The organism is Nocardia sp. NPDC051052 (genome assembly GCF_044456045.1).
Taxonomy (GTDB): Bacteria; Actinomycetota; Actinomycetes; order Mycobacteriales; family Mycobacteriaceae; genus Nocardia.
The window spans coordinates 115,344-308,594 of record NZ_JBITFL010000011.1 but is presented as its reverse complement, the minus strand read 5'-3'; the positions used below and the strand labels follow the sequence as shown (position 1 = coordinate 308,594).

Genomic DNA, 193,251 nt, shown 5'->3' with positions numbered 1-193,251 from the left:
AAAGCTCCGGTGGTCGAAGAGGTCGCCGAACCGCAGCCCGAGGTCGAGGCCGAGACGCCGGCGCCCGCGAAGCCGGCCCCGACCGGTGGCGGGCTTGCGATGAAGGGCCCGGCCAAGGCACCCGGTGGCGGCGGACTCGGCATGAAGGGCGCCGCCAAGGCACCCGGCGCCAAGGCCGATACCGAAGCCACTGCCGGCGCAGGCGAATCGACTCCCGAGGCACCGGCCGCACCGGTCAAGGGCCTCGCGATGAAAGGCCCAGGCAAGAAGCCCGGCGGGCTCGGCATGAAGGGTGCCGCCAAGGCACCCGGCGCCAAGGCCGATACCGAAGCCACTGCGGGCGCAGGCGAATCGACTCCCGAGGCACCGGCCGCACCGGTCAAGGGCCTCGCGATGAAAGGCCCCGGCAAGAAGCCCGGCGGGCTCGGCATGAAGGGTGCCGCCAAGGCACCCGGAGCCAAGGCGACTCCTGCCCCCGCCGCTGAATCCGCTGCGCCGGAACACACTGCGGCTCCGGCCGAGGCCACCGAGACCAAGCCGTCCATCGCGCCCAAGGGCCTGGCCATGAAATCCGGCTTCAAGCGTCCCGGCTCGAAGGCGCCGGGCGCGGACACTTCGGCGGCTCCGGCCACCGAAGCCCCTGCGGCGCAGGAGGATCCGGCTCCCGCCGCTGAGGCTCCGGCCGCCGACCCGGCTGCCGCCGCCGAACCGGGCCCTGCCGAAGCCAATGGCACCGAAGACAACGGCTCCGCCAGGCCCCCGACCGCCAAGCCCGGCGGCCTCGGCTTCAAATCGGGTGTGAAGGCACCGCGGCGGAAGAATTAGGGGGTTCCGACCCGCAAAGCAGTCAGCCCAGCCTGATCGACAAGGGCGGCGCTACCTCGGGGTAGCGCCGCCCGAACGTCGCCGGTGCGAGGATCAGGGGAAGCGCTTCGCGATCGCCGTCGCGATCTCATCCGGTGCGTGCTCCTGAATGAACTGTTGCGCGCGTGGCAGCTCGTAGACCTCGAGATCGGTGAATGTCGTGCGTATTCGCGGGATGTGGGCCTTCGGTCGGTACACCATGTCCCGCATTCCCCAAACCAGCAGGGTCGGCTTGTCGCGGAGTGTGGCGGGTACGTCTCGGGAGAGCTGGTCCAGCAGCGGGCGGGCGTCACGAATCTGTTTGGCAATCACGCCGAGTCCCGTGCGGGCCGCCGCGTCGGGTTGCACCATTCGATAGTGATCGGCCTCGGCCGTGCTGAGCTTGCGCCCCAGCTCTCCGAGTAGGACGCGTTCGACGAGGAAGTTTCGCTCGAGGACCTGCCGCTGCATCAGGGGGGTGCGGATGAGCCCGCTGAAAATCCGATTCGCCCGCGCTTCGGGTGGCCAGAACGTGGTGTTGCCCAGCACGATGCCGCGCAACCGATCCGCGCGCGTGGTGACCGCGCCGAGGCCGATGGGGCCACCCCAATCGTGGCCCATCACAATGAAGTCGTCGAGCCGCAGGTGATCGATCAGCTCCCCCAGGACAGTGGTGTGCTCGGCGACGGTGTAACCGAAATCCGCAGGACGTTCCGACAATCCGAAACCCAGATAGTCGACGGCGATACAGCGATACCTGCCGCGTAATTCTTTCACGATGTGGCGGTAGAGGAAACTCCACGCCGGAACGCCATGGCAGAACAGGATCGTCGGTCCGGATCCTTCGTCGATGTAGTGGACCCGGCCTGCGGACGAGTCGAACCAGCGGGAGTCGAAGGGGTACAGGCTCTTATCGGGTACGAAGTCGATCAGCATGGGAACCTCTCTGCGATTCGGGACGATGTCTGATATACCCTGCCTTCGCGGAATCACGTGAATTGTCAATGATTTCGGCTGTACACGGGCCTGTGCAACTGATGAAGGTAGCGGTTGAACAGCCTTGGGCAATAATGGGTTTCGCTGTATGCTCACATCGCTGGAACCGCAATACGACGTATAAACTGTGCATGACGAGTGGGCTGTGATCGTGGTTGTTACAATTTCTACGCCGACGCTTGACGAGTTTTTGGGGCAGTCGGCACAGGAGAGAATCGACTGGGCAAATTCGTCCGATGGGCACACGACAGGAATTCTGGAAAGGCTCGAACTATTCCTTTCCTTTGCGCGACCGCGCACATGTTTGCCGGGGATGTTGGCGTTCTATCTTGCCTGTAAGATGCTGGGTTCGGCGATCGGTCTGGACGTATTTATCGGCTTCGCGATAACATTCTTGTACAGCGCGGTAGCGAATCTGTTCAACGGCTACTCGGATGTCGAAGAAGATAACGAGAACCTGCCGGCCCGCCTGTATCTTCTGGGCCTCTACGGCCGTCGGCGGTTGCTGCGCAGCGCGTATGCGGTGTGCTTGCTCATGCTGGTCCTGGCGGCTTTCGTGAGCCCAGTTTTCGTTCTGATGACGGTGATCTGCATTGTCATCGCCCACCAGTACTCCTTGCCGCCATTTCGCGTGAAGGCGCGGCCGGTGGTGTCGATCCTCCTCTTCGCATTGGATGTAGCCTTCCCATTCCTGATGGCTCCTGCCGTGGCGGAACGCGGACCGGCGGTACTCGGAAATTGGCCGTTCCTGATAATGGCCGCATATCTGTTCGTGTGGTTCGCGGCGAAGGGCCTGGTGAAGAACCTGCCCGACTATCACGGCGACAAGAATGCCGGACTATTGACTTCGGCGACAATGAACAGCACCCGGCTGCGGGCCGCGATAGGGGCGGCGACCGGGACGATCATCGTTTACCTGGGCCCCGCAATTCTGGTGGCCAGTGGGCAGTTCGCGGTCGAATACCTGCTGGCGCTGGTGTGGTTCCCGGTCGTGTGCGTGCAATGCGCGCGGATGATCCTCCGCGACGACAACCACTCGGCGAACAATATGCTCCGTTTCGACATGGTGGTATCGACGGGATACCTGTCCACCTGGATCCTGCTGGTGGATCCATCCATTTCATCGGTCGCCGTCGTGGCCGGGTCGATTCTCGTCATTTTCCTGATGGACGCCCTGAAACTCGATACCCGCAGAAAGAAGGACGTTGTGTGATGGATGCGTTGGAAAGGCTGATGAAGGCGCGTGCGGGTGCCGTGTGGAACGAGTATCGCGCGGACGAAGAGAATGCCTGCTCGGATGTCAGGCTGGACCTTTCGAATAATGCCTTGCCCTTTGCGCCATTACCGAGCGTCCGCAAGGCGATAGAGGTCGAGGTGGACCGCGCGGCGGACTACCCTTCCGCATCGTATGGTCCGCTGCGGACGGCGATCGCCGAGTTCATGGATTGCGCTCCTGACCAGGTCATCGTCGGGCCGGGCAGTGTGGGCGTGCTCGGATACATCATGCGCCGGATTGCCGGGGACGGCGGCCGGGTCGTCTTCGCGGTTCCGGCCTTCGATGCCTACGAGCGGGTCGTGGCGGACGCCGGCGGAACAGCAATGCCGGTGCCGGGCAACGAGATTCGGTGGCAGTCGCTGGAATCGATGGTGGCGGCGGCGGGGGACGACGCGGCCGCGATCCTGATCTGCTCCCCGCACAACCCGACGGGTGAGCAGGTGCCCCCCGAAGAGATCGAGATGGTCCTCTCGGCATTGCCGCGGCACACGGTCGTCGTTGTGGACGAGGCATACATCGATTTCGATCGAACAGGCGATGCCGCAGCGATTCTTCGACTGACTCGCTCGCACTCGAATCTTGTCGTCTTGCGGACCTTTTCGAAGGCCTACGGTCTGGCGGGCCTGCGTGTGGGCTATGCGATCGGCGACCGCGACCTGATCGGCGCCTGCCGCACCGCGGCCATGCCCTTCGGTGTGAACCGGCTGGCCGTGGCCGCGGCGATCGCCTCGCTGGATGTGCGCAAAGAGCTAGCCGCTCAGGTTGATTCGGTCGTCCATTGTCGTTCGTTGTTCAGCGCCTCGGTGCGCACCCGTGGAATCACCGCCCCCGAATCGGGCGGCAACTTTCTCTGGATGCCGTTGCGGCACACGGCATCTCTTGTGGATCGCTGCTCCAGCTCGGGGATCGCGGTACGTGAATATCCAGGCCTCGGCGTCCGGATCACCGTGCCCGCACTCGAACACGTGGATGAAGTCGTCGACGTACTCGCGGATGGATACAGCCGAATGGAGGCAAGCACATGCCACAGATGAATCCGCACCTGGGGGCCGATCTGATGGGGCGGCCACGATTCGCGGACGCACTCGTGGATCGATTGGTCCGAAACGAGGTGCGCTACATCTTCGGGATGCCCGCGGAATCGGTGAACTGCCTCGTCGATGCGGTCGGGCGGCGGGATGAGATCGACGTCATCGCGGTTCGCCACGAGAGCGCCGCCTCGTGGATGGCTGTCGGTTACGCACGGGGGTCGGGCACCGTCGGGGTGTGCTTCGGCACGGCCGGACCGGGTGCGACACATCTGCTGCCCGGCGTTTACGACGGACTGTACGACCGCGTGCCGGTCCTGGCGTTATCCGGACAGGTACACCTGGGCGATATCGGGACGAAATCGTTTCAGGAGATCGAATCTTCGCGATTGTTCCGGGACGGTACCTGGCGCTCCGTGGACATCATGTCGTCCGACCAGATCGGCGTCTTCGACCAGATCCTGCTCGGGGTACGACTTGAACAGACCTCCGCGCATGTCGCCATCCCCTCGGATCTGCTGATCGCACCGGTCGGTGCGGCGGAACAGCCGAGCCCGTATCGGCTGGATCGCAGGAGCGCTACGGAGGTCGACAAGAAGCGCGTCGAAGACCTCGCGGACCACCTGTGCGCGCACCCCGCGGCGATCGTCTTGGGTTCCGGCAGCAGGGAATCGGTCGATCGCGCACACCGGCTCGCACACGCACTGGATGCGAGGCTGCTGGCCTTGCCCGAGTCGGGAATCCCGGAGACATTGGTCACCCCCGTCGACGACGACGAAACCTCGGCGGTCGTCGACAGTGTTCTGCTCATCGGCCGCCTAACGGCCGGGGTACAGCGGTATTTCCCCGCGGCGAAGGTCTTGATCGAGATCACCGATCTCGCCACGTCGGGGTTCGACGCGCAATGCCGCAGGGTGGGAATCGCCGGTGATATTCCGGCGATTCTGGAATCCCTGACCGCCGCGGTGTCTAGTCGCACGGGCGTTCCGGCCCAAGACTCGCAGCCCTCGTCCGCGGTATGGCATGACAAGGATGCACCTGCGGGATGGGCAGTGCTTACGCGGCGGCTTGCGGGTGCCGCGGTCGCTGTCGATCCCGGACCGATCCAGCGACTGTCGCGCCGATTCCTGAGTGAGCGCACGAATGTACACAGTGCGTGGAATCTCGAGGCCGAGGGTTCGGCGCTGCCGATGGCCATCGGGCTCGCGCTGGCGGCCGGCGAAAGATGCTACGCGCTGACCGAACTCGCAGCGCTGGACCAGTACATCGCGGAGCTGTCCACCGCCGCGCGCTACGCGGTTCCGGTCACCGTGGTCTGCTCGGCCGAATCCGGTGCGACGATCCGAGATCTGGCTCAGGCCTTCGGAATCCGGGTGCTCTGGGCGGGGATTCCGAACGAGCTCGATGCGGGGTTGGCAGCGGCTGACCGGGAACCCGGTCCGGTCCTGATCTTGACCTCCGCGTTGGAAATGGAACCGGCACCCTCCGGAGAGACCGTGGATGCCGAGGTCGTTCCGTTCGCGACCGATCTGCTCGGCACCCTGGCGGGTCGTGGCATCGACTCGGTCTATCTGTCTCGAACCGCTCGTATGCGGCTCGGTTCAATGACTGCATTGCCCGGCCTCGACCTGCATGTCGTCGCCGATACGCAGGCGGCCGCCATGCGGGCGACCGCGGCCTTCAAGGCCGCCGGGACTCCGGCGTGTGCTGTCGTGACCTCACCGGCCGAACTGCTCGCACAACTGAACGGGCTCTACGACGCCGCGTTCGACAGCGCGTCGGTGCTGCTGGTCTCCTTCGAGATCGACCGCTGGTTCCTGGATCCGGCGGACGTGCTGGGGGAGATCTCGGCGATATCGGTGGTTCTGGACGGTACCGCCGAGGATTCGACGCGCCTGCGGGACGCGTTGCTGATCGTGACCGCCCGCGGCAAGGGCGTGACGCACATTCACGTCTCGAACTCCGCGATATCCGCCGGTAACAGTGCGGCGCTCGTGGAAAGTGCCAGTGCGCAAGGGATTCCGACATCATTGATCGGACTTCCCGGTAGCACGATGGCCGCGCACGAAGAGATCGCGCGAGCGGCGAAGCTGCTCGGCGCGGCAGAGAATGTCTCGATCGTCGTGGGCCGTGGCGCAGCCGGCGGCCGACGCGAACTTCTCGAGCTGGCGTCGCGCACCGGAGCTCCGCTCTACTGCACCATGGGGGCACTGGCCGCTAATGTGCTGGGGGAACACTGCGACGGGCTGGTGGGTACGTCCGGCCATGACGAGGCCATGCAGCACATCCGGCAGAGCGGGCTCGTCGTTTTGGTGGGCGTGTCCTGGCGAGGCTCCGCATTCGAGCTCGTCGGCAACGGCCCGGTGATTTCCCTCAACGCCGATCCGCTGACCTTCCTTCGGCTCCCGCCGGAATCGGTTGGTCTGCTCGGTGACGCGCGGGTGCTGCTGGAGGCGCTGATCGGATGCGTGAACGAGCATGCCGTCGAACGCGTTACCGCCCGCTCCGGCGCCGTGCAGCGGAAGGGGCCGCGGGAAAGTGCACGGGAACTGCGCGCGGTCGCGGCCGCGCAGATCATCGATCATGAGCTCGCGCAAGCCGACAGAGCATCCACCCTGAGCGTGGATGTCGGTATCAACACGCTGTGGGCGTACCGCCATGTGCGGTCCGCATCGCGCTACCTGTGGACCGCGTCGTTCGCCACCATGGGGTTCGCGGTGCCGGCGGCGGTGGACGTCGCCGTGCGCAATCCGGACGATATCTCGGTGGCGATCGTGGGAGACGGCGGGATCGGCATCACGCTGGCCGAGCTCCGCAATGCCGCCAAGGCCGGATCGACAACGGTCATAGTCGTTTTCAACAACAGCGCGCTGGCCGCCATCAAGTTCGAGAGCTGGATCATGGGCTGGCCGGACACTTCGTCGGAATTCGCGCCCTTGGATTTCGCGAGCTTCGCCCGGCATTGCGGGCTGCCCGCGGTGACGGCGCGGACATCCGGGGAATTCGGGATTGCGTTCCGATCCGCGCTGCGCAGCGACGGGCCGACACTCATCGACGCGCGCATTCCCGCGGTGGAGGCGCCCGCGCTGGCAGGGCGCATTCACCTGCGCCAGGTCGTGGGACTCGTGTCGGGCTGGCTGCGTGACGGTAAATCCGCGAGATCCGGCGCCTGGTCGATGGTGAAGGCGGTCGCCGCTGATGCGGCCGTGCAGGCGATTCGCCGGATAGGACCACACGAATGAAGTGTCCAGTCAACGAGAGAGGAGGGTCTTGAATGGTCGGCACACGTCCTGCGACGCCTCAGGCGATGTTCACGAAAATCGCGCCGCGCTACGACCTGGTCAATTCGATCATGACATTCGGTGGCGACAAGAGGCTACGCCGCGCGGCGGTTCGCATGCTCGCGCTCGACACCGATTCCAGGGTGCTCGATGTCGCCGCGGGAACGGCCGAGATCGCGTCCGCGCTGGCCACCGAATATCGATTCCCGATCTCCTATCGGGCCGTCGATCTCAATGAGCAGATGCTGGAAGTGGCGCAACGCAAGCTGACGCGACTACGGCACGAGCACCCCCGCAGTGATTGGGATTTGCTGCTCGGCAGCGCGGAGGAGCTGACCTTCGAGTCGTCTGCCTTCGACGCCGTCGTCATGTGCTTCGCCCTCGATGATATGGACGACCCGGCGGCCGCGCTCGCCGAGACGGTCCGGGTGCTCCGCGACGGCGGACGCTTTCTCCTGATCGAACTCGCACTGCCGGACAACCGGTTGCTGCTCGGGATTCTGAAGTTCCGTTTGCTCGTGATCCGCAGGCTCGCAGGACTATTCGGTCTGGCTTCCGTCGCCCACATGACCGAGGAAGTGGAGTCGGACTGCGGTGCGGAACACACGATCTCCCGCTGTGAAGGCGCCGGACTGACGATGGAATCGCAAGCGCGGTACCACGGCGGCTTGGTCCGTGCGTACGTCTTCCGTAAGTAGAAGGATCCTCTATGGCCACCGAATGCCCACACGTCGAAGCGCCGAAGGTGCACTCCGTTACCGGTCTGACCAGCCGCCGCTTCTCGAATGAGCACCTGCCCGGACCGCCGGGCCATCGCATCATGGGTTCATACCCCGAGTATTCGAAGGATCGCAACAAGTTCTTGCGGGATGCGGTACGGCAGTACGGAGACGTCGTCCGAATCAAGCTCCCACTCCGCGACCTTGTCGTACTGGGCAATCCAGAAGACGTGCACAAGACAATGGGTGACACGTCCGGCGACTACAGCAAGTTCGGAAATTATCATCCTGCTCTGGCGAAGCGGCAGAACGGGCTGTCGTTCGTCGAGGGAGAAATTTTCAGAGAGCGTCGCCGAATCGTCAGTCCGCTGGTCACGCGAGACGGCCTGAAAAATACGTTTCAAGCCAACGTCGACGCCTACCTGCAGACCCTCGATGCGAATATTGCCGCGGCGACGGGCGCCGACGGCGTGACCGATCTGCAAGAAGTGATATTTCAGACACTGTTGCGAGGCGTGCTCGCGCAGACGTACACCGAGCCCTTCACTCCCAAGGAGTTGAAGGAGTTGCACGAGGGCATGGCGACCTTCACCAAGTTCCTCGGATCGACGCTGAAGATCGCTGATCCGCCGAATCTGGTGCGTCCGTGGGGTCCGTACAAGATTCGGCCGTGGACGGTGTACTCGGCGGCGATGATTGTCAAGAATCGTGTTGTCGAGCGGCAGAATTCGCCGGCTCTGGGAACCTATGGCGATGTCTTGGACGGGATGATTCTGGGGTACAAGAAGCTCAAGACCCCCATGGCCTTTTGGGACCTTTGTTTCGATGTGGCGACCATGACCAGCGCATCGTATGGCACTACCGCCGGTGCCATCACCCAAACGGTCGTTCGCACTCTCCTCGACGCCGAGGCGACGCATCGCGTGGTCGACGAGTGCGGCACGGTCGATCTGTCGCAACCGACCATCGAGTCGGTGCGCAGCCTGCGTTGGGTGAAAGCCTGTTTCGAGGAATCGATCCGGATGCAAGGGTTTCCGCTCCTGCTGCGATTCACGGCCACCGCGGCGAACTTCCAAGGGTTCGATATCGCGCCGAACACGATGCTGGGAGCTCCCATCTCGACGATCCACCGCGATCCGCGCTGGTGGACCGATCCCGACACCTTCGATCCGAATCGGTTCTACGACAACAGCAAACGGGTGGATCAACCTCGCCTGCTGCACTTCCTCGCGTGGGGCGCGGGCCCGCATCGATGCACCGGCGCCCAACTCGGATACCTGATCGCGCCCTACCTCGTTGCCCTGATCTTGAGCCAGTACAAGGTCGAAATTCCGCCGAACTTCACGCTGCGCGAGGACACCGGTCTGGCACCGACGATCAAGGGCGGATTCCGCGTTCGATTGACGCGACGTTAAAAGCATTCAGCCGAAAGAATCCGAGAGAGGACTAAAGGAAATGGCAGAGCGGTACGACATTGCAGCGCCCATCTACGACCGGACCGCGTGGGTCCTGTCCCTGGGCGGAATCGACAAGCTGCACCCGGCGCTGGTCGCCGATCTGGACCTGTCCGGCAAGACGGTGGCCGATCTCGGATGCGGTACCGGTCTCGCTTTCCCCGCGCTTATCGAGGCGATCGGCCCGTCGGGCCGGGTGATCGGGTTGGACAACAACGCGGCCATTCTCGCCAAGGCGGAAAGGCGGGTGGTGGCCAACGGGTGGAACAACGTGAAACTCGTGGTCGACGACATCGCGACGACACCGCTGCTCAAGGACGTCGACGTGGTCTTCAGTTGCATTGCGATGAGCTGTGTTCCGGACCCGTCGCACAAATTGGACGAACTGCTCGCGAACCTGAAGCCCGGTACGCGGGTGCGCATCATCGATGCCCTGCCGCGAACGTCCGGATTCGGGTACCCCGCAATCAATGGATACAACTTTCTGAAGTCCTTCATCGTCGGGTCTCACTACCGGAAGCTCGAGCCGTTCGCGCGTGTCTTCGCCGAGCAGTTGAACGACGTGGTCATCGACAGCGTGCACGGCGGCATGTACACGCGGCTGACCGGCGTCAAAGGCGTTTAGAACCCGAATGATCGGTGGCGTTGGGAGGTGGTCGACCTGACCGGGTATGAACTGTCGGTCGATTGTGGCGAAAAGAAGTTCGGCGACAATCTGGTGCTGGACAATGTGGATATCTCGATCGAGCACGGTGAGTTTCTCACCGTGCTCGGCCCGAGCGGCAGCGGCAAGTCCACGCTGCTGCGGGTGCTGGCGGAGCTGGAGCAGCTGACCTCCGGAACGGTGAGCTGGAGTGCGGATGGCGCCCGCCCACGCACCGGAGTGGTGTTCCAGGAGTCCTTGCTGCTGCCTTGGCTCACGGTGATCGAGAACATCTCGCTGGCAAGGCGATTCACCGCCCATCGGCACGAATTCGACCCTCGGTACCCGGCAACCCTGTTGCGGCGCTTCGGGCTGGATGGCCTGGCGCAGCGGTATCCGAGCGAGCTGTCGGGCGGCCAGGCCCAGCGCGTGGCCGTGTTGCGGGCGGCCGCGGCCCGGCCCCGGCTGCTGTTGCTCGATGAGCCGTTCAGCGCTGTGGACCCGGCGACTCGAATCGACCTGCAGCAGTGGCTGGCCGAGCTCGTCGTAGAGATCGAGGCGACGGTCGTGCTCATCACGCATGACGTCGAGGAGGCGATCGCCCTGTCGGATCGGATCGTGTTGCTCGACCGGGGCAGGATCCGCCGGGAATGGCGGGACGTGCGAACGGGCGGCGATACCTCGGCGGCGCTTCGCGAGGACATTCTCCAGCAGTACCATCCGGACGAGGTTGCGGTTCCTTGACAAATATTTCGAGACGGTACCTGTTGGCCGGTGCGACGGGATTGACTGCTGCCGCAGGAATTTTCGGCTCGGCGGAGCTGGCCCGTAGTGCGGCGACCGCCGGGCGGCGGGGCGAGAGTGCGCTTCGAATCGGGTATCTGCCGATCACCGACGCCTCGCCCCTGCTGATCGCGCATGCGGCGGGCCTCTACTCCGCCCAGGTGAGCAGCGGTAAACCCATATTGTTCCGCAGCTGGGCCGGGCTGGCGGAGGCGTTCGTCTCCCGTCAGATCGATGTCGCGCATCTCTTGATGCCGATGGCTCTGCAACTCCAGCGCGTCCTCGGTGCCGGGGTGCGCGTGCTGGGATGGAATCACACCAATGGTTCGGCGCTCACCGTCGCTCCGGACATCACGGATCTGGAGCAGCTGGCGGGATCCCAGATCGCCATCCCGTTCTGGTGGTCGATCCACAATATCGTCCTGCAGCAGCTGTTGCGGGCGCGCGACATCACACCGGTGGTCCGGCGCGGTGCGTCGCGATCCAAACGGACCGTCGAACTCATTGTCATGAGCCCGTCGGATATGGTTCCCGCGCTGGCGAATCGCTCGATCGCGGGGTACACGGTGGCCGATCCGTTCAATGCCATCGCGCAGATCAAGAAGATCGGGCGAATCCACACCTTCCTGGGCGACGTGTGGCGTGAACACGCCTGCTGTGTCCTGGTCACCCGGGAGGACGTGATCGCGGAACAGCCGGCCGCAGTGCAGATGGTCACGGACGCGGTGGTTTCCGCGCAGATGCGGATCACCACGGATCGGAATCAGGCCGCCAGTGCGCTGACCTCCGGCAGCTATCTGCCCCAGCCGCTGCCGGCGGTTCGCACGGCGCTCACCTACCCCACGCTGCCCTACCAATTGCGGCACCCCGATTGGTCACCGCAACTCGTGGGCTTCCAGCCGTACCCGTATCCGAGTTTCACCCGGAAGCTCGTCGAGGCGATGCACGACACGGTGGTCGATGGTGACCGCGGCTTTCTGGACGATTTGGATCCGAACACGGCGCACGCGGGGCTGGTGGACGACACCTTCGTGCTGAATTCGATTGCCACACAAGGAGGCGCGCAGGCCTTCGGGCTGCCCGCCGACCTTGTGAGAGCTGAACAGGTGCAGTTGCTGTGACTTCTACTTTCGTTCGATCGAGCCCCGCTCGTCGCGCCGCGCCTCGGTCCGTGCTGGCCAGGGTTTGGCCCGCGGCGACCGCGGTGGTTCTCACGGTGCTGCTCTGGTGGCTGGCGACAACGGTGCTGTCGCCGGAACATTCGCTGCTGCGTCAGACCGCGCCGCAACGGGTGTTCCCTGCCATCGTCGATCTGTATCACCGCGGCGTGCTGGTCCCCGATGCTGCAATCAGCCTGTGGCGCTTGGTCATCGGCCTGGCTATCGCGATGGTGCTCGGCGTGCCGCTGGGTCTGCTGATCGGCCTGAATACTCGGATCGCAAGCGCGGCAACACCCGTGGTGCAATTCTTGCGCATGATCTCGCCACTATCGTGGACGCCGATCGCCATCGCGCTGTTCGGAATCGGCAATCAGCCGGTCTATTTCCTGGTCGCGGCGGCGGCCATGTGGCCCATCCTGCTGAACACTGTGTCCGGGGTGCATGCGATCGACCGTGGTTTTCTCGACGTGGCGCGGTCTTTTCACGCGACGCGCCTGGAGCAACTGCGCGTCGTGATCATTCCGGCCGTCCGTGAGCACGTCCGGACCGGGCTGCGTCTCGGCCTCGGTACCGCGTGGATCGTGCTGGTGCCCGCGGAGATGCTCGGGGTCAGATCGGGTCTAGGTTATCAGATCCTCAATGCCCGAGACCAGTTGGCCTACAACCAGGTTGTCGCAATCATCCTCGCCATAGGTGTGCTCGGGTCCGCGGTGGACTTCGTGGCGAGCCGCCTGCCCGGGCGGACCTTCAAGGACCGTGCAGTCGCTTGACATCGATAAGTAAAGGGTGAGTTCATGACCGAGAAACGGGCGGTGTCCGACCGTCGCTGGTGGGCGCTGCTGGTGCTGTCGATCGCGCAATTGCTCGTCGTCCTGGATGCGACGATCGTGACGATCTCGCTGCCCTACGCGCAGGCCGATCTCGGTATCCGCGATGCCGACAAGCAATGGGTGTTCACGGCCTACACGCTGGTGTTCGGCGGCTTGCTGCTGCTGGGTGGCCGCCTGGCGGACTATGTCGGCCGGCGGCGGATCTTCCTGATCGGCCTGGCCGGATTCGCGGTGGCCTCCACGCTGGCCGGAGCGGCGGCGACCCCTGGCATGCTGTTCGCCGGCCGGGCGCTGCAGGGACTGTTCGCGGCATTGTTGGCGCCCGCGGCGCTGTCGTTGGTATCGGTGACATTCACGGCGGCACAGGAGCGGGCTCGGGCCTTCGCCGTCTTCGGGGGCGTGTCCGGCGCGGGGTTCGCGGTCGGGCTCATCGGTGGCGGCGCGTTGACGCAATACGCGTCCTGGCGCTGGTGCCTACTGGTGAATGTTCCGATCGCGCTCGCCACCGCGGCGGCGGCCCTGCTGGTCGTCATGCGGGATGTGCCGGTCCGGCGCGAGGGCGGCTACGACCTGCCCGGTGTGGTGTTGGTGACCGCGGGACTCGCGAGTGTCGTGTACGGGTTCAATCGTGCCGCGCAGGCGGGATGGGGCGCGGCCAGTACCGTCGCGCTGCTGGCGGCCGGTGCGTGCCTGCTGCTGGCCTTCGTCGCCACCGAGGCCCGGGCCACCAATCCGCTACTGCCCCTGCGCATTCCGGGCGAGATAAATCGCGGTGGCTCGTTTTTGGTCGCGCTGCTGGTTCCGGTCGCGATGTACGCGGTGTTCCTGTTCCTCAGCTACTACTTCCAGCTGACGCTCGGCTATTCGCCCTTGAAGGCCGGAGTCGCGTTCCTGCCGTTTCCTTTCGGCATCGTCATCTCTGCGGGTATTGCCAGCAAGTTGTTGCCTCAACTCGGCCCGCGCGTACTGATGCTGGCCGGTGCCCTACTCGGGGCGGGTGGGCTGATCTATCTGGCGCAGTTGCGGGTCGGCCAATCCTATTGGGCGGCCGTCCTTCCCGCCGAGATCCTGATCGCGCTCGGCATGGCGCAGATCTTCGTGGCCATGCAGGCCACCGCCCTGTACGCCATCGACGAGCGCGACGCCGGTGTGGCCAGCGGCCTGTTGAACGCCGTGCAGCAAATCGGCGCCTCGATCGGGACAGCGCTGCTCACCACGATCGCCGTGCAGGTCTCCACCCGCTACGCCCATAGTCACCCACCCAGCCCGGACCTGCCGGCCCGCGCCGCGGTACACAGCTACGACGTCGGATTCTACTGGGGTGCGGGGTTTTTCGTGATATCGGCGATCGTGGTCGCGATCACGATTCGGGTCCGGAAGTTGGACCCGGTTGCCGATCCCGGCGGACCGGCAACGATCCAGGTCTAGGTCGTTGCCAGTGATTTGAGCCATTAGACGACAGGGCCAGGGCGAATCCGGCACTGTAGGTGATCGCGAGCTTGTCGTAGCGGGTGGCGACCGCGCGCCAGTGCTCGGCCTTGTTGACGGCTCGTTCGATGACGTTACGCCGCTTGCAGAGCTGTGGGTCGAAGCGCGGTGCCCGGCCACCGGCACGACCCTTGCGTTGGCGGCATGCCTGACCTCAGAGAATGGAGGTCCGACTGTGCCCTCGGCAGGATTCGAACCTGCGACACCCGCTTTAGGAGAGCGGTGCTCTATCCCCTGAGCTACGAGGGCTGGCCCGGTGGTGAGACCGGGACGTCGGGGAGTCTACCGGGTCGAGGGGCTGAGGCCGAAACGGATTCGTTGGTCAGGGTTTTTTGGTGCCTACGGTGATGATGTAGTCGGCCCATGGGCCCCAGAGGGTGAGGGCGGGGCGGCTGAATGCTAGGCGGAGGGCGGGGTTGACGCGGCGCATGTCGTGGTCGCGGAGGCGTTGGGTGAGGTAGGTGGCGAGGGGGGCGTAGACCTCGCGCCGGATGGAGTAGGTGGTGACGTTGCTGAAGCCCGCGTCGATCAGGGCCTGGCGGTAGTGGTGGATGTCGAAGTAGTCGCGTTCGTGCAGGGTGCCGGGGAGGCGGCGGACGCCGGGGCGGTCGGATAGCCGGACGATGGCCTTCGAGGCTCGGTTGGTGCGCGGCACGATGTCCGCGGTGACGAGCTTGCCGCTGGGCCGCAGTACTCGATAGGCCTCCGCGAAAAACTTTGGGTACGAAGGGAAATGGAAGGCGGATTCGAGCGCCGTCACCTTGGTGCACGATTCGTTCTCGCGCGGGAGGTCGACGGCGGAGCCGTATTCGTAGCGTATGCGGTGGTCCAACCCGAGTTCGGCGGCGCGCCTGCTCGCGATCTCGATCTGTTCGACCGCGATGTTCATGCCGATGATCTGCTTCGGCTTGAATTCCTCGGCCCAGAGGAAGTCCTGGTCGCCGTAGCCGAAGCCGACGTCGAGCTGGATGTCGTCGGGACCGAGCTCGGCCTCGCGGGCCACCAGCCTGGCCAGGTCTTTGCTCGCCTCGTCGAGGGTGGCCGGATTGTCGCGCCAGTAGCCGAGATTGATGAACAGCGAGTCCTCGCCGAAGAGGTTCTGCGGGCCGACTACGTCGTAGACCCGGCCGACCCGCTGGCTGGACGGCAGGAACGGCACCTTCGACCACTCGTAGCATTCCTTGGCCCAGCGCCGCGATCGAGTCCGGAAGTCCTCGACCGGAATGTCGGCTGTGGTCAGCGTCATGAGCCCTCCCAGCAGGTGCTCCCCGACCAGTTGCCGCTAGCCGGTCTGGATTCGGGATGCTGACAGTCTCAGACAGTTTGCCGCCGCCGTCAAGCGCCGCTGGTCAGCCAGTGCAGCGCGCGGTCGAAAGCGGAGTCGCGCTGTTGCTCGAATTCCTCGTCGGTGAAGACGGGTTCGGTCAGCTCGGGCGGGATGCCCGCGCCGTCGAAGGTCCGGCCGTCCGAGGTCAGAAATTCCTCGTTCGGCACGCCGAACCACCAGTCCGCGTGCGCGGCGCCGGGCAGCTTGCGCTCCATCATGTCGGAGAACACGCCTTGGGTCGGCTGGCCGATTCTTGTTGTGGGCGAAGGGCGTTCCATCATGGCCTGGGTGCAGGTCTCGCCCGCGCTGACCGTGGATCCGCCGGTCAGAATGGCGATGGGTCCGGAGAAACCGGCGCGGGCAGGTTCGACGCGCTGCGGCTGCGGTTCGGTGGTGCGGGTCTTTTTGGCATAGGCGAAATACGGCCGGTCGGTAAGGCGGGCGGCCAGTTGCAGACCTAGACTGTCTGAGCCGCCACCGTTGACCCGTAGGTCCAGGATCAGTCCGTGCAGCCGCGACAGCCGGTCCGCGGTGAAAATCCCGTCGAGGGCTCGGTCGAGCTCGACACTGTCGGCGGCGAAGGTCCGGTCCGCGGTGTAGCCGCTGAACGAGGAGACCCGCAGGTAGCCGTAGTCCTGCCCGGGCAGATCGGCATAGCCGATGCGGCCGTTCGCGTATTCGGTGAGCGGGTGTTCTAGGTCGCGACGCTGGACGAGCTCTTTGACCTGCTGGTCGAGTTGCGGGCCCGGGATGGTCGTTCCTGGCCTGCCGGTGCCGAAGGATCCGATGTCGCCTGCCGACACGACCACGTGTGCGTCGTTCAGCGGTGCGACCATGTCCCGCAGTACCGCGAAGAGTTCGGCGTCGTCGCCGTGCTGCTCGGCGAGAATGGCGCGATCACGAAAGCGGTCCCGAACCTGTTGCCAGTCAATGCCTTTCGCCGCGAAGAACGGATAGTTCTCCTGGAATGTCTGCCAGAAGACGTCGAAGGCGCTGGGCACGGTGCCGGCGCATGTTGTCGGCAAGGCGGTGAGTCGCCGCAGCGTGCGGTCGCCCGGTGACCCATCGATGCGCAGTGTGGCCCGATCCGGGCCATCGCCTGGACGAAGGGTGAGCACGTCCTTGCCCATGACGTAGCCGCCGGGCTTCCCGGACCGGGCGGCGGTCCCGTCCTTCATGCAGCTGAGCGCGGTCAGTTGAAAGGTCTCCAGCGTGCCGTCGTGCACGGCGAGCGCGCTGCCATAGTCCTCAACCTGCCAGAAACCGTCCGGGAAATCGGCGGCCGCTTTCCCGCACGCCGTGATCGCGCCGACGGCTACCAGTGCGGCAGCGATAGCCGCGGTCCTCTTGCGCTGCATGCTCATTCGTCAACCGTCCGGCACGGGACGGTGCGGCGGCAACCGTGGGGACAGGCGGGTCGGAGGTGGGGCTAGCCGTACCTAGACCAGCTCAGAAGCTGCCACCATCGAACCCGCCGCCGCTGTCGAAGCCACCGCTGTCGAAGCCGCCGCCATCCCAACCGCCACCGTCGAATCCGCCTGCGTCACTACCGGAGTCGTACCCGGAGGTATCGCCGGAGTCGGGCCCGGCGATATCTCCGCTCGGGTCGTATCCGCCGTCATTGCCCGCGGCGGCGAACCCGTCCTGATACCCGTCGCCGTACCCGCTCTCGAATCCTTGCGCGTCGTACCCGACCCCGGACATCCCGGAGAACAGCGACGAGAACAACAGCGCCGAGCCGAGACCCCACGCACCGCCGATCAACGCGGGCTTCCACCACGGCTCGGAGTACCACCCCGCGGGCACCGGGCGGCCCGCCACCCGACCGCCCGGGTAGTAATTCGGTGTCGCGGAAGAAGGATCCGGCGAGGCCGCGATCTCTCGTCCGTCGTGCTCGACGACCCGCTTCTCGGTGACCTTGCCCGCGGTGTCCTGCCCGTCGAGCGCGGGAACCTCGGGGCCGGGATCCATGCCCATCGCACTACGCGCGGCCCGAATGTAATAGAGCCCTTCCAGCGCGGTCTGCTTCGCCAGCCGCGCCTGGGCGGGCGTGCGCGCCTGATCGAGCTGCGACCCGGCGGCGAGCTGCCGCTCGGACGCGTCGACCAACGCCTGCTTGGCGGCCTCGTTCGAGCCGGTGAGGTTGTAGATCTGGCCGCCGAGCCGCTCATTGACCTGGCGTGCGTCGGCCAGCGCGTCGGCGAGCTCGGTGGCCGTGCGCTGCTTGCTCTGCCGGTTCTGCACCACGATGAGGGCGCCAACCGCCACGATCACCACGACGATCAGTAGCCACAACACTGTGCGTACCTCTTCCGTTGCCGGGTCTCGAACATCGTCCAGTTTACTGGGCACTTGCTGAGATCCGGCTGAAAACAGACGGCGCGGTACGAGAGTTAGCGCACCGCCGCCAGCGGTCGCTCGGCCTGCGCCTCGTCGTAATCGGCCAGGTCGAAAGTCTTTGTCTTCCAACGGTAGAGCACGGTCGCGCCCGGCCAGTTGTTGGTGATGCGGCCCGCCGCGTTGCGATACCAGCTGGAACAGAAGTTCCACGGCGTATCCTTCAGTCGCCGCTGCAGCCAGTCGTCCCAGTGCTGTTCGGCGTTCGCGCGGGCGGCGAGGTAGCGGCCCGGCCGGTCGGTGAGGTACTGCACCACCTGCCGGATGTAGCGCGCCTGCGATTCCAGCATGTAGATGATCGAACCGGAGCCGACATTGGTGTTCGGGCCGTACATCATGAACAGGTTCGGGAAATTCGGCACGGACAGGCCGAGGAAGGCGCGCGCTCCCTCGTCGCCCCAGACGTCGGCCAGCTTGCGGCCGCCTACGCCGTAGATATTCATCGGCGCGAGGAACTCGGTGCCCTTGAACCCGGTGCCGTAGACGATGACGTCGACCCCGTGCTCGACGCCGTCCGCGGTGCGGATGCCGGTGGGGGTGATCGCCTCGATCGCGGTGGTCTCCACCGTGACGTTCGGCTGGGCCAGCGCCGGGAAGTACTCGTTGGAGAACAGGCCGCGCTTGCAACCGGCCGCGTAGTCGGGGGTCAGCTTGTCGCGCAGCTCGGCGTCGGGAATCTGCTTGGCCCGATGCCGGTCGGCCAACGCGATCACCGGCGTCTTCATCGCCGGAATATCGGTCAGCGCCAGCGCGAGCACCTCGAACAGTGACCAGATCGCGAACCGCTCGGCGAGCCGGGTCGGCGGCAGATACTTGAACACCGCTTTGTGGGTGGTGCTGTACTCGGTGTCGAACTTCGGCAGCACCCAGGCCGCCGAGCGCTGGAACAGCGTGAGGTGCGCGGCGTCGGGCTGAATGCGCGGAATGTATTGGATCGCACTGGCTCCGGTGCCGATGCAGGCCACCCGCTTGCCCGCCAGATCGACCGTGTGGTCCCATTCGGCGGAGTGGAAGGCGGGGCCTTCGAAGGTGTCGATGCCGGGGATGTTCGGCATGGCGGGCCGCGACAGCTGGCCGACCGCGGGCACGAAGATGTCGGCGGTGAGTCGCGTGCCGTCCCCGGTGGTCACCGTCCATCGGCCGGTCCGCTCGTCGAACTCGGCGTCGGTCACCTCGGTGCCGAACCTGATGAACCGCTTCAGGTCGTGCTTCTCGGCGACACCGCGCATGTACGCGTGGATGTCGCGCTGCTCCGAAAACCGCCGGGGCCAATCGGATTTGGGCTCATACGACCATGAGTAGAGCGGCGAAGGCACGTCACACGCGGCACCGGGATAGGTATTCTCCCGCCACACACCGCCCAGATCCGCGGCGCGTTCCAGGATGGTGAACGAGTCGAGCCCGGCCCGCCGCAGCTCGAGCGCCACGCCGAGCCCGGCGAACCCCGCTCCGACAATGATGATGGACGGCGTTGTCATAACCTGACACTAAACGCCGAACCCGCAGGTCCGAAGACATCCGCGGTCAACCAATCAACATTTTCGGCCACCCGTCCACGCCGCCTTTCCCGCCAGATCCGCACCGGTTCTCGGGATCCGCACTGTTCAAACGGGCGCCAGACGGGTGTGTGTCCCGAGAATGGGTGCGGCTGTCTAGTTCCCGGCGAGTTGGCGGGCGATGACGAGCCGCTGGATCTGGTTGGTGCCCTCGAAGATCTGCATGACCTTGGCCTCGCGCATGTAGCGCTCGACCGGGAAGTCCTGGGTGTAGCCGTAGCCGCCGAGCACCTGGACGGCGTCGGTGGTGACCTTCATGGCGGCGTCGGTGGCGATGAGCTTCGCGACGCTGGCCTGGCGCGAGTAGGGGAGTCCGGCGTCGCGGCGGCGGGCGGCGTCGAGGTAGGTGGCGCGGGCCGAATCGACGGCGGCGGCCATGTCGGCGAGCACGAAGCCGAGCCCTTGGTGATCGATGATGTGGCGGCCGAACGCCTCTCGCTCCTTGGCGTAGGCAACCGCGTCGTCGAGCGCGCGCTGCGCCAGACCCGTCGCGACGGCGGCGATGCCGAGGCGGCCGGAGTCGAGGGCGCTGAAGGCGATCGAAAGTCCTTGGCCCTCTTCGCCGATCAGTCGTTCGGTGGGCAGGAACGAGGCGTCGTAGGCGGCGGTGGTGGTCGGGACGGCGCGCAGGCCCATCTTCTCCTCGGGCTTGCCGAAGCTCAGGCCCTCGGTGTCGCGTGGCACCAAGAAGCACGAAATCCCACGGGAGCCTTCGCCGGTCCGCGCGAACAGGGTGTAGAAATCGGCGCGGCCGCCATTGGTGATCCACGCCTTCGCGCCGGTGATCCGGTATCCGCCATCGACTTTCGTCGCCTTGCAGCGCAGCGCGGCCGCATCGGAACCCGCGTGTGGCTCGGAAAGGCTGTAGGCGCCGATGGTTTCGCCGGACAGCATGTTCGCGAGCCAGCGCTGCTGCTGCTGGTCGGTGCCGAAGGTGAACAGCGGGTGGCAGGACAGGCTGTGCACGCTGACCGCCACCGCGACCGCCGCCCAGCGCGCCGCGAGTTCTTCCAGCACCTGTAGGTACACCTCATAGGGCTGAGCGCCGCCGCCGAATTCCTCGGGATATGGCAGGCTCAGCAGACCGGCCGCGCCGAGTGCGGGAAAGACGCCATCGGGGAACGTCCCGGTCTTCTCGCACTCGACCACCCGCGGCTCGAGCACCTTGTCGGCGATATCGCGGGTCAGCTCGAGCAGGTCCCGAGCCTCGGACGTCGGCAGCATTCGATCCACTGGCATACCCCTACGCTAGCGAGCCGGCCGTCGCCGCAGGCGTCAGGCCGCTGCTGGCAATCGCGGCCGCTCGTGTGGAGATTGTGATCGATCGCTCACCGTGCGTGGAACCTACTGTGCCCGTTCGTTATCCGGCGGACGGTACATTCGACCTGAGCTTCACCGGAAGGAATTCGATGGTGCGCGGTACCCCTCGCGGTCGCCTGTCGATCGTCGTGCTCGCGCTGAGCACGTACCGCGGTCACTATCGGCCACGGATCCGGTGCCGACGACGGTCGAGCGGTACGACGCGGGCGGCTGCGCCCTCGCCGAATTCCGCACGCCGATCGGACCCGACCATGTCGGCGGCGGGCTGCTGAGGCAATCCGGGCGCGGAATCGAGCTGCAACGCGCGTTGATGAATTTCCTACTGACACACCGGCTCGGCGGATCGCGTCAGGCGTGCCGATGAGTATTCTGTCGGTCAATCCGACATAGACGACCGGTCGGCCTTCTATAGGCGTGCAGATGTAATTGCATTTCGCGGGCGCGAGCCTTGCTGCGGCGCGGGCAAATTCACGCTGGTCACGGCGGTAGCCGCCAGTTGTCCAGCGGCCGCCGGCCGCCGGGTTTTGTCTCATTCGGATGTTGTTCGGCAGGTTAGCTGGCGCACTAGCGCCAAAGCGACTAAGACAGTGAACGGTTCGATGGGGACGGACCGGCATGTCGGCGGCCACGCAGGGGGTGTCGCCGCCATTCCGGTCCGGTGGGGACGAGGTCGGGCAATTCGAGGTAGCCGCGGCCCGTTCGCCTGGTCTATTATCTGCGTATGAATGCAGATAGCCAGGAAGGTCGGTCGCCGCTGGCGGAGGATCAGGTGGGCCTGGTTGTCGAGGTGTTCCGGATGCTGGCCGACGCGACCCGGGTCCAGGTGTTGTGGGCACTCGTCGACCGCGAACTGTCGGTGAACGACCTCGCGGGACACGTCGGCAAACCTGCGCCCTCGGTCTCCCAGCATCTGGCCAAGCTGCGGATGGCGCGCCTGGTCGGCACCCGCCGATCCGGCACGACGATCTACTACAGCCTGGAGAACGAGCACGTCCGGCAGCTGGTGGTGGACGCCGTTCACAACGCCGAGCACGCGGGCCCCGGCGTGCCGCCGCACCACCGTGGCGAGGCCGCCGTGCGCGAGCTGCCGGCGCAGCGGGCCGCGCAATGACCTGCACGAAACAAGGCACTGGGCAACGGATCTCGGAGCGTGACGTGGTGAATACAACGGATGGGCACGGCGGCGACCGGCATGAGCACGGCCACGCGCATTCGCATGCGCACAGCAAAGAAACCGGGCACGGTCATGGCCACGCGGCGATGCACGCGCACGGCGAAAGTCGCAGGGGCCATGGAAGTTTCGGACACGGCCACGGCGAACATCCGCACGAGCATCCGAAGGGATTGCGCGGGGCCATCCGCGAGATCTTCGTGCCGCACAGCCACGACGCGGCCGACAGCGTCGACGACGCGTTGGAGGCCAGTGCCGTCGGCATTCGAGCGGTGAAGATCAGTCTCGCGGTCCTCGGCGTGACCGCGGTACTACAGGCGTTGGTGGTTGCGGTATCGGGGTCGGTTGCCTTGGCAGCCGACACTATTCACAACTTCTCGGACGCGTTGACCGCGGTGCCGCTGTGGATCGCGTTCGCACTCGGGCGGCGCGCGGCCACCCGGCGCTACACCTATGGGTTCGGCCGCGCCGAGGATCTGGCCGGCCTGTTCGTCGTCGCGATGATCGCGCTGTCGGCCTTGGTCGCCGGATACGAGGCGGTCCGCAGACTCATCGCGCCGGTGCCGATCGAGCATCTCGGCTGGGTCGCCCTCGCGGGCGTGATCGGCTTCCTCGGCAACGAGACCGTCGCGCTGTACCGCATCCGGGTCGGGCGGCAGATCGGCTCGGCCGCACTCATCGCGGACGGCCTGCACGCCCGCACCGACGGCTTCGCCTCGCTGGCGGTGCTGATCGGTGCGGCAGGCGTCGCACTCGGCTTCCCGCTCGCCGACCCGATCGTCGGCCTGCTGATCACCGTGGCCATCCTCGCGGTGCTGCGCACTGCGGCCCGAGATGTGCTGCGCCGCCTGATGGACGCGGTCGAGCCGGGCCTGGTGACCGCCGCCGAACGGGCCCTCGCCGCCGAACCGGACGTGCAGGGCGTGCGCAGCCTGCGGATGCGCTGGATCGGCCACCGGCTGCACGCCGACGTCGAACTGGACGTCGCACCGTCCATCACCCTGGCCGACGCCCACCGCGTCGCCCACGAGGCCGAGCACACCCTCACCCACGTCGTCCCCAAACTGAACACCGCCGTCGTGCACGCCTACCCGGCGCACGCCGGGTAAATTCACCCACGCTGTTACCGGCCCGGGCGCCAACGGGACTGTTGTGGCGCCTGAGTCTGGCTTGAATACTCGCCAGAGGCGCCGCCGCGGCCCCGGCCCACACAGGCTGCGTGCAAATCCTTCGCCGACTGATTTCGCCAGCCCATGGGTAACTCGCCGGGTATGGGCTAATTCCGCGCACGGCGCTACCGCCGGCCGCCGACGCAACTACCGTGGCACCTGAATCTGGCTGAATTCCCGGAGAGGCGGGACAGGCCACTGAAAAAAGGAGTTCCGATGTTGAGCACTATGCAGGACGAGCCGTTGTCGTTGGCGACGTTGCTGCGCTACGCATCGACGTTTGTCGGCGATTCGACCGTGTCCACCTGGACCGGTACGGGCGTGCGCACCATGACCTATCGCGAAGTCGGTGCGGACGCGGCGCGGCTGGCGAACGCGTTGCGCGAGCTGGGCATCGGCATCGGCGATCGAGTCGGCACATTTATGTGGAACAACAACGAGCATCTGGTGGCCTACATCGCGGCGCCGGCGATGGGAGCGGTGCTGCACGCGCTCAACATCCGGCTGTTCCCCGATCAATTGGTCTTTGTGGCCAACCATGCCGAGGACAAGGTGGTGCTGGTCGACGGCACGTTGCTGCCGATGTTCGCCCAGTACCTGCCTAACCTGAAGACGGTCCGGCACGTCATCGTGGTCAACGGCGACGCCTCGACGCTGTCCGCTCCTGAGGGCGTGCAGGTGCACGCCTACACCGAACTCCTTGCCGCGCAGCCGGATACCTATGACTTCCCGGTGATCGACGAACGTTCCGCCGCGGCAATGTGTTACACCTCCGGCACCACCGGCGACCCGAAGGGCGTGGTGTATTCGCACCGCTCGAACTGGTTGCACGCGATGCAGGTGTGCTCGCCGAGCGGCATGGCCTTCACCGGCCGTGACAACATCCTCACCATCGTCCCGCTGTTCCACGCCAACGCGTGGGGCCTCCCGTACGCGGCGCTGATGTCGGGCGCGAATGTTCTGATGCCGGACCGGTTCCTGCAGCCGGGCCCGCTGCTGGAGATGATGGCGGCGCAGCAGCCGACGTTCGCCGCGGCGGTGCCGACCATCTGGGGTGGCGTGCTGGCCGGTCTGGCCGCGCACCCCCAGGATATCTCCCATCTGCGCACCGCGGTGGTCGGTGGTTCCGCCGTGCCGCCGTCGATGATGCGGGCCTTCCAGGAAAAGCACGGCGTGCGCATCCTGCACGCGTGGGGCATGACGGAGACCTCGCCACTCGGCAGCGTCGCGCATCCGCCGACCGGCGTGACCGGCGAGGACGAGTGGGAGTACCGCTACACCCAGGGCCGATTCCCGGCGAGCGTGCAGGCCAGGCTGGTCGGCGACGACGGCAGCGTGGTCCCGAACGACGGGGAAGCGCTGGGCGAGTTGGAGGTTCGTGGTCCGTGGATCACCGGCTCCTACTACTCGCCGGACGGCGCCGAGATCGACCCGGACAAGTTCGACGACGGCTGGCTGCGCACCGGTGACGTCGGCAAGATCAGCAAGGACGGCTATCTCACCCTGGTCGACAGGTCCAAGGATGTGATCAAGTCCGGCGGCGAATGGATTTCGTCGGTGGACCTGGAGAACGCCGTGATGGGTCATCCGGCCGTCGCCGAGGCGGCCGTGATCGGCGTGCCGGACGAGAAGTGGGACGAGCGGCCGCTGGTGGCGATCGTGCTCGCCGAGGGGGCCGAGGCGAAGGCCGACGAGCTGCGCGACTTCCTCGCCGACAAGTTCGCGAAATGGCAACTGCCGGAACGCTGGACGTTCATCGCCGAGGTGCCGAAGACCAGCGTCGGCAAGTTCGACAAGAAGCGCCTGCGCGCCCAGTACGCCGATGGCGACCTGACGGTCACCACCCTGTCCTGATCGCGGACAGCCCGGCGCGGCGGGAAATCGCTTGCCGCGCCGGGCTTATCCGTGCGCCGATCAGCAGTTGCGCAGCTCCGGGCTCTGATTGAGCAGCTGAGCCCTGGTCCCGATGAACGTGCTGTAGGTGTCGCCACCGACCGCGGCGATCGGGAAGGCGGCCACCCGGTGGCAGTTCTGGAAGGCGAGCTTCACGCCGAAGTGCCGCTCCAGTCCGCCGCGGATCGCGTCGGAGGCCATGGCGCGCAGCAGCTGACCGCGCGCGACCTCGTCCGGCGGCGGCACCACATTGTCGGCGTATTCGGCTGTGCCGGAATGCAGTTCGCCGGCGACCCGGCTGACGACTTCCCAGGCGTATGGCAACGAGTGGCGGACCACCTCGACGAAATCGGCGTCGTCGACTTCGCCGCGTTCGGCGCGTTCGAGCAGTGGGGCGGGAACATCGAGGGACATAGCGCTCTCCTCCGAGGGTGGATGGCTGATGCGCTGTCGAGTCTAATCGAAAGTCGTTGTCAACAATCCTGGATTCGCCGCGAAAGTGCCGCCTTCAGTGCGGTTTTGGCATCGGCGGCGAGCGTGCTAATCAGTTCGCCTGCCGGTAGCTCGGGTGCCAGTGTGTGGGTTTGGCCCGCCCACAGATTCACGTTGTCCTGGTTGCCCGCAGCCCGCGCTTCGGCCCGCAAAGGCGCGGTGGCGTAATGGATCTCCGGGTACGCGACGGGTGCGGTCGCGCTGTGTTCGACCATGAATTGATTGCGCAGGCCACGCGCTCGGCGCCCGGTGAAGGCGCGAGTGAGCATGGTCGGGGTGTCCGCGCCCAACGCGGCGCGATGCACCGGATTGGTGCCCGCCTCGGGGCAGCGCAGGAATACCGTGCCGAGTTGCACCGCGGCCGCGCCCGCGGCGAGTGCTGCCGCGATGCCGGCGCCCGTGCTGATGCCGCCGGTAGCCACCACCGGCACGTCAGTGGTCGCGGTCAGGATCTGCAGCAGGGCGAGCACGCTGAGCGGATCGGTGGCATCGTCCTCGGCCCGGTCGACGAACGTGGCGCGATGCCCGCCCGCCTCCGCGCCCTGCGCGATGAGCACGTCGGCACCGCGCTCGGCGGCGATCCGCGCTTCGGCGGCCGAGGTCACGGTCACCCAGCTCTCGGAGCCGACGGCACGCAGCCGCGAGATCTCCTCGGCGGTGGGGCAGCCGAAGGTGAAGGAGACCACCGCGACCGGATCGGCGACGAGCAGATCCAGTTTGGCGTCCCAGTCGTCGGTGTCGTATTTCGCGTCGCCGACCGGATGCTCGCGCGCGAGCTCGGCGAGATAGTCGGCGAAGTCGGCGGCCGGGGTGGCGGGGCCGGGCACGAAGAGGTTGACGCCGAAGGGGGAGTCGGTCGCGGTTCGGGTCGCGGTGATTCGGGCGGCGGTATCGGCCGCGCTCAGGTAACCGGCGGCGAGTAGGCCGAGGCCACCGGCCTCGGCGACCGCCACGGTCAACTCGGGCGTAGAGGGGCCACCGGCCATCGGGGCGAGCACGATCGGGACTGCCAAGTCGTCGATGATCACGAGTCGAGTGTGACCTACTGGACGAGTGACCCGGTATTTACCTGGGTCTTTGCCGCAGAAGGTTGCGGAATGGTCACGACGGGGTAGAGTTCCCGTCACAACGGATGCCAAACCGTTACATCGCAGGCTTCACCGGATCGTTACCGAAACCGGTTGGCGACAGGCCAGGCACCGCTGAACCAACTGTTCTTCGGACGCAAGGACGCAGCTGTGTCGCACCATCGGGTAGGCCCCAGTTCCATTACCGTCATGAGCCTCATCGGCGATGATATCTCGGGTCGGCCGACGCGGCATCGCGTCGAGTCGACCGCGACCGAGCGGGTGAAGGTCGCCGCCGGTGTCGCGGTCGCCGCGGGCGCCTTGATCGGCACCGTCTCCCAGATCGCCCCGGCCGTCGCCAGTCCGCTGCTGCCCGGTGCGCACGACGGTGACGAGGCCGACGCTCCGATGACCTTCCGCGGCACCGGCATTCTGCCGGTCGCCCAGGTCAAGGCCGCCCCCGCGCCGGCGGCCCCGGCTCCCGAGGTGCCGGTCGCCACCCAGGTCGCCGCTCCCGTGGCCGCCCCGTTCGGCCTGCAGAACCTGCCGCCGGAGATCGCGGGCCCGCTGGCCCAGGCCGAGCAGATCCTCAAGGGCGTGCAGCAGCAGGCCGCACCCGCGCCGATGGGTGCGGTGCGTCCGGTCGGCGGCGAGATCAGCTCCGGCTTCGGCAGCCGCTGGGGCGAAATGCATTACGGCCTCGACTTCGCCGATCAGATCGGCGCCCCCATCCACTCGGTGAGCAACGGCACCGTGATCGAGGCGGGCCCCGCGTCCGGCTTCGGCCTGTGGATGCGCGTGCAGCAGGACGACGGCACCATCGCCGTCTACGGGCACGTCAACGAGATGCTCGCGCACGTCGGCCAGCGGGTGAACGCGGGCGATGTCATCGCCACCGTCGGCAACCGGGGCAACTCCACCGGACCGCACCTGCACCTGGAGATCTGGGACCAGAACGGCACCAAGATCGATCCGATGCCGTACTTGGCCGCCAAAGGAGTGCCGCTGCAGTGGGGCCCCTCGGCGCACTGATTCCGCTGCCCGGCTTGATATTCCGTCGATCTTCTCGCTCGCTGTTGGGCATGATGCCCCGCGAGGACCGGTCGGTCGATAGGCTCGGGCCGTGACAGAGCTGGGCGACATCTTCGAGCCTGGATCACCGCACGGCCGCACCTATGCCGTGCTGGTGCATCATCCGCGATCGAGTCTCGCCGATATCGCGCAGTACCTGGGCGTTTCGGAGGAGACCGCGGCGGCATCATTGAACGTGCTCGCCGACTTGCGCGCCGCCGTGCGCGTGCCGGCCTCCGAGGGCATTCCGGCGGTGTGGGACGCCCATGCCCCGGAGTCGTTGTCGGAGGCCGAGGCTCGGCGCAGGCAACAGCAGATCAACCAGATGCACACGGCCGCAGCGCGGCTCAGCGAGACGTTCCGTTCGGTGCGCCGCTCGCCGCGCAGCAATGGCGCCGTGGTCCCGGTTTTCGAACGCCTGGAAATGCTGGCCGATTTCGAGGAGATGCAGACCAGCGCGCGCACCGGCGTCAAGGTCATCGAGCGCGGGCCCTACCTCAGCGATATCGAGCGCGAGCGACAGTTGTTCCAGCTCAAGCGGAATCGGCTCGGCGAGGGTATCCGGTATCAGACGCTCTACCAGGACACCATCTATCAGGATCCGGATCGGCTGCGCCACGCACTGTCCACCAATGCCAGTGGGGCGCAGGCGCGCACGCTGCCGGAGCCGCCGTTCAAAATGATCATCAGCGACGACGAACGCGCTAGCCTGGTGCTGCACGTCGACGAACGCCGCTCGGACCCCATGGGCTTGCGGATCACCGGCTCACCCGCGCTGGACCTGCTGATCAAAACGTTCGACGTGCTGTGGTCGCTGGCCGCGCCCATCTCGGTGAACCCGACCGCGGAGGCCCTCGACGAACGCGACCGCGCCATCCTGACCCTGATGGGTCTCGGCGCCACCGACGACACCATCGCGCGACGGCTGGGTATGTCTCGGCGTACTGTGGTCCGCCGGACCGCGCGACTACTGGAGCGGCTCGGCGCGAGCACCCGATTCCAAGCCGGGGTGCAGGCAACCCGGCGGGGTTGGTTGTGAACTAGTTCACCGATCCGGGTACTCCTGCAACGTGAGCGGTTCTGTAGCGATATAAACCGTGGCATCTGGCAAGACACCGCTTCCATGGGGGTAGCGGCGGATGTGTGAACAAGAACAGGAGCCACCCCAAGGGGGCGCGGACCGCTGTCAGCGGTCTGTACGAATCCAAGACAGCACGCGTGGACACCGATCAGTCCCTTATATGATTGCTCGGAACCGCGCTGGCCCCGGACGATATGCCCTCTATGGGGTAGGGCCGGGTCCTAGCTCGATGCGAGAGGTGAATGCACTCGAATGGAAACTGCCCGTCGTTCCGCTCGTGGTAGCCGTCGCCGCAGGTCGGGCAGCCCGCTGTTCGGGCAGTTGCTGACCGCCGCCGTCGAATCCGAGGCCAATGAGGTCGCCGTTCGGTTCAATCCGTCGGGTCAGCTCGACGACGAACGCCAGCTCACCTACGCCCAACTGGACGCGACCTCCTCGCGGCTGGCCAGGGAACTGATCGAGCGCGGTGTCGGCCCCGGCGACGTGGTCGCCATCGGCATCGCCCGCAGCCTCCAGTCGGTGGTCGCCGTGTGGGCCATCGCGAAGACCGGCGCGGCGTACGTGCCGGTGGATCCGGCCTACCCGACCGACCGCATCAACCACATCCTGTCCGACTCCGGCGCCACGGTCGGGCTCACCACCTCGGCCCATCGCCCGGTGCTCGGCACCGGCGTGTACTGGATCGAGCTGGACGACCCGGTGCAGGCCGCGCGGATCGCCGCCCGGCCCGAGCATCCGATCTCCTACACCGACCGGGTGCGTCCGCTGGACGAGCGGCACCCGGCCTACGTCATCTACACCTCCGGTTCGACCGGACGACCCAAGGGCGTCGTGGTCACCCACACCGGCCTGGCCGGCCTGGTGGCCGCCGAACGCGAGCACTACGGGGTGACCGCCGATTCGCGGGTGCTGCACGTGTGCTCGCCGAACTTCGATGTGTCGATCCTGGAGTTGCTGCTCGCCTTCTCGTCGGGCGCGACGCTGGTGATCGCGCCGCCGTCGGTGTTCGGCGGGTACGAGCTGGCCGATCTGCTGCGCCGCGAACAGGTCACGCACATGCTGATCACGCCGGGCGCGCTGGAATCGGTCGATCCGACCGGCCTGGACGACCTGCGGGTCGTGGTGGTTGCCGGTGACAAGTTCGGGCCCGAACTGGTCGGCCGCTGGGCCGCGGAGCGCGAGTTCTACAACGGTTACGGACCCACCGAGGCGTCCATCCTCGCGACCAGCTCGGCGCGGATGCTGCCGGACGAGCCCATCACGATCGGCTCGGCCATTCCGGGAGTCGGTGCGTTCGTGCTGGATTCGCGGCTGCGGCCGGTACCCGCCGGTGTGGTCGGCGAGCTGTACCTGTCCGGACCCGCGCTTGCGCAGGGGTATCTCGGCAAGCCCGGGCTCACCGCGGAACGCTTCGTGGCCAGCCCGTTCGGTGCCGACACCGATACGCCCGGTGCGCGGCTGTACCGCACCGGAGACCTGGTGCGCCGCATGCCGACAGCATCGCGAAGCGATTCCGCGGGGGGCGGTGGTCGGGAGACGGGTGGGCGCGAGGACGGCGGCGCCATCGAGTACCTCGGTCGTTCCGACTTCCAGGTCAAGATCCGTGGCTTCCGTATCGAACTCGGCGAGGTCGACAACGCGCTCACCGCGCACCCGGACATCGACTACGCGGCCACCCTCGGCAAGACGCTGCCGTCCGGTGCGACCGCGCTGGTGTCCTACGTGCTGCCGCGAGCCGGAACCGCCGTCGACACCGGTGAACTCGCCGAATTCATCGGAGAGTCGCTGGCCGCGTACATGATTCCGGCCGCCATCATGGTGCTCGACGAGATCCCGCTGACCCCGGTCGGCAAGCTGGACCGCGCGGCACTGCCCGCGCCGGTGTTCGCCGCCAAGGCTTTCCGTGCCCCGTCCACGCCGGTGGAGGAGATCGTCGCCGACGTGTTCGCGGCACTGCTGGTGGCGGGGGAAAAGCCGAGCGGAGCCGCGGCTGTGTCTGATGACGCGCTGACGCGCGTTGGAGTGGACGACGACTTCTTCGAACTCGGCGGCAACTCGCTGCTCGCCGCGCAGGCGGCCGCCCGGATCGGGTCGGCGCTGCAGGTGCGGGTGCCGGTGCAGCTGCTGTTCGAGGCGACCACCGTGGCCGCGCTCGCGGAACGGGTTGAGCAGCACGCGGGTTCGGCCGCCGGTCAGGCGTTGCACGCCAGGCCGCGCCCGTCCAAGGTGCCGCTGTCCTACGCGCAGCAGCGGATGTGGTTCCTGAACCGGTTCGATCCGGCCAGTGCCGTCAACAACATTCCGGCCGCGGTGCGCCTGTCCGGCCACCTCGATATCGACGCGATGCGCGCCGCCGTGCGCGACCTCACGGAGCGGCACGAGGTGCTGCGCACCCTGTATCCCGAGGTCGACGGCGAGGGCTATCAGCGGGTGCTGGCGACCGGAGATCCGCGCGCGGTACCGGAATTCGTGGTCGAGCAGGCCACCGAGACCGAGCTGCCCGGACTGGTCGCCGCGGTGGTGACCGAGGGCTTCGACGTGACGTTGGCGCCGCCCGTGCGAGTGCGGCTGCTCGAGCTGAGCGAAACCGAGCACGTGCTGGTCTGCGTGGTGCACCACATCGCGGGCGACGGTTTCTCGATGGGCCCGCTGACCCGCGACCTGATGGCCGCCTACCTGGACCGGATGCGCGGTGGCACACCGGAATGGCCGCCGCTCGAGGTGCAGTACGCCGACTACGCGATCTGGCAGCGCGAGATTCTCGGCGCCGAGGACGACCCGGAATCGGTGCTGGCCAAGCAGATCGACTACTGGCGCACCGAATTGGCCGCGCTGCCCGAGCAATTGGAGCTGCCCGCCGATCGGCCCCGTCCCGCGGTCGCGTCCAACCGTGGCGCCACGGTGGCCTTCGAGATCGGCCCCGACGTGCACGCCGCGCTGAGCCGCCTTGCGCACGGCCACAATTCGACGCTGTTCATGGTCGTGCACGCCGCGCTCGCGGTGCTGCTTGCCCGGCTGTCCGGCACCAGGGACATCGCGGTGGGCACCCCGGTGGCCGGTCGCGGTGAGGCCGCGCTCGACGACCTGATCGGCATGTTCGTCAATACCCTTGTGCTGCGCACGGATATCGATTCGGGCGCGACGTTCGACGAGCTGCTGCGCGAGGTGCGCCGGATCGACGTCGAGGCGTTCGGCCACGCCGACGTGCCGTTCGAGCGGTTGGTGGAGCTGCTGGATCCGGCGCGCTCGGCGGCGCGGCATCCGCTGTTCCAGGTGATGCTGACCTTCCAGAACCTGGCGCGCACCGAACTGGAACTGCCCGGCCTGTCCGCCTCGGCGGTGGATCTCGCGATGCCGCTGGCGAAGTTCGACCTGCAGCTGGCCCTGGTCGAGCGGATCGACAGACACGGTGCGGCGGAAGGCATTTCGGCCGCCTTCACCTACGCCACCGACCTGTTCGACGAGGCGACGGTGCAGGACTTCGCCGACCGGTTCGGCCGGATCCTTGCCGCGGTCGCCGGGGACTCCGGCAGCACCGTCGGCGATATCGACGTGCTCGCCCCCGGTGAGCGCGATTTGGTGCTGCACGAGTGGAACAGCCCGGGTGCCGCGGTGCCCGAGGTGACCCTGGTCGATCTGCTCGGCGCCCAGGCGCGCAGGCGGCCGGACGCGGGCGCGATCCGCTACGGCGACACCACGCTGACGTTCGGCGAGTTGCAGCGTCGCGCCAATAAGGTGGCTCGGGCACTGATCGCACACGGCGTCGGCCCGGAAGCGCTGGTGGCCGTTGCGGTTCCGCGTACCGAGGAGCTGCCGGTCGCACTGCTCGCGGTGCTCACCGCCGGTGCCGGGTACCTGCCGATCGACACGACCTACCCCACGCAGCGGTTGGAGTTCATGCTCGCCGATGCCGCTCCGGCGTGCATCCTGACCACCGCGAGCGAGCTGGAATCCGTTCCCGCGGGCGACATTCCGGTCATCCTGCTGGAAGATACCGCCGATTTCGCCGATGCTCCGGTGCGCGCGTCCGAGCGGACCGCACCGCTGCGGCCGGACAACCTGGCCTACGTCATCTACACCTCCGGCTCCACCGGCGTGCCCAAGGGCGTCGGCGTCGCGCACCGCAACGTGGTGCAGCTGTTCGCGAACACCCAGTCGATGTTCGAGTTCGACGAGACCGACGTGTGGACGCTGTTCCACTCGTTCGCCTTCGACTTCTCGGTGTGGGAGCTGTGGTGCGCGCTGGCCAACGGCGGCACCGTCGTCGTGGTCGACTACCTGACCTCCCGGTCGCCGGAACTGTTCCGCGAGTTGCTGATTCGCGAGCAGGTCACCGTGCTCAACCAGACCCCGTCGGCGTTCTATCAGCTCGCCGAGGCCGACCGGGCCGCGCAGACCGCCGATCAAGCCAAGTTCGCGCTGCGCTACGTCGTGTTCGGCGGTGAGGCACTGGACCTGCGCCAGCTGCAGCGCTGGTACGAGCGGCACGCGGTGGACGCGCCGTGGCTGGTCAACATGTACGGCATCACCGAAACCACGGTGCACGTGTCGTTCCTGTCGCTGGACGAGCAGATGGTCGACAACGCGGCGAGCGTCATCGGCCGCGCGCTGCCCGGCCTGGACGCCTACGTGCTCGAGGACCGGCTGCACCCGTCGCCGGTCGGCGTGGCGGGCGAGATCTATGTCGCCGGTACGCAGCTGTCCCGCGGTTACCTCGGGCGCCCCGGGCTCGCCGCGACCAGATTCGTCGCGAATCCGTTCGGCGCACCGGGATCTCGGATGTACCGCACCGGCGACATCGGCCGCTGGGTCGGCTTCGGCGGGCAGGCGACGCTCGAGTACGCCGGTCGCGGCGATCAGCAGGTGCAGTTGCGCGGCTTCCGCATCGAGCTCGGCGAGATCGAGTCGGCGCTGGCGCGCTGCCCCGGCGTGAGCCAAGCGGTGGTGCTGGTGCTCGCGGACGAGAACGCGGGCGACCGGCTCATCGGATATGTCTTGCCAGACACCGATTCTCAGCTCGACGCGGTCGAATTGCGTAGCCAGGTAGGCGAATTCCTCACCGGTTACATGGTTCCCGACGCGATCGTGGTGCTCGACGCGCTCCCGCTGACGCCCAACGGCAAGCTGGACCGAAAGGCGCTGCCCGCACCGGAATTCCTCAGTACCGCCGCCTTTCGCGCCCCGAGCTCGCCGGTCGAACAGGCCGTCGCCGAGGTGTTCGCCGGGCTGCTCGGCGCCGGCGAGATCGGCCTGGACGACGACTTCTTCGGCCTCGGCGGTAACTCGCTGCTGGCCACCAGGGTGGTCGCCCGGATCAACGAGGCGCTCGACGCGAACCTCGTGGTGCGCGAACTGTTCGAGTCGCCCACCGTCGCCGCGCTGGCCGCCCGCGTCGTGCCCGGCGCGGCCAAGGCGTCCGGCGCACGGCCACCGCTGGCTCGGATGCCGCGCACCGATCAGGTGCCGTTGTCCCTTGCCCAGCAGCGGATGTGGGTGCTCAACCAGTTCGATCCGGACTCGCCCGCCTACAACATCCCGCTCGCGATCCGGCTGTCCGGTGTGCTCGACGTGCCCGCGCTGCGCAACGCCGTCGCCGACGTGCTGGAACGGCACGAGACCCTGCGCACCCGCTACCCGGCGGATCCGTCCGGGGTGGCCTACCAGGAGATCCTCTCGGTCCGCGAGTCGCTGCCCGGTGGCCTGGAGACCGTCTCCACCGCGGATCCGATCGGCCGCATCACTGAGCTGCTGTCCACCGGATTCGATGTGACGCAACAGGTTCCGGTGCGCGCCCTATTGCTCGCGGTGGGCCCGGACGAGCACCTGCTCGCGCTGGTCGTGCACCACATCTCCGCCGACGGTGCCTCGATGGCACCGCTGGCGCGCGACCTGGTGACCGCGTATCTCGCTCGGATCGGCGGCAATTCGCCGCGCTGGTCGCCGCTGGAGGTGCAGTACGCCGACTTCGCCAGCTGGCAGCGCACCGTCATCGGCACCGACGACGACGAGAACTCGATCGCCGCACGGCAATTGGCGTATTGGCGGGAACAGCTTGCCGGACTGACCGGCGAGCTCAACCTGCCCTTGGACCGGCCACGCCCCGCGGTCCCGTCGATGCGCGGCGCCTCGACCGGCTTCGCCGTCTCGCCGGACGTGCACGCGGCGCTGGTTCGGCTTGCCCGCGAACACAATTCGACGTTGTTCATGGTCGTGCACGCCGCGCTGGCGGTGCTGCTGGCCAGGCAGTCGAACAGCAGCGATATCGCCATCGGCACGCCGATCGCGGGTCGCGGCGAACGCGCGCTGGACGAGCTGGTCGGCATGTTCGTCAACACGCTCACCCTGCGCACCGCCGTCGAGCCCAGCGTGAGCTTCGCCGAGCTGGTCGATCGGGCCCGCGAGACCGACCTGGCCGCCTTCGCCAACGCGGACATCCCGTTCGAGCGGGTCGCCGAGGTGGTCGCCGCCGGTCACGCGACCGTCTACAACCCGCTGTTCGGCGTGGTGCTGTCGTTCCAGAACAACGAGCAGCCGTCGCTGGAACTGCCCGGCCTGACGATCACCGGGCTGGACGGCGGCGAGATCGCGGCCAAGTTCGACCTGCAGGTGAACGTCGACCCGAGGCACAACGCCGACGGTGCGCCCGACGAGCTGATCACCGCGATCACCTACGCGACCGACCTCTTCGACGAATCGACGGTGCAGGCGCTGTGCCGCAGGCTGGCGCGGGTGCTGACCGCGGTGGTCGCCGATCCGCAGGTGCGAGTCGGTGACATCGACCTGCTCGACGCGCAGGAGCGCGAGCGGGTGCAGTCCGCCGCGGAATCGACGCAGGAGCCCACCGCCGCGGGCGCGACGACCACCACCGGCACGGCGCTGACCCAGGCGCTGACCGCTGTGGTCGAGGACGACCCGGACGGACCGGCGCTGGTCTTCGGCGAGGACGCGGTGTCGTACCAGGAACTCGACGCCCGCTCGTCCCGGCTCGCACGCGTGCTCGCCGCGCGCGGCTGCGGCCCCGGCGACGGTGTCGCGCTCCGGTTCGACCGCGGTGTCGACGCGGTCGTCGCGACCTGGGCCGTGCTCAAGGCCGGTGCCGCGGTGGTGCCGCTCGCGTCGGCGGACGCGCCGATTCCGGCCGGACCGGTGGTCAAGGTCGGGCTCACGAACGCCGCGGCGGCCGCGACAGGCGATGTCGATTGGCTCGTGCTCGACGATCCGGCGGTGGCCGCGCAGATAGCGGCCGAGTCGCCACGGCCGGTCACCTACGCGCACCGCACGCGCGTGCTGCGTGGCACCGACCCGGCCTTCGTCGGGGCCCGCACGCTCGGCTACGACCAGGTGGCGGGCGCGGCGGACCAGCTGCGCTCGGGCACCGAGCTGACCTTCGAATCGCGCACCTTCCAGTTCGGCGGACCCGCGGAGCTGGCGTTGATCGAGGTGGTGGCGGCGGGATCCTGCGGTGCCTCCATGGTGCTCGTGCCCGGCGATGCCGACCTGACCGAGGCGCTGGCCGACGAGTGGGTCAGCCACCTGCTGACCGACCGCGCGGGAGCCAGTACCCTCGATCCGGCGGCCCTGGAGGATCTGCGGGCCGTGGTGCTCGCCGACGGCGGCGATGTCAGTAGCGCATGGACGCAGGTGGCGACGGTTGTCGCCCTGTCCGATCTGCTGCGTGCGGGGTAAAACCCAGCTGGTACCGGGTGCAAGCCCCTAAAAACATGACTAGGGTCACTCGGGACCGGTTCGCCGAATCAGAGCGGCCGCCGCAAGGTGTGGCTTCAACATGTTCGACAGGCAGGATGAGCAGAGTTTCATGGTTCGTGTTTTGGGGGACGTGCGTCCGAATGCTCGGCGGGGAAGCAAGACCCTGGCACCGGTGAACGCATGACGCGTTCCGCTCGTGTCCGTCCAGCTCGGACCAGGCGACCCCGGGTCATCACGCTGCCACAGCTGATGGCCACCGCCGTCGAGGCGAACCCGGACGGCATCGCCCTCACCTACGCCGACGCCACAGCGACACTGGCGCAACTGAGCTACGCCGAGCTCGACGAGCGGTCGACCCGTTTGGCGCGGCTGCTGATCGAGCGCGGCGTCGGCCCGGAAGATCTTGTCGCGATCGGCGTTCCGCGCTCGATCGACTCCGTGGTCGCGGTCTGGGCGGTGGCCAAGTCGGGCGCGGGCTTCGTGCCGGTGGACCCGAACTATCCGGCCGACCGCATCGAACACATGGTGAAGGACTCGGGCGCGGTCTTCGGCGTGACCACCGCGCAGGCCGCCACCCAGCTGCCTGGACAGGTCGAATGGCTCGTCATCGATAGTGATGCGACGCTGACTTCGCTCGAGCGGCACTCGACCGAACCGATCACCAATGCCGATCGGGTGCGCCAGCTGCGCGCCGAGCATCCGGCCTGGGTGATCTACACCTCCGGTTCGACCGGCGCGCCGAAGGGCGTGGTGGCCACCCAGGCGGGCATCGCCGGGTTCTGCGAGGAACAGCGCACCCACTACGGCGTCACCAGTACCGCACGGACCCTGCACTTTTCGTCGCCGTCGTTCGACGCGTCGATGCTGGAGCTGCTGCTCGCCCTCGGCGGCGCGGCGACCATGGTCGTGGTGGCGCCGACGGTGTTCGGCGGCGACGACCTTGCCGAGCTGCTGCGCCGCGAGCGGGTGACCCACGCCTTCATCACGCCGGCCGCGCTGGCCTCGATCGATCCCGCCGGGCTCGACGATCTGGGCGTGGTCGCGGTCGGTGGCGAGGCCTGGCCGCCGGATCTGGTGCGGCGCTGGATACTTCCGGTCACCGGCGGCGTTCGCGCACTCTTCAACGTCTACGGGCCCACCGAGACCACGATCGTGGTGAATATCGGCGAGCCGCTGGTGCTCGACGCCCCGCTGACCATGGGCGGCCCGATTCGCGGTGTCACCGAATACGTGCTGGACGAGCGGCTTTCGCCGGTGCCGGACGGCGTGATCGGCGAGCTGTACATCGCGGGCGCGCAGGTGGCGCGCGGCTACCACGAACGACCGGCGCTCACCGCCGGTCGGTTCGTGGCGAACCCGTTCGACCCCAACGGCTCTCGGTTGTATCGCTCGGGTGACCTGGTCCGCTGGACCGCGGGTGGTCGACTGGAGTACGCGGGGCGCAACGATTTCCAGGTGAAGGTGCGTGGTTTCCGCATCGAACTCGGCGAGATCGACGCGGTGCTCGCCACCCACGAGAGCGTCGACTTCGCGGTCACCGTCGGCCACCAGCTCGATAGCGGGACAACGATTCTGGCCTCCTACGTGCTGGCCGCCCCCGGCTCGACGGTGGACACCGACGAGCTGATCGCGGCCGCCGAGCAGCGGTTGCCCGCGCACATGGTGCCGACCACGATCACGGTTCTCGACGAGATCCCGCTGTCGCCGACCGGCAAGCTGGACCGGCGGGCACTGCCTGCGCCGCAGCTGCAGACCAAGGAATTCCGCGCGCCGAGTGGCGAACTGGAGCAACTGGTCGCGCACGTCTTCGCGGAACTGCTGGACACCGGTGCCGACATCGGTGCCGACGACGACTTCTTCGAGCTCGGCGGCAACTCGCTGATCGCCACCAAGGTGGTGGCCAGGATCGGCGCGCAGATCGGCGCGCGGGTACCCGCGCGGACGGTCTTCGAGGCGCCGACCGTGGCCGGTTTGGCGGCCAGGCTCGCCCCGTTCACGGGGTCGGGCGGGCGGCAGGCGCTGGCGCCCATGCCGCGCCCCGAACATATTCCGCTGTCGCTGGCGCAGCAGCGGATGTGGTTCCTGAACCAGTTCGACACGGCGTCGGCGGCGAACAACATTCCGTTCGCGATCCGGCTCTCCGGCGCGCTGGACGTGTCCGCGCTGCGGGCCGCGGTCGCCGATCTGGTCGAGCGGCACGAGACCTTGCGCACGGTGTACCCGGCGGTGGACGGCACCGGCTACCAGGTGGTATTGCCTGCGGCGCAGGCGATTCCGGAGCTGGCGGTGACCGAGGTCGCCGAGTCCGAGCTGCCGAACAGGCTGGCCGAGTTCATGCTGGCCGGGTTCGACGTGGCGGCCGAGGTGCCGCTGCGGATGGCGCTGCTGCAGTTGGGCGTCGACGACTACGTTCTCGCGGTGGTCGTGCACCACATCGCGGCCGACGGCACCTCGATGGCGCCGATGGTGCAGGACCTGACCGTCGCGTACTTCGCGCGTGCCGAGGGGGACGCGCCAGGCTGGGCGCCATTGCCCGTGCAGTACGCCGATTACGCCCTGTGGCAGCGCGCGATGCTCGGCGACGAGAACGATCCTCGGTCGGTGGCCGCCGAACAGATCGGTTACTGGCGAACGGCATTGGCGGGGCTGCCCGGCAGGCTCGAGCTGCCGACGGATCGGCCGCGCCCCGCGCTGGCGTCCGGCCGCGGCGGCGTCTACACGTTCGAGGTGGACGCCCAGACCAGGGCCAAGCTAGACGCGCTCGCGCACGACACGGGCGCCTCGCTGTTCATGGTGGTGCACGCAGCCTTCGCGGCATTGCTGGCCAGGCTGTCGGGTTCGAGCGATATCGCCATCGGCACGCCGGTGGCGGGCCGCGGCGAGGCGGAGCTGGACGGCCTGATCGGCATGTTCGTCAATATGCTGGTGCTGCGCACCGAGAATGTGCCCGGCGCGTCGTTCCGTGAACTGGTCGAGTCGGCCAAAAAGGTTGATCTCGCGGCGTTTTCGCACGTGGAGCTGCCGTTCGAGCGGCTCGTCGAGGTGCTCGATCCGGCGCGTTCGCAGGCACACCACCCGCTGTTCCAGGTCGCGCTGTTCTTCCAGAACATGGACAAGCCCGCGTTGGAACTACCGGGGCTGTCGGCTGCGGCGCTGGATCTGGACGGCGCGGCGGCCAAGTTCGACCTGCAGTTGACCGTTACCCCGCAAGACGGCGAAAACGCCGGTCTGTCGGCCATGTTCAGCTACGCAACGGACCTGTTCGACGAGGCGACGGTGGCGCGCTTCGCCGCCAGGATGCGCCGACTGCTGCGCGCGGTCACGGCGGATCCCGACCGGGCGGTGGGCGATGCCGATCTGCTGTCGCTGGTCGAGCGGGATCGAATCCTGTTCGAGTGGAACGACACCCGGCAGCGGGTCGCGCCGCATCTGCTGCTCGACGGCTATCGGCGGGCGGCGGCCGCGCATCCGGAGGCCGTCGCGGTGGTCTACGAAGGCACTGAGCTGACGTATGGCGAGTTCGATGGGCGGGTCAACCAGCTTGCTCGGTTGTTGATTTCGCAGGGTGTGGGTGCGGAGTCGTTGGTGGGTCTGGCGATTCGGCGTTCGCTGGATCTTGTTGTCGGTATGTATGCGATCGTGACGGCTGGTGGTGCGTATGTGCCGTTGGATCCGGATCATCCGGCCGAGCGGATCGCGCACATTCTCGATACCGCGCAACCCGCCTGTGTCGTCACAACTTCCGGCGACGCTGTCGCCCTGCCGGACGGCGTGGCCGCGGTCGCCATCGATGCCGCCGACCTGGCGCGGTTCGACGGTGCGCCGGTCCGCGCGGACGAGCTGCTCCGGCCGGTCTCGCCGCTGAACCCCGCGTACGTCATCTTCACCTCCGGTTCCACCGGTCGCCCCAAGGGCGTCGCGGTGTCGCACGCGGCGATCAACAACCAGATCGAATGGATGCTGGCCGAGTATCCGCTCAACCAGGACGACGTCTATCTGCAGAAGACCGCGACCACGTTCGACGTGTCGCTGTGGGGCTTCTTCATGCCGCTGCGGGTGGGCGCCAAGCTGGTCGTCGCGACCCCGGACGGCCATCGTGACCCGGCGTATGTCGCGGATACCATTGTCGCGCAGTCGGTCACGGTCACCGACTTCGTGCCGTCGATGCTGACGATCTTCGCGGCGCACACCGCCAAGGGTGCGGTGCCGACGCTGGAGCAGATCTTCGTGATCGGTGAGGCGTTGCCGCCGGAGACGGTCACCGCGCTGCACGCGGTGATCGACGCCGATGTGCACAACCTCTACGGACCCACCGAGGCCGCGGTATCGGTGACCTACTGGCCCGCCGAAGGTTCGGATACCCGGTCGGTGCCGATCGGGTTGCCGCAGTGGAACACCCGCGTCTACGTGCTCGATGCCCGACTCCGCCCGGTGCCCGACGGTGTGGCGGGCGAGCTGTACCTGGCCGGTGACCAACTGGCACGCGGATATGTCCGGCGGCCGGATCTGACCGCGGATCGCTTCGTGGCCAATCCGTTCGGCACCGGTCAGCGCATGTATCGCACCGGCGATCTGGTGGTGTGGCGCAAGGCTTCCGGCGCGGACGCCGACGAGGACATGGTGCTCGACTACCTCGGGCGCACCGACTTCCAGGTGAAGTTCCGTGGCCAGCGCATCGAGCTCGGCGAGATCGAAACCGCGATACTGGCTCATTCCTCGGTTAGCCAAGCCGTTGCGCTCGTCAGTCAGTCGACCCTCGGTGACCAGCTGGTGGCCTACGCGGTCGCCGCGCCCGACGCCAGGATCGAGCCGCAGGAGTTGCGGGCCGCGATCGCGGAAACGCTGCCCACCTACATGGTTCCGGCCGCCATCGTCGCGCTCGACGCGTTCCCGCTGAATCCTAGCGGAAAGCTGGATCGCAAGGCGCTGCCCGAGCCGATGTTCACCGCGCGCGAATTCCGCTCGCCCGCAACGGCGGTCGAGGAGATTGTGGCCGGCGTGTTCGGTGAGGTGCTCGGGCTCACCAGGGTCGGCGCGGACGATGATTTCTTCGCGCTCGGCGGCAATTCGCTGATCGCCACCCAGGTGGTGGCGCGGCTCGGTGCCGCCGTCGGCGGCCGGGTGCCGGTCCGGACGCTGTTCGAGGCGCCGACCGTGGCCGGCCTCGCGGCGGTGATGGACTCGCAGGTGCACGGTCGTCCCGGCGTCGAGCTCGGCAGCATCGCGCGACCGGACGAGCTGCCGCTGTCGCTGGCGCAGCGCCGGATGTGGTTCCTCAACCGCTTCGACCAGTCCGACGACGAGACGGCCGGATCGGCCGCCTACAACCTGCCGTTCGCCTTGCGGCTTATCGGGGCGCTGGATGTCGCGGCGCTCGGTGCGGCACTGCACGATGTGGTGGCACGGCACGAGGTGCTGCGCACCGTGTACCCGGAAACGGCCGCCGGCCCGATCCAGGTTGTGTTGCCGCCCAACGGGATCACCCTGGATGTCGCGCCGCGACTGCTCGGCGAGGCCGACGTGGCGAGCGCGGTATACGCGCTGGCGTCGAGTTCGTTCGATGTGACCGCCGAGGTCCCGGTGCGGGTCGCCCTCCTGCAGGTTGATGGCCAGGCGGACACGTATGTGCTTGCCGTCGTGGTGCATCACATCGCCGCCGACGGGTCCTCGATGGGTCCGCTGGTGCGTGACGTGATGATCGCCTACGCCGCGCGGACCGCGGGCGACGCCCCGAGCTGGGCACCACTGCGGGTGCAGTATGCCGATTACGCGCTGTGGCAGCGTGCGGTGCTCGGCAACGAAGCCGATGCCGAATCGATTGCCGCGCAGCAGATCAGCTTCTGGCGCGCACACCTGGCGGAGCTGCCGGATCTGCTGGAGCTGCCGACGGATCGGCCGCGTCCCGCCATCGCGTCGATGGCCGGTGCCCGGGTCGACATACAGATCGACGCGGCCACCCACGCCGGGCTCGTGGAACTCGCTCGCGCACAGGGCGCGACGCTGTTCATGGTTGTGCACACCGCGCTGGCCGTCTTGCTGGCCCGGCTCTCGGGTTCGGCCGATGTCGCCATCGGTACCCCGCTGGCCGGTCGTGGCGAGCGTGAGCTGGATGATCTGATCGGCATGTTCGTGAATACGGTGGTGTTCCGGACGCAGTTCGAGTCGGCTGAACCGTTCGTCGAATTGCTCAGCAGGCAGCGGGAATCCGATCTGCAGGCGTTCGCGCACGCGGATATCCCGTTCGAGCGGTTGGTGGAGGTGCTCAACCCGCCGCGTTCGACCGCGCATCATCCGTTGTTCCAGGTGGGCTTGTCGTTCCAGAACATCGCCCGCGCCGCGCTCGAACTGCCCGGCCTCGCGGTGTCGGGGCTGGACGCGGATCTGGCTGTGTCGCAGTTCGATCTGCACCTGATCGTGGGCGACGGCTACGACGAGTCCGGTGTGCCGACCGGCATGGGTGGGTTCTTCACCTACGCGACAGACCTTTTCGACGCCGCCACGGTGCAGGGCTTCGCCGACCGGTTCGCGCGGATCCTCGCCGCCGTGGTGGCGGACGCGACGACGCCGGTCGGGGATATCGAGGTGCTCGACGAGGTCGAGCGCGACGACGTGCTGGCGGGGTGGAACGCCACCGAGCAGCAGGTCGACGAGTCGGCGACCTTGGTCTCGCTATTGGATGCCGCGGTAGCCGCCGACCCGCGCTCCGTGGCGCTCGTAGTCGATCTGCCGACCGGACGCGAGAAGGTGACCTACGCCGAGCTGGATGCTCGGGTGAATCGTCTTGCGCGGCATTTGATCTCGATCGGTGTCGGGCCGGAGTCGCGGGTCGCGCTCGCGTTCCGGCGTTCGGTCGACTTGATCGTGGCGATGTATGCCGTGGCGAAGTCCGGTGGCGCGTATGTGCCGGTGGACCCGGCTCAGGCTGCCGAGCGGACGAGTTACATCCTCGAGACCGCGGCGCCGGTGTGTGTGCTGACCAATGTCGATGCCGAGTTCGATATTGATGTCGCGCCTTTGGTGCGGATCGATGAGATCGATCTCGAGGGGCTGGATGCTTCCCCGGTCACCGACGCCGACCGTGTCGCGCCGCTGCGTGCGGAGAACACGGCCTACGTGATCTTCACGTCGGGTTCGACGGGTCGTCCGAAGGGTGTTGCGGTTTCGCATGGCGCGATCGCGAATCAGTTGCAGTGGAAGGTCACCGAGTTCGGTCTCGATGCCGCCGATGCGATTCTGCTGAAGACCGCTGCCACCTTCGACCTTTCGGTGTGGGAGTTCTGGTCGGCCGCGGTGTGTGGTGGCCGACTTGTCATCGCCGCGCCCGATGGTCATCAGGACCCGGCCTACCTCAACGAGCTGATGGCTCGCGAGTGGGTGACCACGCTGCATGTGGTGCCGTCGATGCTCGACGCACTGACCAACGGCGATTTCCCCACCTCGCTGTGGCGGGTATTGGCGATCGGCGAGGCGCTGCCTGCCGGACTGGCGCAGCGCTTCCTGCGCGACTACCCCCGCGTCGAGCTGTTCAACCTGTACGGCCCGACCGAGGCCGCGGTGTCCATCACGAGCCACCGGGTCACCCGGAACGACCAGGCGTCGGTGCCTGTTGGCGCACCGGAGTGGAACAGCCAGGTCTTCGTGCTGGATTCGCGGCTGCGGCCGGTGCCGGTGGGTGTCTCCGGCGAGCTCTATCTGGCCGGTGCACAGCTGGCGCGGGGTTACTTCGGCCGGGCGGATCTGACCGCGGATCGGTTCGTGGCCAACCCGTTCCAGCCCGGTGTCCGGATGTATCGCACCGGTGACCTGGTGGCGTGGCAGGCCTCCGGTGAGCTGGAGTACCGGGGCCGCACCGACTTCCAGGTGAAGATCCGTGGTTTCCGCATCGAGCTCGCCGAGATCGAGGCCGCGCTGCTCGCACTGCCGGAGATCGCACAGACCGCCGTCATCGCCAAGTCGGATCCGCGCACCGGTGATCGCCTGATCGGCTACCTCGTCCCCGCGGGGACCGATGTCGATGTGGCACAGGTGAAGTCGGCGCTGACCGCTGGTTTGCCGTCGTACATGGTGCCCTCGGCGTTCGTGGTGCTCGAGGCGCTGCCGTTGAACGTGAACGGCAAGCTGGATCGAAAGGCGTTGCCGGAGCCGGAGTTCGAGGCTCAGGCGTTTCGTGCGCCGTCGACGCCGATCGAGGAGATCGTGGCGTCGGTGTATGCCGAGGTGCTCGGTGTGGAGCAGGTCGGCGCGGACGACGACTTCTTCGGTCTCGGCGGTAACTCGCTGCTGGCCACTCAGGTCGCCGCCCGCATCGGTGCCGCGCTGGATTCGCGGGTCCCCGTTCGTACTCTGTTCGAGGCGTCCACCGTCGCCGGTCTGGCGCGCAAGGTCGAACAGCACGCGGGCACCGGCGGCCGCAAGGCCCTCGTCGCAGGCCAACGCCCGGAACGGATTCCGCTGTCGCTGGCACAGCAGCGCATGTGGTTCCTGAACCAGTTCGACACCGGTTCCGCCGTCTACAACATCCCGGCCGCCATCCGCCTTTCCGGCGAGCTCGACGTCGCCGCGCTGCACTCGGCGGTGACCGACCTGGTCGGCCGCCACGAGATCCTGCGCACCACCTACCCGCAGACCGGGCAGGGACCGGTGCAGTCCATCGCCACGCAGGTACCGGTCGACCTCACTCCCGTGCGGATCGGCGCAGCGGAGGTGGCGGACGCGGTATACCGCACCGTCGCCGCAGGTTTCGACGTCACCACCGAGGTTCCGTTCCGCGCCAAGCTGTTCCAGGTCACCGACACCGCCGACTACGTCCTGGTCTTCGTGGCGCACCACATCAGCGCCGACGGCTGGTCCATGGGCCCGCTGACCCGCGACCTGATGCTGGCCTATGCCGCCCGCACCAGCGGCCAGGTTCCGGCCTGGGAGCCGCTTCCGGTCCAGTACGCGGACTACAGCATCTGGCAGCGCGACGTGCTCGGCGACGAGGACGACCCGCAAAGCCTGATCGCCAAGCAGGCCGACTACTGGCGCACCACGCTGGCCGCGCTGCCGGACGAACTGGCCATCCCCGCCGATCGTCCGCGACCCACGGCCGCCTCGTACCAGGGCGCGACGCTGGATCTCGAGATCGACGCGGACCTGCACGCCGCCCTCGACCGCGTTGCCAAGCAGCACAATTCGACCCTGTTCATGGTGGTGCACGCCGCACTCGCGGTGCTGCTCGCGCGGCTGTCCGGCACCACCGACATCGCCATCGGCACCCCGGTCGCCGGTCGCGGCGAGGCCGAACTCGACGACATGATCGGCATGTTCGTCAACACCCTGGTGCTGCGCAACGAGATCGCGCCGGGCTCCACCTTCGACGCGTTGCTCGCCGACGTGCGAGACACCGACGTCGCGGCCTTCGGCCACGCCGACCTGCCGTTCGAGCGCCTGGTCGAACTGCTCGACCCGGTCCGCTCGGCGGCCAGGCACCCGCTGTTCCAGGTGATGCTGGTCTTCCAGAACCTGGCCACGGCCTCGCTCGAACTGCCCGGTCTCACCGTGTCCGGCATTGATCCGCAGGTTCAGGTCGCCAAGTTCGACCTACAGCTCACCGTCGCGGAACAGCCGGACACCCAAGGCATGTCGGCGATCCTCAGCTACGCGACCGACCTGTTCGACGCCGCGACGGTGCAGAACTTCGCCGACCGGTTCCATCGCATCCTCACCGCGGTGGCCGCCGATGCCGCGGTAGTGGTGGGCGATATCGACATGCTCGCCGCCGGCGAAGCCGAACTCGTGCTGCACGAATGGAATTCACTCGGAGCCTGGGTGCCCGGTGCCACCCTGCCCGGCCTGATCGCCGATCAGGTCTGGCGCCGCCCCGACGCGGTCGCCATCCGCTTCGGTGACCGCACGCTGACCTTCCGCGAGCTGCAGCATCGCGCGAATCAGGTCGCCCGAGCACTGATCGCCCAGGGCGCGGGCCCGGAATCGCTGGTGGCCGTTGCGGTGCCACGCACCGAGGAGCTGCCGGTCGCCCTGCTCGGCGTGCTCGCGACCGGCGCCGCCTACCTGCCGATCGACTCCGCCTACCCGGCGCAGCGGCTGGAATTCATGCTCGCCGACGCCGCCCCGGTCTGCGTGCTGACCACGGCGGACGAGCGCGCCGCGGTGCCCACCGGTGACCTGCCCGTCGTCTTGTTCGAGGAGACAACGGCATTCGCCGACGCACCGATCCACGATGCCGACCGGCTCGCACCGCTGCACCCCGACAATCTGGCCTACGTCATCTACACGTCCGGTTCCACCGGCGTGCCGAAGGGCGTCGGCGTCGCGCACCGCAATGTCGTCGAACTGTTCGCGAACACCCAAACCCTGTTCCGCTTCGATGAACACGATGTCTGGACGCTGTTCCATTCCTTCGCGTTCGACTTCTCGGTGTGGGAACTGTGGTGCGGTCTCGCGCACGGCGGCTCGGTCGTGGTGGTCGACTATGTCACCTCGCGGTCGCCGGAACAGTTCCGCGAGTTGCTGATTCGCGAACGCGTGACCGTGCTGAACCAAACCCCGTCCGCCTTCTACCAATTGGTGGAGGCCGACCGGGCCGCCGACCCGGCTGAGCTGGCGCTTCGCTACGTCGTGTTCGGCGGCGAGGCCCTGGACCTGCGCAAGCTCGAGCGCTGGTACGAACGACACGGCGCGACAACTCGTTTGGTCAACATGTACGGCATCACCGAGACCACGGTGCACGTGTCGTTCCTGCCGCTGCGGGAGCGGGATCGGCACAACGCGGCCAGCGTCATCGGCCGCGCGATCCCCGGCCTGGACGCCTTTGTGCTCGACCCGCGCCTGCACCCGACTCCGCTCGACGTGCCGGGCGAGATCCACGTCGTCGGCGCGCAACTGTCTCGCGGTTACCTGGGCAAGCCGGGTCTCACCGCGGCCAGGTTCGTGGCAAACCCGTTCGGCGCGCCCGGTTCTCGCATGTACCGGACCGGCGACGTCGGCCGCTGGCGGGACCGCGGTGACAAGGCGCTCCTCGAATACGCCGGTCGCAGCGACCAGCAGGTGCAGCTGCGCGGCTTCCGCATCGAACTCGGCGAGATCGAGGCGGCGCTGGTGCGCTGCGACGGTGTGAATCAGGCCGTCGCACTGGTCCGTTCGGATTCACACGGCGACAGGCTCATCGGTTACGTCGTGTCCGACGGCGCCGCGATCATTGATCCGGCGACCGTCCGTTCCGAGGTCGGCCGGTTCCTCACCGGCTACATGGTCCCGGACGCGATCGTGGTGCTGGACGCGCTCCCGCTGACACCGAACGGCAAGCTCGACCAGAAGGCGCTGCCCGCACCGGAATTCGTCAGCGCGCGCGTTTTCCGCGCGCCGAGCACGCCGCTGGAGCAGACCATCGCCGCGGTCTTCGCCGACCTGCTCGGCGCCGAAACAGTCGGCCTCGACGACGATTTCTTCGCACTCGGCGGCAACTCGCTGCTGGCCGCGCAGGCCGTCGGCCGACTGCGCGACGCCGTCGGTGCGACGGTCAGCGTGCAGTGGTTCTTCACCGACGCCACGGTGGCCGGCCTCGCCGCACGGATCGACACGCAGGCAGCGGGGGAGACTGACCCGAACGCGGCGATGAACGTCCTGCTGCCGATCCGCACCGCGGGCGCCGCGGCACCGCTGTTCTGCCTGCACCCGATGTACGGCCTGGCCTGGAGCTACGCCGGGCTCACTCAGCACCTGCCCGCCGATCAGCCGATCTACGGCGTGCAGTCGCCTGCCCTGTCCGAGGACGGCGACCTGCCCGGCTCGATCGCCGAGCTGGCGCACCGCTACATCGCCGAGATCAGGACCGTGCAACCGCAGGGCCCGTACCGGCTGCTCGGCTGGTCGCTCGGTGGTGTGCTCGCGCACGCGATCGCCACCGAGTTGCAGGCCGCCGGCGAGCAGGTCGCGCTGCTGGCCATGATGGACAGCCACCCGAACCCCGACGTCGCGGGCTTCCGCGCGGCGGTGCGCGGCGCGCTGGCCGAACTCGGGCTCGGCGGCGACCTGATCGGGGCCGAGGACGACATCTACGACCTCAGCGACCAGGCGCTGGCCGCGCTGCACGCGATGATCCCGCCGGAATTGGTCGCCCTGACCCCCGAACGGTTGCGGCGGATCTATCGCAGCGCGGTCCGCTCGGCCGAACTGATCGCCGAGCATCGCCCAGGGGTGTTCGACGGCACGTTGGAGTACTTCAGCGCGGCGGTGGCCGACCCCGCGGATGTGCTTCGCGCCACGTCGACCGACTGGTCGCCGCACGTGACGGGCGCGGTGGTCGATCGGCCGGTCGGCGTGACGCACGCGCGGATGACCGCGCCGGAGGCACTGGCCGAGATCGGCGCGGAGCTGGCGATTCTGCTCGGTCGGCTGAGCTGAGCAGGTCCTGCCGACGTCGGGTCACCAATCGCGCGTTGGCAGGGAATAATCATTCCCGGCGCGCGTTTCGCGCGGTCGGATCGCGATCCGCGGTACGGATCGCACGGCCTGTGTTCGGCGTGAGCCGGTGGGGTCGGTAACGATGGGCATACGCGCGTTCGATGATCATGGGGGCGGGGAGCATCGAGGCGGGTTTGCGGCGACAACAGGCAGGGTGAGGCTTCTCCATGGTTCGGTCGGTCGGGCAGCGGTATGACGACGCGCGTGCAGCGGTGTGCGCGTGACCGAGCGCAGCGAGGGAGCCATGTTACAGCCCGCCTGGGGCATGACGGAGCCGAGCGCCAGCGAGGTGGAGTCATGACCCGACCGGCACGCGTTCGGCCGACCCGAACCAGGCGATCCAGAGTCACCACCCTGCCGCAGCTGATGGCGACCGCCGTCGAGGCGAACCCGAGCGGCATCGGCGTCGCGTTCGCCGACGCCACCGGCACCCTGGCGGAGCTGAGCTACGCCGAGCTCGATGACCGGTCGACCAGGCTGGCCCGACTACTCATCGGCCACGGTGTCGGGCCGGAGGACCTGGTGGCCGTCGGCATCCCGCGGTCGATCGACTCCGTGGTCGCGGTCTGGGCGGTGGCCAAGGCCGGTGCCGGTTTCGTGCCGGTGGATCCGAACTATCCGGCCGACCGGGTCGAGCACACGGTCGTCGACTCCGGCGCGGTCTTCGGACTGACCGTCGCCGCGGTGCGCGACGAGCTGCCGGACCGGCTGGACTGGCTCCCGATCGACACCGCCGACTGCGCGCGGCTGCTCGAGGAGTTCCCCGCCGATCCGGTGACCTACATCGACCGGGTGCGGCCGCTGCGTGCCGAACATCCGGCTTATGTGATCTATACGTCGGGCTCGACCGGCAAGCCCAAGGGTGTCGTCATCACTCAGGCCGGACTGTCGAGCTTCTGCGACGAACAGCGCGAGCGCTATCGGGTGACGAGCGATTCGCGGACTTTGCATTTCGCGTCGCCGTCCTTCGATGCCTCGGTGCTGGAGTTGCTGCTGGCGGTCGGCGGCGCGGCCACCATGGTGATCGTCGCGCCGACGGTGTTCGGCGGCGAGGAGCTCGCGGCGCTGATCCGCAGGGAAGGCGTGACGCATGCGTTCATCACGCCGGCCGCGCTGGCGTCGCTGGATCCGTTCGGGCTCGACGAGTTGCGCGTGGTGGTCGCGGGCGGCGAGGCCTGCCCGCCGGAGTTGGTGCGGCGCTGGGCCGCACCGGTTTCCGGTAAGCGGATCCGGGAGTTCTTCAACGGGTACGGGCCCACCGAGACCACGATCATGACGAATATCAGTGCGCCGCTTGCCCCGGACGCACCGGTGACCATCGGCGGGCCGATCCGCGCGATCACCGAATACGTGCTGGACGAGCAGTTGGTGCCGGTGGCCGGTGCGGCCGTCGGCGAGCTGTACGTCACCGGCGCGCAGCTGGCCAGGGGGTATCACGATCGAGCGGGGCTGACGGCGGCGCGGTTCGTCGCGAATCCGTTCGACGCCAACGGCTCCCGGTTGTATCGGACCGGCGACTTGGTCCGCTGGACTGGTTCGGGGGAGCTAGAGTATTTGGGCCGCAACGACTTCCAGGTGAAGATTCGTGGCTTCCGCATCGAGCTCGGAGAGATCGACGCGGTGCTCGCCGCGCATGAGACCGTCGACTTCGCGGTCACCGTCGGGCACGACCTCGACAGCGGTGCGACGATTCTCGTCTCGTACGTGCATTCCGCGCCCGGAATGGACGCCGACGCCGCCGAATTGGCCGCGGTCGCGGAGCAGAGCCTGCCCGCGCACATGGTGCCGACCGTGGTCATGGTGCTCGCCGCGATCCCGCTGACGCCGGTCGGCAAGCTGGACCGGGCCGCGCTGCCCTCGCCGCGCCTGCAGACCAAGGTGTTTCGCGCGCCGGTCGGTCCGCTGGAGGAACTGGTCGCCGATGTGTTCGCCGAGCTGCTCGGGCCCGGAGCCCCGGTGGGTGCCGACGACAACTTCTTCGAGCTCGGCGGCAATTCGCTCATCGCGACGCAGGCCGCCGCCCGGCTCGGCGCGGCCCTCACCGCGCGGGTGCCTGCCCGGCTGATCTTCGAAACACCAACGGTCGCCGGGCTTGCCGAGCGGATGGAGTCGTTGAAGGGCGCTGGCGATCGGCGTGCGCTCGCGCCCACCGAGCGGCCCGAGCACATTCCGCTGTCGCTGGCGCAGCAGCGGATGTGGTTCCTGAACCAGTTCGACACGGCGTCGGCGGCGAACAACATCCCGTTCGCCATCCGGCTGTCCGGCTCGTTGGATGTGTCGGCGTTGCAGGCCGCGATCACCGATGTGATCGAGCGGCACGAAACGCTGCGCACCGTGTATCCGGCCATCGACGGCGTCGGCTATCAGGTCATACTGCCTGCGGCGCAGGCCGTTCCGGATCTTGCGCCCAAGCCACTGGCCGAGCACGAGCTGGTGGACTGGTTGCGCGGGTTCGCGCTGACCGGCTTCGATGTCGCCGCCGAGGTGCCGCTGCGCATCGCGCTGGCCGAGTTGTCGCCCAGCGAGCATGTGGTCGTGGTGGTCGTGCACCACATCGCCGCCGACGGCGCCTCGGTCGCGCCGTTCCTGCGGGACCTGCTCGGCGCCTTCCTGTCCCGGCGCAACGGCGCACCGCCCGCGGTGCCGCCGCTGCCGGTGCAGTACGCCGACTACACGCTGTGGCAGCGTGAGGTCCTCGGCGACGAGCACGACCCGGAGTCGGTGGCCGCCGCGCAGATCGCGTACTGGCGCAATGCCCTGGCGGGCATCCCGGATCGGGTCGAACTGCCCGCGGACCGCCCGCGCCCGGCCGTCGCCACCGGCGGCGGCGCGGAGTACACCTTCGAGGTCACCGCCGAGGTGCATCGCGGGCTCATCGAGCTCGCCCAGCGCGCGGGCGCTTCGGAATTCATGGTGGTGCACGCCGCGTTCGCCGCACTGCTCGCCAGGCTCTCGGGCACCGATGACATCACCATCGGCACACCCGTGGCCGGTCGTGGTGAGCGGGAGCTCGACGGGCTCATCGGCATGTTCGTCAACACGCTGGTGTTGCGCACGCCGATCGATCCCGGTGCCTCGTTCCTCGAGTTGCTTGCCGCCACCAAAGAGACGGACCTGGCGGCGTTTTCGCATGCCGAGCTGCCGTTCGAGCGATTGGTCGAGGTGCTCGACCCGGTGCGCTCGCAGGCGCACCACCCGCTGTTCCAGGTGGCGCTGTTCTTCCAGAACATGAACAAGGCACAGGTCGAGCTGCCCGGATTGTCCGCGCAGGCGGTCGATTTCGACGGCGCGGTGGCCAAGTTCGATCTGCAGCTGACGGTCGTGCCCAAGGCGGAACAAGGGTTCTCGGCGCAGTTCACCTACGCCACGGACCTGTTCGACGAGGTGACGATCGCGGAGTTCGCGCAGCGCTTCGAGCGGTTGCTTACGGCGGCGGGCGCCGATCCGGAACGCGCGGTCGGTGAGATCGATCTGCTGGCACCGGCGGAGCTGGCGCGGATTCTGGTCGGCTGGAACGAGACCCGGTACGCGGTCGCCCCCGAGCTGTTGCTCGACGGCTATCGGCGGGCGGCGGCCGCGCATCCGGAGGCCGTCGCGGTGGTCTACGAAGGCACTGAGCTCACGTATGGCGAGTTCGATGGGCGGGTCAACCAGCTTGCTCGGTTGTTGATTTCGCAGGGTGTGGGTGCGGAGTCGTTGGTGGGTCTGGCGATTCGGCGTTCGCTGGATCTTGTTGTCGGTATGTATGCGATCGTGACGGCTGGTGGTGCGTATGTGCCGTTGGATCCGGATCATCCGGCCGAGCGGATCGCGCACATTCTCGATACCGCACAACCGACCTGCGTGGTGACCACGTCGGCGGACGCGATCGAGGTGCCGACCGGCACTGCGGTGTTGACCCTGGATACGGCCGATACCAACGCCTTTGACGGTGCCCCGGTCCGCCAGGAGGAACTGCTCCGGACGGTACTGCCGCAGCATCCGGCCTATGTCATCTTCACCTCGGGTTCGACGGGGCGGCCCAAGGGTGTCGCGATCTCGCACGCCGCGATCAACAATCAGCTCGAGTGGATGCTGGCGGAGTACCCACTCGGCACCGACGACGTGTACCTGCAGAAGACCGCGACCACGTTCGACGTGTCGCTGTGGGGCTTCTTCATGCCGCTGCGGGCCGGCGCGAAACTGGTCGTCGCCACCCACGACGGGCACCGCGATCCCGTATACGTCGCGGAAACCATTGCCGCACAGCGAGTAACGGTTACCGACTTCGTGCCGTCGATGCTGACCGTGTTCGCCGCGCACACCGCGGCGGACGCCTGCCCGACGCTGCGGGACGTCTTCGTGATCGGCGAGGCGTTGCCGCCGGAGACCGTCGGCGCGTTCCGCGCGGTGTCGGCCGCGCGGGTGCACAACCTCTACGGCCCGACCGAGGCCGCCGTGTCGGTGACCTACTGGACCGCCGACGGCTCGGATACCCGCTCGGTGCCGATCGGCCTGCCGCAGTGGAACACCCAGGTCTACGTGCTCGACGCTCGGCTGCGCCCGGTGCCCGCCGGGGTGCCCGGTGAGCTGTACCTCGCCGGTGATCAGCTGGCGCGCGGCTACGTCCGGCGACCGGACCTGACCTCGGATCGTTTTGTGGCCGACCCCTTCGGCTTCGGCGAGCGCATGTACCGCACCGGCGACCTGGTGGTATGGCGCGATACCACGGCAGGTCGCTCGCATCGGCTGGACTACATCGGGCGCACCGACTTCCAGGTGAAGTTCCGCGGTCAGCGCATCGAACTCGGCGAGATCGAAACGGCGTTGCTCGCCCAGCCTTCGGTGAACCAAGCGGTGGCGCTGGTCAGCCAGTCGACGCTGGGCGATCAGCTGGTGGCCTACGTCGTTGCCGCGCCGGGGCATTCCATCGAGCAGCCGGAATTGCTCGCGGCGATCGCGGAAACGCTGCCCGCTTACATGATGCCGACCGCGCTCATCGAGTTGGACGCCTTCCCGCTGAACCCGAGCGGAAAGCTGGACCGCAAGGCGCTGCCCGAACCAACCTTCACCGCGCGCGAATTCCGCGCGCCCGCAACGCCGGTCGAGGAGATCGTCGCCGGGGTGTTCAGTGAGGTACTCGGGCTCGACCGGGTCGGTGCCGACGATGATTTCTTCGCCCTCGGTGGCAACTCGCTGGTCGCCACCCGGCTGGTGGCGCGGCTCGGTGCCGCGGTAGACGCCAAGGTTCCGGTGCGCACGCTGTTCGAGACGCCGACGGTGCAGTCGCTGGCCGCCGCCATCGAATCCAGGACGCACGACGAGCGGGGCATCCTGCTCGGCAGCATCGACCGGCCAGAACAATTGCCGTTGTCGCTGGCACAGCGGCGGATGTGGTTCCTGAACCGATTCGACCAGGCCGACGGTGATGACGCGGCGGTGGGCTCGGCCGCCTACAACTTGCCGTTTGCTCTGCGGCTCACCGGTGCGCTGGATGTCGCGGCACTCGGCGCGGCCCTCGACGACGTGGTGAGCAGGCACGAGGTGCTGCGCACCGTGTACCCGGAGAGCGCCGACGGTCCGGTGCAGGTGGTGCTGCCCGCGAGCCTGGTGACCCTGGACGCCACCGCCCACCCGGTCGCCGCGGCCGAGGTACCCGGCGAGGTGTACGCCTTGGCGTCGACACCGTTCGACGTGACCGACGAGGTGCCGGTGCGCGTTCGACTGCTCGAAATCACCGACGGCACAGCGGGATCGGACTATGTGCTCGCGGTGGTGGTGCACCACATCGCGGCGGACGCCTCCTCGATGGGCCCGCTGGTGCGCGACGTGATGATCGCCTACGCCGCGCGGACCGCGGGCGAGGCGCCCGGCTGGGATCCGTTGCGGGTGCAATACGCCGACTATGCGCTGTGGCAGCGTGCGGTGCTCGGCGACGAGACCGACCCGGAATCGATCGCCGCGCAGCAGATCGGGTTCTGGCGCAAGCAACTCGCGGGATTGCCGGACCTGCTGGAGTTGCCGACGGACCGGCCGCGCCCCGCGATCGCGTCGATGGCCGGTGCGCGAGTGGACGTGCGGATCGACGCCGCCACGCACGCTGGTCTCGTGGAACTCGCGCGCGCACATGGCGCGACGTTGTTCATGGTGGTGCACACCGCGCTCGCGGTGCTGCTCGCCCGGCTGTCGGGTTCCGGCGACATCGCCATCGGCACCCCGGTAGCCGGCCGGGGCGAGCGCGAGCTCGACGACCTGATCGGCATGTTCGTCAACACGGTGATCTTCCGGGCCACCTTCGACGGCGGCGAAGCGTTCACCGATGTGCTTGCCCGGCAACGCGATACCGACCTTCAGGCGTTCGCGCACGCGGACATCCCGTTCGAGCGGTTGGTGGAGGTGCTCAACCCGCCACGTTCGACCGCGCATCATCCGTTGTTCCAGGTGGGCTTGTCGTTCCAGAACATCGCCCGCGCCGCGCTCGAGCTGCCCGGCCTCGCCGTGGCCGGTGTCGACGCGGATCTCGATGTGTCGCAGTTCGATCTGCACCTCATCGTCGGGGACAGCTATGACGAGTCGGGCACGCCGACCGGCATCGGCGGGTTCTTCACCTACGCCACCGACCTTTTCGACGCCGCGACGGTGCAGAGCTTCGCCGACCGGCTGTCGCGGATCCTCGCCGCCGTCGTCGCCGACGCCGCCACCCCGGTCGGCGATATCGACCTGCTCGCGGCCGACGAACGCGACGCGGTGCTGGTCCGGTGGAACGACACCGCGCACCCGATCGATGCCGCCGCGACGCTGCCGTGGTTCCTGCGGCGGGCGGTGCTGGCCGCGGCACCCGAGGCCGTCGCCGTGGTGGCCGACCTGCCCAACGGCGCCCGGCACGAGCTGAACTACGTCGAGCTCGACACCCAGGTGAATCGTCTTGCCCGCTACCTGATCTCGATCGGCGTCGGACCGGAATCGCGGGTGGCCCTTGCCTTCCGCCGTTCGGTGGACCTGGTCGTCGCGATGTACGCGGTCGCCAAAGCCGGTGGCGCGTATGTGCCGGTCGACCCGGACCAGGCCGCCGAGCGCACCGAGTACATCCTCCGGGCCGCGGCACCGGTGTGCGTGCTGACCAACGCGGACGCGGACTTCGACACCGAGGCGGCGCCCTTGGTGCCCATCGACGAGCTCGTACTCGGTTCCTTCGCGAGCGCGCCGCTCGCGGACACCGAGCGCGTCGCGCCGTTGCGGCCCGAGAACACCGCGTACGTGATCTTCACGTCGGGCTCGACCGGCCGCCCGAAGGGTGTCGCCGTCTCGCACGCCGCCATCGCGAACCAGTTGCAGTGGAAGACAGCCGAATTCGGGCTGTCCGACGACGATGCCGTGCTGCTCAAGACCGCGGCGACCTTCGACCTCTCGGTATGGGAGTTCTGGTCGGCGGTGGTCTGCGCGGGCAAGCTGGTGATCGCGGCGCCGGACGGGCATCGTGATCCGGCCTACCTCAACGACCTGATCGCCAGGGAGGCGGTGACGACGCTGCACGTCGTCCCGTCCATGCTGGACGCGCTGCTGGTGCACACCGGCACCGACGCCACGCCGGAACCGTCCCCGCTGCGGCGCGTGCTCGCCATCGGTGAGGCGCTACCCGCCGCGCTGGCCCAGCGGTTCGTGACGGCGCACCCAGACGTGTTGCTGGACAACCTGTACGGCCCGACCGAAGCCGCGGTGTCGATCACGCGTCATCGGGTGACCGAGACCGACCAGAGCTCCGTGCCGATCGGCGCACCCGAGTGGAACAGTCAGGTCTATGTGCTCGACGGTCGACTCCGCCCGGTGCCGATCGGCATCTTCGGCGAGTTGTATCTGGCGGGTGGTCAGCTGGCGCTCGGCTACTTCGGTCGCGCGGATCTGACCGCGGACCGGTTCGTGGCCAACCCGTTCCAGCCCGGCACGCGGATGTACCGGACCGGTGACCTGGTTGCCTGGAACCGCTACGGCGAGCTGGAATACCAGGGCCGCACCGATTTCCAGGTGAAGATCCGTGGTTTCCGGATCGAGCTCGGTGAGATCGAGGCCGCGCTGCTCGCGCTGCCGGAGATCGCGCAGACCGCGGTGGTCGCCAAGTCCGATCCCAAGACCGGTGATCGCCTGGTGGCCTATCTGGTCGCCGCCGAACCCGGCGCGCCGGCGGGGCCTGCCTCGTCGTTCGCCGTCCAGGCCGCCGCCTTCGCCGCGCAAGCCGCCGCCGAGGCGGGGCTGCCCGACGATGCCGCCGGTCTCGATGTGGCACAGGTGAAGTCGGCGCTGAGCGCGGCGCTGCCGTCGTACATGGTGCCGTCGGCGTTCGTGGTGCTGGACGCCCTGCCGCGCACCGTGCACGGCAAGTTGGACCGGAAGGCGTTGCCGGAGCCCGAATTCGAGGCACTGGCATTCCGCGCGCCGTCGACGCCCATCGAAGAGATCGTGGCGTCGGTCTTCGCCGAGGTGCTCGGTGTCGAGCGCGTCGGCGCCGACGATGATTTCTTCGCACTCGGCGGCAACTCGCTGCTGGCGACCCAGGTCGCCGCGCGGATCGGTGCGGCACTCGATTCGCGGGTCCCCGTGCGCGCCCTCTTCGAGGCGTCCACCGTCGCCGGACTCGCGGTCAAGGTCGAGCACACCACGAGCGAGCACACCCGCAACCCGCTTGTCGCGCAGCCGCGCCCCGACCACATTCCGCTGTCCTCCGCCCAGCAGCGGATGTGGTTCCTCAACCAGTTCGACACCGCCGCCGCCGTCTACAACATCCCGGCCGCCATCCGGCTGTCCGGCGATCTGGATGTCGACGCGTTGCAGCAGGCCGTCGCCGATCTCGTCGCGCGCCACGAAATCATGCGCACCGTGTACCCGGAGACCTTGGCCGGGCCGGAGCAGCGCATTCTTGCGCCGCACGAGGTTTCGGTGGATCTGGCGCCCGCGCAGATCGGCGAGGAACGCGTCGCGCACGAGGTGCAGCGCATCGTCTCCGCCGGTTTCGACGTCACCATGGAGGTGCCGTTTCGCGCCAGGCTGTTCCAGCTCGCCGGCAGCGAATACGTGCTGGTGTTCGTCGCGCATCACATCAGCGCCGACGGCTGGTCGATGGGCCCGCTCACCCGAGACCTGATGCTGGCCTACGCCGCTCGCAGCGGCGGCGAGGCGCCGTCCTGGGCTCCGCTGCCGATCCAATACGCCGACTACGCGCTGTGGCAGCGCAGCGTGCTCGGCAGCGACGACGATCCCGAGTCGCTGGCGGGCGCCCAACTCGCCTACTGGACAACCGAACTCGCCGATCTGCCGGACGAGCTGAACCTGCCGACCGACCGGCCCCGTCCGATGGCGCAGAGTTTCGCCGGTGGCAAAACGGATTTCGTCGTCGACGCCGACGTGCATGCCGCGCTGGTCGGGTTGGCCAAGCAGCACAACGCCACCCTGTTCATGGTCGTGCACACCGCGCTCGCGGTGTTCCTCGCCCGGATGTCCGGCACCGAGGACGTCGCCATCGGCACCCCGATCGCGGGCCGCGGCGAGGCCGAACTCGACGATCTGATCGGCATGTTCGTCAACACGCTGGTCTTGCGCACCAGGGTCGCGGCCGACCTCGGCTTCGCCGAGTTGCTCGCCGATAATCGGGAGACCGACCTGCGGGCCTTCGCCAACGCGGACACTCCGTTCGAGCGGTTGGTCGAGGTGCTCGATCCGGAGCGCTCCGTGGGTCGGCATCCGCTGTTCCAGGTGGCGCTGTCCTTCGAAAACCTCGCTGCGACAAGCTTCGAACTGCCCGGCCTCAACTTCGCCGCGCTCGACCCGGCGGCCGACACCGCCAAGTTCGATCTGCTGCTGACCATGCGCGAGCAGCGGACCGAAGCGGGTGCCGAGGCCGGCCTAGCCGCCGAATTCACCTATGCCCGTGACCTGTTCGACGAGCAGACGGTCACCGAGTTCGGCCGCCGATTCCGCGACATCCTGGCCGCCGTCGCTCAGGACCCCGGCATCGCGGTCGGCGACCTGGAGATCCTGGACGAGTCCGAGCGCGCCGACCTGGTCTCCCGCGCGGGTGCCGAGGCCGCCGCGCCGCGCAGCCTGCCGGAACTGATGGCCTCCGCGGTCACCAGGAACCCCACCGGCGCCGCCCTCGTCGTCGGCGGCCGTTCCTTCAGCTACGTCGAACTCGATGCCGCCTCTTCGCAATTGGCGCGCACGCTGATCGATCGCGGTGCGGGCCCTGACGTCCTGATCGCGCTGGCGATCCGGCGCTCGGTCGAGTCTTTACTCGCGCTGTGGGCGATCGCCAAGACCGGTGCGGCGATCGTGCCGATCGACCCGACCTACCCTGCCGACCGCATCGCGCACATGGTGGCCGATTCCGGTGCGGCACTGGGCGTGACGCTCACCGCCGAGCTCGGCGGCCTGCCCACGATGGCGGGTGGCCGTCCCTGGTTCGTGCTCGACGACCGCGACTTCACCTTCGACGTCGCGTCCCGGTCGGACCGGCCCATCAGCCTCACCGAACGCCACGGCCCGATCCGGAGCACCAACGCCGCGTACGTCATCTACACGTCGGGCTCCACCGGGTTGCCCAAGGGTGTCGTTGTCACGCACGCGGGTCTGGCCAACTTCAGTGCCGAGCAGGTCGAACGGTACGAGCTCGACCAGTCCACGCGCGCACTGGCTTTCGCGTCCCCCTCGTTCGACGCCTCGATGCTGGAGCTGCTGCTCGCGCTCGGCTCGGCGGGCGCGCTGGTGGTCGCGCCGCCGCAGACCTTCGGCGGCGACGAACTGGCCGAACTGATCCAGGCCGAAGGGGTGACGCACGCCTTCCTCACCCCGTCCGTGCTCGCCTCGCTCGACCAGGACGCCCTGTCCGGCATGCGGGCCATCGTGGCCGGCGGCGAAGCGGTGCCCGCCGACCTGGTCGACAAGTGGGCAGGCGCCGAGAACCGGAGCTTCCACAACGGTTACGGCCCCACCGAGACCACGATCATGACCAACATCAGCGACCCGCTGCGGCCGGGCGAGCCGGTCACCATCGGCGGCCCGATCCGCGGCATGCGTTCGCTGGTGCTCGACCGCAGGCTGCGGCCGGTGCCCGAAGGTGTTGCGGGCGAGCTGTATCTGGGCGGCATCCAGCTGGCCCGCGGCTACCACGCCAGGTCGGGCCTCACCGCGGCTCGGTTCGTCGCCGACCCGTACGGCAGGCCCGGCGAGCGGCTCTATCGCACCGGTGACGTAGTGCGATGGCTGCCGGCATCGCGAAGCGATTCGATGAGGGGCGGTGGCCGGATCGCGGGTGGGCCCCGCGGTGGCGCTGAGCCGGTGGTGGAGTACGTGGGCCGCAACGACTTCCAGGTGAAGGTGCGCGGTTTCCGCATCGAGCTCGGCGAGATCGATGCGGCACTGACCGCGCAGCCCGGTGTCGAGTTCGCGGCCACCCTCGGCCGTGAATCCGGTGCGGGCGCAACGATGCTGGTCTCCTACGTACTGCCCGCCAAGGGCGCGACACTCGACGTCGCGACGCTGACCGAACAGCTCGGCACCACGTTGCCGGAGTACATGGTGCCGACGGCCATCGTGGTGCTGGACGAGATCCCGCTGACGCCGGTCGGCAAGCTGGATCGGCGCGCACTGCCCGAACCGGCCATCGAGACCACCGCGTACCGCGCGCCGCAGACCAAGGCGGAATTGACCATCGCCGAGGTGATCGGCGAGGTGCTCGGCATCGAACGGGTCGGGCTCGACGACGACTTCTTCGCCCTCGGCGGCGACAGCATCGTCTCCATCCAAGTGGTGTCGCGCTCCCGTGGTCGCGGCGTGACCTTCACGCCGCGTGACGTTTTCGAGTCGCGCACCGTCGCCGCGCTGGCCAAGGCCGCCGTGGTGGAGGACGGGCCGGGCGACGAGTCCGGCGACCTGCCGTTGACGCCGCACGCGGCGCGGCTGCTAGAAACCGGGGTCGAGGTCCGGGCCATCGCGCTGGACGTGCCGGAAAGCTGCGCCGTCGAGGCGGTGCACACCGCGGTCGGCAAGGTGCTCGAGCAGCATCCGATGCTGTGGGTGCGGCTCGACCGCGAGGGTGACACTCCGGTGCTGCGGATCCCGCCCGCCGACGAACGCACCGGCGAGGCGTTCCGCCGCCTCGACGCGCAGGGCGGCGAAACCACCCTGCCCATCGACGATGTGGTGCAGGCGGCCGCCGCTGCCCTCGATCCCGAGCAGGGCCGCAACATCCACTTCGTGCTGACCGGCGGGCCGGAGGGCCGGTCGACGCTGATCGTCGTCGCCAACGGCCTTGTCGTGGACGATATCTCGTGGCGGACCATTGTCGATCAACTGACCGCCGCGTGGAGCCGCGGCCGGCACGCCGCCCCCGCCGCGCCGGAGTCCGGCCTCGGCGTGCTCATCCGCGCGCTCTCGGCCAAGGCCCACGATCTGCGGACCGTCGGCGAGCTGGGCTGGTGGGAGCGAATTTTGGCGACCGTCCCGGAGGGCACCGTCGCCGACGGCCGCGATCTGCGGGCGCGCAGCCGGGTCTCGCTGGCCATCACCGCGGAAGGCGCCGCCGCGGTCGCGGCTGCCGCGGCGGCCTATCACGCCACCGTGGACGACGTCCTGCTCACCGCGGTCGCGCTGGCACTGCAGACGTCGGCGGGCGAACCCGTCACGCGCGCCCTCGGTTCGGTGATCCGGCTCTCCGCCGACGAGCGTTCCGCGACCAACGCCGACGAGAACATGGTCGGCGGCTTCACCACGGAGTTCCCGCTTCCCTTGCGGCTCACCAGGATCGATGCCGACGACGCACTGGTCGGCGGTCCGGCCGCCGGTGCCGCGCTCGCGCAGATCAAGGAGCTGCGCCGCTCGGTGCCCTCGCACGGTGTCGGCTACGGCCTGCTGCGTTACCTCAACGCGGACACCGCCGCCGAACTGAGCGAGCTCGGCCGTGGCCGATTCGCATTGCGCTATCGGGATCTTCGCCCGGCCCGGGTGCACACCGACACCATGGCCGAGGACCTGCTGCTCGACCTCACCGTCGACGCCGCCGATGACGGCCTGGTCGCCCGTTTCGACTACGCCTCCGCCGTATTCGCCGGTGAAGCGGTGAAAAACTTTGCCGAGCACTGGATCTACGCGCTGGGCGGGCTAGCCGAACACGGCCTGCGCACGGACGGAGTTACCTTCACGCCGTCGGACTTCACGCTCGTTCGGCTGAAGCAGCCCGATATCGACCGCCTCACCACCACCTACCCGAACCTGACCGATGTGTGGCCGGTGACGCCGCTGCAGTCCGGCATGCTGTTCCACGCGCTGCTCGCCGAATCCTCGGTGGACGTCTACACCACCCAGTTCGTGCTCGACCTCGGCGGCGACGTGCACCCCGGCCGGATGCACGCGGCCGCACAGGCGGTGCTGGATCGGCACGACAACCTGCGCGTCGCCTTCGCTGAAGACGCCGCGGGCAATCCGCTGCAGATCGTGCAGGACTCGCTCGAAGTGCCTTGGCGGATCATCGATCTCGGCCAGCTCGCGCCCGAAGCCGCGGCGCAGGAACTGGCCGACATCAAGGCGGCCGACCTCGCCGATCACTTCGACATGCGGACCGCGCCGCTGCTGCGCTTCGCGCTGATCCGCTCGTCCGACGACGCCTTCCACCTGCTGGTGACCAGCCATCACATCCTGATCGACGGCTGGTCGATGCCGCTGCTGATGAAGGACCTGCTGACGCTGTACGCGCTCGGCGGCAATTCCCGGCATCTGCCCAAGGTGCCGTCCTATCGCGGCTACCTGGCCTGGCTGGTGGCGCAGAAGGCCGACTCGGCACGCGAAGCCTGGCGCACCGCGCTCACCGGCATCACCGAGCCGACGCCGCTGGCACCGGTCGATCCGGGCCGCGAAATCTCGGCCGGGGTCGGCGAAGTCGGCTTCGAGCTGGCGCAGTCCGACACCACCGCCCTCACCCGGCTCGCCTCGGGCCTCGGCGTCACGGTGAACACGGTGGTGCAGGCGGCCTGGGGTCTGCTGATCGGCCGCAGTGTCGATCGCGACGATGTGGTGTTCGGTGCCACCGTGTCCGGCAGGCCGCCGCAGCTGGACGGCGTCGAGAGCATGGTCGGGCTGTTCCTCAACGCGATCCCGGTGCGGGTGCGGCTCGGTGCCACCGACACGCTCGGTGGGCTGCTGCGCCAGCTGCAGGGTGAGCAGGCCGGGCTGCTGGACCACCACTACCTCGGGCTGAGCGATATCCAGGAAACCATCGGCGTGGAAGGGCTTTTCGACTCCCTCGTGGTGTTCGAATCGTTCCCCGTCGACCGGGACGGCCTGGACAAGGCCAGCGACATCGACGGCCTGAGCGTCACCGGCGTCGGCGCGGTCAACGGCACTCACTACCCGCTCACCATCATGGTGGTGCTGGACAGTCAGCTACGCGTGTCGGTGAAATACCTGCGCGACCTCTTCGACGAGGCGGCGGCACAGGCACTCGCGCAACGGCTTTCGGTGTTGATCCGTCGCTTCGTGACCAACCCGCAGGCCCGCATCGCCGATATCGATGTGCTGCTCGACAGCGAACGCGCCCAGCTGGCCGCCCGCAACGCCACCGCGGTGCCGGACCTGCTGGACGACGCGACGCTGCTGACCCTGTTCGACGCGCAGGTGGCGCGCACGCCGGACGCGCCTGCGGTGCGCTACGGCGATGTCACGCTCAGCTACGCCGACCTCGACCTGCGCTCGCGGGCACTGGCCGGGGAAATCGCCCGGTGGGGCATCGGCGCGGAATCGCGGGTCGGCGTGGCCATGCGGCGCGGCATCGACCTGGTCGTCACCATCTACGGCGTGCTGCGGGCCGGGGCGGGCTACCTGCCGATCGACCCGGATCACCCGGCCGAACGCAACGAGTACGTGCTGGCCAGTGCCAACCCGGCCTGCGTGCTGACCACCAGCGCCGACGCTTTCGTGACCGACACCGATATCGCGGTCGTCGCGGTGGACACGCTCTACCTGCCGCTGGAGTCGGTCGCGTTCACCGACACCGACGTGCACCCGGACAACGTCGCCTATGTCATCTACACCTCCGGTTCCACCGGCCGTCCCAAGGGCGTGGTGATCACCCACCGGCAGATGGTCAACCAGTTCCGCTGGGCGCAGTGGACCTATCCGCACGATGGCAATGACGTGGTGCTGCACAAGACGCCGATCACCTTCGACATCTCCACCTGGGAGTTGTTCTGGCCGTTGCAGACCGGCGCCTCGATCGTCGTCGCCGAACCCGACGGCCATCGCGATCCGGCGTACCTGGCCAAGACGATTGCCGAAAATGCCGTCAGCACGGTGCATTTCGTGCCCTCGATGCTGGACGCCTTCTTGGTGCCGGAATTGACGGAGTTCCCGAGCCTGCGTCGCGTGTTCGTGGCGGGCGAGGCGCTCACCGCGGAGACCGTGGCATCGTTCGCCGCCGCCCTATCGGATACCGGCCTGATCAACTGGTACGGGCCCGCAGAGGCGACGGTGGTCACCGACTATCCGGTGGAAGACGTTGCCGCGGTGCCGGTTCCGATCGGCACACCGGTCGCCAACACCCAGGTGCATGTGCTCGATCGGCAGCTGTGCCCGGTGCCGCCGGGCGCGGCAGGCGAGCTGTACGTCGCGGGCGTTCAGCTGGCTCGCGGCTATCTCGGTGCCCCGGCCCTCACCGCGGAGCGTTTCGTCGCGCAGGAGGGCGGTGCGCGCCTCTATCGCACCGGTGACATCGTCCGCTGGCGCGGCGGCGCACTGGAGTACTTGGGCCGCAGCGACTTCCAGGTGAAGCTGCGCGGCCAGCGAATCGAGCTCGGTGAGATCGAGACCGTGCTGCTCGCCCTCGATTCGGTGCGGCACGCCGCCGTCTCCCTGGTCAGCGGCACCGCAGGCGACCGGCTCGTCGCTTACCTGGTCGCCATGCCGGGGGAGACCATCGACCAAACCGCGGCGCTGCTGCACGCGCGTGCTTCGCTGCCCTCCTACATGGTGCCGTCGGCGTTCCTGGTCCTGGACGCGTTGCCGCTCAACGCAAGCGGCAAGCTCGACCGTAAAGCGCTCCCGGTCCCGGACCTGGCCGCGCGCCCGTACCGGCCGCCGACCACGCCGCTGGAGCGGACCATCGTCGAGGTCTTCGCCGAGATCCTGGCTGTCGACCGGGTCGGCCTCGACGACGACTTCTTCGATCTGGGTGGCAATTCGCTGGTCGCGACCCGCGCGGTCAGCCGGTTGCGCACGCTCACCGGTGCCGAGGTCAGGGTGCAGTGGTTCTTCACCGACTCCACCCCGGGCGCGCTGGCCACCCGCATCCTGGCCGCGCTGGCCGGTGACCACGACTACGACCTCGACTCGAACGCCGCGCTCGGTGTGCTGCTGCCCATCCGCACCAGGGTGCCGCACGACATGGCCGCCGCCGAGCCGCTGTTCTGCATCCACCCGATGTACGGATTGTCTTGGTGCTACGCCGGTTTGGCTCGTTACGTGCCTGCCAGCAGGCCGATCTTCGGCCTGCAGTCACCCGCGCTGACGGAGGACGGCTACCTGCCCGCATCGCTGGCCGAGATGGCTGCCCGGTACGTGGCGGAGATCCGGGCCGTGCAAGCGCACGGCCCGTACCGGCTGCTCGGCTGGTCGCTCGGCGGCGTGCTCGCGCACGCCATCGCGACCGAATTGCAGGCCGCGGGTGAGCAGGTCGCGCTGCTCGCCATGCTGGACAGTCATCCTGACATCGACGTCACCGACTTCCGTGCGGCGATTCGCGAGGCACTCAGCGAGCTCGGTATCGGCTCGGCACTTGCGGCGGGCACGGCGAGCGTAACCACGGAGGGACCCGCGAATACCGTCATAGACGCGGTTGCGTTGCTGCCAAGCGACGGCGACATTCACGACCTCAGCGACGAGGCACTCGCCGCGCTGCACGCCACCATCCCGCCGGACATGGCCGTGCTCACCCCGGAGCGGGTGCGCCGGATCTACCGCAGCGCGGTGCGTTCGGCCGAGCTCATCGCCGAACATCGCCCAGAGGTGTTCCACGGCAGGCTCGATTACTACAGCGCGGCGGGCCACGACACCGCGGCAGCCGGCTGGCAACCATTCGTCGACGGCCGTGTCGAAGATCACCCGATCGGCGTCGCGCACGATCAGATGACCACGCCGGAGGCGCTGGCCGAGATCGGTCCGAGCCTGTCCGAGCTGCTCGATCCGCGGGCGCACTAGGTGCGGCCTCGCGCATACGCGGCTCGCGAGCGCTCGGCGCGACCGAAGGTGGGTCGGGCGCGCGAAGATCGGGGTTGCTCAGGCATGATGGGCAACGCTGCGGTAACGATCACCTCTTTTGCCACGACTCCATACCCCGTATGGTCTGCCGTGGCGTGTTCAGGGCATCCGCCGCAGGTGCGTAGGGAATGCAGATGGAATCTCGAGACGAAGCGAAGGTGCGAAATTGATACGTCGACAGACCCGGCGCAGCGGCCTGCGTGCCGCAGCGGCGATCGCGGCCACTGCGGTCCTTGCGGGAATGATGACCGGCCTCGGCGTTACCACCGCCTCTGCCGCTGATCCGATCATCGATGGCAAGAGTCTGCTCGCCAATCCGACCGCACCCGACGGCTCGAAGATCACCAAGGCCGAATACAAGGATGCGCGCAACATTCGGCTGTACGTGTACTCCGCGGCGATGGACCAGAAGGTCATCATCGACGTGCAGCGCCCGGCCGACGCCTCGGTGCCGCGTCCGGCCCTGTACCTGCTCAACGGTGCGGGCGGCGGTCAGGACGACGCGTCCTGGCAGGCGAAGACCGACGCGCTGCAGTTCCTTTCGGACAAGAACGTCAACGTGATCCAGCCGATCGGTGGCAAGTGGAGCTACTACACCGACTGGATCAAGGACGACCCGACGCTCGGCCGCAACAAGTGGAAGACCTTCTTCACCGAGGAGCTGCCGCCGCTGGTCGACGGCGCGCTCGGCACTAATGGCGTGAACGCGATCTCGGGTCTGTCCACCTCGGGCACCACCGTGCTCGCGCTGCCGATCGCCAAGCCCGGCCTGTACAAGGCGGCCGCGGCCTACAGTGGCTGCGCGCAGACCAGTGACCCGGTCGGTTCGGAGTTCGTCAAGCTCACCGTCGAGACCTGGGGCGGTGGCAACACCGACAACATGTGGGGCCCGCAGGGTTCGCCGGAGTGGGCGGCCAACGATCCGTACGTGCATGCCGAGGGCCTGCGCGGACTGGACCTCTACATCTCGACCGGCAACGGTCTGCCCGGCCAGTACGACACCCTCGACGGCAAGTACGCGCTCCCCGGCGCCTACGGTCTGGCCAACCAGATCATCATCGGCGGCGTGATCGAGGCAGGCACCAACTACTGCACCAACAACCTCCGGGGGAAGCTGGACTCGCTGGGCATCCCGGCGACCTACAACTTCCGCAACTCCGGCACCCACTCGTGGGGCTACTGGCGCGACGAGTTCCAGCTGTCGTGGCCGGTCCTGGCCCACGGCCTGGGCATCTAGCGACCCACTAAATACCGACCGACCGCCTGGTTATACCTTTGGGTATGACCAGGCGGTCGGCTTTTATGGGTAGAGCTAACGAAAAAGTTCGGGGACCCGTAAAATCTTGTTCCGTGAGTACCACCTTGGCTGAGTCCGCTAGATCTGCGTCCCAGCGGGCCCGTGCGGCCAGCCTGCTACTCGGCCCAGCCTTCGTGGCCGCGATCGCTTATGTCGATCCCGGCAATGTGGCGTCCAACATCAGCGCGGGTGCGAAGTTCGGGTACCTGCTCGTGTGGGTCATCGTGATGGCCAACGTGATGGCGGGGCTCGTCCAATACCTTTCGGCCAAGCTGGGATTGGTGACCGGCATGTCGCTGCCGGAGGCGGTGCGCGAGCGGTCGGGCCGGTCGACCCGGCTGGCCTACTGGGGGCAGGCCGAGACCGTCGCGATGGCCACCGACCTGGCCGAGGTGGTCGGCGGCGCGATCGCGCTCAACCTGTTGTTCCAGCTGCCGCTGCTGGTCGGCGGCGTGATCACCGGTGTGGTGTCGATGGGTTTGCTGCTGGTGCAGGACCGGCGCGGGCAGCGGCCGTTCGAGCGGGTGATCACCGGGTTGCTCGCGGTGATCGCGATCGGCTTCCTCGCCAGCCTGTTCATCTCGCCGCCCTCGGTCGGCGGCACCCTCGGCGGACTGCTGCCCCGGTTCCAGGGCGCCGAGAGTGTGCTGCTCGCCGCGGCCATGATCGGCGCGACGGTCATGCCGCACGCGGTGTACCTGCACTCCGGCCTGGCCAGGGACCGGCACGGCCATCCGGCGCCCGGACCGCTGCGTGCCCGCCTGCTGAAGATCACCAAAATCGATGTCGTGCTCGCAATGGTGCTGGCAGGCACGGTCAACCTGGCAATGCTGCTGATGGCGGCAAACACGTTGCGCGACCGCGAGATCGAGACGCTACAAGACGCGCACACCGCCGTCGGCGACGCCCTCGGCCCCGTCGCCGCACTGCTGCTCGCCATCGCCCTACTCGCCTCCGGCCTAGCCTCGACCTCCGTAGGCGCCTACGCGGGCGCGATGATCATGCAGGGCCTACTACGCCGCCACATCCCACTACTAGTGCGCCGAGTGATCACCCTCATCCCCGCCCTGGCCATCCTCGCCGCCGGCGTCGATCCCACCCGCGCCCTGATCATCTCCCAGGTAGTGCTGTCCTTCGGCATCCCCTTCGCCCTGATCCCCCTAGTACGTTTCACCAGCGACCGAGTCCTGATGGGCGCCAACGTCAACCACCGCATCACCACCGCCCTGGCCTGGCTGATAGCCGCCATAATCTCAGTACTCAACATCGTGCTGATCTACCTGACAATCACCGCCGCTTGAACCCGAACGACCCACAGAAGACGGAATCCGGGCCGGCGAGCTCGCGGGCGTGACCACTGGCTGTGGTGACGGAAGGTGCGGGCTGGGTTCAGACCCAGTTCTCGATCCAGTACTTCCAGATGAGGGGGGCGTAGCCGGCCAGGGGTGGGACCTTGATGTCGGTGCCTGTTAGGGCGGCGGTGGTGTTGCGGCAGTCGAACCAGCAGGTGAATTCGCTGTGCTCCAAGACATCTCGGGGGACGCCGACTCGGGGGAGGATCCAGCTGGCGCCGGGGACCTGTAACACCATGTCGAGCGCGCGCTTCGGCATTACCTCGACCAGGTGCGGGGCGCCGGCCTCGTCGGCGAACAGGTTCAATGCCTCGGCCACGCTCTGTCTGCGCGGGTCGACCAGATGGTAGGTGGTGGCGTTCGAGCCTGGTTGGTGCGCAAGATGATCCAGGGCGCGGGCCACGAAATCGACTGGGACCATGTTGGTTTCGCCGAGCTTCGGCACCAGCACCGGCAGGATTCTCGGCAGCTGCGCGCCCATCCGCAGCAGCCGGAAGAAGTAGTACGGGCCGTCGATTCGATCGATCTCGCCGGTTCTGGAATGGCCGATCACGATCGACGGGCGGTAGACGCGCCAGGGCAGCGCGGCATCGCGAACGATCCGCTCGGCCTCGAACTTGGCCCGCTGCGTCGGTGTGGCCAGCACCTGGCCCTCGTCGAACATGTCCTCGGTGAACAGGCCCTCCGCCGAACCGGCCACCTCGACCGTCGAGACATGATGCAGCAGACCGGCTTTCAGGCTTTCGGCGACGTCGACCACATGCTTGGTGCCGTCGCCGCGTTCGGCGAGGTCATAGCTGGACGCCAGATGGAAGACATGGTCGATCGAGCCGCGAAACTCGGCCAGCCACGCCGGATCGATACCTAGGCCGGGCGCGCCGAGATCGCCGTGCACCGGACGCACCCGATCCGCACCACCCCACTCGCGGGCGCAGCAGGTGAACCGGTCGGCGGAATCGGCACCGGGCCGCACCAGCACATGGATGATCCCCTCGCGTTTCAGCAGCTCGGGGATGAGGAACCGACCGATGAACCCAGTTGCCCCGGTAACCAGGTAGCCCATAGCCGAGGAGCTTAGCGCCGGGCCGCCGCTCCGGGACTTCAGGCCAGATTCGTGCGCGTCGGAAGTTGTGGTCGCGGAGTTGGCGATCAGTCTTCGAATACCGGCTTGCGCTTGGTGAGCATGGCGGTGGCGCCTTCGAGGAAGTCGGGGGACGTCAAAAGTTCGGTCTGGCCGGACTTTTCGGCTGACAGGGCGGTGTCGAGGGAGGTCAGTGTTGCTTGGTTGAGGGCCTGCTTGGTGAGTTCGAGGGCGCGGCGGGGGCCGGTGGCGATCTTCGCGGCCGCGGCTTCGACCTTGGCGTCTAGTTCATCTGAGGGGAGGACCGCGGTGAACAGGCCCACCTGTTTCGCGGCGGGGGCCGGGAGTCGCTCGCCGAGTAGGGCCATCTCCGCGGCGAGCGGGCGGCCTGCCGCGGCGGCGATCATGGCGGCCGCGCCGCCGTCGGGCATCAGGCCGATGTTGATGAAGGCCAGCAGAAGGTAGGCGTCCTCGCTGGCGTAGACGAGGTCGGCGGCCAGCGCGATGGCGACGCCGACGCCGGCCGTCGCGCCCTTGACACGGGCGATCACCGGGACCGGGCAGTCGACGATGGACTTCACCAAGCGATTAGCGGCGTCCATCGTCATATCGGGGGTGATGCCGCGCTGGGCCTCGCGCACGGTGGCCGAGAGGTCAGCGCCGGTGCAGAAATCGCCGCCGTCGCCGGTCAGCACGATCACGCGCACGGACCGGTCCGCGGCGGCCGCCACGAAGGTGTCGCCGAGCGCGACCATGGTGTCGTAGTCGACGGCGTTCTTACGCTTCGGGTTGGCGATCGTCACGCGGAGCACCTTGCCGTCGTGCACCGCCGAAAACCGCGTCGCGGGCGCGGAGGACGCGGCTACTGCCGCAGAATCGGTATTTCTCATGTCTGCTCCTACGCTGGAACTCAGCGGCTACCCTGCCATGAATACTGGTTAACTTTGCGAATTGTGGTTAACTTAGGTTCCATTGTCGGGCGCTGTCAACCAGCGGCGCCGCCGGAGATCGGAGAGGTGCATGGTCGCGGATCGCAGCGAGGTCGGCCTCGCTTCCTCGCGGCCGGATGCCGGTGCGACAGCATCGCCCAGCGATCCCACCGGGGGTGGGGGCCGGGTGACGGGCGGGCCGGTTCGTCGGCGTCCCAAGGATCGCAAGGTACAGATCATGCGGGCGGCCGCGCGCGCGTTCAGCGATCGCGGGTACTACCCGGTCGGGGTCGACGAGATCGCCGCCGAGGTGGGCATCTCCGGGCCCGCGCTGTATCGGCATTTCACGAACAAATACGCGTTGCTCGTCGCGGCCGCCGAAGAGGGCGCAAGGCACCTGCTGACTGTCGCCCGCGCCGCGGATGACGCGCAGCTGGCTCCTGACGCGCGGCTGGACGCGCTTATCCGAGCGATCAGCGAACACACCATCGAGATCCGCCGCGAGGCCGGGCTGTACCGCTGGGAGCGGCGCTACCTGGAACGCGAAGATCGAGTCCGGATCAGGAAGATCTACGACGACCTGAACGGCACGCTCGCCGAACCCATCGCACTGCTACGGCCCGACGCGCCGCCTGCCGATGTGGCGATGCTGGCCGCCGCGGTGCTCAGCGCGATCGCCAGCATCTCCGCGCATCGCAGCGCGCTGTCCGGTGCCAAGCTGCTGCCGCTGTTGCACGACATGTCCTGGGCGATCCTGCGCGCCGAGCTGCCGCCCGCGTCGCCGGAACCGGATCCGGGACCCGTCACGCGCGGCCTGCCGGTGTCGTCGAAGCGCGAACAGCTACTCACCGAGGCGATTCGGATCTTCGGCAGGCAGGGCTATCACGAGGCAAGCATCGAGGAGATCGGCGCGGCCGTCGGCATCAACGCCTCCAGCGTGTACCGCTACTTCGCCAGCAAGTCCGACCTGCTCGCCGCCGCGTTCTACCGGACCGGCGATCGGGTCGCCCTCGCGATCACCGAGGCACTGGCCGAGGCGACCAGCCGCGAGGACGCGGTGCGGCGCATCGCCGAGCGCCAGGCTCGGCTCACCTTCGCGATGCCGGAGATCATGCCGGTCTACTACGCCGAATTCAGTAACCTGCCGCCCGCCGAGCAACACAAACTGCGCGCCATTCAACGCCAGAATGTCCTCGAATGGGCCAATCTGCTGGACGGCGATCCCGTCGAGGCGCGTTTCCGGGTGCACGCGGCGATCGGTCAGGTCATCGATGTCGGCCGCCTCCTCCGATTCGATTCCCGCCCACCGCAATTGGCTCGGGTGACCGCGCTCATGCAGGCCGTTCTGCTGGGCAGTAAGGCCTAACAGCACGTCAGGTGCGTCGCCCGTGCCGGATGCGGAAGATGGTCTTGGCCAAGCGCAAATCGCGCGGGTGCCGGTCGAAGGTGGACAGATTGACCGGCGCTTTGTAGCGCTTACGCGCAATGGCCAGGGTGTGGCTGAATTCGCGTAACCCCTGATCGCCGTGGCTGTGGCCCTGCCCGTATTCGCCGACACCGCCGAACGGCAGCGCGGGAATGCCCGCGTAGGCGGTCGAGGAATTGATGGTCACCACGCCGACGCGCAGGTGCTCGGCGAACGTCTCGATCTCGTGCACGTCCCTGGTGAACACCGAGACCGCGACGTCGTTGCCCACCGCGTTGATGCGTTGCGCGGCCTCTTCCATGCTGGTCACCTTGTTCACCACCAGGACGGGCCCGATGCCCTCGCCGGTGATCGCCAGGCTCTCTTCCGGCACCTCGGCAAGCACCACGGGTTCGATATACGGCTCGCGAATCGAATCCAGGCCGCCGACCACCGCACGACCGCCGCGGGCCAGCGCGTCGCGAATCTGCTTGCGCACCACCTCGACCTGCGACTCCAAGATCATCGGTCCGTACGACGCGCGCTTGTCGGCGCCTGGGCGCAGCTTGGCGGCCTGCGCGGCCACCAGCTCCAGGAACGGTTCGTATACCGACTCCGCGACGTAGGCCCGCTGAATTCCGGTGGCGTTCTGCCCGGCGTTGGCCATCGCCCCGAACACCGCGGCCTCGGCGGCGTCGTCGAGCTTCGCGTCGACGTGCACGACCATGCTGCCCTTGCCGCTGCGTTCCACGACCACCGGCGTCATCGTCTGGGTACACAGCGCGATCACCTCGCGCGCGCCGGAATCCGAACCGGCATAGGCGATCTTGTCCACCTTGGCCCGGCACAGCGCGTTGCCGGTCGCGTGATCACCGGTAACCACCTGCAGCACCGGCTGATTCGGGGCCAGCCTGGTCCAGCTGTCGGCCAGCCAGACGCCGACGCCGGTGGTCAGCTCGTGCGGTTTGAACACCACCGTGTTGCCCGCGGCCATCGCGCAGGCGATCGACCCCATCGGCGTGAACACCGGGTTGTTCCACGGACCGAGCACCCCGATCACGCCGAGCGGCAGGTAGCCCACCGAGGCGCGTTGGTTGCGGGTCAGCCAGGTGGAGCCGAGCTTCTGCCTGCCGAGCGCGCGGGCCGCGTTGCGGGCCGCCCAGTCGAGGTTCTCGACCGCGAGCATCACCTCGATTGCCGCGTCCGCCTCCGGTTTTCCGGTTTCCTCGGACAGTATCTCGACTAATTCGCCTGCGCGACGGGCGATATCGCGTTTCCAGTCGAGCAGCCAGCGCTTGCGACCGCTGAATCCCAGCTCGGCCCACCACTTTTCGGCCGCGCGGGCGGCGCGCACCGTTCGGTTGATTTCGCCCGCGCCCATGACGGCGTAGTTGCCGACGGTCTCGCCGGTGCGCGGGTCGTAGGACGTCAGCACGTTCGATCGGCCCGATCCTCCGGGCTGCGCCGCCACCTGTGGCTGCGCGGACTCGGCCATGATCACCTCTCGCAGTATCGAAATCGGCGTACGGGCCACTTGCGAGGCGGCCGCCGCGGACGAGTGAGTGTTCCCCCAATTAGCAGACTATGGTCGCCGCGACGGGCCGACAAGGCTCGTCCGCCGCCACCGCGCTGCCCTTGACACGGTCCACCAGCGCCGATCCGCGTCACAGCGGACCGATATCGGCGAGTGTGAGTAAGGACACATTTAGGATGACCTCCTGTTGGGTACCGCGCAGGCGCCCAGGTGTGCACCGTGCATGCCGGTAACATCACGCCAAGCGCTACGGATCTCCTAGGGGGACGTATACGCGCGCGCTCCGGCGGCCCCGAGCCGCCGCAATTGCCGATAGTGGAGAGTTGATGCCGAGCTTGAACCAAGCAGATCTGCACGCGAGTGAACCAGCGGTCCGGGTGACGGACGTTCGGAAGTCGTTCGGCGATGTGCATGCACTGCAGGGGGTCAGCTTCGTTGCCGACCGCGCCTCCGTCCTCGGCATCCTCGGACCCAACGGTGCGGGCAAGACGACGATGGTGAAGATCCTGTCCACGCTGCTGCGCCCGGACTCCGGCACCGCCGTCGTCGCCGGGCACGACGTACTCACGGATGCGGCGGGGGTGCGCCGGTCGATCATGATGACCGGTCAGTACGCCGCGCTCGACGAGAACCTCTCCGGCCGGGAAAACCTGGAACTGTTCGGTCGGTTGATGGGTCTGGCCAAGTCCGCCGCCCGCAAGCGCGCCGACACCCTGCTCGAGGAATTCGACCTGGTGAGCGCGGGCCGCCGGGCGGTGCGCCACTACTCCGGCGGCATGCGTCGCCGGGTCGATATCGCGTGCGGTCTGGTGGTGCGGCCGGAGGTGGTGTTCCTCGACGAGCCGACCACCGGCCTCGATCCGCGCAGCCGCCAAGGTGTCTGGGATCTGGTGAACGCACTGAAGGCCCAAGGCATCACGGTTCTGCTCACCACGCAGTATCTCGAGGAAGCCGACGTCCTCAGCGACAACATCATCGTCATCGACAAGGGCACGGTGATCGCCGAGGGCACCGCCGACGAGCTCAAGGAGAAGACCGGCGGCAGCTACTGCGAGGTGGTCCCGCTGGATCCGACGCAGCTGCGCCCGACCGCCACCGCGCTCGGCGACCTGGTGCCCGCCGCGGTGCTGGCCGCCATCAACGGCGGCGACCGGCTCTCGATTCCGGCGCCGGCGGGCGCGGCCACGCTGACCGAGGCGCTGCGCAGGCTCGACACCGCGGGCATCCAGCTGGCCGACATCGCGTTGCGCAGGCCCTCGCTCGACGATGTCTTCCTGTCCATCACCGGCCGTTCGGGCGGAACCGCATGACCACCGCTACCGCCCCCGACCGCGCCGCCGACGCGGCCGCGTTGTTCGCGGATCTACCCGAGGCCAGGCTGTCCTCGCTCGCGCAGTGGCGCGCGCTGTCCGGACGCATCGTCTGGACCATGGCCACCAAGGGCGAGTTGATCGTCGCGGTGGTGACGCCGCTGGTGTTCACCCTCGGGTTCTATCTGCCGCTGCGCTTCGTGATGAAGTTCCAGGGCATCGACTACGCCCAGTACGTGATGCCGATCATCGTGTTGCAGACGATGGCCTTCACCATGATGTCGAACGCGCAACTGGCCGCGTTCGAGGCGTTGACCGGGTTGAGCACGCGAATGCAGACCATGCCGATCGGCATGCTGGTTCCGCTGTCCGCGCGGATCGCGGCCGGGCTGGTTCGTTCGATCACCTCGCTCACCGCGGCAATCCTGTTCGGTTACCTGATCGGCTTCCGGTTCGTCGCGGGCTTCGGCCAAGCGGCGTTGTTCTGCTTGTTCTCCTTGGCGATCGGTACCACCCTCGCGCTCGGCGCCGACGCGCTCGGCAGCTTGACCAGGAGCCCGGAATCGCTGAGCCAGGCGCTGACGCTGCCCACGCTGATCTTCGGCATGCTGTCGTGCGGATTCGTCCCGGAACGCAACTTCCCGACCTGGATTCAGGGCTTCGTGCGCAATCAGCCGGTCTCCCAGTTCTCCTTCGCACTGCGTGACATGGCCGCGGGCGGAGTGAGCTGGCAAGTGTTGTGGGTGCCGCTGGTCTGGGTGATCGGGCTCGCGCTCGTCTTCATCCCGCTGGCGATCTGGGCGAGCGCGAGGCGGTCATGAATTCTGTGGAAGCACCTATCGCACCGGTCGAACAGACCGACCAGATCTCGTGGAATACGCCGCTGCCCGAGGTGACGGCGAAACCCGAGAACTCGCTGAGCAATTGGGTGGCGCACAGCCTGATCCAGTGCAAACGCTTGCTCCTGGTCTGGGCCCGCGATCCCGCGACGACGATCCAGACGCTGGTGTATCCGGCGCTGACCCTGCTGATGTTCAAGATCGTGCTCGGCAAGGCGATCACCGGCTACACCGGCCAGCCGAGCATCTACGCGCAGATGGCGTTGCTCACGCTGGTCGCCGCTATGTCGGGGGCCGTGGTGAGCGCGCTCGGTTTCAAGGGCGAGAAGATGTCCGGCCTGCTCGGCCGGTTCTGGACCATGCCGATTCACCGAGCGGCGGGCCTCACCGGACGCCTGCTGGCCGAGGCCGTCCGCGTGCTGGTCACCACGCTGTTCGTCATCGGCGTCGGGCTGCTGCTCGGCTTCCGGTTCAACCAGGGACCGCTCGCCGGTATCGCGCTGATCGGCATCCCGGTGCTGTTCGGTGTCGCCTTCGCCGTGCTCGTCACCGCGCTGGCCACCGTCACCGAGGGCGTGATGCTGGTGAACATTATCGGCATCATCAACACCCTGCTCATGTTCTTCAACACCGGCTTCGCACCGGCCATCGCCTATCCACCGTGGCTGCAGTCGACGATTCAGAACCAGCCGATGAGCTGCGCGATCGACGCGATGCGCGGGTTGTCCTACGGCGGGCCGGTCGCGGAGCCACTGATGAAGACGGTGCTGTGGACGGTCGGCCTGATCGTGCTGTTCACCTACCCCGCGGTCCGCGGCTATCGGCGTGCGGCCGAGACCGGCGCCTGATCGAAGTCGTAGTCCAGCCAGCGGTTGCGGTGGGTCCAGCCGACCAGGTCGTAGCGCCAGCGGAACGGCCAGGTGTGCGCGACGGTGTTGAACAGGACCGCACCGAGGGCGGTGTAGTCGTCGTGCACGGACAGCAGGGCACGCTGTCCGCGCGGCGAGGCGCTGAAGAAGGCGTCGAACATGGCGATCGACTGTTCGGTGGTCAGGCGGCCCAGTCCCCATAGCCCGCGCATCCGCATCCAGTACACCAATCGGGCTCGGCGCGGCCACAGTTCGGCGACCGGGTCGCGTCCCTGCCGCAACGCGGTGATCGCGGTGTCCACCAGCGCGAGGGAGTCGCCGACGCTGTAGCCGGTGCAGGGATGCATCATGCCGCCGCGTGACCCGAACGGAACGGCCTGCGCGACGCCCTTTTTCGGCGGCCGCTGATCCAGCGGATAGTGCGCGGCCTCGGTCGGCTCGTCGCCGGTGAGCCGGATGCCGTGCGCGGCAAGGCGATTCAGCGTGCGTTTGCGCAGCTCGTGCTGCGGCATGCCGCCACGGAGGCCGAGGCTGGTCTCCTCGAAGATCACCGTGCCGTCGCCGAGCGGAACGGAGTAGAGGAACGAGGGCGGCTCGTCGGGACCCGCGCCGTTCTCCGGCCGCCAGTCCAGCAGCAGGCCTTCGCCTTCCTCGACCATGGGCGCGGCCGTTTCGGCGGCGACGAAGATGCCGTGCGCGCTGGCGGCCCGGCGCCGGCCGAGGGTGGGCAGGCCGCGGGTATCGAACACCGCGGCCGCCGTGATCGTGGTGCCGTCGGCGAGTTCGACGACGTGCGCGTCGACCCGGGCGGCGCGCCCGGTGTACACGGTGGCGTCGTCGAGTGGGAGCGCCTCGCGCAGGCCGGTTTTCGACAGCACGCAGTAGGGGCGATCGATGCGATGTTCGGACTTGGCCCAGACCGTCGGCCGCGGAATGGTGCTCGCGATCGCGCTGGCAGGCAGCCAGTCCGGCAGTTCGTCGACCCAGCAGGAGTAGGTGGGCGGCCACAGCCGATCCGGTCGCGGATCGACGGCGGTCACGCGGAGCCCGGCCCGCATCGCGCGATGCGCCAGCGCTCGGCCGGTCGGACCGAGCCCGACCACGCACACGTCGACATCGCGGACCGCGCTGACACTCATGAGGGCATTCAATCCGTTGCGGCGGGGGCGACGCAACTACCCCGGCACGCCGAGCCCCCGGAAATCGGGTCTCCCGGCAAAGCGAACATAGTGAAAGCACGCATTCCGACAATTGCGTGTATTCATGCCCCCAGAATTGGTGGCCCCGCAACTTCAGTGATGAAAAGGCGGTGTTTCTCCCCGTAGTCTTGGCGCCGTACACGGGTGGTTTCCGTGTTCAGGAGAAGGGGAATCATGAGAGGCACCTGGCTCGGTGTGCTTGCGGTCACAGTCGGTGCAGCTGTTATAGCAATTATGCCTGCGCCTGCGCACGGGGCGCCGGTGGAGTCATCGATTGTTTCGGTGCAAGAGCATGATGCGCGAAAGCTTACGCTGACAATTCATTCCGCCGCGATGGATCGCGATATCCAGGTGGAGACGCAGCGTGCGGCCGACACCAGCGTGCCGCGCCCGGTGCTCTACCTGCTGCAGGGCGCGAGCGGCGGCGAGGACGGCGTCACGTGGGCGACGGAAACCGATGCGATGCAGTTCCTTTCGACCAAGAACGTGCACGTGGTCTCGCCGATCGGCGGCATGTTCAGCTACTACGCCGACTGGGTCAACGACGATCCGCGGCTGGGTCGCCAGAAGTGGAAGACCTTCCTGACCCGCGAATTGCCGCCCCTCATCGATAAATACTTCGCGACCAACGGCCGCAACGGAATCGCCGGCTTCTCGATGGCGGGCACCACCACCCTCGCGCTCGCCGCCACCAGCGGCGATCTGTACTCCAGCGTCGCCGCCTACAGCGGCTGCGCGCAGATCAGCGACCCGGTCGGCCAGGAGTTCGTCCGGCTCACCGTGGAGACCTGGGGCTGGGCGAAGGTGGCCAATATGTATGGCGCGGAGGGTGATCCGCGCTGGGCCGCCAACGATCCGTATGTGCAGGCCGAGGGGCTACGCGGTAAGTCCATCTACATTTCCAGCGGCGGCGGGCTGCCCGGAAAGTACGACGAATTGAACGGCAAGTACGCACTGCCCGGCGTCGACGGTTACGCGGCTCAGCTCATCAAGGGCGGTGTCATCGAGGCGGGCACGAATTACTGCTCACGGAATATGCAGACCCGTTTGAATTCCTTGGGCATTCCGGCAACTTATGATATTCATCCGGACGGCACCCATTCTTGGGGTTATTGGGAAGACGCGTTGAAGAACTCGTGGCCTGCGCTGTCTGCTCCGTTGGGAATGTAGGAATGTGGATTCGGAAACAGGCCGCGAGAATCGCAGGCCTGACCCTCGCTGTCGCCTGCGCGGCGGTATTGCACGCACCGGTCGCGGCGGCCGCACCCCCGACCCCGGCATTCGCGGGTGCGAATGACTGGGCCTGCCACCCCTCGGCCGAGCGGCCGAATCCGGTGGTGCTGGTGCACGGTTCCGGCACCGACGCGGCCAACAGTTTCGCCCTGCTCGCGCCGCTGCTGCGTGCCGAAGGTCACTGCGTGTTCGCGGCGAATCTGGGACCGACCCCGGGGCTGCGTGACGTGGTGAGCGGCCAAGCCGGTTCGGGCTCAATGGGTGTCGGTCCGGTCGGTGCCGCGATGCTCGGCCGCACCATCTACGGCGTCGGCGACATCGATCGAATGGCCTCCGATCTGAACGACGTCGTGCACGCCGTGCGGAGCGCGACCGGCGCCGGCCAGGTCGCGCTCGTCGGCCACTCCACGGGGGGCAATGTCATCCGCCAGTACCTGCGCACGCAGGGCGCGGCCGCGGTGACGCAGGTGATCACCCTCGGCACCCCGTATCGGGGCTCGACCTGGGCCGGACTCCGCACGAACTATCCGGATCTGGCCTCACTCGGTCTGGAGAACGAGCAGATCGCGGCCCAGGTCTTCGGAACTCCGGGACAGCAACAGGTGGTTGGGTCACCGCTGCTGAACCGGCTGAACGCGGGAGGCGAGACCGTGCCCGGTATCCGGTACACGGCCCTCGCCTCCCGCGCCGACGAGATCATCACCCCGCAGGAGACCGCGCTGCTCACCGCGCCGACGGGCGACAATCGCAACGTCTGGCTGCAAGACGGCTGCCCGGCCGACATCGCCAATCACAGTGGCCTGCTCGGGGATACGCGTGTCGCCGCGGTAGTGCTCAGCGCACTGGCGAACGACGCGCGCGTGCTGCCCTGCTGAGGAGCTACGCCGGGGTGACCCAGGTGGTGATGTCGGCGTGCACGACCTCGAGGCCTTGCTTGTCATAGATCGAGACCGGCACGATCAGGTTCTGGCCCTCGGTGATCGTCGTGAAGTCGGGGATCTGGTCCAGCTTCGCGACGGCCCGCAGGCTGGTCTCCGCCTTGGCCACGTATTGCACGTTCATCGCCTTCGGGATCCAGCGGTGGGTACTCGGCACGGTCGCCTCGCTCAGCATGCCCATCGCCACCTCGGCCAGGTTGCACGCGGCGATGGCGTGATAGGTGCCCAGGTGGTTGTGGATGCCGAACCACTTCGGCGAGGTCACCTCGCACAGCCCCGGCTCGAGGCGAACGACGCTCGGCAGCACCGTGCCGAAATACGGCACCCTGGCCACCATGCCCAGCGAGAACAGGGTGTGGCCGAGCCGGTTGTCCGGCAGCTTCTTCCAGCTGCGGAGGGTCGCAGTCTCTTTCGTCATGCGCTCATCTTACTGTGGAGTAAGTTCGGCTCGCGCGGTGTGCCGCAACTCACTCGGGAAATGGCGATCTCGACTATTCGGACATATGACCGACTTGCTAGGTTATTGCGTTGCGCCGATCTGAGACGCGACTGGGGGCCAACACCATTTCTGTTGGTGTGCAGCAAAACTGGAGTTTTGATTCATGCGTATTCGTACTGTTGTCGCCGGTGCCGTCGCGGCGCTCGGACTTGCCGTGCTCGGCGCGACGGCCGCGGGCCAGGCCGCCGCCGTTTCGCCGGAGTTCGCGCCGGAGATGGGCATCTACGGGATCTTGGACCTCAATCACTCGGAGACCGTCGCCCTCAGTAACAGCCCCGTCCCCGCCATGCTCGACGGACTCTGGATGAGCAACGGCCTGATCGACGCCGACCCGACCTCGTGGCTGCGCGGCGAGGACGGGTCGCTGGAATACGGCAACATCTCCGACGTCATCGCCGAGGCCGCCGAGACGCCCGGCGGCATAGTGGCCATCGGCCTCGTCGATCCGGTCCGGCTCTATCACGGCAGAGTCCATCCGGACGATGCCAACCGGAACCTGCTCGTGTTCCAGGGCCTGCGCTGATCCGGGGGGGCGTAACGGGGCCGGACTCGGCCAAGTAAGTGAGCGGCGGGGGGGGGGGGGGGGGGGGGGGGGGGGCCCGCCCCCCCCCCCCCCCCCCGCCGCCCGTCCTGTCCGCAGTGTCATGCCGATGACCTGGGCGGAGCCGCTCGCGGGGGGCGGATTTGAAGTAGCCGACCGCGTCGGGCATACTGTTCGGGTTGCCTTGTACCAGTGCCGTGCCTGTTTCCGTGTGAGACGGGGTGGCTAGGCGAGGCGAGTACCAACAATCGTGTACCTCATCGGGTCAACCGATGTGGGTACGTCCGGGAACACGGTTCCAGGCCTGAGACGAAGTTCGATCCAGGGCCGAGGAATGAGCGGATGGGCGACACGCCCGACCGCGTGGACCGGAGAACCATGACAGATGAACAGCGGCGAGGACCAAGCATGCGTGCTTCGGTCGCGGTCTCTCGTGAGACGTCTTCGTGTGTTCGGGCTGTGCAAATTGAGGGTGGTACGGAAGCCAGCTTCCGGATCACGAAGGTATAAGCGGAGAAAAGGACACTTAGCGTGGCGGGACAGAAGATCCGCATCAGGCTCAAGGCCTACGACCACGAGGCGATCGACGCGTCAGCGCGCAAGATCGTTGAGACGGTGACCCGCACTGGGGCCCGTGTCGTCGGCCCGGTGCCGTTGCCGACCGAGAAGAACGTGTACTGCGTCATCCGTTCGCCGCACAAGTACAAGGACTCGCGCGAGCACTTCGAGATGCGTACGCACAAGCGGCTTATCGACATCCTCGACCCGACGCCGAAGACGGTCGACGCGCTGATGCGCATCGACCTGCCGGCCAGCGTCGACGTCAACATTCAGTGACGGGGACTGGAGATATGACTGACAACAAGAACAGGCCCGCGGCGGGCATCCTTGGCACCAAGCTCGGGATGACCCAGGTGTTCGACGAGAAGAATCGCGTCGTTCCCGTGACCGTCATCAAGGCCGGACCGAACGTAATCACCCAGATCCGCACCGTGGAACGCGACGGCTACAGCGCCGTTCAGGTTGCCTTCGGCGCCATCGACCCGCGCAAGGTGAACAAGCCGATCTCCGGCCAGTTCGCCAAGGCCGGTGTCACCCCGCGTCGCCACGTTGCCGAGATCCGCGTCGCCGACGCGTCCACCTTCGAGGTCGGCCAGGAGATCAACGCCGACGTCTTCGAAGAGGGCGCCTACGTCGATGTGACGGGTACCAGCAAGGGCAAGGGCTTCGCCGGCACCATGAAGCGTCACGGCTTCGCCGGTCAGGGCGCTTCGCACGGTGCGCAGGCTGTGCACCGTCGTCCCGGCTCCATCGGTGGCTGCGCCACCCCCGGCCGCGTGTTCAAGGGCATGCGCATGTCGGGCCGGATGGGCAACGACCGCGTCACCACGCAGAACCTGTCGGTTCACAAGGTTGACGCCGAAAACGGCCTGCTGCTGATCAAGGGCGCGATCCCGGGTCGCCGCGGCAACGTCGTGATCGTCAAGAGCGCAGTGAAGGGTGGTGCGCACGCATGACCAGCCTGGAGAAGAAAGCCAACCTGACCCTTCCGGTCAAGGAGCTGGGCGGCAAGACCAATGGCACCGTCGAACTCCCCTCGGAGATCTTCGACGTGACCGCGAACATCTCGCTGATGCACCAGGTGGTCATCGCGCAGCTGGCCGCGGCCCGCCAGGGCACGCACTCCACCAAGACCCGCGGTGAAGTCCGCGGTGGTGGCAAGAAGCCGTACCGGCAGAAGGGCACCGGCCGCGCCCGTCAGGGCTCGACCCGCGCGCCGCAGTTCACCGGTGGTGGCGTCGTGCACGGCCCGCAGCCGCGCGACTACAGCCAGCGCACCCCCAAGAAGATGATCCGCGCCGCACTGCGTGGAGCACTTTCGGACCGGGCGCGTAACGAGCGCATCCACGTGATCACCGAACTGGTTGCCGGGCAGGACCCGTCCACCAAGACGGCCAAGAGCTTCCTCGCGGAGATCTCGGATCGCAAGAAGTTCCTCCTCGTCCTCGGACGTGAGGACCTCGCGGCCTGGAAGAGCGTGCAGAACCTCGAGTTCGTGCACCCGATCGCGCCGGACCAGCTCAACACCTATGACGTGCTGGAAAGCGACGAGGTCGTGTTCAGCGTGGAGGCACTCAACGCCTTCGTGCACGGCCCCGCCGAGGCGGCACAGGAGGAGAGCAAGTGACCACCATCGCCGACCCCCGCGACATCCTGCTGGCGCCGGTCATCTCGGAGAAGTCCTACGGACTCATCGAGGAAGGCACCTACACCTTCATCGTGCACCCGGATTCCAACAAGACGCAGATCAAGATCGCCGTCGAGAAGGTCTTCGGTGTCACGGTTACCAGCGTCAACACCGCCAACCGTCAGGGCAAGCGCAAGCGGACCCGCTTCGGTTACGGCAAGCGCAAGAACACCAAGCGCGCGCTCGTGACCATCTCGGCCGACAGCAAGCCCATCGAGATCTTCGGAGGCCCGGTCGCGTAAGCGCCTGGGACTCCAGAAAGAAGAGAAGAACTCATGGCAATTCGTAAGTACAAGCCGACAACCCCCGGTCGCCGCGGGTCGTCCGTTTCGGACTTCGCTGAGATCACTCGGTCGACCCCCGAGAAGTCGCTGATCCGTCCGCTGCACAGCAAGGGTGGTCGTAATGCGCATGGTCGCATCACCACCCGGCACCGCGGTGGCGGCCACAAGCGGGCCTACCGTCTGATCGACTTCCGTCGACTGGACAAGGACGGCATCCCGGCCAAGGTCGCGCACATCGAGTACGACCCGAACCGCACCGCGAACATCGCGCTGCTCCACTTCGTGGACGGCGAGAAGCGATACATCATCGCGCCCAAGGGCATCGCGCAGGGCACCCCGATCGAGTCCGGCCCCACGGCCGACATCAAGCCGGGTAACAACCTGCCGCTGCGCAACATCCCGACCGGTACCACCATCCATGCGGTGGAGCTGCGTCCGGGCGGCGGCGCGAAGATGGCTCGTTCGGCCGGATCCAGCATCCAGCTGCTCGGTAAGGAAGGCACCTACGCCACGCTGCGTATGCCGTCCGGTGAAATCCGTCGCGTCGACGTGCGCTGCCGCGCCACCGTCGGCGAGGTCGGCAACGCCGAGCAGTCGAACATCAACTGGGGCAAGGCCGGCCGCATGCGCTGGAAGGGCCGTCGCCCCACCGTCCGTGGTGTCGTGATGAACCCGGTCGACCACCCGCACGGTGGTGGTGAAGGTAAGACCTCCGGTGGTCGCCACCCGGTCTCGCCGTGGGGACAGCCGGAAGGCCGTACCCGCAAGCCCAACCGCCCGAGCGACAAGCTCATCGTCCGCCGCCGCAAGTCCGGCAAGAACAAGCGCTGAAGGAGGAGGTAAGAAATGCCACGCAGCCTCAAGAAAGGCCCGTTCGTCGACGACCACCTCCTCGCGAAGGTGGACGTGCAGAACGAGAAGGGCACGAAGCAGGTCATCAAGACCTGGTCGCGTCGTTCGACCATCATCCCCGATTTCATCGGTCACACCTTCGCCGTCCATGACGGTCGCAAGCACGTGCCGGTGTTCGTCTCGGACAACATGGTCGGGCACAAGCTCGGTGAGTTCGCGCCGACCAGGACGTTCCGAAGCCACATCAAGGACGACCGGAAGAGCAAGCGGCGATGACGACTGAGACTCAGAACCCGACCGCACGCGCAACGGCCAAGCACGTTCGCGTGACCCCGATGAAGGCTCGTCGTGTCGTGGACCTGGTCCGCGGCAAGCGAGTCGAGGATGCTCTGGCGATCCTGAAGTTCGCGCCGCAAGCCGCGAGCGAGCCAGTTGCCAAGGTCGTGGCCAGCGCCGCGGCGAACGCCGAGAACAACCTCGGCCTGAACCCGGCCACCCTGGTCATCTCGACGGCCTACGTCGACGAGGGTGCGACCATGAAGCGGTTCCAGCCGCGTGCCCAGGGTCGTGCGTTCCGTATTCGCAAGCGCACCAGCCACATCACCATCGAGGTCGAGAGCATCCCCACCGCCGGTGGAGCAACTCGCAACCGCCGGAAGGGAGGGGCAAAGTAAATGGGACAGAAAATCAATCCCCATGGCTTCCGCCTCGGTATCACCACCGACTGGAAGTCGCGTTGGTACGCGGACAAGCAGTACGCGGACTACGTCAAGGAAGATGTCGCCATCCGTAAGCTCCTCGCCACCGGCATGGAGCGGGCGGGCATCTCCAAGGTGGAGATCGAGCGCACCCGTGATCGGGTTCGTGTTGATATCCACACCGCTCGTCCTGGCATCGTCATCGGCCGCCGTGGCGCCGAAGCCGATCGCATCCGGGCCGAGCTGGAGAAGCTCACCAAGAAGCAAGTGCAGCTGAACATCCTCGAGGTCAAGAACCCCGAGTCGGATGCGCAGCTCGTTGCTCAGGCCGTGGCCGAGCAGCTGTCCAACCGCGTGGCGTTCCGTCGTGCGATGCGTAAGGCCATTCAGTCGGCCATGCGTTCGCCGAACGTCAAGGGCATCCGCGTGCAGTGCTCGGGCCGCCTCGGTGGCGCCGAAATGTCGCGCTCGGAGTTCTACCGCGAGGGTCGCGTCCCGCTGCACACGCTGCGTGCCGACATCGACTACGGCCTCTACGAGGCCAAGACCACCTTCGGTCGCATCGGCGTGAAGGTCTGGATCTACAAGGGCGACATCGTCGGTGGCAAGCGTGAGCTCGCCGCCGCCAGCGCTCCGGCAGGCGATCGTGATCGTCCGCGCCGCGAGCGTCCGTCTCGCCCGCGTCGGTCCGGCTCCGCCGGTACCACGGCGACCAGCACCGAGGCCGGGCGCGCCGCCACCGCGGTGGTGGACGCTCCGGCAGAGACACAGGAGGGCTGACGCAATGCTGATGCCTCGTAAGGTCAAGCACCGCAAGCAGCACCACCCCGGTCGTTCCGGCATGGCCAAGGGCGGCACCTCGGTGGCGTTCGGCGAGTACGGGATCCAGGCGCTGGAGCCGGCTTACGTGACCAACCGGCAGATCGAGTCGGCACGTATCGCGATGACCCGCCACATCAAGCGTGGCGGCAAGATCTGGATCAACATCTACCCGGATCGCCCGCTCACCAAGAAGCCTGCCGAAACCCGCATGGGTTCCGGTAAGGGTTCGCCGGAGTGGTGGATCGCGAACGTCAAGCCCGGCCGCGTGATGTTCGAGATGAGTTACCCCAGTGAGGAGATCGCTCGCGAGGCTCTGCGCCGCGCGATGCACAAGCTCCCGATGAAGTGCAGGATCGTGACCAGGGAGGAGCAGTTCTGATGGCTACCGAAACACCGGCCGCAGAGCTCCGCGAGCTCACCGAAGAAGAGTTGGTGCAGAAGCTGCGCGACTCCAAGGAAGAGCTGTTCAACCTGCGCTTCCAGATGGCGACGGGTCAGCTGGACAACAACCGTCGGCTGCGCGTGGTTCGTCACGAGATCGCGCGCATCTACACGGTCATGCGCGAGCGCGAGCTCGGTCTGGCCTCCGGACCCGCTGACAAGGGAGATGCGGCATGAGCGAACAGAAAGAAGAGCAGCGCGCCAGCCGCAAGGTTCGGGTCGGTTACGTTGTCTCGGACAAGATGACCAAGACGATTGTCGTCGAGCTGGAAGACCGTAACCGGCACAAGCTCTACGGCAAGATCATTCGCACCACCTCCAAGGTGAAGGCGCATGACGAGAACGAGATCGCCGGCATCGGCGACCGCGTCCAGCTGATGGAGACCCGACCGCTGTCGGCGACCAAGCGCTGGCGTCTGGTCGAGGTGCTGGAGAAGGCCAAGTAAGCCTTTCCGGTCTGTATGTCGAAGGCCCGCTTCCCGTTTGGGAGGCGGGCTTTCGCCGTTTCCGGAGAACCTCAGAAACCACGTCACATTGACGTGCTCCACGTGATATCCTGTGGTATGACAAAAAGGAATCTGACGATTCAGCTCGATGAGGAGGTGATCACCTCCGCCAAGGTGATCGCGGTGCAGCGGAGCACGTCGGTCAGCGCGATGGTGGCGCAGTATCTGCGCGAGGTCGCGCAGGACGCTGAACGCTACGAGTATGCGAAGCAGCAAGCTCTCCAATTGATGGCGAATGCCGAAGGGCACGGGGGCCACATCGACTGGCGCCGAGAGGACCTGTACGACCGGGGGGAGCGGAGGTACGCGTGAGCGAAACCGAGCGCACCTTTATCGACACCAACATCCTCGTCTATGCCCACGATATCGATGCAGGCCATCGGCACCACATCGCCCAAAAAGTGCTGGAGGATCTATGGTCTCGCGGCACCGGTTTGCTCAGCACGCAGGTGCTTCAGGAGTTCTACAACACCGCAACTCGCAAGTTGTCGCCACGGATGAGCCCGTCGAAGGCCCGTCGCGTCATCGCGATTTACAGCGACTGGTGTATCCGCGACACGGACCCCTTGATCATCATGAATGCCTCGTTCCTCGCCGAACAACACACGGTGTCCTGGTGGGACGCGCTGATTATCGAGGCCGCGTCCCAGTCCGGTGCGAAATACCTACTCTCGGAAGACCTTCAGCACGGCCGCGACTTTCTCGGGCTCGAGGTCCGGAACCCGTTCCTCGAGCGGGCTGAGTAGTCGGACGTCCCCGGCTCGCCGATCCCTGCTTGTAGTGTCGTATTGACGGCGAAACTGCGTCGATGCACCTGGCCTCGGTAGCAGCGTCGGCCGATGCGGAGGTGGGATTGTTGGTGCAGCCATATGATCGGGCGCTGTTGCGGAAGCATCTGCTGCAGACTCGGATAGCGGGGGATGTCGCGACGCCGCGAGAGGGGAACCTGGCGCACTACCGCAGGATGGTGGCGAAAGATCCCGGGTACCAGTTCGGGTTGGTGTTGAAGGACTGGACATTCGACGAGACGCTGGACATGATGGCGCGGCTGTGCGGAGTCAACCCCGATCCGCGGCACCGGCAAGGAGCCGACACCATCGGCGTGGATCTGACCATCGCGGCCCTCGATGAGATGGGTGCCAGGATCGGGCGTGCGGCGCGCGATCAGGAGACGGTGCTGCTGGCGACCGGTCACCCCGGTCCGCTGATGGGTGTCTATCGAGCTGTCGAGGATGCGCTGCATGCCGCGGGCTGCACGGTGCTGACGCCGGCTGCGGGATGGTCGTACCAGGTCATCACCGCGAATGGCTCGCGGGTCCGCGAAATCGTCTATACCTCAGGCGTTGCCGCGCTCAGCACCGGCGGCCGGTTCCAGCACACGCACGACCCGAACCCGATGCAGGCCATGCTGCAGGAACTGCGCGACAGCCCCGAACCCCGCAGCTGGCCCGACCTCGTCATCGCCGACCACGGCTGGGCAGGCACCGCGGGCGAAGCGGGCATCGACACCGTCGGCTTCGCCGACTCCAACGACCCCGCCCTCTTCGCGGGCCACGCCGAAGGCAAAATCGCCGTCACCGTCCCCCTCGACGACGGCGTCTTCCCCGAGTACTACGAGCCCATGACCGACTATCTGCTCGACCGCGCCGGTCTCACGGACTGAACTCGCCCCGCGCCCGGTCAGTGGCGTTGAGGGCATTTACAAGATCAAGTGAGCCATAGGGATGCTCTCGAAGATCGTTTGACGACCGTATGACTCGCCTCGATGCTCGCCACCGCGAGGCACCGGGTGGCACCGGGTGGCGGGTGCGGCATGTTGAGAGGTGTCGTCGGGTGAGGTGAAAGGTGTACCACCGCTTGCTCGTTGGATAGCGCGGCGGCGGAACGCTGCGGTGGCCGAATTCATGGGATAAATCGGTGGCGGCTCGTCGGTGGAGCGTGACAAGCTCGGTTGGTGCGGTCCTATCGGGTGGTGTTGTCGAATGCGGCGGTGCGTAATGTACTGCTGCTCGGGGCCTTGGTACGCATCCCGTTCTTCGCCGGGGCGGTGCTGCTCGCGCTGCATGTAGTACAGACCCTGCATGGGTCGTATGTGCAGGCCGGCGCGCTGAGCACGATCGTCACCGTCTGCATCGCGCTGAGCGGACCGTGGCGCGGGCGGCTGCTCGATCGATTCGGGCTGCGCCGCACCATCGCGCCGTCCATTCTGGTCGGTGCGGTGTGCTGGTCGATCGCGCCGTTCGTCGACTACGTCCCGCTGCTCATCCTCGCCGCCATCGCCGGGCTCTTCGACGTGCCGATCTTCACGGTGGTCCGGCAGGCGGTCATCGCCGCGACGACCGAGCAGAACCGGCAGCCTGCGCTCGCGCTGGAAGCGGTGTCCGTCGAGTGCGCGTTCATGGTCGGTCCGATCATCGGTGTCGCCGCCGCGGGTATCTGGTCGACGACGATGGTGTTGTTCTTCGTCCAAATGACTTTGGTGCTGGCGGGCATCCTGCTCTGGGTGCGGAACCCGCCGCTGCGCTCCGCTGCGGACGCCGACAGCGCCAGTTCCGCCGCCGTGCCGCGGCGCAGCTGGTTCCGCCTCGAATTCGTCGCCCTGTGCGTCGGCGCCAGCGCGGCCATCGCCGTTCTGGCCGGCTCCGAACTGACCTTCGTCTCCGCCATCCGCGAGTTCGGCGCGCAACAGTGGCTCGGCGTGATCCTGGCCGTCTGGGGTTTCGGCTCGGTTGTCGGCGGCCTCGTCTACGGCGCGCTACACCGCCCCATTTCGACCTACCTCCTGCTCGCCGGCCTCGGCGCGGTCACCATCCCGATGGCCTTCGCCATCGGCCCTATCTCCCTCGCCATCACCGGCCTCATCGCCGGATTCTTCTGCGCCCCAACAATTACCGCCTCGATCGATCAAATGAGCCGGATAGTCCCCGAAGGCGGCCGCGGCGAAGCCATCGGCTGGCACTCCGCCGCCCTCACCCTCGGCAACGGCATCGGCAGCTCACTGGCCGGCATCGCCATCGATGCGGGCGGCTTCCCCGCAGGCTTCGCCGCCGCCGCAACCCTGGGCATCGGAATAGGCCTAGGCATCCCCCTACTCCTCACCCTCCGAGACCGCCGCCGCCACCCAACCCCCAAGCCGGCGACCACCACCCAAGTCAACGCCTGAGCGTCAAAGCGTTTCAGTCGAGCCTTGCCCGCCGGATCGCTAACCGCCGACCCACCGAACAACGCGCACGTGGACTTCCCAGCGTCCGTCCACGCCGGGGTGCCGTACCGACGGGCCTGACGCTGCGGAGGTGCGCGACGTTCAGTTGGGTCTTGCGCTATACGTATACATCTACATATAGTGGGGCGGGAACGGGGCGTTGGGATGCGGCGGCTCGGGAAATGGCAGAACCGGATCTGAGGGGGTCGGCGGGAACTGATGAGGGGTCCGTCGACTGGAGGATCTATGCGCCCATGCGCACTTACTTATGGATGGAGTCATCATGGATTCACAGCATGTGGTTGATGAGGTTGTGAGCTTTGCGAAGGGGGAGCCGGACGAGTTCCGGGAAGTGGTGGTGAAGGTGGGGCCCGGGGGTGGGCGTGCGCAGCGGTTTGTCGGGCGGCTGCTGGGGGAGTCGACGCAGTTCACCAGGGTCGGGGTCGAGCTGGTTCGGGTTTATCTGGGCCGCAAGGGCAAGTACGCGGTGCACAAGAAGACGACGGACTGGACCGACTTCTCGGTGATGACCGACTGGGTCAAGGAATTCAAGAAGAAGGACTGGCGCAACGGGTTGGAACTCGACCTAGACGACCAGAGCTGGAGCGACTCCACTCTGGAGGTGGTGGATTCATTCGAGGAACTGCGGGATCGGGTTCCGGCCAGGATCTACCGCACCCTCGTCGACACGACCGACCACCCGCCGATCGAGGATCTCGACATCTGAGCCGCGGCTCAGATACCGAAAGGACTTGTCCCCCATGTTTGCTCGACTCGGGCAGTTGGTCGTACACCATCCGTGGAAGGTGATCGGCCTGTGGCTGCTCATCATCGTCGGTGTGGTGGCAACGGCGCCGCAACTCACCTCGACCACCGACCAATCCGACTTCCTGCCTTCGCATTACGAGTCCATTCAGGCACTCGATATGCAGCAGAAGGCATTTCCGCAAAGCGCGGCGCCCGCTGCGCTGATCGTTGTCGCGCGTGCCGACGGCGCGCCGCTGAGCGACGGGGACGTGGCCTCGGTCGCGTCGATCGGCGCGAAGCTCACCGACGCGAAAATCAAGGATGTCACCGGATTACAGGCGATCCCACCGTCGGAGAACCGGCTGATCCAGGTGATCGCGGTGCAGCTGACGAAGATGACCAGCGCGAGTGACACGACGCAGAGCGACGCGGTCAAGGCGCTGCGTAGCGAGCTGAAGGCGCAGGTGCAAGACACCGACCTGAAGGCGGGCATCACCGGTCAGGCGGCACAGATGCTGGATCAGGTGGAGTCGAGCAACAAGGGCATGGCCATCATAGGCGCCGCGACGATCATCTTGATCCTGGTGCTGTTGCTGATCATCTTCCGCAGCCCGGTGATCGCGCTGCTGCCGATCGTCACCATCGGCGCGGTCTCCAGTGTGGTGACCGGACTGATCGCCATGGTGGCCAAGGCTTTCGACCTCGAGATCGACAGTTCGGTGAACGCCATCCTGCTGGTGGTGCTGTTCGGCGTCGGCACCGACTACATCCTGTTCCTGATGTTCCGCTATCGGGAACGGCTGCGTGCGGGGGAAGACCCGAAGACCGCGATGGTCAGTGCCGTCACCCGAGTCGGCGAGGCCATCACCTCCGCGGCGGCCGCGGTGATCATCGCGTTCATGGCACTGACCCTGTCCACCCTCGGCATGTTCCGGGCGCTGGGTCCGGCTCTGGCGATCGCGGTCGCGGTCGCGCTGCTGGCCGGGCTGACGTTGGTCCCCGCCGTCGTTTCGCTGTTGGGCACCAAGGTGTTCTGGCCGTCCAAGGCGTGGCAGTCGGAGCCGAAGGGCGCCCGGTTCGGCGCGCTCGGCGCCGCACTGGGGCGTCGGCCCGCGGTGTTCGCCGTGGTCTCCGGTGGCGTGCTCGTCGCGCTCGGCATCGTGGCCGTCGGGTTCAATCCGACTTTCGATCTGAGTTCGGGCTCGACCTCCAGCTCCTCCGAATCGGTGGTCTACAACAAGGAATTGCTCAAGGGCATGCCCGCCGGTGCCACTCAGCCCTCGGACGTGCTGCTTCGCTCGACCGAAGGCGCGCTGACCAGCGATCAGCTCACCTCCTACCGCGCGGCGCTGACCGCGGTGCCCGGCGTGGGTCAGGTGGCCGAGCCGCTGTTGTCCGCGGACAAGGCAACGGCCAACTTCCAAGTGACGCTCACCTCCGCTCCCGAATCGGACGCGGCGATCGAGACGGTCCGCAGTCCGCTGCGGGATGCCGCGCACGCGGCGGCGCCTGCCGGAACAACCGCGGCGGTCGGCGGCATGACGGCGGTCTTCGTGGACTTTCAGGACGCGATGAACCACGATTACGCCATCGTGTTCCCGGTGGCCGCCATCTTGATCATGATCGTGCTCGCCCTGCTGCTGCGCAGCCTGGTCGCGCCGTGGTATCTGATGGCGTCGGTGTTCCTCGGATTCGCCGCGACGCTCGGCGCCGCGGTGCTGGTGTTCCAGCACATTCAGGGTGAATCCGGGCTGATCTTCACGCTGCCGGTGATCATGTACCTGTTCGTGGTCGCGCTCGGCACGGACTACAACATCCTGATGGTTGCGCGATTGCGGGAAGAGGCGCGCGCGGGACACGAGCCGAAACAGGCTGCGGCACTTGCCCTGCGGCATACGGGCCCGACGGTCGCGGCGGCGGGCCTGATCCTGGCCGGGACCTTCGCCTCGATGATGTTGGCGGGCAACAATGTGCTCTCGCAGATGGGGTTCGCCATCTCGGTCGGCATCGCGATCGCCGCGTTCGTGATGGCGATGTTCTTCACCCCGGCGCTGACGGCGCTGCTCGGGCACCGAGCCTGGTGGCCGGGGCATGGTGACGAGAAGCCCGGGTCCCCCGAGCGGGGTGAGTCGCGCTACCCCGCGCGAGACGATCGCACGCTGACCGTACCAAGTGGTGCGCCCGGCGGGGGTTGGTCGAACACCGGTGAACGGCAGTAAATAAGACAAACGGGCTGTCCTCCAGTAATTCTCGAGGACAGCCCGTTTCGCTGTTCGGGGCCTTGCTGGTCGAGCGGAGGTTCGTGAAGTCAGCCGCTGATGGCATAGGGGCGGCGGACCTTGATCCCCGCCTCGACCGCCCTGGCCACGGCGGCGCGAGAGACGCCGACCTCGTTGGCGATGCCCGGGGTCAGCCAGGATTCGTCGGCGAGCCGAAATATCTGGGTGAGTTGCTCGACGGAAAGATTCGACATCCCGCGACGGGTGATCTCGTGTGCGAGAGCGGTGATTTCGTCGTCCTCATCGATCTCGTCCTCGTCGTCCACCAGCTCCGGTTCCACCTCGACCGGCGGGCGGGCGACGATGCTGGCAGGCTCGGTGCGCGGGGCAGGACGCGGCGGCTCCAGGTTCTCGTCGAAGACGAGTTGTTCGACGTCGGCCTCGGCGACGCTGGGCGCGGCCGGCTTGCGGCGGGCGGTGTTGGCGCGAGAAGTGGTCTCACCCGAGATCGACTGGGCGACAGTGTCGGCGATCGTTGCGGCGGCCTTACGAATGGGGTCACCAGTGTGAGGCTCTTCTGGCTCGTCGCCGCGATGGGCGTCGGTGGTCGTTTCGGGAGCCGGGGTGACGGTGTAGGGATCGGTGCGTTCGCGCGGGATGTCGTTCACCGGAAACAGCTGCATGGCATGCCCGTTGAGCCCGGCGTGGCCGTTGGTTTGCGTCGTGTCGCCGTTGGCCGGTGTGCGGTTGGTCCCGTTGACCGCCTGGCCGTTGATCGGCAATCGGCCGCTGCCGGCGAGACCGTGTCCGTTCGTCACCGCGTGGCCGTTGGTCGGTGCGACTCGGCCGCCGTCGACCTCGTGGCCGTTGGTTTGTGCGTTGTCGCCATTGGTCGGCGTGCTGCGATCGAAGCCGTTGACCGGCCGAGCATTGGTCGACGAGGTGTCGTCGCCAACGGTGTATCCATTGGTGGCCGCATGACCATTCGTCATCGCCGAGTGGCCGTTCGTCATTGCGTGTCCGTTGGTGACGGCGTGACCGTTGGTCGAGGAGTGCGCATGGTCGGCCGGTCCGGCAGAACGTGGGTCGCTCGGTTCCACGGCCAGCGGGTGGCCGTTGATGGCCGAGAACGGTATCGCGACTCCGCCGTCGATGGACTCGGGTGCTTCGGGCGACTGGTGATGATTGTCAGCCGAAACTTCTTGCACGGCATGCCCGTTGGTCACCGGGTGCGAGTCGTGGACGTCAGGTGCGTCGGTCAGTGGGTGGGCCGTGTCCGCCGGGAACGACCGCACGGCGTGCCCGTTGGTGGACGGTCGCGAGTCTTCGACGGGCGTATCGGGCAGTCGGTCGACAGAGTCAGCCGGAACCGCCTGCACGGCATGCCCGTTGGTCGCCTGCCGCGCGTTGTAGTCGCCGGGCAGTCGGGGCGCGGTGTCGGCGGAGCGTGCCTGCACGGCGTGTCCGTTGGTTGCCGGTCGAGCGTCGCCGGGCGCGTCGGTCGGTTGATGAGCGGTGTCGGTGGAGGCAGCCTGCACGGCGTGTCCGTTGGTCGCCCGTCGAGCGTCGCCGGGCGCGTCGATCAGTTGATGAGCGGTGTCGGCCGAGGACACCCGCACGGGATGTCCGTTGGTCGAGGATCGAGCATCGTCGGCGAGTGGATCGGCCGAGAACGACCGCACCGCATACCCATTGGCGGACGGCGCGACGACCGGCTCCACATGGTCGGGCCGAGGTCGATCCGACGACCTGTCGACGTCTTCCACCGCGCCGACCTCAGCGCCAGGCAGCCCAACGGTGGTCGTCGCAGCGTAGGGGTCCACTCCGTTGAGCAGCCAGCGACGATCGTCCGGCGCGTCGACGGTAAGCCCGACCCGAGCATCCCGGTCGCTGACCCGATGCCGGACCACCGTCGCATCCCGATCCAGCACCGGCGCCCCGTCGATGAGCAGCGCGTACCGCGCGGAAACCCAGGCGTGCAACCAGATCACGACGCCGACCATGACGGGCGCGATCGCGTATTCCGCGGCGCGCCCGAACGAACCCGAGGCCAGGTGCGGCCCCGCGTTCAGCGCGATGGTGGTGCCGAGCAGCGCGGTCTCGAAAAACACCACCTTGCCGCGCGCCAGCTCGCGGCCCCAGCGGGCGGCGGTGGTCGCGGCGACCATGATGGTGATGATCGGAATCGAGATCATCGCCTCGATCCCATAGCTCAACCAATACAGCGGGTCGGTCATGTCCCCGCTCGGCACCAGGTTGTGCTGCACGTTCACGCCGGCCCACACCATGCCGAGCACGACGACGGCGATCAGCGCCCGCGACGACCATTCGGCGCGCCGGTACAGCTGGGCCAGCCGCGCATCCTCGCTCGATACCCGTCGCCGCGCGGCCAGCGCCTTGCGATGCCATCGCTCGTCCGCCTCGTCGGCGCGCCGAATGGTGGCCGCGCTGCGCCGGTCTCGCTTCTCGGCGGCCAGTTCTTCTTCGACCGCCCGCCGCCGCTGCTTGCGCCGCTGCGCCCGAACCCATTCCGCGAGTTCGCGTTCCGCCCCGATTTCGCCCTCGGATAACACCTCGAACAGCGCGGCGTCGTGCTGCAGCGGCAGTTTTCCGCGAGCCGTCTCGACCCGCTGCGCCAACGCGGCGATCTCGGAACTACCGGTGGATTGTTCGTCGCGCATCGCGAGCCTTCCCGGAGCAGATCGTCAGCAGACCTACTTGCTCGAACGTATGTGTGATCGCAATGAGGCTAAACCGGCCACCGGCCGAGGTCAATGCCGACGCTCGAAAACCAGTGCGAATATCTGCGCTGATCTTGTGACACGCCGATTCGAGCAACACGCCGTCGGCAATGCTTCAGAAAGCGGGCCCAATACGGCGGGAATTCCGCTGGGCCGTGCTCGATTTCGAGGGGCTCAGGACAAAGTTGTATGCCAAACAATGGCCGCTGCCAGGGCGCCCGCCCCATTCACGGACCAGTGCAGCGCTATCGGCGCCAGCAAACTCCCGCTGCGACGCCGCAACCAGGTGAACACGACGCCCGCCGCCGCGGTCGCGACAACCGCGAGCGCAATCCCGATGAGCTGACCGGCGACACCGCCGCCGACAAACCCGGAAAGGCCACGATTACTACTGGTCAATCCGAGCGAGGAGGCGATATGCCAGAGTCCGAAGAGCAACGATCCCGCCGCGAAGACCCCACGCGCCCCGTAGACCCGATCGAGCGTGCCGTGCAGCACCCCGCGGAACGCCAGCTCCTCCGGAATCACCGTCTGCAACGGAATCACGATCATCGAGGCGATCAGCGCCCCGGAGATGGTGGCGTAGCGATCGGCCATGAAGAACGGGCGGGTGATCGGCAAGATCGCGCCGATGGCGACCGCGGCGAGCACGACGCCGACCGCGCCGAGTGCGTAGAGCGTCCCGCGCCGCCAGTAACGCGGCGAGAGGCCGAGCTCGTGCCAGTGCAGCCCGCGCCTGCGCATCATCGCGAGCAGCACGACGGCGGCCACGGGCACGGTCACGATGCTGGCCCAGGCGGTGGTGAAGTGCGCGATCAGGTTGGTTCCCGCCAGGACGACGACCACCACGGCCACATCGGCCCACGCGTGCAATCTGCGGCGGGGCGGAGCCGCTTCCTCGAGGTCCTGTGCGAGCATCCCGCCCAGTGTACGGATGGGTGCCGGGGCCGCCGCTCGATCGGTCATTTGCTGTCGGCCTACCCGAATCCGTCAGATATACGGGTCTCGATGTCGCGTCGCGTCGCGCGGGTTACTCTGACTGGAACTTGTTTCAGTTCCAGGAGCCGCGCCCGGCGTGGTCTGAGCCCCGCGGCGGGTGCATGGGTCGGCTGATTTCCAGTGCTGTCAGCCGGCCCACCCGTCTTGATCCGTCCACGCCTGCAGCTTGCGGGTGGTTTCGAAGCGGCGCGGCTCGTGACTGATCGGATCGGTGAACTCGAGCGATGCCGCGAGCAGTTGCAGCGGACGGGTGAAATCGTCAACGGGCTTGTCGGTGATCACGGGATAGAAGTCGTCGCCGAGAATCGGGATGCCGAGGCTGTTCATATGTAGCCGCAGCTGATGGGTCCGTCCGGTCACCGGTCGCAGTCGATACCGCCCGCGCCCATCGCGATGCTCCAGCAGCTCGATCGAGGTCTCGGCATTGGGCTCGCCATCGACCTCCTGCGCCGCGAGCACCTGCTTCTCCTTCACGATCCGGCTGCGCACCACGCGCGGCAGCGCCAGCGCGGGATCGAACGGCGCGATCGCCTCGTATTCCTTACGGACCGTGCGCTTGTGGAACATCGTCTGATACGCGCCGCGCCGCGCCGGGTTGATGATGAAGAGCACCAGGCCCGCCGTCGCCCGATCCAGCCGATGCGCCGGAATCAACTCCGGCAGGTCGAGTTCTCGGCGCAGTCGCACCAGCGCGGTCTGCAGAATGTGCTGCCCGCGCGGGATGGTCGCGAGGAAGTGCGGCTTGTCCACGACGAGCAGATCGGCGTCGCGATGCACGATGGTGATGTCGAACGGCACCGGCGTCTCGACGGGTAGGTCGCGGTGAAACCACACGGCACTGCCTGGCGCATAGGGCGCGTCCGGCGCGATCGGACCGTCGAGATCGACGATCCCGCCCCCGCGCAGCAGCTCATCGATGCGGGCCGGATCCACCCGGGGGAGCCGCTCGACCAGATGGTCGCGAATCGTCGCCCAGTCACCGTCCTCCGGCAGCCGGAGCCGGGCCGGGTCCAGGCCGTGCCGCTTGGGCAACGGCGGTTTCTGCCGCCTTCTCATCGGCATCGACCCTAGTCGTCGGCCATTTCGCCGGTCGCCCTCGGGCTAGTGTGCGCGCCGCGCGATGCCCGGGTAATCGAGGACGAAGCCCGACTCGTCATAGGTGAGTGTGCTGGTGAAATCGAACTGCGGTGCGGTGTAGTCGAATCGCTGGTGCGGACCGTCATCACCGATTCGGTGGTAGCTCTGCTCGAGACGGGTCACCTCGAGCCCGACGGCGCGCACGTACGCCGCTGGCGCTTCCGCGGTTGTATCGATGGTCAGGCCGAGCCGATGCACCGGGAACGCGTTGGTCAGTGCCGAGGCCGCCAGATCGACGTCGAGGCAACCGGACAGCGCGGGATTCGGCACGCCGTCGACCGTCCAGTTGCCCGTACCGTCGGAGTTCAGCTGCACCGTGTGCCAACCGCCGCGTTGCCGAGTCGCGACCACAGCTCGCCGGGTGTGCCACGACGGGTCGAGGATGATCTGATAGTCGACCGCCCACACCTCGCCGTCTTCAACCGCCGTTGTACACCCATCGATCCGCACACCGGTCTCGGTCACCTTGAAGTAGGCGATCTCGAAACCGGTGCGCGCGCCCCGATGCTGCCACGCGGCAGTCGGTGGTGGTGGCTCCATCATCGCGGATTCAGAAGCCGCGCAGGCGATCTGGGCGGATCCGGACGACCGTGGAGTACTCGGCGAAGAATTCCTCGGCGGTCATCTTGATGTCCTTCAGTCCGTCGACGTATTTCGCGGTGTACGTGGCGATTTCGTCGGCGGAGGGGGCAGTGCCGTCGATGCGTGCGGTGCCCGTGAAAACCGCGACCGCACTGCCCCATTCGGTGCTGTTGAAATTCAACGAAACGCGCGGGTTGCGGATCAGATTGCGCAGCTTGGCCTGGTCGGGCTTGCTGAACAGTAGGAACTCGTCGTCACGCCACTGGAACCACACCGGGTTGGGTTGCGGGGTCCCGGTGGAGCCGACGGTGGTCAGCCAGATCACGGGTTCCTTGTCGAGACGCTCGGCGACTGTGGCGCCGAACGCGGTGCTCGGGTCGACGACGGGCGCGGATCGGTCGGATGCCGTTGTGGTCATGTGGGGAACAACACCACGACGGCCGGGAGGATTCCGCGCTACGGCGTTGCTCGCTCGTCGAGCACCATCCGCCGCGCATCGACCAGCGTCCGGCGCGCGCGACGGCGTACCCGGCACCCGTCAACGCTGCAATTCAAATGCACCTGCATGGCGCGGTGCGCCTGCTCCGGTGTCAGCTCGCCCGGATCGACCGAGCAACGCGCAATTGTGGAAATGACCTGTGTAACAAACATATTCACGACTCCCAAGGTGGTATTTCCGTATAGCGAAGAAGCTAGCCATGTATCCGCGCTATCGGGCCTGGTTGGACGGTCGTTCACGGAGCATTCCGCCGGATGACGGGCAGTTGAAAGATTCGGGTATTGCGCTGTTTTCGCAGATGTCCGGAACAAGTCCGCAGTGCGACAATCGATTCGGCGATAAAACGTGAGCGTTTCTGAAAAGCGGATTAAATGGACATTTGATCGCTATGTCGGCGGCCTGCCCGTGTATCGCGCGAGTCTCCGGCCGCCATGCCTGACCAGCGCCGCCGGAGATAACTTAGGCTAACCTACATTTCTGGCGCATCCTGCGTGAGGATGAGTCCTGTTCGTTGCGGAAACCAACGATGGCGAGAGGCACAACCTATGACGGTGGAGGTCGCGCCGCTTTCGGCGGCGGAGACGGGGAACCGACCGCCCCGAGCGGTACAGAAGGCGCACAAACAACAGGAAGCGTTGGCGCGCAAGGAGATCCTGGCACCCGTGCGACGGGCGCTCACCCTGGCGAGCATCATCGTGGCGGTCGCCTCGGTGTGCACCGTGGTGCCGTTTGTGCTGATCGTCGCGGCCTGCCGGGAACTGCTGGCCGAGCAGGTCGATACCGACCGGGTCTGGCGGCTGCTACTTATCGCCGTGGTCGTGCTCGTCGTGCGTGGCGTATTGCAGGCGGTGGCGCTCACCTGGTCGCATCTGGTGGACGCGAACTACCAGCTGACGTTGCGTAGGCTGCTCGCGGCCAAACTGACCAGGGTGCCGCTCGGCTGGTTCGGCGAGCGGTCCGCGGGCGAGGTGAAGAAGCTACTGCAGGACGACGTCGAGGCGCTGCATTATCTGGTGGCCCACGCCCGGCTGGAATTCGTGGCAGCGCTCACTGTTCCGCTGGTCACGCTCGGCTACCTGTGCACCGTCGACTGGCGGCTCACGCTGGTGCTGCTAGTTCCGCTGGTCGCCTTCGCGGTGATGTACAGCAAGATGCTCGACCAGGACGGACGCGACCGGTTGGCGGTCTTCAACCGGTGGGAGCGTCGCACTCAGGACGCGACCATCGAGTTCATCGACGGCATCCAGGTGGTGCGTGCGTTCGGCCAGGCAGGCAAGGCGCACAGCACATTCCAGGAAGCCGTGGACGGCCAGGCGCAGAGCGTGGATAGGTTGAAGTCCCCGATCATCCGGCTGCAGTCGGCCTCCGACCTGGTGGTCGCCCCGGTCTTCGTGATGCTGGTGGTTGTGGTCGCCGGCCTTGCTGGCGTCGGGCTGCACTGGGTGGCGCCGGTGGATGTCCTGCCGTTCCTGCTGGTCGGGCTCGGTTTGGGCAGCGCGCTGCTCGGGCTCGGCTACGGTGCGCAGGCGCTGCGCACGGCCGGTGCCGCCGCCGTTCGGCTGCACGAGTTGCAACAGACGCCAGAATTGAGCACCGCGGCACCGGCTCCCGGCGACCCGGCGCCGGCCGCCCCGGGTGTTGTCCGCTTCGAGGGTGTGACCTTCGGCTACCGCACGGACCATGATGTGTTGCGCGACATCGAGATCGAACTCGCTCCCGGCACCCTCACGGCGCTGGTCGGTCCGAGCGGGTCGGGCAAGTCCACGCTCGCCAAGTTGCTGCCCCGCTTCTATGACGTCGGCTCCGGACGAATCACCATCGGGGGCAGAGATATCCGGGATCACTCCACCGAAGAGCTGTATCGCACGGTCGGTTTCGTCTTCCAGGATGTCCGATTGGTCGGCGGCACCGTTCGCGACAACCTGCGGTTGGCGCGTCCCGACGCCGACGACGCAGCATTGGCGCAGGCCGCGCGCGCCGCACAGATCCATGATCGGATCATCGCGCTGCCGCGCGGCTACGATTCCGAGATCGGTATCGACGCTGTCCTGTCCGGCGGTGAAGCACAACGGCTTTCGATCGCGCGTGCGTTGTTGGCCGACACCCCGGTGCTCGTGCTGGACGAGGCAACCGCCTTCGCCGACCCGGAATCGGAGGCCGCGGTGCAGGACGCGCTCGCGGTATTGGTTGCCGGCCGCACCGTGCTGGTGATCGCGCATCGGCTGCACACCATCACCGGCGTCGATCGAATCCTGGTGTTGGAGAACGGGACCGTGGCCGAGCAGGGCGACCACCACGCCCTGCGAGACGCGGGCGGGACCTATCAGCGGCTGTGGGAAATCAATGAGGAAGCGCTCGGCGCTATCGCATACGCCGAGACGGAGGAGGGGCGATGATTCGCAAGGTACTCGGGCTGGTGCCTGCCGAATTCGACGCGCTGACACCGAAACTCCTCGCCGCCATCGTGGCGCAGGCGTTGAGTCAGGCTGCGGCCTATCTGCTGCTCGTGCCGGTGCTGGAAGCGTTGTTCGACGACGACCTCGGCGGAGCCTGGGTGTGGACGTTGTGGATGGTGGCGGCGGTAGCGGCCGTCGTGGTGTTCGGCTTCCTGCAGGCGGTGATCGGCCTGCGCATCGGCGTCGGCTTGCAGCGGGGCCTGCAGACCAGGCTCGGTGATCACCTCAACGCGCTGCCGCTCGGCTGGTTCGAGTCGCAGAGCGCGGGCACCTTGTCGCGGGTAGTCGTCGAAAATGTCAGGGAAATACAGGGTTTGGTCGCGTACCTGCTCACCAAGGTCATCACCAGCATCCTGGTGCCGCTCGGCGTCGCGGTCGGCATGCTGTTCATCGACTGGCGAATCGCGCTCGCCATGTTGCTGGCGGCACCGGTGCTCTATCTGATCAACAGCTTCGCCAATCGCGCGTACACCCGGTCCGATGCGCAGCTGCACGCCGCCGCCGCCGAGGCCGACTCGCGGGTGCTGGAATTCGCTCAGGCTCAGCCGGTCCTGCGTGCGTTCGGCGCGGTCGGCTCCGGCAACCGGGCACTGGAGGCCGCACTGGCGGGGCAACGGTCGGCGATCTCGCGGCTGATGTTCGCGACGGTCCCCGGCCTCATCGTATTCGGATTGTTCGTACAGGCAGTCTTTCTCGTCCTGGTCTACGTCGCCATCGGCCGGGTGACCGAAGGCACGATCTCAGCGGCCGCCGCGATCGCGTTGATCGCGGTGAGCTCCCGGTTCATCGAGCCACTGAATCAGGCTGCGCAACTTGCCAATGCGCTGCGTTCCGCGACCGCCGCGTCGGACCGGATCACCGCACTGCTCGCGGAACCCGTTCTACCGGAAGCGGACACGGCGGTTACGCCGGGTGTTGCGTCGATCGTGCTCGACAATGTGAGCTTCGGCTACCGGCCTGCGGAACCCGTCGTCTCCCACGTCACGTTCAGCGTGCCCGCGGGTACCACCACCGCGATCGTCGGCCCGAGCGGTGCGGGTAAGACCACCCTGCTGCGGCTGGTCGCCAGGTTTTACGACATCGACTCCGGCCGAGTCGTGGTCGGCGAGCACGACGTGCGCGAGCAGCCATCGGCGACCCTGCTGAACCAGCTCTCGCTGGTCTTCCAGCATGTGTATCTGTTCGACCAGTCGGTGGCGGACAACATCCGCATCGGCAGACCCGACGCGACCGACGATGAGGTGCGGCGCGCGGCCGAGGCGGCCAGGGTCGACGAGATCGTCGACCGACTCCCGGACGGCTGGGACAGCATGGTCGGCGAGGGCGGTGCCAGTCTGTCCGGCGGTGAGCGGCAACGGGTTTCCATCGCCCGCGCGTTGCTCAAAGACGCCCCGATCGTGCTGCTGGACGAGGCGACCAGCGCCCTCGATCCGCACAGCGAAGCGGTAGTGGTGCGCGGGATGCACGAACTCACCAAGGACAAGACCGTGATCGTCGTCGCGCATCGACTCGCCACCATCGCGCACGCCGATCAAATCCTGTTCCTCGACGGCGGCCGAATCGTCGAACGCGGCACGCACGCTGAGCTTTTGGCCGCGGGCGGGCGCTACGCCGACTTCTGGAACGAGCGCTCTCGCGCCAGCGGATGGCGGCTGGAGTCGGCCGTGGTTTGACCGAAAGCGCAAGGACCGGGCCCGTTTACGGCATCGCATCGCCGCGAGCGGGCCCGCCTAGTGCACGGGCCCACCGTCGATATCCCGGTACCGTGCGGCCGCCGCGCCGATATCGCCGCGGCCGCCGCCGAGCGGCTCCCGCAGGAACGCGGTCAGCATGTCGTTGGTCGCGCGCTGTGTTTCCCGTGGCCCACGGGAGCCGCCCATCAGTTGAGCCGCCAGGAATCTGGCGGGGTCGGCGAGAAACCGTGGCACGTCGGTGAAGCTGTAGTGATTGGCCTCGCTGATCTCGTAGCGGGAGCCGCCCGCCTTCAGTCGTTCGAGTAACGCGCGATTGCCGTCCAGATACTGCGCCGAGTGTCCCGTTTCCGCATGGTCGCTTTCCAGCAAGAGGAACGGCTTTGTCAGTGACTGCTGGGGCAACGTGCCATACAGGGTGCCGTCGATGTTCGCGGCCGCCTTGATCCGTGCGTCATTCGCGAGTGCGGCCACCGCGGTGGCGCCGCCGAATGAATGGCCAACGGCGGCAATATGTTCGGTGTCGAGGTGACCGGAGAGCCGTGGCCCCATGGTGCCCGGCCGATCGAGCTGGTCGACCACGAAGCGCAGATCGGCCGCGCGCACGTCGAGTTGCCCACTCATATAGCGGGATTGGTTCGGATCGTCATCGAGGAAACGTTCGTGCGGTGTCGCGATGGAGCCGTCGGCGAGCTCGGTGACCGCCGCCTCATACGGGTGATCGATGGCGAGCACGACGTACCCACGGCTGGCCAGATCGGCGATCAGCCCGGTGTAAAAGGCGCGTGGCGCACCGTATCCGGGAGAGAACAGCACCACGGGCCAGCGCGCCCGATCGGGACTGACCGGCACGTCGCGTCGCCCGTGCGTATCGATGCGGTGGTACCCACGCAGCAACGCCTTCGGTAACACGGTGACCCGGTCCGGCAGTCGATCTTGCCCGTCGAGATACGCCGAGTGCTCGCCACGCACCGCTGGATCGGCCGGATACCACGCCTGTACAACGACATTGCGATGGTCGCTCGGCGTATCCGTCGCTGCCTCCAGCCGATTCGGATCGACCAACCGGAAGGTCTCGGTGCCCACCGCATAGTGGCCCGTCGGTCTCGGCAGCTCGGGCACGGGAACAAGCGACCAGGCGAGCGCGGCCGGTAGTACCAGGAGCCCGACGCCGACCCGGGCGACCATCGTTGGCCATTTGCCCCCACGCCATTTCGTCTGCCAGGCAACCAGCCCGGCCGCCGCACAGAGCAGCAGGTAGGTCGGCGCGAACTGCCAGTAGAACCCTTCGATCAGCCACTGTGCCACGCACCCGGCAATCAGCGCGGGCAGCACCACAACCGCGATCCGACGCGCGACGAGCCGACCGGCGACGGCCGTCACCGCGAACGCGAGCGCGGCCAACGCGAGCACCATATCCAGGATCGACATGCCAGCTGACCTCCGCTTCGGCGCCGGGTCACGCAGCTGTTGCGCGAGTGGTCTCGAATCCGACTACCAGCCTGGCGGACCAGCGCGTCATCGCGCGTCGACAGCAGGTCGCGATCGGGTCATCCCGCAGGATGAGCCGGACCCCCGCCGAACGGCGGACTACTTCCAATAAGCGCGGGACTTGACCGCGGTCTTGGGCAGCCCGTGAGTGGTCTTGAGGGCCTTCACGATCGACCGCGTGGTGTGACCGTCGCAGGCCACCCAACCGTAAGCGTCTTTTGCGCAGGAGATCTCGTGCGCCTGCTCACGCAGCAGCCTGCCGTTATCGATGCGCTGCACCCAGGTGACCTGGTGGTGCGGCTTGTTGCGCACGGGCAGCGTGGTGTCGGACTCGTACTGCCATTCCAGCCACACTCGCGCCGGTGTGTCGCCGATCGCGTCGAGCAGCGAGTTGATCGCGGGCAGTGAGGCGGTGTCACCGAAGACGATGAACTCGCTCGGCATCTCCTCCGGCAACTGGAAGTCCGAGCCCAACACCGACGCGTCGATCTCGGCACCGACAGTGGCATTTCGCGCCCACTCGGCGGCGGGGCCGTTGTGTATCGCGAACTCGATCCAGAAGCGGTCGGCCGCTGGATCCGGATCGACCAGGGTGTAACCGCGCTGATGTTCCTTGTCGCCGTTCGGGATCCACAGGCGAACCCACTGTGTCGGATGAACGGGATGGTCTGCCAATAGCCCCCCGGCGGCGAAGCCGAGCCGTACGAACTTGTCCGTGACGGTCTCGGTCGAGGTGACGGTGAGGCGATAGTCCTCGGCACGCCACGCCTTCAGTATCAAGCCTTCGAATCCTCTACCCATGCAGGTAAGGTTAGCCTAAGGATAGTTCAAAATCGTGTGTGCTGTGCGCCACAAACGGCGAACGGAAATGACCCCGGTGCGCAGGGGTCATTTCCGTTGTCGTGCAGTTATTTACACAGTGCAAGGCAGCATCGCCACGCTGGCGACGGTGCATTCCGCTTCGCGGGTGAGCTTCCAGGTGCCGTCGATATTCTTCCACGTGAGGTCGAAGTGAAAGGGGTCGAAGCCATCGACTGCCGTTTCCAGGGTGGCGCCGAGGATGTCGCCATTGACGGTGACCGGCCCGACGATGGTCCAGCGAAAGCTGGGTGGTGTCGACGCCATCACGGTGCCGACCTGGTCGACCAGTGGCAGGCCCGCTTCACCCGCCTCGAGTTCGGCGGCCCGGGCGGCGCGCGGTGCGCCGGTGTTGAGGGCGACCTGCAGTTTTGCCTTCAATTCGCCGGTTCCGGGCGCGCTGGCGTGCAGTGGAGTGACGATCGGCGCCGCGCTCGCCGGGGTGGTGGCCGCGACCGATCCGAGTCCGCCGAGCGCGGTGGCGGCGGCGAGGGCGATGACCGCCACGGGCTTTTTTCTGGTGATGCTGAGCATTCTTTTCGTCCCATCTTTCATGCGGGGGTGCCGCGGTGCTGCTAGTCGCTCGCTATATTAGGTAAGCCTATGCAAATATAGGCGCGACGGGATTGACATGTGGGCACGAACACCCGGGGAAGTGCGCTCACAAGAGAGTTGGTGAACCGGTGGAGACACTTCTGATAGTCGGTGCGGGCCCGAAAGCCCTTGCGGTAGCGGCTAAATCGCATGTGCTGCGCAACCTCGGGCTGCCTGCGCCGCGGGTGAGGGTTGTCGAGTCGCACGCCGTCGGCGGCAACTGGTTGCCGAGCGGCGGCTGGACCGACGGGCAGCACCGACTGGGTACCAGCCCGGAGAAGGACATCGGTTTTCCCTATCACTCGACCTGGGCACGTGGCCACAACCAAGCGATCAACGAGGCGATGAAGGCCTACAGCTGGATGTCGTTCCTGGTCGAGCACGGCACTTTCGCCGAATGGATCGATCGCGGCAGGCCGAGCCCGCAGCACCACACCTGGGCCAAATACCTGCAGTGGATCGCCCGCGCGATCGACCTCGACCTGGTGATCGGCACCGTGCAATCGATCTGTCAGCGGGACGACGGTTGGTCGGTCTCGGTGACCGACGCGGACGGCCACGGCGCCGATATCGTCGCCGACGGACTCATGATCACGGGGCCCGGGCGCAGCGACAAGGCGCTGACCGAGCATCCAAAGATCCTCAGCATTGCCGAGTTCTGGGAGCTCGCCGGACGCCGCGAGTTGCCCGCCACCTCGCGGGTCGCGGTGATCGGTGGCGGCGAGACGGCAGGCTCGGCGCTGGACGAGCTGGTCCGGCACGAGATGCTGGCCATCTCGGTGATATCGCCGATGGCGACCATCTACACCCGCGGCGAAAGCTATTTCGAGAACGCGCTTTTCAGCGATCCCGGCAAGTGGGCGACGTTGAGCATGCAGGAGCGCCGAGATGTTATCCGCCGCACCGACCGCGGCGTGTTCTCGGTACGGGTGCAGGAGACTCTCCTCGGCGACAACCGGGTGCACCATCTACAGGGCCGAGTGATCCGCGTTGCCGACCACGGCGACGGGGTGGCCGTCACGCTGCGCAACGAGCTGCGCACGGATCAGGTGCACAACTTCGACCTGGCGATCGACGCCACCGGCGGCCAGCCGCTGTGGTTCCTCGAGCTATTCGATTCCTACGCAATGGATCTGCTGGAACTGGCGGCCGGCGGCCCGCTGACCCGGTCCCGGATCGAGACGTCGATCGGCTACGACCTGGCCGTGTCGGGGTTGGCGCCGAAGCTGTATCTGCCCAACCTCGCGGCACTCACGCAGGGGCCGGGGTTCCCGAATCTCAGTTGCCTCGGGCAGCTTTCGGATCGGGTGTTGAGTGCGGAGCCGGCTCGCCGCCGGGTCGGGTCACTGCGTTCGGGGGCCGGTGGGATCGTTGCGAGTTCGGGCGCGCGGTGAACATCGGCGGTCACTGCCGAAGCGCGGGGATGTCCTCCGGGCGGCGGGGCAGCGTGTACAGCGCGATCCGGCGATCCGGGCGCACATCGATTTCGTCGAGGTGCTGCCACCCGTTCTTCTCGAGGGCCTTGCGCATCGGGGTGTTGCGGTAGTCGGGATCGACCATGAGCCTGCGGCATTCCGGTTCGGCGGCCCAGATGCCCGTCGCCAAGTGTCCGATCCACCTCGACATCACGCCGCGGCCGATGAGGTTCAGATCGGCGGTCGCGATGTGGAAGGCCATGTCGCTGGGGTGGGCGTCGTAGAGGCGGCCGATCTCGTCTTTCGCCGCGCGATACAGCTCGACGTAGCCGACCTCCCGGTGGCCGAGTTCCGGTCGATCAATGTCCGCGAAGTCGAAGCCGAGTATGCATGGCCGCGAATAGGTTCCGGCCAGCTGGGCGCGGATGTCGGCTCGTCGGCGGCCGGCGGGCCATGGCTGCTCCCAGGTCTCGACCAGGTGCGGCAGCGACATCCACGCGGCGATGGTCTCGGGGTCGGCGCTGTCGAAATCGGCGACACGCAGCTGGAATGGTGCGGGAAAGTGCGGCACGACTGGCGCTGGGGCGCTCCGAATGTCGTCCGAAATGTCGGTCCGCTCGCGCGGAAGGACGTACGACGTCTCCGTCTCGTTCATCGCCATGTACTCCATTCAATCGTTAGTTAGATCACCCGCCTACGTTAGGCTAGCCTACACTAAGAAGACGCTGTAAGATTGTGCACGCCGATGCCTGGTACGCAGCCGAAGAGTTATCCATCAGGCATGCAAGGTATTTCGCCGAGGTGGCGACATCGCGAATGTCCGGCTTCTCATTCGAGTAGCGAGAGATCAGGTGCAAACGGCCGCTGATGCGATATCGGCGGTGTGTGGAGAGAGTAGGGCATGGCACGGGAACTCGGATGGCTCAGGCAATTTCACACGCCACGCTCGCCCCTCTCGGCACCATTGCTGATTTTTCCGCATGCCGGCGCCGGTGCGTCGGCTTATCGAGTGTTGGCCAAAAAGCTGAGCGAAACCTTCGATGTTGTTGTCTGCCAATACCCCGGTCGGCAGGATCGGGCCCGCGAGGCGGCGGCGACGAGCCTGCCCGAGATGGCGCGAGGCGCGTTCGAGGCTTTTCGCGCCTCGTCGCACGATCGGGCGCGGCCGCTCACCATTTTCGGGCACAGCATGGGTGCGATCATCGCCTTCGAGTTCGCCCGGCTCGCCGAAGCCGCAGGTCTGGAGGTGCGATTGCTCGGCGCCTCGGCATCGGTCGCGCCGAGCCGGGTTGCCGATCTGCCACCACATCCGACCGAGGACGAACAACTCCTCGACCATATGGGCGCGCTCAACGGAACCGGTTCCGATGTCATGGCCAGCCGCGACGTCATGCGAATGGCATTGCCCGTGATGAAAGCTGACTATCGAGCCTTCGACGGCTATTCCTGCGCCGCCGATATCGAGATCGATGCGCCGATCCAGGTTCTCGGCGGTGACGACGATCCGTTCATTGAGCCGCGGCACCTCTATGCCTGGTCGGCACACAGTCGCGCGAACGTTCAGGTGATTCTGTTCGCGGGTGGGCATTTCTATCTGAACGAACACATCGACGGAATCGTGGAATTGCTTGTGCCGAGCACAAGTTCGGTCGGATAGCGGTAGCGCGAGGGGCATGATGAGTACAGCGAATGCGGACGATCCGATCGTCGTGGTCGGAATGGCCGTCGAGGCCCCCGGTGGAATTGATACGCTCGCCGAGCTGTGGCAAGCGCTCGCCGAATCACGTGAACTGATAGGACGATTCCCGCGCGACCGGGAATGGCCGATCGATCAGCTACTAGCCCTCGGTGAAATCGAAGGCTGGCGCAGCGTTTGTGACGCAGGCGGATTTCTCGTCGGCGCAACGGAATTCGATCCGATGTTCTTCGGTATCACGCCGCGAGAAGCGGTCGCGATGGATCCGCAGCAGCGAGTCGCGATGCGGGTTGCCTGGGCGGCGTTGGAGAACGCCGGAATCAATCCCGGTGTGCTGGAAGGTGATTCAGCGGGATGCTGGATGGGCGTGTCCGCCAGCGAGTACGGCCCGCGGGCCGCCGCCGTCAACGATCTCAGCGGCTATCGGGTCACCGGAACGGCGCTCGGTGCGGTGGCAGGCCGGATCTCGCACGCACTCGGCCTGATAGGTCCATCGGTCAGTGTGGATACCGCTTGCGCGTCATCGTTGACCGCCGTGCACCAGGCCGCCGCCGCCATCCGCGCGGACGAATGCGAGTGGGCGCTGGCGGGCGGTGTCTGTGTGATGGGTTCGCCCGCCGCCTTCTACGAATTCTCGAAGAACAACGCACTCGCCACCGACGGGCGCTGCCGCTCCTATGCCGCGGCCGCGACTGGCACCCTGTGGGGCGAAGGCGCTGGCGTGGTTGTGCTGGAACGTGAGTCGCGGGCCGCGCAACTCGGCCACCGGGTCTACGGCCGCCTGCTCGGTTCGCGTATCAACCACAATGGCAAGGGGGCGCCGATCGCGGTGCCGAGCGCGGCCGCACAGGAAAGGCTGATCCACGACACCCTCGCGGCCGCGGGGTGCACGCCGGATGTGATCGGCCTGATCGAGGGTCACGGTACCGGAACCCCGGTCGGCGACCCGCTCGAGCTGGCAGCGCTGGCCAAGATGTACGGCGCCGCCGACCGTGCGACAGGCGCGCCGCTACTCGGTTCGGTGAAGTCGAACCTCGGTCACGCCCAAGCGGCGGCGGGGATACTCGGCCTGATCAAAGTACTGCTGTGCGGCGCGAACGGCGCGATCGCACCGAGCTTGCACGCCGACCACCCGACCGCCGAGATCGACTGGGACGCAACGAGCTTGCGGCTCGCCAAGAAACTCGAACCCTGGGACCCGGTGGATGGGATCCGCTACGGCGCCGTTTCGTCATTCGGCGTCGCGGGCACCAACGCGCACGCGATCCTGGCGATGCCCGTGCTGGAGGAAGCCGATGTCTGAGTACCGACTCCCGGACGGCACCATTCCGGTTCTGCTGTCCGCCGACACCGACGACGGGCTGCGCGCCGAGGGGGCGGCGCTGCTGTCCTATCTCGAGCAGCATCCGCCCGTGTGCCCTGATCGGGTGGCGGACATGATCTTTCGCACCCGGGTTGCGCGGCGTCGGCGCGCGTTGGCCATGGTGACCAATCGAGCTGAACTTCTCGGCGCGGTACGAGCGATCGCTACCGGTGCCGAGGACCCGGCGGTGGTGTGCACCGTCGGCACGGCCTCCGCTCGCCGTGTCGGCTTTGTCTTTCCTGGCCAAGGCAGCCAGCGACCGGGGATGGGCAGGCTCTACTACGAGATATCCCCGGCGTTCCGCACCAAGGTGGCCGAATGTGCCGCGCTTTTCGAGGAGCGATACGGGCACGTGCAGCCGTTGCACTATCTGCTCGGCAACGAGGGCCGGTTCGCGGACGTCGTACAAGTCGTGCAGCCGGCGTTGCTGTTTCAGATGATCGGACTGGCCGCGATGTGGCAGGCGGCCGGGGTCGACCCCGCGGCAACGATCGGCCACAGCCAGGGGGAGCTGTCGGCCGCAGCCGTCTCCGGCGTGATGACGCTGCGTGATTCGGTACTCGTGGTCACCCATCGAGCTCTGCTCGTCGCCGAGATGAGCCCGGGTGGCTACTCGATGGCGGTGCTCGGCATGGATCGGGAGGAATGCGAGGCCCTGCTGGCCAGGCATTCCGGGTGGGCTGAGCTGTCGGTGGTCAATTCGCCGCATATCCTGGCGATTTCGGGTGATCGGGCGACCATTGTCGACACGGTGGCGACCGCACGAGCGCGTGGTCGTTTCGCCAAGGAAATCCGGGTCGCCTACCCGGCGCACACCTCGATGGTGGTCGAGATCGGGCGCAAGGTCGGCAACTTCATGGGTGACGAACTGAGCAGTTGTCACTTTGTCGCCACCGATATCCCTTGCTACGGAGCCACTCTCGGCACGCCACTCACACCCGACCTCCAGCACGCCGAATACTGGTATTGGAACCTGCGCAACCGGGTCCGATTCGACCGGGCCGTCGTCGCGGCGGCCGCCGACGGCATCGACACATTCATCGAAGTCGCCGAGCATCCGATGTTGCAGTTGGCGATTCACGAGAATCTGTCCCTGGTCCCGCAGGACCCCGCCGCACCGCCCCGCGACATTCGAGTGATCGGCACCTCGCTGCGCACCGCGACGGGATTGAGCGAGTTCACCCGCAACCTGGCCACCATCGCGGTGCACGATCGGAACTACCGGTGGGCGGCGTTGCGGACCGCCACCGGAATCACCCTGCCGCTGCGTGACTTCCCTGCCACGCGGATGAACCCAAAGAAGTTGTGGGCGGCCTATCCAGCCGACCCGGTCGAGCGATCCGCTCCGAGTGCCCCGCCGCCGCAGCGTTTGGTGGAGAGCTGGGAGCGGCTGGACCGCCGATCCCTGGTGCCACCGCGCCGTCTCACGCTGGTCGACCACACCGGGCGCTGCGGCGATCTCGCCGCAGCACTGGTTATCGCGGCTGATCGGCACGGCGCGACAGCGAGCGTATTCGATGTCGACGCGGCTACCGCGGACTTCGACACCGCGGTCATCCTGCTGCCGCCACTTGCCCAAGGCGCGGACACGATCGCCGAGGTCGCGACGTTCTTCGCCGAGCGCACGTGGTTGCCCGCGGTGGATCGTTTGCGGCCCGGAGCCGAGTGCTGGCTGGTCACCATCGGCGGCGAAGCCGTAGTGGACAGTGATCCGGTGCCGCAGCTGTTCCATGGCTCGGTCAGTGCGGGTTTCCGCGGTGTCGGCGTCGAGCGGACCGGCGTGCTGCTGCGGCACCTCGATTTGGCTGCCACCGAAGCAGGCCCGGATCAAGCCGCCAAGATCATCGCGGCGTTGCACACCAAGGGCACCAACGAGATCGCGCTGCGCGCGGGCAAGGTGCACGTGAAGCGGCTCGTGCGCGCGCCGCGCGCCGAAGACAACGCCGCGGGCGCGGATCTCGGCCATGTGGTGATCATCGGTGGCACCGGCCAGCTCGGTCTGCGGTTCTGCGAACACTTCGCCAAGGCTGGAGCCGGTCGGATCACGCTGTTGAGCCGGACTGGCGGGTCCGACTCGGCCGCCACGGAACTGCGCGGGATTCGGGCACGCGGCGCCTCGGACATCCGCACGGTGCGCTGCGATGTGACCGACGCCGACGCGGTGCGCCGGTTCGCCGGTGACTGCGCCGATCGTCCGGTGACGCTGCTGATCCACGCCGCGGTGAACTACGTCGACGCCGAATTGACGGACATCACCGCCGATCTGGTGGCCACCGCTGCCGGATCGAAGATCGTCGGGCTGGCGACGGTGCTGCGGTCGGTGCCCAGGGCCGCGGACTGCCGCGTGCTCCTGTGTTCCTCGGTCGCGGCCACACTGAGCGGGCGTGGCCAGATTTTGTACGCCGTGACCAACCGGATGCTCGACATCACCGCCCGAGAGCTGCGGGAACAGGGTGTCGACAGCGTGTCGCTGCAGTGGGGCCTGTGGAGCGTTGCCGGGCCGCTCGACGCGGCGGGCTTTGCGCGCACCGAGAGCGCGGGCGTCTACCCGATGGATCCCGTCGAGGCCATCGAAGTTGGACTGACCCAGCAGTGGGGCGACGCGGTGGTCCTGTCCGCGGATTGGCAGCTCCTCAATGAGGTGGCAGGGATGTACGGGCAGGCCGAGGTGTTTTCGTCGATGGCACTCGCGCCGGAACCGTTGGCGACGCCGGTTATGGCCGAGTCCATCGCCGCCGCTTCTGTTCCCAGTGACACGCCTGCGCACGAGGGGTCGTTCTCGACTCGGATGCTGGCCGAACTGGCGAAGGTCATGGGAGCCGACAGCGCCGAATCCATCGACGGCTCGGTGCCCTTGGTGGCCCTCGGGCTCGACTCGCTGCAGGCACTCGATCTGCGCAAGCGGATCAAAGCAGAGCTGGATCGCGATCTTCCGGTCGCCGCGATCCTGGGCGGCGCATCACTCGACGAGGTCGTGCTGCTGATGGCAGAGAACTCGCACTAGAGCTTAGGGGCCAGATTCATGTCGGACACCGACGCCACCACCATGACCGCGCTGGAGCGGCGCAAGCGACTACTGCAGCAGCGGATGCGGGAAAAAGGCTTGGCCGCAACGGCATCGGCAGCGGCGCCGACGCGGCGCGTGACCGCGGGCGAGCGGCACCCGCTTGCGACGGGGCAGCGCAGGATGTGGTTCCTGCAGACCCGCGACCCCGCGGACCCCACTCTCAATATCTGCCTCGCTTACCGGTTGACCGGATCGCTCGATGCGGCCCGGCTCCGGGCCGCCGTCACCGGAATTGTTGCCCGGCACGATATTCTGCGGACCACCTACGGTGTGGACGGGGATGGTGAGCCGTACCAGGTCTTTCGGGATGAGGCCGAGATCGCCTGGGACGCACATGATCTGACGGACCTGCCCGAACACGGCCGCGAGCGCCGGGTCGAGGTGCTCGCCCGCCGTGAGTTCGGTCGCGCCTTCGACCTGGCGAACGAGCTGCCGCTGCGCGTGACGCTGGCCCGCACCGGCGTCGAAGAGTTCGTGTTGCTCCTCGTCATCCACCACATTTGCTGGGACGACGATTCATGGCCGATCTTCTTCACGGAGCTCAATGCCGGCTATCGCGGCGTCCACGAGACCGGCGATACGCCAGCACAATTCGTCGCCGTCGAGGTGCTCGACGCCCCTGCCGACGCCGGGGCCGCGAGTATCGAATACTGGCGCGACGCCCTGCGTCCGCCGCCCGAGCCGCTTGAACTGCCCGGCTCCGCATCTGCCGCGCCGTCCAAACAGGCCGAGCGCCGCCGCACGGAGTTGCCCGCCGACCTGCTCGCCCGCGTCGACGCCTTCGCACGGGAGCGGGCGGCGACACCGTTCATGGTGTTGCTTGCCGCGTACGAGGCGCTGATCCGGCGCTACACCGCGGCGCCGGATTTCCTGGTCTCCGTGCCGGTGAACGATCGTCGCGCGTCCGCGACGAGCATGATCGGCTACTTCGGCAATACCTTGTTGTTGCGCGCCACGCTGGCGTCGGAGGACACCTTCGGTACGCTCGTCGACACTGTGCGCGAGACGTGTGTCGGTGCGTTCACGCATCAGAGCGTCGGCATCGATCGCGTTGTCCGCGAGATGAATCCGGATCGGCTTGCCGGTCGCGACGCCATGGATCAGCTGGTTCGCCTCGGCTTCAGTGTGCGCAAGGAAACCACGGGATTCGCGCTACCCGGTGTCGCGGCAGCCGAATTGGAGCTGGGCGCTTCGACGGCTCAGGTTCCCCTGGCCTTGACGGTGCTGCTGAATTCCGACGGTGCCTCGCGGCTGGAGGCCGAGTATCAGGTGGATGTGCTGGCCCGGCCACTGATCGAACAGCTGCTCGTGCATTTCGTGCGACTGCTGGACAGCGCGTTGGCCGCGCCGCGGCGCCGTATCGTCGATCTCGACATGCTCGGCGGATCCGATCGGACGGCGATTCTCGACCAGTCCCACGGCGAACTCGTCGAGACGGCGCCGAGCACGCTGGTGGCCATGCTCGAGCACCGCGCGGCGATGGCGGGGGAAACGCTCGCCCTGGTATCCGACACGGCGGAGTTGTCCTACGACGAACTGCATCGGCGCTCGAACCGATTGGCACACTGGCTGATTCGCCAGGGCATCGGTGCTGAGGACATAGTCGGTGTGCGGCTTACGACCTCGATCGAGTTCATCGTCACCGTATTCGCCGTGCTCAAGGCCGGCGCCGCCTACCTGCCCATCAACCCCGCGTACCCCGATGACCGGATCGATTATCTGATCGAGGACGCGCACCCCCGGCTGGTCCTCAGCCGAGTGGAATTGGCTGCGGCGGAGGCGATCGCCGCCGAGCTGCCGGAATCGAATCCGACCGATGCCGATCGAGTCCGGCCGCTGCGACCCGAAAATCTGGCGTACGTCATTTACACCTCGGGATCCACCGGGAAACCCAAGGGCGTACCGGTGTCGCACGCGGCGATCGCCGAGCACGTCGGCGGCTTCAGCGCCGAGTGGGGCGTCACCGCGGACGACCGTCTGCTGCAGTCCGCGTCGGTCAGCTTCGATGCCTCGCTTGCCGACATCTTCGTCACGCTGACTCTGGGCGCACGGCTTGTCATCCCGAAACCTGATGCGTTCCACGATGTCCGCTATGTCGCCGATCTGATCACCCAGCGTGGCGTGACCGTGTTCCATATGGTCCCGTCGATGTTGAGCAGCCTCTTGTTGCTGCCAGAGGTGAGCGAATGGCGTGCGCTGCGCCATGTTCCGGTCGGTGGCGAGGCGCTGCCCGGCGAGCTGGCCGACAAGTTCGCCGGGATCTTCGACGCCGAACTGCGAAACCACTACGGCCCCACCGAGGCGGTGGTCTGCGCCACGCACATGCCCGTCGAGGGGCCACAAGGCGTCGGTATCGTGCCGATCGGCATCCCGAACCGCAACGTGTACGCCTATGTGCTGGATGAGGCGCTGCAGCTGGTGCCTGCCGGGGTCGTCGGGGAGATATACCTCGGTGGCGCGCAGCTGGCCCGTGGCTACCTGGGACGCCAGGACCTGACCGCGCAGCGTTTCGTCGCCGATCCTTTCGAGCCCGGTGCCCGGCTCTATCGGACCGGAGATCTAGCGCGCCGCAACAGTTTCGGCGAACTCGAGTTCATCGGCCGCGCCGATGAACAGGTCAAGATGCGCGGATTCCGGATCGAGCCGGGTGAGATCGAGGCGGCAATCACGGCGTACCCGAACGTCGGCCACTGCGTAGTCGTGGTCGCCGAGGACCCGGTGACCGGGCCGATACTCGCCGCGTACGTGGTCCCGGCGGCAGCCGCCGCGGTCGCGGATATCGACCCCGACCTGGTGCGTACGCACTGCGCCGCGGTACTGCCGGAATACATGGTGCCGAGCGCCTTCGCGGTGATCGACGAGATCCCACTGACGACCAGCGGCAAGCTCGACAGGCGTGCGTTGCCCGCGCTGGCTCCGGCGGCGAGGCAGCAGTATCGCGAACCCGCGACCACGACCGAACGGCGCATGTGTGCGATCTTCGCGCAGCTGTTCGCCGTGCCGCAGGTCGGCGCCGACGATTCGTTCTTCGAGCTCGGCGGCCATTCCTTGCTGGCGACCAGGCTGGTGATGCTGATCCAAGCGGAGTTCGGTGTGCGAATGGGTATGCGCGCGCCGTTCGATACCCCAACGGTGGCCGGGCTTGCCGCCATGATCGAGACCGCACCGAGGGTAGCTGAGGTGACCGGCTTAGTGAAACAGATACGGCCTGAACAGGTTCCGCTGTCCTACTCACAGCTGGCGCTGTGGTTTCAGAGCAAGATGGCGGGTCCGACGGCGATCGGCAATATCCCGTTCGCGGTCCGGCTCGACGGACCGCTCGAGCTGCCTGCGCTGACCGCCGCGCTCGGTGACGTGGTCGCCAGGCACGAGGTGTTGCGGACCGTGTTCCCGGAAAACGGTGGCGTGCCGTATCAGTCGGTGCTGCCGGTAGGGCCGATCGATGTCCCGGTGACGGTGCTAGATCACCCGGACGAAGTGCGCACCGCGCTGGCAGCGGCCGGCCGCTATTGTTTCGCGGTCGACGCGGAGCTGCTGATCCGGCCTCAGGTCTTCGTGCTTGGTTCGCGCAGCCATGTGTTGTCGCTGCTCGTGCACCATCTGGTAGCCGATCATTGGTCGTTCCGGATCATCCTGGACGATCTGGCCACCGCGTATCGAGCACGGACCGGTACCGGTGCCGCACCGGAATGGGCGCCGCTGCCGATCCAATACGCGGACTATGCGTTATGGCAGCACAGGTCCGTCGACGCGTTCGGCGCGCAGCTGGCGTACTGGCGGGACACGCTGGCCGGTGCCGAGGACGAGATCATCGTGGCGCCGGACCATCCGCGTCCGATCGTGCTCGGTAAGGCCGGGCATGTCGTCCCGTTCTCGGTGCCCGCCGCATTGCGCGCTCGCCTTGCGGAGCTGGCCGATGCGAGCGGCGCGAGCGAGTTCATGCTGTACCAGGCCGCGGTGGTGACCTTGCTGCACAAGCTCGGCGCCGGGGTGGATATTCCGCTCGGCACGCCGATCGCGGGCCGGGCGGATCCCGCTGCCGCGGACCTGGTCGGCCTGCTGGCGAACATGGTCGTGCTGCGCAACGACCTGTCCGGGAACCCCACCTTGCGCACCGTGCTGGAGCGCGCCCGCGATGTCGCGCTCGGTGCATACAGCAACCAGGACATCCCGATCGAACGTCTGGTGGACGCGCTGAACCCGGTACGGACCAGGGCCAGGAACCCGCTGTTCCAGGTGATGATGCACTTTCGCGAAGCGGGCTGGGACGTTGCCGGGCAAAGTCTCGGCGATCGGACCGCGATGGCGGTGCTGCCGTTGGACTTCGACGTCGCACTGCTCGATCTGAGTTTCAACTTCTTCGCGGGTGCTGACGGCGGGTTCGACGCGAGCGTCATCGCCAACACCGACCTGTACGAACCAGCGACCGCGCGGTTGATCGCGGATGCGCTGGCCACGACGCTGGATGCGTACGCCGCCATCCCGGATCGCACGGTCGCCGAGCTACGGGTATTGGAGCAGTCCGATCTCGACCGGCTGCTCGAGCCACCGATCGCCATGCCACCCGCGACCGTCGAGTTGCCCCGTGCGACAAGCGAGGGGCAGCCGACAGCGACCGAGCGAACGCTCATCGAGCTGCTCGAGGAGCTGCTGGAAATTACCGACGTCGAGACCGATGACGGATTCTTCGCATTGGGCGGTGACAGCGTGATCTCCATCCAGTGGTCGGCCCGCGCGGCCGCGCTCGGGCTGCCACTCACACCGCAGCTGGTTTTCGAGCATCTGACGATCGCCGAGCTGGCCGCCGCAGTCGACGCGGCGGCGGAACAGCCTGTGCGGGAGTCGGATTCACAGATCGAGCACGCACCGATGAGTGCGTCCGGTCTGGATGCCGACGCCCTTGCCGCGCTGACCGCATCGTGGCAGGCGCAGCCGTGACCGTACCTCCGCAGATCGAGGACGTGCTCGCGCTCAGCCCGCTGCAGGAGGGGCTCTTTTCGCTGGCGCAGCTGACCGGCGACGGAATTGATCTGTACACCATGCAGTTCGTCGTCGACATCGACGGCCCGGTGGATGTGGCGCGGTTGCGCGACAGCGCGCAGGCGATGCTCGGACGACATCCGAATCTGCGAGTCTCGTTCTGGGACAGGAATGTACCGAAGCCGGTGCAGATCGTGCCAACGCACGCCGAGTTGCCATGGTCGGAACGGGTCGCGCAGCCCGCGGAGTTCTCGGCGATCGCGGAGTCGGAGCGGCGGCGGCCATTCGACCTGAGCCGAGGTCCGGCCCTGCGGATCGTGCTGTTGACCGTGCCGGACGCGACCGCGCCTCGACGGCGAATGATCCTCACGGCACACCACATCCTGATGGACGGTTGGGCGGTCGCGGTGTTCTTCACCGAGCTGCTCGCGGCGTATCAGGCTGGTGGTTCGACGGATTCGCTGCCCGCCCCGCGTCCTTACCGGGACTACATCGGCTGGCTGGCCGCGCAGGACGGCGACGCGGCGATGCGCCGATGGGTCGACTATCTGAGCGACCTCAGCGGTCCTTTGATGATCGCCGAGGGCACGCGGGTCGCGGCCGGTGTGCCGGAGAAGACGCGACTCTTGTTGTCCGCCAACGACACCGCGCGCTTGCAGCAGTGGGTGCGTACGCACGGGTTGACGCTCAACACCGCCGTGCAGTTCGCCTGGACGGTGGTGCTCGGCAGACTCGCCGACCGCCGCGACGTTGTCTTCGGCACCACCATCTCGGGGCGGCCAGACCAGCTGGCCGGCGTGGAGGGCATGGTCGGCCTGTTCATAAACACCGTTCCGGTCGCGCATCGGCTCGAGCCGTCGGCAACCGTGCTTGACCAATGCCGGCGGTTGCAACGAGAATCCGCCGCCATCCGCGAGGTCGGCTATTTGAGCCTGTCATCGGTGCAACGCGCCATCGGGCACGGCGCTTTGTTCGACACTCTGCTCGTGTTCGAGAATGCCCCGATCGACGATGCGATCCACACCGTCACCGCGCCGGATGGCGCACGTTTTCGGCCGATCGAGATGGAAAGCCTGGCCCACTACCCGCTGACGGTGGTGGCGCATCTGCACGACGACGCACTAGTCGTGCTGGTGGAGGCGATTCCCGCTGCGCTACCGCACCTGAACTCCGCGGAGATCGGTGAGCGGCTGCTGTCGGTGCTTCGCCAGCTGCCGGACGCCGGTGCTGTGGCACCGGACTCGATCGACCTTCTGTCGGCTGACGAGCACGCCGAATTACACACCGCTGGAACGGATTACGTGGCGGGTGCAGAGCTGACAGTGTGGGAGCAGTTCGAGCGGCAAGTCGATGCGACTCCCGAGGCGCCTGCGCTGACCGCCGGCACCGGGGAGCGATACACCTATCGTGAGGTGCATGCGGCCGCCAGTCGGCTGGGTCGCGAGTTTGCCGAGCACGGTGTCGGGCCGGAAACCGTTGTGGCGCTGATGCTGCCGCGATCGGTGCAGTCCGTCGTTGCCATCCTCGCGACGTTCGCCTCCGGTTCGGCCTATGTGCCGGTGGATATTTCGTTGCCTGCGGTGCGGATCGCATCGATCCTGCGTCAGGCACAACCCACGCTGACCGTCGTAGTCGAAGGCTGCCGTGACCTGCTGTCCGGATTGTCGATCGACACCCTGCTGCTCGACGATCTGATTGTCGCCGAACGTATTTCGCGGCAGGCTGCCGTTGCTCCCCTAGTGCGACGGCACCCATCGCACAGCGCGTATCTGATCTTCACCTCCGGCTCCACCGGTGAGCCCAAGGGTGTCGTGGGCACCAATGCCGCGTTGATCGGCTACTTCGCCGACCATCGTGACCGTTTCTACCGGCCTGCGATGGCTCGACTCGGCCGCCCGCTGAGAATTGCGCACGCCTGGTCGCTCAGCTTCGATGCTTCATGGCAGCCGATGGTCGGGTTGCTCGCCGGTCAATCGATCCACCTGTTCGATGCCGACGAAATGCGCGATGCGAACGTGCTTGTCGCGGGCATGGCTCGGCACGACATCGACATGATCGACACGACACCGTCGATGTTCGCGCAACTCAGTGCGGCGGGCCTACTCGATCGGGCCTTGCCGGTACTCGCGTTGGGGGGCGAGGCCATCGACACCGCGCTGTGGTCGCGGCTACGGAAGTTGACCGGTACCACGGTGCACAACTGCTACGGGCCGACCGAGACGACGGTCGAGGCTGTTGTCGCTGCTGTTTCCGCCACCGAGACGCCGACCATAGGTTCGCCGACCGCCGGAATGCGCGGCTACGTCCTCGATTCCATGCTGCGACCGGTGCCGCGCGGTGTGGTCGGCGAGCTCTACCTCTCCGGTGTGCAGCTCGCCCGGGGGTACGTCGGAAGGGCCGCTCTCACCGCTGATCGGTTCGTCGCCGACCCGTTGCGACCGGGCCTGCGCATGTATCGCACCGGTGACCTTGTGCGGCGCCTACCGCACGGCGGCCTCGGCTACCTCGGCCGCGCGGACGCGCAGGTAAAGGTGCGCGGGTATCGCATCGAGATCGGCGAGATCGAATCCGCGTTGATTCGACTGTCCGGCGTAGACACCGCATCGGTCACCGTGGTACGCCGCGCCGATAGCGTGAGACTCATCGGTTTCGTTGTCGGCCAACCGAATCGGGACCTCACTCCGGCCGGTATCCGGACCGCGCTGACAGAACGTCTTCCTACATACATGATTCCGGCCCGGATAGTCGTGCTGGACCGGCTGCCGGTCACCACGAACGGCAAGCTGGACGGGCGCGAATTGGTTCGGCTCGCCGAAGACGCGCTGTCTGGTGGAGAGTCCGATGGGGCAAGCGCCGCCGCAACCACCGAGACCGAATGCGCTCTGGGCGAAGTTTTTACGGAGTTGTTCGACGGTCGCGCTCCCGGTGTGGACGACGACTTCTTCGCGCTCGGTGTGGACAGCATTGTGGCCATCTCCCTGGTCAACAAGGCTCGACGGCGCGGAATCGCCTTGAGTCCGCGAATGGTGTTGGACACACCGACAATCCGTGAGCTGGCCGCAGCGGTCGATGCCGCGATAGCGGTGCAGTCCGCTGCCGCGGCAACCGACTATGGTGAAGTGCCGCCGCTGCCCGTGGTGTCTTGGATGTACGAATACGGCAACTTCCGCCGGTTCACGCAGACCGCGATGCTTCAGCTGCCTGCCGGAATCCAGCGCGCGGCAGTGGAATCGGTTTTGCAGCCGTTGCTCGACGGACATGACACTCTTCGGGCACTGCTTGTCGATACGCCGGACGGCCCGCGCCTGGTCACGCGGGAACCGGGAGTCGTATCGGCTACCGAGGTGCTCGACCATGTCGACTTCCGGGTGTCTTCTGACGCGGAACTTGATGCCGCGATCGCGACGTCAGCCCGAACCATGGTGGACGAGATCAATCCTCGTACCGGCGCGATGGTCCGTGCGGTGTGGTTCACGGGCACCCACCGCGGCGACATGCTGCTGTTGGCCATTCACCATCTGGCGGTCGACGTCGTCTCCTGGCACATCCTGCTCGGCGGTCTCGGTGTCGCGTGGGCTACCGTCGAATCCGGCGCGGCTCCGAAGCCGTTGCCGGAGTTCACCTCCTATCGTCGATGGTCACAGTTGATGTGGGAACGTGTCGCGGAGCCGGAGGTGCTCGCGCAGCGCGAATATTGGGTGGGCCAGGTCGACGCATCGGATCCGGTACTAGGCCAACGGCTTCCAGATCCGGTGACCGACACCTGGTCGTCGCTTCGAGTGACGTCGGCGGTTACTCCCGCCTCGGTCACCGCGCGTATCCTCGCCGCGTTGTCGAAGGAAGAAGGGGTCCGCGAGTTTCTGCTCACCGCGCTGACCATGACCGTGGCGAGCTGGCGTAGTGAACGGAACCAGGACGCGAGTGCCGGCGCGCTGATCGCGCTGGAAGGGCATGGCCGTGCTGATGCCGTACTCGGCACGGATACCACGAACACGCTCGGCTGGTTCACCAGTGTGTTCCCGGTGCGGCTCGGCGTCGGTGCGGCGTCGGTCGACGTGGCACAGGCCGAGGCGGACCCTCGCGCGGCGCGCGTCCTGTTGAATTCGGTTGCCGCACATCTCGGTTCGATTCCCGCCGATGGTCTGGACTACGGACTGCTCCGGTATGTCGGCCGGGTACCGGAACTGCAGGCCACTGCGGAGCCTCAGGTCGAGTTCAACTATTTAGGGCGAGTCGACTTGAGCGGCAACGCGAATCAGCCGTGGTCAGTGATCACCGATGCCCGCACTGAGGCTCTGCCGCTCGATCCCGAGCCCGATCTGCCGCTGCGGTACGCACTGGACGTCATCTCGGGCATCGGCACGACGCCGGAGGGCCCACAGTTGTCGACTAACTGGCGCTGGAGCGACTCGCTGTTCTCCGCCTCGGACGCCGAACGCCTTGCCGCACTGTGGCAGCGTGCTGTCGCGGCCTTGGCGGATGCCCTGTAGTCCCGATCGTCAGCTGCCCTGTGAGATGCTCGCCGCCATCGCGACACCGTAGGATCATCTGCCGCTGACCGACAGATAGATGTGGAGGTACCGATGACCCCGCCGGTACCGATCGGGATCGCGGCTCCGGTACTCGTCTTCGCATTCGCGGTCGTCGTCAGCCGCTGGTTTCTGGTGCGCGGGTCAGTGAGTAACCGGCTGGTCAACCGGACGTTGGGTTGGCAGACGGGGGCGGCCGTCATCTTCGAGTGCGGCGCAGGCACCGAGTACTCCGACGTGACGTATCGCATTTTCCTCGCCTGCAGCGTCATGACGGCTGCGGGCGTCTACGGCATAGCAGCACTGTTCGCCGGTGACGTCGATCCGAACACAGCTCGTCGGCGGCAGCGGATATATGACGTTGTCGCTGTGGTCGGTGCCGTAATTGTCGTGATAGTTGGCAGGCCCGCAGATCCGATGCAGCCGGGTTTCGGCTGGAGCTCTCCTCTCGTCTGGGCGCTTTTCAACCTCCCGATCGCGGCAATGGCGATCAACGTCATCCGAGCGTGCGTACGTGAGCTCCGGGTCGCGCAGGCAACAACTCGCGAACGCCTGGTATTCGCAACTCTTTTCCTCGTCGCATCGTATTTTCTCTACTGTGTTGTTACCTCCGGGTTGCGAGTGCTCGGCGGACAGCCGTCGGACAGTCCGCCCGCGGAATGGACCTCGGCATCGTGCGCCGGTTTCTTTGCGATCAACGTGCTGCTGGCTGTTCCGGTAGTCAACGTTCTGCTCGCCCGAGCAGGGTGGGACCGAACCGGCCGTCATAGTCGGCGGCTGTTCCCGCTGTGGCGCGACCTCACGGCCGCCGTGCCAGGCGTTGTGCTGGATCAGGGCACTGGTCGCCGCGATCCCGAGCTGCGCCTCTACCGCATACTGGTCGAGATTCAGGACGCGTTGCAACATCTGAGGCAGTACATGCCGCCTAGCGATCGGCCCGAGCAGTCCATCGACGACCATGCTGTGCGGATCGCGCGAGCCGTTGACGCCAAACACCGCGGTATGAGACCGGTAGCCGCGGGCGGGCACCAGTACCTGCGCCTCACCGAGAACAGGGCCGCCGAGCTGGTACGTCTGCTCGAGCTGGCTCGGGTCTGGCGGGCGGCTCGCGCGTCGGCATCAGTGGACGCCGGAGTGGGCTGATCTGAGGGCGCTTCGGGCGTCCATCGTGGTCAGGTCGATACCGTAGGATCGGCTCCCGCTGATCACCTGGATGGGTATGGAGGTGTCGATGTCCCCGCGGGTGCCTATCGATACCTTCGCTGCACCGGGTCCGTACGGACCGCGCCGATGACTGCGCCCGCGCCGATGTGGGTCGTCATCGCGGCGATAGCGGTGCTGTGCGGGGTCACGCTGGCTCGATGGATTGTCATCGACAGCACACCGGCCGCACGGCTGGTCAATCGTGCGATCTTGTGGGTATCGGTCGGCGCGGTGACGCAGTACAGCGTCGTCGCCACCGGTCACGAAGCGCTGGCGGTTCAGTTCTTCCTGTTCTGCTCGGTGCTGGCCGCCGCCAATTTGTACGGGCTGGCAAAGCTTTTCGTCGGCGCCGATCCCGCCACTGCCCGCGATCGGCAGCGGATCTACAACGTCGCGGCGGTGCTCGCCGGCACCACAGTTGTGCTCGTGGGCACACCGGAAGGTAGTGGCGGAGCAGGCTTTTGGGCGCGGGCAGTGCTCAGTTGGACGGTGTTCAATATGCCGCTGCTGGTGGCCGGAGTGCACATCACGCGGGCCTGTCTGCGAGATATCCGGGTCGAGGCCTCGTTGCTGAAGCAGGTTCCGTACATCGGTCTGCTCGCGCTGGCCACGGGATGGTTTATCGGCGCCGGTCTCACGGTGGTGCAGGCTTTCGACGGCAAGCCGCCCGGCACCATCTCGATCGAGTGGAGTTTGGTGTCGTGCCTGTTCTGCATACTGGTCGCGTTCGTGACGGCAGTACCGCTCGCGCAGGTGATTTTGGCGCGTGCCGGATGGGATCGGACCGGGCGAAACCTGCGTAGGTTGGAGCCGCTGTGGCGGGACCTCACCGCCGCGGTGCCCGAGGTCGTGCTGCCCGCGGGTGTCGGACTCGGCCGGGATTCCGAGTCGCGGCTGTACCGGATGACCGTGGAGATCAGGGACGCGTTGTTGCACCTCAGACCGCATCTGTCTGTCGACGATGTGCCCGAGTCGTCCGTCGAGACCTACGCCACGCAGATCGCCCGAGCGGCGCGTGCCCGAGAGCGGGGGATCACTCCGTTGGGTGCACCGCCGTCGCACTTTCAGCAGATATCCGCGCGCGACATGACCTCCGAGCTCGGTTACCTGCTCGACCTGGCGCGCCACTGGCCGAGGGCGCGCGATCTGGTCAGCGGTCGTGCGCAGGCGAGCCGACGATGATGCTGCCGACCGCGCATTCGGCCAGCTCGTCCACGTTTGCCGCGGCGGCGAAGGCGGCGGTATCGCTGAAGCCCTGGGCACACGCGCCGAGTCCCATCGCGGTCGCGATGACCGAGACGGTCTGCGTGACTGCGCCGACATGCTTCAAGATGTCGGCGTAAGCCACCTGCCCGTTGTTCCGCGTGAGATGCCCCGACCGCGCGGCGAGTAGCAACACCAGTTGCGGGGCGCCGCCCTCGGCGAGGGGCACCGAGGCGGTGGCCAGTAGCCGTTGTACCGCAGGCGATTCCAGGTCGGCGACTGGACGTAGCACGTGGTCGAACGAGTCGTAGTGGTACATACCCGGCGCAAGCCCGTCGACGTGTCGCACGATCGGGTAGAGCTCGAGTTCGTCGACGCTGCCAGCCGACGGGTGGGGGCGTGCTGCCGATTCCGCACTGGTACTTCGGACACCGCCGGCCGTCCCAAAAAGCAGCTCGGCTAGCTGGTCGCGGGTGATCGGGTTGGCGTCATCGATTGCGTGGGTGGACTGCTGACCTGCCAGCACTGCCGCCAGCGTCGGGTCGTTGGCGCGCAGGACGGCGAGATCGGGCGTCGCGAGCGGCACCGGTTCGCCGGGGTAGTGCGGCTTCCGTGTGGGCGGCTGCGGGAAGGTGTCCACTGCCCACATCGGCGCCCCGGCGTGAGCCGAGCTCGCGGTGCGTTCGCCTAACGTGCTCCGGCGATGGAACCACAGGTCGGCGGCATGCCAACCGCGAGTGGTGAACTCCCGCTCCTCCTCATCCGGATCGGCGACCAGAAACCCACACCAGTGCAGATCGGCCGCCAACTGCGACTTGATCGAGACGTGCAGTGGCGACTCGGCCGCGCCGAAACCATCGAGCAGGGACAGCAGCCGCGGGTCATGGATCCGCACGTCGCACCAGGACAGCGGGTGCTCCAGCACGAAACCGTCCGAGTCCCGGTGCAGCACGGCGAATTTCGACAGCGTCGCGCGCCACGGGAGCCGGGTGACCGGGCGCGGCGGCGGCTGTCCGAACGGCTGGATGCTGTATAGGTTGCGGCCGCCGTCGCGCACGGTGACCGACAGCCAGCCGCCGTCGGTCAACCGGTCCATCAGCCCGGCGACATCGTCGGTGCCCGATCCGTCGGACAGTTGCGAGACCGTAGCCGGGCCACGGTTCAGCGTTCGCAGTGCTTGCAGCTGTCCGAGGCCGAGCCCGGACAGCTGTTCGTTGCGCGGCGGATAAAGCAGCGTGGCGCCCGCCGATGTCGTCAGACAGGTGACACCCGCACGCAGCGCGTACCTGGTCTGGTCGGGATATGTGACGGCGGACAAACCGCTGACCTCCGCTTGTCGATCCGATGTGTCGGGCGTGCCTATTTCGCCGCGATGGCGAAGGCGGGCTCCAGTTTGTTCAGCATGTAAGGCACCGACAGTGCGGTCGGCTGGTTGATGGCGGTGATCTCCTGGGTGGTGAGGAACACCACCGAGCCCTTCCGCGCCGCAGGCAGGTCGGCGTAGCCAGGAAGCTGCCGGTACTTTTCGTCCAAGCCGGGGGAGTAGCCCGCGAGTAGTAGGTCGGCGGTGAGCTTGTCGACCTTCTCCGGCGACAGCGCGACCCGGCCCTGGTTCGCGGGGAGGTCGGTGATGTCCTTGGGAATGCCCATGCCTAACTTCGTGAACAGCGTGCTGGAGCCGTCGTTCGGATCGGTGACAACCATGAGTTGGGTGGCACTCGCCAACCAGGTGGTGGCGAAGGTCTTGCCCTTCAGGCCCGGGTTGGCCTGGCCGATCGCGTCGATCTTCTTGTCGACGTCGGCGATGATCTGCGTGGCGGCGTCTTGTTTGTGTAGCACCTTGCCGAGCGTGGTCACCAGGTCCGGCCACGGCGTCACCGCGTCCTTGCCGAGCGCGGGCAGGACCGGGGCCACCTTGGAGAGCTCGTCATAGTTCTTCTGATCGGCGACGAATGGATCGGCGAGGATGAGGTCCGGCTCCAGCGCCGCGACCTGTTCGGCCACATTGCCCACCGGGTTCAGGGCCTTCGCGGTCGCCAGGGACTTCGGCTCCCACGGCGGCGTGCTCTTGGAGATTGTTGCCACGTTGTCCACGTATCCGACAGGCGTCACGCCGAGCGCCAGCGCGGTGTCGAGCCACTGGTTGCCAAGGGCGACGATCTTTTTGGGTGTGCCCGGCACCGTGGTCGAGCCACGCGCGTGGGTGATGGTGACCGGCTCGTCGCCGGAACCGGCGTCGTCGCTCGATGAACCGCAGGCGGCCAGGCCCAGCGTCAGCGCGGCGGCGATGGCGGCCACCGTCGCTCTCGCCCAGCGCGACATCCGAACAGACTCCATCAGTTGGCCCCCTTCCAGGACGTGCTCCGCCGGCGCGGTCGAGATACCGGCAGCGTAATTCAGCCAAGGCTAACCTATCTAGTCCTCCGTGTGACCGGCCTCTCTTGATGGTTAGATCCGCTAACTATATAGTTTGCGGAGATAACCATTCGCGAGGGGACGCCGTGACGATGCCATCCACCGATCTCGATCTTGGCGAGGTCAGCACCATCCGCCGCAGGCTGCGCTACGACCGGGACCACCCGCACTACAAGTGGATCGTGCTGACCAACACCACGCTCGGAGTGCTGCTCACCGCGATCAACTCGTCCATCGTGCTGATTTCCCTGCCCGCGATCTTCCGCGGTGTCGGCCTGAACCCGCTCGACGCGGGCAACGTCGGATACCTGCTGTGGATGTTGATGGGCTACCTGCTCGCGACGGCGGTGCTCGTCGTCATGTTCGGCAGGCTCGGCGACCTCTTCGGCCGAGTTCGCGTGTACAACTTGGGCTTTGCCGTCTTCGCGTTCTGCGCGCTCGCGCTGTCCTTCGATCCGTTCCACGGTGGTGCCGGCGCGATGTGGATCATCATCTGGCGTGTGGTCCAAGGCGTCGGCGGCGCGATGCTGACCGCGAACGCCACCGCCATCCTCACCGACGCCTTCCCGGCGAAGCAGCGCGGCACCGCGCTCGGGATCAACATGGTCGCCGCGGTCGCCGGCTCGTTCCTCGGCCTGCTCATCGGTGGCGTGCTGTCGGAATGGGATTGGCGCGCGGTGTTCTGGGTCAGCGTCCCGATCGGGCTGCTCGGCGCGTTCTGGTCGTACCGTTCGCTGCACGAGGTCGGCATCCGATCGGTGGGCAGGGTCGACTGGGCGGGCACGATCACCTTCGGGCTCGGGCTCACCGCGCTGCTCACCGGCATCACCTACGGCATTCAGCCGTACGGCGGGCATGCCACCGGCTGGTCCAGTCCCTGGGTGCTCGGCGCGGTGATCGGCGGTATCGCGCTGCTCGGGGTGTTCTGCGTGGTGGAGAGCAAGGTCGACGACCCGATGTTCCATCTCGCCCTGTTCCGCAACCGGGCCTTCGGGCTCGGCAACTTCAGCAACCTCATGGTGTCCATCGGCCGTGGCGGCATGCAGTTCATGCTGATCATCTGGTTGCAGGGCATCTGGTTGCCGTTGCACGGCTTCAGCTTCGAGTCGACGCCGCTGTGGGCGGGCATCTATCTGTTGCCACTGACGGTGGGATTCCTTGCGGCAGGGCCACTCTCGGGCTGGCTGTCGGACCGTTACGGTTCGCGTCTGTTCACCACCGGCGGTGCGCTGATCGCGGGGGTCACCTTCATCCTGCTGCTGGTCGTGCCCGTGGACTTCAACTACTGGGTGTTCGCGGCGATCATCCTGCTCAACGGCATCGGCAGCGGACTGTTCTTCTCACCCAACACCGCGGCCATCATGTCCAGCGTGCCCGCCGCGCAGCGTGGCGCGGCCTCGGGTATGCGCGGCACGCTGTTCAACGGTGGCAACGCGCTGTCCATGGGAATCTTCTTCTCCCTCATGGTCGTAGGCCTCGCCGCCAGCCTGCCGTCGGCGCTGGACGCGGGCCTGCGCGCCCAGGGCGTCTCCGCCGGAGCCGCCGCCGAGGTCGCCGGTCTACCTCCGGTCGCAAGCATGTTCGCGGCGTTCCTCGGCTACAACCCGATCCAGGAATTGCTCGGTCCGACAGGCGAATTGGCCAAACCCGGTGTCAACGCCGACACCCTCACCGGCCAGGAGTTCTTCCCGCACTTGCTGACCGGCCCATTCCACACCGGCCTAGTCGTCGTCTTCGTCTCCGCCGCGATCATGATGTTCCTGGCGGCTGCCGCCTCGTTCTTCGCGGGCAACAAGTACGTGCACGACGAGCAGTCCGAACTGGCCGAGGCCGATGAACTCGCACAGGCGGCCCCCGTCCCCGCACACTGACCCAGGACCGACCGCCCGCCTCGCAACCAGGCAGGGCGGGGCATATCGTGTAGCCGGTGCATTCCGCGCCGTTCGTGCTCACCACCGTGATCGTTTTGTTCGTCGGACTGATCACCATCGGCCGGTGGCTGCTCGTCAACGACTCTGCTGTCGACCAGTTGATCAACCGCGCGTCGAGCTGGAATATCGGATCCATTCTGGGATACGCGCTCGCCGCTGGCCTGGGTCGTCCGGAGTTCGGACAGCGGTTGTTCATGGGCGTCGGCCTGCTCGCATTGTCGAGCTGTTACGGATTTGTCGCCTTGTTCGGCGGGGCCGATCCGAAGCTGGTTTACAGCCGCCAGCGTAACTACGACGCGTTCGCTACGGTCGTTGTCCTCTTCGTTCTGGTTTGCGCGCTGGCCGAGGAGGCGGGACTGCGGCTGCACAGCGTCTTCGACTGGGAGCGAGTTCTGTGGGCAGCGATCGGTGTGCTGGTCATCTGGATCGGGATGCTGCTGATGTACGCCTGTATCAGTGAACTGCGTACCGCCACTACGTCTTTGCGGGAGAAGCTGACCTATTCCGCCCTGTTCTTGGTCGGCATGTATTCAGTGGCCTGCTCGATCTACGCGGGGTTACGTGACGTATCGGGCGTTGTCACCGGAAACCCGGGGACGATATGGGCTGTCGGATCCCTGCTCACCATGACTCTGCTGGCCGGATTACTGGCGATTCCACTGGTGAGAGCCGTGGCTGTGCGGGCAGGCCTGGATCGGCAAGGCCGGCAGTGCCGCCGTCTACACCCGATGTGGCGGGATCTCACCAGCGTTGTCCCAGGGGTGGTCCTGCCTGTCGGGCGCCAGAGCTCCTCCGAACGTCTATACCGGATGACCGTCGAAATCGGCGACGCGCTCTTGCATCTGCGACAGTTCGCTCCCGATACCGGTTCTACCCACACCGGCACCATCAGCGCCTACGCCTTGCGTATCGCCGAAGCCGCCGAACTGAAAGCGCGCGGTACCGACGTGTCCGCCCGAACTATGCACCCTCGCTACGCGATTCAGCCACCCGCCGAGGACCGCGGCACCGAACTACACAACTTCCTCGCGCTGGCCCGCGTATGGCCTCGTGCCCGCGCTGCCGCGACCCGGGACCGTCACGAACTCTGACGCGGCCTTACTAGAGCGGCGCGCCTTGATCGACAACGGACGCCGTGGTCGAGGCAACCCGTCCTGGTTTCCCGCACACCGGATCGGGTGCGGGAAATCAAGGGGTGCGCGGGGATCAGAAGGTGACGCGCTGGTCCTGCGGCATGAAGAGTTTGTCGCCTTCCTTCACGTCGAACGTGCGGTAGAACTCCTCCAGATTGCGGACCACCTGGTTGCAGCGGAATTCGGCGGGAGAGTGGGTGTCGATGCTGAGGTAGCGAACGGTGAGTGCCTTGGTCTGCTTTTCCCGCCAGCTGCGGGCCCAGGACAAGAAGAAGGTTTTGTAGTCGGGGTTGTCGACGCCGCGGCGCTTCTCCGCGATTCGGAAGGCCGCCAACGTGATCTGCAGGCCGCGCAGGTCGGCGAGGTTCTCGCCGACGGTGAGCTCGCCGTTGATGTGCTGGCTGGGGTCGAGGCCCTCGGGGACCAGCGCGTTGAACTGATCGATGAGCTGCTTGGTCTTGGCGTCGAACGCGGCCCGATCCGCCGGCGTCCACCAGTCGTTCCGGTTGCCGTCACCGTCGTATTTGGAGCCCTGGTCGTCGAAGCCGTGCCCGATCTCGTGGCCGATGGTCGCGCCGACAGCGCCGAAGTTGACGGCAGACTGCGCGTCCTTGTCGAAGAACGGCGGCTGCAGGTACGCGGCCGGGAACACGATCTGGTTGCTGTTCGCCGAGTAGTAGGCGTTCACCGTCTGCGGCGACATCCCCCATTCGGTCTTGTCGACCGGGGTGCCGAGCCGGGCAAACGCCCGCTTGGACTCGAAAGTGTTGATGGACAGCAGTGATTCGATCAGCTTGCCCCTGGTGATCTTCATCTTCGAGTAGTCGACCCACTTGTCCGGATAACCGATCTTGGGATCGATCTTGTCCAGCTTGGCGATCGACGCCGTCCTGGTCGCCGGGGACATCCACGTCGAGTTGGTGAAGTTCTCCCGATACGCGGCGATCACATCGTCGAGCATCTCCTTGGCGCGCTGCTTGGCCTCGGGCGGAAAGTACTTGTCCACGTAGACTTTTCCGAGTTGCTCGCCCAGCTTGTCGTCGACGATCCCGACCCCGTACTTCCACCGGTCCGGACGCTCCTCCTGCCCGTTGAGCACCTTGCCCTTGAACTCGAAATTCGCGTCGTTGATGGCTTTGGGCAGGTACGGCGCGAACTCCCGAAGCACGCTGAGCTTGAGGTAGTCCCGCCACGTGGCGATGTCCACCTCGGTCCACAGCTGACCGGCGGCCGTGAGGAAGGACGGCTCGCCCACCACCATCGTCTCGAACAGTGAACGCGGCCGGTCGGTGTTCCCCGCCATCCACGGGTCCCAGTCGAATCCTGGTGCGAGAGCGGTCATATCGGCCCAGCTCAACACGTTGTAGGTGGCGTCGGTATCGCGGGTGCGCACGTTGTCCCAGTGTGCGGGCGCGATCCGCTTCTCCAGGTCGAATACCCGCTGTGCCAAGCCCTCCGGATCGGGCAGCCCCGCGCCGGCGGCGATGCGCCCCAAGAAGATTCGATACTGGGCGAGCACGTCGGCGTATTCGGGTTTCCGGTAGTACTGCTCGCCGAGACCGAGTCCGGACTGCCCGACCGAGGGGATGTAGGCGTTCGAGTTCTTCCGGTCGGTGCCGATACCGATGCCGATCAAGCCCGCGATCGGCAGCTCGGCCATCACCTTGGCCAGGTCCGCCTTGGTCGCCGCGCCGTCGATCTTGCCGAACAGTTCGGCCAGCGGCGTCATGCCGAGCCGCTCGATCTCGTCCCAATCCAGCCTGGCGTCGAACAGATCTCGGATCTGCTGCTCCTCCGAGCCCGGCTTCGGATCCTTGATGCCGTCGATGATCTCGCGCAACTGCTGCTCGGTGCGTTCGGCCGCCTCGCTGGTCGAACCGTAGGACGTCTTGTCCGGCGGCAGCTGGTAGTCGCGCAACCACTTCCCGTTGACATGCCGGTACAGGTCGTCCTGCGGACGGATCGTCTCGTCCGCACCACCCATGTCGACGCCGGTGAGCGGTTTGCTCGCCTCTTTGGTGTCGCTCGCGCAGGACGCCAGCGCGGCAGCGGCGGGCACCACCCCGAGTGCGATCAGGAAGGCACGACGGTCCAGCTGTCCGAGACGTGTCACGAGGATTTCCTCTCCCGATGCGGCCACACCGCATCCTCGTCAGGCGCAATTAGTTCGCCCGAGGCTACCCGCCGCCGGCGCTACCCGGCGGTCCATCTCAGAGCGTGACGCGCTGGTCCGGTGCCAGGAACAGCTTGTCGCCCGCGACGACGCCGAACGTGGTGTAGTACTCGGCGATATTGCGGACCACCTGGTTGGCGCGAAACTCGTTGGGCGAGTGCACGTCCCTGGCGAGCAGCATTTCCCTCGTCTGCGTGGTGGACTGCTGCCGCCAGATCCTGGCCCAGGACAGGAACACCGTCTCGAGGTCAGGCTGCTTGCCGTCGCGCTGGGCGGCGGCGCGATACGCGGCCAGTGCGATCTGCAGTCCGCGCAGGTCGGCGAGGTTCTCGCCGACGGTCAGCGCGCCGTTGACATGCTTACTCGGATCGAGGCCCTCGGGTGTCAGCGCGTTGTATTGCTCGATCAGCTGCTTGGTCTTGGCTTCGAACGCGGCGGTGTCCTCGGGGGTCCACCAGTCGCGCCGGTTGCCGTCGCCGTCGTACTTGGCGCCCTGATCGTCGAAGCCGTGCCCGATCTCATGGCCGATGACCGCGCCGATACCGCCGAAGTTCACCGCGGGGACGGCGTCGGCGTCGAAGAACGGCGCCTGCAAGATGGCGGCGGGGAAGGTGATCTGGTTGGCGTTCGGGTCGTACATGGCGTTCACCGTCTGCGGCGGGAAGCCCCATTCGGTCTTGTCGACCGGCGTGCCGAGCTTGTTGAAGGCGCGGGCGACCTCGAAAACCCTTACGGCGCGCACGGATTCGACCAGCTTGCCCCTGGTGATCCGCACCCCGGAGTAGTCGATCCACTTGTCCGGGTACCCGATCTTCGCGACTATCTTGTCGAGCTTCGCGAGGGCGGCGGTCCTGGTCGGCGGCGACATCCACGAGGAGTTGGTGAAGTCCTGCCGATACGCGGCCATCAGATCGGCGACGAGAGCCTTGGCGCGGTCCTTGGCGGACGCCGGAAAGTGTTTGGCCACATAGAGTTTGCCGAACGGCTCGCCGAGGTTCTGGTCGACTGTGTCGAGCCCGTCCTTCCATGGCTCTTGGCGCTCGTCGCGCCCCTGCAGCGCCTTGTCGACGAACTCGAAGGCCGCGTCCGAGATCGCCTTGGGCAGGTATTGCGCGAACTCCTTCACGACGCCGACGCGCAGGTACTCCTGCCACTGTTCGATCGGGACGTCGGCCCACAACTGGCCCGCGGTGGTGACGAACGAGGGTTGCCGGACGACCACGTTGTCGAAGAGTCGCTTCGGCCGGTCGGTGCTGCCTGCCAGCCAGGGATCCCAGTCGAATTGCGGTGCGAGCTTGACCAATTCGGCCCAGCCGAGCGGGTTGTAGGTGGTGTCGGGATCGCGATCGCGGACGCTGTCCCAATAGCCCGCTGCGATCTTGGTCTCCAGGTCGAGCACCCGCTGCGCGGTGCCGGCCGGGTCGGCGAGGCCGGCGCCCGTGGCCACGTGCTCGAGATAGGTCCGGTAGGCCGTGATCTGCTCGGCGTACTCGGGCTTGCGGTAGTACTGCTCGTCCAGGTTGGCGTCGATGCCGGACTGACTGACCTGGGCGATGTAGTTGGCGGAGTTCTTCTGGTCGACCACGACCTGGAGCCCGATCAGCCCCGAGATCGGCAGTGCGCCCATCACCCGAGCCAGCTCCGCCTTGGTCTTCGCGCCGTCGATCGCGGCGAGCAGATCGGCGACCGGGGTCATGCCGAGCCGCTCGATCGCGTCGCGATCGAGCCTGGCGTCGTAGAGATCGCGGACCTGCTGCTCGGTCGAGCCGGCCTTCGGATCGCGGATGTCCTCGACGATGCCGCGCAGCTGCTGCTCGGTGCGATCGTTCGCCTCGTCGAAGGACCCGAACGACGACTTGTCCGGCGGCAGCCGATACTGCGTCAACCAAGTCCCGTTGACGTGTCGGTAGAGGTCGTCCTGCGGCCGGATCGCCGGGTTCGCCCCGGCCAGATCGACACCGGTGAGCCGGATATCCGAGGACTGTGAATCCTGGGAGCAGGAGGCCAACGTCGCCGCGGCGGGCACTGCCGCGAGAGCGAGCAGGAAGGCGCGGCGATCGAGACGGGCAGACGAGCTCAAGAGCATCCCCTTTTCGGTACGGTCGAGCCGAACGGTGCTTCTCCTTACTGATCTTGCTCGGTCCGAGAGTAGCGGCGCGGAATGACTCGCCCGTCGTGACGCGAGTCTCGACCGCGACCCCGATTTGGGACGACCTGCGGGTTCACCTACACTGGACCAGTTGCCTGCGGGAGCTATGCCCGCAATTCGGCAGTGAACCCCCAGTGGTTGGTTCTCGAGTTGCACATTCGGATCCACAAAACCGCTGGCAGGCGCGCGTCCGGAGGGTAACTGACCATGCCCGTCGGGTCGGCAATCCGGCGTGCGTATACATCCAGGTCCAGGAGGAGCTGAAGTGATTCAGCAGGAGTCGCGACTGCGCGTCGCCGACAACACGGGCGCGAAGGAAATCCTTTGCATCCGCGTTCTCGGTGGTTCGTCGCGTCGCTATGCCGGTATCGGCGACATCATCGTCGCTACCGTGAAGGACGCTGTCCCCGGTGGCAACGTCAAGAAGGGTGAGGTCGTCAAGGCCGTCATCGTGCGCACCACCAAGGAGCGCCGTCGCCCGGACGGTTCGTACATCAAGTTCGACGAGAACGCGGCCGTGCTGATCAAGCCGGACAACGACCCGCGTGGCACTCGCATCTTCGGCCCGGTCGGCCGTGAGCTTCGCGAGAAGAAGTTCATGAAGATCGTTTCGCTGGCCCCGGAGGTGCTCTGACATGAAGGTGCACAAGGGCGACACCGTGCTCGTCATCTCGGGTAAGGACAAGGGCGCCAAGGGCAAGGTCATTCAGGCCTACCCGGCGACCGGCAAGGTCCTGGTCGAGGGTGTGAACCGGATCAAGAAGCATGTCGCGAACTCCACCAACCAGCGTGGCGCCTCCTCGGGTGGCATCGTGACCCAGGAAGCCCCCATCCAGGTCTCGAACGTGATGGTCGTGGATTCCGATGGCAAGCCGACCCGTGTCGGTTACCGCACCGATGAGGAGAGCGGCAAGCGGGTCCGGGTCTCCCGTAAGAACGGGAAGGACATCTGACATGACTACCTCTGAGCAGACCCAGCCGCGCCTGAAGGCGCGCTACCGGGCCGAGATCAAGGACGCGCTGAACAGCGAGTTCGACTACGCCAACGTGATGCAGATCCCCGGCGTGGTCAAGGTTGTCGTGAACATGGGTGTCGGCGACGCCGCCCGCGACGCGAAGCTCATCAACGGTGCGGTCAAGGACCTCGAGCTGATCACCGGTCAGAAGCCGGAGATCCGCAAGGCGACCAAGTCGATCGCGCAGTTCAAGCTGCGTGAGGGCATGCCCATCGGTGCGAAGGTCACGCTGCGTGGCGATCGCATGTGGGAGTTCCTGGATCGCCTGGTCTCCATCGCGCTGCCCCGTATCCGCGACTTCCGCGGCCTCTCGCCGAAGCAGTTCGACGGCAACGGCAACTACACGTTCGGCCTCAGCGAGCAGTCGATGTTCCACGAGATCGACGTGGACTCCATCGACCGTCCGCGCGGTATGGACATCACCGTCGTGACCACCGCGACGAACAACGAAGAGGGCCGCGCCCTGCTCAAGCACCTCGGCTTCCCGTTCAAGGAGAACTGACGATGGCCAAGAAAGCACTGCGGATCAAGGCTGAGGCCAAGCCGAAGTTCGCCGTCCGCGCCTACACCCGCTGCCAGCGTTGCGGTCGCCCGCACGCGGTCTACCGCAAGTTCGGCCTCTGCCGCATCTGCCTTCGCGAGATGGCGCACCGCGGTGAGCTCCCGGGCGTGCACAAGAGCTCCTGGTGATCCTGCCCTCCTCGTGAGCGCAGTCAGCTAGGACTTGAAACTGAACAAAGGCACGGCCTCCAGCTGGAGGCCGTGCCTTTGTGCGTTATTCGCCGTTGATAACTTCGGACGGGTTCCATGACTACCGGCTGGACCGCATGCGATGGCGGTCCACGGCAGCAAGGGTTTCGTCAGTTCTGCCGTTCCAGCAATTCCAGCGAGCGCTGGTGCGCGCTGACCGCCAAGGCGGTCTCCCTTGCGGCGTCGGAGCCCCCTTGTCCGGCGAGGTAGGTATGCAGATTGGCTTTGGCCTCGTACCAGGCCGCGCGCTCGATGTCGCCGGCCTCAGCAGTGGGGCGGCTCAGAGTCAGAGCGGTCATTTCGACCAGGACGTTCACCCGCGGTCCCTTCTAGGCAATATTGCAGATGTTTCGCTCGGTACACCGTGGCCCGCGTTCGGAGTGTTACGCCGGCCGCGAGTACCTACGTAGTATGTGCGGCTTCGACTCCTGCCCAACAGAGGTCACGTGGTGTTCGCTGACGTGTCCTATCGAGGTTGCTGGGTCGCGGCGAAGTGGCCCTAGTTCACGCAGAACGCCCGTGTACGGCCGCATTGCGGCATTGTTGCCCCATGTGCTGCATGATTGCCGCTCAGTACTTCCATGGGCATGCACTTCAGTGCGCCCACTGCGGAGCATGAAGCCCTCCACGCGGTCACCGCATGGCGTCTCTGGCTCCGCGAGAGGGTGAACCACGTGAACTCACGGGAGGCGTTCTACCCACCGGATGGGGATCGGTCGCAGAATCCAGCGGAACCGGGGCGACATCTGGTGCGTCATAGTAAGGACGGAGAAAGACCACAGCGTGCGTCGCCATCGAGAGGAGCTGATCGGCTATGAGCGATCCATCGTCGCTTTCGGTTGAGCCCGAAGAGGTGAAAGCGCTGGGGCGCATGGCATACCAGATCGCGGACGAGTTGAAGTCCGGATATTCGTCGCTGGTGACCGACACGAAGGTCACGATCGACAGCTGGGCGGGGAACAACGCCGGCGCGTTCACCGCCGCGTGGGATGAGTTCCATGAAGGCGCGGACCAGGTGTGGGATGCGTTGCTCGAGCTCGCGGAAAAGCTGGGCGTGACCGCTGAGACGCTCCGCTCGACCGACCAGTCCTTCGCCTCGGGAATCAGCTCCTTGGACCTACCGTGAACGAGGACGGATCTGATGACTGCTGATACGCCCGCATTTTCGGTCGACCTCGACAAACTCGAGGAGTTGGCGGCCCGCATGCGCGCGTACAAGGCCGCGGTTGCCGACCGGCTGGCGCAGCTCGAGGCGAAGGCCAAGGAAGTGGAGGGCGTGTGGGCCGGCGCGGCAGCCGTGGCCTACAGCCAGGCACACACCGAATGGGTGGCGGGGGTTACCGATATGCAGGATGGGCTCGCGGTCCTGGAAACGGCGTTGAAGACGGCCCATGACAGCTACACCAACGCCGCATCTCAGACCATGCGGATTCTCGGCATATGAGCAAGCTCGAGGTGGATCCCAAGGTCTACTACCAGGCCGCCGTCAACTGCTTCGATGCCGCCGCCGCGCTGAACGACAGCTTCAAATATGTCTTCGGCGAACTCAACAGCTGCGGGCAGATGGCAGGCCGGGACGAGGACGGCCGCGCCTGGGCAAGCTCCTACGACGAGTCCGCCCGCGACGCCGTATCGTTCTTCGACCAGACCTTCTCCACCCTGCGCGCCTGCGCGCCTACGGCACCGCCCTCAACGACCTCGGTTTCGAACACGCCAAATCCGATGCCGCATTGAAAGGTACGGCACAACCGGACAGACCGGCCGACTCGGCATCGACAGTGACCTTCGGGCCCTACGCCCTCCCGGCCTCAGCAGCGGGCGGAACCCCCCAGGGCCTGGCGAAAACCTCCATCGAAGTACTCGACGCCATCAACTGCCCCCTCCCGGACGGCGACACCGACACCCTCACCAAGGCCGCCGACGCCTGGGACCGACTCGGCACGATCTACCAGAACACCAACGCCAAAGACAAAATCACCATCGCAGCAAGCCTTTTCGACGACGTGACGTCCCGGGACGCGGTGCAGGTCCGCGAAGACCTGAAAACCTTGGAAACGTCCATCGGCCAACTCCTCGACACCTGCAAAGCAATCAGTAACACCTGCACCGACTACAAAGAATCGATCGTTGAACTCCGCAACGAGATAAAAGGCTTCATCGAATCCATAATCCAAGACGCCGCGATCAACGTAGCAGTAACCGTCATCGCCACCTGCCTCACCGGCGTCGGCGGCCTGATCGCCGGCGCCAAAGCCGTGGAATCGGCCCACAAATGGGCCGGGAAGATCAAAGAGGCCGTCACCGCCTGGCGAGCCCGTAAGCTCTTGCAGCTCAAGGGGTTGTCTGAGGACGCCAAGACCGCGCTGACAAAGGGCAAGCAGGCGATCAAGGACCTGCGTGATCGGCTGGGGAAGAGGGCCGATGGCCCTGGAAAGCTTCCCAAAAGTCGCGGCAAAATCGATGAAGCGGAGAAGGCATTCTCTCCGGAAGAGCGAAAGATTGCTGATCTGTTGGCGGATGAAGGAAAAGATGTAAAGGCCGTCAAGGAGGGTGTAGATCGTACTCCTGATTCTACTGTTGATGGAGTGCCGACGGAATTCAAGTCACTGGATGTGGGTGCGTCGAATGCAACCGTTAAGAATGCCCTGAACAGTGCCAGCGGCCAAGCTGAGTACGCTATAATCGACGCGCGAGCAAGTGGGATTTCGCAGGAAGAAGCTCAGCGTGGGTTGAATAGATTCTTGGGTGCCAGTCCTGACAAGATGAAGGGTGTTCGAATTGTGGGAGACGGCTGGGAGATCAATTGGCCATAGGAAGGATTTCCCTTGAGTGCCTACTATGAAATATTTCTGAAGACCGTGAAGCCGTTCGATGAAGTGATCGAAGATGTCGGCCGAGCTGTCGGAGTCGAACTTGCCTCCGAGCCCTCGTCGAATGCCGTTCTATTTTATCGAGCCGTGACAGACTCATCCGTTATCGAAGTTGAGTCGTCGCACGCGTACGAGGACGATTATGGTATAGAATTTTCTAGGTTCCCCATCGTGATCACAGTTCGCGATCTGGACTCTGACAAGGATCGAGAAGAATCCACAGCGCTCTCGCTCCTTCAGTTCCTTGCAAAAGATGGTGGTTACGCAGGTCTGTTGGTTTTCGATCTGAAAAGACGGGTTGCCGAGATTTGAGCGGCAACGAGAATCTTCAAGGCGATTGCGGATTTAAATATGCTGGTCTTTGAACCTTTCTTCGATCTATGTAGAGATCTAGCCGGGGCGGGGTTTGTGACGGTTGACGAGATTACCGGTTGTACCGCCGACGATGTCGCTGAGGTTGTAGCCGCTGCCCCGGACGGGTTTCCGATATCGGGCGAGTATCAAGCATTCCTTGCGGTGATGGGCAGGGGTGCAGGAAGTTTCTTTCTGGGAACCGACCTGTTCTTTCCCTCATTGCTAGAGGCAAGCGAGGCAGCGGCTGGTATAAGCAGCGGGCCGGGAGAGACGCTGTCTCTGCAGAATCGATTCTTTTTCGGGCATCATCAGGGTTATAAGGTTTATTACTTCGACCTGGGCTCCGAAGCTGTATACGCATATCAAGAGGGACACCCGGAAAGCCAACGGCTGGCGAACTCTTTCCTCGAATTTCTGCGACAGGCTTTCGATATTCAAAAGGATCTGCGCAGCGGGTGAAATATGCATACTCGCTGTCGTCGGCGGCGAGACCCCCAGTCGCGCCTGGGCCACCTGCCATAGATCTGGGTCGGGATAGCTAACGATGGCACTGGCTTATTATTTGGAACCGCGACGCCGGTGACGGCGGAGGGGGTCGTCGTCAGATTGGCTGAGATCGCCATCGAGTACGCTGGCTCTTTCCGAGGAGATTCCGCAGTGGAGAATAAAAGTTCCGATGTGGAGCTGTCGGGCATGCTGGCTAACTCCAGAAGTGATGACAACGCGACCAGGGCTGGTGTGATAGCCGAGCTCGGTCGATATATGTATCGATCGGATGCCCGTAAGCGCCTCGAAGAAATTATGATAGGTAACGAAATTGTGACCATGCGGGTCGATGCTGCCGAGCAGCCTACTCGATATGGTGGAGAAGAGGGCCTACTTGCAGTATTGAACGAGTTGGGTCGGCGCCAAGACTCGGAAGTAGATTATACGGCATATATGTTAAGTGAATTGGATAATTTTGGCGAGTTTCCAGTGCTCGACACGGCGCTGTCGATCAACGAAGAACGTCTAACACCCGATGCGAAGCGTGGACTTACGGACTTGCGCGCGCTAATGCAGCGATAGCCGAATGGTTCGCGCAACGAAGTCGTCGATCGCGGTCATATCGGAGAAATTGACGCTGTCCGATTCTCGCATCCGCTCGTGATGAGCTACGATCAGGTGGACTCCACCTTAAAAGCGGGGTTGCCACACGAATGGTTCGCATTCGACATTTCCGTGATCGAATAGATTCAGCTTTTGCTGGCATCGCGCGGGGACATCGATGAAAGAGCATATGTCAAGCAGGTTGCTCACCTGCCGGGAGTACCGGCCGCAGTTATCGTGGCTCAGGGCTATTGCGCATAGGATGGGCGAAATGAGCTACGTTTTCGAGATCGATAATGAGACGGTTTGGAGTCCGGCGCTGCGCGTCGGTGACTTATATGTCCGGATGCTTCAGGATGTCGGATCGGTTCTAGGTGCGCCCACTGGGCTCAGCTCGGTAGCTTCTGATCTGTGGAAAATTGATATCGACGCCTTTGAGACACTCGTAAGGCTAATGTATGAGACCTACTTCGATAGTAGTCATCAGGTGTTCCACGTGCTGATCGAGGGTGTCCTGGCGTCATCTATCGTAATCCTCGAACGAGGAGGCAAGAATATTTCCCCCGCCACCGACCGTGAGCGTGAGTTGCTCGACATGGCATTCCGGTTGTCGATGGCCCGCTGATTAAGATCTGCCCGTGACACGAGATTACGCAGACTATCCAAATCTTAGTGGCGTATATTTGGCGGACAGCTATGTTCTGGATATAGTCGAGAGTGCTGCTGAGGTGAAGTTTTTCTCGAAGCAGTCTTGACGCCTGAGCATCTTCACTATCACGTCCGTCTAGAGGGCAAAAAAGTACTGCTACGTTGACGGCGAGCTTGTTTCCCGTGAAGTTCGTGGTGTCGAGTGGCTCGAGCGGTCGTCCCAAAAATACAAGGACGCTACCGGTGCCGACGATGTGGAACTCGGCGTTCTACGGCGAGGCCTGCGAAGCCCGGTGGGTCGGTGGTCGATCGAGCGCGCCGCGCAGCTATCAAGTCAGGTCGGCGAAGCTGATCTCGCCGAGCACAACGCGTTGGAGCTCGAGAAAACCTTCGCGATGCAATCGGTGAGGCCGGTACTCGGCTGCGTGTGCGTCGAGTCGGAACTCGCGGACCTCTTCGATGTCTTACTTGGTGTCGAGAGAACGACCAGATATGCCGGTATGCCCGCGCGGACGTACTGAACCTTCTTGTCGAGTAGATCTTCGGCCGCGGTCGACGGTGACGAAACCTCGACGACCACCAGCGCATCGCCTGCTCCGGCTTCGCGCCGCGCTCTGGCAAACAGCGGTAAACCGTCACATCCATGGCGTCGACGAGCATGCGGGCGACTCGATTGTGTTCCGGCACAGGTGACTCGCAGGCGACCACGTGCCCGTGCTCGACCTCCGTCTCGCGCGAGATGGAGGTGGGCAGACTGCGGTACTGCTTTTCGGTCATCTCGAGCGGCAGACCAGCCGACGCTTCGATCGTCTCACCCAAAGCGTATGGCTGGCGGACGCTTCGATCCGTTAGACGGAACACGATTCAGTCCGGCGCATGGCGGGAGTTACATAGGAGCGGCGGATCGATCAGGCGAAGGCTGGGTCCTGCCACATCGTCTCCCCTCCGGAGGATGTGGATTCGACCGCGTGTTCAAACGTTGGTGATGAGTGCGCGTTCAGGATCGCTGTTGGTCCAGTTGATGGTCGCAGGGCCGCTAGTGTCGGGCCAAGGGGTCGTTGGTGCGGGCAAGAAGGATGCGTGGGCGCAAGGACGGTTGACTTGCGGCCGTCTGTGTGGTCTTCGTCGATGCTGTGACGACGACGGTGCCCGAACGCTCATAGCGGGAAGCGTGCTGGAAGACCGGGGGTGGCCTCGACCGCAAACAGGTGTTCGGCACGGCAGGGTGTGAAAAATCATTGCACTACTCATCTTTGCTTGGGAACTTTTGTCATATTTGACAAGTGGGCGTGTGTCCAGAAGCATTATCGACGGCCTTCAGTCCTGGACTGAAAGCAGGTTCCGCAGCAAACAGTCAGTATTCATTTTGCGGTGGAGCGGCAAATGGTCGAGGGGAGTTGGCTTGGGTTCTAAGACATTGGCCGAGATCGCCGGGGGCGCGGGGATGACGATTGCTGATGTGGCTTTTCTGGCCGGACTCGATGAAAGCACAGTCAGCCGATTGTGGACCGAACCCATGTGGCTCGATCGAGTCAGGGGGCGCACGTTACAGGCGATCATCGGTGCGGTGCCCGGCGTCGCGGAATTGCTGGTCGATTACGCACTGGCACGGCGGCGGCGCCGATTGATAGATAGCCTCGCTCGGGAGGGCTTGCAGGTTCGCGAAGATATCTTCCAGTACTTGGTCACGGCGGAAGGAATGCCTGAGCAGTGGGTAAGCAGCGCATTGGAGGCGGCTCTCCACATCATGCGCCGTGACGATAAGAAGGCCGCTGCGTGTCTGACTCGATTTTGGGGGCGTGAGCAGGATCGCACTCTGGGGTTTTTATGGAATGCCGATGCGAACCTGGGTCTCGTCAAGGACGCCGAACCCCTACTGGCGAAGTCGGCGGAGATGTCCGAGCGGCTGGCGGAGCACGGCAATTCGTTTCACGCCATAATTGCACGCGCGACTTTCGTACACCACATTGCCAAGACCACCGGCCTCCTGCTGCGCAATGATGATCCGAAAACACTCGACCGGAGATCTGTTATGCCATACCGCAGCGGCGTAATGGGGCGGATTATCCAAACAGGCGATATAGAGGAGGCACAGCATTACAGTGACGACGTAAAGAATAATGCTCTGTTATTCATGGTCGAATCCTGGGCATTCCCTACCTTCACTCGCGATGCGGTGGTGACGGCGGATTTCTCCGTACCCCGATCGTTGCTGCTGCGGAATTTTGCGAGCAGTGTCATCCAGGAGATCGAAACGTCAAACGATGCATACCTGCACTACCTGGTGAGTGTCGCCATTCCTCTTATGCTCCAGCGTGATCCGACGCTGGGTCTGCGGGCCGGCGAAATTCTGACAAAATTGAAATATCGAATCGATACGGGCAGCGCAGTCGTCACCGAGCAGGTGGCGCCAGCACTTCTCAGCCAGCTGGAACTGTTTGATGTGGGTCGCGACAGAGGAGGAATATGAGCAACGTAACAGATGTCTTTGCAGGGGAGAGCTACGGCAGGAATGCGGCGTTCTGGACGAAAATCATCCGCGAGCGACTCGACCGATACCGGACCGAGCTGACCGACCGCACTGTTATGGCCGCAGTGGGTGACTGCACCAGCCAGCGAATCCTGGACGCAGGGTGTGGCGAAGGCTATCTGTCACGCATTATTCAGTCCGGTGGTGGTCAGGTTGTCGGTATCGACGCGTGTGCCGAACTGATCGAGGCTGCGCGTAGCACGGCCGAACACGAGGAACGCGACATCGTCTACCACCACGGCAGCGTGAATGCGCTACCGCTCGAAGACGAGACTTTCGACTGTGTCGTCTGCAATCATCTTGTCAACGATCTTCCTGATCCGGCGCCGGCTTTCAGCGAATTCGGGCGCGTTCTAAAACCTGGCGGAAAGCTGGTTGTGCTAATGCTGCATCCCTGCTTCTACCCGGCACCGACCGGCGTTGAAACAGCTTCCGAAGAATCGGTCTCGGATCAATACTTCGAAGTTCGATCGTTTGCGCAGAATTTTCGTGTAGCGGGTGAATCATCGCCGGCGCCGGTGACAGTTTGGATGCGCCCGCTCGAAAGTTATTTGTCATCGTTGACCGACGCCAACTTTTCCTTGGCCGTAATGCAGGAGCCTCGACCTACGCCCGAGCAGATCGCCGCTGATCCCTGGTGGCGGGAGAATTTCCGTAGACCGACTTTTCTCCTGCTCGTCGCCGAGCGTAAGCCCAGCCGTTGATGCCGAATTGAAGATTCGGCGAGACGGCACGATCCGGAACGGAAAATTATGACACGGCTGGTGTCTTCCAGTGCCCACAGTCGACCGATGATCGAACGTAAGGGTATTGAATCAACAGCCGACGATGAGCGCTCAGGAAAACCTAGCCATCACTTCTGGATCTGGGCGGCGGCCAGTCTCAATCCGTTCGTCATCTCCTCCGGATTGTTTGTCCTTGCGCTCGGCCTTTCGTGGTCAGACGCTCTGATCGCGATCATCGTCGGTGCGGCGATCAGCTACCCGCTGCTGGGGTTCGTGGCGCTTGCCGGTCTCCGGGGAGGCGCGCCAACCATGACCCTCAGCCGGGCGACGTTCGGCTATCACGGCAACAAACTCCCTACGCTGCTGGCTTATCTTGCGTGCATCGGCTGGGAAGCCATCGCGTTGTTTCTGGCGGCGACGGCGACCAAAACGCTGGCGAGCCGGGTCGTCCCGGATGCGAATCCCACCGCCTTGCTCGCCTTGGGTCTGGTGACGACCGGCGCCGCCACGGTGGTTATCGCTCTCTACGGCTATCACCTGGTGGTGCGCGTCCAGAAATGGATAACGCTCGCCATCACGATCGCGATCAGCGGCTATTGCGGCATCGTCGCCCTGGAAGTCGGCCTGCCGGGCCACACGCCACCGACCGGCGGCACTCCGCTGCTGGCCGGCATTGTCTTCGTCATCGCGGCAGGTGGATTGGCGTGGGTGATGACCGGCGCTGACTACAGTCGCTATCTTCCCGCACGAGCCAACCCCCGCGGCGTTGTCGGTTGGACCGCGATAGGCGGGGCCATAGCGCCGTTGACGTTGATGCTCTTCGGGATATTCGCCGGCACTGCCAGACCTGATCTGGTCGTGCATGCGGCCCATGACCCCATCGGGGCGCTCACTCTGCCCCTGCCGACCTGGTTCTGTGTGCCGTTCCTGATCACGACGATTCTCGGATTCGTGGGCAGCGGAGTCGTCAATCTCTACTCATCAGGTCTCAACCTGCTCGCGCTCGGCGTCAAGGTTTCTCGTCCGGTCGCCATCGGGATCGATGCGACGCTGGTCGTGCTTGCCAGCGGTTATCTCCTTTTTCTGTCGCCGGGCTTCTTTGCGACCTTCGAAACCTTTCTCGCCATCCTCGGCATACCGCTCGCCGCATGGTGCGCGATCTTTTTGGTCGACTTCCACCTTCGTCACAGAACCGGCTACCCGCTCGATACCCTTTACTCCGCTACCGGCAGCGGCGAACGAAACAATCTCGCGGCCCTGGCTGCCCTGTTGACCGGGACCTGCATCGGCATAGGACTGGACGGCATGGATCGCCTCGCAACTGTTCTCGACTTTCTTCCCATCGACAGCGGTCAGCTGGAAACTCTTGCTGCGATGAAGCCAGGGCTGCTCGTCTCTTTCATCGCCGGTGGAGTCTTTTATGGCCTGTTAGTGCGACGGCAAGGAGGCGGGTCGAAGCGACGCAACGGTGCCCGGTCCGATAATTTCCGATGACCCGGAGCCACGCGGCGGCCTGCTCTGGAACCGAATATCTGAGGAAGGGGTCGTTGCCCGCGGCTGCGCTGCTCGTCGGTGGCGAGGGTTCCTAGTGGTGGGGATATGACCAGGTCCAGTGGATTCGGGTGGTCCGTTGGTCTGGCCAGTCTTCGTCGAATTCGACGAACTGTGTTCCGCCGAGGAAATCGAGGCCGTCTGGTTCGGGTGTTTGGATCGGTTTCAGCGATGTCGGGTCCGCTGGCGAGGTTTCGACCCAGCCGCCCGGATAGTTGGCGCGCTGCGTTTCCGATACCGGGAGGAATCCGTCGAAGTAGTCCTCCGAGAGGAAGATTGTCACCTCGGAGCTGAACAAGTCGGGTGTGCTCACTAGGCAGGCGACGCGGCTGTTGGGAGATCGACGTGGGGATTTTTCGACTGCTTCGGCTGCGGCGAACAGGACGGCCAGGCATTCCTTGCGGATCGCGTTCGTCGTTTGCGGCGAATCGACCAGCTTGTTGAAGACCGGAATCTTGAAGTTCCAGTAGCGCTGGTCGGTGCAGGTGGCCGGGCCAGGGATCTGGTCGATGATCCGCTCCGGCCAGAGCGCGAGTTGGCGCAGGTGGCGTCCGGGGTTGCGGAGCTTCTTCGCCGAATTCAGATCGAGTCGACGCATAGTGCTCCGTCCTTCCGGGGAAGCGTGGTGGGAGGAGTCATTGACCCCGAATTGGCCGCCAGGTCTAGGCCGTGTCTGAATGCCTGCGGCAGGGTCAAAGATCGGCTGTGGTCACCGCGGTCTCGAGTGCATGCAACGAAACATAGCGTTGCTTCTGGGTAAACGCTGACCCACGCCCTACGCCCTGATGTCTGATCGGGCTGGGTAGGGAACGGTGTTGTGGGTCACCATCGCGAGTCAGCAGGAACACTTGATAGACCCCATCGGTCCAGCCGAGCCCACGGGATATCTCGATAACCGACGCAATCTTACGGTCATTAGAATCTTGCGAAGCACTGAGACTGGCGGCTGAAGCCTCCGACCAGTCAACCCCATCACGTCGATGCCGAACCAACGGCACATCTTTCTGAACGACCGAGTCGGTATAGAACGCTATCCGCTCAACGGGTCGAAAGGTGCGACCCGCTTGGCATACGTACGCGTGACACTTCTGGTACAACGGCCACGCCGAGCGTGCGGCCATAACTACTGTGTCGGATGCCGCGATCGGACGCTCGGCGTACGTCTCCATGGCAGTGCTTGTATGTATCAGCCATTTCTCGGCGTCACGATCGATGTAGCCGGCAATCTCGATGATTCGGCGAATCTCGAACGGCACATCGAGGTTGAGCATCGAATCATGGTGTGCGAGCCGGTTTCTGAACTTGCGTACGCCCTCGAGGGCGCTCGCGACTTGCTTTCGGCGCCCCGAGGAGTTGGGAAACGCACGGTGCAGACAGTCACGCCACAGTTGCTCGTATTTGACCCCCAGTAGTCCTGACCAGAATCCGAGGCTCAAGCCGGCGACGATTTGATCGCGAGTCTCCCGACCCTGAGGGCGCAGCCGCATCCGAACCACCTCGATCGCGTTTGACACGACCTCGCCACCGGGCGTCGGCAGAAGGAACCAGGAATACCGCACGAACGCTCATCGCAGTGTTCGCGTAGTGCGCTGTCGAGCGCATTCCGTAGCAACACTTCCAGGTGCCCCAACACCTCGAAGGATGCTGCGGCGGTTCGAGCGCTCCACACGTATAGGGCCAGAGCCGCAGCGCGGTCTCCATCGCTAGCACGCAGGTACGGCGCCGTGCGCGGTTCCGAGAGAAGTTCCCACACCCTTGTATCGCCGTCGTCGACGCCCCCCGTCATGGCTGGTATCGTAGCGTTCGAACGCCCCAGTGTCGCCTCTGAGCAATCATGCGCCTGGGGCTCCTTCATGCCCTGCGCCAGATCGTCGATGGGTCCGGATTTGGCCGTCAGCTGGGGGTTGTCTACACTAGACCGGTTGCCTGGGCACCTCTGTGTCCGCAGGTCTGTGTGCAGTGATTGACCAGACCCCTGCGGCCCGCCCTGGCACCGAGAACTCATTTTGAGAACTCATCCGGTCGGCAAGCGTCGGCCGGACCAGCCCAATTGCTGTAGGCCCACGATCGGCATGCCTTGTGCTCGCCGATGTTGCATGGGAACCGTAGCGAGAAAGGTGTCGAGGTCTAACCATGACCATGACTGATCCGATCGCGGACTTTTTGACTCGTCTGCGCAACGCCAACTCGGCGTACCACGATCAGGTGAAGGCTCCGCACTCGAAGCTCAAGGCGAACATCGCCGAGATCCTCAAGCGCGAGGGCTACATCGCCGATTACCGGACCGAGGACGCGACCGTGGGCAAGGCCCTCGTTGTCGACCTCAAGTACGGCCCCAGCCGTGAGCGCAGCCTGCAGGGCCTGCGCCGCGTCTCGAAGCCGGGTCTGCGTGTGTACGCGAAGTCCACCAACCTGCCCAAGGTCCTGGGCGGCCTCGGCGTGGCGATCATCTCCACGTCGACCGGTCTGCTCACCGATCGCCAGGCGGCCAAGCAAGGTGTAGGCGGGGAAGTCCTCGCCTACGTCTGGTAAGGGGAGGTAGGACAAATGTCGCGTATTGGCAAGAAGCCCATCGCAATTCCGGCCGGTGTCGAGATCACCATCGACGGCCAGGACATCTCGGTGAAGGGTCCCAAGGGCACCCTGTCGCTGACCGTCGCCGAGCCGATCACCATCAGCAAGGGTGAGGACGGCCAGCTCGAGGTCGTTCGCCCGAACGACGAGCGCCAGAACCGCTCGCTGCACGGCCTGACCCGCACCCTCGTCTCCAACATGGTCGAAGGCGTGACCAAGGGCTACGAGAAGAAGATGGAAATCTTCGGTGTCGGTTACCGCGTGCAGGCCAAGGGCTCGAACCTCGAGTTCGCCCTCGGCTACAGCCACCCGGTGCCGATCGAGGCACCGGCGGGCATCACCTTCGCGGTGGAATCGCCCACCAAGTTCTCCGTGTCCGGTATCGACAAGCAGGCGGTCGGCCAGATCTCCGCTGTGATCCACGGACTGCGCAAGCCCGACCCGTACAAGGGCAAGGGCATCCGCTACGCCGGCGAGGTCATTCGCCGCAAGGTCGGAAAGACGGGTAAGTGATCATGGCGCAAACCGAAAACCAGATCGCCAAGCGCAAGCCGCGTGGCAAGGACGTGTCCACGACACGTCGTCTGTCGAAGACCCGCCGTCACTTCCGTCTGCGCAAGAAGGTCGCCGGCACCACCGAGCGTCCGCGCCTGGTGGTCAACCGCTCCTCGCGGCACCTGCACGTGCAGCTGATCGACGATTCGGTCGGCCAGACCATCGCCGCCGCGTCCTCGATCGAGGCCGACGTGCGTGCGCTGGACGGCGACAAGTCGGCCAAGAGCAAGAAGGTCGGCGAACTGCTGGCCGCGCGTGCCAAGGCCGCCGGTGTCGAGGCCGTCGTGTTCGACCGTGGTGGTCACGACTACCACGGCCGCATCGCGGCGCTCGCCGACGCCGCTCGCGAAGGTGGGTTGAAGTTCTGATGATCAAGACCAACGGAAGGAACGTCTGATGCCGGGACGTCAACGGCGTGACGGCGGCAGCGGACCCGCCGGACAGCAGAATGGTGCCGCCGGTGGCGGCGACAACCAGCGTGGTGGCGGCCGCGACCGTCGTGGCGGCAACGACCGTCGCGACCAGCAGGCCGAGAAGAACCAGCTGGAGCGCGTAGTCGCGATCAACCGCGTCTCCAAGGTCGTGAAGGGTGGTCGTCGCTTCAGCTTCACCGCCCTCGTGATCGTCGGTGACGGCAACGGTCTGGTCGGCGTCGGCTACGGCAAGGCCAAGGAAGTTCCCGCGGCCATTCAGAAGGGTGTCGAGGAGGCTCGCAAGAGCTTCTTCCGCGTCCCGATGATCGGCAGCACCATCGTCCACCCGGTTCAGGGTGAGGCGGCGGCCGGTGTCGTCATGCTGCGTCCGGCCTCGCCCGGTACCGGTGTGATCGCCGGTGGTGCGGCTCGTGCCGTGCTGGAATGCGCTGGCATCCATGACATCCTGGCGAAGTCGCTCGGTAGCGACAACGCCATCAACGTCGTGCACGCGACCGTTGCGGCGCTCAAGATGCTGCAGCGTCCGGAAGAGGTCGCGGCCCGCCGTGGCCTGCCGCTCGAGGACGTTGCCCCTGCGGGCATGCTGCGTGCGCGCGCCCAGGCTGCGGGAGGTGCCAGGTAATGGCAGATCTCAAGGTGACCCAGATCAAGAGCACGATCGGCGCCAAGAAGAACCAGCGTGACAGTATGCGCACGCTCGGTCTGCGCAAGATCCGGCAGACCGTGGTTCGCGAGGACAACTCGCAGAACCGGGGACTCATCAACGTCGTGCGCCACCTCGTGACAGTTGAGGAGGTCTGACATGACCATCAAGTTGCATCACCTGCGTCCCGCGCCCGGTGCCAAGACCGAGAAGACTCGGGTCGGCCGTGGTGAGGGTTCCAAGGGTAAGACCGCGGGCCGTGGTACCAAGGGCACCAAGGCACGCAAGAACGTCCCCGCCTCCTTCGAGGGTGGGCAGATGCCGCTGCACATGCGGCTGCCCAAGCTCAAGGGCTTCACGAACCGGTTCCGCACGGAATACCAGGTCGTGAACGTCGGTGTCATCGCCAAGCTCTTCCCCGAGGGCGGCGAGATCGGCAAGGCCGAGCTCGTGGCGGCCGGTGCGGTTCGCAAGAACCAGCTGGTGAAGGTCCTCGGCGATGGCGAGATCGGCGTCGCGGTCCAGGTGACCGTCGACAAGGTGACCGGCGCGGCCAAGGAAAAGATCACTGCGGCCGGTGGCTCTGTCACCGAGCTGGGCTGACGGTACTCTGCAGTCAATGGCACCGGACGAGTGAAAGCTCGTCCGGTGCCACTGTTAGAGTTCAAGTTGTTGTCTGCCAAGCCTCGTCATGGTTTTCAGCGTCCCCAGATGCCGCATCGTCGGATCTGGGGTATTGCTTGAATTTCCATGTCCTGACCACCATGTCGTTCGCCAGGAGGATCTGTGCTTTCCGCCTTCGTATCGGCCTTCCGGACTCCGGACTTACGGCGGAAGATTCTCTTCACGCTGGGGTTGATCGCGCTGTACCGTCTGGGTGCCGCGTTGCCGTCCCCCGGTGTCGATTACAGGGCCGTCCAGGACTGCATCAAGCAGGTATCCGGCGGTGATTCCGGCGGTATCTACCAGCTGATCAACCTGTTCTCCGGTGGCGCGCTGCTGCAGCTGTCGGTGTTCGCGATCGGCATCATGCCGTACATCACCGCGAGCATCATCATCCAGCTGCTGACCGTCGTCATCCCGCGGTTCGAGGAACTGCGCAAGGAAGGCCAGTCCGGCCAGAACAAGATGACGCAGTACACCAGGTACCTGTCGATCGCGCTGGCGATCCTGCAGGCAACCGGTCTGGTCGCGCTCGCCTCCCGCAAGCAGCTGCTGCAAGGCTGTGACAAGGACATCATCGCCGACAACGGCATCTTCGGCATGATCATCATCGTGCTGGTGATGACCGCCGGCGCGGCCCTGGTGATGTGGTTTGGCGAGCAGATCACCGAGCGCGGTGTCGGCAACGGCATGTCGCTGCTGATCTTCGCCGGTATCGCCGCGCGTATCCCCACCGAGGGCAAGCAGATCCTGGACAGCCGTGGCGGTCTGGTGTTCGGCCTGGTGTGTGTGGCCGCGTTCGCGATCATCACCGCGGTCATCTTCGTAGAGCAGGGCCAGCGCCGAATTCCGGTGCAGTACGCCAAACGTGTGGTCGGCCGGAAGATGTACGGCGGCTCCTCGACCTATCTACCGCTGAAGGTCAACCAGGCCGGCGTCATCCCGGTCATCTTCGCGTCCTCGCTGCTGTACCTGCCGAACCTGGTTTCCCAGCTCACCTCCTCGAAGAACAACCCGGATCCGAGCTGGTGGCAGGAGATCATCGCCAAGTACCTGGTGAACCCGGGCAACCCGGTTTATATCGCGATCTACTTCGGTCTGATCGTGTTCTTCACCTACTTCTACGTCGCGATCACCTTCAACCCGGAGGAACGCGCGGACGAGATGAAGAAGTTCGGTGGCTTCATCCCGGGGTACCGCCCCGGCAAGCCCACCGCGGACTATCTCAACCATGTGCTGAGTCGCATCACCCTCCCCGGCTCGGTCTACCTCGGTCTTGTCGCTGTCCTGCCGAATCTTTTCCTCGATATCGGCGCTTCCGGTAACGGTCAGAACCTCCCGTTCGGCGGCACCGCGGTGCTGATCATGGTGAGCGTCGGGCTGGACACGGTGAAGCAGATCGAAAGCCAGCTGATGAATCGAAATTACGAAGGGTTCCTCAAGTGAGAGTTGTACTGCTCGGTCCGCCGGGTGCCGGCAAGGGCACTCAGGCCGTCCTGCTTTCGGAGAAACTGGGCGTTCCGCACATCTCCACCGGGGATCTGTTCCGCGCGAACATCAGCCAGCAGACGCTGCTCGGCCGTGAAGCGCAGAAGTACATGGACGCGGGCGATCTGGTGCCGAGCGATGTCACCAACCGCATGGTCGAGGCCAGGGTCAACGAGACCGACGCCGCGAACGGCTTTGTGCTGGACGGCTACCCGCGCACGGTCGATCAGGCCGACGCGCTGGAGAAGATCCTCGCCGAGATGGACAAGAAGCTCGACGCGGTGCTGAGCTTCGATGTGCCGGAAGAGATTCTGATCGAGCGCCTGGTCGACCGCGGTCGCACCAGCGGGCGCAGCGACGACAACGCGGAGATCATTCACAACCGGATGGTGGTCTACCGCGACGAGACCGCGCCGCTGCTCGAGCACTACGACGGGATCGTCGTCCCGGTGGACGCCGTCGGCACCATCGACGAGGTGCACGGCCGCGTGCTGCAGGCTCTGGGCCGCTGATGCTGTTCATGACGGGCCACTGATGGTCTTCGGCCGTAAGAACAAGAAGGTGGTGCCTTTTCGCACCAGCGGTGAACTCGACGCCATGGCGGCGGCGGGCGCGATCGTCGGTCGCGCCCTGGTCGCCGTGCGCGCGGCCGCCAAGCCCGGGGTGTCCACCCTGGAGCTGGATGAGGTCGCCGAGCAGGTCATCCGCGACGCGGGTGCGGTGCCGTCCTTCAAGGGCTACCACGGTTTTCCCGGCTCGATCTGCGCGTCGGTGAATGACCGTGTGGTGCACGGTATTCCGACCGCGAGTGAAATCCTCACCGAGGGCGACCTGGTCTCCATCGACTGCGGCGCCATTCTCGAAGGCTGGCACGGTGATTCGGCCTGGACGTTCGGCGTCGGCAACATCATCGACGCCGACCGGCTGCTGAGCGAGGCGACCAAGCTGTCCATGGAGGCCGGTATCGAGGCGATGGTGCCCGGTAATCGGCTCTCCGATGTCTCGCACGCCATCGAGCTCGGTACCCGCGCGGCCGAACAGCTGCACGGCCGCGCCTACGGCATCGTCGACGGCTACGGCGGGCACGCGATCGGCCGCGAAATGCACCTGGATCCGTTCCTGGCCAACGAGGGCGATCCGGGCAAGGGCCCGAAGCTCGTGGTGGGATCGGTCCTCGCGATCGAGCCGATGCTGACCCTCGGCACCACGCAAACCCAGGTCCTCGACGACGACTGGACCGTCGTCACCGTGGACGGCACCCGCGCCGCGCACTGGGAGCACACGGTAGCCGTCACCGAAAACGGCCCCCGCATCCTCACCCTGCGCCCGGAGTAAGTACCTCGGGCAACACCGATGGCGCGGTGCCGGTGTCTGCCCCACCGTTGGCGCCGCCGATCTCTGCCGACCCCTCCTTGCGGAAGATCGAGCGGCGCAACATTATTCGGAAACCCTGGGCCGGTGACGCTGCGTGGCGAGGAGTCGAACCGCACCGACGCCGGCGGGGTGGCCCCCGTTCCGGACGATCTCGCCTGATGGCGATACCCAGCGAGGTCGCTGGATCGGTGTCGTCGTTCCTTGCGCCGTTGCGGCGCGACCGTGACGTTTGGTCGGGCGACGCTGCCCGTGGTGGCGAAATCAGGTCGACGGTGGTGCCTGATCGCTACGTTCTGAACTCTGCTGTGAGCGTATGTTCGGGCGGGTGGGTGCGACGCGAGTAGGCCACTACTCGAATCCGGTTGGCGCACCACGCGGTTCGCGTCCGCGGCGCCCTCGGGTCGGTCGGCGCCGCGTCCGGAAATTGTGTGTGGTGTGCGAATTCCCTTGCGGCAGGTAGTCGCCGGGTGGCCGAGCAAGGCGGCCGCAAAGTTCGAGGAACCGGTCAGCGGGGTCGGACGGTGGCGCGGAGCACCAAAGTCACCATGGGAAGGTCGAATTCGCCTTCAGCCGTCTCCGGCCTGCTGTGCAGGTAGTCGACGATGCGCTGCAACACCTCGGCCCGCTGCTGTGGCGACGCCACCAGGGTGTGCGAGTGCGTTCCGATGGTCGCGGTCAACGACTCCGCGGTCCGCCGCTGGGTGTGCGGGAATCGGGCGCTCTCGAAACCCTCGAACAGCGGGTGCTCGGGTAGTTCGGCGGAGCCGAGTTCCGGCGGCGGCGCCGACGACTCCGAACGCGAAACGCGCTTCAATCCGGCGACCCAGTCGACCCGCATATCGTCGGTGTTCCACAGCGCCGCGAAAACTCCGCCTTTCCGCAACACCCGCGCGAACTCGGGAAAAGCGCGCTGTTGATCGAACCAGTGGAATGCCTGCCCGGCCACGATCGCGTCCACCGACCCGTCCGCGAGTGGAATCGCCTCCGCCGACCCCTCTAGCGCGCGGACGCCGGGCAGTCGCCGCATCAGCTCGACGCGCATGCCGTCGTCGGGTTCGACCGCGATCACCGTGGCACCGACGGCGAGCAGTCCCTCGGTCAGCTTGCCGGTGCCTGCCCCGAGGTCGAGAACGATCGGCGCGGGGACGCCCGGCACCGCTTCCAGCGCCCACTGGATCGCCGCTAACGGATAGTCCGGCCGGTGTTCGGCGTAGTCCGTCGCGTGGGCGCCGAAGGAGGCCGCCCGACGGGCGTGCAGGGCACGGTCGCTCGCATCTCGATCAGTCGTATTCCCCATGCGCCCCACCCTAAGTCCGGGCAGCCGCCAAGCGGGCCAGATTTACGACGCGCCGGGCAACCGCCGCACGCCCGCGCTCACCTCGGCGGCCAGGTCGTCGTAGCCGACGGCCAGCTCCGCGAGGCGCTGCCAGGCGTCCCACAGGTCCCATTCGGAGGCACTCGCCAGCGCCGCATAGGCGTTGGCGGTGAACTGGGCGAGCCGGTCGATCACGGCGCCGACCGTCTCGGTGTGCACGTGTGCGGCGCCGTGCGCGGGCGGCAGCTGCACGGTGATCCAGCGATCGATGTCGCGCATCAAACTTGCTCGGAGCGCATCGATTTCGTCGATTACCTCGCGACCCGCGCCGAGCCGTCGTTCGTGCAGCGTGGTCAGTTCGTGCGCGCACCGCAGGAGTGGATTGTTCTCCGGGTGTTCGCCCCGGCACGCTTGCAGCACTTGATGTTTCGCGGGAAGCTGTCCCGTGGTCATCGCGGCCCCATGTTCCGGCAAGAGCGCACGGTGTCCACGATGGCCGCTCCGGATGGCCGAAAATTGTTCTCCGGGGCCACAATCCACTCACGGTAGCCGGCGTTCAAGTCGGCGGGGGAGGGCAGCGCGATCTCGCCGCCGATCGGCACGATCGATACGTTGAGCCGGAACAGCTCGGCGAACAGCCGGACGTCGTCGGGCAGGTCGGGCCGGATCAAGAAGGTCCAACGTCTCGAGCGCACGTGAGAAATGACGGGGCCCAATGGATTTCGATGATGTATCAAATCGTCGTGAACCTGCTGACCAAGCGGGGCGGGCATGGTGATCGCGCCGACGAATCCGGCACGGACGGTGATCCTGCCGATCTCCGGATGGAATCCGGCGGGTAGGTCGCAGGTATGGCGGTAATAGGCGCATCGGGCGGCTGGGGTCTCCGCCAACGCCAGTTGATCCATGAGAAGAGCCTCGACTAGCATCGTTGTCTGGTGAAGCCGCCCGAGCCGGTTGGTCCTGGTCATTGGGGGTGACCTACGACACCGTTCGGGCGTGATCTCAGTAGAGCACTCCATGGCGGGGCATAAACGTTCCGTTCAATTAGTTCTCGAGAAGTTCGCCTGCGGGTTTCGTGCCGTCCGCTCGGCTGACGTATGGATCGCACGTCGTTCCGCGATTCGGGGCAAACGCTGGTATCGCGATCGCGGGTACTTTAATACTGAATTGTCTGGCACAACCCTGATGCCCGTTCGCTCCCGACGTCGTATACGAGGTCATCCTCGCGGCGTACACCGGCGGTCGAATCGGCAATAGCAAATTCAGGGTTAGTCACTGATGTGGCGAGACGGGGTCGGTCCCTACGCTGAATGGCATGACAACAATTGCTCTCGCTTCCGCTCCCGCCCTGGCCAGTACCGCCGAAACGGCGGGCTCGATCGCCTTCGGCGTCTTCGCTATCGCCGTCGCCATCGGTGCCATCGCACTGTTCATCGCCGGTGTAGTGAGCGCGCTACGCTCCAGCAACTACGCAGCGGCCGGTAAGGCGATCTGGGTACTGCTCATGCTCGCGTTCCCGTTCCTCGGCCCGGTGGTGTGGTTCATCTGGGGCCGCAACTCGACCATTCAGCCGGTGCGGCCGACCACCGCGGTGTGACGCCTCACGGCGTCGTACGGAAGAACAGCACGCGATCACCGTGCTCGGCGAGCGGGGTGGTCGCGCTGATCTGTCGCAGGCCGCTCGACGGAAGATAGGTGAGGTTGGCGAACATCTGCGTGTTGCCGAATGCCGCGCGCAGCTTCGTCTCGTTCGCCCGGTCGGCGTTCAGATCGGCCAGCATCTTGAAGTCCAACGGCGCCAGCGGTTTGTCCAGCGGCGCCTGCCCGGCCGGCCTGCCGAGCGCGGCGTACTGGGTGGCCGCACCGTGCTCGTACCAGCACAGTTCGTAGGCGACGTGTTCGGTCACCGTGATCGCGGCCACCGGCCAATCCTGGGACAGGCGCATCGCCAGCGGGTGCTTGCCGACCGGCGTCAGCTCCCAGTTCAGGCTCATCACCGTCACCCAGCCGCCGTAGGGCTGATCGATCAGCACCACGTCGTCGCTGAGCTTCTCCGCAGTATTCACTTCGGCGTCGGTGATCTTCCAATGTTCTTCGCGCGCACCGAGATAGCTCTCGCGATCCAGCGGGTAGGCGTCGTCGGTCGCGTACGCGCCGATGATCGCCGCGCGGATCTGCGCGATCGCGTCCGGCACCGGGCAGTACACGCTCAGTGCGCCGAAACTCGTACCGATCTGCACGGGCATCGACGGCGGATCGGGTTCCGCGCCGGGGAGCAGCGGTCGCAGGCCGACGAGGGCGAGCTTCCAGTTGATCTCCTCGACGGTCGACAGATCGCCCGAGGACTTGAACAGGATCTGCTGCTGGGTCAGCCGCCCGGCCTGCTCCAGCGTGCGGCAATTGAGCTCGGCGAGCGCCTTGTACGACTTCGGGGTCAGGTCGAGGTCTTGAACCCCGCACGCGCGCAACCTGATCGACATGCTCGTCGAGGTGAACGCGGAGTACCGCTCGCGATACATCGACAGCGCCTGCTTGCGCGACCGGCCGACCATCAGCGTCCGCAGCAACGTGCTCAGGCTGGCCAGGTATTTACCCGAGAGCTCCGGCGTCGCCGCGGCAAGCGCGCTGCGGATCCGCGCGGCCTCTTCGGTCGCCGCTACGGCGGCATCCTGATCGAGACGACCAAGCCACACACCACATTTCGACAGGCCGTCGGCGCACAGCCCGGCGACCTCCGGATGGATGCGCGCCACCTGCCGGTACGCGTCGCACGCGCGGCGAATGGTGGTGGTGGCGAGTTCCCGGCGACCGCTGTGCCGTGCCGCGAGTTCGACCGACCGGAGCGCCTCGTTCAGTTCGCCCGCGAGTCGAGCGTTGAGTACCTGTCCGGTGGAGAGCAGCCGCAGCCGAATGGCGACGGCCTCCTCGGCGGGCGCCAGCGCGTCCCTGGTCCGGTCGCGAACCGACCCGTTGGTCTTGGTGGCGATAAAGCCCTTCGCTAGATCAGCGAGCGAGGTGGCCAGTCGCAGATCCGCCTCGATCGAACGATCAAGCGCCGCATACCGATCCGCGGCGACCCGACGCTCCAGCGCGTCCAGATCCATCGCGTCCCTCGTTTCCAGCATGATCCTCCGCTAACCGGCGGCATCGAGCCACCCGCACCTTCTAACGCACGAGTCTGTCACGGTTAGCGGCTCGGCGCACCAGGATCCTTCCGCGGCCGGTGCGTGCCGAACCAGCGGCCTCGGCGCGAGAACTCGAGTGCGTGCGCGGTCAACCTTCCAGCAGCAGTGTGACCGGTCCGTCATTCACCAGCTCGACGTGCATATGCGCGCCGAACCGCCCGGTCGCGACGGTGGCGCCGAGTTCACGGAGCGCTTGTGTGAACGCCTCGACGAGCGGCTGAGCGACGGGACCCGGCGCGGCCGCGTTCCAGGACGGCCTGCGGCCCTTGGCGGTGTCGGCGTAGAGAGTGAACTGACTGACCACCAGGATCGGCGCGGCCAGGTCGGCCGCGGAACGTTCACCATCGAGGATGCGTAGCCGCCACGCCTTGTCGGCCAGGGTTTTCGCGGTCGCCTCGGTGTCCCCGTTGGTGGCGCCGACCAGCGCGAGCAGGCCGTGCGGCACCCCCGACGCGGCCGGGTCGATGCGTCCGACGATCTCGTCGTCGACGCGCACCTGGGCCGAGGTCACTCGCTGCAGCAGCACTCGCACAGCCATTGATCATGCCGTGCCTGCCGGCGGGGCGAACGGTGGGTGGTCAATAGCGCTGGCTACCACAGGGAACGGGGACGAACGTCATTTGCCAGATCGATCAGTGCGTAGCGATGCAGTCGATTCGTGGTGCTCCGCGCGACCGCACGCAGCGTCGATTCCAGTCCGCCGCGCAGGCCGGACTCGTTGTAGCGGAAGCCGAGGATGGTGGCCCGCGATTCCGGCCGCCCACCTCTGCTCAGCCAGGTCAGCGCGGCGGTCAAGACGATTACCTGCAACTGCATCAGACGCGGGTCATCCGGTAGCGCGTGCAGGTGCGCCGCCGCCGCGTCGAGGTCGGTTTGGGTCAGCTCGGTCACCGGCCGGGTGACCAGCAGCAGGCACGCGGTCATCTGTGCGGCGTTGTGATGCCGCGACGAATCAGGCACCTGCCGCAGCGTGGCGACCGCGGTGAAAACGTCGCCGTCGACGGCAAGCCTGCGCGCCAGACCGAACGCCGCGCTCGCCACCCCGCGGGTGTTGCGCCACACAGACCGGTAGTACTCGGTCGACGCGCGGCGCCACCGGTTCGGCTCGTCGGCGTTCGTCTGTAGCAGGAGTTCGGCGGTCGCGGCCAGCGCCAGCAGCGGCGCGATCTCGCCGGGGACCATCGAGTGGACGCGGTCGAACTGCTCGTAGGCCTGGGCGTAGTCGGCGCAGGACAGGTCCGCGATGCCGGTGTACCAATCGATCCGCCAGTCTGCGGCGTAGTCGGGCAGCAACCGCGCGAGGTGCTCCCGTGCCTGCTCGACGTCGCCGAGGTCGAGGTGCGCCCGGACCGCGGTCAACGTGCCTTCCAGATCGAAGGTTTCGGGTGTGCCGATGGCGCCCGCGCTCATGTCGGCGGTGCTCTGCCGCAGCGTGTCCAGGGTCTGCCGGGGATCACCGTGCAGCAGGGGCGACAGCAGTTCCGCGCTCGGATCCTCGCTGTCGATCAGCGGGACCGGCAGTGCGGCAGCGACACTCGGCGGGTCGAGGATAGGCACCTGATGCACACCCTCGATGACTCCTTCGGTCTGCCGAATCAACGTATCGATGCCGAAATCGCCGCGCAGCGAGCCGAATACGGCGGAGGTCTGCGGGTATTCCCGGTTCGTGTCCTCGGCGAGGACGGTACGGAGCACCCCGGCCAGTTGGCGGTACATCGCGTAGGCGGAGGGGAAACGCTGGGTCGGATCGGTGTCGGTCGCGCGCAACAGCAGCCGCTCGAAGGCGGGATAGCGGCGCAGCACCGGCTCCTCATCGGCGGTCGGGATGCCGGGGAGTTTCGGGCCGCGTGGTTCCGTCGGCATATCCAGGGTCAACGTGGCCAAGGTGCGGCCGACCGTGTGGATATCGGATGCCACCGTCGGTCCGGTGCTGGTGAATTCAGGTGCCTGATAGCCGAGGGTGCCGTAGAGACTGCCGCCGGATTCCCTGGCCGCCACCGCGCCGAGGTCGATGAGTTTGACCTCGTCCTCGGTGACCATGATGTTGTCGGGTTTCAGATCGTTGTAGGCCAGGCCGAACGAATGCAGGTAGTCCAGCGCGGGCAACACCTCCATCACATAGGCGATGGCCTCGGCGACCGGAATACGTTCGGGCGCGTGCAGATCGAGCATTGCTTTCAGCGATTGCCCGCCGACGTACTCCATCACGATGTACCCGCACGGAATTCCGTCCGCCGATCGGTGTTTGACGAAGTTGAATATCTTCACGATCCCCGGGTGCGCCATTTCCGACAGGAACTGACGTTCGGCCAGCGCTACCACGTGGGCCTCGAAATCGAGGGGGTTCTGCAGTCCTTTCAGGACTACCCAGCGGTCGCTGACATTGCGATCGCGGGCGAGAAATATCCAGCCCATCCCGCCGTACGCGAGGCAGCCCTGCACCTCGTATTGGTCAGCCACCAGGTCACCGGGTGCCAACAGCGGCCGGAAGTTGAACGGTGATCCGCAATGCGGGCATTTGCCCGCCGAGGCGACAGCTCCGTTGTCTGCCGAGCGGCCGACGGGCTTCTGGCATTTCCAGCAGAAGCGTTTGTCTTCGGGCACTTCGGGATTGCGCAGTATCGCGGTGGCCGGGTCGACCTGAGACACCCGGGGGAGGTCGACCAATCCGGCGCTGAGCCGGCGAACGCTCGGCCGGGATCGAACGCTGCGCTCCGAGCCGAGGTCGGCTGACGGCTCGATCGGGTCGTCCTGATCGGGCTGCCACGGACTGGTTTCGGTGGGCGATGCGCGTCGGGTGGCCCAGGGATAGGAGGCCCGGTACGTCACTTCCGCGAGATCCTCGGTGAGTGTGGTCGATGGAGCGGCAGGGCGAAGGTCGTCGGAGCCACTGGAGTGTTCCGGCATGCGACCCTCTCAGCACAACGCGTACAACATCGGGCCGATCCCGCACCACTGCGCCGCAACGGTGGACAACCGTTGCCGCGCAGCGGGCGGGTCAGATCGGCCTTAGCGCGATTCTGCCTCATTGTCCGTTGCGGTGTTGTTGCTTGCGCGGGATATTTCGGCGATACGCGGGTCGCGATGTTCCATCGGACGCTCGGCGACCACGGGGAACGCGCCGGTGTAACCTTCGCGTAACCCGGCGAGATGCATGACCCGGCCGCGCGCGAAGAACCAGCCGAGGATCATGGCCGGAACCATGATCACGCCCATCGCGATGACCGCGCCACGCTGTACCTCGCTGTTGCTGAACAGCATGAGCAGCACCACCGCGGCCAGGAAGATCAGCGTCGCGATGCTCGTGTACGGCGCGCCGATCAGCCGGAACGAGGGACGCTCCATCCGGCCTTCCTTCGACCAGCGCCACAGCTTGAGCTGGCAGACCACGATCGCCGCCCACGCCGTAATGGTGCCCAGTGCCGACATGTTCAGCACGATCTCGAAGGCCTTGTCCGGGACAAGGGCGTTGAGCCCGACACCGATCAGCGCGACCGCGCCGGTCGCGAGGATGCCCACGTAGGGCACACCCCGTTTGGACATCAGTCCCGCCATCGCGGGGGCACTGCCGTTCATCGACATCGACCGCAGGATGCGCCCGGTCGAGTACAGCCCGGCGTTGAGGCTGGAGAACGCTGCGGTCAGCACGACCAGGTTCATGATCGTGCCCGCGCCGCCGACACCGATCTTGGAGAAGAAGGTGACAAACGGGCTCTCGCCGGACTTGAAAGCGGTGTAGGGCAACAGCAGCGAGAGCAGCACCAGCGAACCGACGTAGAACAACGCGATACGCGCGATCACCGAGTTGATGGCCCTCGGCATGATCTTTTCCGGGTTCTCCGCCTCACCGGCGGCGGTACCGATCAATTCCACCGCGGCGTAGGCGAAGATGACGCCGGTGGTGCACAGCACGATCGGGACGATGCCGTTGGGGAGCAGGCCGCCGTGATCGCTGATCACGCTGATCCCGGTGTTCTTGCCTTCGATCTGGTGCCGGCCCGCGAGGAAGATGGTGCCCACGATGAGGAAGCCGACCAGCGCGACGACCTTGATCAGTGCGGCCCAGAATTCCATCTCGCCGAACCAGCGCACCGACACCATGTTGATGGCGACCACGATGGCCAAGGCGACGAACGCGATCACCCACTGCGGGATGACATGCATGCTGCCCCAATAGTGGACATAGGTGGCGATAGCCGTGATGTCGACGATGCCGGTCATACACCAGTGGAAGAAGTACATCCAGCCGACGCCGAACGCCAGCTTCTCGCCGTAGAACTCGCGAGCGTAGGAGACGAACGAGCCCGACGACGGCCGGTGCAGGATCAGCTCACCCAGCGCCCGCAGGATGAAGAACACGAAGACGCCGCACACGGCATACGCCACGAAAAGCCCTGCCCCGGCGTCTTTTAGCCGACCGCCCGCGCCTAGGAAAAGCCCGGTGCCGATCGCGCCACCGATGGCGATCATCTGCAGTTGGCGTGGGCGCAGCGCCTTGTGGTAGCCCGCATCCTCGGCATGCAGGGCCCGTGCGGCCGGCTCCTGCGCCTCTGAGGGAGTTCGAACGATGGTCATGCCAGGCCTTTCATGTGACGGCAGTCATATCGCTCAGTAACGTACCGCTGTTTAACGGCACGTTCAATAGATGTACATGATTGTCATCTCATGAAACTCGATCGTCATGCCGACTCGGCTCACCTCGGACCAGCGATCAACGCGGTTACGGTGTGGTTTCCTTGAGGTATGGCAGCAGGTACGGAGTTTACGATCGACGAGCTGGCGCGAGAGGCCGGCACGACCGTGCGGAGCCTGCGCGTCTATCACGAGCGCGGCGTGCTGCCGCCGCCGCAGGTGAAGGGGCGCACCGGTTTCTACGGGTCCGATCATCTCAACCGGGTACGCACCATCGGCCGGTTGCTGGATCGTGGCATCAAGCTGAACGGCATCAGGGAACTGCTCGAGGCCTGGGACCGTGGCGACGACCTCGGCGACATCCTCGGTGTTCCCGAGCCGGAGGATCTCGCGCACCCCGGCGTTGCGGCCGAGCTCGGTGCGCCGAGTGAACCTGGTGTGACCCACACGGTCAGTGAAAAGGTTGTTGCCGCAACGGAACTCGCGGATCGATACCGTGATGTTCCGCACGGTCTCGCCCGGGTTGTCGCGACCGGGATGTATGAGCCGCTCGATGCCGCCACCTACGTCGTCGCCGACTATCAGCTCGTGCGGATCGCCGAGCAATTGGCGGCGGCGGGGGCGTCGTCGGCCCAGGTGCTCGACGAGGTCGAGCGGTTGCGGGGCGATTGCGACCGCATCGCCCGCCGCGTCGTCGACGCGTTCGAGCGGACCGCCTGGCAGTCGTTCCAGCAGTCGGGGCGCACGCCGGCGGATCGGGCCGTGCTCGCCGAGCGAGTCGCTGCCGCCCGGGTCGTGCCTGGTCAGGCGGCCGGCGAGCTGGTCAACCGTTTCGTCGCGTGGTACCTCGAACGCGATATCGCGGATCTGGCCGACGAGTTGCCCGGTCAATAGGGCTGGCCGTTGCCGGTAGGTAGGACTCCCATCTTGGAACTTGCCGCTAGACAGCGGCACGTTGATTGATGTAACATCGAAGTCGGGATCTGGGGGCATGCACAAAGCGACGCCAATCTGCGCATGCCCCCGGAACCTGGCAACCGGGCTCGAGTAGCCGCCCGACGACTCCCGCAACGCATCACGCCGACGTAGCTGATGCCGTATGCGGTTGAGATTCCCGCCGACGGCATGGCACTACCATTCGTTCGGATGGCGCGCGCCGCCGTAGCTAGCTCGGTGGCGGTGTGTTTGCCACCCAACTCTGTCGCCGCAACGCTCTGTCTCCCAACGCTTCAGCGATCTTTGCCGTGGATGCGTACGGCCCCGGCTCGTGACACGGTCCGGTGAGCTGCGGACGGCCCGTGCGATTCGACGCCTGACCTCGGCGTCTTCCGTCATCGGAGTCGACTTCATCCGAGCACCGAACATCAAGGCGCGTAGCACATTTCGCGGAGTGGACGACTAGGTGTACCCAGTTGTTACCTGTAACTGTCGCGGCACTTTCCGTTCATGTGCGAGCAACAGGGGAGTTGCTATCGGGTGTCATCGTCGGATGCGTACGAGCTGATGTGGGTGCGGGGCGACCGCACAGACGCGGAGGGAACGCGGTGGCGGAGAAAATCCAGTACGACTCGGATCTGTTCTTCAAGGCAGCCAAGAAGACCGGCGACGCACGCGACCGAATCAACACGGTGCTGCACACCCTGCAGGCGTCGCTCAACGCGCGCGGAAACCCTTGGGGCAACGACACACTCGGCCGCAACTTCGCGAAGGGGCCGGACGGCACGGGTGGCTACACCTCCTCGCGAGACAACATGATCACCGGCGCGCAGAACATCGCGGGCTCCCTCGGCAACTTCTCCACCGGGCAGACCAAGAGCGCCGAGCTGCTCGAAAAGATGGAACACGGCAACCGCGACGGTTTCTCCTGACCGACGGCCTGCGGCCCGGTCGCCCCGCGAGCCGCTGATATCGGAATAGTCGAACATGATCGAACTGCCGGGCTTCCTCGAGTGGCTCGAGCCGATTGTCGGCATGGAGTGGCCCGAGGGCAACGAAGACCAGATGTGGGCCCTCGCCCAGGACTGGCATACCGCCGCCGCCGATCTGCGCACCATCCTCGGCGATATCGACGCCGCGAAGAGCGCCTCGCTGACCGCCTATCCCGCCGGCGAGGGCGTCGAGGAAATGATCAAGGGCTTCGACAGCATGCGTTCCGGCGACGGTTCGGATAAGGACCAGTCGCTGAACAAGCTGGCCGAGCTCTTCGACCAGATCGGCGAATCCGCCAACGGCGTCGGCACCGAGATCGAGTACGCCAAGCTGATGTACTGGTCCTCGCTCGGCATGCTGGCGGGCGAACTCGCTGCGGCGTGGTTGTTTCCGCCGACCGCGCCCGCGGTCGAGGCGGCCGCGATCGGGCTCACCCGGCTGGCCGTGCGCATCATCGGTGAGCGGGTCGTCTCCGCGATCATCCGGCACGCGGGCAAACTCGTCGCGTCGAAGCTGGCGAAGTTCCTGCTGCGGCATGTGGCGATCGATACGGTGCTCGGCACGCTGCAGGAACTCGGCGTGCAACAGTGGCAGGTCGAGCACGGCCACCGCACCGCGATCAACTGGGACCAGGTCGCGGTCACCGCGGTGAGCTCGGCCGCGGGCGGCGCCGCGGCGGGCCCGTTCGGCGACTGGCTCGGCCACCGGCTGAGCTCGGAGATGAAGCCGTGGATGCGAGCCGCGATCACCGGCCCCGCCGCCGGTCTGATGGGAGCCGGTGCGGGCTTCGTCGCCGCGACGGGCACGCAATTCGGGATCGACGCCGCACGCAACGGCTGGGGCGACGCGTGGAACAACCTGAAGAACACCCAGGTCGATTGGCGGATGTTCACTGCGGGTGCGTCGAACGGCGCGATGTCCGGCCTGAACAAGGTTGGCGCGCAGCACGCTTGGGGAAACATGCGGCCGGCCCTTTTCAGCAGGCCCGGATTCGGGGCTCGTTTCGACGACGTTTTCAATGGCTCCGGCGGTGACGGGGCGAATTCGAGTGACGGTACCCGCGTCGGGCTGCGGCCGGATGGCGCCGGAGTGCCCGCCGGTGCGGGGGATGGCAGTGGTCGGGGCACGACCGGAGATGGCGGCGCGACCAGGCCCGCCGGAGCTGGGGATGCCGAGGGCAACGGTCGCGCCGGGGGAGATGACAACGCTCGGCAGCACGGCGCGGACGCAGCCGACGGCCGGAATTCGGGGGATGACACAGGTTCTGGCGATAGGCGGGCACCCGGTGACGGACGGGGTTCAGGCGAGACCAATGGTTCTGGTGACGGCCGGGATTCAGGCGAGACCAATGGTTCTGGAGATGGTCGGGCTTCGGGTGACGGCCGGAATTCAGGTGATACCAACGGATCCGGCGATACCCGTGGATCGAGTGACGGCGAGGGTAGGACTTCGGGCGACGCCGGAAGTCGATCGGGCGACGCGGCGAGCACCGGGAGGGACGGGGATTCGACGCCGTCTCATTCCGACGGAGACCGGCCTATCCGGACTGGCGACGGCAGTACTCGACCAGTCGACGGTGCCGCCCCGAGGCCCGACAACGCTGCAGCGCACGGCGATTCGGGGGATTCCGCAACCCAGCGAGCAGGCGTAGCGCCGAATGCGGTGCACGGCAACGGTTCCGACGGCCGGATCGACGCCACACCGACTGGCCATGATCCGGGTTCGGTGCACAACGGCGATGCTGGAATCGGCGCCACCGCGGCTATCCACACAACGCCTGCCACCAACCCAGGCGCTGCTCCCGCCCATCCAACATCGGCCAACCCGACGACAGGTAGCGAAAGCCGCAGCAACCCAGCATCATCCGGCCCACCTCGCCCTGCCTCCGGAGAGGCGCGCGCGCATGCCGCTTCGGACGTGCCGCGCGCCGAGCAACCGCGGGCCGGAACTCCAGACGGCCGACCGGCGGGCGAGGGGCGCCCGCCCGCCGATCGTCCGCGCGCGAGCGACGGCAGCGGCGACGGTACCGCGCCGCGGACCAGGCCCGAGCCGAACCGCAGCGGCGTAGCTGACACGTCGCCGCACGGCACCGACCGTCAGTCCACCCTGCAGTCGGGCTCGACCGGTGAGCCTGCTCCGCGCGCACGGGGCGAGGCGGATGCTTCGGCGGCACCCACTGATGGTCCGCAGACTCGACATGAGGGCGACGGTCCGTCGCCACCCGACGCAGCAGGCATGCTGCCGCTGGCCCCGGTAACCGGCGCGGACGCGCCACGCGCGGATCGCACCGCGCACCCGGATCCTGTCGCAGGCGCGGACGACGATCACACCGCCGCGCGACCGGATCCGTCCGACACCGAACAGCCGCGAGACTGCGCGATTCGCAGTCTCGAACTGATCCGCCAGGTCACCGGCAGCGACGTGATCGACGTGCCGACCCGAGAAATCGGCCCGGATGGCGTCTCCCAGGGGGAAATCGAGCAGGCCGCCAAGGCACCGTTGCGAGATGTCGAGAACCACAATGAGATTCGCGACGCGCTGATGTATGAGACCAAGCCGGACGGGAGCTTCGTGCTCGACGCCGACGGCAATCGGATCGAGCGCCCTGACGGCGTGGCCGCGCTGGTCGTCGACGTGTACGGCAAGACCGACGAACACAACGTCGGCGCGCACGCCTATGTGCTGCTCAAGGAGAACGGCGGGATCGTGGTGCACGATCCGGCCGCAGGCCTGCGCCACGACTTCCCGCCGATCCTGCCCGGCGCCGACTATCCGGTTCAGGCCACCCGCACAATCCTGTTCGACGAGAACGGAGTTCCGCACCAGCACGGGGACGGCGGGGTGCCGCCGAGGGAATCGGCATTGCGCAATGTCGATGTCGGACAACGGCCGCTCGGCGACCCCGTCGAGCCTGCGTCGGGGTCGGACGGCGGCGGAAAGAAGCCACCCAGCGAACTACCGCCGCCAGCCGCACCCGACGATCCCGGTCACGAGTCGAACTCGAACCGTGACAACGACTCCGGCGTGCCCGAGGTTCTGGAACCGGACGAGGTGGTGCTGGCCGACGACACCCATCCGCTCACCCTCGACGTCGACGGCGAGCAGGTACCGCTGGCCCTGCATCCGGACGGCGAGGATCGTTGGCGTGCGGTGCCCGCCAACGATGGGGAACCACCTGCGCGGCACGAGGGTTCGACCGAGGTCGAGAAGAGGTCGCCGGTTCGCCGTGCGTGGGAACGCATTCGAGACCGGATCTACGTTCGCGGCTACGAAGGGGACAACCCCAAGTATCCGTCGGGCTCGGGCGAGGACGGCCGCGGGCAGACGGCGCTGCGCGATGGGGTGGCCAACGCGCCTCATCTGCTCGATCCGGCGCCCGCCCCCACGCCACACGTGCCGCAGTCGCCGGACGTCCCGCACGTCGGGCCCGCCCCGGATTCGGCGGACAAGGCGCCCAACGTCGCTCGCATCCTGAAAGAGGGCGCGACGATCTGGAAGAACCGCGAACACCTGCCGATCCTTGGCCAGTTGTCGGGACGGACTCCCGATGTCGCGGGCGATTTCGTGGCTCCGCGCACCGCGGACGGCGAGGAGTACCGCTTCTGGGTCAGCGACGCGGATCCGGATCTGGTTCGGGAGACCATCACCGATCTCTTCGAGGTCGAGCAGATTTCGGCGGAGGAGGCCAGGGCTGTCCTGGAAGACGCGCTCTCCGTGTCCGATCCGGAGCAGCGGCAGCGGATCGTCGACGACATGGAGCGGCTGGGGCTGGTCTCTGAGGACGAGGCGAGGGTGCTCGAACAGGAGCCACCTGAGCACCCGGAGCCGACGCCAGAGCCGGATGGTCCACCGCCCGAGCACGAGTCGCTCTCGGAACTGGCCGACCGGCTCGGCTTCGACCTGCCCGATGAGGATCCGGCGTCGGTGCGCCGGGTCATCGACGAGCAGGAGTACCGCGCGCTGCGCGAGGCCGCAGCGATCGAAGGCCTCGCCGACGCGCACCAGCGATTCAACGAGGAGCAGACCCGCCCGTACACCAAAGAGGATGTGGCGGGCCAGGATTCCCGGCCCGCACTCGATGACGGCGAGCAGCGGAATCGGCCGCCCGGTGAACTCGAAAGGCCCGACGCGCGCAGGCACGACGAGGACGACGACAGCTTCTTCCTCGATGACGACGAGTTCGATTACGACGATTACGACCGTCCTGCCCGGCGCGGTGAGCCCGACCCGGCCGGGGTGCCGATCCCGTACTCCGACGAGGTCAGCTTCTTCGACGAAAACCCGATGGGCCGCTTCCTCAAAGAGATCAACGCGGCCTTCGAGGGTGCGCCGGGTGTGCAGCAGTACACGCCGGTCGGCAACGGCGCGGACCCACTGAAAGAGTGGGGTGATATCGGGCCGGACGACAACGAACTCGGCCGCGACCAGGGACCGCGCGCATACTTCGAGCACGCGCTGCGCCGGGACCAGCTGCGTGACGAATTGTCCACCTGGGCACAGATGTTCGGGCTGGACATCGACACGGTGACCACGCAGCGGATCGATGAGCTGCGGGCCGCGAATCAGGCGCGGGCCGACCGCGTCGCCGAATTCGCCGATGCCGCCGAGATTCGGTTGCATCCCGAATCCGACGATCAGCCGCCGATCGGTGAACCGTTCGGCGACCAGGTGATCCGGATCCCGGTCGGCGAGGACGTGCCCGATCGGCTCGTGGTCATCGATGGGCCGCAGGACCGCGCCGCGGCGCTGGCCCGCGTGCTCGCCGACAACCCGGATCTCGCGCATGCGGTGAACCGAGGCGACGTCGAGGTCGATTACCACAAGGCGCGCACGGATCGGAACGGACGTATCCATCTCGAACCGGTGGAGACGCCCGACGTCTATCACCATCGAGAGACCATCGACGGCCGCGATCTCGCGGTAACGCTGTTGCGCGACAGCGACGGTCAATGGCGGCCGGTCGTGCTCGACAACGCCGAAGCGCCGCACGCCGGCCTGTCGGCGGCGGACGCCCCGGGAGCACCGCCGCGGCCGCGTGCCGAAGTCCTCGCGGACCTGGTCGATCTGGCGCAGACCCTCGGGCTGCCGCCGGAGGCGCTGCATCCGGACCGGTTGGCGCAGACAATCGCGGATATGAAGCTGGACAACGCCGTTCGGGCCGGCCAGATCGAGGCGCTGGCCGACTTCTCCCGCTCGATGAACGATATCGAGTCGTTCAACGACATCGGTGACGCGCGCAGCCAGCTGGCCACCCGCCTCGGCATTCCCGAGGCGGAGTTGACGCCGCAGCGGCTAGCCGACGCACTCACCGACGACTCGTTCCGAAACGCGTTGCGCGCACAGCAGGTCGGTGACCTCGTCGCGTACGCCAAACAACTGCGCGATCTCGATCCCGCCGCCTTCGCCGCCGCGCGCGACCAACTGGCGCAGCGACTCGGCGTCGAACCATCAGAGCTGTTCCCGCCGAAGTACCACAAGAACGACGCGGGCAGGCTCGTGCACGGGCTCGACTCGAACAGCCTGGACCCGAAGAAGTTACGCAAGCTGTTCGCGCGGTTGGAGCGCGGCGGCGAGCAGGACCTGTTGAAGAGCGCGCTCACCGAGTACACAGACGCGTTGATCACAATCGATCCGTATTCCGATGTGCCGCGCGGTGATCTGTCCGCCGACCCTCGGGTGACCGGCGAGCCGCCGATCCACGATCCCGAGGCGATCCACGCGCTGCGCGACATCATCAGCGACGCACTCCGTTCCGGAGACGCGCTCGACTTCGGGCAGACCCTCGCGGACCACCCCGGGCGCCCCGACGGCGACGGCACCTGGGATCGCGACAGCGACGCCGAGACCGGCCGACCCGACCCCAACCGGGACTGGGCCCGGCTCGTCGGCGTCGATCTGGCCGGAGCCGACGACGCGACCTTCCGCAAGGTGTACGAGGCGTACCGGGACGGCAAGATCGAAAAACACGAGGGCCTGAGCCCCAAGGAACTAGCCGCGGAAATCGCGAAGATGCGTGATGAGGTTCGACAGCGCGCGGCCCAGATCCGCGACCTGGCCGACCTGGCCGACCAGTTCTACCGTGCGCCGGAGCAGCTGCCCGCGAGTGACCAGCCCGGACAGCCCGGCGACGGACATACTTCGCCCAAGCTGGATGGGCCCGACGAGGAGGGCCCCGCCGCCACTCCAACCCCCATCGACCCGGCACCGCGTGGACCCGGATCGGACGGTGCCGAGCACCCGGCCGTCGAAGGTAACGGCCACCAGCCTGCGGAATCCACCGGCTCGCACGACCGGGTCGATACGGATAGCACTGTGCGGCAGCAAGAGTCGGACCGTACACCGAATAGTTCGGGTGACCCGACGAAGCCGCCGGAACCCAAAACCGAGGACCCACAATCCACTGAACCGCAAGCGCGCGAAGATCTGTCGGATGCGGATACACAGCCGGACCCGAGCTCGCGGATCGATCGGGCGTTGGCAAGTGAGCTGGCCGCACTCGATGAGTCGTATCAGCGCCATGCGGACGAGGCTGATGCCGAGTTGCAGCGGGTGCTCGATCATCTGGAGCAGGTCGGTCGTGATCTGACCGAGCCCCTCGTTGGGCACGATGTTGTGCCGGAGTCGGATTCGGTGGAGCCGCGTTCGCGGATCGATGAGGCGTTGGCGCGCGAGTTGGCGAAGGTGGATGAGGCCTATCGCCGACATGCCGATGAGGCTGACGCCGAGTTGCAGCGGGTGCTCGATCACCTAGAGCAAGTCAGTCGTGAATTGGCTGACCAGCTCGATGGGCATGATGCTGTGTCGGAGTCGGATTCGGTGGAGCCGCGTTCGCGTATCGACCAAGCGTTGGCGCGTGAGCTCGCCGCGCTCGATGAGTCGTATCAGCGTCATGCGGACGAGGCCGACGCTGAGTCGCAGCGCGCGCTCGATCATCTCGAGCGGATCCGTCGTGATCTGGCCGGGCAGTTGAACACGCATGGTGTTGTGTCGGAGTCGGATTCGGTGGAGCCGCGTTCGCGGATCGATGAGGCGTTGGCGCGTGAGTTGGCGAAGGTGGATGAGGCTTACCGGCGTCATTCCGAGTCGGCCGATGCCTCGCTGCGCCGGGCGCTCGAACATCTCGAGCAGATTCGTGACGATCTCGCGGCGCAGAGTGAACACCAGCGACTGATGGCGGATCTCGACGAGGCGCATCGCGAGATGACCGCCAAGTTCGACGAACTCGACCGCCGCCACTCCGACGGACCGGACGAAGAACCACCGACCACCGCAGTGCTCCCGCAAGATCCGCCATCGCGCCCGCCGGGATCTGCGAACCAAGACTCGCCGTCACGTCGGCCAGGGGCAACAGATGGGTCGACGCCGAGGTCGGAGAACGGTACGGGTGGCTTGCGCGCGAGTCGTGGAGATGGTGGTGAACCGCCGGAACCCGGTACTGGCCAGCGGGATTCGCGGCCGCCGCAGTTGCCCGGTAGGGCACTGAGGTCGCACATTCCGCATCCGCCGAGGGACTATGAATTCGAGTTCCCCGCGCCGGTAGACATCACGCCGAAACCATGGCCGGTACCGGACCCGCAACCTCCGACAGTCCCGCCGGAGCCCCCGAAGGTTCCTCCGCAGCCGCAGCCGCAGCCGCAGCCGCAGCCGCAGCCGCAGCCGCAGCCGCAGCCGCAGCCGCAGCCGCAGCCGCAGCCGCAGCCGCAGCCGCAGCCGGAACCTCCGCGCCCACCGGTGCCTCCGCACGTCCCGGAGCCGCCGCCCCCGCCGGTGCCACCAATGCCGCCTGCCCCGACCTTCCCTCCGAATCCGCCTGTGCCCCCGCAGCTCCCGGAACCATCGCAGCTGCCCGTGCCACCGGAGCTACCGGTGCCACCGCAGCTGCCCGTGCTACCGGTGCCACCGAACCTGCCGGTGCCGCCACCATTACCGCCGACACCGCCACCTCCGCCGCTACCGCCTGTGCCTCCTGCCCCGCCGAATCCCCCTGCCCCGACCTTCCCTCCGAATCCGCCTGTGCCCCCGCAGCTCCCGCAACCACCGCAGCTGCCTATGCCGCCTGCCCCGCCGAACTTGCCCGTGCCACCGGAGCTTCCGGTGCCACCACGATGGCCACCGCATCCGCCGATCCCCTCCCCAGGCGGACCTGTACCACCCGGGCTACCTGGACCGCCGAATCCGCCACCAGGCGGGCCGATTCCGTCGGGCGATCCGTCCGGGTCATCGATGCCGCCGTGGACTCCCATGCCTCCGCCACCGATGGGCGGCGGGCCACAGGCGGGCGGCAAGGGTGGCCGCAACGACGGCAACGGTCACAACAGACGGTCCTACCCCCGCGAAACCAGCAGTGACACAACAATTGTCGTCCGCCCATACGTCGGCTACGGCGTATTCGCCGAGTTCGACCCGATCACCGGCGCACTGCGAGCGACGCCCGCCGGCCCGAGTCAACTCGGCGGTGTCTACGGCGACCTCGGTGATGCCCCGGTGGTGCTCTACCGCCACTACGGCAAGCTGGGGTTGCGCGCCGGCGACCGCGATATCGATCTCGATGGCCCGGTCTCGGTCGACTGGTATCCCTACGATCAGCGCAACACCAGATTCGTGGTCAGCGTCGCGGGCGTCCCCGCCTTCGACGTCATCTACCGGTCCCTGCCCACCGAGATGGATCTCGGGCTCCTGGTCCGTGACGTTCTCATCGATCCGTCCCGCCGCGCCACCATCTTCGCCTGACCGGCACCCGGCATGCGAAGGTCCTGTGCCACAGAACAGCAGATAGTCGACACTTTTGTGCACTGTGCCAGGTAGCTGCGGCCGTTATTGCCAGGGCCGGGTGGGGTTGGGTTCAATCTGTAGATGATCAATGGTGATCCGGTGTCCCGGGCCAGTCGCGGCGTGATTTTCGCGTTGCATTCCACCTTGCGGCCACTCGGCGCCCGGTTGCCCGCCAACCGGGTGGGAGTCGCCGGCGCTCGGCTCGGCTTGGCCGTCGCCTGCCGGATCTGGTTCGATCGCACGCTGCCGACTACGCCGGTCGATGTCGCCGGGCCGCGCGGCCGGGCCATGGGGGAGTGGGTCGGCGCGGTGCCGCGACCGGGTCGATCGCTCATCTATTACCTGCACGGCAGCGGCTACGTCGGTTGTAGCCCGGCCACCCATCGAGGCCTGGTGTCCGAGCTGGCGCGGCGACTAGATCGTTCCGCGTTCACGCTGCGCTACCGGCGCGCCCCCGAGCATCGATTCCCCGCGGCACACGACGACGTGCTGAACGGCTATCTCTGGCTGCTCGAACAGGGGCACGCCGCGCAAGACATTGTGCTCATGGGCGATTCGGCGGGTGGCCACATGGCGCTGGGCCTGTGCGTGCAGTTGCGCGAGCTCGGCCTGCCGCAGCCCAAGGCGCTGGTCGGCTTCTCGGCACTGGTCGATTCGACCTGGACGCTGGCCGACGCCCGCCGCGCCGACGTGGACGAGGCATTCATGTCCTTCGGCCTGGCCACCCGGATGACCGGCCTGTACACCGGCACAACCCATTTCGACGACCCACGCCTGAACGTGGCCGCCCACGTCGGCGCCGACCTGCCGCCGATGCTGCTGCAGGCAGGCGGCAGCGAGATGCTCAGCGCCGACGCCGAACACTACGGCGCCGCGCAACGCGCCGCGGGCGGCCGGTGCGACGTAAAGCTGTGGCCAGGCATGTTCCACGTTTTCCAGGTGGGCCACCGGTTCCTACCTGAGGCCCGCGCCGCCCTGGACAGCGTCGAGCGGTTCGTCGCCGAGATCGAGCGTGCGCAGGCCGAGCGAGGTCCGCTATCGGCCTAGTCGCCTGCGGGGGCATATCTGGCGATCTGCTCCGGACGACTGCCGCGATTGTTGTGCGGGTAACCCGGTTGTGGCACAGTCGATCGCCAAGAAACGATGCGGTCCGGCAGCGAGTACTAGGGTGATTCCATGACCGAATGGCGTGCGTTGTCCGACGACGAAATCGTCGAGCTGGCCGGTCGGCTGCGCTCAGCGAAATGGCCTTGCCCGCTGGACGACATCCCGGAGTTGGCCGCGACGTTCGGCTGGAAAGTGGAGTCGTCGCGGCCGGAGTGGATCAGGCTCGATTCCGGGTTCGGTCGGGCCAGCGGCATGGTCGAAGCCGATGACGGCACGGCTGTCGAGCTCACGTTGCAGGTCACCGATTTCGCCGACAAGGATGAGGCGGGGCGAGCGCAGACGCTCGACACGTTCGTCCGGATGGCCAACGCGCTGACCGGCGGACTCGGCGAACCGACGGCCCGCATCCCCGGTGAGTCCGCTGAGGTTCGTTGGGCGGGTGCCGAAGCGACCATCGTCCTCTCGGATCTGGACATCACGGTGCAGTTGGCGCTGATTGCCAACTCGCGGCTCGCCGCGCACGATCGAACCATCGATCTGCAGGAACAGGGCCTGATTTGACCGGGTGGGAGCAGTTCGCGGACGGGTTGGCCCACCACCTCGCGCAGCTGCCGACGGGCGCGGTGGTGAAAATCATCGAGTCCGATGAGTCGGCCGATGTCCCGCGGTATGCGCAGTTCCTCCAGACCGACAGCAAGCTGATCGCCGAAGTCGTCGGTGACGAATGGCTCGCCCCGGAGCTTGCCGCCGGTGCGGCGGGCAGCCGACTGCTTGCCGACGCAGGCTGGCAGCAGCCAGACGAAGACCACAGCGGCAATTGGTGGCACGACTCGACCTGGCCGATCGACTCGGCGGGCTACCGCCGACTCGCATCGATGGTGGTGACCGGACTGCGCGACGCGTTCCAGATCGCCGATCCGTCCACGCTCCACTACGAGGCATGGAACGGCAATGCGGGCAACCGCAAGCTGGACCTGCCGGAACTCGGACTGCCGTCGCAGAGCTGACGAGGGCCCTTCTTCAACAGCGCTTTCCGCGCCGTCGCGCCGCCCTGACATTCGCCACTCGTCGCGCTGCGGGCTGTGCCAGGATGGGACGCGGGCGGCTACCTCTTCGGAACGGCCCCCGTTTCGGTGCGCAGATTGAGGAGATTTCCGCGACGTGACCAGTCCAGACGACCAGGCTCCGGACCCAAGGCCGCGCGACGAGTCGGCCCCGGACCACGAGCGACCCGGCGACGAAACGACCGCCGCACAAATAGCTTTCATGAAGCGGTTCCTGGTTTCGACCGACGAGCAAGCCGGCGTCGACGAGCAGATTGACGGCGAACCCGGTGGCGTCGACGACCAGGAACCCGACGTCGGCTTCACCCTCGCAGGCGCGCTGGCCGCCCCGCCGCCGGTCGAGGATCCGGCCGAGCGCGCGACGGCGATCAGTCATCAGATCGTCAGGGAGCTGGCGTCCGACGGTCCGGCGGGCTGGCAGCGGTTGGAGGCGGTCTTCGCGGTGACCGTCGCGGCCGAGGTGGCGCTGGCCGTTTTCACCGACGACGAGGACCGCATGGCGCGGGCGTATCCGACAGAGGAGGTGCTGGCGCTGGTCCGTCAGCATCGGCACGTGTCGGCGCAGCTCAGCGACGGGCCGTGGTGGCGCTACCTCATGACGCTGACCAGCAGCGGTCAGGTCGAGGTCGATTACGACTACGGCGATGAGCCGTTCCCGGACGAACAACTCTTCGCACCGGAGATCTATCGTGCCGACCTCGAGATGTATCCGCGGCAGCAGCTGCCGGTGTGGCTGGCGGCTTACATCGGCCACGCCGATCGGCAGTCGCGCACGCCGCAAGAGGCCGCGGTCCAGGCGCGGGCCGATCGGGACGCGGGCAGGCGCGGAGTACTGGCGGCAACCGACTTCCCGGCGTTGCCGCTGCTGGCGGCCCGCTGGGCGGTGATCGCCGCGGGGTTCGTCGCGGCCGGATCGCCACTGGGACCGCGCGTGCTACCCGCCTTGAGCTGGTTCGAAGGTTCCAAGCGCAGTGGCTCCACGTTGTACTCGGTGCCGGGCGGCCGGGCTGTGCTGTCCGGCGGAGTATGGAACGCACCAGAATTGGACGCGGTCTACAACCGCGATGTGCCGATGCCCGATTTCTACGCGGGCGCTCCGGAGTGGGTGGCCAATCCGGTGCTGAATTCGCGTGCGGCCAGTGGCCTGCTGTCGTTCTGCTACTGGTGGGAGGGCGGCAACTGGTATCGCGGTAACTCGCCGATCGCCGACGAACTCAGCGACGCGGTGCCCGGCATGTGGTCGCCGGATTCCGTGGTCGACATCGTGTCCGGCCTGATCGCGGAATCGCCGAGCCCGCGCCAGCGACAATCCGTCGCGAATCTGGTGTCCGCCGCGGAGATCGGCGTGGTCACCCGGTCCACCCTCGTCGACGTCTTCGGCGAAGACGGCTCCTTCGACATCGACGGCGCCCTCTATCAGCTCACCATGGCCGGCGTGACGATGACGGTGCCGGAGCCGATGCCGCAGGAGGACGCGATCGCCAGGGTGCGGCAGTTCATCCTGGACAGCGATATGGACACCTCCCGGTATCCGGTGGACGGCCTGCGCGCGGATCGGATCAGCGTGGGGTGGATGGTGTACGTGCCGACCGCGCCGGGTGAGATCGCGATCGGCCGGGCGCTGTTCTATATCGCCGACGACGGCGTGCTGGAACAGTCGTCGTCCTCGGTGGCGCCGTCGCTCTACATCGCCGAGTTCGAGCAGCGATTCCAGCGGCGACATGGCCAGGTAGACGCCTGATCGCGTCGGCAAAAGGACCCCGATGCCCCCAGGACTGGGGTGCTCGGTTCGAGTGGTCCACCAGTACTGTTGGTGTTACGGTTTATTGACTGACGGCGGAGATCGGGTGAACTGATCATGAACTCCGCCAATGATTTCAGGATCGAGCCGGGGGTTGGCTTCCCTCGCACTGCGGGAAAGGGTGCCTTGTGGCGGACGAGAAATTCGAGTTCCACCCGGACGATTTCCGTACTGCCGCGGGCAAGACCGCCCATGTCGGCGACCGGGTGACCGACGTGGTAAACAACTTGACCTCGACGCTTTCCGGTCGCGGTGCCCCATGGGGCGACGACAAGATGGGCAATCAGTTCGCGAACGGCCCCGGTGGCAGCGACGGCTACCTGTCTTCGAAGAAGAACCTCGTCGACGGCACCACCGGTATGGCAGGCACCTTCAAGGACGTGGCCGCCAACCAGCGCAAGGTTGCCGACCAGTTGCAGCACGACCTCGACAAGCGCAATGGCGAAAGCTTCGATAAGTGAGTAAGGGCCGGTAGCCGTGGCACACGATTTTTCTCGGGGAGACGTCGCGGACCTGATGGAAGAGGTGCAATCGCAGCTTCATTCCATCGCGCGATTGCAGCAACAACGCGTTGCGCTAGTCGGCAAGGCGACGGTGCGCGGTGGCCGGGTGACCGTCGTGGTCAATGCGGACGGTGCCGTTATCGAAACCAAGTTCGGTCGCGGCATCGAGGATTTGGAATACGCGGAATTGGCGCGTGCCGTTACCCAGGCGGCGCAAGAGGCCATCGCGGATGTGCGCCGCCAATCGCAGGAGCTGCTGGCCCCTTTCCAGGAGGAGCGGGCGCGCTTGCCGAAACTGTCGGATCTGGTCGAGGGTATGCCGGACCTGAGCGACCAGCTGCCCGCGCAGACGTACGCGTCGCTGAGTAAACCCGATTCGTTGGAGCGGACTGTCACTGCCAAAACCGACAGCGCCGCCATGACATTCGACAATGTCGAGTCGCTCGACAATGTGAAGTCCCGGGAGCGTGGGGTCACCGATTCCGGTTGGTGATCTAGATGGCTGACTTGTGGGACGTACTCCTCGAAACCCTCGGATGGGTAGCTGGTAGCGATTGGCCTGAGGGCTCGGAAACCGGCATGCGGGACCTGGGCGGTGACTGGCACAACGCCGCCGAAGAGCTGCGCGGCATCATGGCCGACATCAACACGGCGAAGTCGGCCGCGCTCAACGCCTACCCGTCCGGTGCGGCGCGCGATGAGATCGCGGGCGCGTTCGACAAGATGCGCGATGGCACCGGTGCCAGCGGGGACGAGGCGAACAACAACCTCAAGAAGCTCGCGGAGTTCTTCGACAAGATCGGCGAATCCGCCGAGGGCGTCGGTACCGAAATCGAGTACGCCAAGTGGATGATGTGGTCCTCACTGGGCCTGCTGGCGATCGAACTCGCTGCGGCGTGGCTGTTTCCGCCCACCGCACCCGCCGTGGAACTGACCGCCATCGCCGCGACCCGGGTGACGATCCGGATGATCGCCAGGCAAGGGCTCCTTGCCCTCGCGAAGCACCTCCTCAAGCTGGCCATCACCAAGGGCGCCAAGTTCCTCTTCAAGCACGTCGCGCTCGACCTGGCGCTAGGCACCATTCAGGACTTGGGGATCCAGTGGATCCAGAAAGAACAGGGCCACCGCAAGGAGATCGACTGGAATCAGGTCAAGATGACCGCGATCTCCTCGGGGGCAGGCGCGATCGGAGGCGCGGCGGCCGGCCATGGGCTCGGACACCTTTTGAAGGGCGCCCATTTGGGCCCCGGCATGAAAGGCGCGATCACCGGCTTCGGCGCGGGCCTCGGCGGCTCGATCGCCGGGTTCGCACCGCAGTTTGTGATGGACGGGCTGAAAAACGGCTGGGGTAACGCGCTCGACAACTTCGACCCGCGAATGCTCACCGCAGGCATGTCGAACGGCGCCATGTCGGGCGGGAACAAGGCGCGCGCCACCAAGTTCCACTTCGACCGGGTGGGCACGCCGACCGGCGTCGGGCCGACGAACGGGGCTCGGATCGGCGGCCTCGGGCCCGAAGGCCTTGGCACGCACAGCAATGGCGGCCCGGATATGCGTCCGGCTGGCACCACTGGTGTCGACACGCCGCAGAACGGTGCGGTCGGCCAAGGTGAGCACGGCACGGGCGGCGACCGGACCGGCGGAGACAATGTCGGCGGTGGGTCGAACAACCGCACCAACAGTTCGGGTGACGGATCGTCTACGCGGACCGACGACACCTCATCCCGCAGCGGAGACACCGGCGACTCGAACCGGACTTACAGCACCGACGCTGACCGGCCGCAAGGTGGCGGTTCGGAGAGCCGTGGCTCCGATGGTGGGCAGCAGCAGGGTGGTGGTTCGGAGAGCCGTGGCTCCGATGGTGGGCAGCAGCAGGGTGGTGGTTCGGAGAGCCGTGGCTCCGATGGTGGGCAGCAGCACGGCGGTGGTTCGGAAAGCCGCGGTTCCGATGGTGGGCAGCAGCACAGCAGCGCACCCGAGAGCCACGGTAGTTCGCCGGAGCAGCACGCCGGAGCCGACGGTAGCGGCGGGGACCATAGTCGGGCGAGCATTGCCGACGGCGGTAGCACGCACGACAGCGGCACCGGTGCCGATCGGTCGGTCACGCCGCAGTCCGGTGCGGATACGGGAAGCGCTGCGGGAACGCATAATTCGGGTGATGCCGGGCGTGTCGGTGATGGTGCGACGGCCCGGCCCGGTGCAGACGGCGCGGCAGCTCGACCCGGCGGTGATGGTGCGGCGCCTCGGCAGACCGGTGATGGTGCCCCGGCTCGGCCGAGTGGCGCGGAGCCCGCGCGTGGCGGCGAAGCCAGGCCGCATTCGGGCACCGAACCGCGCGCAGACTCGCGGGCCGGATCGCCGGACGCCAAGCCGGGCGCCGATCGGCCCCGGGGTGACTCGCGCGCGGGCGTCTCGGAATCGAATCCCGCTCGGGCAGGCAAGGATTCGACTCCCGGCATCCGCGCGGAGTCGAGCGGCCCCGAGGTGCCCAAGGCGCCGGACCGAGCGGCGGGCGCGGCAGACGAGCACGTGCAGGTACATCCGGATTCGGAGGAGAACCTTCGGCCGCACTCGGATTCGGACGAGAACGTTCGGCCACACTCGGATGCGGACGGCCCAGATTCCAGGAAAAAGCCGGAAGCCGGTGTACCACAACAGGATCGGCCGCACACCGGTGCCGAGCCGCACGGCAGGGACGAAGCCGGACGCCCGCGCGCGAACGACTCTCGGCCAGTAGGCGACGCCCCGAACCGGGCGGGCGATGCGGATCCCGCACATCGCAGCGACCACGGTGACGACTCCGATAGTCGCTCGCATCATGACGACGTGGGGATCGTCCCGGTCGTGGATGCGGGCACGACAGCCCATCCGCGGCAGTCGGGGGCAGACGGCGCGCCGCGCCAGCACGCTGCTGATGGTGGCGCCGCGACGCCGCGACAGGACGGCGACACCGAAAGCAAGCGACCGCTCGACCCCGACGATCCGAATCGCGGCAAGTGCGGCGAGCTCTCGCTGCGCGAACTCCGCGACCGGTTCGGCGACTCGATTCGTCTGCCGGAGCGGACAATTGGTGTCGACGGCATGACCTCGCGAGAACTCGTCGGCGCCGCGGGCGGGCAGCTGCGCGAGTTCGCGGGTGGCCACGAGGCGATCGAGCGGCGGCTGCTCAAGATGGGCGACGGTGCCACGGCGCTCGTCGTCGACACCTACAAGGGCCCTCGCGACGAGCACGGTGTCGGCGCGCACGCATACCTGATGGTGAACGAGGGCGGCACGATCAAGGTGCACGACCCCAGCATGGGGGCCGAGCACGGCTTCCCGCCGCGGACGCCGAAGGAACTGCACAGCGCGAGCGCGATCATGTTCAAGCCGGATGGCACACCGGTCGACAAGGTGCCGAGCCGTGTTCGGGACGAATTGCTCGCCAACCCACGCGATCTCGCCGATTCCGACCGGATCGGCAATGTGCCGGACCCGCCGCCGCACCCGATCGACGAGCCGGTGCCGCCGGGCATGACCCGCGATGGCGACGGCTATCTGCGCCGCCACGGTGATCCTGCTGACCATTACAGGTCTGCTGGCGACGGCAAGTTGCACAAGTTCGGTGATAGGCCGAATACGTGGCGCGACAATGGTTCTCCGCATCAGTTGCGCGATCGAAACGGCTTTGCCCATGATCCCAACAAGCCTTCCAGTGGGGATATCGAACACCCGGCCCAACTCGGCGAACCGAAGCAGCACACACCCACGGACCCGGACATCATCAGGGAGCTGCAAGATGCTGCTAGTGATCGGCAACAGCAGGACAAAGACCGCAAAGCGGTCCGCAAGCTGCTGGAACCGCTCATGGACGAGTTCGACATCAAGAACGAGAAGGGTAAAACCGATGTTCATCAGCTGAGCGAGAAAAAGCTGAAAAATCTGTACGCCGAGAAACGCCGTGAGGTCTTGGCCGAAAACCTGAGCGAGGCTGAAATGGACGCCAAGCTGGATCGGCTGGCGGACCTGAAAACTCAAGCGACGAAATACAATCTACTCGGCAATGAAATGCATGCCACCTCGAAATTGCTGGGCGAATTGGCTGCCAGATCATTCATCCACCAGACCGACGGCGCAATACAGATCAGCCCTTTCGATGGTGCTTGGGACGGCAGGGACTCGGTCGACTTCGCCGTCTTGGTGCCGGGCAGACCGCCCAAGCTGGTGGTGATCGAGGCCAAGGGCGTCGGCTCGACCTTGGAGCCTGCCGAGACGCCATGGGGCAAGGCCGAACAGGGTTCTCCGGAGTATCTGCGCAGGACTCTCGCCCTCGACACAAACCTCAAGCAGATTCTCAACGAGACCCCTGAACAGATGCGCGAGCGCGGTCTCGACCCGAACAGCGACGAGGGCAAGGCGTTCCTGAAGAACCGCGAGGAGTTGCTGAAGGCCCATCGCGACGGCACCCTCGAGATCGAGTACTACAAGGCGCACGCCAGCATGAAGGGCGAGGTGACGATCACGCGGTTCGACCTCGAGCGCAACAATGTCCCGATCCCGATGGACAATTTGGGCGGTTTCCAGTCCGAGCACCACGCGTCCGACGATGCGTTCAATCATCCCGATGACCGCCGCGGTCGCTGTGGTGAATTGTCACTCGGAGAACTGCATGCCATGTACGGCGACCAGGTCCAGATGCCGCACCGCACAATCGGTCCCGACGGGATGACCGCTGGCGAACTGATGGCCTCGGCGGGCGGCAGGCTGGACCCCACCACGCACGAGAACCTCCAGCGACAGCTGCTCGGCCTGGGGGACGGATCGTCCGCACTGGTAGTCGACGCCTACTCGGGCTACCGGGACAATCACGGTGTCGGCGCGCACGCGTACCTGCTGGTGAACCAGGGCGGCGATATCGTGGTCCGTGACCTCGGCGCCGGGGCGGCCGACCATGGTTATCCGCCGCGGGTGCCGCGGGAGCTGAGCAGCACCCGCGCCATCGTGTTCGATGCGCAGGGCCAGCCGGAGCACCGGCTCAGTCCGGCGGAGCGGGCTCGCCTCATCGACGAGGCACAGGCGCCCGTCCCGGACCGGCGGATCGGTCAGGCCTTCGACGGACGACCCGACGACACGGGCAACCCGCGCCGCGACACCACCGACGACCAGGTCCCGACGCCGGAAGCGGGCCGTGCGGAGTGGGTGGCCCGCATGCAGGTCGAAAATGCCGAGTCCCTGCGCAGGCTCTCCGATCAATATCCCCAGGACGAGGGCCTGCGGGCGGAGGCGGACCGGGCGGCCGAGCAGGTTCGCGAACTCGCGGAAAAGGGACTGATCCCCGAGGACGACGGCTCGGGCATCCGGAAGCCGCCGGAAACGCCGAACACCGACGATCCGGTCACTCGGCCGATCGACCATCCCGAGTCCGAGGGTGGCCGGCGACCACGGCCGGCCGACAGCGCGGCGCCGAACAAGACGCCGGAAGCCCCGACGCATCCGGAGGCTGAACACGCTCCGCGACAACAACCTTCGGACGGCGCGGGTCCGAACAAGTCGCCGGAATCGCCGACGCATCCGGAGTCCGAGCGTGCCCCGCGCGAACAGCCCGCCGATAGCGCGGGTCCGAACAAGACGCCCGAATCCTCGACGCCCACCGACCCGGGCGACGGCCGTTCGCGGGATATGCGACCGGCGGATGCCTCTCGGTCGCAAGAAGGTTCGGCGCCCGAGCCTCGTCAACGTCCGGTCTCGGACGAGCCGACCAAAACGCCGCCCGACTCTCACCTGCCGCGCGAGCGAGAGTCCGCCTCGCACATGTTGCCGCCGCGCCGCCCGTCGGAAGTGCCTCGTTCGCAAGGTGATTCGGGGTCCGAGCCGCGCCAACGCCCGGCGGCGGGCGAGCCCGCAAGGCCGCCGTCCGACCATCCGCTGTCCCGCGAGCGAGAGTCCGCTTCGCACATGTTGCCGCCGCGTCGTCCGACGGCGGCGCCGGTCCACGGAATGGATGGCGGTGCGCACCACGACGGCGGTCAGCCAGACCCGCACATCGTCGACAAGTGGACGCTACTCGACGCGGCGCAGGTCGGCGAGGAGCTGGCCAAGCAGACCGGGCTGAAGGTCTACGGGTTCGACATGCCCGGTTTCGATGCCGAGGTGGCGCGCGAGATCGCCAGGGGCGTCGTCGAAATGCGGACCAAGTACCCGCACGTTGTCCTCGGTAGCGTCGGCATCGGCCCGTTCCCGAGCGGGCGCTTGGCGGAGATGGTTCCGGGCCGTCACCCGGAGACTGGGGTGCGGTACGCAGAGTCGCTCAGGATCAATCAGGAACTCGTCGGAAGTCTGGACAAGTTCCGCGGCAAAGTCCAGGAGGGCGTGCACCTCGGACGGTTCGATCAGTCCACCACGACTCGCGCGGTCTACCAGATGCTGCTGCACGAATTCGGCCACGCGGTGGACTTCCACGGACAGCGAACCTCGCTTCGACCGTTGAACCCGAACGATCCGCACTCGCTGACCTATACCGACAAAGTCCTGCAGGACTACTACCGGCACAAGGCCGAGCAGGACCCCGCAGTCCCCAATACCGCTGCGGGATACCGCAAGTGGCTGAGTCAGCTCAGCCGGTACAGCTTCGACAAACACGGCGTCTTCAGCCCGGGGGAAGCCGTCGCCGATGCCTTCCGCGATGTAGAACTGCACGGCGACCGGGCCAGTGAGCCGGCCAGGGTCATGCACAAGATGCTGACCGACTTGGCGAAATTGGGACCCGACGTGCTGGCGCCACGGATGCAAGGCCCCGAGGCCACGCCGCATTCAGCAGCGGACCAGCCGGCCAGGATGGCGGTCGACCCACCGCACGATCCCGACCCGGCCGGGAACGACAACGGCGGCCGACACGAGAGCACCGCGGACTGGACCGACCGCATGCGTGCCGAGACCGCCGAGTGGACGGCTCGGATGGCCGCCGAGCACGCGGCGGCGATGCGGCAGATCGCGGATACCGCACCGCTGGACTGGGCCACGCGGATGCGAGCCGACCACGCCGAATGGCGGGCCCGAATGTTGGCGCTGCGCGCCGAGTTCTCCCGCGATATCGCCGACGGCACCTTGCCTCGGCCCGCGGCGGAGGTGCCGTCGGAGGAGACGGGCAAGCACCGGGTTCACGAGGGCGAAGTCCTGGGTGACGCGCAGGTGCCGCCGCGCGAGGATTCGGCCGCGCAGCCGGAGCCCGAAGGCGCCGGTGGCGGCAAGAAACCGCCGGAATCGCCACCGCGCGTTGGTGATCCGGGCGACCCGGGTGATGACGGCACGAACCACGGCGACCGGCAGCCAGGTGTCGACTCGCCGCCCGCGCACGAGGAGAGCGCGCCACGCCCCGAGGACCCACTCGATGCGCGCCATGCGGAGCTGAACGCTGAGCGCGATCGTGCCGTCGCCGACCGGGATGCGTTGCAGCAGCAGCGCAATGAGCTGGCCGGGCGGCTGCGCGTGTCGTCGGCGGACGACTGGGCGGCATTGCATCCGGACAACCTGCCGCGCACGCTGGAGGAGTTGCGCGGCCGCACCATGGAGGTGCGCGAGGAGATGCCGCGCGAACAGGCGCGCATCGATGAGCTGGAGCAACTGGCCGACCGGGTCGCCGACGCGAACAACGACATCGCCAGGATCGATCGCGAGCTGGCAGCGCTGGATGCCGAACGCGAAGCCGCACTACGCGAGACCCCCGAGGGCGAGTACGCCCGCCTCCTAGAGGAGCGGCGTGAGCTGGACCATGAGCGCGAATTCGCCAGGGCGAAGCGCGATGACCTGGCCGCGTACCTCGGGTTCCGGGAACTGAGCGGCCAGGGCTTCGAGCGCCGCATGCTCGAGCTGTATGACCAGGCGCAATCGCGGCAGACCCGGATCCCCGGCAATCTGGACACCCCGGAACGGATCGTCCGGGAACAGCTCAGTGGTTCCGAGCGCGAATTGCATCTGCGTGAGCTCCGCAGATTCAGTGACGCCATGCGGGATTGCGATCGTCTCGACGCGGCCGTCGCCGAGAAGGACGCCCGCCTCGCGCAACTGCGGGACGAGGGCGTCGTCGATGGGCGCCCGCCCGGCGATGATGTCGGCACCGCCCTCGATCGCTTGGTTGACGATTACGCTGAGCTGCTGCGCGATACCGAGGCACGGCAGACGGTGCTGGAGGATCTGGCCCGGCGGCTCGGGATTCCGGTATCGGAGCTCGGCCCGCATCCACGGGATCTGGAAAAGGCGCTGGATTGGCATCGGACGCGAACGATGCGGGTGGACAACGGCGAGATGGCCGATCGCCACCGCGTGCTCGATGAGCTGGAAGCCGCCGCGCGCGATGTGCTCGACCGCGAACACGCCATGGGCAAGCTGCGGGACGAGATGGCTCGGCTCAATGGTCTGTGGGGGGATTTAGTCGGGGCCGAGGGCGGCCGGATGATCACCGATCGGGTCGGTCTCATCCCCGGTGAGCGTCCGCGCATCGTGGTGTTCGGTCCGCGCGCGGAATTCGAGCCGTCGCGCGCGGGTCACGACGACGCGCTGCTGCAAGCCATCCGCACGGAACCCGCTGTGGCACAGGCGATGATGCGGCAACCACGGATCGAATACCGGCAGGTCGTCGTCGGCCCAGACGGCACTTGGCGGCAGGTGGGGATGGGCGGTCCGCCCATCGAGCGCACTGCCACCGGCTGGATCAACGGGGATCCCGGCCTGTTGATGGTGCGCTGGCAAGACGCGGACGGTCACTGGCATGCCGTCGATCCGAGCGAGCCGAAACGAAGCACTAACCGCGGTCCCGAAGCGCCGAAAGAATACGACCCGGGCAATCCGGATTGGTGGGGCGGGCTCTCCGACTACATCAACGACCTGGCAACCCCGTTCGCCGATATCCCGCCGGGGCATATCGCGAAGAACATGCTCGAACTGAACCCGATGAATGTGGAGACCAAATACTTCGACAACGGCATGCCGGCGGACGACATCGTCAGCCTCCATCTCGGTGGAGATATCGGTTCTATTCAGCGAAATATCCGCAACTTGTTCATGGCGATCGACCATCCCGCGGTGCGGGACTGGATCCATCGGCATCCGGCCATCGGCGACTGGGTACTGGCGCGTCCGTGGCTGAAGCGGTTTTTCCCGGTCGGCACCATGTGGTCGAAGTTCCAGTGGCACCGGCCGCCGGAGTCCAACTTTCAGCCGATGTACCGCGCCTGGGAGCCGGCCGAGCATGCCAGGACCGAGATTCCGGAGTGGCTGCGCCCCGCGATCGATGAGGATGTCGCGAACTGGCGGCGCGTGCAGGAATGGGCCGACGGCGAATACGACAAGTTCCGGGCCGACGATCAGCTCGCCGACCGCATGGCCGAACGGCTTGCCGAGTACCGCCAGGAGCAGATGCGGGTCGGCGCGCAGGATTTGGTCGATCGCATCCGCAAGGAACTGGTCGATTCGCATCAGCCGCAGCGGATCGATGAAGCCATCAAACGGATCGCCAACGATTCCTTCGATCACTTCGCCACCGATGATCGGGTCGCGATCAGACACACGGTCGCCGATATTCGGCAACGCCTGCTCGACATCACAAGCGAGCACCCGATCACCGACGCCGACATCACCCGGATCGTCGACGGGTTGGCCCCCGATATCCGTCCGCTGCCGCCGAAGATCGAAGAGCACAACTGGCCCGATCCGTTCCCGGATCGCCCGCAACCCGACAGTGCCCCGCCGAAGCACGAATTCCCGGCCTTCACCAGGGACCAGATTCAGCAGATCCTGAATCATCTGATGGTCGACGAGCATCCGGCCGTCGATCACGCCGATCCCAACGGCAACTTGACGACGCGGCGGATGGACCAGCTCGCCGACGTGGCCGAGGCGATCAACCGGATCGCAGACGGCAAGCCGCTGCCCGCGGATGTCGTCCTCATGCTCGACGCACTCGCCGAATCCAACTTCCTGCGCACTCCCGCGCCGCGCGAAGGGCGCTGGACCTGGCATGAAGCGAACGCGCACGCGGTGGCCGAGGGCTTCCACTGGGATGCGAACCGGCCGCCGCTGACCGGTGATCGCGCGAATATCCCGTACGCGCCGGAGCCGCTGCGCCCGCCGGAGCCGTTCCTGCCGCGCGATCGCTTCGAGCTGCAATTGGGCAATGCCAGGGAGCTTTGGAACGCGCGCTCGACCGCGCTGCTCGAGGCCGTGCGACTGGCCGGGATTGATCCCGAGGCGTTGTTCGGCGCCGCCGATCCCGTCGACCGGCTGGCCAACCTGCGGACACAGCAGCCGGACGAAGCTGGTCGCCAGCGCATCGATGACGTGTCGCGTGCGTTGCGTGAATTCGACGAGGCAGGTGCCGAAGTCACCCGCCTCGAACAGCGGATCGAGCAGCATGATGTCAACCTCGACCGCGCCCGCGCGGCGATCCGCGGCGAGCAGCCGGAAGTGCCTGCGCTGGAAGCTGATTCAAATGCGCGACCGGAAGATCCCGCGCACTCCGCCGACGCCGAGCAGCAACGGGTTGCCGAGGAACAAAGGGAAGCCGAGCGGCAGCGAAGTTACGCTGAAGCGGATGCGCGCCAACGGAGTAACGAGATCGATCGGCTGGAGCGGGCGAAGGCCGACGCGGTCCGTGCCAGGGACGAGGCTGCCGAACAGCTGCGGCAGGCGCGTGATCAGGCCGAGGCGGAGGAGGCGTTCGAGCGGCATCGTTACGCGGAACGTGATGCGGCCGAACGAGATCAGCAGCTCACTGATCAACTGCGCAAAGACACCTTGCACGAAGCAGGCGCGGAGCCACTCGACGGTGTGCCGCAGATCGGCATAGTCCCGGGTGATCCACCGCAGGCCGTAGTCGTGGTGCGTGGGGAGTCGACTGATCCGACCACGTTGATCGATCGGGCTGCGGCACAGCACCCAGAACTGAACGATCTGGTCGGCCCGAACCGCGACAACATCACCACCTATCGCCTCGTCCCCGGTGCGGACGGTCGCACGCAGGTGCACCGGACCGACTCGCCCGAGATCGCCGCGCAGTCGCCGGAAGCTCTGCTGCAGCAGCAACGTTTCGACGAAGCGGATGCGCGGCAGCGGAGTAACGAGATCGATCGGCTGGAGCGGGCGAAGGCCGACGCGGTGCGTGCCAGGGACGAGGCCGAGGAAGAGCTTCGGCAGGCAAGCGACCAGGCCGAGGCCGAGGATGCGTTCGAGCGGCACAAGTACGCGGTGCGTGATGCGGCCGAGCGGGATCAGCAGCTTGCCGATCAGCTGCGGAAGAACACGATGCTCGAAGCGGGTGCGGAGCCGCTGGACGGGGTGCCGCAGATCGGCATCGTTCCTAGCGATCCGCCGCAGGCCGTTGTCGTGGTGCGTGGGGAGTCGACTGATCCGACCACCCTGGTCGATCGAGCCGCGGCACAGCACCCGGAGCTGAACGATCTGGTCGGTCCGAACCGCGACAACGTCATCGTTTACCGCCTTGTCCCGGGGGAAGACGGTCGCACGCAGGTGCACCGGACCGATCCACCGGATGCGCCACCGCTGGCGGCACCACGCCCCGAACCCGATGCGCCGAGCGATGGTGGCGGTGCGAAGAAGCCGCCGAGCGGTGTGGTGCCGGAGCCGAGTGAGGTACAGGGCTCTAACGCAGCAGATTATACTGCGGCACAACAGAAGCTGGGCGAAGACCCGAGTTCGGCAGACAAGCCTGCGAGCGAAGTCGGCGAGCCTGCCGACAAGCCGAACAAGCTCGTCAACGAGCCGAGTGAGCCTGTCGGCGAAGCGGATAAGTCTGTTGCCGAGCCGCGCGAGCCTGTCGGTGAAGCGAGTAAGTCTGTCGCAGAGCCGAACAAGCCTGTCGCAGAGCCGAACAAGCCAGCCACCGAGGCGGAAAAGCCTGTCGCCGAGGCGAACAAGTCTGCGGCAGAGGCCGATGTACCGGCGAACAAGCCTGAAACAGTCGCAGACAAGGCCGCCAGCGAAGCGAATAAGCTTGCGGGAGAAGCAGATACGCCGAGCGAGGCGGCCAAGCCGGTGCGCACTGCCGCACCGGATCCCGCGCAGGTTCAGCAGTCCGGTGATCCTGGTGATCCGAGCAACGCGGGTGACCCAGGCGATCCGAACGGCGGCAACCGTCCACCGGCCGCCGAGCAGTCCACGCAGTGGTCGACGGCGGGCGAGCCGCGCCCCTACGCGCCGGATATCCGGAATCCGGAGGTCGACGGGCTTCTCGACCAGATAACCGCGGCAGCCGACAACGGTCAGACGCTGCTCGACCGAGCGCGCACGATGGCGCGCGCGCTCGGCGTGGATCCGGCGGGGCTGAATGCTCGTGAGCTGGAGCAAGCGGCTCGAACTGTGTTGGAGGGTGCCGATTCCCGGGTCGCGGAGCTCCGCGACCGCCAGCACGTTCCGCCCGAAGAGATGGTGCGGTACTTCGACGATCTGCACGCGGCAGAGCGCCACTACGGCGAGGTCGTGCGGGCAACCGGCGAGCTGTCCAAGACGCTCGGCCAGTACCACGAGTCGGTGCGGACCAGAAACACGCTGCGCGCCGAAGCGGCGGCCGCGATCTCGCGCGACATCCTCGCAGCGGAGGGACGGCCGCTGCCCAATGCGAACGGTATCGCCGTGCTCCCCGGCGATCGGCAGCGGCTACTCGTCGTCTCGCCGTCCGAGGCGCCGGAACACATCATCGGCGCCGACCTTCGTGCGCAGCTGGCCGGACAGGGTGTCGAGGTCACCTACCGGCAGGTGCGTATCGATGAGCAGGGGCAGGTGTCCGTCGTCGATCTGGTGCCGCCGAGCGGCCCGGACCCCTCGGGCGGACCGATCCACTCGTCGACCCCGCCCGCGCCCGGCGGCGGCACACCGGCACCGCACGGCGGCAGCACACCGGCGCGCACTGGCGAGCCGAATGGCGTTGCCGGAGCGAACAAACCGCCGAGCGAGGGACAACCACCGACCAGCGACTCGCGCTCCAGCGATATGAAAGACCGAGATTCGTCGCATGATTCGGCCCCGAAGCCCGCGTCAAGCGACGATGACGGTGGGCAACAGCCGCCCCGACCGCCGTCTCCGTCGCAGGCAGGCGACCCCGGTGATGGTGGTTCCGACAGCGGCGGTCACCGTCCCCCGGAGGGCGGACCCGCCCAGGAGCCGCACGAATCAGGTTCGGACGCTGCGGCTCTCGCGCGGGCGGTGGCTCGGGTGGAGGCCGCGGCGACGTCCGGTGAGACCATCCATTTCGAGCGGATCAGCGAGGAGGCGACGCGGATCACCCTCGAGGACGGCACGCAGCTGATCCGCAAGACGCTCAGCAATGTGCAGCACGCCGACGCGGAAGTGCTTGCCGCACAGGTCGGTCACGCAGTCGGTGCCAATGTGCCGCACGTCGTGCGGGTCGGCGACCACGTGGTCTACATGCAGCTCATGGCGGGTGATTGGGCAGGCGGGCGGCATCCAGGCGCGTGGGGCCCGCAGGAGACCGGATTGACCAACACACCGGCCGGTGTCCGCCTCGGTCTGCTGGACACGCTGATTCGGATGCCGGACCGCGGCATGACGAACTGGCTGGTCACCGCGGACGGACTGCTCAGCGGCATCGACCACAGTCTCGCGTTCGGCGGTGGGCAGCGCCCGAACGCCGAAACCACCAGTGGTTTCGCTCATCACTTCCTCGAGCCCGGCCCAGACGGCGCGCTGCAGTGGCGTCAGCACGACGTGAGCGCGGCCGACCTGGCCGAGATCCGCCGCCGGATCGAGGCACTGGAACCGGCGTTCGCGGACCGCCCCGAGTGGCATCAGTCCGTCCTCGACCGGTTGACCAAGCTCGAGCAGAACGTGCG

General features: G+C 66.5%; 129 protein-coding genes, 1 tRNA gene and 2 pseudogenes (1 of these 132 cut by a window edge). 93 read left to right on the top strand and 39 right to left on the bottom strand.

Going from position 1 to position 193,251, the window contains the following annotated elements; all coding sequences use genetic code 11:
* A pseudogene (locus ACIBCN_RS33680) lies at positions 1-825 on the top strand (Fe-S oxidoreductase); the annotation flags it as partial.
* A gap of 93 nt (positions 826-918) precedes the next feature.
* Here the strand turns inward: ACIBCN_RS33680 and ACIBCN_RS33675 are convergent.
* The gene (locus ACIBCN_RS33675; protein ID WP_396995727.1) at positions 919-1,779 is read right to left on the bottom strand and encodes a haloalkane dehalogenase; all 861 of its coding nucleotides are present in this window, start codon (positions 1,777-1,779) and stop codon (positions 919-921) included.
* A gap of 205 nt (positions 1,780-1,984) precedes the next feature.
* On the opposite strand from ACIBCN_RS33675, the gene ACIBCN_RS33670 reads away from it, so the two are divergent.
* The 10 genes from ACIBCN_RS33670 (at position 1,985) to ACIBCN_RS33625 (ending at position 14,441) form a co-directional block, all read left to right on the top strand.
* On the top strand, positions 1,985-3,052 hold the full coding sequence (locus ACIBCN_RS33670; protein WP_396995726.1) for a UbiA family prenyltransferase: 1,068 nt from the start codon (positions 1,985-1,987) through the stop codon (positions 3,050-3,052).
* Entirely contained in the window at positions 3,052-4,149 is a 1,098-nt protein-coding gene (locus ACIBCN_RS33665) for an aminotransferase class I/II-fold pyridoxal phosphate-dependent enzyme (RefSeq protein WP_396995743.1), read from the top strand. The genes ACIBCN_RS33670 and ACIBCN_RS33665 overlap by 1 nt, the downstream gene beginning before the upstream one ends.
* Positions 4,137-7,385, top strand: coding sequence for a thiamine pyrophosphate-binding protein (locus ACIBCN_RS33660; RefSeq protein WP_396995725.1), 3,249 nt, complete (start codon positions 4,137-4,139; stop codon positions 7,383-7,385). The genes ACIBCN_RS33665 and ACIBCN_RS33660 overlap by 13 nt, the downstream gene beginning before the upstream one ends.
* A 65-nt stretch (positions 7,386-7,450) precedes the next feature.
* Complete coding sequence (locus ACIBCN_RS33655) at positions 7,451-8,122, top strand: class I SAM-dependent methyltransferase (protein WP_396995724.1); 672 nt, start codon at positions 7,451-7,453, stop codon at positions 8,120-8,122.
* 11 nt (positions 8,123-8,133) lie between these two features.
* Entirely contained in the window at positions 8,134-9,558 is a 1,425-nt protein-coding gene (locus ACIBCN_RS33650; RefSeq protein ID WP_396995723.1) for a cytochrome P450, read from the top strand.
* Between the two features lie 40 nt (positions 9,559-9,598).
* The gene (locus ACIBCN_RS33645) at positions 9,599-10,222 is read left to right on the top strand and encodes a class I SAM-dependent methyltransferase (protein WP_396995722.1); all 624 of its coding nucleotides are present in this window, start codon (positions 9,599-9,601) and stop codon (positions 10,220-10,222) included.
* A gap of 36 nt (positions 10,223-10,258) precedes the next feature.
* Positions 10,259-10,984 (top strand): ABC transporter ATP-binding protein, encoded by a 726-nt coding sequence (locus ACIBCN_RS33640; protein ID WP_396995742.1) that lies wholly within the window; start codon positions 10,259-10,261, stop codon positions 10,982-10,984.
* The gene (locus tag ACIBCN_RS33635; RefSeq protein ID WP_396995721.1) at positions 10,981-12,144 is read left to right on the top strand and encodes an ABC transporter substrate-binding protein; all 1,164 of its coding nucleotides are present in this window, start codon (positions 10,981-10,983) and stop codon (positions 12,142-12,144) included. Before ACIBCN_RS33640 ends, ACIBCN_RS33635 begins: the two co-directional genes overlap by 4 nt.
* 50 nt (positions 12,145-12,194) lie before the next feature.
* On the top strand, positions 12,195-12,953 hold the full coding sequence (locus tag ACIBCN_RS33630; protein ID WP_396995741.1) for an ABC transporter permease: 759 nt from the start codon (positions 12,195-12,197) through the stop codon (positions 12,951-12,953).
* 24 nt (positions 12,954-12,977) lie between these two features.
* The gene (locus tag ACIBCN_RS33625; protein ID WP_396995720.1) at positions 12,978-14,441 is read left to right on the top strand and encodes an MFS transporter; all 1,464 of its coding nucleotides are present in this window, start codon (positions 12,978-12,980) and stop codon (positions 14,439-14,441) included.
* Positions 14,442-14,677: 236 nt separating this feature from the next.
* On the opposite strand, the gene ACIBCN_RS33620 is transcribed toward ACIBCN_RS33625, so the two are convergent.
* The 6 genes from ACIBCN_RS33620 to ACIBCN_RS33595 form a co-directional block, all read right to left on the bottom strand.
* A tRNA-Arg gene (locus tag ACIBCN_RS33620) sits at positions 14,678-14,750 on the bottom strand.
* A gap of 73 nt (positions 14,751-14,823) precedes the next feature.
* Positions 14,824-15,747 carry a methyltransferase domain-containing protein gene (locus tag ACIBCN_RS33615; RefSeq protein WP_396995719.1) on the bottom strand — a complete coding sequence of 308 codons (924 nt, stop codon included), beginning with the start codon at positions 15,745-15,747 and terminating at the stop codon, positions 14,824-14,826.
* Positions 15,748-15,836: 89 nt separating this feature from the next.
* Positions 15,837-17,192 (bottom strand): S41 family peptidase, encoded by a 1,356-nt coding sequence (locus ACIBCN_RS33610; protein WP_396995718.1) that lies wholly within the window; start codon positions 17,190-17,192, stop codon positions 15,837-15,839.
* An 85-nt stretch (positions 17,193-17,277) separates the two neighbouring features.
* Positions 17,278-18,123: a DUF1542 domain-containing protein gene (locus tag ACIBCN_RS33605; RefSeq protein ID WP_396995740.1), complete on the bottom strand. Its 846-nt coding sequence runs from the start codon at positions 18,121-18,123 to the stop codon at positions 17,278-17,280.
* A gap of 98 nt (positions 18,124-18,221) precedes the next feature.
* Complete coding sequence (locus ACIBCN_RS33600; protein WP_396995717.1) at positions 18,222-19,703, bottom strand: flavin-containing monooxygenase; 1,482 nt, start codon at positions 19,701-19,703, stop codon at positions 18,222-18,224.
* 174 nt (positions 19,704-19,877) lie between these two features.
* The gene (locus ACIBCN_RS33595; protein ID WP_396995716.1) at positions 19,878-21,020 is read right to left on the bottom strand and encodes an acyl-CoA dehydrogenase family protein; all 1,143 of its coding nucleotides are present in this window, start codon (positions 21,018-21,020) and stop codon (positions 19,878-19,880) included.
* 256 nt (positions 21,021-21,276) lie between these two features.
* Here ACIBCN_RS33595 and ACIBCN_RS33590 point away from each other — a divergent pair, with 256 nt between their 5' ends.
* The 4 genes from ACIBCN_RS33590 (at position 21,277) to ACIBCN_RS33575 (ending at position 25,295) form a co-directional block, all read left to right on the top strand.
* Positions 21,277-21,465, top strand: a complete 189-nt coding sequence (locus tag ACIBCN_RS33590) for a hypothetical protein (RefSeq protein ID WP_396995715.1) — start codon at positions 21,277-21,279, stop codon at positions 21,463-21,465.
* Positions 21,466-21,822: 357 nt separating this feature from the next.
* A complete protein-coding gene (locus tag ACIBCN_RS33585) occupies positions 21,823-22,212 on the top strand; it encodes an ArsR/SmtB family transcription factor (protein ID WP_396995714.1) in 390 nt (129 codons plus the stop codon).
* 149 nt (positions 22,213-22,361) lie between these two features.
* The gene (locus ACIBCN_RS33580) at positions 22,362-23,381 is read left to right on the top strand and encodes a cation diffusion facilitator family transporter (RefSeq protein WP_396995739.1); all 1,020 of its coding nucleotides are present in this window, start codon (positions 22,362-22,364) and stop codon (positions 23,379-23,381) included.
* A 276-nt stretch (positions 23,382-23,657) separates the two neighbouring features.
* Complete coding sequence (locus tag ACIBCN_RS33575; RefSeq protein WP_396995713.1) at positions 23,658-25,295, top strand: long-chain fatty acid--CoA ligase; 1,638 nt, start codon at positions 23,658-23,660, stop codon at positions 25,293-25,295.
* 60 nt (positions 25,296-25,355) lie between these two features.
* On the opposite strand, the gene ACIBCN_RS33570 is transcribed toward ACIBCN_RS33575, so the two are convergent.
* On the bottom strand, positions 25,356-25,748 hold the full coding sequence (locus ACIBCN_RS33570; RefSeq protein WP_396995712.1) for an SCO5389 family protein: 393 nt from the start codon (positions 25,746-25,748) through the stop codon (positions 25,356-25,358).
* A gap of 59 nt (positions 25,749-25,807) precedes the next feature.
* Entirely contained in the window at positions 25,808-26,854 is a 1,047-nt protein-coding gene (locus tag ACIBCN_RS33565) for a nitronate monooxygenase (protein ID WP_396995711.1), read from the bottom strand.
* Between the two features lie 249 nt (positions 26,855-27,103).
* Here ACIBCN_RS33565 and ACIBCN_RS33560 point away from each other — a divergent pair, with 249 nt between their 5' ends.
* The 7 genes and pseudogenes from ACIBCN_RS33560 (at position 27,104) to ACIBCN_RS33530 (ending at position 69,086) form a co-directional block, all read left to right on the top strand.
* Positions 27,104-27,925, top strand: a complete 822-nt coding sequence (locus ACIBCN_RS33560; protein ID WP_396995710.1) for a M23 family metallopeptidase — start codon at positions 27,104-27,106, stop codon at positions 27,923-27,925.
* A gap of 91 nt (positions 27,926-28,016) precedes the next feature.
* Positions 28,017-29,003 carry a DNA-binding response regulator gene (locus ACIBCN_RS33555; RefSeq protein ID WP_396995709.1) on the top strand — a complete coding sequence of 329 codons (987 nt, stop codon included), beginning with the start codon at positions 28,017-28,019 and terminating at the stop codon, positions 29,001-29,003.
* A gap of 294 nt (positions 29,004-29,297) precedes the next feature.
* Complete coding sequence (locus ACIBCN_RS33550) at positions 29,298-36,731, top strand: amino acid adenylation domain-containing protein (RefSeq protein WP_396995708.1); 7,434 nt, start codon at positions 29,298-29,300, stop codon at positions 36,729-36,731.
* A 201-nt stretch (positions 36,732-36,932) separates the two neighbouring features.
* A pseudogene (locus ACIBCN_RS33545) lies at positions 36,933-49,157 on the top strand (amino acid adenylation domain-containing protein); the annotation flags it as partial.
* A 357-nt stretch (positions 49,158-49,514) separates the two neighbouring features.
* Positions 49,515-66,428, top strand: coding sequence for an amino acid adenylation domain-containing protein (locus tag ACIBCN_RS33540; protein WP_396995707.1), 16,914 nt, complete (start codon positions 49,515-49,517; stop codon positions 66,426-66,428).
* A gap of 304 nt (positions 66,429-66,732) precedes the next feature.
* Positions 66,733-67,725, top strand: coding sequence for an alpha/beta hydrolase (locus tag ACIBCN_RS33535; protein WP_396995738.1), 993 nt, complete (start codon positions 66,733-66,735; stop codon positions 67,723-67,725).
* 65 nt (positions 67,726-67,790) lie between these two features.
* Positions 67,791-69,086 carry an Nramp family divalent metal transporter gene (locus tag ACIBCN_RS33530; protein WP_396995706.1) on the top strand — a complete coding sequence of 432 codons (1,296 nt, stop codon included), beginning with the start codon at positions 67,791-67,793 and terminating at the stop codon, positions 69,084-69,086.
* An 88-nt stretch (positions 69,087-69,174) separates the two neighbouring features.
* Here ACIBCN_RS33530 and ACIBCN_RS33525 read toward each other — a convergent pair whose 3' ends face one another.
* Positions 69,175-70,200 carry an SDR family oxidoreductase gene (locus ACIBCN_RS33525; protein WP_396995705.1) on the bottom strand — a complete coding sequence of 342 codons (1,026 nt, stop codon included), beginning with the start codon at positions 70,198-70,200 and terminating at the stop codon, positions 69,175-69,177.
* 86 nt (positions 70,201-70,286) lie between these two features.
* Positions 70,287-71,108 (bottom strand): enoyl-CoA hydratase, encoded by an 822-nt coding sequence (locus ACIBCN_RS33520; protein ID WP_396995704.1) that lies wholly within the window; start codon positions 71,106-71,108, stop codon positions 70,287-70,289.
* A gap of 130 nt (positions 71,109-71,238) precedes the next feature.
* Between ACIBCN_RS33520 and ACIBCN_RS33515 the strand changes: the two genes are divergently transcribed.
* The gene (locus ACIBCN_RS33515; RefSeq protein WP_396995703.1) at positions 71,239-72,513 is read left to right on the top strand and encodes a TetR/AcrR family transcriptional regulator; all 1,275 of its coding nucleotides are present in this window, start codon (positions 71,239-71,241) and stop codon (positions 72,511-72,513) included.
* A 7-nt stretch (positions 72,514-72,520) separates the two neighbouring features.
* Here ACIBCN_RS33515 and ACIBCN_RS33510 read toward each other — a convergent pair whose 3' ends face one another.
* The gene (locus ACIBCN_RS33510; protein WP_396995702.1) at positions 72,521-74,047 is read right to left on the bottom strand and encodes an aldehyde dehydrogenase family protein; all 1,527 of its coding nucleotides are present in this window, start codon (positions 74,045-74,047) and stop codon (positions 72,521-72,523) included.
* Between the two features lie 365 nt (positions 74,048-74,412).
* On the opposite strand from ACIBCN_RS33510, the gene ACIBCN_RS33505 reads away from it, so the two are divergent.
* From ACIBCN_RS33505 to ACIBCN_RS33495, 3 genes are read left to right on the top strand one after another with little or no spacing between them, the layout of a single operon-like run.
* On the top strand, positions 74,413-75,396 hold the full coding sequence (locus tag ACIBCN_RS33505) for an ATP-binding cassette domain-containing protein (protein ID WP_396995701.1): 984 nt from the start codon (positions 74,413-74,415) through the stop codon (positions 75,394-75,396).
* On the top strand, positions 75,393-76,217 hold the full coding sequence (locus ACIBCN_RS33500) for an ABC transporter permease (RefSeq protein ID WP_396995700.1): 825 nt from the start codon (positions 75,393-75,395) through the stop codon (positions 76,215-76,217). The genes ACIBCN_RS33505 and ACIBCN_RS33500 overlap by 4 nt, the downstream gene beginning before the upstream one ends.
* Complete coding sequence (locus ACIBCN_RS33495; RefSeq protein WP_396995699.1) at positions 76,214-77,083, top strand: ABC transporter permease; 870 nt, start codon at positions 76,214-76,216, stop codon at positions 77,081-77,083. The genes ACIBCN_RS33500 and ACIBCN_RS33495 overlap by 4 nt, the downstream gene beginning before the upstream one ends.
* Here ACIBCN_RS33495 and ACIBCN_RS33490 read toward each other — a convergent pair.
* On the bottom strand, positions 77,053-78,243 hold the full coding sequence (locus tag ACIBCN_RS33490) for a lycopene cyclase family protein (protein ID WP_396995698.1): 1,191 nt from the start codon (positions 78,241-78,243) through the stop codon (positions 77,053-77,055). The two genes, ACIBCN_RS33495 and ACIBCN_RS33490, sit on opposite strands and share 31 nt — an antisense overlap.
* A gap of 234 nt (positions 78,244-78,477) precedes the next feature.
* On the opposite strand from ACIBCN_RS33490, the gene ACIBCN_RS33485 reads away from it, so the two are divergent.
* A complete protein-coding gene (locus ACIBCN_RS33485) occupies positions 78,478-79,473 on the top strand; it encodes an alpha/beta hydrolase (RefSeq protein WP_396995697.1) in 996 nt (331 codons plus the stop codon).
* A 2-nt stretch (positions 79,474-79,475) separates the two neighbouring features.
* Positions 79,476-80,411: an esterase/lipase family protein gene (locus ACIBCN_RS33480; RefSeq protein WP_396995696.1), complete on the top strand. Its 936-nt coding sequence runs from the start codon at positions 79,476-79,478 to the stop codon at positions 80,409-80,411.
* A gap of 4 nt (positions 80,412-80,415) precedes the next feature.
* Here the strand turns inward: ACIBCN_RS33480 and ACIBCN_RS33475 are convergent, their stop codons facing one another.
* On the bottom strand, positions 80,416-80,892 hold the full coding sequence (locus ACIBCN_RS33475) for a hotdog fold domain-containing protein (protein WP_396995695.1): 477 nt from the start codon (positions 80,890-80,892) through the stop codon (positions 80,416-80,418).
* Between the two features lie 184 nt (positions 80,893-81,076).
* Here ACIBCN_RS33475 and ACIBCN_RS33470 point away from each other — a divergent pair, with 184 nt between their 5' ends.
* The 18 genes from ACIBCN_RS33470 (at position 81,077) to ACIBCN_RS33385 (ending at position 93,533) form a co-directional block, all read left to right on the top strand.
* Positions 81,077-81,496, top strand: a complete 420-nt coding sequence (locus ACIBCN_RS33470; RefSeq protein ID WP_396995694.1) for a hypothetical protein — start codon at positions 81,077-81,079, stop codon at positions 81,494-81,496.
* Between the two features lie 549 nt (positions 81,497-82,045).
* Positions 82,046-82,351: a 30S ribosomal protein S10 gene (gene rpsJ, locus ACIBCN_RS33465; protein WP_003938093.1), complete on the top strand. Its 306-nt coding sequence runs from the start codon at positions 82,046-82,048 to the stop codon at positions 82,349-82,351.
* 14 nt (positions 82,352-82,365) lie between these two features.
* Positions 82,366-83,031 (top strand): 50S ribosomal protein L3, encoded by a 666-nt coding sequence (gene rplC / locus ACIBCN_RS33460; protein WP_396995693.1) that lies wholly within the window; start codon positions 82,366-82,368, stop codon positions 83,029-83,031.
* Positions 83,028-83,702, top strand: coding sequence for a 50S ribosomal protein L4 (gene rplD / locus ACIBCN_RS33455; RefSeq protein ID WP_396995692.1), 675 nt, complete (start codon positions 83,028-83,030; stop codon positions 83,700-83,702). The genes rplC and rplD overlap by 4 nt, the downstream gene beginning before the upstream one ends.
* Positions 83,699-84,004, top strand: a complete 306-nt coding sequence (gene rplW, locus ACIBCN_RS33450; RefSeq protein ID WP_040731336.1) for a 50S ribosomal protein L23 — start codon at positions 83,699-83,701, stop codon at positions 84,002-84,004. The genes rplD and rplW overlap by 4 nt, the downstream gene beginning before the upstream one ends.
* Before the next feature lie 33 nt (positions 84,005-84,037).
* Positions 84,038-84,877 carry a 50S ribosomal protein L2 gene (gene rplB, locus ACIBCN_RS33445; RefSeq protein ID WP_357386115.1) on the top strand — a complete coding sequence of 280 codons (840 nt, stop codon included), beginning with the start codon at positions 84,038-84,040 and terminating at the stop codon, positions 84,875-84,877.
* A gap of 15 nt (positions 84,878-84,892) precedes the next feature.
* Positions 84,893-85,174 (top strand): 30S ribosomal protein S19, encoded by a 282-nt coding sequence (rpsS, locus tag ACIBCN_RS33440; protein ID WP_357386117.1) that lies wholly within the window; start codon positions 84,893-84,895, stop codon positions 85,172-85,174.
* Positions 85,171-85,572: a 50S ribosomal protein L22 gene (gene rplV, locus ACIBCN_RS33435; protein ID WP_396995691.1), complete on the top strand. Its 402-nt coding sequence runs from the start codon at positions 85,171-85,173 to the stop codon at positions 85,570-85,572. Before rpsS ends, rplV begins: the two co-directional genes overlap by 4 nt.
* On the top strand, positions 85,573-86,376 hold the full coding sequence (gene rpsC, locus ACIBCN_RS33430) for a 30S ribosomal protein S3 (protein ID WP_040731339.1): 804 nt from the start codon (positions 85,573-85,575) through the stop codon (positions 86,374-86,376). It begins immediately after the preceding gene.
* A 4-nt stretch (positions 86,377-86,380) separates the two neighbouring features.
* Entirely contained in the window at positions 86,381-86,797 is a 417-nt protein-coding gene (gene rplP / locus ACIBCN_RS33425; protein ID WP_357386121.1) for a 50S ribosomal protein L16, read from the top strand.
* Positions 86,797-87,036 carry a 50S ribosomal protein L29 gene (gene rpmC / locus ACIBCN_RS33420; RefSeq protein ID WP_039822417.1) on the top strand — a complete coding sequence of 80 codons (240 nt, stop codon included), beginning with the start codon at positions 86,797-86,799 and terminating at the stop codon, positions 87,034-87,036. The genes rplP and rpmC overlap by 1 nt, the downstream gene beginning before the upstream one ends.
* Positions 87,033-87,305: a 30S ribosomal protein S17 gene (rpsQ, locus tag ACIBCN_RS33415; protein WP_364736281.1), complete on the top strand. Its 273-nt coding sequence runs from the start codon at positions 87,033-87,035 to the stop codon at positions 87,303-87,305. The genes rpmC and rpsQ overlap by 4 nt, the downstream gene beginning before the upstream one ends.
* Positions 87,306-87,422: 117 nt before the next feature.
* Entirely contained in the window at positions 87,423-87,677 is a 255-nt protein-coding gene (locus ACIBCN_RS33410) for a DUF6364 family protein (protein WP_396995690.1), read from the top strand.
* Positions 87,674-88,111, top strand: a complete 438-nt coding sequence (locus ACIBCN_RS33405; protein WP_396995689.1) for a PIN domain-containing protein — start codon at positions 87,674-87,676, stop codon at positions 88,109-88,111. The genes ACIBCN_RS33410 and ACIBCN_RS33405 overlap by 4 nt, the downstream gene beginning before the upstream one ends.
* A gap of 113 nt (positions 88,112-88,224) precedes the next feature.
* A complete protein-coding gene (locus tag ACIBCN_RS33400) occupies positions 88,225-89,028 on the top strand; it encodes a phosphatase (protein WP_396995737.1) in 804 nt (267 codons plus the stop codon).
* 291 nt (positions 89,029-89,319) lie between these two features.
* On the top strand, positions 89,320-90,528 hold the full coding sequence (locus ACIBCN_RS33395; protein WP_396995688.1) for an MFS transporter: 1,209 nt from the start codon (positions 89,320-89,322) through the stop codon (positions 90,526-90,528).
* Positions 90,529-90,850: 322 nt separating this feature from the next.
* The gene (locus tag ACIBCN_RS33390) at positions 90,851-91,294 is read left to right on the top strand and encodes an EXLDI protein (protein ID WP_396995687.1); all 444 of its coding nucleotides are present in this window, start codon (positions 90,851-90,853) and stop codon (positions 91,292-91,294) included.
* 34 nt (positions 91,295-91,328) lie between these two features.
* Positions 91,329-93,533 (top strand): MMPL family transporter, encoded by a 2,205-nt coding sequence (locus tag ACIBCN_RS33385; RefSeq protein WP_396995686.1) that lies wholly within the window; start codon positions 91,329-91,331, stop codon positions 93,531-93,533.
* An 89-nt stretch (positions 93,534-93,622) separates the two neighbouring features.
* Here ACIBCN_RS33385 and ACIBCN_RS33380 read toward each other — a convergent pair whose 3' ends face one another.
* From ACIBCN_RS33380 to ACIBCN_RS33355, 6 genes are all read right to left on the bottom strand, one after another.
* Positions 93,623-96,214 carry a hypothetical protein gene (locus ACIBCN_RS33380; RefSeq protein WP_396995685.1) on the bottom strand — a complete coding sequence of 864 codons (2,592 nt, stop codon included), beginning with the start codon at positions 96,212-96,214 and terminating at the stop codon, positions 93,623-93,625.
* 234 nt (positions 96,215-96,448) lie between these two features.
* Positions 96,449-97,192, bottom strand: coding sequence for a lysostaphin resistance A-like protein (locus ACIBCN_RS33375; protein ID WP_396995684.1), 744 nt, complete (start codon positions 97,190-97,192; stop codon positions 96,449-96,451).
* A gap of 207 nt (positions 97,193-97,399) precedes the next feature.
* Positions 97,400-98,329 carry an RluA family pseudouridine synthase gene (locus ACIBCN_RS33370; RefSeq protein ID WP_396995683.1) on the bottom strand — a complete coding sequence of 310 codons (930 nt, stop codon included), beginning with the start codon at positions 98,327-98,329 and terminating at the stop codon, positions 97,400-97,402.
* A gap of 45 nt (positions 98,330-98,374) precedes the next feature.
* Positions 98,375-98,953: a putative glycolipid-binding domain-containing protein gene (locus tag ACIBCN_RS33365; RefSeq protein WP_396995682.1), complete on the bottom strand. Its 579-nt coding sequence runs from the start codon at positions 98,951-98,953 to the stop codon at positions 98,375-98,377.
* 7 nt (positions 98,954-98,960) lie between these two features.
* The gene (locus ACIBCN_RS33360) at positions 98,961-99,410 is read right to left on the bottom strand and encodes a TIGR03667 family PPOX class F420-dependent oxidoreductase (protein WP_396995681.1); all 450 of its coding nucleotides are present in this window, start codon (positions 99,408-99,410) and stop codon (positions 98,961-98,963) included.
* Positions 99,411-99,448: 38 nt separating this feature from the next.
* On the bottom strand, positions 99,449-99,649 hold the full coding sequence (locus ACIBCN_RS33355; RefSeq protein WP_396995736.1) for a hypothetical protein: 201 nt from the start codon (positions 99,647-99,649) through the stop codon (positions 99,449-99,451).
* Positions 99,650-100,036: 387 nt separating this feature from the next.
* On the opposite strand from ACIBCN_RS33355, the gene ACIBCN_RS33350 reads away from it, so the two are divergent.
* Entirely contained in the window at positions 100,037-101,887 is a 1,851-nt protein-coding gene (locus tag ACIBCN_RS33350; RefSeq protein ID WP_396995680.1) for an ABC transporter ATP-binding protein, read from the top strand.
* The gene (locus tag ACIBCN_RS33345; RefSeq protein WP_396995679.1) at positions 101,884-103,620 is read left to right on the top strand and encodes an ABC transporter ATP-binding protein; all 1,737 of its coding nucleotides are present in this window, start codon (positions 101,884-101,886) and stop codon (positions 103,618-103,620) included. Before ACIBCN_RS33350 ends, ACIBCN_RS33345 begins: the two co-directional genes overlap by 4 nt.
* Positions 103,621-103,677: 57 nt before the next feature.
* On the opposite strand, the gene ACIBCN_RS33340 is transcribed toward ACIBCN_RS33345, so the two are convergent.
* From ACIBCN_RS33340 to ACIBCN_RS33330, 3 genes are all read right to left on the bottom strand, one after another.
* Positions 103,678-105,069, bottom strand: coding sequence for an alpha/beta hydrolase family protein (locus ACIBCN_RS33340; RefSeq protein ID WP_396995678.1), 1,392 nt, complete (start codon positions 105,067-105,069; stop codon positions 103,678-103,680).
* Positions 105,070-105,228: 159 nt separating this feature from the next.
* Positions 105,229-105,930, bottom strand: a complete 702-nt coding sequence (locus ACIBCN_RS33335) for a siderophore-interacting protein (protein ID WP_396995677.1) — start codon at positions 105,928-105,930, stop codon at positions 105,229-105,231.
* Positions 105,931-106,041: 111 nt separating this feature from the next.
* Positions 106,042-106,494 (bottom strand): hypothetical protein, encoded by a 453-nt coding sequence (locus tag ACIBCN_RS33330; RefSeq protein ID WP_396995676.1) that lies wholly within the window; start codon positions 106,492-106,494, stop codon positions 106,042-106,044.
* 176 nt (positions 106,495-106,670) lie between these two features.
* Here ACIBCN_RS33330 and ACIBCN_RS33325 point away from each other — a divergent pair, with 176 nt between their 5' ends.
* Positions 106,671-107,975 carry a SidA/IucD/PvdA family monooxygenase gene (locus tag ACIBCN_RS33325; RefSeq protein ID WP_396995675.1) on the top strand — a complete coding sequence of 435 codons (1,305 nt, stop codon included), beginning with the start codon at positions 106,671-106,673 and terminating at the stop codon, positions 107,973-107,975.
* Between the two features lie 10 nt (positions 107,976-107,985).
* Here ACIBCN_RS33325 and ACIBCN_RS33320 read toward each other — a convergent pair whose 3' ends face one another.
* A complete protein-coding gene (locus ACIBCN_RS33320) occupies positions 107,986-108,651 on the bottom strand; it encodes a GNAT family N-acetyltransferase (protein ID WP_396995674.1) in 666 nt (221 codons plus the stop codon).
* Between the two features lie 246 nt (positions 108,652-108,897).
* On the opposite strand from ACIBCN_RS33320, the gene ACIBCN_RS33315 reads away from it, so the two are divergent.
* The 7 genes from ACIBCN_RS33315 (at position 108,898) to ACIBCN_RS33285 (ending at position 126,016) form a co-directional block, all read left to right on the top strand.
* Positions 108,898-109,653 carry a thioesterase II family protein gene (locus ACIBCN_RS33315; protein WP_396995673.1) on the top strand — a complete coding sequence of 252 codons (756 nt, stop codon included), beginning with the start codon at positions 108,898-108,900 and terminating at the stop codon, positions 109,651-109,653.
* Between the two features lie 19 nt (positions 109,654-109,672).
* Positions 109,673-110,995 carry a polyketide synthase gene (locus tag ACIBCN_RS33310; RefSeq protein ID WP_396995735.1) on the top strand — a complete coding sequence of 441 codons (1,323 nt, stop codon included), beginning with the start codon at positions 109,673-109,675 and terminating at the stop codon, positions 110,993-110,995.
* On the top strand, positions 110,988-114,059 hold the full coding sequence (gene nbtC / locus ACIBCN_RS33305) for a nocobactin polyketide synthase NbtC (RefSeq protein WP_396995672.1): 3,072 nt from the start codon (positions 110,988-110,990) through the stop codon (positions 114,057-114,059). Before ACIBCN_RS33310 ends, nbtC begins: the two co-directional genes overlap by 8 nt.
* A gap of 18 nt (positions 114,060-114,077) precedes the next feature.
* Positions 114,078-119,060, top strand: coding sequence for an amino acid adenylation domain-containing protein (locus tag ACIBCN_RS33300; RefSeq protein WP_396995671.1), 4,983 nt, complete (start codon positions 114,078-114,080; stop codon positions 119,058-119,060).
* Positions 119,057-123,592 (top strand): amino acid adenylation domain-containing protein, encoded by a 4,536-nt coding sequence (locus ACIBCN_RS33295; protein ID WP_396995670.1) that lies wholly within the window; start codon positions 119,057-119,059, stop codon positions 123,590-123,592. The genes ACIBCN_RS33300 and ACIBCN_RS33295 overlap by 4 nt, the downstream gene beginning before the upstream one ends.
* Before the next feature lie 93 nt (positions 123,593-123,685).
* The gene (locus tag ACIBCN_RS33290) at positions 123,686-124,774 is read left to right on the top strand and encodes an MAB_1171c family putative transporter (RefSeq protein ID WP_396995669.1); all 1,089 of its coding nucleotides are present in this window, start codon (positions 123,686-123,688) and stop codon (positions 124,772-124,774) included.
* A 147-nt stretch (positions 124,775-124,921) separates the two neighbouring features.
* Complete coding sequence (locus ACIBCN_RS33285; protein ID WP_396995668.1) at positions 124,922-126,016, top strand: MAB_1171c family putative transporter; 1,095 nt, start codon at positions 124,922-124,924, stop codon at positions 126,014-126,016.
* Here ACIBCN_RS33285 and ACIBCN_RS33280 read toward each other — a convergent pair.
* On the bottom strand, positions 125,985-127,355 hold the full coding sequence (locus tag ACIBCN_RS33280; protein ID WP_396995667.1) for a SagB family peptide dehydrogenase: 1,371 nt from the start codon (positions 127,353-127,355) through the stop codon (positions 125,985-125,987). The two genes, ACIBCN_RS33285 and ACIBCN_RS33280, sit on opposite strands and share 32 nt — an antisense overlap.
* A 41-nt stretch (positions 127,356-127,396) precedes the next feature.
* Positions 127,397-128,374: an ABC transporter substrate-binding protein gene (locus tag ACIBCN_RS33275; RefSeq protein ID WP_396995666.1), complete on the bottom strand. Its 978-nt coding sequence runs from the start codon at positions 128,372-128,374 to the stop codon at positions 127,397-127,399.
* Positions 128,375-128,544: 170 nt separating this feature from the next.
* On the opposite strand from ACIBCN_RS33275, the gene ACIBCN_RS33270 reads away from it, so the two are divergent.
* Together ACIBCN_RS33270 and ACIBCN_RS33265 are read left to right on the top strand one after the other, a co-directional pair.
* Positions 128,545-130,323, top strand: a complete 1,779-nt coding sequence (locus ACIBCN_RS33270) for an MFS transporter (RefSeq protein WP_396995734.1) — start codon at positions 128,545-128,547, stop codon at positions 130,321-130,323.
* 56 nt (positions 130,324-130,379) lie between these two features.
* On the top strand, positions 130,380-131,474 hold the full coding sequence (locus tag ACIBCN_RS33265) for an MAB_1171c family putative transporter (RefSeq protein WP_396995665.1): 1,095 nt from the start codon (positions 130,380-130,382) through the stop codon (positions 131,472-131,474).
* 115 nt (positions 131,475-131,589) lie between these two features.
* On the opposite strand, the gene ACIBCN_RS33260 is transcribed toward ACIBCN_RS33265, so the two are convergent.
* Entirely contained in the window at positions 131,590-133,629 is a 2,040-nt protein-coding gene (locus ACIBCN_RS33260) for a M13 family metallopeptidase (RefSeq protein WP_396995664.1), read from the bottom strand.
* A gap of 97 nt (positions 133,630-133,726) precedes the next feature.
* Complete coding sequence (locus ACIBCN_RS33255; RefSeq protein ID WP_396995663.1) at positions 133,727-135,775, bottom strand: M13 family metallopeptidase; 2,049 nt, start codon at positions 135,773-135,775, stop codon at positions 133,727-133,729.
* Between the two features lie 328 nt (positions 135,776-136,103).
* Here ACIBCN_RS33255 and rplN point away from each other — a divergent pair, with 328 nt between their 5' ends.
* Genes rplN through ACIBCN_RS33235 form a run of 4 tightly spaced genes read left to right on the top strand, consistent with a single transcriptional unit; the run spans position 136,104 to position 137,544 of the window.
* Positions 136,104-136,472, top strand: coding sequence for a 50S ribosomal protein L14 (rplN, locus tag ACIBCN_RS33250; RefSeq protein WP_396995662.1), 369 nt, complete (start codon positions 136,104-136,106; stop codon positions 136,470-136,472).
* Between the two features lies 1 nt (position 136,473).
* A complete protein-coding gene (rplX, locus tag ACIBCN_RS33245; RefSeq protein ID WP_387242182.1) occupies positions 136,474-136,791 on the top strand; it encodes a 50S ribosomal protein L24 in 318 nt (105 codons plus the stop codon).
* A gap of 1 nt (position 136,792) precedes the next feature.
* The gene (gene rplE / locus ACIBCN_RS33240; protein ID WP_150404096.1) at positions 136,793-137,356 is read left to right on the top strand and encodes a 50S ribosomal protein L5; all 564 of its coding nucleotides are present in this window, start codon (positions 136,793-136,795) and stop codon (positions 137,354-137,356) included.
* Positions 137,357-137,358: 2 nt separating this feature from the next.
* On the top strand, positions 137,359-137,544 hold the full coding sequence (locus ACIBCN_RS33235) for a type Z 30S ribosomal protein S14 (RefSeq protein ID WP_396995661.1): 186 nt from the start codon (positions 137,359-137,361) through the stop codon (positions 137,542-137,544).
* A gap of 170 nt (positions 137,545-137,714) precedes the next feature.
* On the opposite strand, the gene ACIBCN_RS33230 is transcribed toward ACIBCN_RS33235, so the two are convergent.
* Positions 137,715-137,903 (bottom strand): hypothetical protein, encoded by a 189-nt coding sequence (locus ACIBCN_RS33230; protein ID WP_396995660.1) that lies wholly within the window; start codon positions 137,901-137,903, stop codon positions 137,715-137,717.
* Between the two features lie 515 nt (positions 137,904-138,418).
* On the opposite strand from ACIBCN_RS33230, the gene ACIBCN_RS33225 reads away from it, so the two are divergent.
* From ACIBCN_RS33225 to ACIBCN_RS33190, 8 genes are all read left to right on the top strand, one after another.
* Positions 138,419-138,730, top strand: coding sequence for a WXG100 family type VII secretion target (locus ACIBCN_RS33225; RefSeq protein WP_396995659.1), 312 nt, complete (start codon positions 138,419-138,421; stop codon positions 138,728-138,730).
* A gap of 15 nt (positions 138,731-138,745) precedes the next feature.
* A complete protein-coding gene (locus ACIBCN_RS33220) occupies positions 138,746-139,048 on the top strand; it encodes a WXG100 family type VII secretion target (RefSeq protein ID WP_396995658.1) in 303 nt (100 codons plus the stop codon).
* Positions 139,045-139,338 (top strand): hypothetical protein, encoded by a 294-nt coding sequence (locus tag ACIBCN_RS33215; protein ID WP_396995657.1) that lies wholly within the window; start codon positions 139,045-139,047, stop codon positions 139,336-139,338. Before ACIBCN_RS33220 ends, ACIBCN_RS33215 begins: the two co-directional genes overlap by 4 nt.
* A complete protein-coding gene (locus tag ACIBCN_RS33210) occupies positions 139,335-140,417 on the top strand; it encodes a hypothetical protein (RefSeq protein ID WP_396995656.1) in 1,083 nt (360 codons plus the stop codon). Before ACIBCN_RS33215 ends, ACIBCN_RS33210 begins: the two co-directional genes overlap by 4 nt.
* A gap of 12 nt (positions 140,418-140,429) precedes the next feature.
* Entirely contained in the window at positions 140,430-140,786 is a 357-nt protein-coding gene (locus tag ACIBCN_RS33205; RefSeq protein ID WP_396995655.1) for a hypothetical protein, read from the top strand.
* 39 nt (positions 140,787-140,825) lie between these two features.
* Complete coding sequence (locus ACIBCN_RS33200; RefSeq protein ID WP_396995654.1) at positions 140,826-141,287, top strand: SMI1/KNR4 family protein; 462 nt, start codon at positions 140,826-140,828, stop codon at positions 141,285-141,287.
* A gap of 198 nt (positions 141,288-141,485) precedes the next feature.
* Positions 141,486-141,896 carry a hypothetical protein gene (locus tag ACIBCN_RS33195; protein WP_396995653.1) on the top strand — a complete coding sequence of 137 codons (411 nt, stop codon included), beginning with the start codon at positions 141,486-141,488 and terminating at the stop codon, positions 141,894-141,896.
* A gap of 292 nt (positions 141,897-142,188) precedes the next feature.
* On the top strand, positions 142,189-142,542 hold the full coding sequence (locus ACIBCN_RS33190) for a DUF6086 family protein (protein ID WP_396995652.1): 354 nt from the start codon (positions 142,189-142,191) through the stop codon (positions 142,540-142,542).
* Positions 142,543-142,899: 357 nt separating this feature from the next.
* Here ACIBCN_RS33190 and ACIBCN_RS33185 read toward each other — a convergent pair whose 3' ends face one another.
* Complete coding sequence (locus ACIBCN_RS33185; protein WP_396995733.1) at positions 142,900-143,190, bottom strand: Uma2 family endonuclease; 291 nt, start codon at positions 143,188-143,190, stop codon at positions 142,900-142,902.
* Between the two features lie 777 nt (positions 143,191-143,967).
* On the opposite strand from ACIBCN_RS33185, the gene ACIBCN_RS33180 reads away from it, so the two are divergent.
* From ACIBCN_RS33180 to ACIBCN_RS33170, 3 genes are all read left to right on the top strand, one after another.
* Positions 143,968-145,035, top strand: a complete 1,068-nt coding sequence (locus ACIBCN_RS33180) for a hypothetical protein (protein WP_396995651.1) — start codon at positions 143,968-143,970, stop codon at positions 145,033-145,035.
* Entirely contained in the window at positions 145,032-145,799 is a 768-nt protein-coding gene (locus ACIBCN_RS33175) for a class I SAM-dependent methyltransferase (RefSeq protein ID WP_396995650.1), read from the top strand. The genes ACIBCN_RS33180 and ACIBCN_RS33175 overlap by 4 nt, the downstream gene beginning before the upstream one ends.
* A gap of 87 nt (positions 145,800-145,886) precedes the next feature.
* Positions 145,887-147,314 (top strand): purine-cytosine permease family protein, encoded by a 1,428-nt coding sequence (locus ACIBCN_RS33170; protein ID WP_396995649.1) that lies wholly within the window; start codon positions 145,887-145,889, stop codon positions 147,312-147,314.
* Between the two features lie 91 nt (positions 147,315-147,405).
* Here the strand turns inward: ACIBCN_RS33170 and ACIBCN_RS33165 are convergent, their stop codons facing one another.
* The gene (locus ACIBCN_RS33165; protein ID WP_396995648.1) at positions 147,406-147,969 is read right to left on the bottom strand and encodes a DUF3916 domain-containing protein; all 564 of its coding nucleotides are present in this window, start codon (positions 147,967-147,969) and stop codon (positions 147,406-147,408) included.
* 94 nt (positions 147,970-148,063) lie between these two features.
* Entirely contained in the window at positions 148,064-148,642 is a 579-nt protein-coding gene (locus ACIBCN_RS33160) for a hypothetical protein (RefSeq protein WP_396995647.1), read from the bottom strand.
* 862 nt (positions 148,643-149,504) lie between these two features.
* Between ACIBCN_RS33160 and rpsH the strand changes: the two genes are divergently transcribed.
* The 9 genes from rpsH (at position 149,505) to map (ending at position 155,063) form a co-directional block, all read left to right on the top strand.
* On the top strand, positions 149,505-149,903 hold the full coding sequence (gene rpsH / locus ACIBCN_RS33155; RefSeq protein WP_069161946.1) for a 30S ribosomal protein S8: 399 nt from the start codon (positions 149,505-149,507) through the stop codon (positions 149,901-149,903).
* Between the two features lie 15 nt (positions 149,904-149,918).
* Positions 149,919-150,458: a 50S ribosomal protein L6 gene (rplF, locus tag ACIBCN_RS33150; protein ID WP_396995646.1), complete on the top strand. Its 540-nt coding sequence runs from the start codon at positions 149,919-149,921 to the stop codon at positions 150,456-150,458.
* Between the two features lie 2 nt (positions 150,459-150,460).
* The gene (rplR, locus tag ACIBCN_RS33145; RefSeq protein WP_396995645.1) at positions 150,461-150,868 is read left to right on the top strand and encodes a 50S ribosomal protein L18; all 408 of its coding nucleotides are present in this window, start codon (positions 150,461-150,463) and stop codon (positions 150,866-150,868) included.
* A 28-nt stretch (positions 150,869-150,896) separates the two neighbouring features.
* Entirely contained in the window at positions 150,897-151,556 is a 660-nt protein-coding gene (gene rpsE / locus ACIBCN_RS33140) for a 30S ribosomal protein S5 (protein WP_194834058.1), read from the top strand.
* The gene (gene rpmD / locus ACIBCN_RS33135; protein ID WP_396965266.1) at positions 151,556-151,735 is read left to right on the top strand and encodes a 50S ribosomal protein L30; all 180 of its coding nucleotides are present in this window, start codon (positions 151,556-151,558) and stop codon (positions 151,733-151,735) included. Before rpsE ends, rpmD begins: the two co-directional genes overlap by 1 nt.
* A gap of 1 nt (position 151,736) precedes the next feature.
* The gene (gene rplO / locus ACIBCN_RS33130; protein ID WP_379286737.1) at positions 151,737-152,180 is read left to right on the top strand and encodes a 50S ribosomal protein L15; all 444 of its coding nucleotides are present in this window, start codon (positions 151,737-151,739) and stop codon (positions 152,178-152,180) included.
* Between the two features lie 183 nt (positions 152,181-152,363).
* On the top strand, positions 152,364-153,686 hold the full coding sequence (secY, locus tag ACIBCN_RS33125) for a preprotein translocase subunit SecY (protein WP_396995644.1): 1,323 nt from the start codon (positions 152,364-152,366) through the stop codon (positions 153,684-153,686).
* Positions 153,683-154,240 carry an adenylate kinase gene (locus ACIBCN_RS33120; protein WP_396995643.1) on the top strand — a complete coding sequence of 186 codons (558 nt, stop codon included), beginning with the start codon at positions 153,683-153,685 and terminating at the stop codon, positions 154,238-154,240. Before secY ends, ACIBCN_RS33120 begins: the two co-directional genes overlap by 4 nt.
* Positions 154,241-154,262: 22 nt before the next feature.
* Entirely contained in the window at positions 154,263-155,063 is an 801-nt protein-coding gene (gene map, locus ACIBCN_RS33115; protein WP_396995642.1) for a type I methionyl aminopeptidase, read from the top strand.
* Between the two features lie 544 nt (positions 155,064-155,607).
* On the opposite strand, the gene ACIBCN_RS33110 is transcribed toward map, so the two are convergent.
* The 3 genes from ACIBCN_RS33110 to ACIBCN_RS33100 are packed head-to-tail and all read right to left on the bottom strand — an operon-like array spanning position 155,608 to position 157,388.
* Positions 155,608-156,399: a class I SAM-dependent methyltransferase gene (locus ACIBCN_RS33110; RefSeq protein WP_396995641.1), complete on the bottom strand. Its 792-nt coding sequence runs from the start codon at positions 156,397-156,399 to the stop codon at positions 155,608-155,610.
* Positions 156,400-156,441: 42 nt separating this feature from the next.
* Complete coding sequence (locus ACIBCN_RS33105; RefSeq protein WP_396995640.1) at positions 156,442-156,870, bottom strand: DUF4254 domain-containing protein; 429 nt, start codon at positions 156,868-156,870, stop codon at positions 156,442-156,444.
* Entirely contained in the window at positions 156,867-157,388 is a 522-nt protein-coding gene (locus tag ACIBCN_RS33100) for a DNA-directed RNA polymerase subunit beta (protein ID WP_396995639.1), read from the bottom strand. Before ACIBCN_RS33100 ends, ACIBCN_RS33105 begins: the two co-directional genes overlap by 4 nt.
* A gap of 347 nt (positions 157,389-157,735) precedes the next feature.
* Between ACIBCN_RS33100 and ACIBCN_RS33095 the strand changes: the two genes are divergently transcribed.
* Entirely contained in the window at positions 157,736-158,017 is a 282-nt protein-coding gene (locus ACIBCN_RS33095; RefSeq protein ID WP_396995638.1) for a PLD nuclease N-terminal domain-containing protein, read from the top strand.
* A 4-nt stretch (positions 158,018-158,021) separates the two neighbouring features.
* Here the strand turns inward: ACIBCN_RS33095 and ACIBCN_RS33090 are convergent, their stop codons facing one another.
* The 4 genes from ACIBCN_RS33090 to ACIBCN_RS33075 all read right to left on the bottom strand — a co-directional run bounded on the left by ACIBCN_RS33090 (position 158,022) and on the right by ACIBCN_RS33075 (position 164,180).
* The gene (locus ACIBCN_RS33090) at positions 158,022-159,545 is read right to left on the bottom strand and encodes a hypothetical protein (protein WP_396995637.1); all 1,524 of its coding nucleotides are present in this window, start codon (positions 159,543-159,545) and stop codon (positions 158,022-158,024) included.
* Between the two features lie 148 nt (positions 159,546-159,693).
* Positions 159,694-160,137 (bottom strand): D-aminoacyl-tRNA deacylase, encoded by a 444-nt coding sequence (dtd, locus tag ACIBCN_RS33085; RefSeq protein ID WP_396995732.1) that lies wholly within the window; start codon positions 160,135-160,137, stop codon positions 159,694-159,696.
* A 59-nt stretch (positions 160,138-160,196) separates the two neighbouring features.
* Entirely contained in the window at positions 160,197-162,512 is a 2,316-nt protein-coding gene (locus ACIBCN_RS33080) for a tetratricopeptide repeat protein (RefSeq protein ID WP_396995636.1), read from the bottom strand.
* Positions 162,513-162,614: 102 nt separating this feature from the next.
* The gene (locus tag ACIBCN_RS33075; RefSeq protein ID WP_396995635.1) at positions 162,615-164,180 is read right to left on the bottom strand and encodes an amino acid permease; all 1,566 of its coding nucleotides are present in this window, start codon (positions 164,178-164,180) and stop codon (positions 162,615-162,617) included.
* Positions 164,181-164,348: 168 nt separating this feature from the next.
* On the opposite strand from ACIBCN_RS33075, the gene ACIBCN_RS33070 reads away from it, so the two are divergent.
* The 10 genes from ACIBCN_RS33070 to ACIBCN_RS33025 all read left to right on the top strand — a co-directional run.
* Positions 164,349-165,131: a MerR family transcriptional regulator gene (locus ACIBCN_RS33070; protein WP_396995634.1), complete on the top strand. Its 783-nt coding sequence runs from the start codon at positions 164,349-164,351 to the stop codon at positions 165,129-165,131.
* A gap of 650 nt (positions 165,132-165,781) precedes the next feature.
* A complete protein-coding gene (locus ACIBCN_RS33065) occupies positions 165,782-166,105 on the top strand; it encodes a hypothetical protein (RefSeq protein WP_396995633.1) in 324 nt (107 codons plus the stop codon).
* 55 nt (positions 166,106-166,160) lie between these two features.
* Positions 166,161-174,896, top strand: a complete 8,736-nt coding sequence (locus tag ACIBCN_RS33060) for a hypothetical protein (protein ID WP_396995632.1) — start codon at positions 166,161-166,163, stop codon at positions 174,894-174,896.
* 123 nt (positions 174,897-175,019) lie between these two features.
* Positions 175,020-175,985, top strand: a complete 966-nt coding sequence (locus tag ACIBCN_RS33055) for an alpha/beta hydrolase (RefSeq protein ID WP_396995631.1) — start codon at positions 175,020-175,022, stop codon at positions 175,983-175,985.
* A gap of 129 nt (positions 175,986-176,114) precedes the next feature.
* Entirely contained in the window at positions 176,115-176,606 is a 492-nt protein-coding gene (locus tag ACIBCN_RS33050; RefSeq protein WP_396995630.1) for a DUF6301 family protein, read from the top strand.
* Positions 176,603-177,052 carry a TY-Chap domain-containing protein gene (locus tag ACIBCN_RS33045; protein WP_396995629.1) on the top strand — a complete coding sequence of 150 codons (450 nt, stop codon included), beginning with the start codon at positions 176,603-176,605 and terminating at the stop codon, positions 177,050-177,052. The genes ACIBCN_RS33050 and ACIBCN_RS33045 overlap by 4 nt, the downstream gene beginning before the upstream one ends.
* Positions 177,053-177,206: 154 nt before the next feature.
* Complete coding sequence (locus tag ACIBCN_RS33040; protein ID WP_396995628.1) at positions 177,207-178,850, top strand: hypothetical protein; 1,644 nt, start codon at positions 177,207-177,209, stop codon at positions 178,848-178,850.
* 188 nt (positions 178,851-179,038) lie between these two features.
* Complete coding sequence (locus ACIBCN_RS33035) at positions 179,039-179,371, top strand: hypothetical protein (protein ID WP_396995627.1); 333 nt, start codon at positions 179,039-179,041, stop codon at positions 179,369-179,371.
* Between the two features lie 55 nt (positions 179,372-179,426).
* On the top strand, positions 179,427-179,906 hold the full coding sequence (locus ACIBCN_RS33030; protein WP_396995626.1) for a YbaB/EbfC family nucleoid-associated protein: 480 nt from the start codon (positions 179,427-179,429) through the stop codon (positions 179,904-179,906).
* Positions 179,907-179,911: 5 nt separating this feature from the next.
* Positions 179,912-193,251, top strand: partial view of a hypothetical protein gene (locus ACIBCN_RS33025; protein WP_396995625.1) — the 5' portion only. The gene runs 5,464 nt beyond the window's last position; the window shows 13,340 of its 18,804 coding nt (coding positions 1-13,340); its start codon is at positions 179,912-179,914; the stop codon falls past the right edge of the window.

Bases quoted from the DNA above. Each gene is read 5' to 3' on its own strand.
- ACIBCN_RS33675 (WP_396995727.1), bottom strand. From the start codon at position 1,779: ATGCTGATCGACTTCGTACCCGATAAGAGCCTGTACCCCTTCGACTCC.
- ACIBCN_RS33665 (WP_396995743.1), top strand. From the start codon at position 3,052: ATGGATGCGTTGGAAAGGCTGATGAAGGCGCGTGCGGGTGCCGTGTGG.
- ACIBCN_RS33660 (WP_396995725.1), top strand. From the start codon at position 4,137: ATGCCACAGATGAATCCGCACCTGGGGGCCGATCTGATGGGGCGGCCA.
- ACIBCN_RS33655 (WP_396995724.1), top strand. From the start codon at position 7,451: ATGTTCACGAAAATCGCGCCGCGCTACGACCTGGTCAATTCGATCATG.
- ACIBCN_RS33650 (WP_396995723.1), top strand. From the start codon at position 8,134: ATGGCCACCGAATGCCCACACGTCGAAGCGCCGAAGGTGCACTCCGTT.
- ACIBCN_RS33645 (WP_396995722.1), top strand. From the start codon at position 9,599: ATGGCAGAGCGGTACGACATTGCAGCGCCCATCTACGACCGGACCGCG.
- ACIBCN_RS33625 (WP_396995720.1), top strand. From the start codon at position 12,978: ATGACCGAGAAACGGGCGGTGTCCGACCGTCGCTGGTGGGCGCTGCTG.
- ACIBCN_RS33615 (WP_396995719.1), bottom strand. From the start codon at position 15,747: ATGACGCTGACCACAGCCGACATTCCGGTCGAGGACTTCCGGACTCGA.
- ACIBCN_RS33610 (WP_396995718.1), bottom strand. From the start codon at position 17,192: ATGAGCATGCAGCGCAAGAGGACCGCGGCTATCGCTGCCGCACTGGTA.
- ACIBCN_RS33600 (WP_396995717.1), bottom strand. From the start codon at position 19,703: ATGACAACGCCGTCCATCATCATTGTCGGAGCGGGGTTCGCCGGGCTC.
- ACIBCN_RS33595 (WP_396995716.1), bottom strand. From the start codon at position 21,020: ATGCCAGTGGATCGAATGCTGCCGACGTCCGAGGCTCGGGACCTGCTC.
- ACIBCN_RS33585 (WP_396995714.1), top strand. From the start codon at position 21,823: ATGAATGCAGATAGCCAGGAAGGTCGGTCGCCGCTGGCGGAGGATCAG.
- ACIBCN_RS33580 (WP_396995739.1), top strand. From the start codon at position 22,362: ATGCACGCGCACGGCGAAAGTCGCAGGGGCCATGGAAGTTTCGGACAC.
- ACIBCN_RS33575 (WP_396995713.1), top strand. From the start codon at position 23,658: ATGTTGAGCACTATGCAGGACGAGCCGTTGTCGTTGGCGACGTTGCTG.
- ACIBCN_RS33570 (WP_396995712.1), bottom strand. From the start codon at position 25,748: ATGTCCCTCGATGTTCCCGCCCCACTGCTCGAACGCGCCGAACGCGGC.
- ACIBCN_RS33560 (WP_396995710.1), top strand. From the start codon at position 27,104: ATGAGCCTCATCGGCGATGATATCTCGGGTCGGCCGACGCGGCATCGC.
- ACIBCN_RS33550 (WP_396995708.1), top strand. From the start codon at position 29,298: ATGGAAACTGCCCGTCGTTCCGCTCGTGGTAGCCGTCGCCGCAGGTCG.
- ACIBCN_RS33540 (WP_396995707.1), top strand. From the start codon at position 49,515: ATGACCCGACCGGCACGCGTTCGGCCGACCCGAACCAGGCGATCCAGA.
- ACIBCN_RS33535 (WP_396995738.1), top strand. From the start codon at position 66,733: ATGACCGGCCTCGGCGTTACCACCGCCTCTGCCGCTGATCCGATCATC.
- ACIBCN_RS33530 (WP_396995706.1), top strand. From the start codon at position 67,791: ATGGGTAGAGCTAACGAAAAAGTTCGGGGACCCGTAAAATCTTGTTCC.
- ACIBCN_RS33525 (WP_396995705.1), bottom strand. From the start codon at position 70,200: ATGGGCTACCTGGTTACCGGGGCAACTGGGTTCATCGGTCGGTTCCTC.
- ACIBCN_RS33520 (WP_396995704.1), bottom strand. From the start codon at position 71,108: ATGAGAAATACCGATTCTGCGGCAGTAGCCGCGTCCTCCGCGCCCGCG.
- ACIBCN_RS33515 (WP_396995703.1), top strand. From the start codon at position 71,239: ATGGTCGCGGATCGCAGCGAGGTCGGCCTCGCTTCCTCGCGGCCGGAT.
- ACIBCN_RS33510 (WP_396995702.1), bottom strand. From the start codon at position 74,047: ATGGCCGAGTCCGCGCAGCCACAGGTGGCGGCGCAGCCCGGAGGATCG.
- ACIBCN_RS33505 (WP_396995701.1), top strand. From the start codon at position 74,413: ATGCCGAGCTTGAACCAAGCAGATCTGCACGCGAGTGAACCAGCGGTC.
- ACIBCN_RS33500 (WP_396995700.1), top strand. From the start codon at position 75,393: ATGACCACCGCTACCGCCCCCGACCGCGCCGCCGACGCGGCCGCGTTG.
- ACIBCN_RS33495 (WP_396995699.1), top strand. From the start codon at position 76,214: ATGAATTCTGTGGAAGCACCTATCGCACCGGTCGAACAGACCGACCAG.
- ACIBCN_RS33490 (WP_396995698.1), bottom strand. From the start codon at position 78,243: ATGAGTGTCAGCGCGGTCCGCGATGTCGACGTGTGCGTGGTCGGGCTC.
- ACIBCN_RS33485 (WP_396995697.1), top strand. From the start codon at position 78,478: ATGAGAGGCACCTGGCTCGGTGTGCTTGCGGTCACAGTCGGTGCAGCT.
- ACIBCN_RS33480 (WP_396995696.1), top strand. From the start codon at position 79,476: ATGTGGATTCGGAAACAGGCCGCGAGAATCGCAGGCCTGACCCTCGCT.
- ACIBCN_RS33475 (WP_396995695.1), bottom strand. From the start codon at position 80,892: ATGACGAAAGAGACTGCGACCCTCCGCAGCTGGAAGAAGCTGCCGGAC.
- ACIBCN_RS33470 (WP_396995694.1), top strand. From the start codon at position 81,077: ATGCGTATTCGTACTGTTGTCGCCGGTGCCGTCGCGGCGCTCGGACTT.
- rplC (WP_396995693.1), top strand. From the start codon at position 82,366: ATGACTGACAACAAGAACAGGCCCGCGGCGGGCATCCTTGGCACCAAG.
- rplD (WP_396995692.1), top strand. From the start codon at position 83,028: ATGACCAGCCTGGAGAAGAAAGCCAACCTGACCCTTCCGGTCAAGGAG.
- rplB (WP_357386115.1), top strand. From the start codon at position 84,038: ATGGCAATTCGTAAGTACAAGCCGACAACCCCCGGTCGCCGCGGGTCG.
- rpsS (WP_357386117.1), top strand. From the start codon at position 84,893: ATGCCACGCAGCCTCAAGAAAGGCCCGTTCGTCGACGACCACCTCCTC.
- rplV (WP_396995691.1), top strand. From the start codon at position 85,171: ATGACGACTGAGACTCAGAACCCGACCGCACGCGCAACGGCCAAGCAC.
- rpsC (WP_040731339.1), top strand. From the start codon at position 85,573: ATGGGACAGAAAATCAATCCCCATGGCTTCCGCCTCGGTATCACCACC.
- rplP (WP_357386121.1), top strand. From the start codon at position 86,381: ATGCTGATGCCTCGTAAGGTCAAGCACCGCAAGCAGCACCACCCCGGT.
- rpmC (WP_039822417.1), top strand. From the start codon at position 86,797: ATGGCTACCGAAACACCGGCCGCAGAGCTCCGCGAGCTCACCGAAGAA.
- rpsQ (WP_364736281.1), top strand. From the start codon at position 87,033: ATGAGCGAACAGAAAGAAGAGCAGCGCGCCAGCCGCAAGGTTCGGGTC.
- ACIBCN_RS33410 (WP_396995690.1), top strand. From the start codon at position 87,423: ATGACAAAAAGGAATCTGACGATTCAGCTCGATGAGGAGGTGATCACC.
- ACIBCN_RS33390 (WP_396995687.1), top strand. From the start codon at position 90,851: ATGGATTCACAGCATGTGGTTGATGAGGTTGTGAGCTTTGCGAAGGGG.
- ACIBCN_RS33385 (WP_396995686.1), top strand. From the start codon at position 91,329: ATGTTTGCTCGACTCGGGCAGTTGGTCGTACACCATCCGTGGAAGGTG.
- ACIBCN_RS33380 (WP_396995685.1), bottom strand. From the start codon at position 96,214: ATGCGCGACGAACAATCCACCGGTAGTTCCGAGATCGCCGCGTTGGCG.
- ACIBCN_RS33375 (WP_396995684.1), bottom strand. From the start codon at position 97,192: ATGCTCGCACAGGACCTCGAGGAAGCGGCTCCGCCCCGCCGCAGATTG.
- ACIBCN_RS33370 (WP_396995683.1), bottom strand. From the start codon at position 98,329: ATGAGAAGGCGGCAGAAACCGCCGTTGCCCAAGCGGCACGGCCTGGAC.
- ACIBCN_RS33365 (WP_396995682.1), bottom strand. From the start codon at position 98,953: ATGATGGAGCCACCACCACCGACTGCCGCGTGGCAGCATCGGGGCGCG.
- ACIBCN_RS33360 (WP_396995681.1), bottom strand. From the start codon at position 99,410: ATGACCACAACGGCATCCGACCGATCCGCGCCCGTCGTCGACCCGAGC.
- ACIBCN_RS33350 (WP_396995680.1), top strand. From the start codon at position 100,037: ATGACGGTGGAGGTCGCGCCGCTTTCGGCGGCGGAGACGGGGAACCGA.
- ACIBCN_RS33345 (WP_396995679.1), top strand. From the start codon at position 101,884: ATGATTCGCAAGGTACTCGGGCTGGTGCCTGCCGAATTCGACGCGCTG.
- ACIBCN_RS33340 (WP_396995678.1), bottom strand. From the start codon at position 105,069: ATGTCGATCCTGGATATGGTGCTCGCGTTGGCCGCGCTCGCGTTCGCG.
- ACIBCN_RS33335 (WP_396995677.1), bottom strand. From the start codon at position 105,930: ATGGGTAGAGGATTCGAAGGCTTGATACTGAAGGCGTGGCGTGCCGAG.
- ACIBCN_RS33320 (WP_396995674.1), bottom strand. From the start codon at position 108,651: ATGAACGAGACGGAGACGTCGTACGTCCTTCCGCGCGAGCGGACCGAC.
- ACIBCN_RS33315 (WP_396995673.1), top strand. From the start codon at position 108,898: ATGGCACGGGAACTCGGATGGCTCAGGCAATTTCACACGCCACGCTCG.
- ACIBCN_RS33310 (WP_396995735.1), top strand. From the start codon at position 109,673: ATGAGTACAGCGAATGCGGACGATCCGATCGTCGTGGTCGGAATGGCC.
- nbtC (WP_396995672.1), top strand. From the start codon at position 110,988: ATGTCTGAGTACCGACTCCCGGACGGCACCATTCCGGTTCTGCTGTCC.
- ACIBCN_RS33300 (WP_396995671.1), top strand. From the start codon at position 114,078: ATGTCGGACACCGACGCCACCACCATGACCGCGCTGGAGCGGCGCAAG.
- ACIBCN_RS33290 (WP_396995669.1), top strand. From the start codon at position 123,686: ATGACCCCGCCGGTACCGATCGGGATCGCGGCTCCGGTACTCGTCTTC.
- ACIBCN_RS33285 (WP_396995668.1), top strand. From the start codon at position 124,922: ATGACTGCGCCCGCGCCGATGTGGGTCGTCATCGCGGCGATAGCGGTG.
- ACIBCN_RS33275 (WP_396995666.1), bottom strand. From the start codon at position 128,374: ATGGAGTCTGTTCGGATGTCGCGCTGGGCGAGAGCGACGGTGGCCGCC.
- ACIBCN_RS33270 (WP_396995734.1), top strand. From the start codon at position 128,545: ATGCCATCCACCGATCTCGATCTTGGCGAGGTCAGCACCATCCGCCGC.
- ACIBCN_RS33255 (WP_396995663.1), bottom strand. From the start codon at position 135,775: ATGCTCTTGAGCTCGTCTGCCCGTCTCGATCGCCGCGCCTTCCTGCTC.
- rplX (WP_387242182.1), top strand. From the start codon at position 136,474: ATGAAGGTGCACAAGGGCGACACCGTGCTCGTCATCTCGGGTAAGGAC.
- rplE (WP_150404096.1), top strand. From the start codon at position 136,793: ATGACTACCTCTGAGCAGACCCAGCCGCGCCTGAAGGCGCGCTACCGG.
- ACIBCN_RS33235 (WP_396995661.1), top strand. From the start codon at position 137,359: ATGGCCAAGAAAGCACTGCGGATCAAGGCTGAGGCCAAGCCGAAGTTC.
- ACIBCN_RS33230 (WP_396995660.1), bottom strand. From the start codon at position 137,903: ATGACCGCTCTGACTCTGAGCCGCCCCACTGCTGAGGCCGGCGACATC.
- ACIBCN_RS33225 (WP_396995659.1), top strand. From the start codon at position 138,419: ATGAGCGATCCATCGTCGCTTTCGGTTGAGCCCGAAGAGGTGAAAGCG.
- ACIBCN_RS33220 (WP_396995658.1), top strand. From the start codon at position 138,746: ATGACTGCTGATACGCCCGCATTTTCGGTCGACCTCGACAAACTCGAG.
- ACIBCN_RS33215 (WP_396995657.1), top strand. From the start codon at position 139,045: ATGAGCAAGCTCGAGGTGGATCCCAAGGTCTACTACCAGGCCGCCGTC.
- ACIBCN_RS33200 (WP_396995654.1), top strand. From the start codon at position 140,826: ATGCTGGTCTTTGAACCTTTCTTCGATCTATGTAGAGATCTAGCCGGG.
- ACIBCN_RS33190 (WP_396995652.1), top strand. From the start codon at position 142,189: ATGAGCTACGTTTTCGAGATCGATAATGAGACGGTTTGGAGTCCGGCG.
- ACIBCN_RS33175 (WP_396995650.1), top strand. From the start codon at position 145,032: ATGAGCAACGTAACAGATGTCTTTGCAGGGGAGAGCTACGGCAGGAAT.
- ACIBCN_RS33170 (WP_396995649.1), top strand. From the start codon at position 145,887: ATGATCGAACGTAAGGGTATTGAATCAACAGCCGACGATGAGCGCTCA.
- ACIBCN_RS33165 (WP_396995648.1), bottom strand. From the start codon at position 147,969: ATGCGTCGACTCGATCTGAATTCGGCGAAGAAGCTCCGCAACCCCGGA.
- ACIBCN_RS33160 (WP_396995647.1), bottom strand. From the start codon at position 148,642: ATGCTCAACCTCGATGTGCCGTTCGAGATTCGCCGAATCATCGAGATT.
- rpsH (WP_069161946.1), top strand. From the start codon at position 149,505: ATGACCATGACTGATCCGATCGCGGACTTTTTGACTCGTCTGCGCAAC.
- rplF (WP_396995646.1), top strand. From the start codon at position 149,919: ATGTCGCGTATTGGCAAGAAGCCCATCGCAATTCCGGCCGGTGTCGAG.
- rplR (WP_396995645.1), top strand. From the start codon at position 150,461: ATGGCGCAAACCGAAAACCAGATCGCCAAGCGCAAGCCGCGTGGCAAG.
- rpsE (WP_194834058.1), top strand. From the start codon at position 150,897: ATGCCGGGACGTCAACGGCGTGACGGCGGCAGCGGACCCGCCGGACAG.
- rpmD (WP_396965266.1), top strand. From the start codon at position 151,556: ATGGCAGATCTCAAGGTGACCCAGATCAAGAGCACGATCGGCGCCAAG.
- rplO (WP_379286737.1), top strand. From the start codon at position 151,737: ATGACCATCAAGTTGCATCACCTGCGTCCCGCGCCCGGTGCCAAGACC.
- map (WP_396995642.1), top strand. From the start codon at position 154,263: ATGGTCTTCGGCCGTAAGAACAAGAAGGTGGTGCCTTTTCGCACCAGC.
- ACIBCN_RS33110 (WP_396995641.1), bottom strand. From the start codon at position 156,399: ATGGGGAATACGACTGATCGAGATGCGAGCGACCGTGCCCTGCACGCC.
- ACIBCN_RS33105 (WP_396995640.1), bottom strand. From the start codon at position 156,870: ATGACCACGGGACAGCTTCCCGCGAAACATCAAGTGCTGCAAGCGTGC.
- ACIBCN_RS33100 (WP_396995639.1), bottom strand. From the start codon at position 157,388: ATGACCAGGACCAACCGGCTCGGGCGGCTTCACCAGACAACGATGCTA.
- ACIBCN_RS33095 (WP_396995638.1), top strand. From the start codon at position 157,736: ATGACAACAATTGCTCTCGCTTCCGCTCCCGCCCTGGCCAGTACCGCC.
- ACIBCN_RS33090 (WP_396995637.1), bottom strand. From the start codon at position 159,545: ATGCTGGAAACGAGGGACGCGATGGATCTGGACGCGCTGGAGCGTCGG.
- ACIBCN_RS33080 (WP_396995636.1), bottom strand. From the start codon at position 162,512: ATGCCGGAACACTCCAGTGGCTCCGACGACCTTCGCCCTGCCGCTCCA.
- ACIBCN_RS33075 (WP_396995635.1), bottom strand. From the start codon at position 164,180: ATGACCATCGTTCGAACTCCCTCAGAGGCGCAGGAGCCGGCCGCACGG.
- ACIBCN_RS33070 (WP_396995634.1), top strand. From the start codon at position 164,349: ATGGCAGCAGGTACGGAGTTTACGATCGACGAGCTGGCGCGAGAGGCC.
- ACIBCN_RS33060 (WP_396995632.1), top strand. From the start codon at position 166,161: ATGATCGAACTGCCGGGCTTCCTCGAGTGGCTCGAGCCGATTGTCGGC.
- ACIBCN_RS33055 (WP_396995631.1), top strand. From the start codon at position 175,020: ATGATCAATGGTGATCCGGTGTCCCGGGCCAGTCGCGGCGTGATTTTC.
- ACIBCN_RS33050 (WP_396995630.1), top strand. From the start codon at position 176,115: ATGACCGAATGGCGTGCGTTGTCCGACGACGAAATCGTCGAGCTGGCC.
- ACIBCN_RS33030 (WP_396995626.1), top strand. From the start codon at position 179,427: ATGGAAGAGGTGCAATCGCAGCTTCATTCCATCGCGCGATTGCAGCAA.